General features: G+C 70.7%; 192 protein-coding genes and 4 tRNA genes (1 of these 196 only partly in view). 129 read left to right on the forward strand and 67 right to left on the reverse strand.

From position 1 onward, the window contains the following. Window positions 1–90: the 3' portion of a response regulator transcription factor gene (locus EDF42_RS15975; RefSeq protein ID WP_111084503.1), read on the forward strand. Its footprint begins 573 nt before the window's first position; 90 of the gene's 663 nt are visible here — the last part of the coding sequence; its start codon lies beyond the left edge, outside the window; its stop codon occupies window positions 88–90. A gap of 13 nt (window positions 91–103) precedes the next feature. Beyond that, window positions 104–967 carry a DMT family transporter gene (locus EDF42_RS15980; protein ID WP_123673336.1) on the forward strand — a complete coding sequence of 288 codons (864 nt, stop codon included), beginning with the start codon at window positions 104–106 and terminating at the stop codon, window positions 965–967. Window positions 968–975: 8 nt separating this feature from the next. On the opposite strand, the gene EDF42_RS19065 is transcribed toward EDF42_RS15980, so the two are convergent. The 3 genes from EDF42_RS19065 to EDF42_RS15990 all read right to left on the reverse strand — a co-directional run bounded on the left by EDF42_RS19065 (window position 976) and on the right by EDF42_RS15990 (window position 2,710). Continuing rightward, window positions 976–1,128, reverse strand: a complete 153-nt coding sequence (locus EDF42_RS19065) for a hypothetical protein (RefSeq protein ID WP_159572741.1) — start codon at window positions 1,126–1,128, stop codon at window positions 976–978. Between the two features lie 102 nt (window positions 1,129–1,230). Next, window positions 1,231–1,563, reverse strand: coding sequence for a hypothetical protein (locus EDF42_RS15985; RefSeq protein WP_123293983.1), 333 nt, complete (start codon window positions 1,561–1,563; stop codon window positions 1,231–1,233). A 115-nt stretch (window positions 1,564–1,678) separates the two neighbouring features. Then, window positions 1,679–2,710 carry a LacI family DNA-binding transcriptional regulator gene (locus EDF42_RS15990; RefSeq protein ID WP_123341098.1) on the reverse strand — a complete coding sequence of 344 codons (1,032 nt, stop codon included), beginning with the start codon at window positions 2,708–2,710 and terminating at the stop codon, window positions 1,679–1,681. 115 nt (window positions 2,711–2,825) lie between these two features. Here EDF42_RS15990 and EDF42_RS15995 point away from each other — a divergent pair, with 115 nt between their 5' ends. The 7 genes from EDF42_RS15995 to EDF42_RS16025 all read left to right on the forward strand — a co-directional run bounded on the left by EDF42_RS15995 (window position 2,826) and on the right by EDF42_RS16025 (window position 11,867). Further along, on the forward strand, window positions 2,826–4,118 hold the full coding sequence (locus EDF42_RS15995; protein WP_123673338.1) for an ABC transporter substrate-binding protein: 1,293 nt from the start codon (window positions 2,826–2,828) through the stop codon (window positions 4,116–4,118). Beyond that, the gene (locus tag EDF42_RS16000) at window positions 4,118–4,996 is read left to right on the forward strand and encodes a carbohydrate ABC transporter permease (RefSeq protein ID WP_123673340.1); all 879 of its coding nucleotides are present in this window, start codon (window positions 4,118–4,120) and stop codon (window positions 4,994–4,996) included. The genes EDF42_RS15995 and EDF42_RS16000 overlap by 1 nt, the downstream gene beginning before the upstream one ends. Then, window positions 4,993–5,955, forward strand: a complete 963-nt coding sequence (locus tag EDF42_RS16005) for a carbohydrate ABC transporter permease (protein ID WP_220036393.1) — start codon at window positions 4,993–4,995, stop codon at window positions 5,953–5,955. Before EDF42_RS16000 ends, EDF42_RS16005 begins: the two co-directional genes overlap by 4 nt. Beyond that, a complete protein-coding gene (locus EDF42_RS16010) occupies window positions 5,955–7,349 on the forward strand; it encodes a cellulase family glycosylhydrolase (protein ID WP_123673342.1) in 1,395 nt (464 codons plus the stop codon). The genes EDF42_RS16005 and EDF42_RS16010 overlap by 1 nt, the downstream gene beginning before the upstream one ends. A 32-nt stretch (window positions 7,350–7,381) precedes the next feature. Next, entirely contained in the window at window positions 7,382–10,381 is a 3,000-nt protein-coding gene (locus EDF42_RS16015; RefSeq protein ID WP_123673344.1) for a glycoside hydrolase family 38 C-terminal domain-containing protein, read from the forward strand. A 49-nt stretch (window positions 10,382–10,430) separates the two neighbouring features. Then, complete coding sequence (locus EDF42_RS16020; protein WP_123673346.1) at window positions 10,431–11,351, forward strand: endo-beta-N-acetylglucosaminidase H; 921 nt, start codon at window positions 10,431–10,433, stop codon at window positions 11,349–11,351. A 225-nt stretch (window positions 11,352–11,576) separates the two neighbouring features. Beyond that, window positions 11,577–11,867: a DUF1905 domain-containing protein gene (locus EDF42_RS16025; RefSeq protein WP_123673347.1), complete on the forward strand. Its 291-nt coding sequence runs from the start codon at window positions 11,577–11,579 to the stop codon at window positions 11,865–11,867. A gap of 142 nt (window positions 11,868–12,009) precedes the next feature. Here EDF42_RS16025 and EDF42_RS16030 read toward each other — a convergent pair. Next, window positions 12,010–12,080: transfer RNA gene (locus EDF42_RS16030), tRNA-Gly, on the reverse strand. 53 nt (window positions 12,081–12,133) lie between these two features. Between EDF42_RS16030 and EDF42_RS16035 the strand changes: the two genes are divergently transcribed. From EDF42_RS16035 to EDF42_RS16055, 5 genes are all read left to right on the forward strand, one after another. After that, window positions 12,134–12,409, forward strand: coding sequence for a hypothetical protein (locus EDF42_RS16035; RefSeq protein WP_148067817.1), 276 nt, complete (start codon window positions 12,134–12,136; stop codon window positions 12,407–12,409). Between the two features lie 93 nt (window positions 12,410–12,502). Next, a tRNA-Pro gene (locus EDF42_RS16040) sits at window positions 12,503–12,579 on the forward strand. 52 nt (window positions 12,580–12,631) lie between these two features. Beyond that, entirely contained in the window at window positions 12,632–13,939 is a 1,308-nt protein-coding gene (gene tig / locus EDF42_RS16045) for a trigger factor (RefSeq protein ID WP_185041003.1), read from the forward strand. A gap of 169 nt (window positions 13,940–14,108) precedes the next feature. Continuing rightward, complete coding sequence (locus tag EDF42_RS16050; RefSeq protein WP_111084515.1) at window positions 14,109–14,738, forward strand: ATP-dependent Clp protease proteolytic subunit; 630 nt, start codon at window positions 14,109–14,111, stop codon at window positions 14,736–14,738. A 26-nt stretch (window positions 14,739–14,764) separates the two neighbouring features. Beyond that, the gene (locus EDF42_RS16055; RefSeq protein ID WP_111075987.1) at window positions 14,765–15,424 is read left to right on the forward strand and encodes an ATP-dependent Clp protease proteolytic subunit; all 660 of its coding nucleotides are present in this window, start codon (window positions 14,765–14,767) and stop codon (window positions 15,422–15,424) included. A 180-nt stretch (window positions 15,425–15,604) separates the two neighbouring features. Here EDF42_RS16055 and EDF42_RS19370 read toward each other — a convergent pair whose 3' ends face one another. Together EDF42_RS19370 and EDF42_RS16065 are read right to left on the reverse strand one after the other, a co-directional pair. Next, on the reverse strand, window positions 15,605–16,210 hold the full coding sequence (locus EDF42_RS19370; RefSeq protein ID WP_185041005.1) for a copper resistance CopC family protein: 606 nt from the start codon (window positions 16,208–16,210) through the stop codon (window positions 15,605–15,607). A gap of 50 nt (window positions 16,211–16,260) precedes the next feature. Further along, entirely contained in the window at window positions 16,261–16,989 is a 729-nt protein-coding gene (locus EDF42_RS16065) for a YcnI family protein (RefSeq protein ID WP_123341090.1), read from the reverse strand. Window positions 16,990–17,222: 233 nt separating this feature from the next. Here EDF42_RS16065 and clpX point away from each other — a divergent pair, with 233 nt between their 5' ends. Continuing rightward, window positions 17,223–18,503, forward strand: a complete 1,281-nt coding sequence (gene clpX / locus EDF42_RS16070) for an ATP-dependent Clp protease ATP-binding subunit ClpX (protein WP_111084519.1) — start codon at window positions 17,223–17,225, stop codon at window positions 18,501–18,503. Between the two features lie 224 nt (window positions 18,504–18,727). On the opposite strand, the gene EDF42_RS16075 is transcribed toward clpX, so the two are convergent. Then, window positions 18,728–20,752, reverse strand: a complete 2,025-nt coding sequence (locus EDF42_RS16075; RefSeq protein ID WP_123673355.1) for a M3 family metallopeptidase — start codon at window positions 20,750–20,752, stop codon at window positions 18,728–18,730. Between the two features lie 165 nt (window positions 20,753–20,917). Then, window positions 20,918–21,508, reverse strand: coding sequence for a TetR/AcrR family transcriptional regulator (locus tag EDF42_RS16080; protein ID WP_123673567.1), 591 nt, complete (start codon window positions 21,506–21,508; stop codon window positions 20,918–20,920). A gap of 122 nt (window positions 21,509–21,630) precedes the next feature. Between EDF42_RS16080 and EDF42_RS16085 the strand changes: the two genes are divergently transcribed. Then, window positions 21,631–22,467, forward strand: coding sequence for an alpha/beta fold hydrolase (locus EDF42_RS16085; RefSeq protein WP_123673357.1), 837 nt, complete (start codon window positions 21,631–21,633; stop codon window positions 22,465–22,467). A 104-nt stretch (window positions 22,468–22,571) separates the two neighbouring features. On the opposite strand, the gene EDF42_RS16090 is transcribed toward EDF42_RS16085, so the two are convergent. Then, on the reverse strand, window positions 22,572–22,823 hold the full coding sequence (locus tag EDF42_RS16090; RefSeq protein ID WP_123293970.1) for a hypothetical protein: 252 nt from the start codon (window positions 22,821–22,823) through the stop codon (window positions 22,572–22,574). Window positions 22,824–22,887: 64 nt separating this feature from the next. After that, on the reverse strand, window positions 22,888–25,482 hold the full coding sequence (valS, locus tag EDF42_RS16095; RefSeq protein WP_260235537.1) for a valine--tRNA ligase: 2,595 nt from the start codon (window positions 25,480–25,482) through the stop codon (window positions 22,888–22,890). A gap of 266 nt (window positions 25,483–25,748) precedes the next feature. Between valS and proP the strand changes: the two genes are divergently transcribed. Continuing rightward, a complete protein-coding gene (gene proP, locus EDF42_RS16100) occupies window positions 25,749–27,335 on the forward strand; it encodes a glycine betaine/L-proline transporter ProP (RefSeq protein WP_260213541.1) in 1,587 nt (528 codons plus the stop codon). A gap of 105 nt (window positions 27,336–27,440) precedes the next feature. Here proP and EDF42_RS16105 read toward each other — a convergent pair whose 3' ends face one another. The 4 genes from EDF42_RS16105 to EDF42_RS16120 are packed head-to-tail and all read right to left on the reverse strand — an operon-like array spanning window position 27,441 to window position 32,720. Next, window positions 27,441–29,168, reverse strand: coding sequence for an ABC transporter ATP-binding protein (locus EDF42_RS16105; protein ID WP_123673359.1), 1,728 nt, complete (start codon window positions 29,166–29,168; stop codon window positions 27,441–27,443). Then, on the reverse strand, window positions 29,165–30,061 hold the full coding sequence (locus tag EDF42_RS16110; RefSeq protein WP_260235538.1) for an ABC transporter permease: 897 nt from the start codon (window positions 30,059–30,061) through the stop codon (window positions 29,165–29,167). Before EDF42_RS16110 ends, EDF42_RS16105 begins: the two co-directional genes overlap by 4 nt. Further along, on the reverse strand, window positions 30,058–31,095 hold the full coding sequence (locus EDF42_RS16115) for an ABC transporter permease (RefSeq protein WP_260235539.1): 1,038 nt from the start codon (window positions 31,093–31,095) through the stop codon (window positions 30,058–30,060). Before EDF42_RS16115 ends, EDF42_RS16110 begins: the two co-directional genes overlap by 4 nt. 5 nt (window positions 31,096–31,100) lie before the next feature. Further along, on the reverse strand, window positions 31,101–32,720 hold the full coding sequence (locus EDF42_RS16120) for an ABC transporter substrate-binding protein (protein WP_123673361.1): 1,620 nt from the start codon (window positions 32,718–32,720) through the stop codon (window positions 31,101–31,103). Between the two features lie 32 nt (window positions 32,721–32,752). On the opposite strand from EDF42_RS16120, the gene EDF42_RS16125 reads away from it, so the two are divergent. Beyond that, window positions 32,753–33,352 (forward strand): TetR/AcrR family transcriptional regulator, encoded by a 600-nt coding sequence (locus EDF42_RS16125; protein WP_123341084.1) that lies wholly within the window; start codon window positions 32,753–32,755, stop codon window positions 33,350–33,352. Between the two features lie 28 nt (window positions 33,353–33,380). On the opposite strand, the gene EDF42_RS16130 is transcribed toward EDF42_RS16125, so the two are convergent. Continuing rightward, entirely contained in the window at window positions 33,381–34,415 is a 1,035-nt protein-coding gene (locus EDF42_RS16130; RefSeq protein ID WP_111084526.1) for a cation diffusion facilitator family transporter, read from the reverse strand. Between the two features lie 244 nt (window positions 34,416–34,659). Between EDF42_RS16130 and ileS the strand changes: the two genes are divergently transcribed. The 5 genes from ileS to EDF42_RS16155 are packed head-to-tail and all read left to right on the forward strand — an operon-like array spanning window position 34,660 to window position 41,116. Next, entirely contained in the window at window positions 34,660–37,914 is a 3,255-nt protein-coding gene (gene ileS / locus EDF42_RS16135) for an isoleucine--tRNA ligase (protein WP_123673363.1), read from the forward strand. After that, window positions 37,911–39,377, forward strand: a complete 1,467-nt coding sequence (locus EDF42_RS16140; RefSeq protein ID WP_185003204.1) for a folylpolyglutamate synthase/dihydrofolate synthase family protein — start codon at window positions 37,911–37,913, stop codon at window positions 39,375–39,377. Before ileS ends, EDF42_RS16140 begins: the two co-directional genes overlap by 4 nt. After that, window positions 39,374–39,790, forward strand: coding sequence for a DUF4233 domain-containing protein (locus EDF42_RS16145; protein ID WP_123341082.1), 417 nt, complete (start codon window positions 39,374–39,376; stop codon window positions 39,788–39,790). The genes EDF42_RS16140 and EDF42_RS16145 overlap by 4 nt, the downstream gene beginning before the upstream one ends. A 38-nt stretch (window positions 39,791–39,828) precedes the next feature. After that, on the forward strand, window positions 39,829–40,248 hold the full coding sequence (gene ndk, locus EDF42_RS16150) for a nucleoside-diphosphate kinase (protein ID WP_123673365.1): 420 nt from the start codon (window positions 39,829–39,831) through the stop codon (window positions 40,246–40,248). Window positions 40,249–40,267: 19 nt separating this feature from the next. Further along, a complete protein-coding gene (locus EDF42_RS16155; protein WP_123673367.1) occupies window positions 40,268–41,116 on the forward strand; it encodes a thioredoxin domain-containing protein in 849 nt (282 codons plus the stop codon). Window positions 41,117–41,188: 72 nt separating this feature from the next. On the opposite strand, the gene EDF42_RS16160 is transcribed toward EDF42_RS16155, so the two are convergent. After that, complete coding sequence (locus EDF42_RS16160; RefSeq protein ID WP_148067819.1) at window positions 41,189–42,040, reverse strand: thioredoxin domain-containing protein; 852 nt, start codon at window positions 42,038–42,040, stop codon at window positions 41,189–41,191. Between the two features lie 122 nt (window positions 42,041–42,162). Further along, on the reverse strand, window positions 42,163–42,765 hold the full coding sequence (locus EDF42_RS16165) for a vitamin K epoxide reductase family protein (RefSeq protein WP_260235540.1): 603 nt from the start codon (window positions 42,763–42,765) through the stop codon (window positions 42,163–42,165). A 349-nt stretch (window positions 42,766–43,114) separates the two neighbouring features. On the opposite strand from EDF42_RS16165, the gene EDF42_RS16170 reads away from it, so the two are divergent. Then, window positions 43,115–45,988 carry an Rne/Rng family ribonuclease gene (locus EDF42_RS16170; RefSeq protein ID WP_123673371.1) on the forward strand — a complete coding sequence of 958 codons (2,874 nt, stop codon included), beginning with the start codon at window positions 43,115–43,117 and terminating at the stop codon, window positions 45,986–45,988. Window positions 45,989–45,990: 2 nt separating this feature from the next. After that, window positions 45,991–46,929, forward strand: a complete 939-nt coding sequence (locus tag EDF42_RS16175) for a hypothetical protein (RefSeq protein WP_148067821.1) — start codon at window positions 45,991–45,993, stop codon at window positions 46,927–46,929. 447 nt (window positions 46,930–47,376) lie between these two features. Here EDF42_RS16175 and EDF42_RS16180 read toward each other — a convergent pair whose 3' ends face one another. Further along, window positions 47,377–47,649 carry a DUF4031 domain-containing protein gene (locus EDF42_RS16180; protein ID WP_123313478.1) on the reverse strand — a complete coding sequence of 91 codons (273 nt, stop codon included), beginning with the start codon at window positions 47,647–47,649 and terminating at the stop codon, window positions 47,377–47,379. A gap of 179 nt (window positions 47,650–47,828) precedes the next feature. Here EDF42_RS16180 and rplU point away from each other — a divergent pair, with 179 nt between their 5' ends. The 15 genes from rplU to EDF42_RS16255 all read left to right on the forward strand — a co-directional run bounded on the left by rplU (window position 47,829) and on the right by EDF42_RS16255 (window position 63,951). Beyond that, window positions 47,829–48,137: a 50S ribosomal protein L21 gene (gene rplU / locus EDF42_RS16185; protein ID WP_111084536.1), complete on the forward strand. Its 309-nt coding sequence runs from the start codon at window positions 47,829–47,831 to the stop codon at window positions 48,135–48,137. A gap of 12 nt (window positions 48,138–48,149) precedes the next feature. Continuing rightward, entirely contained in the window at window positions 48,150–48,401 is a 252-nt protein-coding gene (gene rpmA / locus EDF42_RS16190; protein ID WP_071257351.1) for a 50S ribosomal protein L27, read from the forward strand. A gap of 158 nt (window positions 48,402–48,559) precedes the next feature. Then, window positions 48,560–50,158: a GTPase ObgE gene (obgE, locus tag EDF42_RS16195; RefSeq protein ID WP_123673375.1), complete on the forward strand. Its 1,599-nt coding sequence runs from the start codon at window positions 48,560–48,562 to the stop codon at window positions 50,156–50,158. A 7-nt stretch (window positions 50,159–50,165) separates the two neighbouring features. Beyond that, the gene (proB, locus tag EDF42_RS16200) at window positions 50,166–50,984 is read left to right on the forward strand and encodes a glutamate 5-kinase (protein ID WP_228505024.1); all 819 of its coding nucleotides are present in this window, start codon (window positions 50,166–50,168) and stop codon (window positions 50,982–50,984) included. Window positions 50,985–51,060: 76 nt separating this feature from the next. Next, the gene (locus EDF42_RS16205) at window positions 51,061–52,326 is read left to right on the forward strand and encodes a glutamate-5-semialdehyde dehydrogenase (protein WP_123673377.1); all 1,266 of its coding nucleotides are present in this window, start codon (window positions 51,061–51,063) and stop codon (window positions 52,324–52,326) included. 41 nt (window positions 52,327–52,367) lie between these two features. Then, complete coding sequence (locus EDF42_RS16210) at window positions 52,368–52,568, forward strand: hypothetical protein (RefSeq protein WP_123341074.1); 201 nt, start codon at window positions 52,368–52,370, stop codon at window positions 52,566–52,568. 10 nt (window positions 52,569–52,578) lie between these two features. Continuing rightward, entirely contained in the window at window positions 52,579–53,178 is a 600-nt protein-coding gene (nadD, locus tag EDF42_RS16215; protein ID WP_111084540.1) for a nicotinate-nucleotide adenylyltransferase, read from the forward strand. Continuing rightward, complete coding sequence (locus EDF42_RS16220; protein ID WP_123673379.1) at window positions 53,175–54,698, forward strand: hypothetical protein; 1,524 nt, start codon at window positions 53,175–53,177, stop codon at window positions 54,696–54,698. The genes nadD and EDF42_RS16220 overlap by 4 nt, the downstream gene beginning before the upstream one ends. Before the next feature lie 131 nt (window positions 54,699–54,829). Beyond that, window positions 54,830–55,204 carry a ribosome silencing factor gene (rsfS, locus tag EDF42_RS16225; protein ID WP_111084542.1) on the forward strand — a complete coding sequence of 125 codons (375 nt, stop codon included), beginning with the start codon at window positions 54,830–54,832 and terminating at the stop codon, window positions 55,202–55,204. A 108-nt stretch (window positions 55,205–55,312) separates the two neighbouring features. Beyond that, window positions 55,313–55,388, forward strand: a tRNA-Ala gene (locus EDF42_RS16230). A gap of 78 nt (window positions 55,389–55,466) precedes the next feature. Next, window positions 55,467–56,390: an aldose 1-epimerase family protein gene (locus EDF42_RS16235; protein ID WP_123673381.1), complete on the forward strand. Its 924-nt coding sequence runs from the start codon at window positions 55,467–55,469 to the stop codon at window positions 56,388–56,390. Further along, entirely contained in the window at window positions 56,369–57,913 is a 1,545-nt protein-coding gene (locus tag EDF42_RS16240; RefSeq protein WP_123673383.1) for an anthranilate synthase component I family protein, read from the forward strand. Before EDF42_RS16235 ends, EDF42_RS16240 begins: the two co-directional genes overlap by 22 nt. 66 nt (window positions 57,914–57,979) lie before the next feature. Next, window positions 57,980–58,840, forward strand: a complete 861-nt coding sequence (locus EDF42_RS16245; RefSeq protein ID WP_148067823.1) for a hypothetical protein — start codon at window positions 57,980–57,982, stop codon at window positions 58,838–58,840. Window positions 58,841–58,874: 34 nt separating this feature from the next. Then, the gene (locus tag EDF42_RS16250; protein WP_123673573.1) at window positions 58,875–60,503 is read left to right on the forward strand and encodes a DNA polymerase Y family protein; all 1,629 of its coding nucleotides are present in this window, start codon (window positions 58,875–58,877) and stop codon (window positions 60,501–60,503) included. 22 nt (window positions 60,504–60,525) lie between these two features. Beyond that, window positions 60,526–63,951, forward strand: a complete 3,426-nt coding sequence (locus tag EDF42_RS16255; protein ID WP_123673387.1) for an error-prone DNA polymerase — start codon at window positions 60,526–60,528, stop codon at window positions 63,949–63,951. 58 nt (window positions 63,952–64,009) lie between these two features. Here the strand turns inward: EDF42_RS16255 and EDF42_RS16260 are convergent, their stop codons facing one another. Both EDF42_RS16260 and EDF42_RS16265 read right to left on the reverse strand, forming a co-directional pair. Next, window positions 64,010–65,521, reverse strand: a complete 1,512-nt coding sequence (locus tag EDF42_RS16260) for a cell wall metabolism sensor histidine kinase WalK (protein ID WP_123341068.1) — start codon at window positions 65,519–65,521, stop codon at window positions 64,010–64,012. Further along, window positions 65,518–66,195, reverse strand: a complete 678-nt coding sequence (locus EDF42_RS16265) for a response regulator transcription factor (protein WP_111084549.1) — start codon at window positions 66,193–66,195, stop codon at window positions 65,518–65,520. Before EDF42_RS16265 ends, EDF42_RS16260 begins: the two co-directional genes overlap by 4 nt. 225 nt (window positions 66,196–66,420) lie before the next feature. Between EDF42_RS16265 and EDF42_RS16270 the strand changes: the two genes are divergently transcribed. Next, the gene (locus EDF42_RS16270; RefSeq protein WP_111084550.1) at window positions 66,421–66,759 is read left to right on the forward strand and encodes a hypothetical protein; all 339 of its coding nucleotides are present in this window, start codon (window positions 66,421–66,423) and stop codon (window positions 66,757–66,759) included. 77 nt (window positions 66,760–66,836) lie between these two features. Here the strand turns inward: EDF42_RS16270 and EDF42_RS16275 are convergent, their stop codons facing one another. Further along, window positions 66,837–67,910 (reverse strand): aromatic acid exporter family protein, encoded by a 1,074-nt coding sequence (locus tag EDF42_RS16275; protein WP_123673575.1) that lies wholly within the window; start codon window positions 67,908–67,910, stop codon window positions 66,837–66,839. Between the two features lie 80 nt (window positions 67,911–67,990). On the opposite strand from EDF42_RS16275, the gene EDF42_RS16280 reads away from it, so the two are divergent. Together EDF42_RS16280 and EDF42_RS16285 are read left to right on the forward strand one after the other, a co-directional pair. Beyond that, on the forward strand, window positions 67,991–69,235 hold the full coding sequence (locus tag EDF42_RS16280) for an aminoglycoside phosphotransferase family protein (protein WP_123673389.1): 1,245 nt from the start codon (window positions 67,991–67,993) through the stop codon (window positions 69,233–69,235). Between the two features lie 682 nt (window positions 69,236–69,917). After that, a complete protein-coding gene (locus tag EDF42_RS16285) occupies window positions 69,918–72,044 on the forward strand; it encodes a DEAD/DEAH box helicase (protein ID WP_165901102.1) in 2,127 nt (708 codons plus the stop codon). 121 nt (window positions 72,045–72,165) lie between these two features. Here the strand turns inward: EDF42_RS16285 and EDF42_RS16290 are convergent, their stop codons facing one another. Beyond that, window positions 72,166–72,438: a mycoredoxin gene (locus EDF42_RS16290; protein ID WP_123293947.1), complete on the reverse strand. Its 273-nt coding sequence runs from the start codon at window positions 72,436–72,438 to the stop codon at window positions 72,166–72,168. Window positions 72,439–72,506: 68 nt separating this feature from the next. Here EDF42_RS16290 and EDF42_RS16295 point away from each other — a divergent pair, with 68 nt between their 5' ends. From EDF42_RS16295 to EDF42_RS16300, 3 genes are read left to right on the forward strand one after another with little or no spacing between them, the layout of a single operon-like run. Next, the gene (locus tag EDF42_RS16295; RefSeq protein ID WP_123673390.1) at window positions 72,507–72,833 is read left to right on the forward strand and encodes a PadR family transcriptional regulator; all 327 of its coding nucleotides are present in this window, start codon (window positions 72,507–72,509) and stop codon (window positions 72,831–72,833) included. Beyond that, on the forward strand, window positions 72,830–73,642 hold the full coding sequence (locus EDF42_RS19070) for a hypothetical protein (RefSeq protein ID WP_185041009.1): 813 nt from the start codon (window positions 72,830–72,832) through the stop codon (window positions 73,640–73,642). The genes EDF42_RS16295 and EDF42_RS19070 overlap by 4 nt, the downstream gene beginning before the upstream one ends. Beyond that, window positions 73,639–75,168 (forward strand): CYTH domain-containing protein, encoded by a 1,530-nt coding sequence (locus EDF42_RS16300; RefSeq protein ID WP_185041012.1) that lies wholly within the window; start codon window positions 73,639–73,641, stop codon window positions 75,166–75,168. Before EDF42_RS19070 ends, EDF42_RS16300 begins: the two co-directional genes overlap by 4 nt. A gap of 112 nt (window positions 75,169–75,280) precedes the next feature. Here EDF42_RS16300 and EDF42_RS16305 read toward each other — a convergent pair whose 3' ends face one another. Together EDF42_RS16305 and EDF42_RS16310 are read right to left on the reverse strand one after the other, a co-directional pair. Further along, a complete protein-coding gene (locus EDF42_RS16305; protein ID WP_123673394.1) occupies window positions 75,281–77,428 on the reverse strand; it encodes a S9 family peptidase in 2,148 nt (715 codons plus the stop codon). Between the two features lie 6 nt (window positions 77,429–77,434). Continuing rightward, window positions 77,435–78,814 (reverse strand): Fic family protein, encoded by a 1,380-nt coding sequence (locus tag EDF42_RS16310; protein WP_123673396.1) that lies wholly within the window; start codon window positions 78,812–78,814, stop codon window positions 77,435–77,437. A gap of 74 nt (window positions 78,815–78,888) precedes the next feature. On the opposite strand from EDF42_RS16310, the gene EDF42_RS16315 reads away from it, so the two are divergent. Then, window positions 78,889–80,088: an amidohydrolase gene (locus EDF42_RS16315; RefSeq protein WP_123673398.1), complete on the forward strand. Its 1,200-nt coding sequence runs from the start codon at window positions 78,889–78,891 to the stop codon at window positions 80,086–80,088. A gap of 332 nt (window positions 80,089–80,420) precedes the next feature. Here the strand turns inward: EDF42_RS16315 and EDF42_RS16320 are convergent, their stop codons facing one another. Further along, a complete protein-coding gene (locus EDF42_RS16320; protein WP_123673400.1) occupies window positions 80,421–81,311 on the reverse strand; it encodes an aminodeoxychorismate lyase in 891 nt (296 codons plus the stop codon). Window positions 81,312–81,374: 63 nt separating this feature from the next. Beyond that, window positions 81,375–81,725 (reverse strand): tryptophan synthase subunit alpha, encoded by a 351-nt coding sequence (locus tag EDF42_RS16325; RefSeq protein WP_123294181.1) that lies wholly within the window; start codon window positions 81,723–81,725, stop codon window positions 81,375–81,377. A 64-nt stretch (window positions 81,726–81,789) separates the two neighbouring features. Between EDF42_RS16325 and EDF42_RS16330 the strand changes: the two genes are divergently transcribed. Then, window positions 81,790–82,308, forward strand: coding sequence for an 8-oxo-dGTP diphosphatase (locus tag EDF42_RS16330; RefSeq protein ID WP_185041014.1), 519 nt, complete (start codon window positions 81,790–81,792; stop codon window positions 82,306–82,308). Window positions 82,309–82,338: 30 nt separating this feature from the next. Here EDF42_RS16330 and EDF42_RS16335 read toward each other — a convergent pair whose 3' ends face one another. The 3 genes from EDF42_RS16335 to EDF42_RS16345 form a co-directional block, all read right to left on the reverse strand. Continuing rightward, the gene (locus tag EDF42_RS16335) at window positions 82,339–82,626 is read right to left on the reverse strand and encodes a hypothetical protein (RefSeq protein WP_111084562.1); all 288 of its coding nucleotides are present in this window, start codon (window positions 82,624–82,626) and stop codon (window positions 82,339–82,341) included. A gap of 28 nt (window positions 82,627–82,654) precedes the next feature. Next, window positions 82,655–84,061 carry an ABC transporter permease gene (locus tag EDF42_RS16340; protein ID WP_185041016.1) on the reverse strand — a complete coding sequence of 469 codons (1,407 nt, stop codon included), beginning with the start codon at window positions 84,059–84,061 and terminating at the stop codon, window positions 82,655–82,657. 231 nt (window positions 84,062–84,292) lie between these two features. Beyond that, the gene (locus tag EDF42_RS16345; RefSeq protein ID WP_123673407.1) at window positions 84,293–85,981 is read right to left on the reverse strand and encodes a sodium:proton antiporter; all 1,689 of its coding nucleotides are present in this window, start codon (window positions 85,979–85,981) and stop codon (window positions 84,293–84,295) included. A 117-nt stretch (window positions 85,982–86,098) separates the two neighbouring features. Between EDF42_RS16345 and EDF42_RS16350 the strand changes: the two genes are divergently transcribed. The 3 genes from EDF42_RS16350 (at window position 86,099) to EDF42_RS16360 (ending at window position 89,529) form a co-directional block, all read left to right on the forward strand. Then, on the forward strand, window positions 86,099–87,355 hold the full coding sequence (locus EDF42_RS16350) for an inorganic phosphate transporter (RefSeq protein WP_123673409.1): 1,257 nt from the start codon (window positions 86,099–86,101) through the stop codon (window positions 87,353–87,355). 55 nt (window positions 87,356–87,410) lie between these two features. Then, window positions 87,411–87,707, forward strand: a complete 297-nt coding sequence (locus EDF42_RS16355; RefSeq protein ID WP_123293936.1) for a hypothetical protein — start codon at window positions 87,411–87,413, stop codon at window positions 87,705–87,707. A 331-nt stretch (window positions 87,708–88,038) separates the two neighbouring features. Beyond that, window positions 88,039–89,529 (forward strand): aspartate ammonia-lyase, encoded by a 1,491-nt coding sequence (locus tag EDF42_RS16360; protein ID WP_123673411.1) that lies wholly within the window; start codon window positions 88,039–88,041, stop codon window positions 89,527–89,529. An 89-nt stretch (window positions 89,530–89,618) separates the two neighbouring features. On the opposite strand, the gene EDF42_RS16365 is transcribed toward EDF42_RS16360, so the two are convergent. Beyond that, complete coding sequence (locus tag EDF42_RS16365; protein WP_123673413.1) at window positions 89,619–90,704, reverse strand: YihY/virulence factor BrkB family protein; 1,086 nt, start codon at window positions 90,702–90,704, stop codon at window positions 89,619–89,621. Window positions 90,705–90,877: 173 nt separating this feature from the next. Continuing rightward, entirely contained in the window at window positions 90,878–92,197 is a 1,320-nt protein-coding gene (locus EDF42_RS16370) for an MFS transporter (protein ID WP_123673415.1), read from the reverse strand. Between the two features lie 69 nt (window positions 92,198–92,266). Here EDF42_RS16370 and EDF42_RS16375 point away from each other — a divergent pair, with 69 nt between their 5' ends. The 3 genes from EDF42_RS16375 (at window position 92,267) to EDF42_RS16385 (ending at window position 95,791) form a co-directional block, all read left to right on the forward strand. Beyond that, a complete protein-coding gene (locus EDF42_RS16375) occupies window positions 92,267–92,638 on the forward strand; it encodes an FKBP-type peptidyl-prolyl cis-trans isomerase (protein ID WP_123293932.1) in 372 nt (123 codons plus the stop codon). Then, window positions 92,638–93,474 carry an aldo/keto reductase gene (locus EDF42_RS16380; RefSeq protein WP_123341052.1) on the forward strand — a complete coding sequence of 279 codons (837 nt, stop codon included), beginning with the start codon at window positions 92,638–92,640 and terminating at the stop codon, window positions 93,472–93,474. Before EDF42_RS16375 ends, EDF42_RS16380 begins: the two co-directional genes overlap by 1 nt. A 73-nt stretch (window positions 93,475–93,547) precedes the next feature. Continuing rightward, complete coding sequence (locus EDF42_RS16385; RefSeq protein WP_260235541.1) at window positions 93,548–95,791, forward strand: AAA family ATPase; 2,244 nt, start codon at window positions 93,548–93,550, stop codon at window positions 95,789–95,791. Between the two features lie 152 nt (window positions 95,792–95,943). Here EDF42_RS16385 and EDF42_RS16390 read toward each other — a convergent pair whose 3' ends face one another. The 3 genes from EDF42_RS16390 to EDF42_RS16400 are packed head-to-tail and all read right to left on the reverse strand — an operon-like array spanning window position 95,944 to window position 98,416. After that, window positions 95,944–96,219, reverse strand: a complete 276-nt coding sequence (locus EDF42_RS16390) for a protealysin inhibitor emfourin (protein WP_123341050.1) — start codon at window positions 96,217–96,219, stop codon at window positions 95,944–95,946. Between the two features lie 38 nt (window positions 96,220–96,257). After that, window positions 96,258–97,319 (reverse strand): M4 family metallopeptidase, encoded by a 1,062-nt coding sequence (locus tag EDF42_RS16395; RefSeq protein ID WP_123673420.1) that lies wholly within the window; start codon window positions 97,317–97,319, stop codon window positions 96,258–96,260. 41 nt (window positions 97,320–97,360) lie between these two features. Continuing rightward, a complete protein-coding gene (locus tag EDF42_RS16400; protein WP_123673421.1) occupies window positions 97,361–98,416 on the reverse strand; it encodes a glycoside hydrolase family 6 protein in 1,056 nt (351 codons plus the stop codon). A gap of 143 nt (window positions 98,417–98,559) precedes the next feature. Between EDF42_RS16400 and EDF42_RS16405 the strand changes: the two genes are divergently transcribed. The 8 genes from EDF42_RS16405 (at window position 98,560) to EDF42_RS16435 (ending at window position 103,768) form a co-directional block, all read left to right on the forward strand. Beyond that, on the forward strand, window positions 98,560–99,006 hold the full coding sequence (locus EDF42_RS16405; RefSeq protein ID WP_123293926.1) for a VanZ family protein: 447 nt from the start codon (window positions 98,560–98,562) through the stop codon (window positions 99,004–99,006). A gap of 102 nt (window positions 99,007–99,108) precedes the next feature. After that, a complete protein-coding gene (gene rpsO / locus EDF42_RS16410) occupies window positions 99,109–99,378 on the forward strand; it encodes a 30S ribosomal protein S15 (protein WP_070416523.1) in 270 nt (89 codons plus the stop codon). A 137-nt stretch (window positions 99,379–99,515) separates the two neighbouring features. Beyond that, on the forward strand, window positions 99,516–100,133 hold the full coding sequence (locus tag EDF42_RS16415) for a CE1759 family FMN reductase (RefSeq protein WP_123673424.1): 618 nt from the start codon (window positions 99,516–99,518) through the stop codon (window positions 100,131–100,133). Window positions 100,134–100,346: 213 nt separating this feature from the next. Beyond that, entirely contained in the window at window positions 100,347–100,706 is a 360-nt protein-coding gene (locus EDF42_RS19075) for a hypothetical protein (protein ID WP_185041018.1), read from the forward strand. Beyond that, window positions 100,703–101,668 carry an FAD:protein FMN transferase gene (locus EDF42_RS16420; RefSeq protein WP_185041020.1) on the forward strand — a complete coding sequence of 322 codons (966 nt, stop codon included), beginning with the start codon at window positions 100,703–100,705 and terminating at the stop codon, window positions 101,666–101,668. Before EDF42_RS19075 ends, EDF42_RS16420 begins: the two co-directional genes overlap by 4 nt. Further along, on the forward strand, window positions 101,668–102,225 hold the full coding sequence (locus EDF42_RS16425; RefSeq protein WP_123673428.1) for a ferric reductase-like transmembrane domain-containing protein: 558 nt from the start codon (window positions 101,668–101,670) through the stop codon (window positions 102,223–102,225). Before EDF42_RS16420 ends, EDF42_RS16425 begins: the two co-directional genes overlap by 1 nt. Beyond that, entirely contained in the window at window positions 102,222–103,538 is a 1,317-nt protein-coding gene (locus EDF42_RS16430; protein ID WP_123673430.1) for an NADH-ubiquinone oxidoreductase-F iron-sulfur binding region domain-containing protein, read from the forward strand. Before EDF42_RS16425 ends, EDF42_RS16430 begins: the two co-directional genes overlap by 4 nt. Beyond that, window positions 103,535–103,768: a ferredoxin gene (locus EDF42_RS16435; protein WP_123673432.1), complete on the forward strand. Its 234-nt coding sequence runs from the start codon at window positions 103,535–103,537 to the stop codon at window positions 103,766–103,768. Before EDF42_RS16430 ends, EDF42_RS16435 begins: the two co-directional genes overlap by 4 nt. 25 nt (window positions 103,769–103,793) lie before the next feature. Here the strand turns inward: EDF42_RS16435 and EDF42_RS16440 are convergent, their stop codons facing one another. Next, entirely contained in the window at window positions 103,794–104,999 is a 1,206-nt protein-coding gene (locus tag EDF42_RS16440) for a hypothetical protein (protein ID WP_123673434.1), read from the reverse strand. A 281-nt stretch (window positions 105,000–105,280) separates the two neighbouring features. Here EDF42_RS16440 and EDF42_RS16445 point away from each other — a divergent pair, with 281 nt between their 5' ends. After that, on the forward strand, window positions 105,281–107,563 hold the full coding sequence (locus tag EDF42_RS16445; protein ID WP_123341041.1) for a polyribonucleotide nucleotidyltransferase: 2,283 nt from the start codon (window positions 105,281–105,283) through the stop codon (window positions 107,561–107,563). A gap of 69 nt (window positions 107,564–107,632) precedes the next feature. Here the strand turns inward: EDF42_RS16445 and EDF42_RS16450 are convergent, their stop codons facing one another. Next, window positions 107,633–108,160, reverse strand: a complete 528-nt coding sequence (locus EDF42_RS16450; protein ID WP_123341040.1) for a YbhB/YbcL family Raf kinase inhibitor-like protein — start codon at window positions 108,158–108,160, stop codon at window positions 107,633–107,635. Window positions 108,161–108,407: 247 nt separating this feature from the next. Between EDF42_RS16450 and EDF42_RS16455 the strand changes: the two genes are divergently transcribed. Further along, the gene (locus EDF42_RS16455; RefSeq protein ID WP_123673435.1) at window positions 108,408–109,373 is read left to right on the forward strand and encodes a ferritin-like domain-containing protein; all 966 of its coding nucleotides are present in this window, start codon (window positions 108,408–108,410) and stop codon (window positions 109,371–109,373) included. A gap of 253 nt (window positions 109,374–109,626) precedes the next feature. Here EDF42_RS16455 and EDF42_RS16460 read toward each other — a convergent pair whose 3' ends face one another. Then, window positions 109,627–110,274 carry a TetR/AcrR family transcriptional regulator gene (locus EDF42_RS16460; RefSeq protein WP_123341038.1) on the reverse strand — a complete coding sequence of 216 codons (648 nt, stop codon included), beginning with the start codon at window positions 110,272–110,274 and terminating at the stop codon, window positions 109,627–109,629. A 246-nt stretch (window positions 110,275–110,520) separates the two neighbouring features. Between EDF42_RS16460 and EDF42_RS16465 the strand changes: the two genes are divergently transcribed. Both EDF42_RS16465 and EDF42_RS16470 read left to right on the forward strand, forming a co-directional pair. Continuing rightward, window positions 110,521–111,855, forward strand: a complete 1,335-nt coding sequence (locus EDF42_RS16465) for a pitrilysin family protein (RefSeq protein ID WP_123293916.1) — start codon at window positions 110,521–110,523, stop codon at window positions 111,853–111,855. Between the two features lie 8 nt (window positions 111,856–111,863). Continuing rightward, window positions 111,864–112,466: a histidine phosphatase family protein gene (locus tag EDF42_RS16470; protein ID WP_111084585.1), complete on the forward strand. Its 603-nt coding sequence runs from the start codon at window positions 111,864–111,866 to the stop codon at window positions 112,464–112,466. A 50-nt stretch (window positions 112,467–112,516) separates the two neighbouring features. On the opposite strand, the gene EDF42_RS16475 is transcribed toward EDF42_RS16470, so the two are convergent. Beyond that, the gene (locus EDF42_RS16475) at window positions 112,517–113,020 is read right to left on the reverse strand and encodes a GNAT family N-acetyltransferase (RefSeq protein ID WP_123673437.1); all 504 of its coding nucleotides are present in this window, start codon (window positions 113,018–113,020) and stop codon (window positions 112,517–112,519) included. Window positions 113,021–113,043: 23 nt separating this feature from the next. On the opposite strand from EDF42_RS16475, the gene EDF42_RS16480 reads away from it, so the two are divergent. Both EDF42_RS16480 and EDF42_RS16485 read left to right on the forward strand, forming a co-directional pair. After that, complete coding sequence (locus EDF42_RS16480) at window positions 113,044–113,790, forward strand: 4-hydroxy-tetrahydrodipicolinate reductase (protein WP_228505012.1); 747 nt, start codon at window positions 113,044–113,046, stop codon at window positions 113,788–113,790. Between the two features lie 64 nt (window positions 113,791–113,854). Further along, on the forward strand, window positions 113,855–114,265 hold the full coding sequence (locus EDF42_RS16485; protein ID WP_123673577.1) for a tetratricopeptide repeat protein: 411 nt from the start codon (window positions 113,855–113,857) through the stop codon (window positions 114,263–114,265). Between the two features lie 7 nt (window positions 114,266–114,272). Here EDF42_RS16485 and EDF42_RS16490 read toward each other — a convergent pair whose 3' ends face one another. Then, on the reverse strand, window positions 114,273–115,193 hold the full coding sequence (locus tag EDF42_RS16490; RefSeq protein ID WP_123673439.1) for a TIGR01777 family oxidoreductase: 921 nt from the start codon (window positions 115,191–115,193) through the stop codon (window positions 114,273–114,275). Between the two features lie 54 nt (window positions 115,194–115,247). Here EDF42_RS16490 and EDF42_RS16495 point away from each other — a divergent pair, with 54 nt between their 5' ends. The 14 genes from EDF42_RS16495 to dapF all read left to right on the forward strand — a co-directional run bounded on the left by EDF42_RS16495 (window position 115,248) and on the right by dapF (window position 130,156). Next, on the forward strand, window positions 115,248–116,078 hold the full coding sequence (locus EDF42_RS16495; RefSeq protein ID WP_260235542.1) for a thymidylate synthase: 831 nt from the start codon (window positions 115,248–115,250) through the stop codon (window positions 116,076–116,078). After that, window positions 116,078–116,578, forward strand: coding sequence for a dihydrofolate reductase (locus EDF42_RS16500; RefSeq protein WP_123673441.1), 501 nt, complete (start codon window positions 116,078–116,080; stop codon window positions 116,576–116,578). Before EDF42_RS16495 ends, EDF42_RS16500 begins: the two co-directional genes overlap by 1 nt. A gap of 237 nt (window positions 116,579–116,815) precedes the next feature. Continuing rightward, window positions 116,816–117,793 carry a 4-hydroxy-tetrahydrodipicolinate synthase gene (gene dapA, locus EDF42_RS16510; protein ID WP_111084638.1) on the forward strand — a complete coding sequence of 326 codons (978 nt, stop codon included), beginning with the start codon at window positions 116,816–116,818 and terminating at the stop codon, window positions 117,791–117,793. A gap of 49 nt (window positions 117,794–117,842) precedes the next feature. Beyond that, entirely contained in the window at window positions 117,843–119,519 is a 1,677-nt protein-coding gene (locus tag EDF42_RS16515) for a ribonuclease J (protein ID WP_123341033.1), read from the forward strand. A gap of 119 nt (window positions 119,520–119,638) precedes the next feature. Further along, window positions 119,639–122,548: a DNA translocase FtsK gene (locus EDF42_RS16520; protein WP_123673445.1), complete on the forward strand. Its 2,910-nt coding sequence runs from the start codon at window positions 119,639–119,641 to the stop codon at window positions 122,546–122,548. 5 nt (window positions 122,549–122,553) lie between these two features. Then, a complete protein-coding gene (gene pgsA / locus EDF42_RS16525; RefSeq protein ID WP_185003212.1) occupies window positions 122,554–123,198 on the forward strand; it encodes a CDP-diacylglycerol--glycerol-3-phosphate 3-phosphatidyltransferase in 645 nt (214 codons plus the stop codon). Next, window positions 123,195–123,740, forward strand: coding sequence for a CinA family protein (locus EDF42_RS16530; RefSeq protein ID WP_395865787.1), 546 nt, complete (start codon window positions 123,195–123,197; stop codon window positions 123,738–123,740). The genes pgsA and EDF42_RS16530 overlap by 4 nt, the downstream gene beginning before the upstream one ends. Before the next feature lie 154 nt (window positions 123,741–123,894). Next, window positions 123,895–124,203, forward strand: coding sequence for a helix-turn-helix domain-containing protein (locus tag EDF42_RS16535; protein ID WP_027464765.1), 309 nt, complete (start codon window positions 123,895–123,897; stop codon window positions 124,201–124,203). Window positions 124,204–124,311: 108 nt separating this feature from the next. Then, window positions 124,312–124,536, forward strand: coding sequence for a DUF3046 domain-containing protein (locus tag EDF42_RS16540; RefSeq protein WP_111084594.1), 225 nt, complete (start codon window positions 124,312–124,314; stop codon window positions 124,534–124,536). Window positions 124,537–124,818: 282 nt separating this feature from the next. Further along, entirely contained in the window at window positions 124,819–125,880 is a 1,062-nt protein-coding gene (gene recA, locus EDF42_RS16545) for a recombinase RecA (RefSeq protein ID WP_111084595.1), read from the forward strand. Next, window positions 125,877–126,743: a regulatory protein RecX gene (locus tag EDF42_RS16550; protein WP_123673447.1), complete on the forward strand. Its 867-nt coding sequence runs from the start codon at window positions 125,877–125,879 to the stop codon at window positions 126,741–126,743. Before recA ends, EDF42_RS16550 begins: the two co-directional genes overlap by 4 nt. Before the next feature lie 26 nt (window positions 126,744–126,769). Continuing rightward, window positions 126,770–128,263, forward strand: a complete 1,494-nt coding sequence (gene miaB / locus EDF42_RS16555; protein WP_123673449.1) for a tRNA (N6-isopentenyl adenosine(37)-C2)-methylthiotransferase MiaB — start codon at window positions 126,770–126,772, stop codon at window positions 128,261–128,263. Window positions 128,264–128,357: 94 nt separating this feature from the next. Then, window positions 128,358–129,269 (forward strand): tRNA (adenosine(37)-N6)-dimethylallyltransferase MiaA, encoded by a 912-nt coding sequence (gene miaA, locus EDF42_RS16560; RefSeq protein ID WP_123673583.1) that lies wholly within the window; start codon window positions 128,358–128,360, stop codon window positions 129,267–129,269. After that, entirely contained in the window at window positions 129,266–130,156 is an 891-nt protein-coding gene (gene dapF / locus EDF42_RS16565; RefSeq protein WP_123673450.1) for a diaminopimelate epimerase, read from the forward strand. The genes miaA and dapF overlap by 4 nt, the downstream gene beginning before the upstream one ends. Window positions 130,157–130,376: 220 nt before the next feature. On the opposite strand, the gene EDF42_RS16570 is transcribed toward dapF, so the two are convergent. Further along, complete coding sequence (locus EDF42_RS16570) at window positions 130,377–130,988, reverse strand: class I SAM-dependent methyltransferase (RefSeq protein ID WP_123673452.1); 612 nt, start codon at window positions 130,986–130,988, stop codon at window positions 130,377–130,379. Between the two features lie 61 nt (window positions 130,989–131,049). Here EDF42_RS16570 and hflX point away from each other — a divergent pair, with 61 nt between their 5' ends. Next, a complete protein-coding gene (gene hflX / locus EDF42_RS16575) occupies window positions 131,050–132,588 on the forward strand; it encodes a GTPase HflX (protein ID WP_111084601.1) in 1,539 nt (512 codons plus the stop codon). A 227-nt stretch (window positions 132,589–132,815) separates the two neighbouring features. Here hflX and lexA read toward each other — a convergent pair whose 3' ends face one another. Next, window positions 132,816–133,460 (reverse strand): transcriptional repressor LexA, encoded by a 645-nt coding sequence (gene lexA, locus EDF42_RS16580; RefSeq protein ID WP_123293903.1) that lies wholly within the window; start codon window positions 133,458–133,460, stop codon window positions 132,816–132,818. Window positions 133,461–133,695: 235 nt separating this feature from the next. Between lexA and EDF42_RS16585 the strand changes: the two genes are divergently transcribed. The 15 genes from EDF42_RS16585 (at window position 133,696) to EDF42_RS16655 (ending at window position 147,926) form a co-directional block, all read left to right on the forward strand. Then, window positions 133,696–134,073 (forward strand): LysM peptidoglycan-binding domain-containing protein, encoded by a 378-nt coding sequence (locus EDF42_RS16585; protein ID WP_111084603.1) that lies wholly within the window; start codon window positions 133,696–133,698, stop codon window positions 134,071–134,073. A 75-nt stretch (window positions 134,074–134,148) separates the two neighbouring features. Beyond that, window positions 134,149–135,255, forward strand: a complete 1,107-nt coding sequence (locus tag EDF42_RS16590) for a histidinol-phosphate transaminase (RefSeq protein WP_123673454.1) — start codon at window positions 134,149–134,151, stop codon at window positions 135,253–135,255. Then, complete coding sequence (gene hisB / locus EDF42_RS16595; protein WP_123341023.1) at window positions 135,252–135,854, forward strand: imidazoleglycerol-phosphate dehydratase HisB; 603 nt, start codon at window positions 135,252–135,254, stop codon at window positions 135,852–135,854. The genes EDF42_RS16590 and hisB overlap by 4 nt, the downstream gene beginning before the upstream one ends. Further along, entirely contained in the window at window positions 135,851–136,486 is a 636-nt protein-coding gene (gene hisH / locus EDF42_RS16600; RefSeq protein WP_123673456.1) for an imidazole glycerol phosphate synthase subunit HisH, read from the forward strand. The genes hisB and hisH overlap by 4 nt, the downstream gene beginning before the upstream one ends. A gap of 111 nt (window positions 136,487–136,597) precedes the next feature. Continuing rightward, window positions 136,598–137,344: a bifunctional 1-(5-phosphoribosyl)-5-((5-phosphoribosylamino)methylideneamino)imidazole-4-carboxamide isomerase/phosphoribosylanthranilate isomerase PriA gene (priA, locus tag EDF42_RS16605; protein ID WP_123673458.1), complete on the forward strand. Its 747-nt coding sequence runs from the start codon at window positions 136,598–136,600 to the stop codon at window positions 137,342–137,344. Between the two features lie 4 nt (window positions 137,345–137,348). Continuing rightward, on the forward strand, window positions 137,349–138,176 hold the full coding sequence (locus tag EDF42_RS16610) for an SseB family protein (RefSeq protein WP_123673460.1): 828 nt from the start codon (window positions 137,349–137,351) through the stop codon (window positions 138,174–138,176). Between the two features lie 97 nt (window positions 138,177–138,273). Beyond that, a complete protein-coding gene (locus tag EDF42_RS16615) occupies window positions 138,274–139,149 on the forward strand; it encodes a ParA family protein (RefSeq protein WP_111084609.1) in 876 nt (291 codons plus the stop codon). Then, window positions 139,133–139,936 (forward strand): ScpA family protein, encoded by an 804-nt coding sequence (locus EDF42_RS16620; RefSeq protein ID WP_111084610.1) that lies wholly within the window; start codon window positions 139,133–139,135, stop codon window positions 139,934–139,936. The genes EDF42_RS16615 and EDF42_RS16620 overlap by 17 nt, the downstream gene beginning before the upstream one ends. Then, window positions 139,926–140,627, forward strand: a complete 702-nt coding sequence (gene scpB, locus EDF42_RS16625) for an SMC-Scp complex subunit ScpB (protein ID WP_260235543.1) — start codon at window positions 139,926–139,928, stop codon at window positions 140,625–140,627. The genes EDF42_RS16620 and scpB overlap by 11 nt, the downstream gene beginning before the upstream one ends. Window positions 140,628–141,951: 1,324 nt before the next feature. Continuing rightward, entirely contained in the window at window positions 141,952–142,743 is a 792-nt protein-coding gene (locus EDF42_RS19275) for a pseudouridine synthase (protein ID WP_240347709.1), read from the forward strand. A gap of 116 nt (window positions 142,744–142,859) precedes the next feature. Further along, on the forward strand, window positions 142,860–143,972 hold the full coding sequence (locus EDF42_RS16635) for a prephenate dehydrogenase (RefSeq protein ID WP_123673464.1): 1,113 nt from the start codon (window positions 142,860–142,862) through the stop codon (window positions 143,970–143,972). A gap of 194 nt (window positions 143,973–144,166) precedes the next feature. Then, complete coding sequence (cmk, locus tag EDF42_RS16640) at window positions 144,167–144,850, forward strand: (d)CMP kinase (RefSeq protein WP_214546585.1); 684 nt, start codon at window positions 144,167–144,169, stop codon at window positions 144,848–144,850. 108 nt (window positions 144,851–144,958) lie between these two features. After that, window positions 144,959–146,479, forward strand: coding sequence for a ribosome biogenesis GTPase Der (der, locus tag EDF42_RS16645; RefSeq protein ID WP_123673467.1), 1,521 nt, complete (start codon window positions 144,959–144,961; stop codon window positions 146,477–146,479). Between the two features lie 134 nt (window positions 146,480–146,613). Beyond that, the gene (locus EDF42_RS16650) at window positions 146,614–147,255 is read left to right on the forward strand and encodes a hypothetical protein (protein ID WP_148067827.1); all 642 of its coding nucleotides are present in this window, start codon (window positions 146,614–146,616) and stop codon (window positions 147,253–147,255) included. 149 nt (window positions 147,256–147,404) lie between these two features. After that, window positions 147,405–147,926, forward strand: coding sequence for a hypothetical protein (locus EDF42_RS16655; RefSeq protein ID WP_123293894.1), 522 nt, complete (start codon window positions 147,405–147,407; stop codon window positions 147,924–147,926). A gap of 113 nt (window positions 147,927–148,039) precedes the next feature. On the opposite strand, the gene EDF42_RS16660 is transcribed toward EDF42_RS16655, so the two are convergent. Then, the gene (locus tag EDF42_RS16660; protein ID WP_123673471.1) at window positions 148,040–150,187 is read right to left on the reverse strand and encodes an ATP-dependent DNA helicase RecQ; all 2,148 of its coding nucleotides are present in this window, start codon (window positions 150,185–150,187) and stop codon (window positions 148,040–148,042) included. Window positions 150,188–150,263: 76 nt separating this feature from the next. Continuing rightward, a complete protein-coding gene (locus EDF42_RS16665; protein ID WP_123673473.1) occupies window positions 150,264–151,745 on the reverse strand; it encodes a hypothetical protein in 1,482 nt (493 codons plus the stop codon). A gap of 70 nt (window positions 151,746–151,815) precedes the next feature. Here EDF42_RS16665 and EDF42_RS16670 point away from each other — a divergent pair, with 70 nt between their 5' ends. The 4 genes from EDF42_RS16670 (at window position 151,816) to EDF42_RS18695 (ending at window position 154,456) form a co-directional block, all read left to right on the forward strand. Further along, on the forward strand, window positions 151,816–152,646 hold the full coding sequence (locus tag EDF42_RS16670) for an endonuclease/exonuclease/phosphatase family protein (RefSeq protein ID WP_123673475.1): 831 nt from the start codon (window positions 151,816–151,818) through the stop codon (window positions 152,644–152,646). After that, window positions 152,634–153,224, forward strand: coding sequence for a hypothetical protein (locus EDF42_RS16675; RefSeq protein WP_221181040.1), 591 nt, complete (start codon window positions 152,634–152,636; stop codon window positions 153,222–153,224). The genes EDF42_RS16670 and EDF42_RS16675 overlap by 13 nt, the downstream gene beginning before the upstream one ends. A 176-nt stretch (window positions 153,225–153,400) precedes the next feature. Continuing rightward, a tRNA-Pro gene (locus EDF42_RS16680) sits at window positions 153,401–153,474 on the forward strand. Window positions 153,475–153,745: 271 nt separating this feature from the next. Then, window positions 153,746–154,456 (forward strand): hypothetical protein, encoded by a 711-nt coding sequence (locus tag EDF42_RS18695; protein ID WP_148067831.1) that lies wholly within the window; start codon window positions 153,746–153,748, stop codon window positions 154,454–154,456. A gap of 35 nt (window positions 154,457–154,491) precedes the next feature. Here EDF42_RS18695 and EDF42_RS19410 read toward each other — a convergent pair whose 3' ends face one another. Continuing rightward, window positions 154,492–155,169, reverse strand: coding sequence for an acyl-CoA thioester hydrolase/BAAT C-terminal domain-containing protein (locus tag EDF42_RS19410; protein WP_395865798.1), 678 nt, complete (start codon window positions 155,167–155,169; stop codon window positions 154,492–154,494). Window positions 155,170–155,369: 200 nt separating this feature from the next. Here EDF42_RS19410 and EDF42_RS16690 point away from each other — a divergent pair, with 200 nt between their 5' ends. Continuing rightward, window positions 155,370–155,783 (forward strand): hypothetical protein, encoded by a 414-nt coding sequence (locus EDF42_RS16690; RefSeq protein ID WP_123673480.1) that lies wholly within the window; start codon window positions 155,370–155,372, stop codon window positions 155,781–155,783. A 201-nt stretch (window positions 155,784–155,984) separates the two neighbouring features. Next, entirely contained in the window at window positions 155,985–156,491 is a 507-nt protein-coding gene (locus EDF42_RS16695; protein ID WP_123673483.1) for a hypothetical protein, read from the forward strand. Between the two features lie 155 nt (window positions 156,492–156,646). Here EDF42_RS16695 and EDF42_RS16700 read toward each other — a convergent pair whose 3' ends face one another. Beyond that, window positions 156,647–157,612, reverse strand: coding sequence for an SDR family NAD(P)-dependent oxidoreductase (locus tag EDF42_RS16700; RefSeq protein WP_123673485.1), 966 nt, complete (start codon window positions 157,610–157,612; stop codon window positions 156,647–156,649). Between the two features lie 108 nt (window positions 157,613–157,720). Here EDF42_RS16700 and EDF42_RS16705 point away from each other — a divergent pair, with 108 nt between their 5' ends. Together EDF42_RS16705 and EDF42_RS16710 are read left to right on the forward strand one after the other, a co-directional pair. After that, the gene (locus EDF42_RS16705) at window positions 157,721–158,221 is read left to right on the forward strand and encodes a TetR/AcrR family transcriptional regulator (protein WP_185041024.1); all 501 of its coding nucleotides are present in this window, start codon (window positions 157,721–157,723) and stop codon (window positions 158,219–158,221) included. A 102-nt stretch (window positions 158,222–158,323) separates the two neighbouring features. Continuing rightward, on the forward strand, window positions 158,324–158,512 hold the full coding sequence (locus EDF42_RS16710) for a hypothetical protein (RefSeq protein WP_148067833.1): 189 nt from the start codon (window positions 158,324–158,326) through the stop codon (window positions 158,510–158,512). A 62-nt stretch (window positions 158,513–158,574) separates the two neighbouring features. Here EDF42_RS16710 and EDF42_RS16715 read toward each other — a convergent pair whose 3' ends face one another. Continuing rightward, window positions 158,575–159,177: a TetR family transcriptional regulator gene (locus tag EDF42_RS16715; RefSeq protein WP_123673491.1), complete on the reverse strand. Its 603-nt coding sequence runs from the start codon at window positions 159,175–159,177 to the stop codon at window positions 158,575–158,577. A gap of 99 nt (window positions 159,178–159,276) precedes the next feature. Here EDF42_RS16715 and EDF42_RS16720 point away from each other — a divergent pair, with 99 nt between their 5' ends. The 3 genes from EDF42_RS16720 to EDF42_RS16730 all read left to right on the forward strand — a co-directional run bounded on the left by EDF42_RS16720 (window position 159,277) and on the right by EDF42_RS16730 (window position 161,709). Beyond that, the gene (locus EDF42_RS16720; RefSeq protein WP_123673493.1) at window positions 159,277–160,239 is read left to right on the forward strand and encodes an aldo/keto reductase; all 963 of its coding nucleotides are present in this window, start codon (window positions 159,277–159,279) and stop codon (window positions 160,237–160,239) included. A gap of 47 nt (window positions 160,240–160,286) precedes the next feature. Continuing rightward, entirely contained in the window at window positions 160,287–160,637 is a 351-nt protein-coding gene (locus tag EDF42_RS16725; RefSeq protein ID WP_123673495.1) for a hypothetical protein, read from the forward strand. A 187-nt stretch (window positions 160,638–160,824) separates the two neighbouring features. Beyond that, window positions 160,825–161,709: an aldo/keto reductase gene (locus EDF42_RS16730; protein WP_395865806.1), complete on the forward strand. Its 885-nt coding sequence runs from the start codon at window positions 160,825–160,827 to the stop codon at window positions 161,707–161,709. A gap of 194 nt (window positions 161,710–161,903) precedes the next feature. On the opposite strand, the gene EDF42_RS16735 is transcribed toward EDF42_RS16730, so the two are convergent. Continuing rightward, window positions 161,904–162,740: a GyrI-like domain-containing protein gene (locus EDF42_RS16735; RefSeq protein WP_395865828.1), complete on the reverse strand. Its 837-nt coding sequence runs from the start codon at window positions 162,738–162,740 to the stop codon at window positions 161,904–161,906. Window positions 162,741–162,843: 103 nt separating this feature from the next. On the opposite strand from EDF42_RS16735, the gene EDF42_RS16740 reads away from it, so the two are divergent. From EDF42_RS16740 to EDF42_RS18700, 3 genes are all read left to right on the forward strand, one after another. Beyond that, window positions 162,844–163,545 (forward strand): recombinase family protein, encoded by a 702-nt coding sequence (locus tag EDF42_RS16740; RefSeq protein ID WP_123673499.1) that lies wholly within the window; start codon window positions 162,844–162,846, stop codon window positions 163,543–163,545. Window positions 163,546–163,548: 3 nt separating this feature from the next. Continuing rightward, window positions 163,549–164,148 carry a hypothetical protein gene (locus tag EDF42_RS16745; RefSeq protein ID WP_148067835.1) on the forward strand — a complete coding sequence of 200 codons (600 nt, stop codon included), beginning with the start codon at window positions 163,549–163,551 and terminating at the stop codon, window positions 164,146–164,148. A gap of 285 nt (window positions 164,149–164,433) precedes the next feature. Then, the gene (locus EDF42_RS18700; protein ID WP_148067837.1) at window positions 164,434–164,940 is read left to right on the forward strand and encodes a hypothetical protein; all 507 of its coding nucleotides are present in this window, start codon (window positions 164,434–164,436) and stop codon (window positions 164,938–164,940) included. A gap of 290 nt (window positions 164,941–165,230) precedes the next feature. Here EDF42_RS18700 and EDF42_RS16750 read toward each other — a convergent pair whose 3' ends face one another. From EDF42_RS16750 to EDF42_RS16800, 11 genes are all read right to left on the reverse strand, one after another. Beyond that, on the reverse strand, window positions 165,231–165,683 hold the full coding sequence (locus tag EDF42_RS16750) for a VanZ family protein (protein WP_123673504.1): 453 nt from the start codon (window positions 165,681–165,683) through the stop codon (window positions 165,231–165,233). Window positions 165,684–165,944: 261 nt separating this feature from the next. Beyond that, window positions 165,945–166,607 carry an ABC transporter ATP-binding protein gene (locus tag EDF42_RS16755; RefSeq protein WP_123673506.1) on the reverse strand — a complete coding sequence of 221 codons (663 nt, stop codon included), beginning with the start codon at window positions 166,605–166,607 and terminating at the stop codon, window positions 165,945–165,947. Next, entirely contained in the window at window positions 166,604–167,887 is a 1,284-nt protein-coding gene (locus tag EDF42_RS16760; protein WP_148067840.1) for a hypothetical protein, read from the reverse strand. Before EDF42_RS16760 ends, EDF42_RS16755 begins: the two co-directional genes overlap by 4 nt. Next, on the reverse strand, window positions 167,884–168,789 hold the full coding sequence (locus tag EDF42_RS16765) for a hypothetical protein (protein WP_123673509.1): 906 nt from the start codon (window positions 168,787–168,789) through the stop codon (window positions 167,884–167,886). The genes EDF42_RS16760 and EDF42_RS16765 overlap by 4 nt, the downstream gene beginning before the upstream one ends. 57 nt (window positions 168,790–168,846) lie before the next feature. Beyond that, a complete protein-coding gene (locus EDF42_RS16770) occupies window positions 168,847–169,290 on the reverse strand; it encodes a hypothetical protein (protein ID WP_131922631.1) in 444 nt (147 codons plus the stop codon). A 111-nt stretch (window positions 169,291–169,401) separates the two neighbouring features. Further along, window positions 169,402–170,028: a response regulator transcription factor gene (locus tag EDF42_RS16775; RefSeq protein ID WP_123673513.1), complete on the reverse strand. Its 627-nt coding sequence runs from the start codon at window positions 170,026–170,028 to the stop codon at window positions 169,402–169,404. Further along, window positions 170,025–171,242 (reverse strand): sensor histidine kinase, encoded by a 1,218-nt coding sequence (locus EDF42_RS16780; protein ID WP_123673515.1) that lies wholly within the window; start codon window positions 171,240–171,242, stop codon window positions 170,025–170,027. The genes EDF42_RS16775 and EDF42_RS16780 overlap by 4 nt, the downstream gene beginning before the upstream one ends. A gap of 23 nt (window positions 171,243–171,265) precedes the next feature. Next, on the reverse strand, window positions 171,266–172,036 hold the full coding sequence (locus EDF42_RS16785) for an ABC transporter permease (RefSeq protein WP_185002588.1): 771 nt from the start codon (window positions 172,034–172,036) through the stop codon (window positions 171,266–171,268). Then, on the reverse strand, window positions 172,033–172,968 hold the full coding sequence (locus EDF42_RS16790) for an ABC transporter ATP-binding protein (RefSeq protein WP_123673517.1): 936 nt from the start codon (window positions 172,966–172,968) through the stop codon (window positions 172,033–172,035). Before EDF42_RS16790 ends, EDF42_RS16785 begins: the two co-directional genes overlap by 4 nt. 94 nt (window positions 172,969–173,062) lie before the next feature. Continuing rightward, window positions 173,063–174,283, reverse strand: a complete 1,221-nt coding sequence (locus EDF42_RS16795) for a DUF2254 domain-containing protein (RefSeq protein ID WP_123673519.1) — start codon at window positions 174,281–174,283, stop codon at window positions 173,063–173,065. Window positions 174,284–174,323: 40 nt separating this feature from the next. Further along, the gene (locus EDF42_RS16800) at window positions 174,324–175,028 is read right to left on the reverse strand and encodes a GAF and ANTAR domain-containing protein (protein WP_260212486.1); all 705 of its coding nucleotides are present in this window, start codon (window positions 175,026–175,028) and stop codon (window positions 174,324–174,326) included. Window positions 175,029–175,218: 190 nt separating this feature from the next. Here EDF42_RS16800 and EDF42_RS16805 point away from each other — a divergent pair, with 190 nt between their 5' ends. Both EDF42_RS16805 and EDF42_RS16810 read left to right on the forward strand, forming a co-directional pair. Beyond that, entirely contained in the window at window positions 175,219–175,683 is a 465-nt protein-coding gene (locus EDF42_RS16805) for a hypothetical protein (protein WP_123673520.1), read from the forward strand. A 124-nt stretch (window positions 175,684–175,807) separates the two neighbouring features. After that, a complete protein-coding gene (locus EDF42_RS16810) occupies window positions 175,808–176,845 on the forward strand; it encodes an alpha/beta hydrolase (protein ID WP_123673522.1) in 1,038 nt (345 codons plus the stop codon). 99 nt (window positions 176,846–176,944) lie between these two features. Here EDF42_RS16810 and EDF42_RS16815 read toward each other — a convergent pair whose 3' ends face one another. Together EDF42_RS16815 and EDF42_RS19285 are read right to left on the reverse strand one after the other, a co-directional pair. After that, window positions 176,945–177,451: a hypothetical protein gene (locus tag EDF42_RS16815; RefSeq protein ID WP_148053758.1), complete on the reverse strand. Its 507-nt coding sequence runs from the start codon at window positions 177,449–177,451 to the stop codon at window positions 176,945–176,947. Window positions 177,452–177,453: 2 nt separating this feature from the next. Then, on the reverse strand, window positions 177,454–177,585 hold the full coding sequence (locus EDF42_RS19285) for a hypothetical protein (RefSeq protein ID WP_260235545.1): 132 nt from the start codon (window positions 177,583–177,585) through the stop codon (window positions 177,454–177,456). Window positions 177,586–177,687: 102 nt separating this feature from the next. Between EDF42_RS19285 and EDF42_RS16820 the strand changes: the two genes are divergently transcribed. Then, the gene (locus EDF42_RS16820; RefSeq protein WP_123338440.1) at window positions 177,688–178,548 is read left to right on the forward strand and encodes a mannosyl-3-phosphoglycerate phosphatase; all 861 of its coding nucleotides are present in this window, start codon (window positions 177,688–177,690) and stop codon (window positions 178,546–178,548) included. Further along, the gene (locus EDF42_RS16825; protein ID WP_123673524.1) at window positions 178,545–179,759 is read left to right on the forward strand and encodes a glycosyl transferase; all 1,215 of its coding nucleotides are present in this window, start codon (window positions 178,545–178,547) and stop codon (window positions 179,757–179,759) included. Before EDF42_RS16820 ends, EDF42_RS16825 begins: the two co-directional genes overlap by 4 nt. Window positions 179,760–179,847: 88 nt before the next feature. Here the strand turns inward: EDF42_RS16825 and EDF42_RS16830 are convergent, their stop codons facing one another. Next, the gene (locus tag EDF42_RS16830) at window positions 179,848–180,891 is read right to left on the reverse strand and encodes an LLM class flavin-dependent oxidoreductase (protein WP_123673526.1); all 1,044 of its coding nucleotides are present in this window, start codon (window positions 180,889–180,891) and stop codon (window positions 179,848–179,850) included. A gap of 58 nt (window positions 180,892–180,949) precedes the next feature. Between EDF42_RS16830 and EDF42_RS16835 the strand changes: the two genes are divergently transcribed. From EDF42_RS16835 to EDF42_RS16845, 3 genes are all read left to right on the forward strand, one after another. After that, a complete protein-coding gene (locus EDF42_RS16835) occupies window positions 180,950–181,813 on the forward strand; it encodes an SMP-30/gluconolactonase/LRE family protein (protein WP_185041026.1) in 864 nt (287 codons plus the stop codon). Window positions 181,814–181,948: 135 nt separating this feature from the next. Further along, the gene (locus EDF42_RS16840; protein ID WP_221181042.1) at window positions 181,949–182,380 is read left to right on the forward strand and encodes a VOC family protein; all 432 of its coding nucleotides are present in this window, start codon (window positions 181,949–181,951) and stop codon (window positions 182,378–182,380) included. Between the two features lie 16 nt (window positions 182,381–182,396). Beyond that, window positions 182,397–182,849: a GNAT family N-acetyltransferase gene (locus tag EDF42_RS16845; RefSeq protein ID WP_123673532.1), complete on the forward strand. Its 453-nt coding sequence runs from the start codon at window positions 182,397–182,399 to the stop codon at window positions 182,847–182,849. Between the two features lie 11 nt (window positions 182,850–182,860). Here EDF42_RS16845 and EDF42_RS16850 read toward each other — a convergent pair whose 3' ends face one another. Next, window positions 182,861–184,675: a BCCT family transporter gene (locus tag EDF42_RS16850; RefSeq protein WP_260235546.1), complete on the reverse strand. Its 1,815-nt coding sequence runs from the start codon at window positions 184,673–184,675 to the stop codon at window positions 182,861–182,863. Window positions 184,676–185,027: 352 nt separating this feature from the next. Here EDF42_RS16850 and EDF42_RS16855 point away from each other — a divergent pair, with 352 nt between their 5' ends. From EDF42_RS16855 to EDF42_RS16870, 4 genes are read left to right on the forward strand one after another with little or no spacing between them, the layout of a single operon-like run. Continuing rightward, entirely contained in the window at window positions 185,028–186,335 is a 1,308-nt protein-coding gene (locus tag EDF42_RS16855) for an ABC transporter substrate-binding protein (protein ID WP_260235547.1), read from the forward strand. A 26-nt stretch (window positions 186,336–186,361) separates the two neighbouring features. After that, window positions 186,362–187,333, forward strand: a complete 972-nt coding sequence (locus tag EDF42_RS16860; RefSeq protein WP_123673536.1) for a carbohydrate ABC transporter permease — start codon at window positions 186,362–186,364, stop codon at window positions 187,331–187,333. Beyond that, the gene (locus EDF42_RS16865) at window positions 187,330–188,241 is read left to right on the forward strand and encodes a carbohydrate ABC transporter permease (RefSeq protein WP_123673538.1); all 912 of its coding nucleotides are present in this window, start codon (window positions 187,330–187,332) and stop codon (window positions 188,239–188,241) included. The genes EDF42_RS16860 and EDF42_RS16865 overlap by 4 nt, the downstream gene beginning before the upstream one ends. Window positions 188,242–188,257: 16 nt before the next feature. Then, the gene (locus EDF42_RS16870; RefSeq protein ID WP_123673540.1) at window positions 188,258–190,621 is read left to right on the forward strand and encodes a glycoside hydrolase family 31 protein; all 2,364 of its coding nucleotides are present in this window, start codon (window positions 188,258–188,260) and stop codon (window positions 190,619–190,621) included. An 82-nt stretch (window positions 190,622–190,703) separates the two neighbouring features. Here EDF42_RS16870 and EDF42_RS16875 read toward each other — a convergent pair whose 3' ends face one another. Continuing rightward, window positions 190,704–191,765: a LacI family DNA-binding transcriptional regulator gene (locus tag EDF42_RS16875; protein ID WP_123673542.1), complete on the reverse strand. Its 1,062-nt coding sequence runs from the start codon at window positions 191,763–191,765 to the stop codon at window positions 190,704–190,706. 133 nt (window positions 191,766–191,898) lie between these two features. On the opposite strand from EDF42_RS16875, the gene EDF42_RS16880 reads away from it, so the two are divergent. Beyond that, window positions 191,899–193,008 carry an acyl-CoA desaturase gene (locus EDF42_RS16880; RefSeq protein WP_123673544.1) on the forward strand — a complete coding sequence of 370 codons (1,110 nt, stop codon included), beginning with the start codon at window positions 191,899–191,901 and terminating at the stop codon, window positions 193,006–193,008. 16 nt (window positions 193,009–193,024) lie between these two features. After that, window positions 193,025–193,234: a cold-shock protein gene (locus tag EDF42_RS16885; protein WP_111086735.1), complete on the forward strand. Its 210-nt coding sequence runs from the start codon at window positions 193,025–193,027 to the stop codon at window positions 193,232–193,234. Window positions 193,235–193,303: 69 nt separating this feature from the next. Here the strand turns inward: EDF42_RS16885 and EDF42_RS16890 are convergent, their stop codons facing one another. The 4 genes from EDF42_RS16890 to melA form a co-directional block, all read right to left on the reverse strand. Then, entirely contained in the window at window positions 193,304–194,188 is an 885-nt protein-coding gene (locus EDF42_RS16890) for a carbohydrate ABC transporter permease (protein WP_260212482.1), read from the reverse strand. Then, window positions 194,188–195,147 (reverse strand): carbohydrate ABC transporter permease, encoded by a 960-nt coding sequence (locus EDF42_RS16895; protein WP_123673546.1) that lies wholly within the window; start codon window positions 195,145–195,147, stop codon window positions 194,188–194,190. Before EDF42_RS16895 ends, EDF42_RS16890 begins: the two co-directional genes overlap by 1 nt. Then, a complete protein-coding gene (locus tag EDF42_RS16900) occupies window positions 195,131–196,435 on the reverse strand; it encodes a sugar ABC transporter substrate-binding protein (RefSeq protein WP_228510160.1) in 1,305 nt (434 codons plus the stop codon). Before EDF42_RS16900 ends, EDF42_RS16895 begins: the two co-directional genes overlap by 17 nt. A 125-nt stretch (window positions 196,436–196,560) precedes the next feature. Beyond that, window positions 196,561–197,985, reverse strand: coding sequence for an alpha-galactosidase (melA, locus tag EDF42_RS16905; RefSeq protein ID WP_123673548.1), 1,425 nt, complete (start codon window positions 197,983–197,985; stop codon window positions 196,561–196,563). Between the two features lie 119 nt (window positions 197,986–198,104). On the opposite strand from melA, the gene EDF42_RS16910 reads away from it, so the two are divergent. From EDF42_RS16910 to EDF42_RS16925, 4 genes are all read left to right on the forward strand, one after another. Next, window positions 198,105–198,383, forward strand: coding sequence for a hypothetical protein (locus EDF42_RS16910; RefSeq protein WP_123673550.1), 279 nt, complete (start codon window positions 198,105–198,107; stop codon window positions 198,381–198,383). A gap of 113 nt (window positions 198,384–198,496) precedes the next feature. Next, entirely contained in the window at window positions 198,497–199,132 is a 636-nt protein-coding gene (locus tag EDF42_RS18705) for a hypothetical protein (protein ID WP_148067842.1), read from the forward strand. Between the two features lie 51 nt (window positions 199,133–199,183). Further along, complete coding sequence (locus tag EDF42_RS16920) at window positions 199,184–200,272, forward strand: GrpB family protein (protein WP_123673554.1); 1,089 nt, start codon at window positions 199,184–199,186, stop codon at window positions 200,270–200,272. A gap of 15 nt (window positions 200,273–200,287) precedes the next feature. Then, complete coding sequence (locus EDF42_RS16925) at window positions 200,288–201,112, forward strand: helix-turn-helix domain-containing protein (RefSeq protein WP_123673557.1); 825 nt, start codon at window positions 200,288–200,290, stop codon at window positions 201,110–201,112. Window positions 201,113–201,293: the final 181 nt, after the last annotated feature.

Raw genomic sequence — 201,293 nt, forward strand, 5'->3', positions numbered from 1 at the left:
CACGTGTCGAGCATCTTCGGCAAGCTCGCGCTCGAGGACACCGGCGAGGACCACCGCCGCGTCCTCGCCGTGCTCGCCTACCTCGGATGAGCCGGTCCGGCGGATGAACCAGGCCCGCGGCACCGACCGGATCCCGGCTCCGCTGCTCGCCCTCACCGCGATGGTGTCCGTCCAGGTCGGTGCCGCGATCGCGAAGACCCACTTCGACGACGTCGGCGCGGTCGGGGCCGCGACGCTCCGGCTCGTCATCGGCGCGGTGGTGCTCGCGCTGGTCGTCCGTCCTCGCGTCCGGCACTGGACCCGCGCGCAGTGGCTCGGCGCGGTCGGCCTGGGGCTGGCGCTCGGCGGGATGAACGTCTTCATCTACCTGGCCTTCGCGACCATCCCGATCGGGGTCGCGGTGACGATCGAGTTCCTCGGTCCACTCGCCCTGTCCCTCGTGCACACCCGGCGGTGGCGCGACGCGCTCTGGGCCGCCCTGGCGCTCGCCGGCGTCGTCCTGCTCGGGGTCGGCCCGAGCGCCGTGACCGAGGTCGGCGGCATCGTCTGGGCCGTGCTCGCGGCGGCCTGCTGGGCGGGCTACATCGTGATGAACCGGCACGTCGGCGCCGCGATCCCGGGTGTCGACGGCCTGGTGGTGTCGATGGTGGTCGCGATGCTCGTGTCGCTGCCGTTCGGGCTCCCGTCCGCGATCGACGGCGTGGTCCGCGAACCCGTGCTCCTGCTCGTCTTCGGCGCCGTCGCCGTCCTGTCGAGCGTGCTGCCCTACGCCCTCGAGATGCTGGCGTTGCGACGGATGCCGACACGGGTGTTCGGCGTGCTGCAGAGTCTCGGCCCGGCGATCGCCGCGCTGGCCGGCCTCGTGGTGCTCAGCGAGGGGCTGTCCGTGCTGGAGACGGTGGCGCTGGTATGCGTCACTGCTGCGAGCGTCGGCGTCACGCTGTCCGCGCGCCGCCGACGCCGCTGAACCACCGTCTACTCGTCGCCGAGGAAGTCGGCGTACGTGGGTTCCGTGTGCTCGCCCGACAGCAGGGCCGGATCGTTGACCCGGGCCTCGACGTAGGCGCTGATGACCTCGGGTGGGGTGAGCACGTGGGCGACCCAGGACGGCACCGCTGTGTTCTTCATGGTGCCTCCTCGTCCCGGAGCGGCACTCGAACGAATGCCTCGATCAGTGAGTTACTTACCGAACCGGTGTTCGCTAAACCATCCTCGGGGTGCGACCGGAAGTCAACGCGCTGCGTTCTGCGGACTCCGCATCGCGCGTTCCGCCTGGTCGGCACGCAGGGTGCGGTGCTTCACGGCCGACCGCCACACCCACGCGTCCGCCTGCTGTCCGAACTGCGCCCACTCGACCATGACGGCATCACGGGTCCAGCTCTTCGCGAAGGCCTTCACCCGGACGTGGAAGGTCGGGAACTGGATCCACGCCCAGACCGGCACGGGGGTGACGGCGTGGCAGACGTCGGGCCCGCGGGCGTCCTCGGACAGCGAGTAGGCGCGCGGACGTTCGACCTCCGGGTGTTCCGGGGGCTGCCACCGGTTCTCGCGACGCCGTCCCACGACGGTATTCGAACGTGTGTTCGAACGGGAGTCAAGTCCGCCGCGTGCCGTGGACCTCGGCCGGACGCCCGCTGGGCGTGTCGTCGTGGAACGCCAGGAGCGCCGGAGTGGCGTATCAGGACCCCGCGCGTGCCGTCGATTCCCGGACACTGAGGGTCAGTGGCGGCCCGGGGCGTGACGGCAACGGGGCATCGGCGTCGATCTGTGCGCGCAGGAGTGTCGCCGCGCGCTGCCCGAGCTCCACGGTGTCGCGGGTCAGCGAGGTGATGGACGGCCGGACGAGCTGGATCATCGCCGAGTCGTCGAACGACACGATCGAGACGTCGGTCGGCACGGCTATGCCCATCTCGCTCGCGACCCCGAGCCCGGCGACCGCCAGGACGTCGTTGTCGTACACGATCGCCGTCGGCCGAGTGCTGCGGGACAGCAGGGTGCGGGTCGCACTCGCGCCAGCCTCGGCGGAGTAGTCGGTCGGGATCGACACGGCGTCCGCGAGCCCCTCGGCTGCCGCGAACGCCCGGACGCGTTCGATCCGCATGGCGGTGTGCTCGAACTCCGGGCGCCCGGCGACGTGCGCGATGCGCCGGTGCCCGAGCGCGTGCAGGTACCGAAGGACGGTGTCGGTCGCGTCGCCGTCGTCGATCCACACGCTCGGTGCGGAGCCCTCTGGTGAGGGGTGGGAGCCGACGACGACCGTGGGCATGCCGAGCTCGGCGAGCAGGGTGAGCCGGTCGTCGTCGCGCCGCGGGTCGATGACGACGACACCGTCGACCCGGTGCCCACGCCACCACGCCCGGTAGGTCTCGAGCTCCTCGGCCGCGTCGCGTGCCACGAGCAGGTTCATCCCGACGTGGGTGCCGGCGAGCCCGAGCTGGATGCCGGAGATCAGGTCGCCGAAGAACGACTCGGTGCCGAGCGTGCGGGCCGGCCGGTTCAGCACGAAGCCGATCGACCCGGCCTTCGCGCCGCCCAGGGCGCGGGCCGCGGTGTGCGGTTGCCAGTCGAGTTCGCGGGCGATCGCGCGGACGCGTTCGCGGGTCTCGTCGGACACGCCGGGGCGGTCGTTGAGGGCGAACGAGACCGCGCTGACGGACACGCCGGCACGCGCGGCGATGTCGGAGATCGTCGTTCGACGGTTCGTGGCCACGGGCTTGACTATAGCGTTTTAGTCCTTCATAGTCACTGCCACAAGCGGGTTCAGCCGCAGGGACTGAACCGGTTCAGCACGATGACGAAGCAGGATGACGAGGGAGTCAGACGCCATGAGGACCACCACACGTGCGACGAGGAGCCGCGCCGCAGCGCTGTTCGCAGGAGTTGCCGCCACGGCACTCGTCCTGACCGGCTGCTCGAGCGGCGGCAACGCGGCCGACACCCGCAGCGGGGAGATCAGCGGGTCGATCACGCTGCAGACCTGGGCGCTCACGCCGACGTACACGGGCTACCTGAACGGGGTGATCGCCGACTTCGAGAAGGCCCACCCCGACGCGAAGGTCAAGCTGCAGGACCAGCCGGGCGACGGCTACGCCGACAAGGTGCTCAGCCAGGCGTCGTCGAACTCGCTGCCCGACGTCATCAACCTGCCGCCGGACATCGCCCTGCCGCTCGCGAAGCGCGGGTTCCTGCAGGACGTCGCAAAGGACGACGCCAAGCTCGCGAGCACCTACGTCTCCGGCGCCCTGGACTCGTACCAGTACAAGGGCGTGGACGGCACGTTCGGCTACCCCTGGTACCTCAACACCGACGTCGACTACTGGAACGCGACGATGTTCACGAAGTGCGGCCTCGACGCGGAGAACCCGCCGAAGACCACCGACGAGCTGTTCACGCAGGCGAAGACCATGCACGAGAACTGCCCGACCGACTACCTGATGAGCCGGAAGCCCGGCCTCGGCGACTTCACCCTGGCCGGCGTGAAGGTCCTCAACGCGGACGGCACGAAGTTCACGTTCGCCGACTCGTCGAAGGCCGCCGACCTGATCGAGCGCTACAGGGACGCGTACCAGGACGGCTACATGCCCTCGAACGTGCTGAACAGCGACTACCTCGGCAACTCCACCCTGTTCACGCAGCAGAAGGTCGCCTGGACTACCGGCGGCGCCACGTCGCTCGCCGACTTCGAGAAGAACAACCCGTCGCTCAAGGGCAAGGTCACCGTCAGCCCCGCACTCGACACCCCGCCGCTGTACGTGCAGGGTCTGTCGGTGTCGGCCAAGTCGAAGCACCTCGCCACGGCCGAGGCGTTCGCGAAGTTCATGACGAACGCGGAGAACCAAGAGGCCTTCGCACACAAGGTCAACATCTTCCCGTCGACCACGTCGTCGCAGTCCGACCCGTACTTCTCGAAGGACGACGGCACCGTCAACGGCGAGGCCCGTGTCCTGGCGAACGAGGCCCTGAAGACCGCGAAGGTCCTCAACCCGGTCGAGGCGAACTCCGCGATGACGGACTTCCTCGACCAGCAGATCGCCCTCGCCATGAAGGGCCAGGTCGCGCCGGAGAAGGCGCTGCAGACCGCCCAGACCAAGATGAACAGCCTGCTGGCCAACGGCTGATGCGCGCCAACCGCTGGTTCACGCCCTGGCTGCTCGTCCTGCCGGCCCTCGTCTGGCTCGTCGCGTTCAGCCTCTGGCCGTCGATCAACACCGTCCGGCTGTCGTTCACGAACGCCAGCCCGCTGGGGGGCGTGAGCCAGTGGGTGGGCCTTGCGAACTTCGAGACCCTGCTCGCCGACCCGCAGGTGTGGGAAGCGCTGCTCAACAGCGTCATCTACATGGCGATCTGCCTGCCGCTGCTGACCGTGCTGCCGCTGCTCATCGCGGTGCTCGTCCAGCAGAAGCTGCCGGGGATCGCGTTCTTCCGCACGGCGTTCTACACGCCGGTCATCGCGTCGGCCGTGGTCGTCGGGCTCATCTGGACCTGGATCCTCGACGACCGCGGCGTCATCAACGAGATGGCGCAGGCACTCGGCGTCGTGCAGGGCAGCGTCCCGTTCCTGACCGACCGGTGGCTGCTGCTCCTCAGCGCGATCAGCCTGACGGTCTGGAAGGGCCTCGGCTACTACATGATCATCTTCCTCGCGGCCCTCGGGAACGTCGGCAAGGACCTGCACGAAGCGGCCGCCCTCGACGGCGCCGGATCGGTGCGGCGGTTCTGGTCGGTCACCATGCCGGGGGTCCGCGGCACCATGACGCTCGTCGGGATCCTGGTCTGCGTCTCCGCGCTCCGGGTGTTCAGCGAGCTCTACATCCTCACCAACGGCACCGGTGGACCCGGCGGGCAGGACAATTCGCTCGTCATGCTCATCCAGCAGTACGCCCGCGGCTTCACCGGCAACCTCGGATACGCGTCCGCCCTGAGCCTCCTGCTCTTCGTCGTGACCCTGATCCCGATGCTCGCCCTCGCGCGGATGAACAGCAAGGCGGACAAGTGACGAACACGACGACCACCGAACCCGCCCTGGGCGGGGCGCGCGGTGCAGCCAGCCCGACGCCGGACGTGACGGGCCAGGCGGACGCGGGACGGGCCTCCCGGCCTCCTCGCAAACGCCGTCGCGCGGTCTGGGGTGTCATGTCGACCCGCGAGAAGGTCGTGCGCTACGTCCTGCTCATCGTGGTGCTCTTCATCACGATCGGCCCGTTCCTGTGGCAGCTGTCCACGTCGCTCAAGGGTGCCGGCGAGGACATCTACACCGCGAACCCGTCGTTCATCCCGACCGAGCCGACCATCGAGAACTACCTCAAGGTGGCCGCCGCGATCCCGGTCTGGCGCTACATCGGCAACTCGCTGCTCGTCGCCGCGATCGACGTGTTCGGCAACATCGTCTTCGCGACGCTCGCCGGTTTCGCCCTGGCGCGGCTGCAGTGGCGGCACCGCAAGCTCGTGCTCGGACTGTTCCTCGCGACCCTCGTCCTGCCCGGCGAGGCGACGATCATCTCGCAGTTCGTCACCGTCAAGGACCTCGGCCTCGCCGACAACCTGGTCGGCGTCGCCCTGCCCGGCATGATCGCCGCACTCAACGTGCTGCTCATGTTCAACGCGTTCCGGCAGATCCCCGAGGAGATCGACCAGGCCGCGGTGATGGACGGTGCGAACGCGATGCAGCGGCTGCGGTACATCTCGCTGCCCGCCGTGCAGGGGACCATCGCCGTCATCGCGATCTTCTCGTTCATCGGGGCGTGGGACGACTTCCTGTGGCCGCTCATCGTGCTGCAGTCGCCGGAGAACCTCACCCTGACCGTCGGGTTGCAGTACCTGCAGGGTACGTTCGCGACCGACCAGCGCATGATCGCCGCCGGCACCATGATCGCGTTCATCCCGATCGCCGTGATCTTCGCCGTCCTGCAACGCTTCTTCTTCAAGGGCGTCGAAGAGGGCGGTGTGAAGGGCTGATGCGTTTCGGGGTCAACTACACGCCCTCGGTCGGCTGGTTCCACTCGTGGCTCGACTTCTCACCGTCGGACACCGCCAGGGACCTCGAGGCGATCGCCTCGCTCGGCGCCGACCACGTGCGGATCTTCCCACTCTGGCCGGTGGTGCAGCCGAACCGCACCCTCATCCGGGCGTCGGCGCTGCAGGACGTCGCGACGGTCGTGGACATCGCCGGCTCGTTCGGGCTCGACGTCAACGTCGACGCCCTGCAGGGGCACCTGTCGAGCTTCGACTTCGTGCCCTCGTGGCTGGACAGCTGGCACCGTCGGAACATGTTCACCGACCCAGACGTCGTCGCGTCGACCGCGGCGTACGTCCGGGCGCTCGCCGCAGCGGTCGCGGACAAGCCGAACCTGCTCGGCATCACCATCGGCAACGAGGTGAACCAGTTCGCGCACGCTCCGCACCCCGCCCCGCACGACATCACGGCGGAGCAGGGGCACGCGTGGGCGGCGGCGATGGTCGCGGCGGCACGGTCCGGGCTCGCGTCCGGTCCGTCCGGTTCGTCCGGTTCGGCAGGTTCGTCCGGCCTGGAGGCCCGGGTCGACCCGTCCGCGTCGGCCCCGTCCGGCAGCGGGTCGCGTCCACGGCCGCTGGTCACCGTCGCGCAGTACGACGCGGCCTGGTACGACGACGCGCAGCCGTTCGGACCGGAGCACGCGGCGGACCACGGTGACGCCACCGTCACGCACTCGTGGGTGTTCAACGGCTCGGCGGCCCTGCACGGCGCACTCGGACCGGGATCAGTGCGGCACGGGGAGTACCTGCTCCAGCTCGCCGCCGCGTGGAACCGCGACCCCGCACGGCCGAACTGGCTGCAGGAAGTCGGGGCGCCCACCAACGTCGTCGCCCCGGAGGACGCCGCCTCGTTCACCGAGCAGACCATCCGGCACGTGCTCGGGGCGCAGGAGGTGCTCGGCGTCACGTGGTGGTGCTCGCACGACGTCGCCAGGTCGCTCGCCGACTTCCCGGAGCTCGAGTACGACCTCGGGCTCTTCACCAACGACGGCCGGATCAAGCCCGCGGGAGAGGCCTTCGCGGCCGTCGCACGGTCCGGCGCCACCGACACCGCTGCTGCGCCGCCGGCCACGGCGCTCGTGCTCGACGACGTGCTGCCCGACGGCTCGGACCGACACGGGATGCGTGCCGACTGCGCCCCCGGCGGGCGGTTCGCCGCCGCCTGGCTCGCGGTCGCGTCGGCCGAACCGGACGGTCGCGGCCCGCAGGTCGTCCTGCGTTCCCGGCTCGGCGACACCGGGATGCTCGCCGCCCGTGGCATCGACCGCTGCGTCGACGTGCCCGCCGAGCTCGACTCCACCTCCATCCGCGTCGCGCACCCCGCGACCACGCGCTGACCCGCGCCCACGCCCCGACCCTGGAAGGCTCCATGCACGACGACATCCCCCTCACCACCGGACGGGCCCGCCGGGTCCTCGACGAGCGCATCACGCCGGCGGTGCACGCCACCGCCGTGCCGTTGGAGACCGCCTGGCACGAGCTGCCGGGGGAGCCGATCCCGCCGGCGCAGGGACTCGCGCTCGAGTTCACGCCGTACGGGGTCGGCATGCCCTGGGGTGCGGCCTGGGGGACGACCTGGTTCCGGCTGACCGGGACCGTGCCGGCCGAGTGGGCCGGTCGCCGGGTCGAGGCCGTGATCGACCTCGGCTTCGACAAGAACATGCCGGGGTTCCAGTGCGAGGGGCTCGTGTACCTGGCCGACGGCACGCCGGTGAAGTCGATCAACCCGCGCAACCAGTGGGTGCTGCTGACGGAACGGGCCGAGGGTGGGGAGACGATCGAGCTCTACGTCGAGGCGGCGTCGAACCCCGTCCTGCTCGACTACCACCCCTTCCTCGTCACGCACGAGGGCGACATCCAGACCTCGTCGTCGAAGCGGCTCTACACCTCGCGCCGGATGGACCTCGCCGTGTTCGAGTCCGAGGTGCACGAACTCGCGCTCGACATCGACGTCCTGCTCGAACTGCAGGCCGAGCTGCCCGAGGGGCCACGACGGATGCGGATCCTGCAGGCCCTCGACGACGCGCTGGACCGACTCGACCTGCAGCACATCGCTGCGACCGCGGGTGACGCGCGTGCGGCGCTCGCCGACGTACTCGCCGCCCCCGCCGAATCTTCCGCGCACACGATCTCGGCGATCGGCCACGCCCACATCGACTCCGCGTGGCTTTGGCCGGTCCGCGAGACGATCCGCAAGGTCGCCCGCACCACCTCGACGATGACCGAGCTCATCGACCAGACCGACGACTTCCTGTACGGCATGTCGAGCGCGCAGCAGTACGCCTGGATCAAGGAGCACCGGCCCGAGGTCTACGCCCGGGTGCAGGCCGCCGTCGAGGCCGGCCGGTTCCTGCCGATCGGCGGCATGTGGGTCGAGTCCGACACCTTGATGCCGACCGGCGAGAGCATCGTCCGCCAGTTCTCGCAGGGGCAGCGGTTCTTCGAGCGCGAGTTCGGCATCCGGCCCAAGGGCGTCTGGCTGCCGGACAGCTTCGGGTACTCGCCGGCGCTGCCGCAGCTCATGCGCCGTGCGGGCTTCGAGTGGTTCTTCACGCAGAAGATCTCGTGGAACCAGGTCAACAAGTTCCCGCACCACACGTTCCTGTGGGAGGGCATCGACGGCTCACGGGTGTTCTCGCACTTCCCGTCGATGGACACCTACAACTCGCGCCTGTCCGGCAGCGAGGTCGCGAAGGCCTCCCGCCAGTTCCGTGAGAACCGGCTCGCCACCGGGTCGATCGCACCGGTCGGCTGGGGCGATGGCGGCGGCGGCACGACCCGCGAGATGACCGGCACGGCTTCACGCCTCGCCGACCTCGAGGGCAGCGCGAAGGTCCGGTGGGAGCACCCGGACACGTTCTTCGACCGCGCGAAGGCCGAACTGCCGGACCCGCCGGTGTGGGTGGGGGAGCTGTACCTCGAGCTGCACCGCGCCACCCTGACCAGCCAGCACGGCACCAAGCAGGGCAACCGCCGGTGCGAACAGCTCCTCATCGAGGCCGAGCTCTGGGCCACGACCGCCGCCGCACGCAGCGACTTCGCCTACCCGTACGACGAGCTCGACGCCCTGTGGCAGCAGGTGCTGCTCCAGCAGTTCCACGACATCCTGCCGGGCACCTCGATCGCCTGGGTGCACCGCGAAGCCGAGGCGAAGTACGCCGAGACGGCCGCGGCGCTGACCGCGATCATCGGCCAGGCGCTCTCGGCGCTCGCCGGTGCCGGAGATGCGGCCGTCGTCGTCAACCCGGCCCCGTTCCTCCAGGCCGGCGCACCCGCGCAGGGCGCCGTCCTGGCGACCGACGTGGCGGAACCGACCGCTGTCACGCTGACGGAGCAGGACGGCGGGTACGTGCTGGCGAACGAGCTGGTGCGTGTCACGGTCACCGACCAGGGACTCGTCACGAGCGCCGTCGACCTGGCCAGCGGGCGCGAGGCGATCGCCGCCGGGCAGACCGCGAACCTGCTGCAGCTGCACCAGGACTTCCCGAACATGTGGGACGCGTGGGACGTCGACCGGTACTACCGGAACCGGGTCGAGGACCTCGTGGCGGTCACCGGGTTGACAGCGTCGGTGGACGACGCCGGGGTCGCACGGGTCGTCGTGTCCCGGGCGTTCGGCGACTCGACCGTGCGGCAGCAGATCGTCCTCGCACCGGACTCCCGCACCCTCGAGTTCGACCAGACGACCGACTGGCACGAGACCGAGAAGTTCCTCAAGGTCGCGTTCCCACTCGACGTCCGCGCCGAGCACACCGTCGCCGAGACGCAGTTCGGGGCTCAGAAGCGGGTGACCCACACGAACACCTCGTGGGAGGCCGCGAAGTTCGAGACGTCGATGCACCGCTACGTGCTGGTGTCCGAGCCGGGCTTCGGCGTCGCGCTCGTGAACGACTCGATCCACGGGTTCGACACCACCCGCGACGCCGTCGACGGGCACGTCACCACCACCGTGCGGCTGTCCCTGCTGCGCGCACCGCGGTTCCCCGACCCTGAGACCGACCAGGGCGTGCAGACACACCGGTACGGGATCGTCATCGGGACCGACCAGCTCGGGGCCACTGCGGCGGGCGTCCGGATGAACGCCGGCGCGCGGACCCTCATCGGGGCGCACGGGTTCGCGCCGCTCGTGCGGGTGTCCGGCGGGGTCGTGCTGTCGAGCGTCAAGCTCGCCGACGACCGCTCCGGCGACCTGGTCGTGCGGGTGTACGAGCCGGTGGGGCGGCGGGGGACCGGCGGGATCGAGGTCGACGGGCCGTTCGGACCGGCTGCCGAGGTCACCCTGCTCGAAGAGCCGTTGACCGACACGGATGCGTCGTCGTTCGCCGTCGACGCGTACGAGGTGCGGACCTTCCGGTTCCCGCGCGTCTGAGAACCCGGTCGGCGACCGCCGGCCGGTTCATCACTCGAAGAGGAGTGTCATGAAGAAGTCCATGAAGTTCGGGATCGTGGCGGCAATCGCCGCGATGGTGGCGGCGCCACTGGTGCCGTCAGCCGCGACCGCAGCACCGACCGCTGCTGCAGCCGCCGCCGGCACTGCCGCCGCGACGAAGTCGGGGCCGACGAGCATCGCCTACGTCGAGGTCAACAACGACCAGCTCGCGAACGTCGGCCGCTACACGCTGTCCGGCGGTGCGAACGCCTTCGACGTCGCGATCATCTTCGCGGCGAACATCAACTGGAACGGCTCCAAGGCGGTTCTGGTCAACAACGACAAGGTGCAGGCGACCCTCGACAACGCCGCCACGCAGATCAAGCCGCTGCAGGCGAAGGGCATCAAGGTGTCGCTGTCGGTCCTCGGCAACCACCAGGGTGCGGGCATCGCCAACTTCCCGACCCAGGCCGCGGCGTCGGACTTCGCGTCCCAGATCGCCGCCACCGTGTCGAAGTACGGACTCGACGGCGTCGACCTCGACGACGAGTACTCCGATTACGGCGCGAACGGCACCCCGCAGCCGAACCAGCAGTCGATCGGCTGGCTCATCACCGCGCTGCGTGCCCAGATGCCCGGCAAGCTCATCTCGTTCTACGACATCGGCCCGGCCTCGTCCTCGCTGTCGTCGTCGAGCAGCACCGTCGGCTCGAAGCTCGACTACGCCTGGAACCCCTACTACGGCACGTACTCGGCGCCGTCGATCCCGGGGCTCGGCAAGGACCGGTTGTCCGCTGCGGCGGTGGACATCCAGAACACCTCGCAGTCGACGGCGGTGTCGCTCGCGCAGCGCACGAAGGCGGACGGGTACGGCGTCTTCATGACGTACAACCTGCCGGGAGGTGACAAGTCCGCCTACGTCTCCGCCATGACGCAGCAGCTCTACGGGCAGGCCGCGTCGTACCGCTGACCCTTCCGTCCTGACGGCGGCTCGCGCCCCGTGCTCCCCGGTTCCGGCCTGGAAACACGGGGCGCGTCCGTCGTCCACGTCCCGCTGGCTCCGAGGAGGCACCAGTTCCTCCTCGCGCTTGACGGTTCCGGTTCGCAGATCCCGGTGATCGTGAACCGGAACCGTCACGGACCGAGATCGGAACCCGGTCCGGCGCGCTCGACGACGCGGCCGTACGATCGCGACATGGAGCTCGAGTTCCGCGGTGAGGTGATCGAGTGGCGCGGCCCGTCACCGTTCTTCTTCGCCGTCGTGCCGCCGGACGCCGCCGAGGTCATCGCCGACCTCGCGCCGATGCTCACCTACGGCTGGGGTGTGATCCCTGCCCGGGTGACGATCGGCGCCGTGACCTGGACCACCTCGTTGTTCCCGAAGGACGGCGGGTACCTCGTGCCGTTGCGTGCGGCGGAGCGCAAGCGTGCCCGGGTGGAACTCGGCGACGCCCCGCAGATCACGCTCGAACTCGGCAGTCCCTGACGACGCACGGTGCGCGCGTGTTCGCCCCGTGCGACGTTGATCGCTCGGTGCGCCGGAACAACCTCGCACTGAGCAAGCAACCGTGCACGGGCCGGAGAACACTGCACCGTGCGGCGACCGTAGACAGAGGGAGGAACGAGAGAGGGGATGACGGGAATCGAACCCGCGTGGCCAGTTTGGAAGACTGGGGCTCTACCATTGAGCTACATCCCCGCGCTGCGCACGTGCCGCAGCCCGACCATCCTAGCGGACGAACGAGTACCGACATGCCACCCCGTGTGATGCTCCCGCCGACCGATGTCGATGCACGGCGGATCAAGCGGTCGCGGGTGGTCTCGTACGCGCTGGTGGTCCTCGCCGCGATCGTCTTCTCGATGCGCCCCGAGCTGTTCGGCGATCCGCAGTCGCAGCCCGCGCACGTCCTGCTGCACGTGTGGCGGATCGTCGTCGGCATAGTGCTCGCTGTCGCGGCGCTCGGGGTCCAGGTGGTGGTCGGCGTGCGGTGGCGCAACGGCCTGCGACGCGCCGCAGCGGACGAGTGACGTCCCTCCCGGGAACCGCGCACCGGGGGACCGCTAGACTCATCGGCGTCGCATGCGCCCTTCGGCGCGCGCGGACACCCTGGCCCAGTCAAACGGGGCGTAGCTCAGCTTGGTAGAGCGCCCGCTTTGGGAGCGGGAGGTCGCAGGTTCAACTCCTGTCGCCCCGACCAGGTCCTCGAGAACCATCGACCACACGAACGTCAACCAACAGGAGAACATCCCGTGGCCACCAGCACCGTCGACAAGGTGAGCGACACCCGCGTCAAGCTCACCGTGAACGTGACGCCGGAAGATCTCAAGCCGAGCATCGACCACGCGTACAAGCACATCGCCGAGCAGATCAACATCCCCGGCTTCCGCAAGGGCAAGGTCCCGCCGGCGATCGTCGACCAGCGCGTCGGCCGTGGCGAGGTCCTGAACCACGCCGTCGGTGACGCCATCGACAACTTCTACCGCCAGGCGGTCGAAGAGCAGGAGCTGCGCATCCTCGGCCGTGCCGAGGCTGACGTCGCCGAGCTGCCGAACCTCGCCGACTTCGCGGGCGACCTCGTCCTCACCTTCGAGGTCGACGTGCGTCCCGAGTTCGACCTGCCGGACTACTCCGCGTACGAGCTCACCGTCGACGCCGTCGAGGTGTCGGACGACGAGATCGAAGAGGAGCTGCAGAACCTGCGCACCCGCTTCGGCACGCTCGTGACCGTCGACCGTCCGGCGAAGACCGGCGACTTCGCGCAGATCGACCTGATCGCCAGCATCGGTGACGACGAGGTCGACTCGGCCACCGGCGTCTCCTACGAGATCGGCTCCGGCGACCTGCTCGAGGGCATCGACGAGGCGCTCGAGTCCCTGACCGCCGGCGAGTCGACGAACTTCGAGTCGAAGCTCGTCGGTGGCGACCGTGAGGGCGAGACCGCCCAGATCGCCGTCACCGTCACCGCCGTCAAGGAGCGCGAGCTCCCCGAGGCCGACGACGAGTTCGCCCAGATCGCCAGCCAGTTCGACACGATCGACGAGCTCAAGGCGGACCTGAAGGAGCAGATCGCGAAGTCCAAGACCTTCGGTCAGGGCGCCGCGGCTCGCGACAAGCTCGTCGAGAAGCTCATCGAGGACGTCAACATCCCGATCTCGGAGCAGCTCATCGAGGACGAGGTGCACCGTCACCTCGAGCAGGAGAACCGCCTCGAGGACGACGAGCACCGCAAGGAGGTCTCCGAGTCCAGCGAGAAGGCCTTCCGCTCGCAGATCCTCCTCGACTCCATCGCCGAGAAGGAGGAGATCCAGGTCTCCCAGGAGGAACTGACCCAGTACCTCATCCAGGCTGCTGCGCAGTACGGCATGGAGCCGGCTGAGTTCATCAAGGTCATCGACCAGAACGGCCAGATCCCCGGCATGGTCGGCGAGGTCGCCCGCTCGAAGGCGGTCGCGACCGTCCTGTCGAAGGTGACCGTCAAGGACACCAACGGCGACGCAGTCGACCTGTCCGCCTTCACGGCGGGCGTCGCGCAGGCCCCTGCTGAGGACGCCGAGTAACGAACTCGACGCCACCAGCGATACAGACGGGAGGCACGGTGCCAGCTGGCACCGTGCCTCCCGTCTCGTGTTTTCCGCACCACCGCATTGCTGTCGGCGAACACACGCGAAGTGGTGCGTTGCAACCGATAAGTTCGACAACAAGCGACAACTGAACGGGAGCTTTTCCATGGCCGAAGCAACACTGAACCCCAGTGTTTTTGACCGCCTTCTGAGAGACCGGATCGTGTGGCTCGGCTCCGAGGTCCGCGACGACAACTCGAACGAGATCGCAGCCAAGCTGCTGCTGCTCGCCGCCGAGGACCCTGAGAAGGACATCTACCTCTACATCAACTCGCCCGGTGGCTCGATCACCGCCGGCATGGCGATCTACGACACGATGCAGTTCGTCCCGAACGACATCGTCACCGTGGGCATCGGCCTGGCCGCGTCGATGGGACAGTTCCTGCTGTCCTCCGGCACGCCGGGCAAGCGCTACATCACGCCGAACGCCCGCGTCCTGCTGCACCAGCCGTCCGGCGGGTTCGGCGGCACCGCTGCCGACATCCAGACGCAGGCCAAGGTCATCCTCGACATGAAGCAGCGCATGGCGGAGCTCACGGCCGAGCAGACCGGCAAGTCGATCGAGCAGGTCCTCAAGGACAACGACCGCGACAACTGGTTCAGCGCGCAGGAAGCCCTCGAGTACGGCTTCGTCGACCACCTGCGTGCCTCGTCGGCCGAGGTCGTCGGCGGTGGTGGCACCGTCGGTGACGGCGCGACGCCGACCGCGGCTGCCGACCCCGACGCCCAGTCCTGACCCCCACCGAAGAAAAGGAAACGAGAATGCATCTCCCAATGCTCGGTGGCGCGCAGAACGTCCCGGCTCCCTCCGATCGGTACATCCTGCCGAGCTTCGAGGAGCGCACGGCCTACGGCTACAAGCGCCAGGACCCGTACGCGAAGCTCTTCGAGGACCGCATCGTGTTCCTCGGTGTCCAGGTCGACGACGCGTCGGCTGACGACGTCATGGCCCAGCTGCTCGTGCTCGAGTCGATGGACCCCGACCGCGACATCGTCATGTACATCAACTCGCCCGGTGGCTCGTTCACCGCGATGACGGCGATCTACGACACGATGCAGTACATCCGTCCGCAGATCCAGACGGTCTGCCTCGGTCAGGCCGCCTCGGCCGCGTCGGTGCTCCTCGCCGGTGGCACGCCGGGCAAGCGTCTGGCCCTGCCGAACGCCCGCGTGCTCATCCACCAGCCCGCTGTCCAGCAGGGTGGCGGCCAGGCGTCGGACATCGAGATCCAGGCGGCGGAGATCCTCCGCATGCGCACCTGGCTCGAGGAGACGCTGTCGAAGCACTCCAACAAGACGCCGGCGGAGATCAACCACGACATCGAGCGCGACAAGATCATGTCCGCGCAGGAAGCCGTGGAGTACGGCCTGATCGACCAGGTCCTCACCAGCCGCAAGAACCTGCCGGCGCTCGTCAAGTAGTACCGCAGGCCGCTTCGGCGCCGACGAAGGGCGGTCGAGGTTCCAAGATCTTGGAATCTCGACCGCCCTTTCGTCGTGCTGTGGAACCTCGGCGGACCTGAGCGGCGAGTCGTGGAACCTGGGTGCGCCGGCTCGCCAGCACACCGGCCTGGAGGCACGGCGCGGGTCCGCCCCGTCGGCTCAGTCCTCGGTGTCGTCCGTCTCGGGCGCGGGGCGGCGCCGCAGGAGCAGCAGGACCGCGACGACCGCGGCGACGAGGACGACGCCTCCGGCGCCGATCCAGAGCGCGTCGGTCGCGGCCGAGTCGGTGTCACCCGAGGCGGTGCCGGTGGTGGCGGCCGCGGTGGAGTCGTCTCCCGCGGTGGCGCAGGTCGGCGGCGTGGTCGATCCCGAGGCCGCGGAGAAGCCGGACGGGGCCTTCCACGTGAAGGCGTACTCGTCGGAGACGGTGTGGCCGTCGGCGGAGACGATCTGCCACTCGACGGTGTACTTCCCCGAGTCGCCGAGTGCGGCGGGCGTGGTCATCGAGGGGCCGTCGATGTCGACGCAGCCGTCCTCGTAGTACTTCCCGTCCGGACCGACGACCCGGAAGGCGAAGCCCGAACCGGAGTCGCCGATGTCGAGCAGCTTGTCGTTCGTGGTGATCTCGAACGCCTTCGGCAGCGCGGTGAGTGTGCCGCCGACCTCCGGGGTGGACGCGATCAGGTAGTTGTGCGCGCTGGCGGGACCCGCGAGCCCGAGGACCGCACCGCCTGCGATCGCGACGGCCGCGGCGGACCCGGCCACGAGCCTCCAGGCAGAGGACCGCAGTCGAGCCCGACGCGAGCCGCGCTGCGTCACTTGGCGGAGCTCCGACGACGCGTGCCGGCGACGGCGACGACCAGCGCGACGGCGCCGAGGACCAGACCGCCCAGGCCGAGGAAGCGGCCGACCAGGTCGGGGTCCGCGGGGGTCGTCGAGCCGGCTGCGGCCTCGGCGGTCGGGGTGGTGGCGACCGGGTCACCGTCGTCGTCCGTGGCCTCGGCCGCGGTCAGCGTGATCGAGGGGGCCGGGTGCTCGGGCTCGGCCTCGCCGGCCTGCTGCTCCTGGTTCCACTCGACCGAGCCCTTCTCGCAGGTCTGGATCGCGGGGAACTCGACGAGGTCGCCGGCCTTGCCGTCCGGCAGCGAGAAGGAGAGGGCGAAGGTGTCGCGCTCGTCGGCGGGGAGCGGGGTCTTCGCGGTGTAGGTGATGCTCGTGACGCGCTCGGCGGCATCCTCGGCGTGCTCACCGTCGGCCGCGGCGGAAGGGCTCGTGTACGGCTCGGTCGCCTTCGTGATCTTCCAGTTCGGGTTCACGGTGGGGGTGACCTCGATGACGGACTCCGGCACCTGGAACTCGATCTTCGTGGTGGGGGAGCCGTCGCAGCCGTGCGGGACCGAGAAGGTCGCCGTGGTGTACGAGTTCGCGGCGGTCGAGGTGGCCGTCGCGGACACGTGCGCGCTGGCTGCGCCGGCGGTGCCGAGGACGATGACGGCCACGGCGCCGAGGGTGACGGCGCCGCCGGCGGCGAGACGCTTCTGCATGGGGATCCTTCGATGGTCGGGACGGTGTTTCTACAACTTGTAGAGAAGACTGGATCACGGTAGCAGGCCCGAACGCCCTGGGCGAACGCGCGCGCGAAATCCCGCGGCGCCGCACGGTCGGTGTCACCGGTTGCGGTTAGGCTCGTGTCCACGACGAGGTGCCCACCAGCAGCGGTGCACCAGCGGCCGGTGCGAGTGCGCGGGCCGGCACGTCCAACCAGGGAGGCACGGCAATGGCACGCATCGGAGAGAGCGGGGACCTCCTCAAGTGCTCCTTCTGCGGCAAGAGCCAGAAGCAGGTCCAGCAGTTGATCGCCGGTCCGGGTGTCTACATCTGCGACGAGTGCGTCGAGCTGTGCAACGAGATCATCGAGGAGCGTCTGGCAGAAGCCGGCGAGGACACCTCGAGCGGTGACTTCGAACTGCCGAAGCCGCGCGAGATCTTCGACTTCCTGCAGGAGTACGTCATCGGGCAGGACCCGGCGAAGCGCGCCCTCGCCGTGGCCGTCTACAACCACTACAAGCGCATCCGTGCGCAGGGGCAGATCACCGCTGCCGAAGACCGCGACGACATCGAGATCGCGAAGTCGAACATCCTGCTCATCGGCCCGACCGGCTGCGGCAAGACCTACCTCGCGCAGACCCTGGCGAAGCGCCTCAACGTGCCGTTCGCCGTCGCCGACGCCACCGCCCTGACCGAGGCGGGCTACGTCGGTGAAGACGTCGAGAACATCCTGCTCAAACTTATCCAGGCCGCCGACTACGACGTCAAGCGTGCCGAGACCGGCATCATCTACATCGACGAGGTCGACAAGATCGCCCGCAAGGCCGAGAACCCCTCGATCACGCGCGACGTCTCCGGCGAAGGCGTGCAGCAGGCACTGCTCAAGATCCTCGAGGGCACGGTCGCGTCGGTCCCGCCGCAGGGTGGTCGCAAGCACCCGCACCAGGAGTTCATCCAGATCGACACGACGAACGTCCTGTTCATCGTGGCCGGTGCGTTCGCCGGGCTCGAGGACATCGTGTCCTCGCGCGTCGGCAAGCGGGGGATCGGCTTCGGGGCGCCGCTGCACAGTGCGACCGACCATCAGGACCTGTACTCCGAGGTCCTGCCGGAAGACCTGCACAAGTTCGGTCTGATCCCCGAGTTCATCGGTCGTCTGCCCGTCGTCACCACGGTGTCGCAGCTCGACCAGGCCGCCCTCATGCAGATCCTGACCGAGCCGAAGAACGCGCTGATCAAGCAGTACCAGCGGATGTTCCAGATCGACGGCGTCGAGCTCGAGTTCGACCAGGGTGCGCTCGAGGCGATCGCCGACCTGGCCGTGCTGCGCCAGACCGGTGCCCGTGGCCTGCGCGCCATCCTCGAAGAGGTCCTCGGCCCGGTGATGTTCGACGTCCCGTCCGACGACGACGTCGCCCGCGTGGTGATCACCCGCGAGTCCGTGCTCGAGAACGCGGCGCCGACCATCGTGCCCCGGCCGCGGGCGAAGCGCGTCGAGAAGTCGGCGTAGCGCTCCGTTCGCTCCGAAGCCCCGCCACCGGATCGGTGCGGGGCTTCGTCGTGGTGTGGCGGTCGGCACGGCCCGCGGATCGACGTCTGGTTCTTCCCATGACGGCTGCGATGGAAGGTGAGATCGGGCGTACCTGGTCGGAAGTTCCGACCAGGTACGCCCGATCTGATGCTGTACGCCCGATCTGATGCGGTACGCCCGGAAGCGCGCGGTCCCCGCGCGCCCTACTCGAGCCCGCGGCGACGCAGCAGCGGCCCGACCTCGGCGTCACGGCCGCGGAAGTCGCGGTAGGCCTCGAGCGGGTCCTTCGAGCCCCCGACGCCCAGCAGTCGTTCCGCGAAGCGTCGACCGGCCGCGCGGTCCAGCCCGCCGTTGTCACGGAACCACTCGACCGTGTCGGCGTCGAGCACCTCGGACCAGATGTAGCCGTAGTACCCGGCGTCGTACCCGCCTGAGAACGTGTGCGCGAAGTACGTCGACGAGTACCGCGGGGGCACGGCCTCGACCGCGATGCCGGCGGCCTCCAACGCCGAGCGCTCGAAGTCCTCGACGGACGTCACCGCGGCGGCCTCTGCTGCGGAGAGCCGGTGCCAGGCCTGGTCGAGGAGCGCCGCGGCCAGGTACTCGGTCGTGCCGAAGCCCTCGTTGAAGCCCTCGGACTCGCTCAGGCCCAGGACGAGCTCCGGTGGCAGCGGGGCACCGGTCTCGTGGTGCTTCGCGTAGTTCGCCAGGACCGACGGCCACGACACCCACATCTCGTTCACCTGGCTCGGGAACTCGACGAAGTCGCGCTCGACGTTCGTGCCGGAGAACCGGGGGTAGGTGGTGCGGGCGATCAGGCCGTGCAGTGCGTGGCCGAACTCGTGGAAGAGCGTCTCGACCTCGTCCTGGATGAGCAGCGTCGGCGACCCGGGCGCCGGCTTCGCGACGTTGAGGTTGTTCACCACGACGGGCAGCGTGCCGAGCAGCTCGGACTGCTCGACCACGGGGTTCATCCACGCGCCGCCGCGCTTGCCGTCGCGCGTGTACAGGTCGAGCAGGTAGAGCCCGACCGGTTCGTCGTCCTCGCCGGTGACCTCGAAGACACGGACCTCGTCGTTGTAGCCGTGCAGGTCCGGGCGCTCGGTGAAGGTCAGGCCGTAGAGGGCACCCGCGGCGTGGAAGACACCGTCGTGCAGGACCCGGTCGGCCTCGAAGTACGGTCGGAGTGCCGAGCTGTCCGCGGCGAACTGCTCGCCACGCAGGATCTCGGTGGCGTAGGCCCAGTCCCACGACTCGATGTCGAACCCGACCGTGCGGGACCGGACGGCCCGATCGTCGTCGGCGTTCCGTGCCGCAGCGCCGACGAGCGACGACAGGAGCCCGTCGACGGCTTCCGGCGTCTTCGCGGTCTCATCGGCGGTGACGACGGCGGCGTGGTTCGGGAACCCGAGCAGTTCGGCGCGCTCGGCACGGAGCCGGACGATGCGCAGCAGGACCTCGCGGTTGTCGTACTGGTTGCCGCGGCGGCCGCGGGCGAGCGAGGCGCGCATGATCCGCTCGCGCAGGTCGCGGTTCGCGAGCGACGGCAGCCACGGGTGGCCGGTGTAGAGCGGCAGGGTGATGAGCCAGCCCTCGAGGCCGCGGTCCGCAGCGGACCCGGCAGCGGCGGACTTCGCGCCGTCGTCGAGCCCCTCGAGCTCGGCTTCGTCGGTCACGTGCACGGCGGAGTCGTTGGTGTCCTCGAGCAGGTTGCGCTCGAAGGTGGTCGTGAGCGTCGACAGCTCCTGGTTGATCGCGGTCAGGCGCTCCTTGCCCGCGTCGTCGAGCCCGGCGCCCGCCAGGGTCATCTCGGCGTGGGTGCGCTCGACCAGGCGGAGCGCTTCACCCTCGAGCCCGGCGGCTGCGGCGCCGTCGAGCACGGACTGCACGCGGGCGTAGAGCCGGGAGTCCAGCGTGATCGCGTCGCGGTGGGCGGCGAGGAGCGGCGAGACCTCGGCCTCGAGGTCGTGCAGCTCCGGCGTCGAGTCCGCCGACGACAGCGTGAAGAACACGTGGCTGACACGTGTCAGAAGCTGCCCGGAGCGCTCGAGGGCGATGAGGGTGTTCGCGACCGTCGGTGCGTGCGGATCGGTGGCGATGGCCTCGACCTCGGCGCGCTGCTCGGCCATGCCGGCCTCGAAGGCCGGTCGGTAGTGCTCGAGTCGCACGTCGCCGAAGGGCGGCAGGGCGTAGGGGAGGGTGCTCGGGACGTCGAACGGGGTTGCCATCTCCCCACCCTATTCACGGGAGGCCCGTGGCGGCCCCGCCCCGCGCCTCCCCTCCGCCCTGTGGTCGCGACCACCGCGACCGGACTGGAAGGACGTTTCGCGCGTACCAGGTCGAAAGAAGCGTCCTGCTACGCGCGAAACGTCCTCCGACGCTCGAAACGTCCCTCAGCGGGTCGCGGCGTCGATCAGCGTCGACGCGGCACGGCGGGCGTGCGCTGCAGGTTCCGTGGTGCCGGCGATGGCAGCAGTGGTCTGCGCGCCCTCGGCGAGCAGGGCGAGCTGTGCGGCGAGTTCCTCGGCACGGTCGGGATCGGTGACGACCTCGGCGGTGAGCTCCTGCACGAACCGTTGGAACGAGTCCTTGTGGTCGCGGGCGATCTCGGCGACCGCGGGCGAGGTCGCACCGAGCTCCCCGAAGGCGTTGATGAACCCGCAGCCGCGGAACGTGTCGTCGCCGAACCACGACTCGAGGAAGTCGTACACGGCGAGCAGCTTGTCGCGCGGGGTCGTGGCCGCCTCGACCGCGCCGTGCACGCCGCGCTCCCACAGGTCGTGCCGCCCGGACAGGACGGCCGCGATGAGCTGCTCCTTGCCGGGGAACGCCGCGTAGAGCTTCTTCAGGGAGACGCCTGCGCCGGTGCGGATCTCGTCCATGCCGACGGACTGGATGCCGCGCGCGTAGAACAGCTGGTCGGCGACGTCCACGATGTGTGCGCGGACGCCGGCGTCGACCGTGCTGATGGTGCTGGTTGCCATGACGTACCCCGTTCGCTGCGTGTTCACCGTTCCCGAGTTGCGCCGGGAACGATCGTTCTCTAGTGTAAGGCACATCGACGGAGAACGGACGTTCTCCGCGAGGCTCAGGGAAGGAAACGATCATGGGTGCCATCACTGTCGGAACCGAGAACAGCGTCGACATCGAACTCCACTACGAGGACAAGGGGACCGGTCAGCCGATCGTGCTGATCCACGGCTTCCCCCTCGACGGCAACTCGTGGGAGGGCCAGACCCCTGCCCTGCTCGAGGCCGGCTACCGCGTGATCACGTACGACCGCCGCGGCTTCGGGCAGTCCTCGCAGCCGAGCACCGGCTACGACTACGACACCTTCGCCGACGACCTGCACACCGTCCTCGAGACCCTCGACCTGCACGACGTGATCCTGGTCGGCTTCTCGATGGGCACCGGCGAGATCGCCCGCTACATCGGCCGCCACGGACAGGACCGGATCGCCAAGGTCGCGTTCCTCGCCTCGCTCGAGCCCTTCCTGGCCATCACCGACGACAACCCCGACGGTGCCGGCCCGATGTCGTTCTTCGAGGGCATCGCCGCCGACGTCGAGAAGGACCGGTACGCGTACTTCACGAACTTCTACCAGGACTTCTTCAACCTGTCGGAGAACCTCGGCTCGCGCATCTCGGAAGAGGCCGTCCGCAACGCCTGGAACATCGCCGCCGGCTCGGGTGCGATCGCGTCCGCCGCAGCACCGCTGACCTGGCCGACCGACTTCCGTCAGGACATCCCGAAGGTGACCGTCCCGGCGCTCATCGTGCACGGCACGGCGGACAACATCCTGCCGATCGACGCCACCGGTCGCCGCTTCACCAAGGCGCTGCCGGCCGCGAAGTACGTCGAGATCGAGGGCGCCCCGCACGGTCTGCTCACCACGCACACCGCCGAGGTGAACGAGGTCCTGCTCACCTGGCTCGCCGAGTAGGCGCGAGCGGCGGGCGTCTCGAAGCGCTCGCATCGTGAGCAGAAATGGTCGGGTTCCCACCGGGGACCCGACCATTTCTGCTCACCAAGCAACCTCGCCCCGCGCTAGTCCTCTTCCGCGGCGTCGTCGGGGTTCGTGACCTGCGCGTGCCCGGCATCGTCGAGGTGGATCGAGGTGCCGTCGTCGAGCTCGACGATCGGCTTGCCCTCGAGGAACGTGAGGGTCCAGCCCCACGTCCCCGTGTCGACCGACTCGGCCGCCAGCTCGTCCTCGACCCCGCGCACGGCGACGACCATCGCCTCGGGCAGTCGCGCAGGCGGCTCCCCACCCACGCTCCATCGTGTGCCCAACTGCATCCGTGCCTCCTGTCCGGTGGTGGACCGGCCGGATCGCCGAGGCGACCCGGCCGGACGACCGACGTTACGCCTGCTGTTCCGCCAGCTCGATCTCGGTGACGGCGAGCTCGTCGCCGTCGACGAACGACAGGTTCTCGATGCGGCCGACGGCCGCCAGGTCGACCGCCGCGCGCTCGATGAGCGCCCGCGTCTCGGCCGGCGCCGCGACGACGGCACGCGTGACGGGCGTCTTCTGGGACGCCTTCGCCGACGTCTTCGCCCCGCGGATCCCGATGAGCGCCTGTCCGACGGCCGCGAGCAGCCCGGTGGGGGCCGCGTCGGTGGGCAGGTCGGCAGCGGTCGGCCAGGAGGCCCGGTGCACGCTGGTCTCGTGGGTCCAGGCCCACACCTCTTCCGTCGCGTACGGGAGGAACGGCGCCAGCAGTCGGAGCAGCACGTCGATCGCGCCGCGCAGCGCCAGGACCGCGCTCGCCTGCGTCTCGTGCGTCGCGTCGGCCGCCGTGCCGTAGGCACGTTCCTTCACGAGCTCGAGGTAGTCGTCGCAGAAGGTCCAGAAGAACCGCTCCGTGATCTCGAGCGCGCGGGCGTGGTCGAACCCGTCGAACGCGGCGGTGGCCTGCTCGACGACCGCACCGAGCTCGGCGAGCATGTCGACGTCGAGTGCTTCGGTCACGCTCGTGGCGCCCTCTGGAAGCGGGAAGCCGTAGACGAACTTGGCGGCGTTCAGGACCTTGATCGCCAGGCGACGACCCACCTTGATCTGCTTCGGGTTCTGCGGGTCGAAGGCCGCATCGGTGCCGAGCTTCGACGAGGCCGCCCAGTAGCGGACCGCGTCGGCGCCGTGTTGCTCGAGGATCGACAGCGGCGTGACGACGTTGCCCTTCGACTTCGACATCTTCTTGCGGTCGGGGTCGACGATGAAGCCCGAGATGCTCGCGTGCTTCCACGGCACGGTGTCCGCTTCGAGCTGGCTCCGGAGCACCGTCGTGAAGAGCCACGTGCGGATGATGTCCTGCGCCTGCGGGCGGACGTCGTACGGGTACACCAGGTCGTACAGCGCCGGGTCGGTCTCCCACTTGCCCGCGAGCTGCGGGGTGAGCGACGAGGTGGCCCAGGTGTCCATGACGTCGAGCTCGCCCTGGAACCCGCCGGCGACGCCGCGCTGGTCCTCGGAGTAGCCGGGTGCCGGGTCGGACGACGGGTCGACGGGCAGCTGTGCCTCGGTCGGGACGATCGGCTGGTCGAACACCGGGTTGCCGTCAGCGTCGAGCGGGTACCAGACGGGGATCGGCACGCCGAAGAACCGCTGGCGCGAGATGAGCCAGTCGCCGGACAGGCCACCGACCCAGTTGTCGTAGCGGACGCGCATGAAGTCGGGGTGGAACGCGATCTCCTCGCCGCGGGCGCGGAGCGTCGTCTTCAGGGCGTCGTCGCGGGCACCGTTGACGATGTACCACTGGCGGGTCGAGACGATCTCGAGGGGCTTGTCGCCCTTCTCGAAGAACTTCACCGGGTGGTTGATCGTCTTGACGTCGCCGACGAGCTCGCCGGACTCGGTCAGGGCGTCCACGACGACCTTCTTCGCCGAGAACACGGTCTTGCCGGCCATCTCGGCGTAGAGCGCCTTGCCGGTCGCCGACTCGATCCACGCGGGCTCGTCGGAGCGCACGCGGCCGTCGAAGCCGAGGATCGCGCGGTTCGGCAGCTGCAGCTCGCGCCACCAGACCACGTCGGTGGTGTCGCCGAAGGTGCAGACCATCGCGATGCCGGCGCCCTTGTCCTTCTGCGCCAGGTGGTGTGCGAGCACCGGGACCTCGACGTCGAAGAGGGGGGAGCGGACCGTGGTGCCGAACAGGTCCTGGAACCGCTCGTCGTCCGGGTGCGCGACGAGGGCGACGCACGCCGGCAGCAGCTCGGGACGGGTCGTCTGGATCACGACGTCGTCGCCGCCGTCGGTGCGGTGGAAGGCGATGCCGTGGTACGCGCCGGGCATCTCCTTGTCCTCGAGCTCGGCCTGCGCGACCGCGGTACGGAACGTGACGTCCCACAGGGTCGGGGCGTCGGCCTGGTAGGCCTCGCCGCGCTCGAGGTTGCGGAGGAAGGCACGCTGGGCGCTGGCCCGCGAGGTGTCGTCGATGGTGCGGTACGACTGGGTCCAGTCCACGGACAGGCCGAGGGTGCGGAAGAGCTCCTCGAACTGCTGCTCGTCCTGCACGGTCAGCTGGTCGCACAGCGCGATGAAGTTGCGGCGCGAGATCGGCAGCTGGTCGGCGGCCTTCGACGACTTGCCGTCGCCGCCCTCGAACGGCGGCGTGAAGTCGGGGTCGTAGGGGAGCGTCGGGTCGCAGCGGACGCCGTAGTAGTTCTGCACGCGGCGCTCGGTCGGCAGGCCGTTGTCGTCCCAGCCCATCGGGTAGAAGACGTGCTTGCCCCGCATGCGCTCGAACCGCGCCTTGAGGTCGGTGTGCGTGTACGAGAAGACGTGCCCGATGTGCAGCGACCCGGAGGCGGTCGGCGGCGGGGTGTCGATCGAGTAGACGGCGTCGCGGTGGCCGGCGGCGTCACGGTCGAAGCGGTAGGTGCCGTCCTGCTCCCAGACCGGCCCCCAGGCCTGCTCGAGTCCGTCGACGCTGGGCTTCTCGGGCATGGGCTTGGTCATGGCTGCGCCTTCCGTGCGTGTGTGCGGCACCGAGTCCGTGATGAGGTGCCTGAGTGTCCCCGCTCGATGCGAGGTGCCCCAATCGTAGCGGGCAGGACCGACGCGGCTCACGACTGCCGGGAGCGGCGATTACCACACCGACCTGTCGGACACGCCGGAGACCTGGTAGTCTGTCGGAGTTTGTCCGGCGAGCGCGGGTTCGCAGGAACTGCACCGTTGCCGTCCGCCGGACGCCCGAAGGACGCACCGCACACCGGAGGAACGACTTGGCACCGAACGACGCACCCCACCCGCACGGCGATCGGCCGTTGCCGCACGGCGACCGACCGCTGCGCTCGAAGGGCGCTGCGAAGCGCGCTCGGCGCAAGCTGACGAAGGACGACGTCACCGTCGTCGAGGAGTCGCTGCTCAAGCGCGCCGTGGCGGCCGCCGCTCTCGGCAACGCGATGGAGTGGTTCGACTTCGGCATCTTCGCGTACCTGACCGTCACGATCTCGCAGGTCTTCCTGCCGCAGGGCGACCCGGCCGCGAACATCGTCGCGACCTTCGGGTTCTTCGCCGCGGCGTTCATCGTCCGACCGATCGGTGGCGCCGTCTTCGGTCCGATCGGCGACCGGATCGGCCGGCAGAAGGTCCTCGCGCTGACGATGATCCTGATGGCCGCCGGCACGCTGATGATCGGCCTGATCCCGTCGTACGACTCGATCGGCTTCTGGGCCCCGGTCCTGCTGCTCGTGGCCCGCTTCGTGCAGGGCTTCTCGACCGGCGGTGAGTACGGCGGCGCCGCGACCTTCATCGCCGAGTACTCGCCCGACAAGCGCCGTGGGTTCATGGGCTCGTGGCTCGAGTTCGGCACCCTGGCCGGCTACGTGCTCGGCGCGTCGATCGTCACCGGCCTGCAGTTCGGCCTGTCCGAGGACGCCCTGCTCAGCTGGGGCTGGCGCATCCCCTTCATCATCGCGGGCCCGCTCGGCCTGATCGGGCTGTACCTGCGCCTCAAGCTCGAGGAGACCCCGGCCTTCCAGAAGCAGCAGGAGCAGGCCGCCGAGCGCGAGGGGCAGAAGACCCCGTTCCTCAAGCTCTTCGCCGAGAACTGGCGCGCGCTCATCATCTGCATCGGCCTGGTCCTGGTCTTCAACGTGACCGACTACATGCTGCTGTCGTACATGCCGACCTACCTCGAGCAGAACCTCGGCCAGAACGCCACGTTCGGCCTCATCCTGATCGTCGTCGTGATGCTGCTCATGATGGTCGTCATCACGTTCGGTGGCCGGCTGTCCGACAAGTTCGGTCGTCGCCCGGTGCTCGCCGCCGGGTGCATCGGCTTCATCCTGCTGTCCTGGCCGGCCCTCAAGCTCGTCCAGACCGGCACGGGGGTCGGGGTCTTCTCCGGCCTGCTCATCCTCGGTGTCGTGCTCGTCACGTTCACCTCGACCATGCCGTCGACGTTGCCCGCGCTGTTCCCGACGATCATCCGCTACGGCGCGCTCGCGATCGCGTTCAACGTCTCGGTGTCGCTGTTCGGTGGCACGACCCCGCTCGCGACCTCGGCGCTCATCAACGCTGCGAAGGACGCCGGCTACGGCTGGGCCGAGGACATCCCGGCCTTCTACCTGATGCTGGCCGCCGTCATCGGGCTCGTCGCGGTGTACTTCACCAAGGAGACCGCATCCACCCCGCTCATGGGCTCCGGCCCGACGGTCGGTTCCGAGGACGAGGTCGCCGGCGTGATCGACGACTACAACGACCCGAACTCGGAGTTCGCGCAGTCCGACTGGGCGAAGGAGTTCGCGACGAGTGAGATCCCGATCATCTCGGGAGACACGCAGAAGAAGGAGTCCGCGGACTCCTGACGCAGGTCAGACCCGGCCAGGAGGCCCGGTGCACGTCCGCCACGGACGCGCGCCGGGCCTCCGGTCACGTCCAGGGCACGTGGCCCCCGGCCACGAGACTCGGCGTCAGCGACCGGCCTCGCGGCCTGCGGCCCGAGGCTGGTCGCCCTGCGCGAGACTCGGGCCAGCGGCGAGCCGCTCGGCGGCCTGCAGCAGGTGCGCGGTCACAGGGTGCGCCGGGCGCGCGAACACCGTCGCGGCGGGGCCGTGCTCGACGACCGCGCCCCGGTGCACGACCAGCACGTCGTCGGCCATCCGGCGCACGGCCCGCAGGTCGTGGGAGACGAACACCATCGCCGCGCCGGTGTCGTCGCGGAGCCGCTCGAGCAGGGTCAGCACGGCGTCCTGCACGGTGGCGTCGAGGGCGGTGACCGGCTCGTCGAGGACGATCACCTCGGGGTCGGTGGCGAGTGCCCGGGCGATCGCCAGGCGTTGTCGTTGCCCGCCGGAGAGGGTCAGCGGCGACCGCGGCCGGAGCGCCGGGTCGAGGTCCACCTGTCGCAGGGCTGCGTCCACCCGGGCGGCGAGGGGGCCACGGGCGCGGCGGTCGTCGCCCCGCGAGAACGCGTCGGCGAGGACCCGCTCGACCGACCACCGCTCGTCGAACGTGGCGCCGGGGTCCTGCACGACGGCCGCGACGCGGTGGCGTCGGGGTCGTCGGTCGTGTTCGGGGAGTGGTACCCAGGGCGCTCCGTCGAGCGAGACCGTGCCGGAGTCGGGCGTCTCGAGACCGAGGAGCATCCGCGCCAGGGTGGTCTTGCCCGACCCCGAGGCGCCGATCACCCCGAGCACCCGCCCAGGGTCGAGCCCGAACGACACGTCGTCGACGGCGCAGACGCCCTCGTAGTCGCGCGCGAGGCCCGCGGCGACGAGCACGCCCCTCGCACCGTGCGAGGTTGCGCGCTGGGTGCCGCGGTCGCCGATCGGCGCACGGTGCGTGGACGTGCGCTCGGTGCGAGGTTGCCCGCTCGGTGCGTCGTCAGAGGCCTGCACGGAGCCATCAACCTCGCACCGGTCGACCAGATCGGCACCGTGCGCAGCACGCACCAGGGCCTGCGTCGCGGCGTGCTGCGGATCCTGCAACACCGAGGCGACCGGGCCCTGCTCGACGATCCGGCCCTCGTGCATGACGGCCACCCGGTCGGCCCACCCCGCGACGAGCCCGAGGTCGTGCGTGATGACGAGCAGTCCCGCCCCACGCTGCTGCGCCGCCCGGAGCTGCTCCATCACGGTGACCGCGACCCCGGCGTCCAGTGCGGTCGTGGGCTCGTCGGCGACCACGAGCGCTGGCGACCCGATGGCGGCCGCCGCGATGAGGGCGCGCTGCCGCATCCCGCCAGACAGCGTGCCGGCGAGCCGACCGTCGGTCGCGATGTCCGGGTCGAGGCCCACTGCGCGCAGGGCATCGCGCACGGCGTCCACGCGCTCGGCCGCACCCATCTCGGTGTGCAGGCGGAGGCTGTCGGCGACCTCGCGCCCGACCGGACGCAGCGGGTCCAACGCGCCGAGGGCCTCCTGGCCGACGTAGCCGACCCGCGACCCGCGCACCTGACGCCACCGTCGGTCGGAGAACGCCCGGACGTCGAGGCCGGCGACGGTGAAGGCGTCGGCGCGGACGGCGGAGCCGGGTGCGGACAGGCCGAGCGCGGCGCGGGCGGTGACGGTCTTGCCGGAGCCGGACGCGCCGACCAGGGCGACGCACTCGCCGGCGTCGACCCGCAGGGCGACGTCGTGCACGATCGGCGTGCCCGCGATGGCGACGTGCAGCGCCTGGACCTCGAGGACGGTGGTCATCGGACGACTCCTGTTCGGCGGATCGCGCGACCGAGCACGGTGACGGCGGTCGCGAGCACCACGATGGCGAGCCCGGGGAAGGTGCTCATCCACGGTGCGGTCTGCAGGTAGGTCCGGCCGTCGGCGAGCATCGCGCCCCACTCCGGAGCCGGGGGCGGTGTGCCGACGCCGAGGTAGCTCAGCGCCGAGGCCCAGACGATCGCCTGACCGACGCCGAGCGTGGCGACCGCGACGACGGGCCAGAGTGCGGTCGGCAGGACGTGCCGGACCACGATGCGGACCGGGGAGCGGCCGAGCAGCACGGCGGTCTCGACGACCTGCGACGACCGTGCAGCGCGGACCAGACCACGGACGATGCGGGCGTAGCCGGGGGCGGTGGCGAAGCCGACGGCGAGCACGGCGGGCACCGGGCCCGGGCCGGTGACGGCGATGACCACCAGGGCGACGAGCAGCAGCGGCAGGGCGAAGGCGACCTCGGTGACGCGGCCGATCACGGCGTCGAGCAGTCGGCCGATGCGTCCGGCGCCGGCGCCCAGTCCGGCGACGACCCCGAGGACGACGCCGGTCCCGCCGCCGATCAGGGTCGCGGCGACACCGACGACGAGCGAGGCCCGCGTGCCGGCGACGACCCGGGCCAGGACGTCGCGTCCGGATTCATCGGTGCCGAACGGGTGGGCGCCGCTCGGTGCGAGCAGCGCCTCGGACGGGTGCACCGCGAGCGGGTCCGCGCCGCCGAGCAGCGCCGGCCCGGCGGCCCCCACGACGGCGAGCAGGACCACGGCACCCGCGACGGCTCCGGGGACGCCGAGGCCCCGTCGCCGGCGACGTGCTGCTGCCGGTCGTCCGTCGACCGGTTCACCGGCCAGGAGGCTCGGCTCGGCGATGCCGCTCACCGCGCCGCCGCCTCGGGGCCGGGTCCACGGCGTCGCGCGGCTCGCGGGGTGCCGGTGCGCGGGGCGCCGGTGCGCCGGCCTCCGGTGCGCCGGCCTCTGCTGCGCGGGTTACCGGTGCGCGGGTCGACGACGCGTTCGACGAGGTCGGCGACCGCGAGCACCACGACGTAGGCGGCAGCGGACACCAGCGCGATGCCGGCGACGAGCGGCATGTCCCGCTGCGTCACCGCGGTCACCAGGGCGCGACCGATGCCGGGCAGCGCGAACACGGACTCGACGACGACGGCGCCGGACACGAGGGACCCGAAGGCCCAGGCGGACAGGGCGATCCCGGGCAGCGCCGCGTGGCGGAGCAGGTGCCGGGCGAAGAGCCCGAGGCGGGTCTCACCACGGCCCCGCGCGGCGAGGGCGAAGGCGGACCGTTGCGCATCGACGACCCCGTCGCGGACGGTCTCGGCCAGGTACCCGGCGACCGGGACGGCCACCGTCAGCACCGGGAGCACCCAGCCGCGCACGGTTCCGTCGCTGACCGCGGGCACCCAGCCGAGGGCGCTCGCGAACACCACGATGAGCACGCTGCCGAGCCAGAAGTGCGGCATCACGCTCGCGGTGACGCTCAGCGCGCTCGTCAGCCCGGCCGCGAACCGACCGCGCTGCGTCGACCACCAGGCCGCGAGGATCGCCAGGACCCAGGCGACGACCAGGCCGGCCACCGCCAGGGTGAGCGTGACGGGCAGCTGCTGGCCGAGCAACGTCGCGACCGGGGTGCGGAAGGCGTACGAGTCACCGAGCTGCAGGGTGGCGAGGCGTCCGAGGAACACCGCGTACTGCACGAGCACCGGTTGGTCGAGGCCGTACTCGTGCCGGACCTGGGCGACGGCCTCGGCGGAGGCCTGCGAGCCCGGACCACCGAGGATCGCGAGTGCGGGGTCGCCGGGGATGAGCCGGATCGCGACGAACACGATCGTCGCGACGGCCCAGAGCACGCCGATCCCGCCCGCGAGCCGTCGGACGGCCCACCACACCCAGGGCATCCGCGTCAGCGGTCGATCCAGGCCGTGCCGAACCAGGGTGTGGACACCGAGGTCGTCTGGATGCCGTGCACGGCCGAGCGCACCAGGAAGTGGTTCTGCTGGTCGTAGAGGGGCAGCACGGTGTCGCTCGCCAGGATCGTCTTCTGCGCCTGCTCGTACAGGTCGGCGCGCTCGTCGGCGTCCGAGGTGCGGGCCGCCTGCTCGAGCAGGGTGTCGAGCGCGGGGTCGTCGAGCTGCGCGAGGTTCGCGAAGTACCCGGACGGTGCCGGCTCGATGCTCGCGCTGTCGTACAGGATCCGCAGGACGTCGGGGCCGACCTTCGTGTACGGGGCGCTGACCACGTCGTACTCGTTCGCAGCCAGCGCCGCGTACCAGCTGGAGAGGTCGAGTTCGTCGAGCACGACCTTGAACCCGACGGCCTTCTCGGACGCCTGGATCTGCTGGAACAGGCTGCGCTCGGCCGGCACCGACTGGTTCGTCGACACCGGGAACGTCACGGTGAGCTGCTGGCCGTCCTTGACGCGGATGCCGTCCGACCCGACCTTCCAGCCGGCGTCGTCGAGCAGCTGCTTCGCCTTCGTCGGGGAGTAGTCGAACCGGCTCTTCTCCGAGTACGCCAGCGGTTCGGCACTCGAGAGCACGGAGTACGAGCGCTTCGCGGTGCCGAGGAACAGCGACTGCAGGCCGGGGTCGATCTCGGCACCAGCGATGAACGCCTGCCGCACGGCCTCGTCACGGAACACGCCGTGGCCGGAGTTCAGCTCGAGGCGGTTCGAAGCACCGGGGCGCGGGGCGTCGAGGTCGCGGATGGCGCCCTTCGCCGACGCTGCCTTGAGCTGGTCGGGCTGCGCGTTGTCGATGACGTCGACCTGGCCGGACTGCAGCGCCGCGTAGCGCGACGTCGCGTCGGGCAGGAACCGCCACGTGATGCCGGACAGGCGCGGCTTCGTGGTGCCCCAGTAGTCGCTGTTCTTCGTCAGGGTGACGCGGTCGCCGTGCTTCCACCCGGTGACCTCGAACGGGCCGGTGCCGACGGGCGACTCGCAGTTCGTCGCCTGCTCGCGTTCGAGCGCCTTCGGGGACTCCATGCCGACCCACGGCTGCGAGAAGGACTCGAGCAGCGCGCTGTCCGGACGGCTCAGGGTGAGCGTCACGGTGTGGTCATCGGTGGCCGTGGCCTTCGTGATGGACTGCAGCGCGAGGTAGCCGGTGCTCGACGCGGTGGCCGGGTCCTGCACGTGCTCGATGTTCGCCACGACGGCGGCGGCGTCGAACGGGGTGCCGTCGGTGAAGGTGACGTCGTCGCGCAGTGTGAAGGTGAGGGTCTTGCCGTCGTCGCTCGTGGTCCACTTCGTCGCGAGCTCGGGGGTCGGCTCGCCGTCCTCGAGCCCGACGAGCTCCTCGATGTACTGCGTCGCCAGGAGCGCCTGCGGGTAGTTGCCGCCGACGTGCGGGTCGAGGCAGGTGGGCTCGGCGTCGCCGGAGGCGTACGTCAGGGTCCCGCCGGTGACCGGCTTGCTGTTCGTGGTACTGGTCCCCGCACCGCTGCAGCCCGCGAGGACGAGGACGACGGCGGTGGCGCTCGCGACGGCGGCGACGGTTTTCTGTACTGAGTCCAAGATCATGGCTGGACGAGTCTAGCGGTTTACTGGGGCCCATGGACGAACCGATCCGCCGCGGTGGCCGGCCCCGACGCTCGAGCGCCGAGGTCCTCGCGGACGCCGCTGCCGAGCTGTTCCTCGAGCAGGGGTACGCACGCACCACGGTCGACCAGATCGCCGTGCGTGCGGGGGTCAGTCGCGCGACGTTCTTCAACTACTTCACGGCGAAGTCGGACGTGATGTGGCTCGAGCTCGACGCCGCGGTCGCGGGGCTGCCCGGGTACCTGGCGGCCTCGACCGAACCCAGTGCGGTGCGTGCGGTGGAGCAGGCCCTGCTCGCCGCGGCCCGGGCCCACGACCCCGAGCGGGTGCCGTGGGCGGTCGCGCAGGCCGAGGTGATGGGCATCGGCTCCGAGCTCGTCGCCGGGGTCGCCGTCCGGGTGATGGCGCAGCACGGGGCCGTCGCGGCCTTCGTGGCCGGGCGCACGGGGGACCAGCCGGGGGCGCTCTGGCCGCAGACGGTCTCTGGCGCTGTGCTCGGGGCGGCGGCGGCGGCGTTCGGGGTGTGGGTCGCCGACGGGGTGGCTCGTCGGCCGCTCGTCGAGTACGTCGCGGCGGCGCTGACCCCGGTGGTCGCCGGCCTCGACGCCCGCTGACGCCGTCGTCTCGCGCGCGCGACCTCCGTCAGTCGGTGCGCAGCGTCCCGGCGCCGCCGGCGGCCACGTCCGAGGCTGTCCCGTCGCGCACGACCTCGGGCACCTCGTCGCTCGTCGGCCGCAGCGAGGCGTCGCCCGGGTAGCTCAGCGTCAGCACGGCCTCCTCGATGTAGGGGCTGTCCTCGAGCGACTTCTCGACGTCGCGCAACCGCACCGCGACGTGCTCCTCGTTCTCGTTGCCCGTCAGGTCGACGGCCGCGACGAGGTACACCCGCGACGGTCCGACGAACTCCAGGTGCAGGTAGGTGACGCGCTCGATCTGCGAGCGGCCGAGCAGCTCGACGAGCACGGCGTTCTCGAGCTCGGGCGACGTGCTCTCGCCGAGCAGGAAGCGGCGGTTGCGGTCGATGAGGATGATCGCCACGACCCCGAGCAGCACGCCGATCGCGATGGAACCGATCGCGTCGAAGATCGCCAGGCCGGTGATCTGGTGCAGGAACACCCCGAGGAAGGCGACGACGAGGCCGATGAGCGCAGCGGCGTCCTCGGCGAACACGGCCCGCAGCGTCGGGTTCGAGGACTGCAGCACGTGGCGCAGCACCGGCACCTTGCGCTTCGTCGCCGCTCCGTGCGCCTGGCGGTAGGCCTGCAGGAAGCTCGTGCCCTCGAGGCAGAACGACAGCGCGAGCACGATGTAGTTGAGCAGGACGTCCTCGGCCGGACCCGTCTCGCCGAGCTCGGAGATGCCGTGGTAGATCGACACGATGGCGCCGGCGGTGAACAGCCCGAACGCGGCGAACATCGACCAGATGTAGGTCTCGCGGCCGTACCCGAGCGGGTGTGCGGTGTCACGCTTCCGCGCGCCCCGTCGTTCGGCGACGAGCAGGAAGATCTCGTTCCCGGTGTCCGCCCACGAGTGCGCTGCCTCGGCCACCATCGAGGCCGAACCCGAGATGAGCGACGCGATGGTCTTCGCGATCGCGACGAGCAGGTTCGCGCCGAAGGCGATGATGACGGTGAGGGAGGACTCCGGGCGTTCGCCGGAGGCAGAGTCGTCGGGCATCCCTCCAGCATGCTCCCGTCCGCTAAACTCGTGTCACACGAGCGTCGATCCGGCCATCACCGGGGAGCTCCCGGAAGAACGCGGTCCGCGCGAGCGGCTCGTCAGTAGAACCGGGCGGACCGGGCCGCACCGAACCCGAACACGAGCGGTCGTGACGTGCGGACAGCACGGCGTGGCAAGCGAGGTGGTACCGCGGAGCGTGCTCCGTCCTCGTGGAGATCGAGCGAACCCACAAGGAGTCCCGGTGCCGTACCCGTTGAACGCCGATGCCGATGGCGTCGTCCCCTCGCCGTCCTTCCCCGCCGTCGAGCGGGGGATCCTCGCCTTCTGGAAGGGCGACGGCACGTTCCAGGCGTCCATCGACCAGCGCCAGGGCTGCGACGAGTGGACCTTCTACGACGGCCCGCCGTTCGCGAACGGCCTGCCGCACTACGGTCACCTGCTGACCGGGTACGCGAAGGACGTCTTCCCGCGCTACCAGACCATGCGCGGCAAGCAGGTGCACCGCCGCTTCGGCTGGGACACCCACGGGCTGCCCGCCGAGCTCGAGGCGATGCGCCAGCTCGGCATCACCGAGAAGCACGAGATCGACGAGATGGGCGTCGACGTGTTCAACGCCGCCGCCAAGAAGTCCGTGCTGCAGTACACCGACGAGTGGCAGCAGTACGTCACCCGCCAGGCGCGCTGGGTCGACTTCGAGGACGACTACAAGACGCTCGACACCACGTTCATGGAGAGCGTGCTGTGGGCGTGGAAGCAGCTCTGGGACAAGGGCCTGGCGTACGAGGGCTTCCGGGTCCTGCCGTACTGCTGGAACGACCAGACGCCGCTGTCGAACCACGAGCTGCGCATGGACGACGACGTCTACAAGATGCGCCAGGACCAGTCCGTCACGGTGTCGTTCCCGCTGCAGGGTGCGCGCGCCGAGTCGCTCGGGCTGGCCGGCGTGCGTGCGCTCGCCTGGACGACGACCCCCTGGACCCTGCCCACGAACGCCGCGCTGGCCGTCGGGCCTGCGGTCTCGTACATGGTGCTCCCTGCGGGGCCGGGAGGCGCGGCTGACGGCGCCGACGCCGGTTCCGTCCACTACCTGCTGGCTTCGGACACCGTGGCCGCCTACGCGAAGGACCTCGGCTACGAGACGGCCGAGGACGCCGCTGCCGCGGTCGTCCGCACCCTGGCGGGTGCGGAGCTCGACGGCGTCGAGTACGAGCGCCTGTTCGACTTCCTCGCCGATGCCGAGGGCATGGAGCACGCCTGGCGCATCCTGGTCGCCGACTACGTCGAGACCGGCGAGGGCACCGGCATCGTGCACCAGGCCCCTGCCTACGGTGCCGACGACCAGGTGGTCTGTGCTGCCGCCGGCATCCCCGTGGTGCTCTCCCTCGACGAGGGCGGGGTCTTCACCTCGCAGTTCGGCGAGGTCGCCGGCATGCTCTGGTCCGACGCGAACAAGCCGCTGACCAAGGCCGTCCGCGACGCCGGTCGCCTGCTCCGCCAGGCGTCCTACGAGCACAGCTACCCGCACTGCTGGCGGTGCCGGAAGCCCCTCATCTACAAGGCCGTGTCGTCGTGGTTCGTGCGGGTCACCGACTTCCGCGACCGCATGGGCGAGCTCAACCAGGACATCAACTGGGTGCCGGAGAACGTCAAGGACGGCCAGTTCGGCAAGTGGGTCGGCAACGCCATCGACTGGTCGGTGTCGCGCAACCGTTACTTCGGCACGCCGATCCCGGTGTGGCAGTCCGACGACCCCGAGTACCCGCGCACCGACGTGTACGGCTCGCTCGAGGACATCGAGCGCGACTTCGGCCGTCTGCCGGTGAACGCCGACGGCGAGGTCGACCTGCACCGCCCGTTCATCGACGACCTGACCCGCCCGAACCCCGACGACCCCACGGGGAACTCGACGATGCGCCGGATCACCGACGTGTTCGACGTCTGGTTCGACTCCGGGTCGATGCCGTACGCCCAGGTGCACTACCCGTTCGAGAACCGGGAGTGGTTCGAGTCGCACAACCCGGCCGACTTCATCGTCGAGTACATCGGGCAGACCCGCGGCTGGTTCTACGTCATGCACGTGCTGTCCACCGCGCTGTTCGACCGACCGGCCTTCAAGAACGTCATCAGCCACGGCATCGTCCTCGGCTCGGACGGTCAGAAGATGTCGAAGTCGCTGCGGAACTACCCGGACGTCTCCGAGGTGTTCGACCGCGACGGCGCCGACGCCATGCGCTGGTTCCTGATGTCCTCGTCGGTGATCCGCGGCGGCAACCTCGTCGTCACCGAAGAGGGCATCCGCCAGGGCGTCCGTGAGTTCATGCTCCCGCTGTGGTCGACGTACTACTTCTTCACCCTCTACGCGAACGCCTCCGGGCCGGACGGGTACCAGGCCCAGCGCCGGACCGACTCGAACGACGTGCTCGACCGCTACCTGCTCGCGAAGACCCGGGTGCTCGTGTCCGACGTGCAGCAGCACCTCGACGCGCTCGACACCCCGCTCGCGGCCCAGGCCGTCCGCGACTTCGCCGACGTGCTGACGAACTGGTACGTCCGCCGGTCGCGCGACAAGTTCTGGACCGGGGCCGACGGCGCGGCAGGGGACGACGCCCGTGCGGCGTTCGACACCCTGTACACGGTGCTCGAGACCCTGACGCGCGTCGCGGCCCCGCTCGCCCCCCTCGTCACCGAGGAGATCTGGAAGGGCCTGACCGGTGGTCGGAGCGTGCACCTGACGGACTTCCCCGACGCGGCCGAGTTCCCCGCGGACGACGCCCTCGTCGCGGCGATGGACCGCGTGCGCGACGTCGCCTCGAAGGGCCTCGCGCTCCGCAAGGCGACCGGCAAGCGCGTCCGGCTGCCGCTCGCCACGCTCACCCTCGTGGTGCCGGACCCGGCGGCGGTCGAACCGTTCGCCGACATCCTGCGCGACGAGCTGAACGTCAAGCGGGTCGTGCTCGAGGCCCAGGCCGAGGAGTCCCTGGCGCAGTACGGCATCGAGCGGAAGCTCACAGTCAACGCCCGCGTCGCCGGCCCGCGCATCGGCAAGGCCGTGCAGCAGGTGATCCCGGCCGCGAAGAAGGGCGACTGGACCGCGACCGAGTCCGGCGTGACCGTCGGCGGTGTCGACCTGGTCGAGGGCGAGTACACGCTCGACCTCACCGTCGCCGACCCGTCGGTCGCCGTGGCGTTCCTCGACGAGGGCGGCTTCGTGGTGCTCGACACCGTGACCACGCCCGAGCTCGAGGCCGAGGGGCTCGCCCGCGACGTCGTCCGTGCCGTCCAGCAGGCCCGACGCGACGCCGACCTGGACGTCAGCGACCGCATCGTCCTGACCCTCGGGGTCGACGAGGCCGCCGACGCGTCGGTGCGCACCCACCAGCAGCTCATCGCCGGGGAGACCCTGGCGACGAGCGTCGAGATCGTGCCCCTCGGGGCAGGCGCCACCACCGATGTCGGTGACGGCGCGAAGGTGACCGTGGAGGTGTCACGCGCATGAGCGACGACGACCAGTACGACGAGCACGACCAGCACGACCAGCACGACGAGGACGGCATCCGGATCCCGGTGGGGCCGTCCGGTGACGCTCCGGTCGAGGCCGTGCCGTACGGCGGTGACGACGACGAGGTCAAGCGCGTCGAGGCCGCCCTGTACGCCCGGATCGGTGAGCAGTCGCCCGAGCACCGCCTGACCGCGACCCGTCGCGCCGTCGAGCTGCTCGGCGACCCGCACCTGGCGTACCCGGTGATCCACATCACCGGCACGAACGGCAAGACGTCCACCGCGCGCACGACCGAGAGCATCGTCCGCGCCCACGGTCTGCGCACCGGCCTGATGACGAGCCCGCACCTGGTGTCGATCCGGGAGCGCATCGTCATCGACGGGCAGCCGATCGAGCCGAGCCGGCTCGTCGAGAACTGGGACGACATCGCCCCGGTCCTCGAACTGACCGACCAGGAGCTCACCGCCAAGGGCGAGCTCCCGCTCACCTTCTTCGAGGCACTGACCGTCCTGGCCCTGGCGTGCTTCGCCGAGGCGCCGGTCGACGTCGCCGTGATCGAGGTCGGCATGGGCGGCGAGTGGGACTCCACCAACGTCGTGCAGAGCCAGGTCGCGGTGTTCACGCCGATCGCCATCGACCACGCGAAGCAGCTCGGCAGCACCGTTGCGGAGATCGCGCGGACCAAGTCCGGGATCATCAAGCCGTCGTCCGCCGTGGTGTCGAGCGAGCAGGTCCCCGAGGCCCTCGTCGAACTCGAGCGTGCCGCCGAGCTCACCGAGTCGACCCTCGCGGTCGAGGGCACCGGTTTCAGCGTCGTCGACGTCACGCCGGCGGTGGGCGGTCAGCTCATCACCGTGCAGGGGATCGCCGGCCGCTACGACGACCTGTTCCTGCCGCTGTTCGGGCGGCACCAGGCGCACAACGCGGCCGTCGCGATCGCCGCGGTCGAGTCGTTCCTCGGTCGGGGCACCCAGGCGCTCGACGAGGACGTCCTGTCCGAGGGCCTCGCCGGTGCCACCAGCCCGGGTCGCCTCCAGCCGATCGCCACCGACCCGACCGTCGTGGTCGACGCGGCGCACAACCCGCACGGTGCCAAGGCCCTGGCCGAGGCCCTGCCGGTGGCCTTCCCGTCCGAGCACGTCGTCGGCGTCGTCGGGATCCTCGGCGACAAGGACGCCCGCGGGTTCGTCCGCGCGCTGAAGGGCACCGTCGAGACCTTCGTCGTCACGCAGCCCCCGGGGGAGCGTGCCCTCGACGCGGACGCCTTCGCGAAGGTCGTCGTGGACGAGGTCGGCGCGGACCGTGTCGTCGTCGAACCGTCGCTCGCCGCCGCGCTCCAGCAGGCACGCGACCTGGCGGACGAGGCGGACGCCGAGGACGCCCTCGTGCTCGTCGCGGGCTCCATCGTGATGGTGGGTGCGGTCATGGACCTGGTCCACCGGGAAGGCGAGACGAAGTGACGAACGCACCACGGGCCTCCCGGCCAGGGCGCGCACCGCGCACCCGGAAGCCGCGACGCGACCGCGGGGCGCAGGAGAGCCTGCTGTCGATCGCGCTCGTGCTCGAGGCGATCATGTTCTTCTTCCCGATGCTCGTCGTGTTCGGCAAGGGGACCCTGCCGCCGGCCCTGGCGTTCGGCGGCGGCATCGGTGCGATGGTCGTGCTGGCGCTGGCCTCACGCCTGACCGGCAACCCCGCCGGTGTAGGGTTCGGGTGGCTGCTGCAGGCGGCCATCCTCGCCACCGGGTTCATCGAACCGTTCATGTTCGCGGTCGCCGTGGTGTTCCTGGCGCTGTGGGTCTTCTGCTTCGTCAAGGGCGGTCAGCTCGACCGCCAGAACGCTGCGCGCCGGGCCGCCATGGGCGAGGACTGACCACCCCTCCGATCCCGCGAACACACTAGGAGTACTGCGTGTCCGACCTCGAAGAGACCCTCGTCCTCGTCAAGCCCGACGGCGTCGCCCGCCAGCTCACCGGTGAGATCCTCCGCCGCATCGAGTCGAAGGGCTACGAGATCATCGACCTGAAGATGCTCACCGCGCCGCGCGACCTGTTGGACGCGCACTACGAGGAGCACCAGGGCAAGCCGTTCTTCGAGCCGCTCGTCGAGTTCATGCAGTCCGGTCCGGTCGTCGCCGTGCGCGTCGCCGGCAACGGCGTGATCGCCGGCTTCCGGTCGCTCGCCGGCACCACCGACCCCACCAGCGCCGCGCCCGGCACCATCCGCGGCGACCTCGGTCGCGACTGGGGCCTCAAGGTGCAGCAGAACCTGGTGCACGGGTCGGACAGCACCGAGTCGTCGGCGCGCGAGCTCGCGCTCTGGTTCGCCTGAGACGCCGGGGGAACGACTCGTGACGAACAACGACCGACCCACCAAGAACGAGCGTCGCCAGCACGCGCGTGAGGTCTCGCGCCAGCGCGCCGATGCCGAGAAGCGTCGCAAGCGCCGCAACAAGTGGTTCCTGCAGGGCGGTATCGGCCTGGGCATCATCGCGATCGCCGCGATCATCACGCTCGTCGTGGTGAACGTGAACAACGCACCCGCCGTGTCCGCTGCCGGGCCGAAGAACATGGCCACCGGCGCGATCCAGTTCACCGGCGAGGGCGGCGAGGTCACCCCGGTGACCACCAAGGCCGTCACCGCGAAGGGCACCCCGTCGGCAGTCCCGACGTCGAACACCGACGGTGCGGTCGCGGTCACCGAGTACGTCGACTGGGCCTGCCCGGTCTGCAAGCAGTTCGAGGCCGCCTACGCCGACCAGATCCTGGACAAGGTGAAGTCCGGCGACGCGACGCTGGCCATCCAGCCGGTGTCGATCCTCGACCGCAGCTACCAGAGCTCGCGCTACGCCAGCCGGGCCGCGAACGCCGCGATGTGCGTCGCGAACTACGCGCCGGACAAGTTCCTGGACGTCCAGACGCAGTTCTTCGACAACCAGCCCACCGAGGGCACCTCCGGCCTGACGAACGCCGAGATCGCGAAGCTCGTGAAAGCCGGCGGCGCGACCGGGTCGAACGTCTCCGAGTGCCTGTCGACCGAGCAGTTCAAGGGCTGGGTGACGAAGTCCACCAAGCTCGTCACCGCGGACGAGGCACTGCAGGGCACGCAGGGCTTCGGCACGCCGACCGTGGTCGTCAACGGCAAGCGCCTCGACGACCTCAGCACGGTCATCACCGCGATCGACGCCGCGGCGAAGTAGCACCACCCGCACGAGCGAAGGCCCCCGCTTCCATCCGGAAGCGGGGGCCTTCGTCGTCGCGCTGCCTCGTGCCTACGCGGCGCCGCCGTTCTGCTCGACGAAGGACGCGAAGGCGTCGGTGTCGGTCAGGGAGCCGGTGAACTGCTTGCCGTTGACGATGATGGTCGGGGTGCTCGTCACCTTGTCGAGCGACGAGTTCGGGATCGGGTCGTTCATCACCCGGTTCGTGGCGTCGGCGACCCACCCGGCGAAGTGCTGCCCGGTGATGCACGAGGCGACCTTGCTGTTCGTCGCGCCGGCGTCCTTCGCCAGGGAAGCGAGCTCGTCGTTCGTCAGGCCCTTGGTGCTCTCGGACGGCTGGTTCTCGTAGAGCGACGTGTTGTACGCCAGGAACGCATCCGGGTCGTAGTCTGCGACGCAGGCGGCCGCGGCGGCGGAGCGCGTGGAGTACTTCGACCCGAGCGACACCCGGTCGAGCAGGTTGAACGGGTGCAGTTCGAGCGTCGCAGAGCCGGCCTTCACCCACTGTTCGACCTGGTCCATCTGCGCCGTCTCGAACTGGTTGCAGTACGGGCACATGTAGTCCGAGTACACGGTGATGTTCGCCACCGAGTCGTCCTGCTTCGTCGCCGTCGGGGTCCCGCCGTCGGGCGTGGCCTTCGTCTCGACGGGCACGATCTCGCCGCTCTGGCCGGTGAACAGGATGCCGTCGCTCGCCATGTTGCGCGGTCCGGGCCCAGCGGGTTGCACCGAGTTCGCGATCACCAGGACGACCACGGCGACGACCGCCAGGCTGCCGACGATGATGCCGCTGATCCCGAGCGTCTTGTTGCGGCGACGTCGCGCCTGTTCCTGCACCCGGGCTTCGCGAGCGCGCTCTCGGGCGGCGTCACGACGGACCTTCTTGCTCTCGTTCTCGCTCATCGAGATCGAGCGTAGGTGCTGCACAGAGGTCGATCGGGCGTCCTGCCTGTGAAGCCCCCAGGAGTTCGGTGACACGTCATCGATGCGTCATGGACACCGCATCGGGGACGCCCAGCAGCAGATCAGAAGACCGTCAGGATGGTCGGGAACTTGATGATGATCGTCACGATGATGAACAGGTAGTTCGCCAGCGGGAACGCCCAGCAGAACGGGAGCAGTGCCCGGCCGACCCGCTGCGTGCGAGCACCGAAGCGGCCCTGCGCGGCGTTCCAGATCGTGAACACCCAGAACATCGGGATCGTCATCGACCACACGAGCATGCACCACGGGCACAGCGCGCCGATGAACCAGACGGTCTGGGTGAAGAGCCACGTCACGAAGACCCACGCCAGGAACACGCCGGCGTTGAACGCGATCCAGAACCACCGTGAACCGTTGCGGAAGCCCGCGAGCATCATCACCGCGACGGCGATCGGCGCGACGAAGCCCATCACTCCGAGCAGTGGGTTCGGGAACCCGAACAGGTGACCCTGCCAGCTCGCCATCACGTCCGAGCAGCTGATGAACGGGTTCACGTCGCAGGAGAGCACCGTGTCGGGGTCGGCGTACTTCTTGAACTCGTCGAGCACCAGGGAGAAGGACCCGTACAGGCCGACGAACCCGGTGATCAAGAGGAAGACGGCCATCACGATCGGACGACGGGGGGCAGGCGCTGACGTGCTCACGCCGTCATCATCGCATGCGGCTTCCGGTCCTTTCCGGGAGCGGCGTGCGATACTGGCCGGAGGTCGTGTGGGCAACTGCAGACCGAAGAGAGCTTTCCGGGCAGTGCCCCACGGGGCAGTGTCCGGACGATCAGGTGCGGTGAGAGCGCACCGTGGTCGGGACAGCGTCACTCCGACGCCGAGCCGACCCGGGCCGGGTGCCCGGACCGGAACGGCAGCGGACGCAACGAGAAGTTGACGCAGACCGATCACGAAGACAGCGAGCGCGGGGCGTCGACGCCACCGCCACAACCAAAGAATTCCCGCCGCCTGACAAGGGTGCGAGTGGGGCCGAGGAGTGCGCCAGTCCATGGTGGAGCAGAACAACGACAACACGACCAACGACGAGAACGCCCCGAAGCGTCGGACCCGCCTGTTCGGCGGACGCCGCGCCCGGTCGTCCGGCCAGCAGGTCGCGGCCGACGCCGTGCAGGTGCCGGCCGTCGACGAGCCCCTCGCACTGACGGACGGGGCACCGGCAGAAGCCGTGTCCGTCGCGGTCGAGGCCGTCTCCGCGCAGAGCGCCGAGCCGGACGACGTGAGCACGCTGACCGGCGACCTGCCGGTGGTCGAGGCCGAGCCGACCGAGCCCGCAGCCGACGTGGCGGAGCCGAGTGGTGCCTCCCGTCCGACCGGGACCGAGCCGACGGCCGAGGCGAGCGAACCCGCCGCCCCAGCCGAGCCGTTCGTCCCGAAGGCGACGAGCACGCTCAGCCTGATCTTCCACGCCCCCGTCCTGCCGGAGCTGCCGCGCCGTGCCGCGCGGTACGAGCGCGACGAGGACGACCGAGACGACCGCTACGAGCGCTCCGACCGCTCCGAGCGCGAGGACCGGTTCGACCGCGATGACCGGTACGACTCCGAGGACCGCGAGGAGCAGGGCGGATCTCGTCGGCGCTCGCGTCGTCGGGGGAGCAGCGCCGACCGCGAAGCCCGTGCGCCGCGCGAGCCGCGCGACCACCAGGAGCCCCGCCGCCGCGAGCCCGAGCTCATCACCGAGCCGCAGCGCATCAAGGGCTCGACCCGGCTCGAGGCGAAGAAGCAGCGTCGCCGCGACGGCCGTGACGCCGGACGACGCCGCCAGGTCGTGAGCGAGGATGAGTTCCTCGCCCGCCGCGAGAGCGTCGACCGCCAGATGATCGTGCGCTCCAGCTCGTCGACCATCGAGATCGGCGTGCTCGAGGACGGCATCCTCGCCGAGCACTACATCACCAAGTCCGAGAACGTGTCGCTGATCGGCAACGTCTACCTCGGCAAGGTGCAGAACGTCCTGCCCTCGATGGAGGCCGCCTTCGTCGACATCGGCCGCGGCCGCAACGCCGTGCTGTACGCCGGCGAGGTCGACTGGAACTCGGTCGACACCAGCCACGGCCGTCGCATCGAGGCCGCGCTCAAGCCGGGCGACAAGGTCCTGGTGCAGGTCACGAAGGACCCCGTCGGCCACAAGGGTGCCCGCCTGACCAGCCAGGTCTCGCTGCCCGGTCGCTACCTGGTCTACGTGCCGAACGGCTCGATGAACGGGATCTCGCGCAAGCTGCCCGACACCGAGCGTGCGCGCCTGAAGAAGATCCTGAAGGAGGTCCTGCCGGAGCACGCGGGCGTCATCGTGCGCACCGCTGCCGAAGGTGCGACCGAGGAACAGCTCACCCGCGACGTGCAGCGCCTCACCAGCCAGTGGGAGGCCATCCAGAAGAAGGTCGCCGGTGGCCAGGCCCCGGTGATGCTGCACTCGGAACCGGACCTGCTCGTCAAGATCGTGCGTGACGTCTTCAACGAGGACTTCACGAAGCTCATCATCGACGGCGAGGCCGCCGGCGGCACCATCGACGAGTACCTGTCGGCCGTCGCGCCCGACCTGAAGGACCGCGTCGTCCGCTACGAGGGCCCGGACTCCTTCGAGGAGTACCGCCTGAACGAGCAGATCGACAAGGCGCTCGACCGCAAGGTCTGGCTGCCCTCCGGTGGTTCGCTCGTCATCGACCGCACCGAGGCCATGACGGTCGTCGACGTCAACACGGGCAAGTTCGTCGGCTCCGGGGGCAACCTCGAGGAGACGGTCACGAAGAACAACCTCGAGGCCGCCGAGGAACTCGTCCGCCAGCTCCGCCTGCGCGACATCGGCGGCATCATCGTCGTCGACTTCATCGACATGGTGCTCGAGGAGAACCGCGACCTCGTGCTCCGTCGCCTGATCGAGTGCCTGAGCCGCGACCGCACGAAGCACCAGGTCGCCGAGGTCACCTCGCTCGGCCTCGTGCAGATGACCCGCAAGAAGATCGGCGTCGGCCTGCGCGAGTCGCTCGACGAGGTCAACGCGAAGGTCAACGACAACAACGCCGACCCGGGCCCGAGCAAGGGGCGTCGCAAGGGGCGCAGTGGTGCCGGCAACAACGGCAACGGTGGCAACGGCAACGGTGGCAACGGGCACGGCAACGGCGGGGGCAACTCCGGCGGTGGCTCGGGTTCCGGTTCGTCGAACGGGCAGTCGAGCCAGGCGCACCAGATCACCGACGACGTGAAGAGCGCGCTGTCGCGGATCGCCGCCTCGACGATCCCGCACGAGGACTCACCGGCATCGCCGACCTCGGCGGAGGCACCGGCTTCGGCCGACGTGCCCGCAGCGACGTCCGCGTCCGACGACTCCGGAGCGGGCGAACAGCCCACCGGGTCGAAGCGTCGGCGCCGTGGCGGCCGGGGTGGACGGAGCGGCGAGCAGGCGAACGCTGCCGCGACCGAGGCCACCGAGGTCACCGAGTCGGCGCCCGTCGCAGTCGAGGCGGAGACGGCTGTCGAGCCGAAGCAGGCCGAGCCGAAGCGCGACCAGCCGAAGCAGGCTGCCCCGAAGCAGGCGGTCGCCGAGGCTGCTGCTCCTGCCGCCGAGCCGAAGGCCAAGGCCCCGGCCCGCCGTCGGGTCAGCTCCAGCGCGACGGTGACCCCGACCGAGAACACGGTCGCGATCCTGGACATCCCGCTCAACGCCGCCCCGAAGCGCGAGCCGCGGCAGGTCGCCCCGGACGCCGAGTCGCTGTTGGACTCCGTGCTCCAGGCGCTGCCGGAGCCGAAGCAGCCGGGTCAGGGTCGTTCGCGGTCCCGCCGGGTGTCGTCGCCGAGCATCAGTGCGCCGGCCACGACCGAGGGTGCATCCGGCGAGGACACCGACGGCTCCGTCATCCTGGGGAACTGAGCGTGACGAACCCCGGTGACCCGCAGCAGGATCGTGGGTACTACGGTGCGGGCTGGCAGCAGCCCGCACCGCCCGGCCCCGGGGGAGCCGGCGGTTCCGCCCCGCCGTACGGTGGGCAGCCTGTTGGGCAGCCGCAGCCTGGTGGGCAGCCGCCGCACGGCGTCCAGCCCGCCGCCGGGGTGCCCTACGCCCCGCCGCGACCGCCCCGTGCGCCGGCCGATCCGCGTCGGGCCTTCGCGCCCGGCGCCTCGGTGAACAACACCGCCGGGGCGCTCATCGCCGTGGTGTCCCTCGTGCTGGTCGAGTTCGTGTCCGGCATCGTCGGGCTCATCGGGACGTCGCTCGTCGTCAGTCCGTTCGCGCACTACGGCGCGGGGGCCAGCCTGGTCGGCAGCTTCATCGCCTCGGTGTTCCTGGCGCCGTTCCCGTTCTACGCGGGGGCGTTCCTGGCGCTGGCGTTCCTGACGCCGATCGCCCGCCGCAGTCCGCTGCCGACCGTGCTGCTCCGTGCCGTGCTCGCCGGGGCTGCCGGGACGATCGCCCTCGCGCTCGTCGGTGTCTTCACGGGCGCGTTCGGTGCGATCACCTCGGGAGGGTCGCGCCTGGTCATCGACGTCGTCACGAACCCGCTCCGCAACGGCGTGCCGTTCACGGTGATGCTCCTGGCGAGCGCGACCGCGGCGTGGCTGTGGCTCGGGCGCCCGCGACGGAACCGTGGCGCCGCGCCGACGTCCGGCCTGCCGGCGACGGTGCGGCCCGCCGACGCCGTCCCGCCCGCGACCGTGCAGCCGGGGCCGCAGCAGCCGCAGCAGGGCCCGTACGGACAGGGTCTGGTCCAGCCGGACCCCCACGGGCAGTACGGCGGCCAGTACGGCGTACAGCCCCGTCCGGACCAGCAGCAGCCGCCGGCAGCCCCCTGGGGTGGTCCAGCGCCGCGCTGACCTCGCGTCGTCGCGCCTGCGGGCGTGTGATCGTGCGGGCGCTGCACGGTGCGAGGTTGACCACATGGTGCGGCCTTCGTGCCTCGCACCATGTGGTCAACCTCGAACGGTGCGCACGTGCGCGACCCGCGACCGCGGTCCTGCGAGGTCATGCGCGGTGCGGCATCCGCCTGTCGCTGCACCGTGCGAGGTTCTCGGGGCGGTGCAGCGGCCGCGGCACGGTGCGAGCCTCTGGCGACGCACCGTGCTGCCGACCCCGCACGCTGTGAGCAACCTCGCACCGTGCGCTTGCCCGAGACGCGGCCCCGCACCGTGCGACAGGACGGGCGTGGCGGGCGTGCGCCGGGCCTCCCGTCCGCACCGTGCGAGGTTCCGGACATCGTGCGAGCCGGCGTGCCCCGCACCGAGTCGGGAACCTCGCACCGTGCGTGCCGCGCGCGCGGCGCGTCAGTGGGCGCGCTTGTCGCGCTGCGCCACGCGCAGGCCGCTGCGGATGAGCCGCAGCACGAGCTCCCGGCCGGACACCGCAGAGGCCCCCGCGGCGACCAGTTCGTCGTACTTCGCGAGCGGCACGTCGTAGTGGTCGTGGTCGAACGCACGACGCGGCACACCGGCGCGTGCAGCGAACGCGTGGAGTTCCGCGTAGGATTCATCACTGACGAGGTGCGACCACAGAGTGTCGTGAGCGGGCCACGTCGGTGGGTCGATCAACACGGTCACCGTGCAATCGTACGTGTGTCGCCGTTTGACCGGACCCATGGGGATCGAGTATTCTCGATCCCTGGTGTCAGCGGGCCGTTCTGCCTGCGTCGCCGATCGGGCCCGGCCTTCCGGGAGCCGCTCGTGCAGAAGTGGGCACCCGAGACTTCCCTCAAGCAGAGTTACGTAAGGATTTCCACGTGGTTTACGCAGTAGTGCGCGCCGGCGGCCGTCAGGAAAAGGTCGAGGTCGGCACCATCCTGACCGTCGACCGTGTCAAGGCGGACGACAAGGGCAACATCGACCTCGCCCCCGTGCTCCTCGTGGACGGTGACAAGATCACGTCGGCGGCTTCCGAGCTCGTCAACGTGACCGTCACCGCCGAGGTGCTCGACGACCTGCGCGGTCCGAAGGTCATCATCCAGAAGTTCAAGAACAAGACCGGGTACAAGAAGCGCCAGGGTTTCCGCGCTGAACTGACCCGCGTCAAGATCACCAAGATCGCGTAAGGGAGTCAGCTCATGGCACACAAGAAGGGTGCGAGTTCCACTCGCAACGGTCGTGACTCGAACGCTCAGCGCCTCGGCGTGAAGCGCTTCGGTGGCGAGGTCGTCAACGCCGGTGAGATCATCATCCGCCAGCGTGGCACCCACTTCCACCCGGGCGCCAACGTCGGCCGCGGTGGCGACGACACGCTGTTCGCCCTCTCGGCCGGTTCGGTCGAGTTCGGCACCAAGGGTGGCCGCAAGGTCATCAACATCGTCAACGCGTAGTCGCGACGATCAGCTTCAGCGGGAGGGGCGGGCCGAGTGCCCGCCCCTCCTTCGCTTTTCCCGTCGACGGATCACGTCGGCACAACGCGCCGACGGATCACGTCGGCACAACGCGCTGACGCACCCCGTCGGCGCAACGATCTTCCAGGAGTGGAACCATGGCGACCTTCGTCGACCGCGTGACCCTGCACCTCAGCGCGGGGAAGGGCGGCAACGGTTGCGTCTCGGTCCGCCGTGAGAAGTTCAAGCCCCTCGCCGGGCCCGACGGCGGCAACGGCGGTGACGGCGGCGACATCGTGCTCGTGGCCGACCCGCAGGTCACCACGCTGCTCGGCTACCACCGCTCCCCGCACCGTTCGTCCAAGAACGGGCAGCCGGGCATGGGCGACCACCGCAGCGGCGTCAGCGGCGAGGTCCAGGAGCTCCCGCTCCCGATCGGCACCGTCGTGTACGACGAGGCCGGCGAGGTCATCGCCGACCTGACCGAGCCCGGCATGCGCGTCGTCGTGGCCCCCGGTGGACAGGGCGGCCTCGGCAACGCGGCGCTCTCCACCACCAAGCGCAAGGCCCCCGGCTTCGCGCTCCTCGGCACCGAGGGCTGGGCGGGTGACATCAGCCTCGAGCTGAAGACCATCGCCGACGTCGCCCTCGTCGGGTTCCCGAGCGCCGGCAAGTCCTCGCTCATCGCCGCGATCTCGGCCGCGAAGCCGAAGATCGCCGACTACCCCTTCACCACGCTCACCCCGAACCTCGGTGTCGTCGAGTCGGGCGAGAGCCGCTTCACGGTCGCGGACGTCCCCGGGCTGATCGAGGGCGCGTCCGAGGGCAAGGGCCTCGGCCTCGAGTTCCTGCGCCACGTCGAGCGCTGCGAAGCCCTGCTGCACGTCATCGACTGCGCGACGATGGACCCGGGCCGCGACCCGATCAGCGACCTCGACGTCATCCTCGGCGAGCTCGAGCGCTACCCGGTCCCCGAGGGCCAGGTGCCGCTGCTCGAGCGTCCGCAGCTCATCGCGCTCAACAAGATCGACGTGCCGGACGCCGCGGAGCTCGCCGAGTTCGTCACCGCCGAGCTCGAGGGCCGCGGCTACCGCGTGTTCCCGATCTCCACGGCGTCCCACAAGGGTCTGCGTGAGCTGACCTTCGCGTTGGCCGAGGTCGTCGAGCAGGGTCGTGCCAAGCGCGCGGCCGAGCCCGTCGTCGAGCGCATCGTCATCCGCCCCCGTGCCGTCAACGACCAGGGCTTCACGGTCCGTGCCGAGGGCGGCGAGGAGCACCGCTTCTTCCGCGTCCGCGGCGCGAAGCCGGAGCGCTGGATCCAGCAGACCGACTTCACCAACGAAGAGGCGATCGGCTTCCTGGCCGACCGGCTCGCGAAGCTCGGCGTCGAGGACGGCTTGTTCAAGGCCGGCGCGGTCGCCGGTTCGACCGTCGTGATCGGTGGCGACGGCGGCATGGTCTTCGACTGGGAGCCGACGCTCACGTCCACCGCGGAGCTCATCACGAGCGCGCGCGGGACCGACGCCCGCATCGGTGCGACCTCGCGTCCGACCCGCAACGAGCGTCGCGAGGAGTACTTCGAGCGGATGGACGCCAAGGCCGCTGCCCGTGCCGAGCTCGAACAGGAGCGTGTCTCCGGCCTCTGGGTGAACGACGAGGTCGTCACCAGCGACGACCTCGAGACCGGCGACCCCGAGGCCGGAGTCGAGACCGGCGTCGAGACCGGTGACTTCGAGACCAGCGACCAGAAGGACTGACCGCGGCATGACCGACACGACCGCCCGCACCGACCTCGGACCCGTCACCCGGCGAGAGGACATCCCGCGTGCGCGGCGGATCGTGGTCAAGGTCGGCTCGTCCTCGGTCAGCGGTGACGCCGCCGGCCAGATCGGTCCACTGGTGGACGCCCTGGCCAGCGCGTACGGCCGTGGCACCGAGGTCGTGCTCGTGTCGTCCGGTGCGATCGCGACCGGGTTCCCGTTCCTCGGGCTCGAGGGCCGTCCCGACGACCTCGCCACGCAGCAGGCCGCGGCGGCCACCGGCCAGAACGTCCTGATGTTCCGGTACCAGAAGGAACTCGACCGGCACCGGGTCGTCGCGGCGCAGATCCTGCTGACCGCCGGCGACCTGCAGAACCCCACGCACCGGGTCAACGCGCAGCGCGCCATCGACCGGCTGCTCGCCCTGCGGGTGCTGCCGATCGTGAACGAGAACGACACGGTCGCCACGCACGAGATCCGCTTCGGTGACAACGACCGGCTCGCTGCCCTGGTGGCTCGGCTGCTCGGTGCCGACGCCCTGGTGCTGCTGTCGGACGTCGAGGCCCTGTACACGAAGCCGCCGGAGCAGCCCGGCGCCGAGCGCATCGACGAGGTACCGTTCGGCGACGAGCTCGCCGGCGTCACCTTCGGCTCCGTCGGCAAGTCCGGCGTGGGGACCGGGGGAGCAGGCACCAAGGTCGCGGCTGCACGGCTCGCGGCCGAGGCGGGCACGTCGGTCCTGGTGACCGCCACGGCCCTCGTCGACCGCGCCCTGTCGGGCGAGCACGTCGGCACCTGGTTCCACGCCGCGCCGCGTCCCTGACACGGGTCGTCGACGGCTGACGGGAGGCGCTGGCCCCGTCCGTCACACGGGCTCGCGTCGGACCTAGAATCGGTCCATGTCGTCGATCGCGCCCGCCCCGACCCTGACCGACACGCTCGTGGCGGCCCGCACCGCCTCGTCGGCGCTGGCGACCGCGACGACGGCGGTCAAGGACGCCGCCCTGGTGGCGATCGCCGCCGGGGTCCGCGCAGCCACCGACGAGATCGTCGCCGCGAACCACGGTGACCTGGTCGCGGGCGAGGAGATCGGCCTGTCCTCCGGTCTCGTCGACCGCCTCCGGCTCGACCCCGCACGCATCGAGGCACTGGCCGCCGCGGTCGAGGACGTCGTCGGCCTGCAGGACCCGGTGGGGGAGCACCTGCGGGGCTCGCTCCTGCCGAACGGCCTGCAGCTCACGCAGGTGCGGGTGCCGTTCGGGGTCGTCGGCGCCATCTACGAGGCACGACCGAACGTCACGGTCGACATCGCCTCGCTCGCGCTGAAGTCGGGCAACGCGGTCGTGCTCCGTGGGGGATCCGCCGCCCAGCGGACGAACGCCGTGCTCGTGGCCCGCATCCAGGACGCCGTCGAGTCGGTCGGTCTGCCGCGCGAGCTCGTGCAGACCATCGACGAGTTCGGCCGTGCCGGCGCCACCGAGCTCATGCGCGCCCGCGGCCTGGTCGACGTGCTCATCCCGCGCGGCAGCGCCTCGCTCATCCAGACCGTCGTCACCGAGTCGCAGGTCCCCGTGATCGAGACCGGTGCCGGCGTGGTGCACGTGTTCCTCGACGCGTCGGCCCCCGAGCAGCGCGCCGTCGACATCGTCCTGAACAGCAAGGTGCAGCGGCCGAGCGTCTGCAACGCCCTCGAGACCCTGCTCGTGCACGAGCAGGCGGCCGAGCGGCTGCTGCCCGTGCTCGCGGACCGGCTCCGCGCCTCCGGCGTCACGCTGCGCGGCGACGACGCCACGCGGGCGATCGTGCCGGGCGTGCTGCGCGCCACCGACGAGGACTGGGCGACCGAGTCGATGGACCTCGACCTGTCGATCCGCGTCGTGTCGGACGTCGACGCCGCGATGGCGCACATCGCGCGCTGGTCCACCCACCACACCGAGTCGATCGTCACGAACGACGTCGACACGGCCGAGCGGTTCCTGGCGACGGTCGACTCGGCGGTCGTGATGGTGAACGCGTCGACGCGCTTCACCGACGGCGGGGAGTTCGGCTTCGGCGCCGAGGTGGGCATCTCGACGCAGAAGCTGCACGCGCGTGGCCCGATGGGGTTGCCGGAGCTCACGAGCACCAAGTGGATCGTGCGCGGGAACGGCCAGATCCGCGGCTAGACTGAACGGCGTCTTTCCCCGACCGAACGGAGCACCGAACGATGACCTTCCTCGCAGAAGCTGCGGAGCACGCCTCCGGGGCCCCGGCGTTCGTGTTCCCGATGGTCGGCGCGCTGTTCTTCATCTTCCTGGGCTTCGTCACCTGGAGCTTCCGCGACGTGGCCTACCGCCACTCGCAGAAGTTCGAGGCCACCCGCCACCACGAGACGGGTGTCGACGAGTTCGGTCACACCAAGAGCTGATCTGCACCCGATGCTCGAGAGCACCGGACGACCGCGCATCGGGGTGATGGGCGGCACGTTCGACCCCATCCACCACGGTCACCTCGTCGCGGCGTCCGAGGTCGCTCGGGCGTTCGACCTGGACGAGGTCGTGTTCGTCCCCACCGGTCAGCCGTACATGAAGTCCGGCGTCACGGATGCCGAGCACCGCTACCTGATGACGGTCATCGCGACCGCGTCCAACCCGATGTTCACGGTGAGCCGCGTCGACATCGACCGCCCCGGCCCGACGTACACGGTCGACACGCTCCGCGACCTGCACGAACAGCGGCCCGACGCGCAGCTCGTCTTCATCTCGGGCGCAGACGCCGTTCAGCAGATTGTCGACTGGAAAGACCATGATGGCCTCTGGGACCTCGCGCACTTCGTCGCCGTGACGCGTCCGGGACACGACCTGAGCATCAGCGGACTCCCCGAGCGAGACGTAAGCTTGCTCGAAGTCCCCGCACTGGCCATCTCGTCGACCGACTGCCGCGACCGGGTGAGACGTGGTTCCCCCGTCTGGTACCTGGTCCCCGACGGGGTCGTCCAGTACATCTCCAAGCACCACCTGTATCGGAGCGTTGCATGAGTTCGTCCGACGCGCAGCCGCCCCTGTCGCGGCGTCAGGCGCGCGAGCGGGAGCGTGCCGCAGCAGCCGGTTCGCAGCCCGCGACGCCGCCGCCGACCGTCGCCGCACCCACCGAGTCGACGGAACCCCGTCCTCGGCCCGGTTCGCACGTGGCACCCGCTCCCGGCGGTCCGGCCCAGTCCTCCGCTCCGGCGTCCGCCGCGACGGCGACGTCGGCACCGACCGGCACGCCGGCCTCGGCGCCCTCCGTGCCGGTGACCTCCGTCCCCGCGGCCGGGGTGTCGCCGTTCCCGCCCGCCTCGGCGACCGAGATCGTGCCCGGCAGCGGTGGTCTGACCCGCCGCCAGATCCGACAGCAGCGCGCCGCCGAGAACCAGGCGGTCCTGCCGGTCCCGCTGCAGAACCCCACGCCGCAGTCCTCCGACCGCACCGTCGAGGACGTCCTCGGCTCGGTCGACACCATCGAGCCGACCTCGGCGCCGCGCGCCGCGGACGCGCCGTCCGGTTCCGAGACCCCCACGGTGCTCGACGAGGCAGCGGTCGCCCAGGCCACCGAGGCCGACGGGTCGCCCGACGCGCTCGAACCGCTCGACGAAGCCGCTGCGCACGCCGAGGAGCCCCGGCGCCACCGGTCGACCTGGTCGCCGCCCGCCGACGACGGCGACGACGCATCCGACGCACAGCCCGGGTCCGGGTCCGCCGACGCGGCTCCCGCAGCGACGCCCAGCGACCAGACGGGCACCGACCAGACGAGCACCGGCCAGACCAGCACCGGTCAGACCAGCACCGACGCGATCGCTCCAGACGCACCGGTCGACGCCGCTGCGCCCGAGCACCCCTCGGCCACGTCGCTCCCGGGGATCCCCGACGGTGCGCCGTCGACCCCGGCGGTGTTCCCGCTGTCGCTCGACCCCGAGGACGACGACACCGACGACGACACCAACGAGGTGCCGATCCCGGAGCCCGCACGGACCGAGCCCCCGAAGGTCCCCGCGTCCTTCCAGCGGCCGGCCGAGCCGAAGCCGATGACGACGGCCTTCGAGCCGCCCGTCGGGCACTGGTCGCAGCAGGCGCACGGCTCGAACGACGCCGAGGTGCACGACGACTCGACCGGCACCCGCCGGATCGCGGTCACCGACACCAACGCGATCATCTTGCCGAACTCGGCCCTGGCCGACCCGACCGGAGCACTGAACGCGACGGGCGAGGTGATCCTCACCGGGTCCATCGACCTGCCCGCGTCGTTGTCCTCGACGGGGTCGCACCGACCGATCGACGGCGCCGAGGTCGACCGCCTGCTCGAGCAGCACGACGAGCAGCCGGAGACCGACGCCAGCCCGGTGCGCGCCAGCCGCGCGGTGTCCAGCCACACCTCGACCCGCCAGGTCGTCCTCGCCGCCGCGAAGCCGAAGGAGTCGCGCACGCCGCTCATCCTCGGTGTCACGGTCGGCGCCGTCGGTGTCGCCGCAGCCGCGGTCATCATCGTCGCGCTCGTCACGACCCACACCTTCGGCGGCTGACGCCCCGACCCGAACCACCGATCCCGACACCTGCGTCGGCCGCGGCCTGGCCGTGCGTCGGCGGGGTGGCTTATGATCGTGACCCATCAAGCGATCCGGCTCCCTGCCGGGTCGACGACCGGAAGGAATCCGTGACCGCCTCCACTCGCGCACTGGAACTCGTGCAGGCCGCCGCTCTCGCGGCGGACGCCAAGCAGGCCGAGGACCTCGTCGCGCTCGATGTGACCGGGCCGTTGCAGCTCACGGACGTGTTCCTGCTCGCAACCGGTCGGAACGAGCGCAACGTGCAGTCCATCGCCGATGCGGTCGAGGAGCGCCTCCTCGAGCTCGGCGCCAAGACCCTCCGCCGCGAAGGCCGGAGCGAGGGCCGCTGGGTCCTCATCGACGTCGGCGACATCGTGGTCCACGTCTTCCACGACGAGGACCGTCAGTACTACTCGCTCGAGCGGCTCTGGGCAGACTGCCCGACCATCCCGCTCGAGCTCCCGGTGGACCACACCGCCTGATCAGCGACGCGCCCGGGTGACGGCTTCGATTTCGTTGCCCGGCGTTCGCATGGTGTACGCTTCTATGGTGCCTCCGGGGAACCGGCCGGCACGGAAGCAACACAATCTGGGTCTGTGGCGCAGCTGGTAGCGCACCTGCATGGCATGCAGGGGGTCAGGGGTTCGAGTCCCCTCAGATCCACCAACAACCCCCGTCGTTCCCCGGAACGGCGGGGGTTTTCTCGTGGTGCGGGTGGCCGCACGTGCCCGATACGCTGAGCGCATGAGCAACGATGCGCCGCTGTCCGGAACCCCGCTGACGATCTCCGCCGCCGGGTACACGGCCGACATCGCCACGGTCGGTGCGACGCTGCGGACCCTGCGGCACGAGGGTCGCGACCTGATCGTGCCGTTCGCCGCCGACGAGGTCCGTCCGGCGTTCCGCGGTGCCGTCCTCGCTCCGTGGCCGAACCGCGTCGTCGACGGCGAGTACTCGTTCGGCGGTGTCGACCACGAGCTCGCGCTCACCGAACCGGCACGGCACCACGCCCTGCACGGACTGGTCGCCTGGACCGACTTCCGGGTCGAGGCGCAGGAGCCCGACCGCGTGGTGCTCGCCACCACCGTGCAGGCCCAGGCTGGCTACCCGTACCGCGTCGAGGTCCTGGTCGAGTACCGGCTGGACGACGCCGGGCTGCACACGACGATCACCGGCACGAACTCCGGCGCGGACGACGCCCCGTGGGGGACCGGCCCGCACCCGTACCTGGTCGCCGGCGCCGGCACGGTCGACGACTGGACCCTCACCCTGCCCGCGGCCGAGGTGCTCGAGGTCACGCCGGACCGGCTGATCCCGACCGACCTGGTCCCCGTGCACGACGAGTTCGACCTGCGCACCGCAACACGCATCGGCGACCGGTTCATCGACCACGCCTTCACTGGCTTCGACCGCGACGCCGACGGGGCAGCGACCATCGCCCTGACCGCGGCGGACGGCCGGGGTGTCCGCGCGACCTTCGGTCCGGAGTGCCCGTGGGTGCAGGTGCACACGGCCGACCACGTCGTCCCCGAGTACCACCGCGCCGGCCTGGCGGTCGAGCCGATGACGTGCGCCCCCGACGCCTTCAACGACGGTGTCGACCGCGGTCTCGTGGTGCTCGCCGCCGGTGCGTCCCATGCCGCCGCATGGACGATCTCCGCGATCTGACCGGTCCGTCGGCCGGCGCCCGCATCGAGGTCCGCCGGCTCGATCCGGTCCCCGACCTCGGCGCGCTGGCCGCCGCGGCCGACGGCGACCTCGTGTGGCTCGACTCCGCGCTGCCGGACGGCGCACCGGAAGCCGCTCGACCACGGGCACGATGGTCGGTGCTGACGTGGACGGACGGACCGTTCGCGGCCCGGTTCCGCCACCAGGACCGGCAGGCGTCCGTCGAGGTCGCCGCGCCCGCTGCCGGCTGGTTCGGCTCGTCGTCCTCCGACGACCGTCCGGCCTTCACCGTGCTGGCCGACCTCCTCGCGCGGACGCCGCAGCTGCCCGAGCCGATCGCCGGCTGCGGCTTCGCACTCGGCTGGGTCGGGTTCCTCGGGTACGAGCTCGGTCGCGAGTCCGGCGGCCCGGACCGCACCGCCGACGGCCACGCCGACGCCGACCTGCGGTTCGTGGACCGCGCCGTGGTCGTCGACCACACCGGCGACGCCTGGGCGCTGACGCTCGTCGCCGACGCGGAACCGGCGGCCAGCGCGCAGAACCGGGCGTGGCTCGAGACGGTGACCGGGTCGCCGTCGCCGGCCGACGTGGCGGACGCGGCCACGGGCCTCCCGGCCGGGGTGTCGTCAGCGGTCGGACGCACGTCGCGTGCTGACCACGAACGCGCCGTCGACGCGTGCCGCGCCGAGATCCGCGAGGGCAACGCGTTCCAGGTCTGTCTCACCACCTCCTTCTCCGTGCCAGGCGGGGGCCGGGAGGCCCGGGTCGGCCCCCGCACGGACCCGCACCTGTCCGAGTACCTCCGGATGCGGGCGTCGGACCCCGTCCCGTTCGGTGCGTACCTGCGGCTCGGCCCGCTGCGCGTGGCGAGCCGGTCGCCGGAGCGGTTCCTGCGGATCGCCGCGGACCGCACCGTGCTGGCGGAACCGATCAAGGGCACGCGGCGACGACTCGCCGACGCTGCCGCCGACGCGGCCGTGCGGGACGAACTCGCGGTGAGCGCCAAGGACCGTGCCGAGAACGTGATGATCGTGGACCTGCTGCGGAACGACCTGCTGCGGACGGCGATCCCCGGGTCGGTGCACGTCGAACGGCTGTGTGCGGTCGAGACCTACGCGAGCGTGCACCAGATGGTGTCGACGATCGGTGCGGTGCTGCCGTCGGGGACGTCGCCGGCGGACGTGGTGCGGGCGGCGTTCCCACCCGGGTCGATGACCGGCGCGCCGAAGATCAGCGCGATGGCGATCGCCGACCGGCTCGAGGGCGCGCCGCGCGGGGTGTACTCGGGGACGATCGGGTACTTCTCGGCGAGCGGGGCGGTCGACCTGTCGGTGGTCATCCGGACACTGGTGACGGTGGTGGACGCACCGGGCGGCGGGGTGGGGCCGGTCGAGGTCCGGTCGCGGACGCTCGGCGCCGGGGGAGCGGTGACGTGGTCGTCGGTGGCGGCGGACGAGGCAGACGAGGTCGTGACGAAGACGCGGTCCGTGCTCGGCGCGGTCGGTGCGGTGGCGACGTGGTGAGCTGACCGAACACCCGTTCGACCCGATTGTCCACGGATGTCGGACGCGATTGACATCATCGAACACATGTTCGAATATGAGGGCATGCAGACGGCGGCGGCACTCCGGTCGCCCGGCCCGGACCGGGTCGGGCGGGGTGGTGCTGCGCGCGGGGGTTCGGGTGCTGCGCGCGGGGGCGCGGGTGCTGCCCGTGGGGGCGGCGCGGGCGCTGCGGACCACCTCGGTGACGCCCGGGCGGCGCTCGACCGCATCACGTCCCTGCGGTCCCGGGTCACCGACATGGAGTCCACCCGTGTCGACACCGCCGGGCTCCCGACCGCCTCCGCTCTCGAACCCCTGCTGCCCGGCGGTGCGATCCGGGTCGGCGGCACCTACGCCGTCCCCGAGTCGGTGCTGCTCGCGATCACCATGCTGCAGGCGGCCTCGGCGGCCGGTGCGTGGTGCGCGGTCGTCGGGGTGCCGTCCTTCGGGATCGAGGCCGCGGCCGCTGCGGGGATCGACCTCGAGCGGCTCGTGCTCGTCCCCGATCCGGGCGACCAGTGGCTCGCGGTGACCGCGGCGATGGCCGATGTCGCCCAGATCGTGCTCACCCGGCCGCTCGGCCGGGTGGTGCCTGGAGACGTCGCCCGCCTGTCGGCCCGGCTCCGGCAACGCGGCGGGGCCCTCGTCGCGCTCGGGTCCTGGCCGGGAGCGGACGTCACGCTGCGGATCACGTCGTCGGTGTGGAGCGGCATCGGGCAGGGCCACGGGCACCTGACCGAGCGTCGTGCCACCGTGACGGCGACCGGTCGTGCGGGTGCGGTGCGCCCCACGAGCGCCGAACTGCTCCTGCCCGCGGCCGACGGCACGGTCCGGACGGCGACCTCCGTGCCGTCGGTGGGGTCCGGCGACACCCGGGTGCTGCGGCCCGTGGCGGTGGCGTCGTGATCGCGCCGGTCCTGCTGTGCGTGGCGGTGGCGTCGTGATCGCGCCGGGGCGTGTCCGGGCCGACGCGATCGCCCGCGGCGGGGCGCTGCCCGAGCCGCCACCGACCCGGACCATCGTGCTCTGGTGCCCGGACTGGCCGGTGATCGCGGCGGCCCGCGCGGCCGGGGCACCGCCGGAGCAGCCCTTCGCCGTGGTCGCGAAGGGCCTGGTGTTCGCGAGCTCCGCGTCCGCACGGCAGCACGGCGTCGTCCGGGGCCTCCGGGTGCGCGAGGCGCAGGCGCGCTGTCCGGAGCTCGTCGTGCACCCCTACGACGATGCGCTCGACCACCGCGCGTTCGAACCCGTCATCCGCGCGGTCGAGGCGGCCGTCCCCGGGGTCGAGGTACTGCGGCCCGGCACCCTCGCCCTGCGTGCCCGGGGACCGGCGCGGTACTACGGCGGCGAGCGGGCGGCCGCGGCGACCCTGGCGGGGATCGCGGCCGACCACGGTGCCCCGGCGGTGCGGGCCGGTGTGGCGGACACCCCGTTCGCGGCGGAGCAGGCAGCACGGGCCCGACCGGTGCGTCCCGGCGAACGGGTGCGGATCGTGCCGGTCTCCGGCTCGTCGGACTTCCTGGCGGCCCTGCCCCTCGGTGTGCTCGGCGACCCCGAGCTCGCGACGGTGCTCGACCGGCTCGGCATCACCACGCTGGGCGATTTCGCGTCGCTCAGTGACGAGCAGGTCCGCGACCGGTTCGGGGTCGCCGGAGCGTTCCTGCACCGGCTGGCCGGCGGACGCGACCCGCGGGAGATCTCGGCACGCGCGATCCCGCCCGAGCTCCGGATCGAGGCCGCCTTCGAGCCCCCGCTCGACCGCGCCGACCAGATCGCGTTCGCGTTCCGGCGCTCCGCCGACGACTTCGCCGCACGCCTCCGCGCCGCTGGGCTGGTCGCGACGACCATCCGGGTGGGGATCGTCGACGAGCGGGACATCCTGCTCGAACGCACGTGGGCACACCCCCGCTGGTTCGACGCCGCCGACGTCGTCGACCGGGTGCGGTGGCAGCTCGCCGGCGGGGTCGACCCGACCGGGCTCGAGGCCCCGGTCACCTCGGTCGTGCTCGAGCCGGTCGCCGTCGACGACATGGCGAACCACGAACGCGGACTCTGGGGCTCCGGGCCGGACGAGCGCGTGCACCACGGGCTGGCCCGGATCCAGGGCATGGTCGGGCACGACGGGGTGGTGAGCCCGCGGGCCGGTGGTGGTCGGACCCTGTCCGAGCGGGTGGTGCTCGTGCCGTGGGGCGACGCCCCACCCGGCGGCGAGCGTGCCCTGGCCACCGTGCGCGACCGACCGTGGCCCGGCAAACTGCCCGGGCCGCCGCCCGCCACCGTCCTCGAGCGTCCCCGGCCGGTCGACGTCGTCTCACGCGACGGCGCGAGCGTCGACGTCGACGACCGCGGTGTGCTGTCCGGCGCGCCCGAACGCTTCCGTGCCGAGGGGGACCGGGGCGGCGGGTTCGCACCCGTCACGGCCTGGGCGGGCCCCTGGCCGCTCGTCGTGCGGTGGTGGGAGTCCGGCGGCCGACGACTGCACCGGCTGCAGCTCGTCGACGCCGAGGGCCGTGCCTGGTACCTGGTGCTGGCGGACCACCGCTGGTGGGCGGAGGCGATCGCCACGTGAACCGATCCAGGAGCAGGACCTGATGGGCTACAGCAACCCACCCGTGCCGTGGTCGCAGTTCGAGCGCGCCCTGTCGGACAAGCGCAGTCCGGGGGCGGCGAAGGCCGGCGACGGCGGGGACAGCCCGGCGTGGTCGCGCAAGCGCGAGCCGTACGTGCCCACGGACCAGCCGGCGGCTGCGGACGACGGCCCTCCGGTCGTGCCGTACGCCGAGCTGCACGCGCACTCGGCCTTCAGCTTCCTCGACGGTGCCAGCCAGCCCGAGCAGCTGTTCGAGGAAGCCGCACGGCTGCGCCTGCACGCCCTCGCCCTCACCGACCACGACGGCTTCTACGGTGCTGCCCGGATGGCCGAGGTCGCCGAGGCGTACCCGCAGGTCGGCACCGTCTACGGCACCGAGCTCTCGCTGGGCCTGACCGAACCGCAGAACGGCGTCCCCGATCCCGAGGGCTCCCACCTGCTCCTGCTCGCCGACGGGCAGGACGGCTACCACCGGCTCGCGGGCGCGGTGACGAGTGCGCACCTCGCGGCCGGGTCCGAGAAGGGCAGCCCGCGCTACGACCTCGACGAGCTCGCGGGGCGGGCCGACGGACACTGGCGGGTGCTCACCGGGTGCCGGAAGGGCACCGTGCGGCAGGCGCTCGAGCAGGGCGGGGAGTCCGCTGCGGAGACCGCGCTGCGCGTGCTGCTCGACCGCTTCGGGCGCAGCAACGTCGTGGTGGAGCTCCTCGACCACGGCGACCCGCTCGACAGTGCGCGGAACGACGTGCTCGCGACCCTCGCCGAGCGGTACACGCTGCCCCTGGTCGCGACCGGCAACGTCCACTACGCCACCCCGGACCGCTTCCCGGTGGCGACGGCGCTGGCCGCGGTCCGGGCCCGGCGCAGCCTCGACGAGATCGACGGGTGGCTGCCGGCCGCCGACACCGCGCACCTGCGCTCCGGCGCCGAGATGACCCGGCGGTTCGGGCGGTACCCGGGGGCGATCGAGAACACCGTCACGCTGGCCGACGAACTCGGGTTCCGGCTGCGCACGGTCAAGCCCGGGCTGCCCGACCTCGACGTGCCGGACGGCCACACCGCGATGTCCTGGTTGCGGGAGCTCACCTGGACGGGTGCACGTCGGCTCTACCCCGGCAGCGCCGACGGCGTGGACCCGCAGAAGCGCGAGCGCATCGAACGCGAGCTCGCCGTGATCGAGGACAAGAACTTCCCCGGCTACTTCCTGATCGTGCGCGACATGGTGCAGTACGCCCGCGGCCGGGGGATCCTCTGCCAGGGGCGGGGCTCCGCCGCGAACTCCGCGGTCTGCTACCTGCTCGAGATCACCGCGGTGGACTCGATCCGCTACGGCCTGCCGTTCGAGCGGTTCCTGTCGGCGATGCGCGACGAAGAACCCGACATCGACGTCGACTTCGACTCGGACCGCCGCGAAGAGGTGATCCAGTACGTCTACGAGAAGTACGGCCGGTACAACGCCGCCCAGGTCGCGAACGTCATCACGTACCGCCCGAAGGGTGCCGTCCGCGACATGGCGAAGGCACTCGGCCACAGCCCGGGGCAGCAGGACGCCTGGTCGAAGCAGGTCGAGCGGTGGGGCTCGGTGACCGAGAGCCAGGACCACGACATCCCGCCGGCCGTCGTCGGGCTGGCGAGCGACGTCCTGGGCTTCCCGCGCCACCTCGGCATCCACTCGGGTGGCATGGTGCTCACCGACCGGCCGGTGGGCGAGGTCGTGCCGATCGAGCACGCGCGGATGGACGGCCGCACCGTGCTGCAGTGGGACAAGGACGACTGCGCCTTCATGGGGCTCGTGAAGTTCGACATGCTCGGCCTCGGCATGCTCGCGGCGCTGCAGTACTCGTTCGACCTGGCGGCGGAGCACTGCGGGGAACGCTGGGAGATGCACTCCATGCCGAAGGAGGAACAGGGCGTCTACGACCAGCTCTGCCGAGCCGACACCATCGGGGTGTTCCAGGTGGAGTCCCGCGCGCAGATGGGCACCCTGCCCCGGCTGCTCCCACGGCGGTTCTACGACCTGGTGATCGAGGTCGCCCTCGTCCGCCCCGGCCCGATCCAGGGCGGTGCCGTGCACCCCTACATCCGGCGTCGGACCGGCGAGGAACCGATCACGTACATCCACCCGTCGCTCGAACCGGTGCTCGAACGCACCCTCGGGGTGCCGCTGTTCCAGGAGCAGCTCATGCAGATGGCGATCGCGGTCGGCAACTGCTCGGGCGACGACGCCGACCTGCTGCGGCGGGCGATGGGGTCGAAGCGCGGCCACGAGAAGATCGACCGGCTGCGCGACAAGCTCTACGCGGGCATGTCGGACAACGGCATCCACGGCGAGGACGCCGACGCGATCTACGCGAAGATTCAGGCGTTCGCGAACTTCGGCTTCGCGGAGAGCCACTCGATCAGCTTCGCCCTGATCGTCTACGCGAGCGCCTGGATGCGCCTGCACTACCCGGGGGCGTTCCTGGCCGCGCTGCTCCGGGCGCAGCCGATGGGGTTCTACTCACCGCAGACCCTGGTCGCCGACGCCCGTCGGCACGGCGTCCAGGTGCTCCGACCGGACATCCTGCGCTCCGGTGTCGACGCGACGCTCGAACCGCTCGGCGACGACCAGGTGGTGCCCCCGTGCGGTGACGACGCCTGCCTGCACACCGAGCAGCCGCCGGTGCTGCCCTTCGACAAGGCACTGCCCGACGACACCGCACGGCACCGCCGCGACGGCGCGTTCGCGGTCCGGCTCGGACTCGCCGAGGTCGCCTCGCTCAGCCGGAAGAGCGCCGAGAAGATCGTCGCCGAGCGTGACGCGAACGGTCCCTTCGTCGACATGTCCGACCTGGCCCGCCGGGTGGGGCTGACGACGGCGCAGCTCGAGGCGCTCGCCGCAGCCGACGCCTTCGCCCCGTTCGACATCGACCGCCGCGGGGCGATGTGGTCGGCGGCGCAGGCCGCTGCGGAGCGCGCTGACCAGCTGCCGGACACGCAGGTCGTCGTCCAACCGCCGCTGTTCGGGCAGATGACGAGCGGCGACGTCCTGATCGCCGACATGTGGTCGACGGGCATGACGACCGACGACCACCCCGTCCGGCACGTGCGCGACCGGCTCGCCGCCCGCCGGGTGCTCAGCGTGCAGGACACCGCGACGGCCGAGACCGGGCGGCGGGTCGAGATCGGCGGGATCGTCACGCACCGGCAGCGTCCGGCGACGGCGTCGGGGATCACGTTCATGAACGTCGAGGACGAGACCGGGCTGGTCAACGTCATCTGCAGCGTCGGGGTGTGGGGGCGGTACCGCCGGGTTGCCCGGGAATCCCCGGCGGTGATCGTCCGCGGCATCCTCGAGCGCTCGCCCGACGGCGTGGTCAACCTGGTGGCTGACCGGATCGAGCACCTGTCGCTGTCCGTGCGCACGCGGTCGCGGGACTTCCAGTGAGTGGTCGGGGGCGGCGGTCCGCGCGCGGCGGGCGGCGGGCGGCGGAGTAGGCGCGCGGCTACTCGACCTCGGGCAGTCGCACCGTGACCTCGAGCCCGCCGGAGCGCACGTTCCGCAGCGACGCCGTCCCACCGGCGCGCTCGGCCACCGCACGGACGATCGCGAGCCCCAGGCCGGATCCACCCGGCAGGGCGATCGCACCGGTGGCCGGGTCGGGGTTCGGGCGCGACTTCCGTGCCTCGTCCGGTCGGGTGAACCGGTCGAACGCCACCGGGATGAACGACTCGGGGACACCGGGGCCGTCGTCGGTGACCTGCAGGACACCCTCGCCGCCGGTGCTGCGCCAGGACACGAAGATGCCGCCACCGCGGGGGAGCGCCGACACCGCGTTGCCCGCGATGTTCGTGACGAGCTGCGCCATGCCGCCGGTGTCGAGCCGGTAGCGGGGCTCGTGGGTCCCACCGCCGATGCCGGGCCCGGAGCCACCGACGCCCACCGGGGCCTCGAGGTCGAAGTCGACGGTGACGTCCTTGGCTGACGCGATGAGCCGGACCCGGTCGACGGCCGCCATGACCTCGTCACCGAGGTCGGACCAGGCGGTCTCCGGGCGCTGGTCGCCGTCCTGTTCCAGCCGTTCGGACTCCTCGATCCGCGACAGCGCGAGCAGGTCGTTCGCCAACCGGGAGAGCCGGGCGACGCTGTGCTTGGCGCGCTCGATGTGGGCGGCCAGGGCAGCGGCGTCGTCACCGTCGAGCGACGCCAGGTCGAGCTGGGTGGTCAGGATGGCGAGCGGTGTGCGGAGCTCGTGGCTGGCGTCGGACACCATCTGCCGTTCCCGCTCGGTGGCCTGGCGCGTGCGGGCGAGGAAGGCGTTGAGGGTCGTGGCGAGGGACGCGAGTTCGTCCTGCGCGGGCCCGACGGGCAGCTCGGCCCGTTCGGGCGCGACGGACAGCCGCTCGGCCTCACGGCGCATGCGGTTGACGGGACGGAGTGCCGCGGTCGCCAGGATCCACGAGGCGATGCCGAAGGCGAGCAGGATCGCGACGCCCGTGAGCGACAGGGTCGAGGTGAGGTCGTCGACCACGATCGCCTCGGCCTGCGAGTTCCGGGCGGCGACGACCGTCCACCGGCCGGCCTGGTTCACGGGGTGTTCGACCACTACGCGGTACTCGGACCCGGACACCCGGATGATCGAGGTGCCGGCCGCCGTGGAGGTCAGGCTGCCGAGGGCGCTCTCCACGCGGGTGGGCATCGTCGAGAGCACGATGTCTCCGGACGGTGAGACCACGGCGACGAGCTGCGCGTTGCCCGGCGGGGACAGGTCGGGATCACTGTCCACCTCGAGCGTGGCGACGTAGGGGTCGGCGTCGGCGTCCAGCAGGGTCCGGGTCGCACTCGCGACGACGCTGACCACCTGGAACCGCATCACCAGCACGAGCAGCACGATCACGACCGCGGCGATCGCCGTCGAGCCGATCGTGATCCGTGCCCGCAGCGACAGCAGGCGCAGGGGGCGGACCAGACCGCGTCGTGGGCGGTCCGGCCCCGGGCGAGCGGAGGCCCCGCTCACGCCCCGAGCAGATCCAGGCGGTACCCGCGGCCGCGCACGGTGGCGATCGCGACGGTGGCCTCGTGGGCAACGAGCTTCTTGCGGAGGTACGAGATGTACTGCTCGACGACGTTCGGGTCGACGTGCTGCGAGCCGTCCCAGACCTCTTCGAGGATCTTCGGCCGGTCGACCACGCTGCCGGCGGAGCGCGCGAGCAGGCGGAGCAGCGCGAACTCGGTCGGGCTGACGGCGACGCGCTGGCCCTTGATCGAGATGCGACGGGCCTCGGAGTCGATCGAGACGTCGCCGACCTCGATCGTTCGAGGTGCCCCGGCGGACTCGCGGCGACCGAGGGCGCGGAGCCTGGCGGTGAGCTCGGCGAACGCGAACGGCTTGGTGAGGTAGTCGTCCGCCCCGGCGTCGAGGCCGAACACGCGGTCGTCCACGGCGTCGCGCGCGGTGACGAGCAGGATCCGCACGGGGTCCTCGCGCTCGCGGATCCGTCGTGCGAGCTCGAACCCGGACATGCCGGGCATCATCACGTCCACGACGGCCAGGTCGAACGCCTGCTCGCCGAGGGCGATGAGCGCCTCGACCCCGTTCTCCACCGCCGTCACGCGGTACCCCTCGGCAGCGAGACCGCGCTCCATCAGGGCACGCATCTCATCGTCGTCCTCGACCACCAACAGCCGCATAGTGGACCTCCTCGGACCCATCGTGGCATCGAACGGGCGCGGAGGGCCGATGCCCGGGCCGAACTCACTGAATCTCGTCACAGGAGCGGGTACCGTGGCTGCCAGGCCACCGGGCAGAACGGTCTGTCCCGCGTTCTAGGGACATGAGGACTTCTTGCTTCATTGGTAGGATCACCTGGCGGACAGCGCTTACCCGAAGGGCGGTCCGTTGCACCAGGGGGCACCATGAACGACCCGATCGACCACGCGTCCGTCGACCACCCGTCCGTCGACCACCCGGCCATCGTCCGTCTCCGCGCGGAGCTCGACGCCGCGTGGAAGGGCATCGGTGCGCTCGGCCAGATGGAGGGCGTCCGCCGCGACCGCGTGGTCGCCGAACTGCGGACGGCCGTCCCCGATGTGGCGAGCCGCGCGGCGCGCGAGGTCGGCACCGAGGCCGTCGTCGCGGAGATCAGCCGGTTCGCCGATGTCGGCGTTCCCGGCACCGACCCCGCCGTGCCGGCCGCGGTGATCTGGGACGACGTCGTGCAGACGGCGGCCGAAGCCGCACGCGCCACGCGCTGACCAGCACTGGCACGCCGCGCCCGACCGGCGCTGGCACGCCGCGACCGACCGGCGCTGGCACGCCGCGTCGACCGGCGTCAGTCGTCCTCGCCGAGCAGCTCCTCGCGCACGCGTCGGACGTCCTCGAGCAGAGCGCCGATGAGCACCCAGTGCCGTGAGTTCGGTCGGACGATCTCCATCGGCGCGGTCAGCGCGGGTTCGGCGGTCGACCCGCCGGCATCGTCCCGACCGGCACCCGCGGCGAACGACGGGTCCAGCTGTGTCGACTCGACCCGGGCGCTCAGCGCGCGGACGTCCGAGCCGATCCGGGCCACCTCGGTCGCGATGCCGCCGACCACCGGGTCGGCGCGCAGGTCTGGTGCGGTGTTGTCGTGGATCGCCCGGGTCATGCCGGTGACGCGCGTGACCAGGACGCGCAGGTGCTCGGTGATGGCGACGTCGCGGTCGAGGATCGTGCGGTGCCGGCCGCCTCGTGGGTTCATCGTCAGGGACTCGCGAGCCGCGTTCAGTGATGCCTCGGTCTTCGCGTGCTGCTGCCGGAGCGCGCGGGCCCGCACCAAGGCGTCCTGCCAGCGGTCGCGGTCCCACCCCTCGGTCAGGCCGATCGCGACGCGTTCGAAGGCCACGGCGGTGTCGCGGGCGAGTCGGGCGACGGCGAGGTGCGCGGGCTCGAGCAGGACCGGCGGGATGATCAGGGCGTTCACGACGAGGGCGACGACCGCACCGATCACGGTCTCGAGGATCCGGTCGGCCGAGTAGTTCGGCGTGACGACCCCCGCGGTGAGCACGAGCATCCCGCTGATGCTGACCTGGGTCGCCGAGGTCGGGGTCAGCCGGAGCACCCAGGCGATGAGGATGGCGAGCACGACCACGAGCAGGACGACCCACACCGAGTCGCCGAGCAGCAGGTGGAACCCGGTGGCGAGCAGCACGCCGAGCACGACCCCGGCGCTCCGCTCGAGGCCCTTGACGAACGACTGGTTGATGCTCGGCTGCACGACGAGCAGCGCGGCGATCGCGGCGAAGGTCGGGAACGGTCCCTGGATCAGCAGCCGGCACAGCAGCACCGCCGCGACGACCGCGACCGCGGTCTTCACGACCTGCAGGAACGGCGTGCGACTGGAGCTGCGGAGACGCGCGACCGGGTTCACCTCGACCACGCTAGCCACCGCCCGCACGCCGAGCCGTGCACGAACGCGACGAAAACGTCCGGACACGGTTGACTGATGTCGTGTGGCCCAACCATGAGCGCGTCATCCCGCAGGCCTTCGCCGGCTCCGGGACCTCTGTCGTGGCCGCACGGGCGCACTCCGTCGAGCCCTCGGGCAACGGCTACCTGTACGGCTACGAGGTCGACACCGTCGACCGGAACGGTCAGCGCGCCACCGTCCTGACGTACGTCGACACCGGCGGCGCGCACGACCAGAACAGTGCGATCGTCACCGATCCCGCGACCGGCGAACCCGTCTCGGTGTGGGCGTACCCGAACGACCCGGGTCTGCCGGTGCTGCCGCAGGTGACCTACCGGGACGCGGTCGCCGAGCTCCTGACGACGCTCGGCATGCCCGTCACCGACCCGGTGCTCACGGTGGCCGCGTACCGACCGGGCAAGCGGGCGGTGGTGCGGGTGGACGCCCCCGAGCGAACCCTGTTCCTGAAGATCGTCCGTCCGCACCGGGTCGCGCCGATCGTGAAGTCGCACGAGCAGTTCGTGGCGGCGGGCCTGCCGGTGCCCCGCGTGCTGTCCAGCCGCGGCGACGGGCTCCTCGTGCTCGAGCGGATCCGCGGCGTGCCGGCCGGCAGCCGCATCCTCGACATCGCCGACGACCCGCGGTTCGTCGCGTCGCTGGCCGCCCTGAGCGGTCGGGTCGCGACCGTCCCGATGACCCAGCAGGCCCGTGCCGACGCGATGGACCACGCCGACTGGCACCGCCGCACGCTCATCGCCGCGTTGCCGCAGGACGCCGACGAGATCGACCGCCTGTACGACGCCATCGGCCGCCGGTCGATCGGCTGGACGAGCGCGACGAAGCAGGTCGTGCACGGCGACCTGCACCTCGAGCAGGTCTTCGTCGACGAGGACGAGCCCTGGCGCATCTCCGGGCTCCTGGACATCGACACCGCTGGGTGGGGCTTCCCGGTCCGCGACATCGGGGCGGTCGTCGCCCACCTGGTCGTCACCGGCCTCTGGCACCGATCGCGCGGAGACGCCGACCGCGGAGCCGCGGCCGAGCGCCTCGCCGACGCGATCGCCCGTGACTGGGTCGCCCGCAACCTGCGCGAGGCCGACCGCATCGGGCCCGCCATCGGTGCCCAGCTGCTCGCCCACGCCGGCGGCCAGGCGACCACCGGCTCCGCGAACGGCATCCAGACCGCCGAGCAGCTCCTCGCGGCGACGCGGGCAGCGTTGGCCGAGGCTGCTCCGGTCCTGCCGGCGGCCGGCTTGGTCCGCCCGCGGTCCGCGCCCCGCGTCTGACGGGGTTCCACGGCACGCCGCGCGCCTAGCGCCCAGGTTTCACGACACGCCACGCGCCGAGCGCCGAGGTTCCACGACATGCCGCGCGCGGTGCGCCGAGGTTCCACGGACGCTTCCGAGGCGGCGTGAGATGCCAAGATTTCGGAACCCCGGGCGCGGCGGTGAATGCGACCCGTGGCGGTCGGGAGGCCCGGGGCGGGCCCGCCCCGGGCCTCCCGGTCGGCCGTCGCGAACGTTCCAGATCCCGTGGGACGCGCGCGGGAAGGGGACGCTCGGGCCGCAACGGCCAGGAGGCGCGACGCGCGCGGGCGACGAGGAGTCGCCTCTGTCGGGGGTCGGGGAGTAAACTGAGCGCGCACGCACCGCGTTCCCGCGTGCCGCGTCGATTCCGGACGCAGCCGTCGATCACTTGATCGACGCGGGAACCGGGCCGTGACCGCCCCGCGGGGGCGTCACGTGCGTGTGACGACGCCGGATCCCGGCGCGGACCGTCGCACCCGGCGCCGAGCAGGCGCTCGCGGTGGAACGGTCCGCGGGACTCCACCGGACGTCCCGAAGCGGGGACCGGCGATGCGGTGGGCCACGGTGGCCCGCAGCCGAACCGGAGCCGTGTCAGGCCCCGGTGCAGGACTTCCGCCCCACGGGCGGCTCGCCCCGATGCGTGGGCGGAACAGGAGGAGCGTTGGCTCGATCAGGCACCCGGCGAGCTGCCGGCGGGACGCGGACCGCGTCACGTCGGACGAGGCCGCTGGACAACGACGGCGTGATCCCCGTCCTCGCCCGCGCGGTGCGCGAGGTCGAGGCGGCGGCGCAGCGCGGACCGCTCAAGGCGACGAACCGGACGAAGTTCCAGGCCGTCGCACTGCTCATGCGCGAAGAGCGCGCTCGGGTGAAGGGCGACACCGACCTCACCGACTCGCAGCGCGCCGAGCAGCTCAAGCGGCTCGACGGCGTGGCGACGATCCTCGCGAAGACCGCGGCCCGCGACACCAGCGTCATCCAGCTGCTGGCAGAAGAGGTGCAGGTCTCCGAGGCGACCCGCGCCGTCAAGCGCGACATGATGATCGCCGGCGGCATGGAACTGCAGCCCGAGGACCTCGTCATCGCGGCGGAGCCCACCCCGGTCGCCGAGACCCCGGTGCGCGCGGTCACCCCGCAGGCGGTCGTGCAGCGTCAGCTCGCCAACCCGTTCCTGCCGCCGGACTTCGCGCTCGCCGACCAGCCCGTCGCGCACCCGCGTCGCCTGGCGAACTGGGAGCTCTTCGGTCCGCTGTTCAAGTCGTTCGAGTACGGCGCAGGCGGGGGAGCGGCGACGATGCCGCTGCCCGAGCCGACCTCGCTGCACTCCCGCTCCGGCACCACCCTGATGAAGCACCAGGCCGAACTGGTCGCCGCCGCGTCGCAGGGGCACCGTACGTTCCTGCTCGCCGACGAGCCGGGCCTCGGCAAGACGGCGCAGTCGCTGCTCGCTGCCGACGCCGCGAACGCGTTCCCGCTGCTCGTCGTCGTGCCGAACGTCGTCAAGACGAACTGGGCGCGCGAAGCCGAGCGCTGGGTGCCGAACCACCGCGCCACCGTCATCCACGGGGACGGCAACGACCTCGACGGGTTCGCCGACATCATCATCGTGAACTACGAGATCCTCGACCGGCACGCCGGCTGGCTCGGCGGCTTCGGCTTCAAGGGCATGGTCGTCGACGAGGCACACTTCATCAAGAACAAGGACTCGCAGCGCGCCCGCTTCGTGCTGCAGATCGCCGACCGCATCCGGCAGCGCACCGCGGCACCGCTGCTCATGGCGCTGACGGGCACCCCGCTGATCAACTCGGTCGAGGACTTCCGGACCATCTGGGAGTACCTCGGCTGGATCGACGACAAGAAGCCCCGCGCGAAGCTCATGAACGAGCTCGAGGAGATCGGCTTGACGCCGGCCGACCAGGGCTTCTTCGTCGAGGCTCGTCGTGCCGTCATCGACCAGGGCATCGTCCGACGCCGCAAGGTCGACGTCGCCGCGGACATCCCGGCCCGCCGGATCGCCGACATCCCCGTCGAGCTCGACGGCGACGAGGGCCGCTCCATCCGCGACGCCGAGCGCGAGCTCACCGCGAAGCTCGTCCGCCGGTACCACCAGGCGCTCGACGCCCGAACCGGGCAGGACCCGGTCGTCGGCATCGACCACAAGCTCGTCCGGCAGGTCGCGCGCTGGGAGCTCGAGGACCAGGACGCCTCGTCGACCGGCGAGAACGTGTTCTCGATGGTCCGACGCATCGGTCGCGCCAAGGCCCAGCTCGCAGCGGACTACGCCGCGCAGCTCGCGTCGAACGTCGGCAAGGTCGTGTTCTTCGCGAAGCACCTCGACGTGATGGACCAGGCGGAAGAGGTCTTCGCTCGACGGGGCTTGCGCACCGCCACGATCCGCGGCGACCAGACGGCCACGCAGCGCACGGCGCAGATCGACTCGTTCGTGAACGACCCCGACGTGGCCGTGATCGTCTGCTCGCTCACCGCGGCCGGCGTGGGTCTGAACCTGCAGGTGGCGTCCAACGTCGTGCTCGCCGAGCTGTCGTGGACGAGCGCCGAGCAGACCCAGGCGATCGACCGCGTGCACCGCATCGGGCAGGAAGAGCCCGTCACCGCGTGGCGCATCATCGCCGCGCAGACGATCGACACCAAGATCGCCGAGCTCATCGACTCGAAGGCGTCCCTGGCCGCTCGCGCGCTCGACGGTTCGGACGAGGAACTCGTCGACTCCGGCGACATCCAGCTCGACGCCATGGCCGCGCTGCTGACCGAGGCGCTCGGGGGCTAGCTCCGGGGCGGGCGGCGCGCGGCGCGCATCCGTTCAGCACAACCAAAGTCCGTCCGAACCACGTGATCACGCGGTTCGGACGGACTTCGGTTGTGCGGGGCTTCGCGCCAGGGGGTGCCGCTCAGATGCGGGACTGCACCTCGGCCAGCGACGGGTTCGTCGCCGTGCTGCCGTCGGGGAACACGAGCGTCGGGACGGTCTGGTTGCCGCCGTTGACCTCGGCGACGAGTTCCGCCGTGCCCGGGGTCTGCTCGATGTCGACCTCGGTGAAGGGCACGCCGGCCTTCGTCATCTGGTTCTTCAGCCGGGCGCAGTAGCCGCACCAGGTGGTCGTGAACATCGTGACGCCGCCGGCTTCGGGGGTGAACTGCTCGCGGGTGATCGTGTCGCTCATGGCGCCAGGCTAACCCCGCTGTCTGGACACCCTTGACGTGCTTATCCGATATAGCTAGGTTAAGCCGCATGGAACCGATCCAACGCGTCACCGCCCCGACGCTCGAAGTGCTCGACGCACTGCTGGCCGCCGACGGCCCGGCATGGGGGCTGCTCGTCATCAAGGCCACCGGGCGCCAGGCCGGCACCGTCTACCCGATCCTCGAGCGACTCGAGCGGCAGGGGTGGATCACGTCGTCGTGGGACGACGAGACCGACCGACCGGGCCCGCGTCGTCGGCTCTACGAGTTCACGCCCGACGGGGTCGACGCCGCACGCGACCTCGTCGCCGCGCGTCCGTCCGCCGCGACGCCCGTTCGTCCGGCTCGCTCGGCCCACCGGCCGGTGACCTCGTGAGCGCGCTCGACCGGGCGCTCGTGGGGGTCGCCGTCGCCGTCTCGCCCGCAGCACACCGCGCCGCCCGCCGCGAGCAGTGGCTCGCCGACGTGCGCGATGCCCACGAACTCGACCTCTCGCCGACTGCACTCGCGTTCGGCGCGTTCACCACGGCGCTGTTCCACCGACGCGCCGGCCACCGATCCACCTGGGGGGACACCATGACCGCACTGCCGACACCCGTCCGTTCTGCACCGCACACCATCCGGACCGTGCCGGTGCTGGTCGCTCTCGCGGTCGTGTCGTTGCTCGTGGAAGGGGCGTGGCTCATCCTGCAGCCGAACTACGGCTACGAGAGTGCCTCGGACCGAGTCCTCGGCATCACCGGGACGTGGTCTCTGGTGTTCTTCGTGCCCGGTGCGGCCATCGCGCTGGCAGCGCTCACGCTCCGCACGGGTGCTCGACGCCGTCGCCTCGGCGCCAGCATGATCGTCGCGGCGGCCGTCGGCGGTGCGCTGCAGCCGATCCTCACGCCGCCGACGAGCCTGCCGATCGCCCTGGTGCCCGTCGTCCTCGCCCTTGCCGGGTGGCTGGTCGCGGCACACGCTGCGCGGTGGACCTGGGTACTCCTGGTCCTCCCGGTCGCTGTCTTCGCCCTGCAGTGGGCCGGCGTGCTCTACCCGCTCGTCCCGGTGCGGTGGAGCCCGTTCCTCGTCACCCTGCCCCACCTGGCGATCGTCCTCGCCGGAGCGGTGGCGTCACGGTTCTCCACCGATGCGCCCGCGGTGGTCGAGGCGCACGGCGAAGCCCTGGTAGACAAGACCGTGTGAGCGACACCCACCTCGAGATCGAGCGCACCTACGACCTGCCAGAGGGCGGTGCCCTGCCCGACCTCGTCGGCGCCGGTGGCATCCTCCGCACCGAGCACCAGGAGCCGTTCGAGCTCGATGCGACGTACTGGGACACCGAGCGGTACGACCTGGTGGCGGCGCGGGTCACGGTCCGCCGCCGGACCGGAGGCTCCGACGCCGGGTGGCACATCAAGCGGTCCGAGTCGGACACGGTCCGCCACGAGCAGCACTTCCCACTGACCGACGACGCCGACACGGTGCCGACCGAGGTCCTCGCAGCGCTCTTCACCGAGCGCCGCGGCCGTGGCCTGCGCCCCGTGGTCCGCATCACGACCACCCGCACCGTGACCCGCCTGCTCGACGAGGACGGCGACCAGGTCGCCGAGCTCGCCGACGACCAGGTGACCGCGCAGCGCCTCGACGACGACGCTCCGGAGACGCCGCGCACCTGGCGCGAGGTCGAGGTCGAGGCCGTCGCCGACGTCGACCCGCAGGTCGCGCACGAGCTCTTCGCGGCCCTGGACGGGCGCTTCGCGGCCGTGGGCGCCGGCCCCGCCGCCGTCGCGTCCAAGCTGGCACGCGGGCTGGCAGGAGCACCGGCACCGCGCCTCCAGACCGAGGAGAAGCCGGACAAGGGCACGACCGCACGCGTCCTCGCGAAGCGACTGCGGAAGCTGCGCGCTGCGCTGCTCGGCCAGGAATCGCGGCTCCGCTCCGGCGACGCGGCCGACCTCCGGCAGACGGCTGAGACCGCACTCGAGATCGCCTCGATCCTCGGCGCCTACCGTCCGGCGTTCGCCGACGGTGACGCCGTCGACCGAGCCGCCGAGGCGGCCGACGGCCTGGCTGCCGTGACCGCGCGCGCAGCACTCAACGAGTACCTCATCGACCGGTTGCCGCGCGCGTCGACCCCGGCGCAGGACGACCTGGTCGACTCGATGACCCGCGAACGCATCCTGGCGTCGACCCGTGAGCGCCGCGACCAGTCGGTGCGGGACGTCGTCGCGTTCGTGCACGGCGAGCCGTTCCTCGAGCTGCTCGACGCGCTCGACGACGCCGTCGAACGTCCGACCCCGACCGAGTGGTCGCTCCGGTCGCCGAAGAAGGTCGCGCAGGACGTCGGCGCCGTCGTGAAGCCGCACATCCGCGAGCTCGTCCGGGCCGCGGTCGCCGACGACACCTCGGACACCGCCGCCGAGCGCGAGGCCGCCGACCGTGCGACCACCGAAGCCGCCTGGCAGGGCACGATGCGGGCACGGATGGCGATGGACTTCCTCGGCGACGACGCGTTCCCGCACGCGCTGTGGAAGCGGATCGGCAGCGCAGCCGACGTGCTGACCGAGCGTGTTCGATCGCTGCACGCCCTCGATGCGCTGCGGACCAACGCGGCGATCGCCGAACGCGGTGGCGAGGGGACGTTCGGCTACGGCGTACTCGCGGGGGACCGGGTGCGCCTGGCCGAGGAGTCCTACGACGAGGCGGTGCACGCGCTCAACCGCGTGTGAGGCGCGCCGCGCGGCGGGCGCCGCGCGGCGGGCGCGGGCGCGGCCGTTCGCTTGGTGAGCAGAAATGGTCGGGTGCGCGCGCGCAACCCGACCATTTCTGCTCACGAAGTCATCAGGCGGCGGGCGTCTCGTCGGCCAGCCCGAGCACGTCGAGCAGCCAGGCGAGCTCGAACGCCCGCTCCTTCCACGAGGCGTACCGCCCGCTCACACCGCCGTGGCCCGCGGACATCTCGGTCTTCAGCAGCACCGGCGCCCCGACCTCGCGGAGCTTCGCGGTCCACTTCGCCGGCTCGACGTAGAGCACACGGGTGTCGTTGATCGACGTCACGGCGAGGATCCGCGGGTACTGCACGTCGTCGCGGACGTTCTCGTACGGGGTGTACTCGCTCATGTAGCGGTAGACCTCGGCGTCGTGCAGCGGGTCGCCCCACTCGTCCCACTCGATGACGGTCAGGGGCAGGTCGGGGTCGAGGATGCTCGTGAGCGCGTCGACGAACGGCACCGCGGCGACGATCCCGGCGAACCGGTCCGGTGCGATGTTCGCCACCGCACCCATCAGGAGCCCGCCGGCGCTGCCGCCCTCGGCCACGAGCCGGTCCGCGGTGGTGCGGCCGGACTCGATCAGGTGGTCGGCGACCGCGACGAAGTCGGTGAACGTGTTCTTCTTCGTCAGGGTCTTGCCGTTCTCGTACCAGTGGCGACCCATCTCACCGCCACCGCGCACGTGGGCGACTGCGAAGACGACGCCGCGGTCGAGCATCGACAGGCGCATGACGCTGAAGCCCGGGTCGATCGAGTGCTCGTACGAGCCGTAGCCGTACAGGTGGAGCGGCGAGGGGGTGTCCGCGTCGACGGCGTCGCGGCGCCAGACGAGCGAGATCGGCACGCGGGTGCCGTCCGACGCGGTGGCCCAGTCACGCTCCTGCGCGTAGTCGGCGGGGTCGTAGCCGCCGAGCACCGGCTGGCGCTTCAGGACCGTCACCTGGCCGGTCGCCAGGTCCAGGTCGCTGACCTCGGACGGGGTGACGAACGAGGTGAACCCGATGCGGAGCGTCGGCTGGTCCCACTCGGGGTTGCCGCCGAGGCCGGCCGAGAACAGTGCTTCGTCGAACGGGACCTCGTGCGCGTCGCCGTACCCGTCACCCTCGATGGGGATGATCGCGATGCGGGGGAGCGCCTCGGAGCGGTACTCGAGCGCGAGGTGCCCGGCGAAGGCGTCGACGGACTCGATGCGGCGCTCGGTGTGGTGCGCCACGACGACCCGGCGGTCGCGCTCGGACGTGGGGTCGTCGGCGGGGACGTCGACGAGCTCGAAGTTCTCGGCACCGTCGTTGTGCAGCACCAGGAACCGGTCGCTGCCGCCGACGATGGCGTGCTCGATCTCGTACTCGACGCCGTCGCGCCGCGGCCACACGACCTGGAACTCGCCGGTCGGGTCGGCGGCGTCGAGCACCAGGGCCTCGGACGTGATCTTCGACCCGAGCTCGATGACGATGTACTGCGACGACCGGGTGACGCCGACGCCGACCCAGTAGCGGTCGTCGGGTTCCTCGAAGACCAGGACGTCGTCGGACGCCGCGGTGCCGACGGCGTGCCGCCAGATCTTGTCCGGACGCCACGACTCGTCGACCGTCGGGTAGAAGACGTAGCGACCGGCCGGGTCGAACGTCGCGCCCGCCCCGGTGTTCGGGATGGCGTCGCCGAGATCGGTGCCGGAGGCCAGGTCGCGCACGTGCAGGGTGTACCGCTCGTCGCCCTCGACGTCGATGCCGTAGACCAGGCGGGTGCCGTCGTCGCTGATGTCGTAGGTGCCGAGGGAGAAGAACTCGTGGCCGTCGGCCAGCGCGTTGCCGTCGAGGACGACCTGCTCGCCGGGGAGGGTCGACTCGCCCTCGACGACAGCCGGCGGGGTCCAGTCGTCCGGACCGGCGATCGGCGCGCGGCAGTGCACGCCGTACTGGCTGCCCTCGGCCGTGCGGGTGAAGTACCACCAGTCGCCCATGCGCACCGGCACCGAGAGGTCCGTCTCCTGGACACGGTTCTTGACCTCGGCGAAGACGCGGTCGCGCAGCGGGGCGAGGTGGTCGGTGGCGGCGTCGGTGTAGGCGTTCTCGGCCTCGAGGTAGGCGAGGGTGTCCGGCGACTCCTTGTCACGCAGCCACTCGTAGTCGTCGACGAAGTCGATGCCGTGGTGGGTCCGCGTCACGGGCCGCTTGGCGGCGGTGGGCGGGGTGGCCTGGGAGTGCTCGGTGCTCACCATCCCACCCTATGCGCACGCCCCCGTGGCGAGCCGGGCGTCACGCCGCCCGGAACCGGTCCCACCGCGTCCGCCGGGCCGCCCCGTCCGGAAGCGGTCGGACCGCGTCCGCCCTGCCACCCCCGCGCGGACCCGCTGCTCGAACGCCTCGAGCTCGTCCACGACGGCCGGTGCGACCCAGGCACGGTCACGCCGCCGCTCGGTGACCGGACGCAGCACCCCGGCGCGGACGAGGTCTGCAGCCACGGAGCCGGCCAGGTCGGCGTCGACCGGTCCGCCGTCGACGCCGGCGGCGAGGAGGTCCTGCAGCCGGGTCTCGGTCAGGACCGGGTCGTCGGAGAGCGCCCGCCCGACGACTGCGTGCACACCCGTGGCACACGGACCCGCCATCCGGTCGGCCGCGTGCTCGTCGAGCAGCAGGGCGGCCACGGTCGCCTCGTCGCACACGGTGCCGATGGCGATCGCGATGTCTGCCACCAGGGCGTCCACGATCCCGTCGCGGTACCGCTCGAGGTGCCGGAAGTACCGGCCCCGATCCGCTGCGAGCGCGGTGGCGATCGGCGCGGTCACCGTCGTCGTGACGCCCCGGCGTCGCAGCACGGCGCTGATCAGCGCACGTCCGATCCGGCCGTTGCCGTCGGTGAACGGGTGGATCGACTCGAACTGGGCGTGCCCGATCGCAGCCTGGGCGATCGGGTGCAGGTCCGTCCGGTGCAGGAACGCGAACAGGTCGGCCATGAGGGGCGCGACGAGCTCCGGCGGCGGCGGGACGTTTGTCGCCAGCCGCGGGGTGTCACCGCCACCGATCCAGTTCTGGACGCTGCGGTAGCGCCCGGCGTACCGGCCGTCGACCGGGTCGTCGCGCATGAGCAGCCGGTGCGCCTCGAGCAGCGCGGTCTCGGTGATCACGCCCGTGTCCGCTGCCGCGACCAACCCCTCGATCGCACCGGCGGCGCGGACGACGACGGTCGCACTCGGGTTCGCGCGGATGCCAACGAGCGCTCGGGCGCAGTCGTCGAGCGACGCGGACTCGTCCTCGATCCGCGACGAGGCGACGGCCTCGGTCCGACCGATCACCGACCCGAACGGCGCGAGCCGGGAACCGTGGTGGACGTCGAGCGACCGGAGCGCCGCGACTGCGCGATCGAGCAGCGCCTCGGTCCGGGCATCGGGCTCCCACCGAGCACGAGCGATCACCGGTGGGAGCGACACCCGGACGGACGTGGTCATCCGATCGGCGCGGGAACCCCGGCGGGAACTGCGCCACGGACGCGCCGCGCTGCCGTGCACGGGCCATCCGCGGTGCAGGAGCACGCCGCCGTGCGCGGCCTGGCCCCCGAGCGCGGTCGAGCCGTCGTGGACGTGCGGGGTCTCGTTCCGATGCACCATGCCGGGAGCGTAGGGACCCCCGGACGCCCGACGCCAGGAATTCGTATTTCGCCGGCCCGCGTAGCGTTGGTGGCATGAGCAACTCCTTCGCGATCACCGGTGCCCACGTCGTCCCCGTCTCCACCCCCGCCTTCGACGGTGGCGCGGTCGTCGTCGAGGACGGCCGCATCACCGCGATCGGCCCGGACGTCACACCGCCCCCGGGGATGACCGTCGTGGACGCAGCCGGTGCGTGGCTCGTCCCCGGGTTCGTCGAGTCCCACGGCCACGTCGGCATCCACGAGGAGGCGAACGGCGAGGCCGGCAACGACACGAACGAGATGACCGGCCCGAACATGGCCGGCGTCCGTGCGATCGACGCGATCGACATCGACGACGAGGGCTTCCGCGACGCGCTCGCCGGGGGCATCACGAGCATCGTCGTGAAGCCGGGGTCCGGCAACCCGATCGGCGGCCAGACCGTCGCCATCAAGACCTGGGGCGGGCGCACGGTCGACGAACAGCTCATCTCGGACTCGGTGAGCATCAAGAGCGCGCTCGGCGAGAACCCGAAGCGGGTGTACGGCGGCAAGGGCCAGACTCCGTCGACGCGCCTCGGCGTCGCGAAGATCATCCGTGACGCCTTCGTCGAGGCCCAGAACTACCGCGCCGCCCGTGACGCCGCCGCCGCGAAGGGTGAGCCGTTCGCGCGTGACCTGACGAAGGAGGCACTCGTCCGGGTCCTCGACGGCGAACTCGTCTGGGACCAGCACACCCACCGCCACGACGACATCGCCACCGCGATCCGGCTGTCCGAGGAGTTCGGCTACCGCCTGGTCGTGAACCACGGCACCGAGGCGCACAAGATCGCCAGCCTGCTCGCCGATAAGGACATCCCAGTCATCTACGGCCCGCTGTTCACGAGCCGCTCGAAGGTCGAGCTCCGCGACCGCGGCATCCCGAACCTCGCCACCATCGCCGCCGCCGGCGTCCGGGTCGCGATCACCACGGACGCCCCCGTCGTGCCGATCGGCATGCTCGTCGACCAGGCCACGGCCGCGGTGAAGGAGGGCCTGCCCGCCCAGACCGCGCTCGAGGCGCTCACGGTCAACCCGGCCGAGTTCCTGGGCTTCGGTGACCGCGTCGGCCGGCTGGCCGTGGGCCACGACGCCGACCTCGTGCTCTGGGACGGCGACCCGCTCGACGCGACCAGTCGCGCGACACGTGTCTGGATCGACGGCCGGCAGGTCTTCGAGTGGGCGGACGGCACGGGCGTCACCACCCCGCGCTGGTAGCGCTCCCGCGCCCCGCCCTCGAGACGCCGGCGTCTCGGCACCACGCCGTCACGTCCGCGAGACGCCGTCGGATCCGGCGGCGCCGGGACGACACGACGGCGTCTCGCGCTGGCAGTGCACGCAGCTGACGGCGGACGGGAGGCACGGTACAGGGCCGCCACGGGCCTCCCGTCCGCCGCGTGGTCGGCCGCACGACGCCGGCGTGTCCGCACCACGCCGTCACGTCCGCGAGACGCCGCCGGATTCGGCGGCGCCGAGACGACACGACGGCGTCTCACCGAGCGAACCGAGCGAACCGAGCGAACCGAGCGCACTCGGCGGACCCGGCCGGCTCAGACCTCGCGCGCCAGCAGGAACTCGTTGACCCGGTCCGTCAGGTCCGTGTCGATCGCGCGCGCGTCGCCGTTCACGGCGCGGATCGGCGCCGCCTGCCGGACGCTCGACACGAGCCAGAGTGCGTCCGCAGCCTGCAGATCGGCGAGCGTGACGAGTTCGTAGGCGGTCTCGATGCCCTCCTGCTCGGCGAAGCGGAAGACGTCGGCTTGCGTGGTGCCGGCCAGGATCCCGATGTCGGTGCGCGGCGTGACGAGCCGGTCGTCGACCTTCAGGATCAGGTTCGCGCGCGTGCCCTCGAGCACGTAGCCGTCGCTCGACACGAACAGGGCGTCGTCGGCACCGCGCCGGGCGGCCTCGCGCAGGGCGGCCATGTTGACCGCGTACGACAGGGTCTTCGCGCCCTGCAGCAGCCACGGCGAGGTGCGCTCGACGTCGTGTCGGTAGCCGCGGTCCAGCACGACGACGGAGATGCCCTCGGTGCGCGCGGCGGTCGAGTCGACGGACGGTGCGGCGTAGACCCAGCCGGTGGGTCGGTCGGTGCCCTCGACGCCACGGGTCAGGACGGTCTTCGCGAAGGCCTCGCGGACCGGGTCGAGCCGGGCGCAGACGGCCTCGATCGCCTGCCGCCAGGCGTCGGGGTCCGGCGCGGGCAGGTCGAGCATCGCGGCGGAGCGGCCGAACCGGTCGAGGTGCGCCTCGAGGGCCTGCGGACGACCGTCGACCACCGTGATCGTCTCGAACACGCCGTCGCCCCGGGTGATGCCGAGGTCCTGCACCTGCAGGTGCTCCTCGAGCGGCTTCGCCCAGGTGAAGGCGTCCGCTGCGGGGTCGTGCGGCGCGGCGTCGCGGGAGGGCTGGTTGAGGATCGCGAGCACGGTTTCGGTCATACGCCCATCCAATCGCACACACGTCCGCGCACGTTGTGCGTGGGCGCGCTTCGTGCGTGGGCGTCAGCTCGCGTCGGGCAGGGCGCCCATGAGCTTCCACACCGCCTGGGTGAGCTCGGGGTGCTGCAGCGCGATCCGACGCAACCGGTGGTACTCCTCGCCGAGGACGGTGCCCTGACCGGACGCGGGGTGCATCGACCACTGGGCGTGCCGCTTGCCGATCGCGGCGTCGAGGTCGACCGCGTCGGCCCGCAGGATGAGCACGACCTGCTCGTCCACCGTGGGGAGCGTCGGCATGAACTCCCACGGGTCCTCGCCCTGGCGGCTCCGGTGCTCGACGAGCATAGAGATCTCCTCGGCGGCCTCGGCGCGCAGCACTTCGAGGCTGCGCCCGGTCCTGCGGGGCTCAGCCATGGTGCCCCCGCAGCACGCCTGCCATGGGAAGAGCGTACGACACATCTTCGGCCAGACTGGACGGGTGACCCCGCGCGACGAGAGCAAGTCCCAGCACCCCCGAGTGGTCGTCGTCTACCTGCTGCGCGACGGCGAGAGCGGGCACGAGGTCCTGCTCGGGGAGAAGCGCCGCGGCCTCGGCACCGGCCGGCTGGTCGGCCCGGGCGGCAAGCGCGAGCCCGGTGAGACGGCGGTCGAGACCGCCGTGCGCGAGGTGCGTGAAGAGGTCGGCCTGCGTCTCGAGACGGTCGACCTGGAGGCCCGTGGCACGTTGGACTACCGGTTCCCGTACCGGCCGTCCTGGTCCCAGGTCTCGGACGTCTTCGTGTGCCGCCGCTGGCAGGGCAGCCCGTCGGGCTCCGACGAGCTCGAGCCGCGGTGGATCCCGGTCGCCGACGTCCCCTACGAGGCGATGTGGGACGACGCGAAGTACTGGCTCCCCGGAGTGCTCCGCGGGGGGTCGGTGCGCGCACGCTTCACGTTCGCTGACGACGACGCGACGGTCGCGGGCTTCACCGGGACGGGTGTCGAGTCACCCGCGTAGAGCGGATCAGCGGATCAGCGGATCAGCGGATCAGCGGGTCTGCTGGGTGCGGGTGCTGCCGGTGCGAGCTTCCTCGGCGGCGGCGATGACCTCGGCGTCCCCGCTGCGACCACCGAGGGGCCGGACGAAGAAGTCGATGATCCCGAACACGATCGCGCCGACCATGGCGAACATCGCCCAGCCGACGAAGAGCCCGGCGGTGTTCCGGCCGTCGGCGGGTGCGAGCACGATGCTCGCGACGTAGAAGCCGACCGTCAGCACGAGGAGCACGACGACGACGGTGACGAGGACGCGGTGCCAGGTGATGCGGGGGTTCATGCCCCCCAGGATACGCGCCGCCGACGCCTCACCGGTCCGCGTGGCGGCCGTGGAGCGGCTCGTCCGACGTGTCGACGCGGGCCGAGGTGTCGGACCGAGCCGGTGCCCTGGAGCCCTCGGTGCGTGGGACGGGACGGGTGCGTGGTCCGGTCCCCGCGCCTCCCGGCCGTTGCACGGGGCCGGTGCGGTCCCCGGTCCGCACCACGGGGATGCGGCCGGTGGGGGTGGTTTCGGTCTCGAGGCCGTCGCGTCCGCCGGTGAAGACGTCACCGCCGACGCGGGCGTCCTCCCAGTCGTCGTCGCTCAGGACGCTGAGGGTGCCCGTCTCGGTGGACTCGAGGCCGTGGCGCTCGAGCTCGGCGTCGCGCTCCTTGCCGAGGAACTCACGGTTCGCTGTGTTGGCGTCCTGGAACATCGTGGTCCGGCCCGTGACGATGGCGCGGATGCGTCGCCGCTCCCACCACTTCTTGCCGAAGTACATGAGCACCAGGCCGACCGCGGCGTAGCAGCCCATCGTGATCAGACCGCGGGCGGGGCCGGGGCCGACGCCGTAGATCTGGTGCTTGATCATGTCGACCATGCTCGACCCGACGACGACGTTGTTGAGCCAGGCGAACGGCTCCGGCATGAACCACTTCGGGTACGCCCCACCGGACGACGGCATCGACAGGAACACGAAGCAGATCATGGCAGGGGCAGCGATGAACCGGCCGACGAAGTAGCTCAGCCCGTTGACGGCGAGACCGATCGCGACGATCCACCCCCACGCGATGAGCACGAGCTGGATCCAGTGGCCGTGGATGGCGCCGACGACCGGACCGGCGAGCGTGTTCGTGATGAGGGAGATGACGAGCCCGCCGACGACGATGACGGTCATGCGGGTGCGGTGCCGGAGCGGGCCGCCCATGATCCCGATGAACATCGCGACCATGTAGCCGCCGATGCACCAGGCGAGCATCACGTACATCGGGACGGTGCCGTACTCGTCCCACGCGGGCAGGGGAGCGAGCTCGGTGATCTTCGGGGTCGCGACGCCGATGCCCGTGAGCACCGCGCTCAGTGTCGCCGGCACGAGGCTCGCGACCTGGAACTGGTGGGCGCTCGCCTTGAAGAACTCGTTCGTCGCGGGGTCGTAGGCGACCGCCATCGACCCCGCGATGACGTCCCGCTTCGCCGCCGCCAGGGAGTCGTAGGTGTGGAACACGAACTCGCCCGGCAACGCCTTCTGCACGGCGGCGACGAGTGTCGGGTCGCTGCCGACCAGGGCGATCGGCACGTCGTGCGGGTGCGGTGCGTGGAACGCGAAGACGTAGCAGAGGCAGAAGCCGACGATGAAGAACAGCGGCATCCAGAGCTGCAGGCCGATGAGCTGGAGCGACGGGTGCAACGTCGAGTACCAGCGGCGGTACGCGCCGTGCTGCTGCGGTGCCGGCACGGGTGCCTGTCGGCGCAGAGCCGGTCGGGTGGAACCGGCGACCTTCGCACCCCGGCGGGGCTTCGTGCCACGGGCCGAGGGGCGGGTGCTGCGTGGCTTCGGCGCCGACGTCGGCCGGGACCCTCCGGGACGGTCCGGGGTGTCGTCGTTCCTGTTGACGTCGTTCCGCGGCGTGCTCACTCGGCGCTGTGCTCCTGTTCTCGGACGGAGCGCCAGGATACGCCGAGGCCCTCAGGAGCGGCTGCGTGACGCCTGCGCCGAGTCCATCGCGAGTTCTTCGGCGTCGAGGGTCACGAGCACGCGGCGCATGACCTCTTCGTCGAGGTTGCCCTTCTCGCGCTCCTCGAGCACGATCTCGCGTCGTCGGTCGAGCAGCTCGCGCCGGATGTCCTGGATCTGCGAGCCACGCAGGCGCATCGGGGCGTTGCGCTCCTCGACCTCTTCCTCGAGGGCGTCCTGCCGGAACGTCTCGACCTGCCGCTCGAGCCGTGCCTTCAGCCGGTTCACCACGGAGTCGACGGCGACGGCGCCGTACTGCTTCGACCAGTCCGGCCGTCGCTTCTCGAGCAGCTCGATGGCGGCCTCGGTCGTGCGCTGGTTCAGCCGCATCTCGCTCCGGACGTCCTCCTCGCCCTCGGCCGGGTCCTGCACCTTGAGTGCACGGATGACGAAGGGCAGGGTCAGGCCCTGCAGCAGCAGGGTGCCGACGGTCACGAAGAACGCGATGATGAAGATCGTGTCCTGTGCGGGGATCTGCGTCGGGCTCGCGACCACGGACACCGCGGCGGCGAGGGTCACCACGCCGCGCATGCCGGTCCACGAGATGACGGTGAGCTCGCGCCAGTTGAGCTTCGGCTCGGCCGTCCCGCGCATCCACCGCAGTGACGGGTGGCCCCGGGAGAGCTTGATGCGCAGCGGACGGAGCCATCGCCCGTTGAAGCGGTTGCGCACGTACGACTCGAAGATGAAGAGGGGCCGCACCAGGATCACGACGCCGAGCACCACGGCCGCGGCGGTGAGTGTCTGGCCGAGACTCCGTTCGCTCTCGACCAGGTCCTGCACCACGGTGTTGAGCTGCAGGCCGATCAGGGCGAAGACGAAGCCCTCGAGGATGACGTCGATGCTGGTCCACAGCGGGCGCTCCTGCAGGCGGGTGGCGTAGCCCTCCTTCGGCGAGTTGTAGCCGATGTACAGGCCGGCCGTGACGACCGCGATGACGCCGGAACCGGACAGGTCCTCGGCGAGGATGTACGCGACGAAGGGCAGCAGGATGCTCATGATCGTCTCGACCACGGGATCGTTGAGCCGCATCCGGATCCAGTGCACGACGACACCGAGCACGATGCCGACGGCCAGGCCGACGCCGATCGCCAGGCCGAAGATGCCGAGGTCCTGCCAGACGGTGAGCGACGTCCCCGCGATGATCAGGGTGAACACGCGCACCAGGGTCAGGGACGCGGCATCGTTGATCAGGCTCTCGCCGGACAGCACCGTCATCACCCGGCGGGGGAGCCCGAGCTTGCGACCGATCGCGGCGGCGGACACCGCGTCCGGCGGAGCGACGATCGCACCGAGCAGGATCGCCGCGGGCAGGGTCATGTCCGGGATCAGGAAGTACGCCACCGCGCCGACCACGAGTGCCGTCACGATGACCAGGAAGATGCCGAGACGCCGGATCTGCTTGATCGACGTCCGGAAGCTCTGCCACGACACGTCGAGCGCCGCCGAGTAGAGCAGCGGCGGCAGGATCACCGTCAGGATCACCTCGGAGTCGATCTCCATCGCGGGCAGCCCCGGCAGGAACGACGCTGCGAGGGCGACCGCCGTCACGAGGAGGGGAGCGGGGAGTCCCTTCGCCCGGGCGAACCCGGTCACCGCGAGCGATCCGACCAACAGGATGAGGAGCTCGACGGTGTCCATGGGACTCATTCTCGCATCGGCATGGTTCCGAATCTGAACGAGTCTGAAGCTCCGGTGAACAGCAGGTTGCCGATCAGGTTTGCTCCGGAGGCCGTCGATGGGGAACACTGGCCCGCGGTGGACATCACACTCATAGTCGTCCTGGTCATCGCGTTGGCCCTCTTCTTCGACTTCACAAACGGTTTTCACGACACCGCCAACGCGATGGCGACTCCGATCGCGACCGGGGCCATGAAGCCCAAGGTCGCGGTCACGGTCGCCGCGGTGCTCAACCTCGTCGGTGCGTTCCTCAGCACCGCGGTGGCGACCTCGATCTCGCACGGCCTCATCAACGAGGGCCCGGGCGGCGTCGCGATCTCACCGGAGATGATCTTCGCGGGGCTCATCGGAGCGGTCGTGTGGAACATGATCACGTGGCTCCGCGGGCTGCCGTCGTCGTCGTCGCACGCGCTGTTCGGCGGACTGATCGGCGCCGCGATCGTCGGCGCCGGGTTCCAGTCCGTCAACTACGTCGCGCTGCTGACGGTCGTCATCATCCCGGCCTTCGCGTCCCCGGTGATCGCGTCGCTCGTGTCGTTCCTGTCGACACGCATCGCGTACCGGATCACGAAGCGTCCGGTGTTCCCGAACGAGCGCGGTGGCTTCCGCGTCGGGCAGATCTTCACCTCGTCGATGGTGTCGCTCGCACACGGCACGAACGACGCCCAGAAGACGATGGGTGTCATCACGCTGACGCTGATCGCCTCGGGGGCGCAGTCGTCGAACCAGGGCGTGCAGTTCTGGGTCGTCGTCGCCTGTGCCCTGGCGATCGCCCTCGGCACCTACACGGGCGGGTGGCGCATCATCCGCACGCTCGGGTCCGGCATCACCGAGATCCGTGCCACCCAGGGCTTCGCGGCCGAGGCCTCGACCGCCGCGACGATCCTGGCGTCCAGCCACCTCGGCTTCGCGCTCTCGACCACGCAGGTGTCCTCCGGCTCGATCATCGGCGCCGGACTCGGCCGCCGCGGCTCGAAGATCCAGTGGTCCACCGCCGGCAAGATCGTCATCGCCTGGTTCATCACGCTGCCCGCCGCCGCAGCCGTGGGTGCGGTGGCCTCGGGCATCGCACGCCTGGGCGTCATCGGCCTCGTGATCGATGCCATCGTCGGCGCCGCCGTGATCCTCGGCCTGTACCTGTGGTCGCTCCGGAAGCCGCACGAGCAGGCCTCGGCCATCGAGGTCGACGTCGCCGCGAACGCCGTGTACACCCGCAAGGAACTGCGCGACCTGCAGCGCAAGAAGCGTGCGGACGCCGTCGCCGACCGCCGCGCCGCACTGAGCCGCGAGCGCACGCTCCGCCGCATGGCCGCACGCAAGGGAGGCCGTCGCTGATGGGTATCGCGCTTGACGGACGCCGTTTCGCATTCCTCACGGTGGGAGATCGCTGATGGGTATCGACTGGTTCGCATTCGTCACCGTGGCGCTCGTCGCCGTGGTCTCGTCGTGCTTCGTCGTCGCCGTGTACTCCGTCGGTCTCCGCTTCTGGAGCGCCGCGGACACCCGCGCGGGCAAGTTCACCGTGAAGGACGACGGCACGATCGGTCCGGCGACCGCCGGGTTCCCGAACCCCGCCGGAGCGACGACCGCGGTGCGTGCCTTCCGTGCGCTCGCGATCCTCTGCTACGCGGTCTGCGGCGCCGTCGTGCTGTACGGCATCTACCTCATCGTCCCCCAGTTCCACTGACGCGGACGGAGGCCCCGGGCGACGCGGGCTTCGTGAGCAGAAATGGTCGGGTGCGTTCCGGCGACCCGACCATTCCTGCTCACCATCCACGGGCACGCGATCGCTCGCGTCCACCGGACGGGAGGCCCGTGGCGGCCTGGCACCGTGCCTCCCGTCCGGCTGGGTGTGGGCGGCGCTGACGCGACGCGCGCTTCGTGAGCAGAAATGGTCGGGTGCGTTCCGGCGACCCGACCATTCCTGCTCACCATGTGCGCGCTCCCGCCCGGCACGCCCCCGGCACACCCCGAGTCCGCTCCCGGACCGGCCGGACGGACTGGGCTAGCCTCGACGTGTGACCGGCAACGAAGCAGCACAGGCCCCCACCGGGGCGCAGACCCGTACCGAGAGCGACTCGCTGGGGTCGCGCGAGGTCCCGATCGACGCGTACTGGGGCATCAACACCCTGCGGGCCCTGGAGAACTTCCCGATCACGTCGGTGCCGATCTCGGTGTACCCGGACCTCATCGAGGCCCTGGCCACCGTGAAGCAGGCGGCAGCGCGGGCGAACCGGGCGATCGGGGTCCTCGACGACGAGCGCGCTGACGCCATCGACCGTGCTGCGCAGGAGGTGCGGGACGGCGCCCTGCGTGAGCAGTTCGTCGTCGACATCGTGCAGGGCGGTGCCGGCACGAGCACGAACATGAACACGAACGAGGTCCTGGCGAACCGGGCCCTCGAGCTCCTCGGCCACGAGCGGGGCGACTACGGGTACCTGCACCCGATCGACCACGTGAACCGCAGCCAGTCGACGAACGACACGTACCCGACGAGCATCAAGATCGCGATGATCTTCTCCGCCCGGCGACTCATCGAGCAGCTCGAGCAGCTCTCCGCGGCGTTCGCCGAGCGGGGGAACGCCTTCTCCGACGTGCTCAAGGTCGGCCGGACGCAGCTGCAGGACGCCGTGCCGATGACCCTCGGGCAGGAGTTCACCGGCTTCTCGCACACGATCCAGGAGGACGCCGACCTGCTCCGCAAGGTCCTGCCGCTGCTGGCCGAGATGAACCTCGGTGCGACGGCGATCGGCACCGGGATCACCGCGGACCCGCTCTACCGCGACGAAGTCCGCCGGCAGCTGCAGGACGCCAGCGGCATCGACGTCGTGACGGCACCGGACCTGATCGAGGCGACGAGCGACGCCGGCGCCTTCATGACGCTGTCCGGCACGGTGAAGCGCAGTGCCGCGAAGCTCTCGAAGATCTGCAACGACCTGCGGCTGCTCGCGTCCGGGCCGCAGGCGGGACTCGGCGAGATCACCCTGCCGGCGCGCCAGGCGGGCTCGTCGATCATGCCGGGCAAGGTGAACCCGGTGATCCCCGAGGTCGTGAACCAGATCGCGTTCGCCGTGGTCGGCGCCGACACCACCGTGACGATGGCGGCCGAGGGCGGTCAGCTCCAGCTCAACGCGTTCGAGCCGATCATCGCGCACTCGATCCTGCAGTCGCTGCAGTGGATGTCACGGGGCTGTGCGACGTTGCGCGAGCACTGCGTGACGGGCATCGAGGCGAACGAGGCGAAGCTCGCGGCGCAGGTCGACACGAACGTCGGGGTGGTCACGGCCCTGACCCCGTACATCGGCTACGCGGCTGCGGCGTCGATCGCGCACACGGCGCTGACCACGTCGACGCCGATCTCGACGCTCGTCGTGGCTGCCGGCCTGATGGACGAGGACCAGGTGCAGCGCGTGCTGAGCCCGGCGCGGCTGTCCGGCATCGAGCTCGCGACCGGTGCGATCCCGGTGGTCACGGAGGAGATGCTGGACCAAGCGGCGCGCGAGCGCTGACGCGTAACCAGCGCAACGAGCGCAACGAGCGCAACCAGCGCAACCAGCGCAACCATTGCAACCAGCGCGACCAGCGCGGCGCGACCGCCTCAGGGCATCGGAGTCTCGCCGACGCGCACCTGCTGGGCCACGTCGCGCAGGTGCTCCTGCGCCGGGGTCGGCTCGGCGTCCTCGTCGGCGGCGACCTGGGCCGCGGTGGTCCGGACGTTCCGCGCCGCGGCGATGTCGGCGTCCCGCCAGCGGGCGAGCGTGAAGTTGCGCGTGACGTCGCGCAGCGGCAACCGGATCGACTCGTCGGCCTCGATGCCGGCCAGGAGCTGCCGCATCCGGATCACCTCGGAGTCGAGCTCACCGCCGACCACGAGCACGAAGTTCGAGATGTACAGGTAGACGAGCAGCAGGATCCCGCCGCCGAGCCACCCGTACGCACGGTTCCCGCCGCCGATCGTCTCGACGTAGAGGGCGAAGCCGAGGGTCGCGAGCGCCCAGGTGACGATGGCGAACGCGGCACCGGCGGACACCCACCGCAGTTGCGGCGTCTTCACGTTCGGGGTCGCGTAGTACAGGACCGCGACCATCACGACGAGGTCGGCAGCGAGCACGGGCCACTTCACGACGTTCCACACGTCGTCGATCCACGGTGCCCACCCGAACGACGCGACGATCGCCGCCGAGATCGTCGGGGTGCCGAGCAGGATCACGATCGCGATCGCCCCGCCCGCCATCACGAGCAGCGTCACGAGGAGCATCATGCTGCGGAACTTCCAGATCCGCCGACCCTCCTCGACCTCGTACGAGGTGTTCATCGCCCGCCCGAACGCCGTCGCGTACCCGGACAGCGACCACAGCGTCAGCACGACGCCGGTCGCGAACCCGAGCCACGGGTTGTCGAGGGTCAGCAGCTGGCGCAGCGGGGTCTCGAGGTGCTGCGCCGTCTCCGGGCGCAGGATGAACCCGAGCACACCGATGATGTCGGCCAGGCTGTCGCCCTTCCGGTCGACGATCGACAGTGCGGAGACCACGGTCAGCGCGGTGGGGAACACGGTCAGCAGCGCGAAGAACGTCAGCGACGCCGCCGCGTCGACGACGCGGTGCCGGATGACCGAGTGGTAGGTGCGCCGGACGACGGCGCGGACTCCCGTCCGCTGGAGATCGCGCGATGCGCTGTCCGGCATGCGTTGTACGGTACCCGACACGTGACGTCACGCCGTGCCGTGGTCGCGTCGACCCCGTCAGAGCGACACGATCCCGCCATGGTCTGCCGTCCGTCTCGCGAAAGCGACAGACGCCCGCGGAAGGTTCGCGCAGATCTGTCGCTTTGGCGGGAGGGCCTGTGGCCGGTCGCCCGTCAGTTGGCGTGGGGGTGCAGGGCGTCGTAGCGGCGGAAGGAGGGGACGAGGCGGAGGAGCAGCGCGACGAGCGCCACGATGAGCACGCCGCCGATGATCGGCGGGTACGCGATGCCGGCCGCGACGACCAGACCCGCGTAGAGGTCGCCGAGCCGCGGGCCTCCTGTGACGACCACGATGAAGATGCCCTGCAGCCGGCCGCGCATGCCGTCCGGCGACGCTGCCTGCAGGATCGTGTTCCGGAACACCGAGCTGACGTTGTCCGCACCGCCGGCCGCCGCCAGGAACAGCGCCGCCAACCCGAGCGCGGGCAGGATCCCGATCGAGAACGACTCGCCCGAGCGTCCGCCGAGCACGTGCGCGAGCGCGATGACGACGCCGAACGCCGCGATCGCGCCGCCGTACGCGGTGATGGCCCACCCGACCGCCTCACCCTGGCGGCGCACGTGTCCGAGCGGCCCGGAGAAGACGCTCGACAGCAGCGCGCCGATCGCGTAGGCGGCCGTGAGGGTGCCCACGGTGATCGATCCGCCGCCGATCACGAGCGCCCCGATCGCGGGGAACAGGACGCGGGGCTGGCCGAACGTCATCGCGACGATGTCGAGCACGAACGTCATGGTGATGTTCTTCGACCGCCGGAGGAATCGCGCGCCCTCGACGAGCGAGCTCAGGCCCGGGCGGAGGGCACCGTGGTCGGCCGCCATCCGCGGCAGCGTGAACACCCCGAGGAACGCGAAGGTGAACAGGACGACGTCGATCGTGTAGGTCGGCGCGAACCCGACGCTCGCGATCAGGACACCGGCGACGGCCGGTCCGACGGTGACCTGGAACCCCGAGGCGATCCCGCCCAGGGCGCTCGCGGCTGGCAGCAGGTCGGTGCCGACGAGTCGCGGCACGATCGCCGAACGCGAGGCGTTGCTCACGGTCGCGGCGACGGCGTTCACGGTCGCCAGGACGTAGAGCAGCGCGACGCTGTGCAGCCCGAGCCACGAGTGCGTGGCGATGAGGGCGACCGCGACCCAGGCGATGATCGACGACACGAGCGCGACGGTGCGCCGGTCGAAGGCGTCGGCGAGCATGCCGCCGTACAGGCCGGCGACCACCATCGGCAGCAGGGCGATGACCCCCACGAGCGCCACGGCGAAGGTGGAGTGCGTGATCTCGTACACCTCGAGCCCGACCGCCACCGTGGTCATCTGCGTGCCGATCCCGGCGATGGCGGTGCCCGCCCAGAGCCGGGCGAAGGCGGGGGATCGGCGGAGCGGGGTGAGGTCGGCGAGCAGGCGGCGGCGCGGCGGTGCGGGAGTGGGTCGTGTCACGGTGGAACCATTCTGCGGCCTGGGTGGCCGTTGCGTCTGCCGTTGCCGCGCTCTGGTTGACTGGATCGCATGACTGACCTCAACAGCAAGCCCGAGTTCGACGCGCCCGAGGGCCCGGCCCCCACCGATCTCGTCATCACCGACATCGTCGAGGGCTCCGGCGAGGAAGCGTCCGCCGGGTCGACCGTCAAGGTGCACTACGCCGGCGTCGAGTACGAGACCGGCGAGGAGTTCGACAGCTCGTGGAACCGCGGTGAGCCCATCGACTTCCCGCTCGCAGCGCTCGTGCGCGGCTGGCAGGAGGGCATCCCCGGCATGAAGGTCGGCGGTCGCCGCAAGCTCGTCGTCCCGCCGGAGCTCGCCTACGGTCCCGCCGGTGGCGGCCACTTCCTGTCCGGCAAGACCCTGATCTTCGTGATCGACCTGCTCGGGGTGCGCTGATGCAGGTCGGTGCCCCGACCATCGAGCTGAACGACGGCCACCGGTTCCCGGAGCTCGGCCTCGGCACCTACGGTCTGAACGGTGACGAGGGTGCGGCCGCGGTCGGCACCGCCATCGCCAGCGGCTACCGGCTGCTCGACACGGCGCTGAACTACGGCAACGAAGACGCCGTCGGCCGCGCCGTCCGCGAGTCCGACGTGGCACGCGAGGACCTCGTCGTCACGTCGAAGCTCCCCGGCCGCCACCACGGCTACGACGAGGCGCACCGCTCGATCGACGAGACCCTCGGCAACCTCGGGCTCGACCACGTCGACCTGTACCTGATCCACTGGCCGAACCCGTCGGTGGACAAGTTCGTCGACACGTGGAAGGCGTTCGTCGACCTGCGCGACAGCGGCAAGGTCCGCTCGATCGGTGTCTCGAACTTCACCCCGGAGCACCTGCGTCGCATCATCGACGCGACCGGTGTCGCCCCGGCCGTGAACCAGGTCGAGCTGCACCCGTACTTCCCGCAGGCAGAACTGCGGAAGGTGCACCAGGAGCTCGGCATCGTGACCGAGAGCTGGAGCCCGCTCGCCGTCCGGTCGGAGCTCCTCACCGAGCAGCCGATCACCGACGCCGCAGCGGCCCACGGTGTGACCCCCGGCCAGGTCGTCCTGCGGTGGCACGTCCAGCTCGGTGCCGTGCCGGTGCCGAAGTCGGCCGACGCCACCCGGCAGCGCGAGAACCTCGACGTGTTCGGCTTCGAGCTGACCGACGCCGAGGTGCAGGCCATCTCCGGCCTCGAGCGCGGTCGGCTGTGGGACGCAGACCCGGACACGCACGAAGAGATGTGACCGACGACCCTTCGGGAACTGCGGGCCTCCAGCGGGCAGTACACTGGATTCCCCTCTTCCCGAAGGGTTGCGTGTGTCCGAACCGACCGAGATCGACCGCGAGCGCGGCTACGTGGACGGCCTCTTCCGCCGTCTCGACGAGCTGACCGCCGAGGCCGAACAGCGTCTCGCCGAGACCCGTCGTCAGGCGGTCGGCGGGAACCACCAGAGCCGCAGCGAGCGCGACGCGTACGCCCGACTCTACGAAGACACCGTGGCGACGCTCGAGCGCGTGGGGGACCGTCTGGTCTTCGGCCGGCTCGAGGTCTCCGAGCCCGACAGCTCGGAGGACGCCTTCCGGTACATCGGCCGCGTGGGCCTGCGTGACGCCGACCACCGCCCGCTCCTGCTCGACTGGCGTGTGCCCGGTGCCAGCGCGTTCTACCAGGCCACCGCGGCGCACCCGATGGGCATGCGCTCGCGTCGCCACCTGTCGCTCGAGGGCCGTCGGGTCGTCGGCGTCGAGGACGAGGTGTTCGACGCCTCGCTCTACGACGACGAGCGCACCCACCTGCAGGGAGAGGGGGCGCTGCTGGCCGCGGTGACCGCCGAGCGCACCGGCCGGATGACCGACATCGTCGCCACCATCCAGGGCGAGCAGGACCGCATCATCCGTTCCCCGCTCGAGGGCGTGCTGATCGTGCAGGGCGGCCCCGGCACCGGCAAGACCGCCGTGGCGCTGCACCGTGCCGCGTACCTGCTGTACTCGTACCGCGAGCGGCTGCGGGGCTCCGGCGTCCTGATGGTCGGCCCGTCGCCGGCGTTCCTGACCTACATCGAGCAGGTGCTGCCGTCGCTCGGTGAGACCGGCGTCGTGATGGCCTCGCTCGGTTCGCTCTACCCGGGGGTGCACGCGACGACGCACGACCCCCGCGACGTCGCCGCCGTGAAGGGCTCCGCGCAGACGGCCGCACTCCTGCGCCGCGCCGTGCGTTCCCGCCAGGTGGTGCCGACCGAGTCGGTGACGCTCGACGTCGAGGGCGAGCGGCTCGTCGTGACGCCGCAGCTCGTGGCTGACGCGATGAAGCGCGCCCAGGACCGCGGCAAGCCCCACAACGCCGCGCGCGTGACGTTCAACAAGCTCGCGCTCGACGCGATGACCCGGCTGCTCGCCGAACAGCTGCGCGAGCGCGGCACGACGGTGGACGAGGCCGACGAGAAGGTCCTGCGCGAGGACATCCGGAGCTCCTACGACGCCCGGGTGCTGCTGAACACCGCGTGGCTGCCGCTGCCGCCGGAGAAGTTCCTCGAGGACCTGTACGCCCGTCCGAACTGGCTCGCCTCGCTGACCCCGGACTGGACCCCGGAGCGCCGTGCCCTGCTGCAGCGCGCACGCGGTGGTGCCTGGACGGTCGAGGACGTCCCCCTGCTCGACGAGGCCGCCGAACTGCTCGGCCCGTTCGACCCGACCGGCGGCGCCGCCAAGCGTGCGGCGAAGGCCAGCCGGAACCGTGACATCGAGAACGCGCGGCAGGCGATCGAGAACATGGGTGTCGAGGGCATCGTCACCGCCGAACAGGTCGCCGGCTCGTTCGCCGAGGGCGGCGACCCCCGCTCGACCGCGGAGCGCGCCGCCGATGACCGCGAGTGGACCTACGGGCACATCGTGGTCGACGAGGCGCAGGAGCTCTCGCCGATGCAGTGGCGCGTGCTCGCCCGCCGCAACCCGCTGCGCTCCTTCACGATCGTCGGCGACATGGCGCAGGGCTCCTCGCCGGGGGCCGCGCGCACCTGGGACGACGTGCTCGGCGCGCTCGCCCGCCGACGCCGTGGCCGGGCACCGCTCGTGCCGCTCGACCACCGCATCGAGCAGCTCACCGTGAACTACCGCACCCCGCGGTCGATCGTCGAGGCCGCCGGCGTATTCGCCGACGGTGCCGGCCTGACCGTCACCCGCAACGAGGCCGTGCGCGACGGCGACCCCGTCGAGCGCGTCCGCGTCGCCCGCGCCGACCTGCTCGACACGGTCGTGTCGGTCGCCGACGCCGAACGGTCGCGGATCGGTGCCGGCACCATCGGCGTGATCGTCCCCGAGTCCGAGGTCGACGCCGTCCGGCAGCGGCTCACGCGCACCGAGGCCGACGTGCGCGGGCTCGCCTCGCCGCACGCCGGGTCGCTCACGGTGCTGACCGGGGCCGACGCCAAGGGCCTCGAGTTCGACGGCGTGCTGCTCGTCGACCCCGACCGGGTCGGTGCCGACGCTGCGCGTCCGGCGGCCGCGGTCTACGTCGCGATGACCCGTCCGACGCGGCGCCTGACGGTCATCGACGTCGACTGACCCGCGGATCGCGTTCGCGCGCGGCCACTTCGTGAGCAGAAATGGTCGGGTTCGCCGCGCGGAGGCGACCATTGCTGCTCACGATCCGCGGCGCTCCGGCGGGCGCGGGGCGGACGGGAGGCCCGTGGCGGCTCCGGCACACCCCCGCCGTCTCAGGACTGGTCGCCTGCAGAGCGGACGCGCGCGACGAGGTCGGCCCACGCGCCGTCGAGACGGCGACCCGGGATCGTCACGGTCGTGCGCTCGACGGTGATCGTCCACGTGAAGTCGTCGGGGACCGGCGGCCCGGCCGACGCCGTCGCGGGGGTCCGGGGGAGCGCGTCGACGACCTCGGACCACGCCGCGGGGTCGGCGCTCGTGTCGGTGTCGACCCGCCAGTGCCGCGTGGTACCGGCGAAGCCCCCGGAACGACGGACCTCGATGCGCATGCTCCCGACCGTACGCCGGTGCGTGGCGCTCGATCGTCTCAGTCGAGGACGCCCACCGTCCGCCAGGCATCCCGCACCGCGGTGTGCTCCGCGGAACCGGCGCCGAACCGGGAACGAGCGGCGTCGATCGTCACGGCGGCGAACCCGGCGAAGTCGATCGAGGCGGTGACGGACTCCGAGGTCAGGGCGTCCCACCACACGGCCCCGGCGCCCTGCCAGGCGTACCCGCCGATCGCGGTCGCGGCCAGGAAGAACGCGTGGTTCGGGATGCCGGAGTTCGTGTGCACCCCGCCGGCGTCGTCGGTCGTCACGACGAAGTCGGCCATCGTCGCGGGCTGCGGGTCCTTGCCGAGCACCGGGTCGTCGTAGGCGGTGCCCGGGGCCCGCATCGAGCGCAGGGCGTCGCCGCGCACGGCATCGGTGAAGAGCCCCTCGCCGATGAGCCAGCTCGCCTGCTCGGCGGTCTGCCCGGCCGCGTACTGGGCGACGAGGGAGCCGAACACGTCGCTGATCGACTCGTTGAGTGCCCCGGACTGCCCCTGGTAGGTCAGGTCGGCGGTGTACTGCGTGACGCCGTGCGCCAGTTCGTGCCCGATGACGTCGAGCGCGATCGTGAAGCGTCGGAACACCTCGTCGTCGCCGTCGCCGAACACCATCCGGCTGCCGTCCCAGTAGGCGTTGTCGTAGTCCTGCCCGAAGTGGACCGTGGCGTCGAGGGGGAGCCCGGCGCCGTCGATCGACACCCGGCCGAAGACGTCGAGCCAGAAGGCGTGGGTCGCGCCGAGGCCCGCGTACGCCTCGTCGACGGCCGCGTCGCCGGTGTCGGGGTCGCCCTCGTGCCGGACGACCGTGCCGGGCAGCGTCGTCGTGCCGCGGGCATCGGCGATCGTGCGCTGGGGCGACCGGTCGACCGTGCCGCTGCCGTTGACGCTGACACCGCGCGGGGCGACCAGTCGCTGGTGCTTCGGGTGCTGCACGAGCTCGAGCGACGCCAGGGCGGTGCGCGCGGCCGACGCCGCACGGGGGAACTCGGCCGCCTGGGCCACGGCGTGGAGCAGGTAGGGCGGGACGACGGAGCGCCGGCTGTCGGTCGGGGTCATGCGCTCATGCAACCACCGGGCACCGACACCCCCGCCGTGGGTCAGTCGCGCTTGCGGTTCTCGACCAGGCCGAGCGCGTAGGACTCCCACCACTGCCCGGCGGCCGGTCCGCCGTTGCACGTGCCGTCGCTGAGCCCCGGCGTCTTGACCCAGAGCAGGGCGTCGAGCCGGCTCGATCCACCGGTGACGTGCGGGTCCTGGCCGAGGCCCGCACCTTCGGGGTTGCACCAGGTCCCGCGCCAGCCCTGACCGTTCCGGGAGACGTCGATGACGAAGTGCGGATCACCACCGATCGCGTCGGCGAGGTCGTCGGCGTAGGCGCGCTCCTGGTCGACGCGGTAGAAGTTCGACACGTTCGTGAAGAAGCCCTGCACCTCGTCGACACCCGCCTGACGCAGCCAGTCGGCCATCGTCGCGGTCGGGACACGGTTCTCGTTGCCGCCGTCGAGGTACACCGTCAGTCCGTGCCCGGTCAGCGCGTCCACGGCCTCGCGGAGCAGGGGGAGCCGGGAGTCGCGGAGGCGCTCGCAGTTCTGGATCTGTGCGATCGCGTCCGGTTCGACGAGCACGACGGCCTTCGAGCCGGCCATCGCGCGGACGGCGGAGCGGACCCACGGCAGGTACGCGTCGTCGGCGGTGCCGCCCTTCGAGTAGCTGCCGCAGTCGCGGTCCGGCACGGTGTACAGGACGAAGACCGGGGTGGCGTGCTGCCGTTGAGCGCTCCGGACGACGGTGCGGATCGTCGCGCGCGTCTCGGACTGCGAGGGGTTCGTGAGCCAGGTCGCGATCGGCTGGTCGGCGATGCGGGCGATCTGCGCCGCGGTGTCGTCGTGTCCGGCGGCGCGGGCCTGGCGCTCACGGAGTCCCGGCTGGTTCATCGCGGACGGCTGGTGTGCCAGCCCGCCGGGGAACGCCTGCTCCACGGTCTTCCGCGTCACGACGTCCCGTCCGCTCGCTGTCGGGTCGGCGTCCGGCCCACTGCCGTGCGGCACGACGACCACGAGCGTCGTGACGACCGCCGCGACGCCGACGACCGCGGCCGTGATCCACAGCCACTGACGTCGCGCGGACGCACGCTTCCCCTGGTGCTCCGGCATCCGGCGGTCCTCCCTGTTCGCACCCATGCTGACAGGTGCGGGGGAGTCCTGGCCAGGACGCCGGGGTGTTCGTCCAGGTCGGCTGACGGGTTCTGCCAGGAGCGCTCCAGCGGGCGTGCAGGGCGGTGCCGCAGACTGGCGGGATGTTCCGTCGACTCCTCCTCCTCGCCGTGACCGCGGCGTACGCCTGGGTGATCTGGCGGATGACGCTGACCCCGCAGGTGTTCACGTCGGCACAGAACTCGTTCGTGCTGCACGCGATCGCCTGGGTGCAGCAGCTGCCGCACGGCACCTGGTTCACGTACGAGCGCACCGAGTTCCTCGCCAACATCGCGATGTTCGTCCCGGTCGGCATGCTCGCCGCGCTCTGGTTGCCGCGGCGCTGGTGGATCCTCGGAGCCCTGGTCGCGGTGGCCCTGTCGACCGGCATCGAGTTCGCGCAGGCCACCTACCTGCCGTACCGCGTCGCCGACCCCCGCGACGTGCTGTCGAACGGCCTCGGCGGTCTGCTCGGCGCGACCCTCGTCGGACTCGTCCGCAGTCTGCTGCCGGCCCCGCGTCGTCGTCGCCTGCGCGCCAGGACCGCCTAGGACTCTGGTAGTCTTGCGCGGTTGCCGTCGAACGGCCGCGGACAAAGAGCGCTCGTGCATCAGGCACGGGCACCGCGCAACGGACTGAAAGGGGATCTACGCATGGCACTTGACGCGAAGGTCAAGCAGGAGATCATCGAAGAGTACGCGACCCACCCGGGCGACACCGGTTCCCCCGAGGTCCAGGTCGCCGTTCTGACGCGTCGCATCAACGACCTGAACGAGCACCTCAAGGAGCACAAGCACGACCACCACTCGCGTCGTGGTCTGCTGCTCATGGTCGGTCAGCGTCGCCGTCTCCTCGGTTACCTCTCCGACGTCGACATCGCCCGCTACCGTGCGCTCATCGAGCGCCTCGGCCTGCGCCGCTAGTCGACGCCTCACGGCTTGACTGAACGCCCCGGTCCTCCTCGCGAGGACCGGGGCGTTCTCCGTTCCCGGGAATGGTTGCGCGCTGCGTGCGGTTCAGTACGATGTTCATGCAAACGCATCGAAAGTCGGGAACCACCATGACCACCATCGCCGTCGTCTCCGCCGGACTCTCCGAGCCCAGCTCCACCCGCCTGCTCGCCGACCGCCTGGGCGAGGCCGCCGTCGCCGCGCTCGTCGCCGAGGGCACGCCCGCGCACGTCCTGCACGTCGAGCTCCGGCCGCTCGCGCACGAGATCACCGACGCGATGCTCACCGGCTTCGCGGCGCCCGCGCTGTCCGCCGCCACGGCCGCAGTGGTCGAGGCCGACGCCGTCGTCTTCGTCACGCCGATCTTCACGGCCGGCGTCAGCGGTCTCGCGAAGTCGTTCCTCGACGTCCTCGACAAGGACGCCCTCGCCGACCTGCCCGTCCTGCTCGGCGCCACTGGCGGGACCTCGCGGCACTCGCTCGCCATCGACCACGCCCTGCGTCCGGTCTTCGCGTACCTCCGCGCAGCGGTGGTGCCGACCGGCGTGTTCGCCGCGACCGACGACTGGGGGAGTGACGGCGACGCCGCGGCCCTGGACGGACGCATCCGCCGGGCCGGAGCGGACCTGGCCTGGGCGATCCGGGCCTCCCGGCGGGCCCCGCAGGAAGCCGACGCGCTCCCCGCGACCGTGGACTTCGCGAGCCTGCTCGGTGGCCTCGGCCACTGACCCCGTGCCCCTTCCCGGAAGACGCCGTCGTCCTGCTGAGACGCCGCCGGATCCGGCGGCGTCTGGCTGACTCGGGGGCGTCCAGCCAACGCGCCGGCGTCTCGTGGACGGGCTCTTAGGCGGACCACAGGGTTCGTGGGGTCGGCGTGCGGCCGGCTGGCGGCTCGCTCACCGGTGGGCTCGGGAGCCTCGTCATGACGACGAGGAGGACCGATGGACACCAGGGGCAACGGCAAGCGATCCGCACGGGTCACGAGTGCGCTCGTGAGCCTGGGCGGACTCGCGGTCGCGACGGTCACGGGTGCCGGGCTGTGGTTCGGGCACGAGCAGGCCAGCACGACGACGACCGACACGTCCACGAGCACGAACACCACGACGGACTCCGGTTCGGGTACCGGGACGTCGGGCGACGCCACCACCGACTCCGGGTCGTCGTCCTCCTCGTCGTCGAACGACACGTCGACCGACACGTCGACCGACACGTCGACCGACAGCGGCACGAGCAGCAGCGACACCGGCGTCTCGCAGGGCACCACCGGTGGGTCGTCCGACACGACGACGACGGGATCGTGACCGTGCGCGCCGCCGCCGAGTGGGACCTCTGGACCACCACCGCCCGGGTCGTCCTCGACCACCGCGACCGCCGCCACCTCGCCGCCGCCGAGTCCTGCGTCCGCGAGGTCACCGCCGCCGTCGACGCCGCGTGCAGCCGGTTCCGCGCCGACTCCGAGCTCGTGGCCCGCGCCGAGGACCTGGTGCGCGGCACCGAGGTCTCGCCCCTGCTGGCGACGCTCGTGCACCAGGCCGTCGACGCCGCACGGCTGTCCGACGGGGACGTCGACCCGACGCTCGGCCGACGGATGGTGTCCCTCGGGTACGACGCCGCGTTCGCCGACGCGCCACCGGTCCCGTCACCCGACGCCGTGGCCCGATCGCTCGACGACCGCCCGGCGTGGCAGCGGATCCTGCTGTCCGGCACGTTCCTGCGGGTCCCCGAGAGCGTCACGCTCGACCTCGGTGCCACGGCGAAGGCCGCCGCCGCGGACATGGCGGCCGCGAGCATCACCGCGCGGCTCGGCGTCGGTGCCCTCGTCTCGCTCGGCGGGGACGTCGCCACGGCCGGCCCGGACCCCTCCGGCGGCTGGCAGGTGCGTGTGCAGGACCTGGCGGACGACCCCGTCGACCACGTCCGGATCGCCTCCGGGTGGTCCGTCGCGACCTCGAGCACGCAGAAGCGCCGCTGGGAGCAGGACGGGACCGCGCGGCACCACATCCTCGATCCGCGGTGGGGCCTGCCCGCCGAACCGGTGTGGCGGTCGGTGACGGTCGTCGCCCCCTCGTGCACCACCGCCAACACGATGACCACCGCCGCGATCGTCCGGGGGCACGGCGCCGTGGAGTGGCTCCGGCAGAGCGGCCGTGCGGCCCGGCTCGTCGCGGCCGACGGCTCGGTGCTGCGGATCGGCGGCTGGCCGGAGGACCAGGCTGCCGACGGTTCCGTCACCGTCACCGTCGACGGGGCGGACGCCGCCTGATGGACACCGCGCTCTGGGTGGTCGGCCGCGGCACGGGCGTCGCCGCCGTCGTGCTCCTGACCCTGACGGTCCTGCTCGGCATCGTGACCCGCGGCGGACGACCGCTCCCCGGCCTGCCCCGGTTCGGCGTGCAGCTCGTGCACCGGGACGTCGCCCTGGCGTCCACCGTGTTCGTGGGCGTGCACGTGGTGACGCTGCTGCTCGACACCGAGGCCGAACTGCGCCTGCTGGACGCCGTCGTCCCGTTCGTCGGGGCGTACCGCTGGTTCTGGCTCGGGCTCGGCACCCTGGCCGTGGACCTGCTCGTGGTGCTCGTCGTCACGGCGATGCTCCGCCGGGTGATCGGTCCGCGGGTGTTCCGCGCCGTGCACTGGGCCGCCTACGCCATGTGGCCGATCGCGATGGCGCACGCGATCGGCACCGGGACCGACGGCACCTCCGCCTGGTTCCTGGTGGTCGCCGGAGTCTGCGCCGCCGCCGTCCTCGGCGCCGTGGCCTGGCGCTGCACGGCCGGCATCACCGCGTTCCGTCCGACCCCGAAGGAGGCCCTCCGATGACCCTGGTCCACCCGCTCACCGTGCCACCACCGACCGGCACGCAGCGACTCCTCGCCGCCGCCGGACCCGGACTCGACGCCCACCACCGCACGCACGGGCCGCTCCCGCACGTGGGACCCGGGATCATCGACGAGATCGGTCTCGCCGGGGTCGACGGCCGCGGCGGAGCCGGGTTCCCGCTCGCCCGCAAGCTCGACGCCGTGGCGGGCCGGACCCGGCGCGGCAGCCGCGGTGCCCCGATCGTCATCGCCAACGGCGCCGAGGGGGAACCCGCCAGTCGCAAGGACGCCGTCCTGCTCGAACGGGCACCGCACCTGGTGCTCGACGGCATCGTCGTCGCGGCGCTCGCGATCGGTGCGACCGAGGCCGTGGTCGCCACGAGCGCACGGCTCGCCGATCGGGTCCGGCAGGCACTCGCCGAACGCACCGACGGCCGGCGCGGCACCGGCACCGACCCGGTCGCCATCGAGGTCCGGGCCCTGCCCCACACCACCTTCGTCGCCGGGCAGGCCACGGCGCTCGCCTCGGCCGTCTCCGGAGGACGAGGACTGCCGGAGGACCGCGTCGTGCGGCTCGCCGACCGTGGACCGAGCGGTCGCGCGACCCTCGTGTCGAACGTCGAGACCCTCGCCCAGGCGGCACTCGTCGCACGGTACGGGGCGGCGTGGGCGCGGAGCGTCGGCAGCGCGAGCGCTCCCGGCACCCGTCTCGTGACGGTCAGCGATGTGACCGACCCGGGTGGTGCCGTGGTGCTGGAGACCGCCGGGGGTGCGCCGCTCGGGCAGCTGCTGGGGGCCTCCCGGCTGCCGGCGGCCGATCCGCGACGGACGCGAGCCGTCCTGCTCGGCGGGTGGGGCGGCACCTGGGTGCCGGCCGCAGCGCTCGACGCGCCCTTCGACGTCGACGGGCTCGCACCGTGGGGTGCGGCGCCCGGGGCTGGCGTGCTGGCCGTGCTCGACGACCGGACCTGCCCGGTCGGGGTCACCGCGGGCCTCGCCGCGGCGCTCGCCGGGGCGTCCGCCGGCCGCTGCGGGCCGTGCGTGAACGGGTTGCCGCGGATCGCCGACGTGGTCGCCGACCTGGCCTCCGGGCGTCGGGCGGGCGACCTGGCCGGCGAGGTCCGGCGGATCGCTGCGCTCGTCGACGGACGCGGGGCCTGCCACCACCCGGACGGCGTCGCGCGGATGGTGCGGAGCGCCCTCGACGTGTTCCACGACGACGTGCAGGCGCACCTGCGGGGCGCGTGCCTGGTCGGGCCCGGTGCGGCCGGGTCCGGCTCGGCGGGGTCCGGCTCGGTCGGGGGACCCCGATGACCGCCGCCGCCGGTACCGTCGCCCTGCACGTCGACTGGACCCGCTGCCGGGGACGCGGCCTGTGCACTGAACTGTTCGCCGAGCGGCTGGCGCGCGACGAGTGGGGCTACCCGATCGCACGGGACGGCGGTGGCACCCGCGACGTGCCGGTGCGGCCGGACGAACGCGCCGCCGCTGCGGACGCGGTGGCGATGTGCCCGCTGCAGGCGTTGCGGCTGGTGGGGGAGTGAGCAGGGACGCGGTGAGCCGGGGTCCTCAGTACCAGTGCGGGTTGACGCTCATCTCGTGGCCCCACGCACCGCACGGCGATCCGTAGGCGCTCTTGATGTAGGCGAGTCCCCAGTTGATCTGCGTGTTCGCGTTCGTCCGCCAGTCCGCCCCGGCCGCCGACATCTTCTCAGCGGGCAGCGACTGCGGGATGCCGTAGGCGCCGCTCGAGGCGTTCAGCGCGTTCGCCCGCCAGCCGGACTCCTGCGTCCACAGCGACACCAGGCAGGAGAACTGGTCGTCGCCCCAACCGTACGAGCCCAGGGCGCTCCGCGCGTAGGCCTGCGCGGCCGCGGGGTCCACGACGACACCGCCGGTGCTCGGGTAGCTCGAGCCGCCGCCGGCGCTGGTGCTCCCGCCGCTGCCGGTGTCGGTGCTCGCCGAAGCTGCCGCGGCCTGTGCCGCTGCGGCCGCCGCACGCTTGCGCTGCTGTTCGGCCTTCTGCGCCGCCACCTTCTGCCCGAGCTCGTACCCTGCGGCCTGCTTCGCGGTGGTGTCCCGGAGCGACGCGAGCTGCGCGTACAGCTGATCGCTGTGCTGCTCGGTCGACTCGACCGCGGCGTTCGCCACGGACTCGGCGGACTTCGCCGCCGCGGACCGTTCCTCGGCTGCCTGCGCACGCGTCGCGCGTTCGGTCTCGGCGCGTTCGGCCTGTTCGTGCAGTGACGATGCCGTGCCGGCCGCGACGGACGCCTCGTCCATCACGCCGGACCACGTGGACGACAGCTGGTCGAGCGCGCCCAGCTGGTAGAGCAGCTGGTCGGGGTTCCCCGCGGTCGCGATCCGGGTGGTCATCTGGTTCGTGCTGCCGTCGCGGTACAGGTTCGCCGCCAGTTGGCCGGCACGCTTCTGGGCTCGGTCCGCCGTCTCCGTCGCGTGCTGCGCCTGGGCCTGGAGGCTCGTGGCGGCCTGGGTGGCCTCCGCCAACTCCGCCTCGGCCGCGTCCGCTTTCGACGAGGCCGTCAGCGCGGCCTGCGACTTCGCCGCTGCTTCGTCCTGCGCCGACTGCAGCGCGGCCTGCACCTTGGTGACCTCGGCGCGCTTGGCGGTCTCGTTCCCCTTGGCCTGCTGCACGTCCTGCCAGGTCGGGTACTCCGTCGCGGACGCCGGGACAGCGGTGAGGACCGGGGCGACGAGCGCGCCGACGACCACGGCGGCCGCGACGAGCACGCCCCGCGAGGGGGTGAGACGCATGGCAGCAGGTTACCGAGGCTCGCCCGGCCGTCAGCGAGCCGCGCCGCCGATTCCCTGTGGACTGGTAAAGTCCATCGTGTCCGAGGACCGTTTCCCCGGATGTTCGACACAACACTGCGCAGGCCGGGCACGGAGCTGGTCATCGGTGGTGGCTCGCGGGCCGGAACGGTTTCCCGAGTGCTTCTACTGCTGGCCAGACATGCGTCCGGAACGATCGGCGCGCACGCACCATCGAGTGCCGTCGCCACGGCCTGCCGAACACACATCAAGGAGGCACCCTTTTGGAGGGTCCCGAGATCAAGTTCGCCGAAGCCGTCATCGACAACGGCAAGTACGGCAAGCGCACCGTCCGGTTCGAGACCGGTCGGCTCGCACAGCAGGCTCAGGGCGCGGTCGCCGCGTACCTCGACGAGGAAACGATGCTCCTCTCGGCCACCAGCGCCGGCAAGCACCCGCGTGAAGGATTCGACTTCTTCCCGCTGACCGTCGACGTCGAGGAGCGCTCGTACGCCGCCGGCAAGATCCCCGGTTCGTTCTTCCGCCGCGAAGGCCGCCCGTCGACCGAGGCCATCCTGGTCTGCCGACTCATCGACCGGCCGCTGCGCCCGTCGTTCGTCGACGGCCTGCGCAACGAGGTCCAGATCGTCATCACCGTCCTGAGCATCGCTCCGGACGAGTTCTACGACGCGCTGGCCATCAACGCCGCGTCCGCGTCGACGCAGATCTCCGGTCTGCCGTTCTCCGGCCCGATCGCCGGTGTGCGCCTCGCGCTCATCCCGGGTTCGAACGGCACCGACCAGTGGGTCGCGTTCCCGAAGGCATCGCAGCTCGCCGACGCCGTCTTCGACCTCACGGTCGCCGGCCGTGTCGTCACCGACGAGGCGGGCAACGAGGACGTCGCCATCATGATGGTCGAGGCCGAGGCCACCGAGCACAGCTGGGAGCTCATCCAGGGCGGCGCCACCAAGCCCGACGAGGCCGTCGTCGCGCAGGGTCTCGAGGCGGCCAAGCCGTTCCTCAAGTCCCTCGTCGACGCCCAGGCGAAGCTCGCCGCGCAGTCCGCCAAGGAGATCCAGGACTACCCGGTCTTCCCGCCGTACGCGCCCGAGGTCTACTCGGCCGTCGAGGCCCTCGCGCTCTCCGAGCTCGGTGACGTCTACAAGATCGCCGCCAAGACCGAGCGCCAGGACGCCGACGACGCACTCAAGTCGCGCGTCAAGGAGGCCATCGCGTCGAAGGTGTCGGCGGGCGAACTGCCCGAGGTCGCCAACTCGCAGGTCAGTGCCGCCTACAAGTCGGTCACGAAGAAGGTCGTCCGCGGCCGCATCCTGACCGAGCAGGTCCGCATGGACGGCCGCGGCCTGGCCGACATCCGTCCGCTCGACGCCGAGGTCGCCGTGATCCCCCGCGTCCACGGTTCGGCGATCTTCCAGCGCGGCGAGACGCAGATCCTCGGCGTCACCACGCTGAACATGCTCAAGATGGAGCAGCAGATCGACTCGCTGTCGCCCGTCACGAAGAAGCGCTACCTGCACCACTACAACTTCCCGCCCTACTCGACCGGTGAGACCGGCCGTGTGGGTTCGCCGAAGCGTCGCGAGATCGGGCACGGCTTCCTCGCCGAGCGCGCCCTCGTGCCGGTGCTGCCGACGCGTGAAGAGTTCCCGTACGCCATCCGTCAGGTCTCCGAGGCGCTCAGCTCCAACGGCTCGACCTCGATGGGTTCCGTCTGCGCCTCGACCCTCTCGCTGCTCAACGCCGGTGTGCCCCTCAAGGCCCCGGTCGCCGGCATCGCGATGGGCCTGGTGTCCGACACCGTCGACGGTCAGACCCGCTACGCGGCGCTGACCGACATCCTCGGTGCCGAGGACGCCCTCGGCGACATGGACTTCAAGGTCGCCGGTACCTCGGAGTTCGTCACCGCGATCCAGCTCGACACCAAGCTCGACGGCATCCCGTCGACGGTGCTCGACGCGGCGCTGAAGCAGGCCAAGGAGGCCCGCTCGGCCATCCTGGGTGTGCTGAACGAGGCGATCGACGCCCCCGACGAGATGGCGGACACCGCTCCGCGCGTCATCTCGGTGCAGATCCCCGTCGACAAGATCGGCGAGCTGATCGGCCCGAAGGGCAAGACGATCAACGGCATCCAGGACGAGACCGGCGCCGACATCTCGATCGAGGACAACGGCACCGTCTACATCGGTGCCGTCGACGGACCGTCGGCCGAGGCCGCTCGTGCGTCGGTCAACGCGATCGCGAACCCGACCAACCCGGAGATCGGGGACCAGTTCCTCGGCACCGTCGTGAAGATCGCCACGTTCGGCGCCTTCGTGTCGCTGCTCCCGGGCCGTGACGGTCTGCTCCACGTCTCCGAGGTGCGCAAGCTCGCCGGTGGCAAGCGTGTGGAGAACGTCGAGGACGTCCTGGGCGTCGGCCAGAAGGTCCTGGTCGAGGTCACCAAGGTGGACGACCGCGGCAAGCTGTCGCTCGCGCCGGTCGTCGCCGAGGAGTCGGACACCGACTCCAGCGGTGCCCGCGAGGAGTCGACGGACGCCACCGTCTGATCCACCCCTTGCACACGAACGGCCGTCGTCCCTTCCGGGGCGGCGGCCGTTCGTCGTTGCGGGGGCGTCCTACGCGGCGGGGGTCTCCTGCGTGCCGACGAGCTGCGCGCGACCGAGCAGGTGCTCGCGCAGCACGAACCCGACGACCGCGGGCGTCGCGTCGGCCGGCGCCTCGAGCAGCGGCACGTCGAGGGCGCTCAGCGTGAAGAAGTAGCGGTGCGCGCCGTGGCCCGCGGGCGGAGCGGCGCCGAGGAACGTGTCGGTGCCGAACTCGTTGCGGCGGCGGAGTGCCTCGGCCGGCAGCAGGGCGTCGTCGGTGCCGGCGCCGGCGGGCAGCGAGGTCGCCGAGCCCGGGATGTCGGTCAGGCTCCAGTGCCAGAAGCCCGAGCCGGTCGGGGCGTCGGGGTCGTAGACGGTGAGGACGAAGCTCTTCGTGCCCTCGGGAGCGCCGGACCACTCGAGTGCGGGGGAGCGGTCCTCGCCACCCGCGTCGGTGCCGCGCGCCGAGGTCGGCAGCTCGCTGCCGTCGGTGAAGTCGGGGCTGGTCAGGGTGAACGAGGGGACCTCGGGGAGGTTCCAGTTGGGGTCGTTGGCCATGCGCCCAGCCAACACCCACAGCCTCGGCGGCCGCCCGACGCGGCCGCCCGACGCGGCCGCCCGACGAGGTCGCCCGACGAGGTCGCCCTGTCCGAACTCCGCCGAATGACCGGGAACGCTGGAAGCGCCCCCTGTTCGGGGGTATCTTCACCCCACGATCGACCAACCTGCCGATCGCGATCACGCCGACCCGTTTCCCTGCAGCGTCGGTGGGGTCCCGTGCTGCCAGCACGACATGAGGACAACGATGTTCGACAAGCGTTTCATCCACCACGCCATCGATCGCAGCGCCGAGAACGCGCTCGACCGACGACGGTTCTTCGCAGCCGCCGGCGTCGCCGGCGCCTCAGCCGGCATCGCCGCGCTCGGCTCGTCGGTGCTCACCACCGACCGCGCCGCCGCCACCCCGGAAGAGGACGGTGCCGTCTCCGACGCCGCCATCCTGAACTTCGCCCTGAACCTCGAGTACCTCGAGGCCGAGTTCTACCTGCGTGCCGTGTTCGGCGCGGGCCTCGCCGACAGCATGATCACCGGCATCGACCCACAGGGGCCGGTGATCGGTGGCAAGAAGGTGCCGTTCAAGACCGCGGCCATCCGCGGCATCGCCACCGAGATCGCGAACGACGAGCGCGCGCACGTGGCGTTCCTCCGATCCGCCCTCGGCGGTGCGACGGTCTCACGTCCGAAGATCGACCTCGTGTCGAGCTTCACCGCGGCGGCGCGCGCTTCGGGTGTGGTCGGCCCGACCGGCACCTTCGACCCGTTCGCCAGTGAGGAGAACTTCCTGCTCGGGGCGTACATCTTCGAGGACGTCGGGGTCACCGCCTACAAGGGGGCCGCGCCGCTCATCACCAGCAAGACGTACCTCAGTGCCGCGGCGGGCATCCTCGCCGTCGAGGCCTACCACGCCGGGATCATCCGGTCGAAGCTCTCGGACAAGGGGCTGCAGGTGCCGGCGAACAAGATCTCCGACGCCCGTGACTCGCTCGACGGTCCGACCGATGACGACCAGGGGGTGACGACCCGGTCGGGAGCGGTGAACCTCGTGCCGACGGACGCGAACTCGCTCGCCTACGGCCGCACCGCGGAGCGTGTCCTGAACGTGGTGTTCCTGAACCCGAACCAGATCGACAAGGGCGGGTTCTTCCCGGACGGCGTCAACGGGTCGATCGTCTCGAGCGGCAACCCCGGGAGCGCCACCGGACCGGCCTGATCCGCGCGACGCGACCGGTCGCGGTGAGCGCGACCACAGTGCGGACGGGAGGCACGGTGCCAGCTGGCGCCGTGCCTCCCGTCCGCTCGTGGTCGCGCCGGGCTGGCGCCGACGGCTGACGCGACAAGGTCGACGTCGTGCGACATCGGGGATGTCGTTCGTGCGCGCCTGCGACTGTTGCGGCCGGGGTGGAGCGACAAAGCCGACGTCGTACGACATCGGGGGTGTCGTTCTGCGTCGACGGCAGCCGGCGTCAGGCGGCGAGGACGCGGTCCACGACGCGACCGAGCGCTGCCGTCGCCGCGATGGCGTCACCGGCGTAGGCGCCGGCCATCGCACCGTCGCGCGCGAGCATGAGCTCGTCGGCACCGTCGCCCGGCAGCTGGTGGCCGGACTCCTGCAGCAGGGTGGCGAGCCGGTCGGTGTACCAGTCGCGGTGGGTGGCGACCACCTCGCGCACGGGGTCGCGGGGGTCGTGGTACTCAGCGGCGGCGTTGAGGAACGCGCACCCGCGGAAGTCGGGGTCGTTGACCTCGTCCGCCAGGGCGGCGACCCACGCGCGGACCGCTGCGGCGGAGGAGCCGGCGTCGGTGACGAGCTGTTCCAGGCGTTCCTGCACCCGCTCGTGCTGCGTGCGGATGTAGGCGAGGATCAGGTTGTCCTTCGACCCGTAGTGCTTGTAGAACGTCGCCTTCGTGACGCTCGCCTCGGAGATGAGGCGGTCGACGCCGACGCTGTGGATGCCCTCTTCGTAGAAGAGTCGCGTGGCCGTCTCGAGGATGCGGACCTTCGCGCCGCCGGAGCGGGGAGTCGGGGGGACGCTCGACCCGTCCGGCGACGCGAGGTTCGTGCTCGGACCAGGGAGACGCTGGACGGCCGGTTGGGGGGAATCGACCGTCACAGCGTGGCTCCTTGGTTCATCGGCTCCGCGACCGAGTGGGGGGACTCGTGGCCGCGAGGACTGATGTCCCGAGCCGCCGGATCGGAACTTAGGGGGGCTTTCGATCCGGCGTGAACGACTGTACCACAAGGAGGACAGACAGACGAGTCGGTCTGTCCGCAATTTCTGTACCCCTCTTCGAGTGACAGTCCGTGGGCCTGTGGAAACTGGGCGGTGGGCTCCGGAGCATCAGTAGGCTCGTCTGCGATGAACCAGCCAGTGCCACTGCCGCTCGGAGCCCCGGACACGTCCTTCCTGACGTCCGGAGGGGCCTTCGTCCGCCGCACCGTGCTGCCGTCGGGTGTCCGGGTGCTGACCGAAGCCGTGCCCGGTGCCGCTTCGACGAGCATCGGCTTCTGGGTCGGCGTCGGTTCGCGCGACGAACGCGACGGCCAGTTCGGATCGACCCACTTCCTCGAGCACCTGCTGTTCAAGGGCACCGAGACGAGGTCGGCGCTCGACATCGCGATCGCCTTCGACTCGGTCGGCGGCGAGCACAACGCCGCGACGGCCAAGGAGTACACCTGCTACTACGCACGGGTGCGGGACGCCGACGTCCCGATGGCCGTGCAGGTCATCGGTGACATGGTGACCGGCTCCGTGCTCGACCCCGAGGCCTTCGCCGTCGAGCGCGGCGTCATCCTCGAAGAACTCGCGATGGCCGCCGACGACCCGGCCGACGTCGCGGGTGAAGCGTTCTTCGCCGCGGCCTTCGGCGGACACGCGCTCGGCCGCCCGATCGGCGGGACCCCGGACAGCATCCGCGCGGTCCAGCGGGACGAGGTCCTGGCCCACTACCGCGAGCACTACGCACCGAACGGCATCGTCGTGACCGCCGCCGGTGCCGTCGACCACGACCGGTTCTGCGACGCGGTCGCCGCGGTGTTCCACGACGCACCGCACGCCGAGCCGCTCGCGCGCCGGACGCCACAGACCGTCGCCGACCCCATCGAGCCCAAGCTGTCGGTGGTCCACCGTCCGACGGAGCAGGTCAGCATGCTGCGCGGCTCGCAGGGGCTCGACCTGCGCGACGACCGCCGGCCGTCCCTCAGCGTCCTGAACGCCGTGCTCGGCGGGGGCATGAGCTCCCGGCTCTTCCAAGAGGTCCGCGAGCGACGCGGCCTCGCCTACGCGGTGTCGTCCTTCGCGCCCGCCTACCTCGACAACGGCGCCTTCGGCGTCTACGCGGGCTGTGCGCCCGACAACGTTCCCGGGGTCATCGAGATCATCGACGCCGAGTTCCGCCGCATGGTGGACGACGGCATCACCGACGACGAGCTCCGCCGCGCCAAGGGCCAGATCGAGGGCGCCCTGACGCTCTCGCTCGAGGACTCCGACGCCCGGATGACCCGCCTCGGCCGGTCCGAGCTCGGCACCGGGGAGTACACCGACCTGTCGACCGCACTGGAGCGTGTCGACCGGGTCACCACCGACGGCGTGCTCGAACTCGCCCGCGACCTCCTGACCCGCCCGACGATCACGTCGGTGGTCGGGGCGGTGCAGCAGGACGAGCTCGCCGCAGCGATCGGGATGGGCAGCTGAGCACGGACATGTCGCACTACCTGTACCTCGTCCGGCACGGCGAACACCAGGACGCCGAGCACGGCCTCCGCGACGGCAAGCTGTCGGAACGCGGCAAGCGCCAGGCGATGCTGGTCGCCGACCGACTCGGCGGGCTGCCGTTCGACGGCGTGTACCACTCGCCGTTGGAGGCCCCCAGCGAGACCGCCGCGTTCCTGGCGCAGCGACTGCCGTCGATCCAGCCCGAACCCTCGACGCTGCTGTTCGACTGCGTCCCCTCCGGCCCGACTCCGGACATGCCGCACGCCTACCAGGGCTGGTACGGCGGCGTCACGGAAGAGGAGATCATCGCCGGCCAGGCGCAGATGGGCGACGCCGTCTCCGAGTGGTTCACCCCGGCGCGCGAGGACCGGCACGACCTGCTCATCACCCACAACGCCGTGATCGGCTGGTTCGTGCGCGAAGCGTTCCAGGCGCCCGAGTGGCGCTGGATGGGCACGAACGTCGCGCACACTGCGCTCACGATCATCCGGATCCGCTCCGCGAAGCCGGCCGAGGTGGTCGCCCTGAACGACCTGGCCCACCTGCCGGTGGAGCTCCGCACCGGGCTGCCGGTCGACCAGCCCGTCTAGCGTCGTGCGCTGGCCCGGTGGTCGGCGTCGACCGGGAGGCCCGTGGCGGCTCAGACGATCGGCTTGCGGGCCGTGCGCTTTCGGAACCAGGCGGTCGCGTTCGGGTTGTCGTTGAACGGCGCGACGCGCTCGTAGCCGCGGCTGCGGTACATCGCGCCTGCGGCGACGAGCGAGTCGTTCGTGTCCAGCACGATGCTCGTCGCCCCCAGCGCGGCGCCCTCCCGTTCGAGCGCGTCCATCAGCGCCGTGGCCACGCCCTTCCCCCGGCCCGCCGGGGTGACGAAGACGTGCTTGACCTCGAACCGGACGTCCGTGGTGGTCGCGTCGGGGTCGTCCGCGATGCGCCGCAGGCCGCCGCAGCCGACCGCGACCCCGTCGTCGTACGCCACCGCGAAGACCCCGTTCGGCGGCGTGAACTCCGCCGCCGGGGTGCGCTTGCGCGAGTAGGCGCCCTGCGCACTGGGGAACGTCGCCTCGCGCTCGTCGAGGTACGCGTCGAGCAGGACGTCGACCTCGGGCAGATCGGCCGGCACGGTCCTGACCTCGACTGACATGCGTCGATCCTAGGATGGACCGCATGGTCACTCCCGTCGCCGTCGTCGGCGCCACCGGTCGTCTCGGGGGCCTCGTGGCCTCCGTCGTCGAGGAACTCCCGGAGTTCGAGCTCGTCGCCCGTCTGTCGTCGAAGGACGGTGCCCACGAAGCACCGCCGTCGGTGTTCGGCGGCGCCGCGCTCGTCGTGGACGTGACGGTGCCGGCGCTCAGCCCCGCGATCGTCGAGAACGCATTGTCGAGCGGGGCGAACGTCCTCGTCGGCACGTCCGGGTGGTCCGCCGACCGTCTCGCGAAGCTCCGCACCGCCCTGCAGGAGCGTCCCGACCAGGGCGTCCTCGTGGTGCCGAACTTCTCGATCGGGTCGGTGCTCGGCACCCACCTCGCCACCATCGCGGCGCCGTGGTTCCCCTCCGTCGAGATCGTCGAGACGCACCACGCCGGCAAGATCGACTCGCCGTCCGGCACCGCGGTGCGCACCGCCGAGCTCATCGCCGAGGCCCGTCGCGACGTCGGCCCGGTCGAGGCCCCGCACGTCGACCAGCGCGCCCGCGGCCAGCAGGTGGCGAGCGTGCCGATCCACTCGCTCCGGCTGCCCGGGGTGAAGGCCGTGCAGGACGTCCTGCTCAGCGGCCCCGGCGAGACCCTGACGATCCGGCACGACACCAACGACGACGTCGCCTACGTCGCCGGGATCCGTGCGGCGTTGTCCGCCCTCGGATCCGCCCGCGGGCTCACCGTGGGCCTCGGCAGCGTCCTCGGCATCGGCTGACCCGGTGGGACGTGCAGCGCGTGCCGGTCGCGCGATCCGGTCGCCGTTCTGGGGCGCAGCGCTGATGACCCTGCTGCTGGCGCTCTACATCGTGCTCGTCGGGCAGCGGGCCGTGGCGTTCATCGCCACCGGCATCCCGATCGGGATCGGCATCGGCGTCGCCCTGTTCGTCGTCGCCGCGATCGGGGCGCTGCTGCTCGTGCTCGAGTTCCGCTTCGGCATCCGGATCACCCGGCTCGGATCCCGGCTCGAGGCGGAGGGCGGTGCACCGGAGGACGTCGTGCCCGTGCGTCCGTCCGGCCGTCCGACGCGCGATGCCGCAGACGAGCTCTTCCCGCAGTACAAGGCCGCCGTCGACCAGGACCCAGCGGACTGGCGCGCCTGGTACCGGCTCGGGGTCGTCTACGACGCCGCGGGGGACCGCAAGCGCGCTCGAGCCGCGATGCGCACGGCCCTGTCGCGGTCGAGCGCCTGAGACCCGGTCAGAGGACCGCGTCGACGGCGTCCACCGCACGCGTGTACCGGAACGTGTAGCCGGACTCGAGCAGCTTCGTCGGCACCATCCGCTGACTCGACAGCAGCATCTCGTCGGCGGCGTCCTGCAGCGCCAGGCGCAGCGCGAACTCCGGGATCCGGAACAGGTACGGCCGGTGCAGGTCCTCGGCGACGCGCTTCGTGATGCGGTCGGCGACGACGGCATCCGGCCCGGCGAGGTTGACCGGCCCGCTGACACCGGACGCCGACGGGCTCGTCGCCAGGTGCACGATCGCCCCGACCTCGTCCTCGAGTGCGATCCACGGCCAGTGCTGCCCGCCGGTGCCGAGGCGACCGCCGAGCCCTGCCCGGGTGAGCGGGATGAGGGGTGCGAGCGCGCCGCCGCCCTCGCCGATCACGATGCCCGTGCGCAGGGTCACCACACGGACGCCGTCCGGGGCAGCATTCGCCGCGGCCTCCCAGGCGGTGCAGACCTCGGCGAGGAACCCGGTGCCGGGCGCCGCGTCGTCCTGCAGGACGTCCGCCGGGCGGTCGCCGTACACGCCGGACGCCGATCCGGACAGGAAGAGCGCCGGGGGAGTGCTGGCATGCCGCATGGCCTCGACCAGGGTGTCGGTCGCGTCGACGCGGGAGCGCCGGATCTCCTCGCGGTACTTCGCGGTCCAGGGCAGCTTGCCGATGTTCGCCCCCGCCAGGTTGATCACCACGTCGGCACCGTCGACGATGGCCGGGTCGAGCGGCCGGCGACCCGGAGCCCAGCGGAACTCGGTGGCCGTGTGGGGCTCGCGTCGGACGAGCGTGGTCACGTGGTGGCCCGCCTCGCGCAGCGCGCGGACGAGCGGGGTGCCGATGAAGCCGGACGCACCGGCGATCAGGATCGAGAGGGGCTCTGCCGCCGTGTCTGCCATGCCGGCAACGCTACTCATGCTGCCGTTGGCTTTCGCCGACGTAGGCTTCTGTGTGTGAGCGACAGCGAGACCGTGCAGCCCGACCCCACCGTGCCGACCCCGTACGAGGACCTGCTCCGCCGGGTCCTGACCGAGGGCACGCCGAAGGGTGACCGCACCGGCACCGGGACCCGCAGCCTGTTCGGCGCGCAGCTCCGCTTCGACCTGTCGAAGGGCTTCCCGCTCGTGTCCACGAAGCGTGTGCACTTCAAGTCGATCGCGTACGAGCTGCTCTGGTTCCTGCGCGGCGACGGCAACGCCACCTGGCTGCAGGAGCACGGTGTCCGGATCTGGAACGAGTGGGCGGACGAGGACGGCGACCTCGGCCCCGTCTACGGCGTGCAGTGGCGCTCGTGGCCGACCCCGTCCGGCGAGCACGTCGACCAGATCGCCCAGGTCATCGACCAGATCCGCACGAACCCGGACAGCCGTCGGCTCATCGTCTCGGCGTGGAACGTCGCAGAGATCCCGGACATGGCGCTCGCCCCGTGCCACGCGTTCTTCCAGTTCTACGTCAACGACGGCAAGCTCTCGTGCCAGCTCTACCAGCGCAGCGCCGACATGTTCCTCGGCGTCCCGTTCAACATCGCCTCCTACGCCCTGCTCACCCACATGATCGCCGCGCAGACCGGGCTCGAGGTCGGCGACTTCGTCTGGACCGGCGGCGACTGCCACGTCTACGACAACCACGTCGAGCAGGTCGAGGAGCAGCTGTCCCGCACGGCGTACGCCCTGCCGACCCTCGAGCTCGCGCCGCGCGACTCGATCGACGACTACGAGTACGAGGACTTCACCGTCGTCGGCTACCACCACCACCCGGCGATCAAGGCCGCGGTCGCCGTCTGATGATCGGCATGGTCTGGGCTCGGTCGACCGACGGGGTCATCGGGGCCGACGGCGGCATGCCGTGGCACGTGCCCGAGGACCTCGCGCACTTCAAGCAGGTCACCGGCGACGCCACGGTGCTCATGGGCCGTCGCACCTGGGAGTCCCTGCCGGAACGCTCCCGCCCGCTGCCCGGTCGGCGCAACGTGGTGCTCACCCGCGACGCGTCCTGGACCGCCGACGGCGCCGAGGTCGTGCACGACCTCCGTGCTGCGCTCGACGGTGCCGACGGTGCCGAGGGCCCCGTCTGGGTCATCGGCGGCGGCCAGGTCTACGCCGCGGCGCTGGACCGTGCCGACCGCGTGTCCGAGACCGTCATCGACGTCGACGTGCCCGGCGACACCGTCGCACCGACGCTCGGCGAGTCGGCCGGATGGACGCTCACCGACGAGGGCCCGTGGCAGGTGTCCCGCACCGGGACCCGTTACCGCTTCCTCGAGTGGCGCCGCAGCGCGTCCTGACCGACAGCGGCGCGCAGTGCCCCGTGCTCGCGGGCGTCGCGCCCGTGCTCGCGCCCGCTCGCGGGCGTCGCGCCCCGGTGAGTCGGGGCGCGACGGCGATTGCGGGGCGCGACGCGGGCCGGGACCCGGGCGTGAGCGGCGGGACGGAGGCGATCCGGGCCTCCCGTCCGCGCCGCAGGCAGGCGACCGTCCGCCCGGACGGCGGCCATCGCGCCCATCCCCGGTACGCTGGTGCCCGTGTCCCCGCGTGAGAATCCCTTCGGTCAGGTCCTCGTCGCCCTCGTGACCCCGTTCACGGCCGACGGCGAGGTCGACTGGCCCGGCGTCGAGCAGCACATCGACGACTGCATCACCGCCGGTGCCGACGGCATCGTCGTCACCGGAACGACCGGCGAGACCAGCACCCTGACCGACCCCGAGAAGCTCCGTCTGGTCGAGGTCGGCAAGTCCGTCGCCGCGGGCCGCGCGAAGATCATCACGGGTGGCGGGTCGAACGAGACCGCGCACGCGATCCACCTCTACAAGCAGAGCGAGAAGGCCGGCGCGGACGGTGTGATGATCGTCACGCCGTACTACAACAAGCCGACCCAGTCGGGGGTGCTCACCCACTTCCGGATGATCGCCGACGCCACCGACCTGCCGGTGATCCTGTACGACATCCCGGGGCGCACCGGCATCCCGATCACGTACGAGACGATCGTGCGGGCGTCACACCACCCGAACATCCTCGCCGTGAAGGACGCCAAGGGCGACTTCGCCGAGGTGTCCCGCGTGCTCAACAACACCGACCTCATGTACTTCTCCGGCGACGACACCAACGTGCTCCCGCACCTGTCGATCGGCGCGACGGGCCTGATCGGCGTCACCGCGAACATCACGAGCACGCCGTACCGCACCATCATCGACGCCGTGAACCGCGGCGACCTGGCGACCGCCACCGCCGAGCACAAGCGGGTCGAGCCCCTCGTCCGCGCCGTGATGACCCACGTTCCCGGCACGGTCGCGGCGAAGTACATCCTGCACGGGCTCGGCCGCATCGGCAGCCCGCGCGTCCGTCTGCCGCTCGTCGGCCCCGAGGACTCCGAGGCGTACGCCATCGAGACCTCGCTCGAAGCCGTGCGCGACGTGCCCGGCGCCGACTTCTCGAACTTCCGCCCCGACCGCAACGCAGCGGCCGGCGGCGCACTGCCAAAGGTGCCAGGCACCACCCGCTAGCGAACACCGCGGCGCGCTCCTCGCGCGTCGCCTGAATCCGTAGGACCGAATGCCCACACAAGTCTCCACACCGCAGCCGCTCGAACCCGGCACCCTCCGCGTCATCCCCATCGGGGGACTCGGCGAGATCGGTCGCAACATGACCGTCTACGAGTACGAGGGCAAGCTGCTCATCGTCGACGCCGGCGTGCTCTTCCCCGAGGAGCACCAGCCCGGGGTCGACCTGATCCTGCCGGACTTCGCGCCGATCCGTGACCGTCTCGACGACGTCCTCGGTGTCGTGCTCACGCACGGCCACGAGGACCACATCGGTGCCGTCCCGTACCTGCTGAAGCTCCGCGACGACATCCCGCTGATCGGCTCCACGCTGACCCTTGCGCTCGTCGAGGCGAAGCTCAAGGAACACCGGATCAAGCCGTACACGCTCGTCGTGGCTGAGGACCAGACCGAGCAGCTCGGCCCGTTCCACCTCGAGTTCGTGGCCGTGAACCACTCCATCCCGGACGCCCTCGCCGTCTCGATCACGACCCCCGCCGGTCGTGTCCTGCACACGGGTGACTTCAAGATGGACCAGCTCCCGCTGGACGACCGCATCACCGACCTCCGCGCGTTCGCGCGCCTGGGCGAGGCCGGCGTGGACCTGTTCCTGCCGGACTCGACCAACGCCGACGTCCCGGGCTTCACCGCTCCGGAGCGCGACATCGGCCCGGTCCTCGAGAACATCATCACGCGCGCCCGCAAGAAGGTCGTCGTGGCGAGCTTCTCGTCGCACGTGCACCGTGTCCAGCAGGTCCTCGACGCCGCCGCGGCCGCGAACCGCAAGGTCGCCTTCATGGGGCGCTCGATGATCCGCAACATGACCATCGCCGCCGACCTCGGCTACCTCCGGGTGCCCGAGAACGTCCTCATCGACACGAAGAAGGCGAAGAACGTCCCCGACGACCAGATCGTCTACATGTCGACGGGGTCGCAGGGCGAGCCGATGGCCGTGCTCGCGCGCATGGCGAACCTCGAGCACCAGATCGAGATCGGCGAGGGCGACACCGTCATCCTCGCCTCGTCGCTGATCCCGGGCAACGAGAACGCCGTGTACCGCGTCATCGACGGGCTCACGAAGCTCGGCGCGAAGGTCGTGCACAAGGGCAACGCCAAGGTGCACGTCTCCGGACACGCCTCGGCCGGTGAACTGCTCTACTGCTACAACATCCTGCGTCCGCGCAACGTCCTGCCCGTGCACGGCGAACACCGCCACCTGTACGCGAACGCCGACCTGGCGATCCAGACGGGTGTGCCGCCGCGCAACGTGATCCTCGGGCAGGACGGCATCGTCGTCGACCTGAAGGACGGCGTCGCGACGGTCGCCGGGCAGCTCGACATCGGTTACGTGTACGTCGACGGCTCGACCGTGGGCGAGATCACCGACGCCGACCTCAAGGACCGCCGCGTGCTGTCCGAAGAGGGCTTCATCTCGGTCTTCGCCGCGGTGGACTTCACCACCGGCCAGTGCGTCATCGGCCCGGAGATCCAGTCGCGCGGCTTCGCCGAGGACGACTCCGTGTTCGACGACGTCCGCCCCCAGATCGCCAAGGCGATCGCCGAGGCGGCCGCCAACGGCACGCGCGACTCGCACGCGTTCGCGCAGGTCGTCCGCCGCACGGTCGGCCGGTGGGTCAACACCAAGCACCGTCGTCGTCCGATGATCGTCCCGGTGGTCATCGAGGCGTAGCGCGTCAGTCGCGTCAGTCGCGTTCATCGCGGTCGACCGGGAGGCCCGTCCAGCGTCCGTCACGGATGCTGCGGCGGGCCTCCCTTGGTTTGTCCTGAGTGGGGATTAGGGTTCTGCCCATGGCCGGAGGCACCAAGTCGACCACGCGCTCGCGCGCGTCCACGTCGTCCCGTGGGAACGGGACGCGCGGTTCGTCGCGCACCCAGGCCACGACGAAGAAGCTGCCGCAGGCGGCACCGACACCGGTGTTCCGCGAGCAGAACCCGCTCGTGACGTTCTGGCTCGCGATGGCGCACGGCGTCGGCGCGATGTTCCGACTGCTCGGCAAGGAGTCCCTCGAGAAGGACCAGCGGCGTGACGGGTTCCCGTTCCTGCTGTTCGTGCTGGCCATCGCCGGCGCGGTCGTCGAGTGGCTCAACCCGACGAACGGCGTGTCGGTCGCACTCGACGCGTACACGTTCGGCGGGCTGTTCGGTCGGTTGGCGTTCGCCCTGCCGGTGATCATGATCGTCTTCGCCGGATGGCTGTTCCGGCACCCGGCCTCGGTGCACGACAACACCCGGATCGGCATCGGCCTCGGGATCCTGCTCGTCGCGATCGCCTCGCTCTGCCACGTCTTCGGCGGGCAGCCGAGCGCAGCGGACGGCATGCCCGCCCTGGCTGCGGCCGGCGGGGTGCTCGGCTGGGTCGTGATCGGCTGGCTCGTCACGATCGCGACCGCTTGGGTCGCGGTCCCGGTGGCGATCGTGCTGCTCGTGCTCTCCCTCTTCATCATCACCAAGACGCCGCCGAACAAGGTCGGGCGTCGGCTGCACGAGCTGTACGCGTACCTGTTCGGAGCCCCGGCCCCGGCCGCCGAGCCCGAGGTCGAAGTGGCAGCTGCGGCGCCCGCTGCGCGCACCAAGACGGCCAAGCGCGGCAAGAAGGGCGACACCGACTTCCAGCTGTTCGACGACCTCGGCTTCGGCGACGAGCAGGCTGCTGCCGACGGTGACGCCGGCGGCGACAACGTGCCGTGGTGGCGGCGGAACAAGTCCGGGCGCGAAGAGGACCCGGCGTACGACAGCCCGGTGCTGCCCCCGGCCACCGGTGTCGCACCGACGGCCCCGCCCGCGGCGGCGGCTGCACCCGCTGCCCCGGTGGTCAACCCCAACGCGGGCGCTGCCGCCGGCCTCGTGGACCTGACACCGGCCGAACCCGCGTCGGTCAACCTCAACGACTCCGTCGAACAGGACCTTCAGGTCGCCGAGCAGGCCCTGCGGGACTTCGGCACCGACGTCCCCGCGCGTCCGGAGCCGACCGCGGCGATCCGCCCCGCGGTGCCCGACGTGGTCGCGGCACCCCTCGTCGAGGACACCGTCGTCGACGAGCCCGAGGAACTCTCCGCGGCGGCGACCGACGACGACCCGTCGAAGCCGTACCGCCTGCCGGCCGCCACCACCCTGAGCTCCGGCACCCCTTCGGTCGCCCGCAGCCAGGCGAACGACGACATCGTCGCCGCCATCACCGGCGTGCTGACGGAGTTCAAGGTCGACGCGAAGGTCACCGGGTTCTCCCGCGGCCCGACGGTCACCCGCTACGAGATCGAGCTCGGCCCGGGCGTCAAGGTCGAGCGCGTCACGGCGCTGTCGAAGAACCTGTCGTACGCGGTGGCCTCCAACGAGGTCCGGATCCTCTCGCCGATCCCGGGCAAGAGCGCCATCGGCGTCGAGATCCCGAACTCCGACCGTGAGATCGTGTCCCTCGGCGACGTGCTGCGCTCGAACGCGGCGCGGAAGTCGAAGCACCCGATGACGATCGGCGTCGGCAAGGACGTCGAGGGCGGCTTCGTCGTCGCGAACCTGGCGAAGATGCCGCACCTGCTCGTCGCCGGTTCGACCGGTTCCGGCAAGTCGGTCTTCATCAACTCGATGATCACGTCGCTGCTCATGCGGGCGAAGCCGTCCGAGGTCCGCATGGTCCTGGTCGACCCGAAGCGCGTCGAGCTCTCGATCTACGCGGGTGTCCCGCACCTCATCACGCCCATCATCACGAACCCGAAGAAGGCGGCCGAAGCGCTGCAGTGGGTCGTGAAGGAGATGGACATGCGGTACGACGACCTGGCGTCGTTCGGGTTCCGCCACGTCGACGACTTCAACAAGGCGATCGAGAACAACGAGATCGTCCTGCCCGCGGGCAGCGAGCGGAAGCTCAAGCCGTACCCGTACCTGCTCGTCGTCGTCGACGAGCTCGCGGACCTCATGCTCGTCGCCCCGCGCGACGTCGAGGAGTCGATCGTCCGCATCACCCAGCTCGCCCGTGCCGCTGGCATCCACCTGGTGCTCGCGACGCAGCGCCCGTCGGTGGACGTCATCACCGGCCTGATCAAGGCGAACGTGCCGTCCCGCATCGCCTTCGCGGTGACGAGCGTCACGGACTCCCGTGTCATCCTCGACCAGCCCGGCGCGGACAAGCTCATCGGTCAGGGCGACGCGCTGTTCCTGCCGATGGGGTCGTCGAAGTCCCTGCGCGTGCAGGGCGCGTGGGTGCAGGAGGGCGAGGTCGCCGAGGTCGTCCAGCACGTGACCCGCCAGGCCCAGCCCGAGTACCGCCAGGACGTCCAGGCCGTGGTCGAGCGCAAGGAGATCGACGCCGACATCGGCGACGACCTCGAGCTGCTGCTCGCGGCGGTCGAACAGGTGGTCTCGACGCAGTTCGGCTCGACCTCGATGCTGCAGCGCAAGCTCCGGGTCGGCTTCGCCAAGGCCGGTCGCCTGATGGACCTGATGGAGTCCCGCGACATCGTCGGTCCGTCCGAGGGCTCGAAGGCCCGCGACGTGCTCGTCACCACCGACCAGCTGCCCGCGGTGCTCGCGAAGCTCCGCGGCGAGGAGCCACCGGCTGCTCCGGCGCCCGTGGCCCCCGTCCCCGGCCCGAGCGACGACGGCGACCGCTACGGCGCCGACCCCGTGGGCGACATGACCCGCGGGTACGATGAAGTGCACGACGAGCCCGATGAGGACGCGTGGGGACTGACGGGCAGGGAGTGAAGGCGATGACCGCCTCTGACGGCACGGACACGGCACACGGCGCGAAGTTCCCCTGGCGCGGGCGACTGCTCCGCAAGGGTCCCGGCCCCGCATCGACGGCGAACGTCGCGAACATCATCACCGTGGTGCGCATCCTGATGGCGCCGCTGTTCTTCGTGCTGCTCCTCGCCGATGCCGGCAACGACGGCCCGCTGCGCATCTGGGCGGCGATCGTCTTCGTCGTCGCGATCGTGACCGACAGCGCCGACGGCATCATCGCGCGGCGGCAGAACCTGGTCACCGACTTCGGCAAGCTCGTCGACCCGATCGCCGACAAGGTCCTGATCGGCGGCGCGCTCGTCGCCCTGTCGATCCTGGCCGAGCTGCCCTGGTACGTGACGGTGCTCATCATGGTGCGCGAGATCGGCATCACGGTGTTCCGCTTCGCGGTGCTGTCGGACCGGGTGATCCCGGCCAGCCGCGGCGGCAAGATCAAGACCGTGCTGCAGGCCGTCGCCCTGACCTCGGCACTGTTCCCGTGGTGGGAGCTCGTCGGTGACTGGGCGCACTGGGTGAACGTGGTGCTGATGAGCGCCGCCTTCCTGGCGACCGTGCTCAGTGGCATCGACTACCTGTACCAGGCGTGGAAGCACAACCGGACCACCGCGTGACGCAGGCCGACGACGCGACCGGCGCCGTGCCTCCCGGCCCTGCCGACACGATCGACGCGATCGCGCGGGACCTGGTCGCCGACCTGACGCGTCGCGGTGAGACCGTCGCCGTGGCGGAGTCGCTCACCGGCGGGTTGGTGGTGTCGACGCTCGTCGGTGTTCCGGGGGCGAGCGCCGTGGTGCGCGGGGGAGTCGTGGCCTACGCGACGCCCGTCAAGCACACCGTGCTCGGGGTGTCGTCGGCGTTGCTGGCGGCCAACGGGGCCGTCGATCCCGAGGTCGCGCGGCAGATGGCGGCCGGCGTCCGCATCGCGCTGTCCGTCGATGGTGAGCCGGCGACGTGGGGGGTCAGCACGACCGGCGTCGCCGGGCCGGACCCGCAGGACGGCAAGTCGGTCGGCACCGTGTACGTCGGCATCGCGTCGGCGGACGGCGCCACTGCCTGGGAACTCCACCTCGACGGGGACCGCGGTGCAATCCGCACGGCCTCCGTCTCCGAACTCCTGACACGGATGTCGTCCGTGGTCCGGGGCCGGGAATAGGTCCCGTTTCCACTGGGTTACATCTCACGCAATCTCCAGCAGGACGGCAGCCAGCCTGGTTAGCATGCTTCAACCGGCAACGCTAAAGTTGCTGAACCCGAACTCGATCCTCCGGATCGGGCGGGCGCGGAGACGACAGAGAGGAGGAGTTCTCATGGTTCTCGTTCGTCAGGAAATCGGCGATGTGCTTCGGGACTTCCGCTTGCAGAAGGGCCGGACCCTCCGTCAGGTCGCGTCCAAGGCCAGTGTGGCTCTCGGGTACCTCAGTGAGGTCGAGCGTGGTCAGAAAGAGGCCAGCTCGGAGATCCTCGCGTCCGTCGCGGATGCGCTGGACACCCCCATCTCCACGATCATGCGCGAGGTGGGCGACCGCCTCGCGATCGTCGAGGGACTCACTCCCGTCCCCGACACGCTCCCGGACGACCTCGTCGCCGAGTTCGACAACGACCTCGCGGTGCGCTGAGCGCCTCGCACTGAACGCCCCCGCCGGAACCTCCCGGCGGGGGCGTTCTGCGTTCGGGGCGCTGTGCACGGGGGCGCTGTGCGTTCGGGGACGCTTTAGGCTTGTCGGATGCGGGTGAGTGAGTTCTGGCGTGCCGTCGACCAGGTGTTCGGCGAGGCCTACGGGTCCGTGGTCAGCCGTGACGTCGTGCTCGAGGACCTCGGTGGCCGCTCGGCTGTGGACGCCCTCGCCGCCGGCATCGACGCCCGTCGGGTGTGGGACGCCCTCTGCGACTCGCAGGACGTCCCGCTCGACCGGCGGCACGGCAAGGGGTTGGCCGAGCCGCAGAACTGAGGCGTCCGCGCTCAGTCACGCCGCCGTCGTCGCCCGAAACTGTGTTCGGCGTGTTGCTCGAACGGGTGTTCGATCGGTGGTACGTTCCTCCACAGCGGCGTCGCCCGGGTGTTCCATCCACAGATCGCGTGACCGTCGGCAGTGATGTCGGTGGCCAGCCATAGGTTGATGGACATCGGGAACAGCCCGAAGCCTTGTCGCAGAACCATCGGCCTTGCACCACCGGCCGGCGTGGACGCGACAGCCTACAGGCGGCCGAACACGAGCACGAAGGAGCACCCCATGCCATCACCGGCAGACCGCGAAAAGGCCCTCGAGACCGCACTCGCACAGATCGACAGGCAGTTCGGCAAGGGTGCGATCATGCGCCTCGGTTCGGACGAACGCGCACCCGTCAACGTCATCCAGACCGGGTCGGTGGCGCTCGACGTCGCGCTCGGCATCGGGGGACTGCCCCGCGGCCGCATCGTCGAGATCTACGGCCCGGAGTCCTCGGGTAAGACGACCCTCACCATCCACGCCATCGCCAACGCCCAGCGCGCCGGTGGCATCGCGGCCTTCATCGACGCCGAGCACGCGCTCGACCCGGAGTACGCCAAGAAGCTCGGTGTCGACATCGACGCCCTGCTCGTGTCGCAGCCGGACACCGCCGAGCAGGCGCTCGAGATCGCGGACATGCTCGTCCGCTCCGGCTCGATCGACCTCATCGTGATCGACTCGGTCGCAGCACTGGTGCCGCGCGCCGAGATCGAGGGCGAGATGGGTGACTCCCACGTCGGTCTGCAGGCCCGCCTCATGTCCCAGGCGCTGCGCAAGCTCGCCGGTGGGCTGAACCAGACGCAGACCACGATGATCTTCATCAACCAGCTGCGCGAGAAGATCGGCGTGTTCTTCGGTTCCCCGGAGACCACCTCGGGCGGTAAGGCACTGAAGTTCTACGCGTCCGTCCGCCTCGACATCCGTCGCATCGAGACGCTCAAGAGCGGCACCGACGCAGTGGGCAACCGCACGCGTGTCAAGGTCGTCAAGAACAAGATGGCGCCGCCCTTCAAGCAGGCCGAGTTCGACATCCTGTACGGCGTCGGCATCTCGCGCGAAGGCTCGCTGCTCGACTTCGGTGTCGACCACGGCATCGTCAAGAAGTCGGGTGCCTGGTACACCTACGACGGCGACCAGCTCGGGCAGGGCAAGGAGAACTCGCGTTCCTTCCTGATCCAGAACCCCGACACCGCGGCTGAGATCGAGGGCAAGATCCTCGCCAAGCTCGGCGTCGGTGGCGCCAAGGCGGAAGAGGCTCCGGTCGAGTCGATCGCGCCGAAGCTCGCGGAGCGCAAGGGCGCGTGAGCACCGACCACGACGACGACGGCCTCGCACCGGTCACCGACCTGTTCGGTGCGAGGTCCCGTCGCCGGGCCCCGGCAGCTGCGGAACCCACCCCCGAACCCGAGCAGACGGTGCCCAGCATTCCGGAGCCCGTGCTCGAGGACGATGCGGACACCCCCGTCCCCTTGCCCATCCGCGGGCCGCGTGCACAGGCCGACTGGGTCTCGCCGGTCATCGGCGACGGTTCCGGCCGGACCGCGCGGGCCGAGCAGGACGGCTACGACGACGACGGGGCGGACGCCACGACGGCGTCGGTCTTCTCGATCGCCGGTGGCGAAGAACTCGACCCTGCGGATGCCCCTCGTCCCCTCGACGAGCAACGCGCCGACGCCGAGCGGCTCAGCATGCGGGCGCTCGGCCGCAAGGGCGTGAGCGAGTCCGAGATGCGGACACTGCTCACCCAGCAGGACCTCGACCCCGACGTGGTCGAGCACGAGATCGAACGCCTGACCCGCGTCGGGCTGCTCGACGACGTCGCCCTCGCCACCGACCTGGTGGACCGCCTGCACGCCCGCAAGGGACTGGGGCGACAGGGCGTGGTCACCGAGCTGCGTCGTCGTGGCATCGACCAGATCGCGATCGACACCGCGCTCGACGAAGCTGCGGACGACGAGGACGACGAGTTCATCCGCGCCCAGGAGCTCGCCGACAAGCGTGCGCCGCAGATGCGTGGGCTCGACCGTGCGACCGCCGAGCGTCGGTTGTCGGGGTTCCTGATGCGCAAGGGCTACGGCTCGGGCGTGGTGCGGATCGCCGTCCAGCGCGCCCTCGACGGCGGCGGACGCCGGCCTCCGACGGGCCGCGGGACCGTGCGCTTCGAGTAGTCGCCCCGACCTACACTGGGACGACCATGGCCACCGTCGCAGCGCGCCAGCGCACCTACGAAGTCCGCACCTACGGGTGCCAGATGAACGTGCACGACTCCGAGCGGCTGAGCGGGTCGCTGCAGGCGGCGGGCTACACGGCTGCGGACGGCGAGCAGGCCGACGTCGTCGTCATCAACACCTGTGCCGTGCGCGAGAACGCCGACAACCGTCTGTACGGCAACCTCGGGCAGCTGGCTGGCATCAAGCGCGACCACCCCGGCATGCAGATCGCCGTCGGTGGGTGCCTGGCGCAGAAGGACAAGAACGTCATCCTCGAGAAGGCGCCGTGGGTGGACGTGGTCTTCGGCACGCACAACATGGGCTCGTTGCCGACGCTGCTCGAGCGTGCGCGGCACAACGACGAGGCGCAGATCGAGATCCTCGAAGCGCTCGACGTGTTCCCGTCGACGCTGCCGACCAAGCGTGACTCGACGCACAGCGGGTGGGTGTCGATCTCGGTCGGGTGCAACAACACGTGCACGTTCTGCATCGTCCCGTCGCTCCGCGGCAAGGAGAAGGACCGCCGCCCGGGTGACGTCCTCGCCGAGATCCAGGCGCTCGTCGACGACGGTGCGATCGAGGTCACGCTGCTCGGGCAGAACGTGAACTCGTACGGGGTCGAGTTCGGCGACCGGCAGGCGTTCGGCAAGCTGCTGCGCGCGGCCGGCACCATCGACGGCCTCGAGCGCATCCGCTTCACGAGCCCGCACCCGGCAGCCTTCACCGACGACGTCATCGACGCCATGGCCGAGACCCCGAACGTCATGCCGCAGCTGCACATGCCGTTGCAGTCCGGGTCCGACCGGGTGCTCAAGGCCATGCGGCGGAGCTACCGGAGCGAGCGGTTCCTCGGCATCCTCGACCGGGTGCGCGCCAAGATCCCGAACGCGGCGATCTCGACCGACATCATCGTCGGGTTCCCGGGCGAGACGGAAGAGGACTTCGCGGACACCCTGCGCGTCGTCGAGCAGGCACGGTTCGCCAGCGCCTTCACGTTCCAGTACTCGATCCGCCCGGGCACTCCGGCGGCGACGATGGACGACCAGCTGCCGAAGCACATCGTGCAGGAGCGCTACGAGCGACTCGTCGCCCTGCAGGAACGGATCACCGCGGAAGAGAACGCCGCGCAGGTCGGCCGGAGCGTCGAGGTCCTCGTCGCGACGGGCGAGGGGCGGAAGGACGACGCCACCCGCCGGTTGTCCGGACGCGCGGAAGACTCGCGGCTCGTGCACTTCGCCGTGCCGGAGGGCTCTGCGGTCCCGCGACCCGGCGACGTCGTCACGGTCGAGGTCACCCGAGCGGCCCCGCACTTCCTGATCGCCGACGACGACGCTCCGCTGCGCATCCGACGCACTCGTGCGGGCGACGCCTGGGACCGCGCCGAGGCCGAGAGCTGCGGCGTGCCGACCCCGGCGGCGCCCGGCGACGGTCCGCGCCCGGTGTCGCTCGGGCTGCCGACGCTCCGTGTCGGGCGCTGACGCCCCCGTCGGGGACGGCTCCGAGCGCGGCCCCGCCGGATGCCCCGAGCGCGACCCGGCCCAGCACCGCGGGCTCGACGCCTCCGACGCTGATCTGATCGCCGTCGTCGGGGCGACGGGGACGGGCAAGTCCGACCTCGGGATCGCGATCGCCGAACGCCTCCGCGCCGCCGGCCGGAACGCCGAGATCGTCAACGCCGACGCCATGCAGCTGTACCGGGGCATGGACATCGGCACCGCGAAGCTGTCGTTCGACGAACGGCACGGCATCCCGCACCACCAACTCGACGTGCTCGACGTCACCGACGAGGCCAGCGTCGCCGCGTACCAGGTGGCCGCCCGAGCCGACGTGGACCGCATCCGTGCCGACGGCGGCGTCGCAGTGCTCGTCGGCGGGAGTGGCCTCTACGTGTCCTCCGTCCTGTTCGACCTGGCGTTCCCCGGCACCGACCCGGAACTCCGCGCGCGGCTCGAGCGCGAGCACGACGAGCTCGGGCCGGGCATCCTGCTCGAGCGGCTCCGCGGCATGGACCCGGCGGCCGCAGCGACGATCGATGCACGCAACCCACGGCGGTTGATCCGGGCACTCGAGATCGCGAGCCGATCCGAGGTCGTGACCCCGAGCCTCCCGTCCGCGCCCCGCGCCTGGCGACCGTCCCGGATCCTGCACCTGCGACGCGATCGTGAGCAGCTGGTCGCGGCGCTGCACGCGCGTGCAGCGGGCATGTTCGCCGCCGGGCTCGTCGACGAGGTCGCGGCTCTGCGCGAGCAGGGCATCGAAGACGGGAAGACCGCGCGGGCCGCGATCGGGTACTCGCAGGCGCTCGACGTGCTGCGGGGGACCTCCACGGTCGAGGCAGCGGTCGAGGCGACCGGCATCGCGACGCGCAAGTACGCCCGACGGCAGGTGTCCTGGTTCCGCCGCTACACCGACGCCGAGACCCTCGACGTCACCGGAGCCGACCGCGGGGACCTGTCGGAACTGGCCCGTAGGATCGTCCCGTGACCGAGCTGCACTTCACCAAGGGCCAGGGGACCGGCAACGACTTCGTCCTGTTCGCCGACCCCGACGCCACCGTCGACCTGACCCCCGAGCGGATCCGCGCGATCGCGGACCGACGCTTCGGCGTGGGCGGCGACGGCGTGATCCGTGCGGTGCGGTCGGAAGCGATCCCCGAAGGACGTGCCCTGGTGGCCGTCGAACCCGCGGCGACGTGGTTCATGGACTACCACAACGCCGACGGCACGGTCGCCGAGATGTGCGGCAACGGGATCCGGGTGTTCGCGCGGTACCTGACCGAGTCCGGCCTGGTCGAGCTCGCACCCGGCGAGACCCTGACCGTCGGCAGCCGCAAGGGCCTGGTCGACATCCAGCGGACCACCAACGGCTTCGCTGCCGACCTCGGCCGGTGGGGGCTGGGCATCGAGGACAGCGGCTCGGACGACGTCATGGTGCGCGCCAAGAACCTCGACGGTGCCCGGCCCGGCATCGGCATCGACGTCGGCAACCCGCACGTGGTCGTCGCCGTCGCGACCGAGGACGAACTCGCCGACCTCGACCTGACCTTCCTGCCCGTGCTCGACCCGGCGCCCGAGCACGGCGCCAACGTCGAGTTCGTGCTGCCCGGCGACCCCCTGATCAACGACGGCGTCGGCGAGATCACGATGCGGGTGCACGAGCGGGGCAGTGGCGAGACGCTGTCGTGCGGCACCGGTGCGGTGGCTGCTGCGCTCGCGACGCGGTACTGGGTGGGTTCCGGTGCGCCGGACACCTGGCGCGTGCGGGTTCCGGGCGGCGTCGTGACGGTGCGGATGTTCGCGGCGGAGGACGGCGAGCACGTGTCGCTGTCCGGGCCGGCCGAGCTCGTGTTCTCCGGCGACCTGACGGTCTGACGCGGGGCGCGCGCCGCGGCGCGGGCCGCGGGCGGAGCGCGGGCGGAGCGCCGCAGGCGGCGCGCGCCGCTGCGTGAGCAGAAATGGTCGGGTGCCCTGCGGCGACTCGACCATTTCTGCGCCGCTTCGTGAGCAGAAATGGTCGGGTGCCCTGCGGCGACTCGACCATTTCTGCTCACGAAGCCGCCCGCGCGCGCGGCGCGGCGCGGCGCGCGCCGCGCTACGCCGTCCGGCGCACGCGGATGACGCGGAACCCCTTGTCGGTGGACGCCCGCGCGACGTGGAACCCTGCCCCGAGCGCACCGACGAGCCACTTCTGCAACGAGTCACCCCCGAGGTCCTTCGACACCACGAGCCAGGCGTCGCCCTCGACCTCGAGCCGGGGCAGCCACGTCAGCAGGATCTCGTGAAGTTCGTCCTTGCCGACGCGGATCGGCGGGTTCGACCAGATCGTCCGGAACCGCAGGTCGTCCGGGACGTCGTCGGGCAGGGCGATGGTGACGTTCGACGCCCCGGCGGCCTCGGCGTTGGTCCGCGCCAACCCGAGCACCCGTTCGTTGACGTCGACGCCCCACACCGACGCGTCGGGGGAGTGCAGCGCCATCGTGATCGCGATCGGGCCCCAGCCGCAGCCGACGTCGAGCAGGGCGCCGTCGTGCTCGGGCGGCGGGACGGAACCGAGCAGCACGCGGGTGCCGCGGTCGAGGCCGTCCGGGCTGAAGACCCCTGCTGCCGTGGTCAGCGTGAGCGACCGGCCGGCGAGGGTGACGTCGATCTGGCGTTCGCGGGTGTCCGATGACGGGTTCGCGGAGAAGTAGTGGTCGTTCGCCATGGATGAACCGTAGCGGGAACCCGGTGTGTCCGAGGCCCGCCGGAGGTAGCCTGTGGTCAGGATGACGGATACCCATCAGCAGAACGACCAGACCAACGACGACAGCGCAGACGGTGTCGTCGAACGGGTGTTGCGCAACGCCGACCGCCGCGCAGCATCGTCCATCTTCGCCCCCGCCCAGGCGATCCAGACCCGCTCGGTCGACGAGCACGGGTGGGACGGCGACGGCGACCAGTACGACCGAGAGGACCGGGCGGCCCTGCGCCGCGTCGCCGGCCTCTCCACCGAGCTCGAGGACGTCACCGAGGTCGAGTACCGCCAGCTGCGGCTCGAGCAGGTCGTCCTGATCGGCGTGTACCCGCACGGTGACGCCCAGGACGCCGAGAACTCCCTGCGGGAGCTGTCCGCCCTGGCCGAGACCGCCGGCGCGGTGGTCCTCGACGGGCTCCTCCAGCGTCGGCCGAACCCCGACCCGGCGACCTACCTCGGCAAGGGCAAGGCAGAAGAGCTCGCGATGGTCGTCAAGGCCACCGGAGCCGACACGGTGATCGCGGACACCGAGCTCGCCCCGTCACAGCGCCGCGCGCTCGAGGACGTCGTGAAGGTCAAGGTCATCGACCGCACGGCCGTGATCCTCGACATCTTCAGCCAGCACGCGAAGACCCGAGAGGGCAAGGCCCAGGTCGAGCTCGCGCAGCTGCAGTACCTGCTGCCCCGACTGCGCGGCTGGGGTGACTCGATGTCCCGGCAGGCCGGTGGTCAGGTCTCCGGCGGTGCGGGCATGGGTTCGCGTGGTCCCGGTGAGACGAAGATCGAGCTCGACCGTCGTCGTATCCACACCCGCATGTCGAAGCTCCGCCGCCAGATCGCCGGGTTCCGTCCCGCGCGCGAGGCGAAGCGTGCCGACCGTCACCGCAACGAGGTGCCGAGCGTCGCGATCGCCGGCTACACGAACGCGGGCAAGTCCTCGCTCCTGAACCGCCTGACGAGCGCCGGCGTGCTGGTGCAGAACCAGCTGTTCGCGACGCTGGACGCCACGGTCCGCCGGACCGAGAGCACCAAGGGCCGCGAGTTCACCTTCGTGGACACGGTCGGCTTCGTCCGGAACCTGCCGCACCAGCTGGTCGAGGCGTTCCGCTCCACTCTCGAGGAGGTCGGCGAGGCCGACGTCATCGTGCACGTGGTCGACGGCTCGCACCCCGACCCCGGGGCGCAGCTCGCGACCGTGCGCGAGGTCATCGGCGACGTCGGCGCGCACGACATCCCCGAGATCGTCGTGTTCAACAAGGCCGACCTGATCGACGACGCACAGCGACTCGTCCTGATCGGGCTCGCGTCGGACGCCGTCTTCGTGTCGGCCCGGACCGGCGAGGGCATCCCGGAGCTCCTCCGCACCATCGAGGAGCGCCTGCCGGAGCCCGACGTCGAGCTCACGGTGGTCGTGCCCTACGACCGGGGGGACCTCGTCTCCACGCTGCACGACGCGGGCGCGGTCGACTCCGTCGACTACGTCGAGGACGGCACCCGCCTGCGCGTGCGTGTCTTCCAGCGCCAGGTCGCGGAGCTCGATCCGTACGTGGTCGCCCCCGTCACGTCCTGACGGCCTGTACCGGCTGACGGCCGGGAGGCCCGCCCCGGCTCCGCACGACGCCGTCGTGTTCCTGAGACGGCGGTGTTGCACTGCCCCAGTCGGCCGGGCACGACGCCGTCGTGTTCCTGAGACACCCCGCAACGCACGAGACGCCGCCGGATCCGGCGGCGTCTCGTCGTTTCGGGGGCGTCGTGCGGGGACGCCGGCGTCGTGCGCGGGTCGGTGCGCGGGGCGGGTCAGAGGGAGCGGAGGACCGCGACGACCTTGCCGAGCACCGACGCCGCGTCGCCGAGGATCGGCTCGAACGCGGTGTTGCGGGGGAGCAGCCAGGTGTGGCCGTCGCGCTGACGGAAGACCTTGACGGTCGCCTCTTCGTCGAGCATCGCGGCGACGATGTCTCCGTTCTCGGCGGTCTGCTGCGCACGGACGACCACCCAGTCGCCGTCGCAGATCGCGGCGTCGATCATCGACTCACCGACGACCTTGAGCATGAAGAGGTCGCCCGAGCCGACGAGCTGCCGGGGGAGCGGGACGATCTCGTCGACGTGCTGCTCCGCCGTGATCGGGACACCGGCGGCGATCCGGCCGACCAGCGGTACGAGCGTGGTGGCGTCGACGTCGGGCCCGGTGACGTCCGGGGTGGGCTCGTCGACCAGGACCTCGAGCGCACGGGGACGGTTCGGGTCGCGGCGGATCCAGCCGCCGAGCTCGAGCTGGCCGAGCTGGTGGGACACGCTCGACAGCGAGGAGAGCCCGGCTGCGTCGCCGATCTCGCGCATGCTCGGCGGGTAACCCCGCGAGGCGATGGACGCACGGATGGCGTCGAGGATCGTCTGCTGCTTCGCGGTCAGCGGCTTCTGGCCCCGCAGTTCGTCCACCACGTCGTCTCGCTTTCGTCGGTGCTGAGCGGCCGTGGCGGGAATGTCGGTGGTCCCCGTTTGACTTGTCCCAGTCGATCGAAACAGTATCCGACCGGTCAACCCCGGACAAACACCTGTTCGAGCGTGTCGCAAGAAAACCCCGCAGAAATCCTCTCCCAGGACTTGTGCGTCGTCTGATTCGAAACTATGTTCGGTACACGACTTCGGTTCACCCGAACGGGAAGGCAAGAACGACATGAGCACCATCGCCATCGCTGACATCCAGCGCACCGCGGCCCCCGCCGTGCGCGTCCGCCTGCGCCTGACGCGCCGCGGCCGCATCGTCTTCACGACGCTCGCCGCGCTCCCTCTCCTCATCGTCGTCGCCTTCTTCGTCCTGAACGGCGGCCAGGCGTCCGCCGGTGACGCCGCCGCTGGTGGCGCCCGGACGCAGTTCGACACGGTCACGATCCAGCCGGGCGAGACGCTGTGGCAGCTGGCCGAGGACACCGCGCCGAACGCCGACCCGCGCGACTTCGTGCAGGACGTCATCAGCCTGAACGCTCTCGACGGCTCCGGGCTGCAGGCCGGCGAGCAGATCGCCATCCCGACGAAGTACACCTCCGGCCAGTAGTCGCTGCGAGTGGTCGAGGGCAGTCCCGTCCGGACGGCTGGTCGTCCGGTGGCCACAGCGGCCTACGATGGATCGGTGGCATTCACGCTGGAAGACCTCCCGATCCGAGATGACCTCCGCGGTCAGAACCCCTACGGCGCTCCGCAGAAGCACGTCCGCGTCCAGCTGAACGTCAACGAGAACACGCATCCCGTGCCGGATGACGTGGCTGACGACATCGTCGCCTCGATCCGCCAGGCGCTCGCGACGGTGAACCGCTACCCGGACCGCGAGTTCACGGAGCTCCGCGAGTCGCTCGCCGGGTACCTCGGCCACGGCCTGTCGGCAGAACAGCTGTGGGCGGCGAACGGCTCGAACGAGGTCCTCCAGCAGCTGTTGCAGGCGTTCGGCGGCCCGGGCCGTTCCGTCCTCGGGTTCCCGCCCACGTACTCGATGCACTCGATCCTGGCGTCCGGCACCGGCACGACCTGGATCCCGGCGGAGCGCGACGACGAGTTCCGCATCTCACCCGAGACCGTCGTGGCGGCGATCGAGCAGCACCGTCCGGACATCGTGTTCCTGTGCGGGCCGAACAACCCCACGGGCACACCGCTGCCGATCGAGACGATCGAGGCCGCGTACGCCGCGACCGACGGCATCGTGATGGTGGACGAGGCCTACGCCGAGTTCATGCCGGCCGACGTGCCGAGCGCCCTCACGCTGCTGCCCGGGCGTGAGCGTCTCGTCGTGTCGCGCACCATGAGCAAGGCGTTCGCGTTCGCCGGCGCACGGGTCGGCTACATGGCGGCACACCCCGCCGTGATCGACGCCGTCCGCCTCGTCCGGTTGCCCTACCACTTGTCCGTCCTGACGCAGGCAGCCGCCGTCGCCGCACTGCGCCACGCGCCCGAGATGCTCGCGATGGTCGACGACATCAAGCAGCAGCGCGACCGGATGGTGACCGAGCTGCAGGCCATGGGCTACCGGACGTACGAGACCTGGTCGAACTTCGTGCTGTTCGGTGGGGTCGCCGACCCGCACGCTGCGTTCGAGTCGCTGCTCGAGCGGGACGTCATCGTGCGCGACCTCGGGATCCCGAACCACCTGCGGGTGAGTGCCGGCACCGAAGAGGAGACCACCGCGTTCCTCGACGCCATGCGGCAGGTCGCCGCTGAGCAGCCGCCGGTTAGGGTTGGGGCATGACCGCCCGCACCGCCTCGATCAGCCGCAGCACGAGCGAATCGAGCGTCGAACTCGAGCTCGACCTCGACGGCACCGGCTCGTCCGACATCTCGACGAGCGTGCCGTTCTTCGACCACATGCTCACCGCGTTCAGCAAGCACTCGCTCATCGACCTGCGCGTGCGCTCGACCGGTGACACCGACATCGACGTGCACCACACGGTCGAGGACACCGGCATCGTGCTCGGACAGGCCATCAAGCAGGCCCTCGGCGACCGATCGGGTATCGGCCGGTACGGTGACGCCCTCGTGCCCCTCGACGAAGCGCTGGCCCAGGCGGTCGTCGACGTCTCCGGGCGTCCGTTCCTCGTGCACTCGGGTGAGCCCGAAGGGTTCGAGTTCCACCGCATCGGCGGTCACTTCACCGGGTCGATGATCCGCCACGTGTTCGAGGCGATCACGTTCAACGCGGGCATCACCGTGCACGTCCGTGTGCTCGGTGGCCGCGACCCGCACCACATCGCCGAGGCCGAGTTCAAGGCGTTCGCGCGTGCGATGCGCAAGGCGGTCGAACTCGACCCGCGCGTCGACGGCATCCCCTCCACCAAGGGCGCACTGTGACCGCGAAGCCGAACGTCGTCGTCCTCGACTACGGGTCGGGCAACGTCCACTCCGCGGCCAAGGCACTCGAGCGGGCCGGAGCCGAGGTCACGCTGACCGCCGACAAGCAGGCGGCGCTCCGTGCGGACGGCCTGCTCGTACCCGGGGTCGGGGCGTTCGCCGCGGTCATCGACCAGCTCGAGGGCGTCCAGGGCGGCGAGATCGTGGACCACCGTCTGGCCGGCGGTCGTCCGGTGCTCGGCATCTGCGTCGGCATGCAGGTGCTGTTCTCCCGCGGCATCGAACGCGGAGCCGACGTCGAGGGTCTGGGACAGTGGCCCGGCACCGTCGAGCAGCTCCAGGCCGAGGTCCTGCCGCACATGGGCTGGAACACCGTCCAGGCACCGGAGAACTCCGTGCTGTTCGACGGGCTGCACGACGAGCGGTTCTACTTCGTGCACTCGTACGGCGTGACCGACTTCCCGCTCGACGCCTACGGCCCGTTCCGTGCTCCCGGCCTGACGTGGGCTGAACACGGGCAGCGGTTCATCGCCGCGGTCGAGAACGGGCCGCTCACCGCGACCCAGTTCCACCCCGAGAAGTCCGGCGAGCCGGGCATCCGCCTGCTGACCAACTGGGTGCGCTCGCTCTGAACCCGGCCCGCAACGTGCTCGACGGCGCCGCCGGACGTGCCACGGGCCTCCAGGCCGAACCCCGCACCTTCACCACTGCCCCTTCTCCACCGTGACGAAACCGACAGGACCATGACCGACCTCACCGACACCTCGCCCCTCGTCCTGCTGCCTGCCGTCGACGTGGTCGACGGCCAGGCCGTCCGTTTGACCCAGGGCGAGGCGGGGAGCGAGACCGGCTACGGCGACCCCGTCGCCGCCGCGCGCAACTGGCGTAACCAGGGCGCGGAGTGGATCCACCTGGTGGACCTCGACGCGGCCTTCGGTCGGGGCGACAACCGCAAGGTCATCGCGCACGCGATCCGCGAGGTCGACGGCGTCTCGGTCGAGCTGTCGGGTGGCATCCGCGACGACGCCTCGCTCGAAGCCGCGCTGGCCACCGGCGCTGCCCGTGTCAACCTCGGCACGGCGGCGCTCGAGAACCCGGACTGGGCCGCTCGGGTGATCGGCGAGTACGGCGAGCAGATCGCCGTCGGGCTCGACGTGCGTGGCACGACCCTCGCCAGCCGTGGCTGGACCGAGGACGCCGGCGACCTGTGGGAGGTCCTCGACCGGCTCGAGGCCGCGGGGTGCGCCCGGTACGTCGTCACCGACGTCACGAAGGACGGCACGCTGCAGGGCCCGAACGTCGAGCTGCTGCGCCAGGTGTGCGACCGGACCGACCAGCCCGTCGTGGCCTCTGGTGGGATCTCGACGCTCGACGACCTGCGGGCACTGCGCGAGCTCGTGCCGTTCGGGCTCGAGGGCGCGATCATCGGCAAGGCGCTGTACTCCGGGGCGTTCACGCTGCCGGCCGCACTCGACATCGCCTCGGAGTAGCGGCGTGGCGGGGATCTCGAACGGGCGCGGAACCGGTCCGGACGCAGCAACCGGTCCCGACGACGCGCACACCCCGGGTGGTGCGGCGGACTCGGCCGGCTTCACGTGGGAAGGCCGCACGTTCGACCACCACGACACCGCGTTCGCCGACGACGACGGGCTGGCCGACCCGGCGCTGACCGCGGCGATCGCGGGCGTGGCCGCCGGTGCATCGCAGGCGGCGGTCGTCGAGGCGCTGCGCACCGCCCGGCTGCTCATCCCGCTCATCGCCGAGGCCGGCGACCTCGGCGAGACCGACGCCGGCAAGCTCGTGGACAAGACCCAGGAGCTCTCGATCGTGACGGTCGCCGGTCCGGACGGGCGCAGCGTGATGCCCGCGTTCACCTCGGTCGAAGCAATGCACGTCTGGGACGCCGATGCCAGGCCCGTGCCCGTGGAGTCACGCCGGGTGGCGATGGCCGCGGCGAGCGAGGAGACGCAGCTCGTCGTGCTCGACCCGAAGTCGGCGACCGAGTTCGTGCTGCGCCGTCCCGCGGTGTGGGCGCTCGGTCAGGACCTGCCGTGGACCCCGTGCTTCGAGGACCCCGAGGTCGCCCAGGCGTTCGCCGACTCGGTCGTGGGGGAGCGCAGCGTCGCCCGTGTCGAACTGACCCCCGGTGACCCGGTCGGACGCTTCGCCGGCCCGGAGCTGACCGTCGGGCTGGCGTTGCACCCCGGGCTCGACCGCGAGCAGGTCGGCGAGCTCGTCGGACGCCTGCAGCAGCGGTGGTCGACGGACGCCGTCATCGCCGAACGCGTCGACAGCATGCGCGTGGCCCTGCGCGCAGCCTGAGCCGCGTCTCCGTCAGCTGCTGCCACGAGCAACGCAGACCCGGCCCCGCGCGGCGGTGCGGCCCCGGGCCGGGCGACGTCGCCGGTACGATGGCCGGGTGAGCACGAACCCGACGACCAACCCCACCGGCGCGACCTCCATCGGTCCGACGGGTCGTCCTGTCCGGGAGTTCCCCGTGCCCGAGGAACTCGACAGCACCGGCCCTGCGCGCATCATCGCCCTCTGCAACCAGAAGGGCGGCGTCGGCAAGACCACCACGGCGATCAACCTCGGTGCAGCCCTGGCGGAGTACGGCCGCAAGGTCCTTGCAGTCGACTTCGACCCGCAGGGTGCGCTCTCGGCGGGCCTCGGTGTCCGCACGCACGACATCCACACCGTCTACGACCTGCTCATGGGCGCTGTGAAGGACCCGATCCAGGTCATCCAGCCGACGAACACCCCGGGGCTCGACGTGATCCCGGCGAACATCGACCTGTCCGCGGCCGAGGTGCACCTGGTCAACGAGGTCGCCCGCGAGCAGATCCTGGCGAGCGTGCTGCGCAAGGTCGCGAACGACTACGACGTGATCCTGGTCGACTGCCAGCCATCGCTCGGCCTGCTCACCGTCAACGCCCTGACCGCGGCGCACGGTGTGCTCATCCCGCTCGAGTGCGAGTTCTTCGCCCTGCGCGGTGTCGCCCTGCTCATCGAGACGATCGACAAGGTGCGCGACCGCCTCAACCCGGCGCTGACGCTCGACGGCATCCTGCCGACGATGTACGACTCGCGCACCCTGCACTCGCGTGAGGTCATGGAGCGCGTCGTCGACACCTTCGACGACCGGGTCCTCGACACCGTCATCGGGCGCACCGTGAAGTTCCCGGACGCCACGGTCTCCGCTCGACCGATCACCCAGACGGCACCCGACCACGCCGCCGCCCACGCCTACCGGCAGCTCGCACGAGAGCTCGTCCAGCGTGGCGCCGTCGCCTGAGTCGGGGTTCCGGGTCCGACTCACCAACTTCGACGGCCCGTTCGACCTCCTGCTGTCGCTCATCACGAAGCACGAGCTCGACATCACCGAGGTCTCGCTCGGCGCGGTCACGGGGGAGTTCATCCAGTACGTGCGTCAGGCCGAGTCGGCGGACGAACTCGACGAGGCGAGCGAGTTCCTCGTCGTCGCCGCGACCCTGCTCGACCTGAAGATCGTCGGGCTGCTGCCGCAGGGTGAGCTCGTCGACGCCGAGGACGTCGCCCTGCTCGAGGCCCGCGACCTACTGTTCGCACGGCTGCTGCAGTACCGGGCGTTCAAGCAAGCCGCCGACTGGTTCGGCGAGCGCTGGGGTGTGGAGTCGCGTCGGCACGTCCGGAGCGTCCGGCTCGAGGAGCGGTTCCGCGCGCGCACGCCCGAGCTCGTGTGGACCCTCTCGGTGCAGGACTTCGCCGCGCTGGCAGCGTTGGCGTTCGCCCCACGGGAGATCCCGACGGTCGGCCTCGACCACCTGCACGCGCCGCTCATCAGCATCCGCGAACAGGCCGCGATCGTCGTCTCGATCCTGCGGACACGCGACGGCGAGGGTGTCTCGTTCCGTGAACTGGTCGCGGGCGTCGACCAGACGGGTATCGTGGTGGCTCGCTTCCTCGCGATCCTGGAGCTGTACCGGAACGCATCGATCTCGTTCGAACAACTCGAGCCGCTCGGGGAACTCACGCTCCGATGGACCGCCGAGGACTGGTCCGACGAGAGCCTCGCCAACCTGGGAGCCGACTATGACGGATGACGTGCACGACACGTCCAGCGCCGAACCCGGCGGCGCCGACGAGATGGCCGACGCCCGCGCGATCGAGCACGAGATCCACGCGCGTGCCGAGCACGACCACGCCCCGCAGGCGCACCCGGCGATCCCGATCGACCGCCAACTCGAGGCGATCCTGATGATCGCGGACGAGCCCCAGTCGCTCGTCGCGCTCGGCGCCGCCGTGAACGCCCCCGTCCCCGCCGTCCGCCAGGCCGTCGAACGCCTCGTCGCGGACTTCGACGGCGTCGACGGCACCACCCGCCGCGGATTCGAACTCCGCGAGATCGGCGGCGGCTGGCGCTTCTACGTCCGCCAGGACCTGGACACCGTCGTCGAGCAGTTCGTCGAGGCCGAGCGTCCCTCGCGCCTGTCGCAGGCCGCGCTCGAGACCCTCGCGGTCGTCGCCTACAAGCAACCGATCACGCGATCCCAGATCGCGTCGATCCGCGCCGTCAACGTCGACGGCGTCGTCCGAACGCTGGTCGCGCGCGGTCTCATCGAGGAGTCGTTCACCGACTCCGAGACCGGCGCCATCAACTACGTCACGTCCGATCTGCTCCTGCAGCAGCTCGGCATCAACTCGCTCGACGAGCTGCCGCTCATCTCGCCCCTCCTGGACGACGGTGCGGACGGCTTCGGGCAGAACGAAGGGATCCCCGATGGCCGGGTTTGACGACCGGGGGCGCGGCGCGCCCCGAGACCGAGACGACCGCAACGGACGCTCAGGAGGCCCGGATCGCCCCGGGCGTTCGGCTCCTGGCCGCGGCGGGGCCGGCTCCAGTGCCGGTGGCCGCTCCGGTGGGTACGGTCGCGACGACCGCGGGGGCGCACGTCCGCCGCGTGACGACGACCGTCGTGGCGGCTACCAGTCGCGCGACGACCGTGGTGGCTACCGGGGTCGCGACGACCGTAGCTCCGCGCCGCGTGATGACCGTGGTGGGTACCGCGGCCGTGACGACCGCAGCTCGGCTCCGCGCGACGACCGTGGCGGGTACCGGGGCAACTCTGCTCCGCGTGACGACCGCGGTGGGTACCGAGGCCGTGACGACCGTGCCGGCGGCGGCGACCGTGGCGGCTACCGCGGGAACTCCGCGCCGCGCGATGACCGTGGTGGCTACCGCGGGCGCGATGACCGCAGCTCGGCTCCGCGCGATGACCGCGGTGGCTACCACGGGAACTCCGCGCCGCGTGACGATCGCGGTGGCTACCGGGGTCGCGACGACCGCAGCTCGGCCCCGCGTGATGACCGTGGTGGCTACCGGGGCAACTCGGCTCCGCGCGACGACCGCGGTGGGTACCGGGGTCGCGATGACCGCAGTTCGGCTCCGCGCGACGACCGTGGTGGCTACCGCGGTAACTCGGCTCCGCGTGATGACCGTGGTGGGTACCGGGGTCGCGATGACCGCAGCTCAGCGCCGCGTGATGACCGCGGTGGGTACCGCGGCCGTGATGACCGCAGCGCCGCGCCGCGTGATGACCGTGGCGGCTACCGGGGTCGCGATGACCGCAGTTCGGCACCCCGCGACAACCGTGATGACCGTGGCGGCTACCGGGGTCGCGATGACCGCAGTTCGGCACCCCGCGACAACCGTGACGACCGTGGCGGCTACCGGGGTCGCGATGACCGCAGCTCGGCACCTCGCGACAACCGTGACGACCGTGGTGGGTACCGCGGTCGTGACGACCGCAGCTCGGCACCTCGCGACAACCGCGACAGCCGCGAGGACCGCCGCGGCCCCGACGGCCAGCAGAGCCGCGTGTGGCACAACGGCCGCCGCTACGTCGGCGGCACCACGAGCGTCCGCAACAGCGACCGCCCCGGTAAGGGCGGCAACAGCGCCGGCAACCGCACCACGCCGAAGCCGAGCGGTGAGCGCGACAGCCACGGCGTCCCGGTGGAGGGCACGCCCGAACGCCCGATCATCGAGGACTGGGACGCGGCGGACGGGACGGCGTCCGCCGGGGCCGAGCCGGGCCTCCAGGCAGAGGGGGAGCGCCTGCAGAAGGTGATCGCCGCTGCGGGCGTGGCGTCTCGCCGCGTCGCGGAGAACCTGATCGTCGAGGGCCGCGTGACGGTCAACGGGCAGGTGGTGGACGCCCTCGGGCGTCGTGTCGACCCCGCGACGGACGCGATCTCGGTCGACGGCGTGCCGGTGCAGATCGACTCCTCGCGGCGGTACATCGTGCTGAACAAGCCGACCGGTGTCGTCTCGAGCCTGCAGGACGAGCGCGGTCGCCGCGACCTGACCGAGTTCGTGGACCGCTACGAGGAGCGCCTGTTCAACGTCGGCCGCCTGGACACCGAGACCTCCGGGCTGCTCGTCCTGACGAACGACGGCGACCTGGCGCACGTGCTCGCGCACCCGTCGTTCGGCGTGCAGAAGACCTACATCGCGAAGGTGCACGGCAACGTGAACCCCGCCGTGGTCCAGCGTCTGACCGAGGGTGTCGAGCTCGAGGACGGTCCGATCAAGGCCGACAAGGTGCGGTTGCTCGAGTCCTCGCGGGGTGAGTCGCTCGTCGAGATCACGCTGCACTCCGGCCGCAACCGGATCGTCCGTCGCATGCTCGAGGCCGTCGACCACCCGGTCCTCGAACTCGTCCGCCGCTCGTTCGGGCCGCTGCACCTCGGCAGCCTGCCGCCGGGCAAGATGCGTGAGCTCGGCACGGTCGAGGTCGGCAAGCTGCTCGGCACCGTCCGCGACGCGAAGCCCTCCGCTCGTGACGACCGCGACGTCGCCCTCGACCAGGGCGACGACGACGAGTGGGACGACGAGACCGCGGACTGAGCGCGGACTGACCGCGCTCGGCCTGCGACCGGCCATCTGGCCGTGACCGACACACGGGCCGTGGTCGACACCCGGGCGTCGACCGATGCCCGGGTGTCGGTCGGTAGGCTTGCCCGGTGACCGACCTGACCCCACCCGACATCGACCGCCGCGTGCGCGGCCCGGTGCGGGTCGTCGGCACCGGGCTCCTCGGCACCTCGATCGGTCTGGCGCTGCGCGAGAAGGGGGTCGACGTCGTCCTCGACGACGTCTCACCCGGCGCGTTGGCGCTCGCCGTCGACTACGGCGCCGGCCGGCGGCCCGAATCCGGCGACCAGCCGGAACTCGTGGTGGTGGCGGTCCCGCCGGACGTCGTGGCGACCGTCGTCGCCCGCGAACTGTCCGCCTACCCGGACGCCATCGTGACCGACGTCGCGAGCGTGAAGGCCGGACCGTTGGCCGAGCTCGTGGCCGCCGGCGCCGACGTCACCCGCTACATCGGGTCGCACCCGATGGCCGGTCGTGAACGCAGCGGACCGAGCGCCGCCCGCGCCGACCTGTTCGTCGGCAGCCCCTGGGTGGTCGCCGGCCACGACGCCATCAGTTACCAGCGCGCCGCCGTGGTCGAGGACCTGGCACTCGACGTCGGCGCGACCGTCGTGCCGATGGACCCGGCGTCGCACGACCTGGCCGTGGCCTACGTCTCGCACGTGCCGCAGCTCGTGTCGACGTTGATGGCCTCGCGGCTGCGTGACGCCCCGGACGGTTCCCTCGGTCTGGCGGGCGGTGGCGTCCGCGACGTCACCCGTGTCGCCGCGAGCGACCCCGGCCTGTGGGTGCAGATCATCGGCGCGAACGCGGCCAACGTCCGGCGGGTCCTGGCCGACCTGCGCGACGAGCTGAGCGGCGTGATCCGGGCGCTCGACGACCCCGCCGCCGCCGGCGCACCACGGACCCTGGCCGAGACGATCGCCGCCGGCAACCGCGGTGTCGAACGGCTGCCCGGCAAGCACGGCACCACCAAGCGCTTCGCCCAGGTGGTCGTCCTCGTCGACGACACCCCCGGGCAGATCGCCGCGCTCCTGACGTTCATCGGGGAGATCGGCATCAACCTCGAGGACATGCGCCTCGAGCACTCACCGGGCGCGCAGATCGGCATCGTCGAGGTGTCGGTCCTGCCCGAGCAGGAACAGCGACTCGTCGAGGAACTCGAGGGTCGCGGATGGAGGATCGCAGCAGCATGGGCCTGAACGACACGAACGCAGCGACGAACGACTCCGGCGTGACCGGCGGGCCGGACGGTCCGGACTCCGGTCTGCCGACCCCGACCCCCGGTGACGGCGCTCGCGGTGGCGCGGACGGCGGCCCGCTCGGCGGTCCGGCCGGTGGCCTCGGCGAACCCGGCGGCGAGCCCGGTTCGACCAGCGCCCCGGTACCCGCCGGCCTGACCGACGGCGCCTACGTCGCGAAGATCGTCATCGCGGTCGACGGCCCCGCAGGCAGCGGCAAGTCGAGCGTCTCCCGCGCGGCCGCCCGTGCCCTCGGCTACGGCTACCAGGACACCGGCGCCGCCTACCGCGCCCTCGCCTGGCACGCCCTGCAGCAGCGGGTCGACCTCGACGACGCTGCGGCGATCCTGGCGAGCTGGGACACCTTCGACTACGCCATCGGCACCGACCCCGACGACTACTACGTGCGCGTGGGGGAGACCGACGTCACCGACGCGATCCGCACCCCGGACGTGACGGGCGCGGTGGCCCACATCGCGAAGCTCCCCGACGTCCGACACCGGCTCGTGCAGCTGTTCCGGAACGTCATGCGGAAGACAGACGCACCGGGCATCATCACCGAGGGTCGGGACATCACCACGGTGGTCGCACCCGACGCCGAGGTCCGGATCCTGCTGACGGCCGACGAGTCCGTTAGAATGGCCCGGCGCTCGGCGGAGGTCACGACCCAGTCGGCCGCAGAGACCTCCGCCGCACTCGCTCGTCGAGACGCGGCGGACGCGAAGGTCGTCGACTTCATGAACGCCGCAGACGGCGTCACGACGCTCGACTCCACCGACCTCGACTTCGACCAGACCGTGCAGGCGGTCGTCGACCTGGCCCGCGCGGCCACGCACTGACGCACGACCGGACGGCCTCGGCCGCCTGGTCACACCACGGCCGGATCTCCGGCCCGGCCGGGAACGGCCACCGACACCGCGGCTCCGGCCGCTCGCGAGGAACCCACCATGGCTCAGTTGGACAACCCGGACAACGACGACTTCCCCCAGTACGACGACGCCCTCGGCGAGCGGCTCGCCGGACTCGACGAGGCCGAGGCCGAGCAGCGCGCGACCGCGCTCCGCGCCGGACTCGAGGAGTACGACCTCGAGGACGACGACCTCGCCCTGCTCGAGGCCGGTCAGATCGGCGAGGACGGCGTCCACTACCTGCCCGCCTACCCGGTGCTCGCGATCGTCGGCCGCCCGAACGTCGGCAAGTCCGCGCTCGTCAACCGCATCCTCGGTCGTCGCGAGGCCGTCGTGCAGGACGTCCCCGGCGTCACGCGTGACCGCGTCAGCTACAAGGCCGACTGGAACGACAAGCGCTTCACGCTCGTCGACACCGGCGGCTGGGAGCCCGGCGCCGAGGGCATCAACGCCTCGGTCGCCGCGCAGGCCGAGGTCGCGATCGACCTCGCCGACGCCGTGCTGTTCGTCGTCGACGTCACGGTCGGGATCACCGCCACCGACGAGCACGTCGTCAAGATGCTCCGCGGCACCGACCGCCCCGTCATCGTCGTCGCGAACAAGGCCGACGACGAGCGCCGCGAACTCGACGCCTACGAGCTCTGGAACCTGGGGCTCGGCGAGCCGCACCCGGTGTCGGCCCTGCACGGCCGTGGCGTCGCGGACCTGCTCGACCTGATCATCAAGACGCTGCCCGACACCTCGGCCGTCGCCAAGCAGGAGGTCGGTGGCCCCCGCCGCGTCGCCATCCTCGGCCGCCCGAACGTCGGCAAGAGCTCGCTGCTCAACAAGGCCGCCGGTGAAGAGCGCGTCGTCGTGAACGACATCGCCGGCACCACCCGCGACCCGGTGGACGAGCAGATCGAGCTCGGCGGCAAGGTGTGGCGCTTCGTCGACACCGCCGGCATCCGGAAGCGCGTCCACATGCAGCAGGGCGCCGACTTCTACGCCTCGCTCCGCACCACCGCCGCGCTCGAGAAGGCCGAGGTCGCCGTCGTCGTCCTCGACGTCACCGAGCCCGTCTCCGTGCAGGACCTGCGCATCATCGACCTGGTGCTCGAGTCGGGCCGTGCGCTCGTCCTGGCCTACAACAAGTGGGATCTGCTCGACGACGAACGTCGCCGTTACCTCGAGCGTGAGATCGAGCAGGACCTGGCGCACGTCGCCTGGGCCCCGCGCGTCAACATCTCCGCCCGCACCGGCCGCCACCTCGAGAAGCTCGTGCCGGCGCTCGAGACCGCCCTCGCGTCGTGGGACACCCGCATCCCGACGGGCAAGGTCAACGCCTTCATCGCCGAGCTCGTCCAGGAGCACCCCCACCCCGTGCGCGGCGGCAAGCAGCCCCGCATCCTGTTCGGGACCCAGGCGTCGAGCCAGCCGCCGACGTTCGTGCTCTTCACGTCGGCGTTCCTCGACCCGCAGTACCGACGGTTCATCACCCGTCGACTCCGCGAGGTCTGGGGCTTCTCCGGCACCCCGATCAACGTCAACATGCGCGTGCGCGAGCGCCGGAAGCGCTGAGTCGCAGCTCCGTCACACACAACGCGTCCCGTCTGCACGGGGCGCGTTGTGCGTTGTGCGTTGTGCGTTGTGCGTTCGCGTTCGGCCGGGAGGCCCGGAGCGCGTCCGCAGCGTCGGCGCGGCATCATGGGAGCGTGCGCATCGGGCGGTGGGGAACGGATCGACGTCGGCTCGCCCTGGTGGGCGCCCTCGTCGCCGTGGTCGTCGTCGGCTCGGTGTCACTCTGGACGGTCTCGCACGCACCGTCCGAGGACGACGCAGTCAGCCGCTCCGAACGCGCTGCGCCCGCGCCCGAGCCCGCGCAGTCGCCCGCGGAGGGGCTGCAACCCTCGAACGGCCTCGGCATGCCCCTGCCCGAGGCGTCCCCGGCCGTGCAACCCGTCGATTCGTCGCCGATCGAGCCGTGGTGGCGCCGTGTCCCGCCGGTCTCCGGGGACATCGTGGGCATCGACGGCGCCGCTGCCTCTGGCCACGTCCACATCGCGGGGAACACGGGTGACGCCACCCTCGCGGTGGACATCTCGCACCTGAAGACGGGCACGAGTGGCCCGGTCGACGTCGTGTTGTCCGGTGGGACGGTCACCGGTGGGAAGGACCCGGAGTGGACGCCGGCCGGGGAGTCCTTCGACGTCTTCCAGGCCGCCGGCGTCGAGCAGGGACTGACCGTCGTGCTGAGCGACCCGTGGACCCTGCCCGACGAGGTCCGCTCCCTCGTCCTGCTCGATGCGGCGACCGGCACCGTGCTGGGCGGCGCGGCGCTGGTGCCGAGCGACTGAGCCGGCTGGGCAGTCCCGCGCCGACCCGGAACGACATCGTCGACGTCGTGCGACCTCGATGACGTCGTTCGGCGTCGGGGTCGGGGTCGGGGTTGGCGTCGGCGACGGCGCGGTACGCCGACGGTCGCTCGATGCGGCACGATGTACTGGTGACGCAGCGCAACGACGGACTCGGTGGCCTCGCCGACCGTCTGTGGTGCCGGCTGCGGCTCGACCGGCTGGCCGGAGGTCGCCAGGGCGGGTACGTCATCCGCCAGGACATGCTCGAGCACCCCGACACCGTGCGGTCGTTCCGGTGGATCCGGTGGCTGCTCGTCGCGGAGACGATCGTCGGACTCGCCGCCATCGTCGTGGCCGTGCTGTTGACGCGCGCGGGGGAGACCGTGCCGTGGGCGGTGTGGTTCCGGGCGACGGTCGTGCTGCTCATCACCCTGACGCTCTACGTGTTCGCGTGGCGGGCACAGCTCGGGTACTACTGGGCGTACCAGCGGGTGCGGTTGTTCAGCCGGATCTTCCCGATCGTGACGCTCATCGTGGCGGCGATCCCCGGGCTGTACCCGTTCTGGATGGTGATCGAGCAGATCGTGTTCTCACTGCTCATGATCGGCATCGGCGACGTGCTCACCACCGACCACATGCGCGCCACGTTCCCCAAGCCCGCCCGCCGCTAGCGCCCCGCGCGCCGGCCGCTAGCGCCCCGCGCGCCGGCCGCCGACGCCGAACGACTCTGTTGATGTCGTACGACGTCGAGGAAGTCGTTCCGAGTCCGTACGCGCGCGCAGCGCTAGGCGACCGTGGCCAGCGCGAAGGGCAGCACGGCGGCGGCCCCGGCACGCCGGAGTTCGCGCCCCGCGACGGTCATCGTCCACCGACTGTCGACCAGGTCGTCGACGAGCAGCACCGGGCCCTCGTGGGACTGCAGGGCAGCGGCGAGCGACGAATCGACCACGAAGGTGTCCCACACGCCGGACAAGCGGTAGGCGCTGTTCGTCGCGCCGTCGCCGCGGGGCGTGCCGCCGTTCCGGTCGAGCGTGCCGAGGAACTGCAGCCGCCCGATCGTCGACAGCGCCTGGGCGAGCGACCCCACGAGCTGCGGCCGCGACCGCGAGGACATCGCCACGACCCCGGTCGGCCGGGTCTCCCACGGCCAGTCCTTGAGCGCCCGGACACAGCCGTCGACGAGCTCGCGGGAGATCGGAGCATCGGGCGTCGACGGCGAGAACAGCGCACGGAGCGGCCCGCCCCAGCCGAGGTCGGTCAGACGAGCCACCGCGCGGCCGGGCTGGACGAGCTCGTCGGCGCCGATCTTGCCCCGCACCGAGACGCCGAGCGACGACATGCCCGACGGCCACTGGGCACGCGGGGCGATCTCGACGCCGACCTTGTCGAGCGCGGCAGCCGCACCGGACGAGTCCGAGTCGGAGACCGCGGTCGGGAACCACGCCCCGGCGCAGTTGTCGCACCGGCCACAGGGCTCGGCCGAGGGGTCGTCGAGGTCCTGCTGCAGCAGCTGCATGCGGCAGGCCGAGGTGGACTCGTAGTCGAGCATCGACGCGGCCTCCGCAGCACGGGCCGCTGCGACCCGCTCGTACCGGGGTGCGTCGTACTCCCACGGCTGCCCGGTCGACACCCAGCCGCCGGTGACGCGTCGGACGGCACCGTCGACGTCGAGCACCTTGAGCAGGAGTTCGAGGGTGGAGCGCTTGATGTCGACCAGACCTTCGAGCGCGACCGTCGACATCGCGGTGTCGGTGGACAGGGCACCGAGCACGGCGGAGGCCCGGGCCGCGGTCGGCATCGAGGCGCTGGCGAAGTACTGCCAGATCTCACGGTCCTCACGCCCGGGCAGCAGCAGCACGTCGGCGTTGTCGGTGGCGCGACCCGCACGACCGATCTGCTGGTAGTACGCGACGGGTGACGAGGGCGCGCCGACGTGCACGACGAACCCGAGGTCCGGCTTGTCGAACCCCATGCCGAGCGCACTCGTGGCGACCAGGGCCTTCAGCTCGTTGCCCTTGAGCTGCTGCTCGAGCTGTTCCCGCTCGTCGGTGTCGGTGCGCCCCGTGTAGGCCCGGACGGCGTACCCGTTGTCGCGGAGCAGTCGGGCGATGTCCTCGGCAGCCGAGACCGTGAGCGTGTAGATGATGCCGCTGCCGGGCAGGTCGCCGAGGTGCGCGAGCAGCCAGCCGAGCCGTTGCCGGGCGTCGGGCAGCGTGAGCACGCCGAGCCGCAGCGACTTGCGGGCGAGCGACCCACGGATCGTGAACACCGGGTCGGCCGGGCCAGCCGTCAGCTGCTCGGCGACGTCCTCGACCACGCGCTCGTTCGCCGTCGCGGTGGTCGCCAGGACGGGGACCCCGTGGGGGAGGGACCGGATGAGCTCGGCCAACCGGCGGTAGTCCGGCCGGAAGTCGTGTCCCCAGTCCGAGATGCAGTGCGCCTCGTCGACCACGAGCATGCCCATCCGGGCGATCAGGGTCGGCATCTGCTCGTCGCGGAACTTCGGGTTGTTCAGGCGCTCGGGGGAGACGAGGAGCACGTCGACCTCGTCACGGGCGAGCGCGGCCTGGGTCTCGCCCCACTCGTGTGCGTTCGCGGAGTTGATCGACACCGCACGGACCCCGGCCCGGGCAGCTGCAGCCACCTGGTCGCGCATCAGTGCGAGCAGCGGCGACACCAGGACGGTCGGGCCACCACCACGACGCCGGAGCAGCAGGGTCGCGAGGAAGTACACCGCGGACTTGCCCCACCCCGTGCGCTGCACGACGAGGGCCCGCTGCCGGTGCTCGACCAGGGCGGAGATCGCCTCGAGCTGGCCGGGGTGGAAGACCGCGTCGGGGCGCCCGGTGAGCGCAGCGAGCGCCTGCTGTGCCTCGGCGGCGATGTCCGCAGAAGGCGAGACGACAGACGGAGCGGCGGTGGGGGTGTCCATGCCCCCCATGCTGTCAGGAGCAACCGACGAAAGCCGACCCGCGCCTCCCGACTGTGGACAACGCGACGGAACGCGCTTACTGGTAGGTGACCAACGACGGCGTCGGCTGCACGTCCGCCATCGTCTGCCCGGGCGTCAGCATGGGCGTGTCCTCGTCGTAGAAGTTCTTCCAGCCCCAGTGCAGGCCCTCCGGAGCACCCTCGTGCAGCGCCTTCCACGTCGCCTGCTTGTCCGGCTGCGACCCCTGCCCGTCGACGTGCACGAGCATGTCGAGCTCCGGATGGGTCTCCAGCGCCGATCGGTCCTGGATCATCGAGAGCCGGAACTGGTGCAGCACGAGGGCCTTCGGCGGCAGCCCCTCCTTCTCGACGAGCGATGCGAGCCACGAGGACACCTCGTTCACCTCGGACGCCGACACGCTGCCGATCTGCTGGAGCGGCACCTGGTCCTCCGTCAGCCGCCACTCCGGGTCGAGGGCGAGCCAGACGCCGGGCTTCTTCAGCAGCGACTCGTACTTCTTCGCCTGCGACAGGAAGTCCGAGCGCCCCGGCTGCAGGTCGATGATCACGGGCATGTCGGCGTCGTGCGCGGCGTCGACGTAGGGCTCGAGCGTCGACACCGGCAGCTCGGTCGAGTAGTCGCCGTCCGCCCCGGCGTCCCCCGCGGCGACGGTCGCGATGACCTCCATCGCAGGCGTCACCAGCTCGTCGGACTCGGCCCGGTACGGCTTCGCGACCTGCTCGGCACGCTGCACGGTCTCCTTCGGCCCCTGCTCGCCGAGCACACCGAGCGCCGGCGCCCCGGGAGCCCCGTACAGCGCCACGTAGCGGTGCCCGTCGAACGGCCGCTGGCCGCCGTTCCGCAGCTGGTAGCCGCCCTCGGCCGCCCGCACCGTCCACTCCGGGTCCTGCAGCGCGTCGAACGCCGCACCGACCAGGACCGTCTGGTGCTGCTTCCGCTCGTGCAGCGCCGTCACCACGTCGGGCGCGGCAGCCGGGTCGGTCACACCCTTCGGCATGGTCACCACCTTCGCACCGGCGGCCTTGGCGGTCGCCACGGCCGCAGCGTCCGCGCTCGCGTCCGCCACCACAACCGTGGCCTGCCGGGAGGCCCGGGTCGACTCCGGCGCGTCGCCGTCCTCGGGCGCCTTCCGCTGTTCGACGTCCGTGTCGACCGACACGTCGCCCTCGGCCTGGTACCAGTCGGCCCCGAGCCGATCGAGCTCGCCCGCGACGGCAGCGCCACCCTTCACGCCCTTCCCGGTCAGCAGCACCGGGACGTGGGCGCTCGCCGCAGCCTTCGCTGCATCGGAGATCGCGTCGGCATCACCGGCCGTCGCCACGATCGCGCCGGGAGCACTCGCGAACAGGGCCGTGCTCACCCGCACCGACCGAGCCGCGGCGTCGGAGGCGTCGGCGACCGTGACCGTCCCCGCCGTGGCCTTCGCGAGGGTCGGGCGGCTCGTGTCCGGCCCGCTCGACGTGCACCCGGCGGCTCCGAGCAGCAGTCCGGAGACGGCGATCGCGACGAGGACACGAGGGGTGGAACGAGAACGCATCGGGCCACCCTACGAGCCACGCGGAGAGGTCCCTGGGAATCCGACGGGTGTCGTCTCGTAGAAGGGAGGCATGCCCCACCACCCCGACGACCACCCGCTCATCGGAGCCGTCCGGTCGCCCGAGGTCCACTGCATGACCCTCAACGTGCGGCGCCGCGTGCCACGACCGTCCGCGCACCCGGACGCCTGGGAGCGTCGCCGCGATGCCATCACCGCGCTCGTCACGTCCGAAGCGCCCACCGTCCTCGCTGTCCAGGAGGCCCTCCCCACGCAGGCAGACGACCTCACGGTCGGCCTCGGGTCGGGTTGGGAGCCCGTCCTGGTCGGGCGCGGCGCGCGTGGCGGTGGGGAGCAGGTCGGGCTCTTCCTGGACCGCTCCCGGCTCGACGTCGTCGAGCAGCGCACCTGGGCGCTGACCCGCACGCCGAGCCGTCCGGGATCCCGCTCGTGGGCCACGTCCTTCCCCCGGCACGCCGTCGGCGCCGTCGTCGACGACCGCGCGACCGGTGTCCGGTTCCTGGCGATCGCGACGCACCTCGACGTCGCCTCGCCGTGGGCCCGACTGCGGTCCGCCGAACTCCTCGGCCGGATCGTGCGACAGCGCGGCCTGCCCGCCGTCGTGATGGCTGACTGGAACAGTCCGGCAGGGTCCGCACCATGGCGAGCACTGGCGGACGCTGGTGTCGTCGACAGCTGGGGACGGGCCTCCAGGCAGACGGGCGAGCCGTACGGGACGTACCCGCACTACGGGAGTCCGCGTGTCGGCGGCCGGCGCATCGACGGCGTGCTGGTGACGCCGGACGCGACCGTCGACCGGGTGGCCGTGTCGAACCGGCGGCCGGGCGGGGTGTGGCCCTCCGACCACGCGGCCGTGCACGCGGTCGTGCGGTGGGCGTCGTGATCCGGGCGCTCGGGCCGACGTTCCTGCGGCCGAGGTTCCTGGTGGCCGACGTCGTGCGTGCCCTGACGCTCGTGAGCCTGGTCGTCGCGAGCATCGGGTGGGGCGGGACCGCGCTGCCGGTGATGGCGCTGTCGTTGCTCGGGGTCGTGGTGCCGCGGATGCTCGGACTGCGGCCCGCGTTCGACCTGGCGGTGTGCGTACTCGTGCTGCTCGCGGGGTGGTCGAGCGTGCTCGAGTGGTACACGAGCGTGTTCCTGTGGGACAAGTTCATGCACGTCGTGCTCACCGGGCTGCTCGCTGCGGTGCTGTACGTCATCGGCGCCGACCTGCGCGCGGTACCGGCGCCGGACGGGGAGCGCCGGGTGGTCGTCGCGATCCTCGGGCTGTGCGCTGGGCTCGCGATCGGGGCGGCGTGGGAGATGGGGGAGTGGCTCGGGCACAACTTCGTCGACTCGGCGATCTACGTCGGGTACGACGACACCATCGGTGACCTGGCGGCGGACGGGGCCGGCGGGTTGCTCGTCGGGCTCGGGTTGCCGTGGTTGGCGGCCCGGCGTGAGGTGGTGCGGCCGGCTTGACGGTCTCGCCCGGGGTGATCGTGTCGTTTGGGTTGTTCGGGCGGCTCTGGTTGCTTGCTCGGTCCGACTCGCCGTGGCGCGGAGGGGGTCTGGCGTCCGCTATGCTGGACCGGTCGCTCGCGCTCCGGTCGGACGTGGGCGAGGGTCCTCAGGGATCCTGAGTTCTCCGGAACTCGCGGGCTGTGGCGCAGCTTGGTAGCGCACTTGACTGGGGGTCAAGGGGTCGCAGGTTCAAATCCTGTCAGCCCGACCGAACGGCCGGCTCGGACATCGTTCTGAGTCGCCACGACGAAGAAGCCCGCTGAGGATCTCGGTGGGCTTCTTCGTTTCAGTAGCGGTCGTCGGCCGTACGCATAGGGCTCCCTCACTGCGACGATGAGCGGACCACCCATATGAGACACGACTTTGCTCGAGCTGCGTCCGGTTCGAGTCAGGTACGGGAGACCGCGGGGGACCGGCTATCAGGACCGATCCTGGTGTCCAGAAGCTAGTTGCCGAGGGGACAGCCATACCCTGCTCACATGGCCAATCGTCCGAATGCACAAGTCCTACGAGCGATGCATCTGGCAAGCGAGATATCGACGGCCACCGAACAACTCGCCCTTGGGCTCAATCAAGCAGCAAGCCCCTCATGGCAAGCGCGCCAACCGGGTGCTGTCTTTACTCAGCTCTCGCAGGGCGTCGAGCGCGTGCTGAAGGTGACCTACCTGCTCGGCGAGGAGAGCTCTGGGCGTCAAGTTGACCCGAAGTTTGGAGCCGGGCCCGGAGGGCACGCGATCAGCGAACTGGACGGTCGAGTTTTCGCTTCTCTCGCCGCTGGGTCCAAGTCCGCCGTTCCGTACTTACGAGAGCTCGTCGCGGAAGCGTTGGACGACTCTTACTGGCGTGATGTACTCGCTGCGTTGGACGCCTGGGCCGCGACTTCAGGCCGCTACCGGGACCTGGACGCGCTGCGCGGAAAGACTGCCCAAGTAGATCCGGCATGGGTGCCTTGGGAAGAGGCGGAACGCCGAGCCATAACCGAAGGCGGCGGCTGGGCAACGCTGTCAGAGAAGACGCTGAAGGCGAGTCGACTCCGCGTCGTGCAGAGTGTCATGCGCTGGTGGCACACCCTCTATCGGTGTTGGCAGCACGGTCTCGTAGGAGCGGATGGGAGAACCTTTGCTAGCGAACTGAGTCCGCAGAATCTCCACCTCGATACGACAGTCGCCGGGCTGGTCGCCGGCCGTTAGGCCCTCGCTGTCCAACCCGTCTGTTGGGCGATCTTCTACCGGGCGACTGTCAACCTGATCGCTGCCCATGCAGCTCGACCGAGTGCGCGATCGGCATGCTCGGACCCGCCACGCTGCATCGCTTGCCCTCCGGTAAGGACCGTCTCACCAGGGAGGATCGTTCGGTGTCCCGCATCCGCCCTGGTGACGACGGTGGTCTCGAGGCCCGCACGCCGCCGCCGGGCACTGATGCGGTGCGCACTTTCGCTGCTCGGCCAGACCTGATCGTCCCCGCCGGCCACCAGGACGAGTTGTTGGATCTGCTCAACAGGGATGCCAGCTGCTTCGACCCGTGCTGGTGACTGCGCGTACGACTGCTCGTAGAGCGGCCGGAACCTGGGCGGCGTGTCACGCACGTAGCCACCCCACGCAAGCGGCACGAATGGCACCGGGCTGCCCGCCAGCGTCCAGCCGGGCTGCCCGCCAGCGTCCAGTGGGAGCGCTCCGTCCCCGCATCGTCGGTCCACGACCAGACAACGTCTGAAGGCGCGAACGCGATCACCCCAGCCACCGACGGAAGTTTCGCAGCGATCAGCAGCGCTGCCTCGGCTCCCAGCGAGGTACCAACCACCCAGACCCGGTCGCTCACAGACTCCAGCGCGACGATCCGGTCGAAGAAGCACTCCAACGGGACCTCCCACGGGCCCGCATGCTGACCAGGGCCGCCGAACCACCGAATGGACTCTGCGATGAAGCCGTGCTCAGCGAACACCCGCGCACGATCGACATCGACCCTTCCACTAGAACCCGCGATCACCAGCACCGCGTCGCCCGACGCATCGTCCGGGACGAACCGCACGCCCTCAGGCGCCGTGATCGGGATCTGCTGCACGGTCTCATACTGGCCGAGACCTTGGTTCACTAGCCTCGAGACGTGCCCCTGTTCATTCGGTATCAAAGCGCAGCCCCGAACCCACGTGGCACGTTCCCCGGAGTGTTTGCGCTTGCCAACGGCCTCCGGCGCAACGGCATGCTCGACCCTGCTGACGCTCATTGGCTGCTGCGTGCGAACGAGCAGGCCACAGCTCAGTATCGGGATCCGTCGACGGTCGAACCGAACTGCTACGACCCAACGCTTCATCCGGGAGCACGATCCTGGTTCAGAGCTGACGCGACGACCCTGCTCGCGATGTGCGTCGGGTACCTCGACCTCCTCGACCGGTACCGCGTCCCCTGGGTCGAGCTTCGCACCACCTCACCGGGGCGCATCACATACGAGGACGAAGTACAGATCGTCGCGACCCCGATGGACCGGTCCCACGACTGGCCATTCAGACCGTCCCAGTAGCGGATCGGCTACTGAGACCGTCTGCATGCTCTCGCATCACGGCGCCGGGTCAGCGATGATCGTGGCATCACCGCAGAATGGCTGACATCGAGATCGTCATCAGCCTGACGATGGCGTTCACGACTTCGACCGTGTCTCTTCCCCTTCCGGCACCACTCCACGAGGTCACCGAACGCACGGGCGGTAAGGCATGATCGTCAAGTGCTGAACGTGAACCAGCGGCTGACGTCCGCGCTTCTCACCGCTATGGGTGCTGCGCTCCTGCCCACCAGCTGCAGCCACAAAGACGCTCTGCCAGAGGACTACGGGCAGGCGTGGATGTCACAGATGTCGTCGCGGTACGCCGGCGACTACGGCGGAGGCGGCGGCCGACTCGTCCTCGGCGACGACAACCCGAAGAAGGCGACCGCCAGCGTCGCGTTGGAGCAGGACCTCGAAGGCCCGTATGACGTCCTCGCGGTTTGCCGGTCCACTAAGACCGTCCACGTCACCATCCACGCGTTCACCGCCACACCGGATGGCAGCGGCAAATCACTCGACACGAAGGAACGCCTCGGGGAAGCCGACGTCAACTGCGGCGCAACCACCCGAATCCCCATCGACGTCCCGAAGGACCGGGATGGCATCGCCCTCGACGCGTCCACCAACGACCGGTCCGAACGGGCACTGTTCGACACTTTTGTCGTCACCCGAGGAGCCAAGGCGTAACCCGCGAGATATTCAGTCCGCGCGCGGATCTGCTGGCGGCATAGCCCGGGTATGACCGTCACGACTTCGTCCACACCTCCCCGCAGCCTCGTCGAGGGCTCGGCTGATCCGTCCGCGAGCCGATCGGTTATCGGGACGCTGCTCGTTCGGCAGGTTCAAAGGCTGAGGAGCTCGTCCGAGACGGTCCAGAGTCGCTGCGCGAGTGCGGGGTCGAGTGCCCAGGCCTTCACGCCGTGCGGGTGGTCCGCGAGTGCTGCGTCGTCGGGCACGGTGTATGCCTCCTGGCAGTCGTCGAGGTAGTGGCCGCCGGTGTGCGCGAACTCATCCGAGACGGCGGCGACCATGGTCGTCGCGGCGCCCTGTTCGACGGTCTTGTAGGTGAACACGCCTGCTGCTTGGGCCGCGTCGAGGGATGCCTTCTGCTGCTCGGAGAAGTTGCGTTGCAGTCCGGTGGCGATTCCGCCGGGGTTGACGGCGTTGGCGGTGATGCCGTCGTCTGCCCACTTTCGGGTGGCTTCGACTGCGAAGAGGGAGTTCGCGGTCTTTGACTGCGCGTACGCGATCTGGGGGTCGTAGGGGCGGCGGTCGAAGTCGAGGTCATCGAAGTCGAGGCCAGCGCGCATGTGCGCGGTGGAGGTGAGTGCCACGACGCGGGCTTCGCCGCGCTCCGTGGCGCCTGCCGCGAGAGCCCGGTGCAAGCCGGATGCGAGTGCGTGGTGTCCGAGGTGGTTCGTGGCGAATTGGAGCTCTCGACCGGTCATGGTGCGCTCGAGGCCGGCCGTGACGACTCCAGCGTTGTTCACCAACAGGTGCAGCGGCCCGTCCCATGCGTTGACGAAGGCCGTGATGGAGCCGACGTCGGCAAGGTCGAGTCGGGCGACGGCCGGACTGCGCATCGTCGACGCCTCGATCAGGGCCGCGACGTTCGCGCCGGCGGCGGGGTCTCGCACTGCGAGCGTCACGGAAGCACCGGCACCTGTGAGTGCACGGGCAGTCTCGACTCCGAGTCCGGAGGATGCCCCGGTGACGACAGCACGGAGCCCGGAGAGGTCGAGCCCCTCGACGACGTCGGCCGCGGTGCTGCTCGCGGTGAACCGGGTGGTGATCAGTGGGGAGGTCATGTCATTACTATACGGATTAGACAGTAATAGTCTAGTAAGTAGAGTTGCCGGTAGGCTTGTCTCGTGCCTACTCCCGCTGCTCGAACCGAAGACAGCCGCCGACGCTCGGTGTTGGAGTCCGCGCTCGAGACGTTCGCTCGCGTGGGCTACCGAGGCGCGTCGATGCAAGCGATCGCCAGGGCCGCGCGGATCTCGCGACCGGGCCTGTACTTCCTGTTCGAGTCCAAGGAAGCCTTGTTCCGCGAGGCCGTGTCGCACGTGCTGTCGTCAGATCTCGACGCCGTCGAGCAGATCCTCGCGGAGGACGCGAGGCCGTTCGCGGATCGGCTCGTGGCCGCGTTCGATCGCTGGGCAGGGAGGTACATCGGTCCGATGGTCCGCGATGTGCCGACCGTCATCGCGGACAACCCGGATCTACTCGATGATGCCGCCCGAGCAGCGCCGGCCCGGTTCGCCGTCCTCCTGACGGCTGCCGTGAGCGTCGAGATGGGGAACGGTGTGGTGGTCGCGCATACCCTGAACAGCGTGTCGGTCGGGTTGATCCATCAGGTCGCCACACGCGAGGAGTACCTCGAACGCCTTCGCGTAGCGGTCGAACTCCTCACCTGATCGCCTCTCGCCGATCGGCTTCCGACGCCCGGTGAAGGATGAGCCACCGGATCCGCTAGTGGAGAGTTGAACGCAAGCATGTTGTCCCGTATCCAGCCTCGCGTGCTCGGCCTTGCGATCGGCGTCGGGGCGCTGGTTGCGGGACTCGTCATGGCCCTCCTGGGCGCCGGCCTTGGTTACGTCGGGCTCGTAGCCGGCGGGCTGGTCATCGCTGCGATGGGACTGCTGGCGGCAATCGTTGGTGCGATCGGTTTCGCCCGACACGGGTCCGCCCGAACCGAGCGTGAGTGAACGAAGCGAACATGAGCCACTGATAGGCGTGCCCGATAGTCCATGGTTCGTCGGCCGATGGTCTAGATCCGGACGGTCGTGAAGGCTTCGTCAAGGAGCTGCCCTACCGGTGTCTCGCCGTTGCGTCGCGTCCACTCCGCCAGAGCGACGTCGAGACAGGACAGTGCTGTGTGGATGAGCGTCTGGGCCCGGAACTGGACACTTTCGCCGGGGCCGTCGAGGCGGCCGACGATGACCGGTTCGAGCATGGCGGCCCAGGCGATGTGCTTCTCGAGGTTCCCAGCGCGGAGGGACGCGGTGCTCATCATGACCCTCATCGTGCGAAGCCCTGACTCCGTAGCTTCTGCCGTGTTCTCCTCGACCGGGTCGAACGCATGACGGAGGACCGTCCACACGGGTTCACCTGCGGGGCGGGCGGCGGCGGAGTCTCGGACGACCTGCCCGAAGGGCGCCGGGTCGCCGAGGACGACGTCCTCTTTCGCGGGGAAGTAGCGGAAGAAGCTCCGCGAGGACATGCCGACCGCGTTCGCGATGTCGTCGACGGTCGTGTTGTCGAACCCGCGCTCGTCGAACAAGCGCATCGCCTGGTCGGCGACGTGATCGCGGACCGATGCGCGGGTGACGCTCCGCAGGCCGGCCGGCGGCACGCTCGTGGGTTCGCTCATACCCCTGAGGATAGCCGACTCTCTGACAGTTTCCGCACAAGGTGTCACACACTGTCAGGCGTGACGTAGTGTGTAGTCATGACGACGGAAGGACACGGCATGAAGAAGCGAGTACTCGGCGATCAGGGGTTCGAGACCTCCGCGATCGGCTACGGCGCGATGGGGATCTCCCTCGCCTACGGCCCCGGCGATGAGCAAGAGGGCATCGCCACGATCCAAAAGGCCCACGACCTCGGGGTGACGTTCTTCGACACTGCCGAGCTCTACGGCTGGGGCGAGAACGAGCAGATCCTCGGCCGCGCGGTGAAAGGCTTCCGCGACGACATCCAGATCGCGACGAAGTTCGGCTTCACCCACGACTACGGCCAGGACAGCCGTCCCGACCACATCCGCGAGGTCCTCGACAACAGCCTCCGCTACCTCGGCACCGACCACGTCGACGTCCTCTACCAGCATCGTGTCGACCCGAACGTCCCCATCGAGGACGTCGCCGGCACCGTCAAGGAACTCATCGACGCCGGAAAGGTCAAGTACTTCGGCCTCAGCGAGGCCGGCCCCGAGACCATCCGCCGTGCCCACGCCGTGCAGCCGGTGTCCATGCTCCAGACCGAGTACTCCCTGTTCGAGCGGGAGGTCGAGACGATCTTCCCGACCCTCACCGAACTCGGCATCGGCTTCGTGCCCTACTCGCCGCTCGGCCGTGGGTTCCTCACCGGCACCGCCAAGCCCGCCGGCGACTACGACGAGACCGACATGCGCCGCACCGACCCGCGTTGGCAGCCCGGCAACTACGAGAAGAACCTCGATGCCACCCGCCAGCTCGCCTCCCTCGCGGAGAGCAAGGGCGGCACCGTCGCCCAGCTCGCTCTCGCCTGGCTCCTCGCCCAGGGCGAGCACATCGTCCCGATCCCTGGCACCCGCAGCGTCGCCCGCATCGAGGAGAACGTCGGCGCCACCGGCTTCACCCTCGACCAGGCAGACCTCGAGCGCATCGCCGAGATCCTCCCCACGGGCGGGTTCGGTGCCCGCTACGCGGCCGAGAACCTCCCCGCCTGGCACTGACTTCCATCCCTCCCCCCGCAGATCACCACCACAGAAAGAACAACCTCATGAGCGACTCCACCAAGATCGTTGACGCCCTGTTCAACTACCGCGTCACCGACGAGGCCCGCTACCAGCAGTACCTGGACAAGGTCCTCCCCGTCACCGAGAAGGACGAGCCCTACGTCCTCAGCTACCAGATCTTTCGCGGCGCCGACGGCTCGCTGTACCAGCACGAGGTCTGCGAGGACGAAGCCGCCATCGTCAAGCACATGACCCTGACGGCCTCGGGCCAGGAGGACTTCGCCGCCTCGACCGAGTTCATCTCGACCACCATGCTCGGCCCGGTCAGCGACGAGTTCCGTGCCCAGTACGGCATCGACACCGAGTTCCTCCCCTTCAAGACCGTCACCCGCTAGAACCCCCGCGCCGACCCGAACGGCGCCAGCACCACCGGCGCGGCCACCCACCCGCCACCAGCACCGGACACCCCGGGGTCGTCACCGCAACGAGCACCGCGCCCGACGGCCTCGGGGCGCACCCGCGGTCAGCACCGCGAACAGCAACCCCACCGACAAACCCACCCTTGATATAAGAGGAGCCAACGTGGCCGACAACCAGCCCCACGTGACCCTGAACAACGGCGTGACCATGCCCGCCATCGGGCTCGGCGTCTACCAAAGCACCCCCGAAGAGACCACCACCGCTGTCGTTGCGGCTCTTGAAGCCGGGTACCGACACATCGACACCGCCGCTGCGTACTTCAACGAGACACAGGTCGGCGAAGGCATCAAGCGCGCCGGGATCGACCGCTCCGAGATCTTCGTCGAGACGAAGCTCTGGATGAGCGACTACGGCTACGAGGAGAGCCTGCGCGGCTTCGAGAAGAGCCGTCGCAAGCTCGACGTCGACCAGATCGACCTCCTGCTGCTCCACCAGCCCCTCGCAGTCGAGTTCGACAAGACGATCGCTGCTTACCGGGCCCTCGAGACCCTCCTCGCCGACGGCCGCGTCCGCGCGATCGGCGTCTCCAACTTCATGCCGAGCCAGCTGCAGCAGCTGATCGATGCATCGACCGTGGTGCCGGCGGCCAACCAGATCGAGGTGCACCCCTACTTCTCCCAGCCTGAGTGGCGTGCAGCCAACGAGCAGCACGGCATCCTCACCCAGTCGTGGTCACCCATCGGTGGGTCGTACACCTACGGTGACGCCACCAAGAACCCGTTCGAGGAGCCCGTCCTCACCGACCTCGCCGCCCGCTACGGCAAGACCCCCGCCCAGGTCATGCTCCGGTGGCACATCGAGCACGGCTTCTCGGCCATCCCGAAGTCCGTCAAGCCGCACCGCATCGCGGAGAACTTCGACGTGTTCGACTTCACCCTCACCCCGACCGAGGTCGCAGCGATCGACGCCCTCGACACGGGCGTCCGCGGCGGACCCGACTCCAACACTCTCAACCTCGACAACTACGGATTCCCGATCCCCGACTGACGAACTGATCGGCGGCCTGTCTTCACGCCGCTTAACAAGACAGAGCCCCGGGCGTCGAAATGATGGCGTTCGGGGCTCTGTCCCTTTTTGCGACTTGCTCAAGTGCCAGCCGCATCGTTTTTGGCTGACCAATAGGGGATCCATCAACGGGCGGCGGACCTGCCGGCATCCCACGGCCGACAGGTCCTTCTCTACTAAGCGCGCTCGACAGGGAGCCAGAGCTCGCAGGTGGCCGTGCTGAAGTCGCCGGCGCGGTCGAGTACCGCGACGATGGACGGTCCAGGCCGGAGCCGCCAGGGGTTCGACGGGAACCAGTCGGTCGCGGTCGCGGCCCATGCCTCCTGCAGCGCAGCCGGATACTCGCCCTCGGTGCGGAAAACGGCCCACGTGCCGGCCGGAACCTCGATCGTGTCGAGATCTCCGATCATCGGAGCCTTCCCCGTGACGGCTACTCCGTGAAGGTAGGTCAGTTCGCTCCCCTCGGTGTAGTCCGGGTCGACGTCGGCGCTGACCTGGAGCAGGCCGGCCGGTTCGGTGTCGCTCAGGTCTTTGAGGCGTGCGTGTTCTGCTGCCGGAAGTGAGGCGATGTGGGCTTGGATCTGCTGGTTGATGCCCTCGTGGATGAGGGGCACGCGGATGGCGTGGCCGATGAGGTGAAACGCCGGTCGATCGGTGATGCGGGTGTCCATGGTGATGTTCCCTTCTACGGTCAGGCGGAACCTGAGCTGCGGTTGCGTTCGAAGGGGGCCGCCATTTCGCTTGACGCTGCCGACGTCGACACCGTGCACCGAGCGGAACGCTCGACCGAATGCCTCGGTGGAGCCGTAGCCGTACCGCACCGCGATGCTCAACAGGTCTTCGTCTCCGAGGACATCCGCTGCCGCGACTGAAATTCGGCGACGCCGGATGTACTCCGACAGGGGCATCCCAGCGAGTGACGAGAACATCCGACGGAGGTGGTACTCCGTCGTGCCGAGTTCCCTCGCCAAGGATGCAACGTCGAGGTCGTCATCCAGGCGACCTTCGACCAGTTCGCACCCTACTATCGCGGTCCGATCGGATCGCCTCTGTGCTCCGGAACGTGCCCGTTAGCCGGTCGGCCACCGGACGGTCCGAGGAGCGCATCGTCGCGTCATGAACGCACTACTTATCGGATACGCACGCGTGTCCACATACGAACAAGACCTCACCGCCCAACGCGTCGCCCTCGAACGACTCGGCGTCCTTCCGGCCGACATCCATACCGACCATGGGCTGACCGGCACGAACAGAGCTCGACCAGGGCTCCGCGAGGCCCTGGCTGCCTGCCGCGACGGCGACACCCTCGTCATCGCGAAGCTGGATCGGCTCGCGAGGTCGCTCCGCGACGCGAAGGACATCATCGACGAGCTGACCGCGAAGAACGTCAAGCTCAACATCGGGGGCTCGGTTCACGATCCAAAAGACCCCGTTGGCAGGCTGCTCTTCAACGTCCTGGCGATGGTCGCGGAGTTCGAATCGGACCTCATCCGTGCCCGGACCAAAGAGGGCATGCAGATCGCGCGAGCGAAGGGCCACCTGAAGGGCCGACAACCGAAGCTCAGCACCGCGCAGCAGCGACATCTCTTTGAAGTGCACCAAGCCGGCACGCACTCGGTACAGGAGCTCGCTGAACTCTTCGCCATCGGCCGAGCCACCGTCTACCGCTGCATCGAGCGGCAGTCCCGCCTCAACCGTCAACCGAACCGGCATCCGCTCCCGGACCTCGTCCGAGAGCGGATTGGCTATCGAGACGGCTCGCTAGCCCCGTTCGTCCGTGTCGCCGGTACCATCCGAGGACGACGATCAAGGGTGTAGATGGTGTGGGACTGGATCAACGAATACGGGTCAGCGATCGGCGCGGTAGCAGGTGTGGTGGCAGCGCTTGTGGCGATCTTCGCGTTGATTTCTGCTGCGTCGGATAGTAAGGCGCGGTCTCAGCCGATGGTGACGGCAGAGTTCCGGCCGGCACCAGACAGCGATTCGTCGATCGAGTTCGTGGTATCCAACCTCGGCGCGACTCCCGCGCGCGACGTTCGGGTTGGGTTCACACCCCCGATCACCCTGCCCGCAGAGACCAGTGGACTGGTTGCGCCGTACTTGGTGCAGCGGTATCAGCGGGCGATCCCTGTTCTCAATCCGGGGCAGCTTCTGTCCAACACCTGGTGGGCTGGTGAAGCCGGCTCAGGCGCCGAACTAACGAATAGGGAGCCGACCCCGGATGAGGTGCGGGTCGATGTCTCATACAAAGGGCTGGGCTGGTTCCGGATTCGTGACTCCTTCGACCTCACCATCGAGACGGTAACCCTGACAACGTACAGCGTGAGCTCCTCGTCGACGAAGGGGCGGATGAAGACGATCGACGAGAGTCTGCGGAAGATCCGGGATCACCTTGCGACCATCGCGAAGAAGGTCAGCTGACCCGCGGGGTCAGTGCATGGCCGGTAGCCGATCGGCCATCGAGACGGCCAGGGACCGCTGCAGCGGTCGGATCTCATATGCTCCGTGCATGGGGATGAACAAGGACCAGCAGCTCACGGTCATCGGCGGAGCCCTTGTGGCAGTGTTCGCCGGCGTGGGCGTGATCGTCGCGTGGGCGACGGGGTTCATCACCCTCTAGTCGCTCGCTGAGCGATCGGCTGTAGGCGATCGAGACGACACGGTGGTCTGTGCCTCTGGTCTCCGGGCACGACCTAGGGTGAATGGATGTCTTGGGTCTCTGAGGATTCCGGTTCCCTGGCGGTGACTAAGTCCGGCGGGACGCCCGGGCGTCGGACGTTGCTGTCCGTCTTGCCGTTGACGACGGCGTGGGTGGGAGCCGCAGCTGTTGTTGCCGTCCCGATCGCAGGCGTTGTCGTCGGTTCCGTTGTCGAGCGTTCGCCCAGTGGGTTGTCCTTCATCCTGATCATGGTCCCGGTGCTCGTAGGAGCGGCGGCGGCGACATTCGTGTGCGGGCTCGCTGCTGGAGCGTTGGCGGGTCTACCGGATTGGTTCCTGCGTCGACGTCCACTCGGCACGGTCGGCGTCGTCGCGGCCGTTGTAATCCTGACTGTGCTCGTGGCGGGCGCATCGGGCGCCGCGTTTCTGGTGGCGCCGTACTTGGTCCCATGGCCGGTACTGACGCAGGTTTGCGTTGTGGCAGCCGCGACAGCGATCGCGACGCTGGTGGTTGTCGCATTGCACCGCCGACGCGAACGTCGACGACACCAGTAGACGAGCGGCCTCGCTGCTGCCCCTGGTGGGCGGAACGGCGTCCGGAGGCGGATCGGCTACCGGATTTCTCCTTCCGCCCCTGAATTGAAAGTTTGCCCTATCCACTTCTGCGGGCGGGGGCAAGACCTTGCCCCGGGTGGATCCGCGAGTGCCCGGCGCTCCGCAGTTCATGCGGTGCGTGCTGCCCCGGCGGTCGAGCGTCAGCGGAACCGGTTCACGAGCGCGGCGACGATCGGGACACGTGTCAGCAACACGATGATCGCGTAGCCGATGACTCCACCGAGGGTGTTCTAGATTAAGTCGTTGACGTCAGCGACGTGACCACCGGAGAACAGCTTCTGCGCGGCGAGTTGCAGGAGCTCGATCGTCAGGCTGACGGCCGCGGAGGTGAGCAGCGCCTTCCACCACCGCGGACGCCGCATGAGGAGCTGCAGGAGGACGCCCAGTGGCACGAACACCGCCACGTTGGTGAGCGCGTCCGCGAGCTCGTAGTCGTGGAACGGGATCAGCGCCAGCGCCGGTGCCCACGGCTCGTCGCTCGAGGTCGGGTAAAGGAAGATTGGGAAGACCGTGTTCGCGAGGATCCCCGCGGCGTAGACGGCGATCGCGGCGGCGACGGCAACACGCGGCCACGTGAAGCGCCGTCCCCTGAGCAGGAGCGCCAGCTGGACGACGAACACGACGACACCGAAGGGAACGGCAACCGGCAGGACGGGGACTTCGTCGAACGGGTTGGAAGACATCTGGAGAAGCCTAGTGACGCTGAGCTGCTGCGGAGGACCAACGAGCGTCGACCGCCGCAGGTGCTCGCGTTCCGCGATCCGTCAGGACGCACGCGACCGCACGGCGGACGCGTGATCGGGGCTCTGCAGCGCAACCCCTGACGGACGGGAGGCCCGGTGCCAGCTGGCACCGTCCCTCCCGGCACGGCCGTCACCCCGCTGGCGCGGTGCGCCGGTACCGGCGGGTGGGGCCCACCTCCCTCCCTTTCGCTTCTGGTTCCGTCAAGTACTGCACTCGATGAGTTGTTCATGTTGCAGGTGGAATCGACGTCCGCATCTCTGCGCAACGCGCTCACTGTGGGTGACGATCACGAACTTGGTTCCTGCTTCCTGCAGCCGGTCGAAGAGGGCGAGCACGTCGTCTTCGGTCGTCTCGTCGAGTGCTCCGGTGGGCTCATCGGCAAGGACGACGGCGGGGCGCTTCGCGATGGCCCGAGCGATCGCGACGCGCTGCGCTTCTCCTCCCGACAGTCGTCGTGGGCGCTTGCCGGCAAGGTGACTGATCCCGACCGCCTCGAGGGCGTCGTGTGCTCGGTGGGCCGAGCCGTCACGAGCAGGAACTCCGAGCCGGACGTTGTCGAGCACGCTGCGGTCCCCGAGCAGGCTGTGGTCCTGGGTGACGATGCCGATGTGTCGGAGCCGGTGGGCCGCCATCCTGGACGCGGTGCGCTCGAGCACGTGCCCATCGTGCTCGTAGGTCCCGCCGAAGTCGGTGTCCAGGCCGGCGAGGATCCGGAGCAGCGTGCTCTTGCCGGATCCGCTCCGACCGGTGATGGCTACTGACCGATCGTCGTCGCGAAGGTCGAAGTGCAGTCGGTCGAACAGTGCTCGGGTCGATCCGTCGGGCTCGGTGATGGTCTTCGAGACGTCGCGCAGCACGATCATCGTGGGGTACCTCTTCGGCGTTGGGTGGTCAGTTCGATGCGGACGGCTCGTCGGCTGAGTGCGCCGTCCGCCACGCACCAGAGCAGGACGGCGGCACCCGCGCCGAGTCGAGCCAGCGCACTGTCGTTGGGGAGCACCGCGCTCGTCGCGAGGAACAGCCCGAACGCGGCGGCGTACTCGGTGAGGCGGCTTGCGCGGAACAGCCGGTTCGTGCGGTTCGGGCTCTTCCCGAGAAGATGGTGCACCCGCGCGACTGGCGCTCGACGGTGATTGAGAAGTCGGTCGAGGAACGCCGTGATGATGCCCACGCCCGCGGTGAGGACGACGAGCAGCGCGGTGACGAGCACCATGTTGTCCTGGATGAGCTGGCGGACGAGGGAGAGCTGCACGAGGTAGGTCGGCACTCCGAGCAACGTGTACGACCCGAAGCCGGTGTCGTCTCCGATCTCGTCGAGTCGCGCGACGACGCCACCGAAATCGAGGCCGCGATCGACGGCGAGGTCGGCGTTCAGTACCTGGAACACCAGGCGTCCGAACAGCTCGGGATCCAACCGGTCGAGTGATGCTCGGTCGAGTCCGGCGAGTGTCGGCGGGTAGGGCACGATCACGGTGTCATCGAGGTAGTGGTTGGCCTCACCGCGGAAGTACATGGCGCTGTCCGGTTCGAGGAAACCGACGACTTCGAGTTCCTGCTCCTGCAGGATGACCGCTCCGGTGAGGTGTTGTCCGAGTTCGTACACGCCGCGGTACTCGTTGCCGAGCAGTACCGGGATCCGGCCGGAACCCCAATCGACGGTGTCCCACTCGATCGGCTTGCCGTCCTGCACGGAGAGTCCTGCGAACTCGTACGCGGTTTCGTTGAGCTGGATGGACTTGATGTCCTGCACGCTCCGTCCGGACTCGTCCTGGTACTTCCCGTTGAGCGTGTACTCCGTGCCGTAGCCGACGTCGAAACGATCGTTGCCGCGGAAGTCCTGGACGGTGACGGGTTGGTCGTACGAGGAGATGAGCTTGAATCCGGGCTCGTCGTCGATGCGATCGACGAACGAGGCGACTCCATCGAGCGCGTGCTGGTCTCGTCGGATCGCTTCGAACGCGTCCGGGTCGAGATCGTCGATCACCGTGTAGAGGTCGGCGTCGGCATCAGCGGACAAGCCCTGGGCCACGGCCTGCGACGTGGACTGGGTGAACGACGCCACGTTGTACCAGCAGAGTGCGAGCAGCACGAGCAGGACGATCTTGGCGATGAGGATCGTCCAGTTGGACCGGAGGTCGTTCACCAGTTCCATCGTCGGCTTCCGTGCCAGAAGGAAGTGGCGGAGACGGCAAGCGCGACCGTCCCGACCGCCGCGACTGCGGCGGTGACGTCGAGGTCGAGGTTGGTGGCGTGCCGTGCAGCTGTCGCGCCCACGAGTGCGGTTGCACAGGCGGCGGTACTGATCACACCGACTCTGATGGCAGCGCTGCGAAGGGTGGTCAGTGGTCGAACCCCCGTCATGAAGCGGACTGCGGCAGCGCGGAGTTCCCATCGTCCGGCTTGCAGACCAGCGATCAGGGCGATGAGCGCGACGACGAGCGCGCCGAGCGTGACCAGAACCGGCGACACAGCGTCGACGTTCGTCCTGCGGTTGGTGCCGTCGTCGATGATCTCGACGCTCCGGCCGGGGAACTGTGCGTTGTAGTGGCGGACACTGCTCGGGCCGTCCAGGAGCAGCCGCTGTGGTGACGCCGAGAACTGCGACGGATCGGCGAGGACCACGTCATCGGACAGCAGACTGTCCGTCCTGACGCCGAGACGACCCACCACGGTGTACGTCGTGCCGTCGATGACGAGGTCGTCGCCGCGGACGGCGACGTCAGCGCCGACGAGAGCCTCGCCGGGACGCCCGGTCAGCGCGTGCCCGTCGTGCAGTGGAACGTCTGTCCACCGTCCCGACAGGATCGCAACGGCGCGGACCCGATCCTCGAGGCCCACGAACACCTTCGTTCCCGGTTCGAACGCGCCCCGGGCGCGCCTGAGTTCGTCGAGTGTCGCGGTCACCCAGGCGCTCTGGCCGGTGCGGAGATCGTTGCCCTCCGCGGCGATGACACGTCGACGAGCGTCGAACACTCCGATCAGCACGGTCAGGAGCATGGCCAGCAGGAGCAGGCCGGCTGTCGCCGTGAGCTGTCGCTTCGTCACGTCTTCTCCTCACGCCGCAGCGGGCGCGAGCTACTGGCTCGCACCCGCTGCGATGTGTCACTTGCCGTAGTAGGTCTTCGCGGAGCCGACACCGCTGCCGGGCTGGTTCGGCCGGTACGGCTTCCACGCGGTCACTGCTTCAGTGCCGGACTTGCCCCACTTCCGGCCAGAGTCAGCGATGATGCTGCTGCCGTGCTCGAGCCGCGCTCGCGTGTAGTGCTGCACGCCTGCCCAGGTCGTCCAACCGTGCGAGCGCTTGTGTGTCGTCCCGCTGATCGTCTTCTTCTCGGCTGCACCACGGTGGTTCACCGCGAACACCGACATCCCGGTCCCTGCGCCATTGATGGTCCCGGCGCCCTCCGACCATCCGCCGACGACCCCCTGCTCCTCGGCATCGCCCTGCGCATGTGCAGGGACTGCGCCGAGGAACACCGTCCCGCCGACGGCCACTGCGGCGAAGCCGGCAGCAATCCGCCGAGCCTGCTGACCGATTCTGTTCATCACATGCTCCTATCCTGAACCCTGAAATCCATACGTTCAGTGGTTAACATGCCAGGAGCAGAACGTTTTGTCCACGGGTGCCGCCTCGGTCGAGGGGGTATCCCTCCGTGCCTAGCCCGCGCCGAGCAACCAACCGTTGTCCGCCGCGATCCGCAGCGCCTCGGTCGCGTTGCGCGCCGCGGTCTTCCCGATGGCGGACGACAGGTGGTTCCGCACGGTGCCCTCGGACAGGTGCAGTGTGCCGGCGACCCCGGCCACGGTCGGCGACGTCCGGAAGGCGATGAGCACGTCGGTCTCCCGCGGGCTGAGCGGGGACGGCCCCGCGGCGAGGGACTCGGCGGCGAGCACGGGGTCGACGACGCGGAAGCCCCCGGCCACCCGGCGGACGGCGTCGGCGAGCTGTTCAGCCGGGGTGTCCTTCACGACGAACCCGGCGGCCCCGGCCTCGAGCGCTCGCCGGAGGTACCCGGGGCGCCCGAACGTCGTGACGATGAGGGACCGGCACGCCGGCAGCTCACGGGCCAGCGTCGCCGCCGCCGTCAGGCCGTCCGCGCCCGGCATCTCGACGTCGAGCAGGGCCACCGTGGCGCCGGACGCCCGTGCGGCGTCGAGCACCTCGTCGCCGCGAGCGACCTGGGCGACGACCTCGATGTCCCGTTCGAGCGAGAGCAGCGAGGCGAGTGCGCCACGGACGAGCGCCTGGTCGTCGGCGACGAGCACCCGGATCGGATCGGTCATCGTGGACTCCTCTCGACTCGGAGCAGGAACCCACCGAGGTCGCTCGTGCCGGTGGTGAGGGCCGCCCCGACGGCGTCCGCGCGTTCCCGGAGACCGCGGAGTCCGTTCCCACCGAGCACGGCCGCGGTCGACGGGGGAGCGAGCACCCCGGTGCCGTCGTCCTCGACGGTCAGCGCCGTCCGGGTCAGCGTCACCCGGACCCGGCTCGCGGCAGCGTGCCGGAGGACGTTGGTGACGCCCTCGCGCAGGACCCAGGCGAACAGGCTGCGAACGTCGTCCCCGGCAGCCTCACCGTCCTCGGGGAGCGCTGCCGTGATCGAGGCAGCGGCCAGCGCGGCGCGGGCGGAGACCAGTTCGGCGTCGAGGTCGGCCTCGCGGTAGCCGCTGACCGCGCGTCGGAGTCCCTGCAGCGCTTCGCGGGAGAGTCGTTCGACGTCCTGCATCTCGGTCTTCGCGCGTGCCGGGTCGACGTCCACCAGCCGGACGGCGAGCTCGGACTTCATCGCGACGACGGTCAGGGAGTGGCCGAGCACGTCGTGCAGGTCGCGGGAGAACCGCGCGCGTTCCTCGACGACCGCGAGGCGGGTGATCTCGTCCTGCGCGACCCCGAGCCGTTGCTCCGCCTCGCGTTGCCGGCCGAAGAACAGCATCGACGCCCCGACGGACACGGTGATGACCGGTGCGAACAGGATGCCGCTGTTCACCGCGGTGTCCCACCCCGTGCTCGCCGCGACGAGGAACTGTGCGCCGACGATGCCGAGCACCACCACCGCGGCCACCCAGAACCGCTCGGCGACGAATCCGGAGAGCGCAGCGACGAGCAGCCAGGTCCAGACCGCGAGGGGTCCGACCACGAAGAGCAGGAGCCCGGCGAGCAGTGCGACTCCGGCGAGCACGAGCACCCGGCCGCGCAGGCTCCGCCGCCACATCAGCTCCGGCGCGAACAGGTACGCCGCGTAGACGACGGCGAGGGCGATGGAGGAGACGACGTGTGCGCGCAGGCTCCGGCCGTCGGTCCACACGGCGATGATCTCGAGCACCTGCCAGAGGAGCGCGAAGACCGCGCCGGCGTACCAGCGGCGGCGTCCGACGCGGATGTCGTCGTCGCTCGCGCCCGGTGGGACGGCCCACGGGAACGAACGGGGTGACGGCCTGGAGGCGCGTGGTGCGTTCTCCGCGCCACGCGCCTCGGCCGTTCTGGTCGCCTCGGACATCGGTGCCAGCGTAGGTCCGTCGGTCACTGTCGTGCGGCGTCGCGTCGGTACCGCCACACGATCACCGCGGCCAGGACGATCGCCCAGCCCGCCAGGACGATGGCCGGCTCGGTCATGCCCGCGGACCCGGTCGCGCCGGCACCCATCTGTCCGATCCGGTTGAGCCAGTAGGAGGGCAGCAGATGTGCGACGGTGCCCATCCAGTCGGGCATCACGCTCAGCGGGACCCACAGCCCGCCGAGGATCGCCAGGCCCATGAACACCACCATGAAGAGCGGCTGCGCGAAGGACGGCTTCGCGAACTGCCCGATCAGGATCGCGATGAGCGCGAACGGGATCACTCCGCACCAGATGCCGAACCCGGCGGCGAACCAGTGCAGCGGGTCGAGCGAGGCGTGCAGGCCGACGGTCGCGACGAGCACCGTGATGACGATGGACACCGCGGCGAAGGCCATCGCGGCGATCACCTTCGACACCATGAACCCCCACCCGGACAACGGCGTCACGCGGAGCTGCCGGTTCCAGCCGATCGACCGCTCGTTGACGATGGCGAACGCCTGGCTGAGCGCGGCCGTCATCGCGCCGTACGAGGCCATCTGCAGCGTCGTGACGACGAGGTACGGCAGACGCGTCGTCGGGTCGGTCTGGGATCCGAAGGCCGAACCGAACACGAGCAGCATGATCACCGGGACGGCGAAGGTGAACACCATCGCGCGGACGTTGCGGAGCTGCCGCTTCGTCTCGAGGTACAGGTAGCGGATCGGCAGCCGGCCGGACGCGGTCACGGTGGTCATGCGAGGACTCCTTCGGGAGCGGTGTCGGTGGGGGCGGAGGCGGGGTCGGCGGTGAGCGCGAGGAAGGCGTCGTCCATGGTCGAGGCGACCACCTGGATGTCGTGCGCCTGCGGGAACGCGGTGAGGAGTGCCCTGAGGGTGTCGTCGCTGCGGTCGGAACGGAGCGTGACGGAGTCGTGCCGAGCCTCCAGGGAGACCACTCCCGGCAGACCGCGCAGCGCGACGTGCGCGTCGGCACCCATCCCGGAGAACCGGACGGCGCGGGTGGCGGTGATCGCCTTGATCTCGGCGGGGGAGCCGTCGGCGACGATCCGACCGGCGCGCATGATGACGATGCGGTCGGCGAAGGCGTCGGCCTCGTCGAGGTAGTGGGTCGCGAAGACGACCGTGCGCCCCGCGTCGGTGAACTCGCGCATCGACGACCAGAACGTGTGCCGGGCCTCGACGTCCATCGCCGCGGTCGGTTCGTCGAGGACCAGCAGGTCCGGGTCCGAGACCACGGCGACCGCGAACCGGGCCCGCTGCAGCTGCCCGCCGGACAGCTTGTTCACCCGGCGTCCGGCGATCTCGGTGCAGCGCGCACGGCGGAGGGCCTCGTCGACCGGCATTGGCCGGCGGTGCGCGGCGGCGACGAGGGCGACCGCCTCCCGGACCGTCATGTCCGGCAGGAGTGCGCCGCCCTGCAGCATCGCGCCGACACGGCCGGCGACCACCGCGGCGCGGGGCTCCTCGCCGAAGAGCAGGGCCTCGCCGGTCGTCGGCGTGGACAGCCCGAGCGCGAGGTCGACCGTCGTGGTCTTGCCCGCGCCGTTCGGGCCGAGGAGGGCGACGACCTCGCCCGGACGGATCGTCAGGTCGACGCCGTCGACCGCGGCCACGGCGCCGAAGCGCTTGCGGAGGTCGCGGAGCTGGATGACCGGTGTGTCGTTCATGCAGCCCACCCTCGTGCACCTCGGCGTGGCACGCCTCGGCCGGACGTCACGATCCCGGCATGACATCTGTCACCCCGCGCACCGCGCACCGCGCTCACACGGCGCGGAGTGCGCGCACGGTCGACTCGAGGTGGCGCCGGCGACCTTCGGGAGCGCGGTCGTCCAGCCGCTCGGCCAGGCGGAGTGCGGCGGAGACCACGATCGGCTGGTCGGCACCGTACGTCCTGACGCCGTCGAACACCGAGTCGACGAGTGTCTCCGCGGTGGGCCAGTGCGGGATGACCCGGACCCGACCGTCGTCGTCGAGGTACCCGGTGATCGCCGACCGACCGCGCCACACGGGGACGAGTGGCGTCGCGGCGAGGTCGAGTGCGCTGACCGCGGTGTAGGGGTCGTTGGAGCCGCTGGCGAGTCCGCGGACGGCGATCTCGACCAGCTGCTGCAGTGCGAAGCCGACGTCCTGGTACGGGGTCCGTGACGAACCGAGGGTCACGAGCGTCAGGAGTCGGCGCCCAGCGCTGTCGAGATCGATCTCCGCGTCCATCGCAACGCCGACCCGGAGCAGGACGTCGCCCTCGATGACGTGGTCACCCGGCATCGCGACGGCCTCGATCACGCAGTCGTGTCCCGTTGCCCAGCCCACCAGCCGCTCCCACTGCACGGACTGCACGTAGCCGTCACCGACTGCGGTGACGTCTGCCCAGCGAGCCGCACCCGCGTGCACCGGACCGACGGTGATCCCGTCGCCGTCCCCGTTGCGGAAGACCTGGCCCACCGCTGCGGCGAGGTCGGTCTGCACCTGCTTCTGCAGCGCGGTGATCTGCACGCTCGACGCGATGTGGTGGATGAAGAAGACCAGGACGGCGACGTCGAGGATGCCGAGGAGCACCGCGACGTGGACGGCGATGACCGGCACGAACGCGGTGCCGTCGTCGACGTCTGTGTGCACGGAGCGGAGCACGACGATCGAGTAGAGGAACGTCGACGTGAACGCGGCGAGGACGAACTGGTTGGCGCGGTCCGCCATGAAGTTGCGGACCAGACGGGGGCCGTACGTCGACGAGGTGGTGGCGAGTACGGAGATCGTGATGGAGAACGACGTGCCCGCCACCGTCAACATCGACGTGCCGATCGTGGTCAGGATGGATCGCCCGCCGCTCGCACTGAGGGCGTCGAGGAACCCGATCCGGGTGGCGCTGTGCACCAGGGCGTGGTCCAGCGTGACCAGGAGCTCCGCAACGACCATCGCGGCGATCCCGAGGAGGGCGGGAAGGAACCAGAACGACTCTCGGACGCGGAGGGCGAGGGTGTGCATGATCCATCATCTCCCGCACAGAGCGGTACCGGACGGCGGCTCAGCGGTCCGGTGTCGGGGAGCCGAGTGTGATCCGTCCGGCGGTGACGGCCAGCGCGACTTCGGCGAGGGGGAGGCCGTTGGCCCGAGCGTGGTCCCGGAGCAAGGCGAACGCGGCGTCGGCGTCGACTCGGTTCCGGCTCGCGATCCAGCCCTTGGCCTGCTCGACGGCCACACGGCTGTCGAGTGCGGCCTGGAGCTGCGCCTGCGTGGTGGCGGCATCGTCGAGCGTGCGCTGCCGGGTGATGGTGATCGTCGCGATGTCGGCCAACGCCCGTGCCGCTGCCACGTCGTCGAGGTCGAACGGGCCGGCGGCGCACCGGAACAGGTTGAGGGACCCGATGACCGACCCTTGTACCCGCAGCGGGATCGAGTGGACCGCGGAGTACCCGACGTCCACGGCGGCCCGAGCGAAGTGTGGCCATCTCGCCTCTGACAGCTCGATGTCGGGGACCGAGACGGCCGTGCCCGTGCGTGCTGCTTCGATGCAAGGGCCCTCGCCGGTCTCGAGTTGCAGGAGTTCGAGGAGGCCGCTGTGGTGACCGGCCGAGGCCGCGATCCGCAATCGCGACGACGGATCGAACACCAGCAGTCCGGCCGCATCAGCATCGAACAACGCCACCGACTCGTCAACGAGCACCTGCATGCCGGCCTCGTGATCCCGCGCGGTGGTGACGTTGCCGACGAGCGTGACGATGGCACGCAACAACCGACCTTCACGGTTCGCGGCCATGTGGCACACTCCTGAATCGATGATCCGAAGTGGCCAGTCGTGCCCTGCTCCAGCAGTCGACGACCGCTTGGCCCTCACTGTACGCGCTTGATCCGACCGGGCGGGAAGAGCCTTCCGCTCCGGTGCAGCCGGCGTCGAGATCGCTCCGGTAGCGTGCCGCCACATGCACTCCGCGCAAGCCCCACTCCCGCGCCTGATCGTCGCGCTCGTGGCACTGGTCGCACTGTTGTTCGCAGTCGTCGCCGCTGCTGTGATCGCCCTCCAGACCTACGTCGGCCACACCGGGCGGCTCGGCGACTGCATGCGCATCGGACTCTGCACCGGGACACCCTTGGCGACCGTCGAGAGCAGGACCGGCGTCACTCTGCCGGAGGGATCGACCCTGATCGAGTCCAAGGCTTCCCGCGACCGCGACTTCATGTCGGCACTGGTGCGCCTTCCCGACGGCACCGAGCCGCCGACCTTTCGGGAGAGCGACCCCGCTGAGCTCACCCAGCGTGCGTCCGCGGCGCTCACCAGCCAGGGGGCCGACGCCCCCAGTGGGCAGATCAGCGGCAAGGTCGCCCTGTTCTCCGGTGCCTCGAGCGGGCACACGATCGTCTACCTCAGGTACGACGCGCACGACTGAGCTGCGTCGTGCTCGGATGCACTACTGTCGTCCGCAGAGGGAAAAAATCCCGCGCTGCTCCGGCAGACGGGACCGCACACGCGTCTCACAGGAGTCGTCACTTCTTCATCGAAGGAGTGTGCCCGTGTCCGACACCATCGTCCGCCCGCCGTTCGACCCCGAACTCGCGACCTTCCTGGCGGCGCTCGAGGCCCGCGGTCCGTTCACCCTCACCGCGGAGATGCTGCCCCGCATGCGGCAGCTCGACGTGCCCGAGGACGTCCTCGACGAGCGCCTGCGGTCCCGCGGGTACCAGCGGCGGAACGTCACGGTTCCGGGGTACCTCGGCGACCCCATCGACCTCGCGATCATCGACCGCGTCGAGCGCACCGGTGCGGCCGGTGCGACCGCGGCCGTCTACTCGATCCACGGCGGGGGCATGGTGTTCGGCCACCACCTCGGGAACCTCGACTCGTTCGACGACTGGCTGCTCGACCACGACGTGGTCCTCGTCAGCGTCGACTACCGCCTCGCACCCGAGTACCCCGATCCGTACCCGGTGGAGGACTGCTACGCCGGTCTCGTCTGGGTGGCGGCGCACGCGGACTCGCTCGGCATCGACCCGTCACGGATCGTCATCGCGGGGCAGAGCGCCGGCGGAGGACTCGCCGTGGGGACAGCCCTGCTCGCCCGTGACCGGCAGGGTCCCGACCTGATGGCAGAGATCCTCGTCGCACCCATGCTCGACGACCGTGACGACACCGTCTCGACCCGGCAGATCGACGGCGTCGGGGTCGCCGACCGCCAGATGAACCGATTCGCGTGGGACGCGTACCTCGGACCGCGCCGTGCCACGGCTGACGTCTCCGAGTACGCCGCTCCGGCTCGTGCTGCAGACCTGTCCGCGCTGCCGAAGACCTACATCGACTGCGGCAGTGCTGAGGTCTTCCGCGACGAGGACGTCGCCTTCGCGAGCCGCCTCTGGGCAGCGGGAGTCGACGCGGAGCTCCACGTCTGGCCCGGTGCCTTCCACGGGTTCACGAGCATGGTGCCCGACGCCGCGATCTCGAGGACCGCGACCGCGGCCCTCGCGGACTGGACCCGACGACTGCTCGGAGATCCGTCGCCGATCGAACGCGCAGCCAGGCGCCAGGACCGATCCGTGGACGGCGTGTCTCGGTAGACGTCCCCACGAGCGGGACGGGAGGCCCGGTGCCAGCTGGCACCGGGCCTCCCGTCAGGGCGGGTGTCACCGGGCGATCAGCGGATCGAGGCGCCCGCCTCATTCGGCGCTGCGCAGGTCCTTCACGTCGCCGTCCGAGCACTTCGAGACCCCGGTGATGCTGTACCGCTGCGGGTACGCGTTGAAGCCGATCGAGGTGACGGGCCCGTCCGCGCCCCGGATGCCGGTGAGCGGGTCCGAACCGCCGCTCTCGAACCGCTCCGTCGTGATCCCCTTCGACTTCCAGAGCTCCTCGACCGTCCCGATGTCGGCGGCGGGGTCAGTGCCGTCGGTGTCGCTCCGCTCCAGGATGTACACGAAACGGGCGCCATCCCCACCGCCCGACCGGGTGCAGACCTCGGCGGCCGGGCCGCGGTACACGGTCCACTCGCCGCCGACCGCGTCGGTGGACTCCTTCACGGCGTCGACGATCGACTTCTTCGCTTCGGACGGGTCCACTGTCTTGCCTCCGGGGGTGTTGCTGCAGCCGGCCACGGTCAGTGCCGCCGTCAGGATGAGGGCGACGCCGATGCTGGTGCGGGCGGTGCCACGGATTCGTTGGTTCACGTTCACAGTGTCCACTGCGGGTTCTCCAGGAGCGACTTCTGGAAGTCGGTCATCCCCTTCGGCTGGGGATCGGTCATGAGCTCGGGGTGCCCGGCGCCCCACGTCGAATCGAGCGACCTACGCGCAGTGTGCACCACGGAACCGAGCCGCCCCTGTTCACCAACCGGACTCCCGCACATGGCAGGGTGGTCCGGGGCACCGTCGCCCGCAGCCCACCAAGCCGCGAGCGGAGCACGATGCCACCACCCGACCTGATGGTCGTCACGGACCTCGACGGGACGTTCCTCGACCACCACGACTACTCCTACGACGCTGCCCTGCCGATGCTCGAGCGGCTGCGTGCGGACGACGTACCCGTGGTGTTCTGCAGCAGCAAGACCCGGGCCGAGATCACCGCCCTGCAGCGGCGGACCGGTCTGGACGGGCAGGCGTTCGTCGCGGAGAACGGGGCGATCGTCGTGGGACCCGACGGCAACGGGATCCCCGACGCCGGCGCCGGCCCCGCGGACGCCGACCTCGCGCGTCTCCGCGCAGCCCTCGACCGCACCCGTGCGGACCTGGACCTGCACTTCGCGACCTTCGGCGGCGAGACCGACGAGGTCGTCGCCGCCTGGACCGGACTCGACCTCGCCGCGGCCGGCGATGCTCGGCGGCGCGAAGCCTCCGAGGTCCTGCTCTGGCACGCCGAGGACGACGACCGCGCCGACGCGTTCCGCGAGGCGCTCGCCGCGGCCGGCCTCGACCTGGTTCGCGGCGGCCGCTTCTGGCACGTCCTGCCCGCCGGATGCGACAAGGGCACCGCGGTCCGTCTGCTCGTCGCCGACCACGAACGCCGCACCGGCACCGCTCCGTGCACGATCGGGCTCGGCGACGGCCCGAACGACACCGCGCTGCTCGACGCCGTCGACCTGGCGGTCGTCGTCCGCGGCCACGGCCCGGCGCCGGGCCCGTTCGCCGACGACCGACCCGAGCGCGTGTACCGCACGACGCACCCCGGCCCGCTCGGCTGGAGCGAAGGCCTCGGACACCACCTCGAACACCACCTCGAACAGCACCGCGAACAGCACCGCGAACAGCAACTCAGGAGCCACCGATGAGCGACTTCCACCAGAACGGCGTCATCACGACGTTCCACGACCTCGGCCGCCGCAGCACCGCGAGCATCGAGGACGACCTGCGGGGCTTCGCCGAGAAGCGCCCGATGAGCCTGATCCTGCCGGCTCTGTACTCGGAGCTCGAACGCCCGGCGCTCTCACGGATCGTCGACGAGCTCGCCGAGGCCGACTGGCTCAGCGAGATCGTGATCGGGCTGGACCGCGCCGACCGCTCGCAGTTCGAGCACGCGCGGGAGTTCTTCGCGCGGCTGCCGCAGCGGCACCGCATCCTGTGGAACGACGGACCGCGGCTGCGGGAACTCGACGCCGACCTGGAGCGCGAGGGGTTGGCTCCCGGCGAGCCGGGCAAGGGCCGGAACGTCTGGTACTGCACGGGCTACGCCCTCGCGTCGGAGCGTGCGGAGTGCATCGCCCTGCACGACTGCGACATCACCACGTACGAGCGGGGCATGCTCGCGCGGCTGTTCTACCCGGTCGCGAACCCGGCGTTCGACTACGAGTTCTCGAAGGGCTTCTACGCCCGCGTCGCCGACGGCCGGATCAACGGTCGCGTCGGACGGCTGCTCGTCGGCCCGCTGCTCCGGTCGCTCCGCCAGGTCTACGGGGAGTCCGAGTACCTGGAGTACCTCAGCAGCTTCCGGTACCCGCTGTCCGGCGAGTTCGCGATGCGCGCGCACGTGCTGAACGGGCTGAAGATCCCGGGGGACTGGGGCCTCGAGATCGGCATGCTGTCCGAGGTGTACCGCGACTACGCGACCCGGCAGGTGTGCCAGGTGGAGATCGCCGACGCGTACGACCACAAGCACCAGCCCCTCGCCGAGGCCGACGGCACCGGCGGACTCGCCCGCATGGGGAACGACATCGTGCAGTCGTTGCTCCGGAAGCTCGCGACGATGGGCGTCCCGCTCACCTCGGACTCGTTCCGGGTGCTCAAGGCGACCTACTACCGGAACGCCCTCGACATCGTCGAGGTCTACCGGCACGAAGCGGAGATGAGCGGGCTCGGCTTCGACCAGCACGCCGAAGAAGCGGCCGTCGAGCTCTTCACCAAGGCGATCCTCGACGCCGGCGGCGCCTTCAGCGCGCGCCCGGACGACAAGCCGTTCATCCCGAGCTGGAGCCGGGTGCGCTCGGCGGTGCCGGACGTGCTCGAGCGGTTGCAGGATGCGGTGGAGGCGGACCAGCAGGACTGATCACGCGCCCTGGGCGCGACCACAGGGCGGACGGGAGGCACGGCGAGAGCTGACCACGTGCCTCCCGTCCGGCGGACTGGCGCCGTTCTCAGGCCGCCGGTCGCGGCGCCCAGCCGAGTTGCGGACCCAGGTGCTCGGCGATGTCCGTGGTGATCTGCGCGTAGTCGTCCGGCTCGAACGAGAACGGCAGCGCGAAGGCGACCTCGGTGACCGCCTGGTAGCCGGCGTCGGCGCGCAACCGGTCCGCGATCTCGGCCGAGGTCCCCACGAGGTCGGCGGCGAAGAGCATCCCCGCGGGCCCCATCGGCACGCCCACGCGGCCCGAGCGGCTCTCGACGTAGGCGCGGTAGCGGGCCTCCTGCTCGCGGCTCGCCGTGTCGGTCGGGATGACGACCAGGCCCTGCGAGACCCGGGCGTTGCTGGGATCGGGGTGGACGTCGAGGTAGGCGTCGATCTGTGCGCGCTGGTTGGTGGCGAAGTCCGTGCCGACCTCGCTGCGCGTGACGCTCGAGGTGAGCAGGTGGAAGCCGTTCTCGCCGGCCCAGACCGCCGACTTCGTGCTGCCCGTGCCGTACCAGATGCGGTCGGCGAGGCCGGTGCTGTGCGGCTGGACGGTGTTCGCGAACTCCTCGATCCCTCGGCGTTCGACGGTGCCGGTCGCGGTTCCGGTTCCGGTCACCGCTTCTCCGCGCACGAGGTCACGGAAGCGCAGGAGCCGGTCGTGGCCGAGGTCCTCGTGTTCGGCGGTGTCGGGGTAGATCGCGTCCTTGTAGAGGTCGAAGTTCATCGGGGTGCCGACCGAGAAGCCGGGGTTCAGCCGTCCGCCCAGCAGCACGTCGACCGTGCCGAGGTCCTCGGCGAGCCGGAACGGGTTCTCGGCACCGATCGGGGTGACGGCGGTGCCGAGTTCGATCCGCGAGGTCCGCTGCGACGCCGCGGCCATCACCGCGACGGGGGAGGAGATGCCGTGCTGCAGGTGCCGGTGGCGAAGCCACGCGCTGTCGAAGCCGAGCGCTTCCGCGCGTTCGATGACCCGGAGTGTGTCCTCGTGGCCCTCGGACGGCCGGGCGGGGTCGAACGACCCGATCGTCAGGAAGCCGAGCCGTTCCAGGGGAGTTCCGTCGAGGGGCATGCCTCGATCGTGCCAGACCACCGGGTGGCGCGGGGGTGCGGCTGGCAGGCTGGGGCCCGTGCACATCACTCTGGACTCCGCGACCGACGTCGTCACCGACATCCGCTTCCCCGAGGGCAACCGTTGGCACGACGGGCGGCTCTGGTACTCGGACATGCACACCGGCGAGGTCTTCTCGATGGACCCGACCTCGACCGCGGCTCCGCGCCTGGAGACCACAGTCGAGGGCCAGTCGTCGGGGCTCGGCCGGCTCGCCGACGGGCGACTGATCGTCAGCTCGATGGAGTCCCGCACGGTCGTCGCCGTCGACGATCGTGGCCAGACGTCGGTGTTCGCCGACCTGTCCGGCGAGGAGTCGTCGCTCTTGAACGACCTCGTCGTCGACGAGACGACCGGCCGCACCTACATCGGGGCTTTCGGCTACGACCTGTACGGCGGCGAGGAGCTCCGCCCCGGTCCGCTGTACGTGATCGAGCAGGACGGCTCGTTCCGCCTCGCCGCCGAGGGGCTGGTGTTCCCGAACAGCGCGAACGTCCTGCCCGGCACCCGGACCCTCGTGGTGAGCGAGACGTGGGGCGGCCGGCTCACCGCGTTCGACATCGAGCCCGACGGGTCGCTGACCGGCCGGCGCGAGTGGGCAGCGCTGCCCGGTGGCGTCACGCCGGACGGCAGCACGGTCGACCGCGACGGCGCCGTCTGGGTCTGCTCCGTCGACACGGGGGAGTTCCTCCGGGTCCTCGAGGGCGGCGAGGTCACGGACCGGATCGATGCCCCGGGGCTGTGCGCGATCGACTGCGCGCTCGGGGGCGAGGACGGCCGCACGCTCTACCTGGCGACGGCGGACAGCTACGACCCGGCGACGACGGCGCAGACGCGTGCGGGGCGGATCAGCGCGGTGCGGGTGGCCGTGCCGGGTTGGTGAGCGCCCTGTTGGTGGGAGCCCGCTCGGTGCGAGGTTGTACGCATGGTGCGAGGTATCAGGGTCGCACCGTGTGTACAACCTCGCACCAGGCCGTTCGGGCGTCGCAGCGCTCCGTCGCGATGCGACGATGGGGTCGTGACCACGACCCCCGAGCCCGCACTCGTCCCCGAACTCCTCGTCGCCGACCTGGACCGGAGTCTCGCGTTCTGGCGCGACCTGTGCGGCTTCGAGGTCCGCTACTCGCGGCCCGAGGAGCGCTTCGCGTACATCGCCCTCGGCACCGCCCACATCATGCTCGAACAGGCCGGGGTCGGTCGGAACTGGATCACCGGCCCGCTCGATCGCCCGCTCGGCCGAGGCGTGAACTTCCAGGTCACCGTGCCCGAGAGCCGCGCGCTCGCCGCCACCCTGCTCCGTGCCGGGACCGAACTCTTCATGCAGCCCGAGACGAAGTGGTACGACGTCGGGAGCGCGCAGGCCGGCGTCGACCAGTTCCTCGTGCAGGACCCGGACGGGTACCTGGTGCGGTTCCAGTCCTCGGCGGGACGACGCCCAGTGGCCGACTGAACTCGTACAATCGGCCGTGCCTTCCATCCAGATCGAGAGCCCTCGCAGCGACGACGTCCTCAGCCTGCTCCGCCAGGGAGACGCCTTCGCCCTCGCCCTGTACCCGGCCGAGAACTACTACGGCCTCGACGTCGACGCCCTGGAAGCCGACGGGGTCTCGCTGTTCGTCGCTCGCGAGGGTGACGTGGCCGTCGGTACGGCGGCGCTGGTTGATCGGCGCGACGGATCCGGCGAGGTCAAGCGGATGTTCGTCACCGACGACGCTCGAGGACTCGGGATCGGCCGAGCCCTGCTCCAGGCGCTCGAAGCGCATGCGCTGGCCGGCGGCATCTCGACGATGCAACTGGAGACGGGCTTGCCACAGGTCGCGGCGATCGCCCTGTACGAGAAGCTCGGGTACCGCCAGATCCCGCGGTTCGGGCCGTACACCGACGACCCGACGAGCTACTGCATGGAGAAGCACCTCTGAGCCGGTCGTCATCAGTCCGTCGGGCGCGGCGCGCTCTCCGTGTCCGGCCCGTCGTCCAGGCTCGCGTCGACCGCCGGGTCGGGTGACACCGTCTGCGTCCGGATCGGGAAGTCGTCGAGGGCGGTGGCGGCCGGGTGCGCCACCGACCCGCCGCGCACGCGCTTCTTCACGGCTGCCCACGGCCGACCGAACGCGGACCTCGGCGCGCGCTCTGACGGCCCCTCGACCTCGAGCCCGTAGTACGCGCCGACGTGTTCGAGCAGGACCTCGCGTTCGGCCTTGTCGTACGCCCGCCGCTCGCGGGTGAAGGCGATGATCGTCGACCAACAGGTGAGCAGCAGCACGACGCTGAACGGCAACGCCGTGGTGATCGCCGCCGTCTTGAGAGCGTTCAGCCCGCCGCTCAGCAGCAGGGCAACGGCGAGCAGTGCCGAGACGGTGGCGAAGAAGACGCGCAGCCAGTTCTTCGGCTCGATGTCGCCGCCGGACGCGATCATCGCCATCACGAGCGACCCGGAGTCCGACGAGGTCACGAAGAACACGCCGATGAGCAGGATGGCGCCGTAGGTCAGCACCACCCCGGCGGGCAGGTCGCCGAGCAGGGCGAAGAGCGACCTCTCGATGTCGACCGAACCGTCGGCGCCGACCAGGCCGCCGGAGCCGTCGGTCTCGCGGTGGATCGCCGCACCGCCGAGGACCGCGAACCACAGGAACGTGAGCACGGTCGGCACGAGCAGCACGCCGAAGACGAACTGGCGGACCGTTCGGCCCTTCGAGATGCGCGCGATGAAGACGCCGACGAACGGCGCCCACGACATCCACCAGCCCCAGTAGAAGGTGGTCCACGCGCCCTGCCAGGCGACGCCCTCGGCGCCCTGCTGTGCGGTGACGTTGAACGACAGGCCGACGATGTTCTGCAGGTACGCGCCGATGGACTGCACGAAGTCGCGGAGCAGGAACTGGGTCGGCCCGACGATGAGCACGAACAGCAGCAGTGCGGCGGCGAGCAGCAGGTTGAAGTTCGACAGGATCTTCATGCCCTTGGTGACACCGGTCACGAGCGACACGATGGTCACCGCGGTGATCACGGCGATGATGGCGATCTGGCTGACGATGCTGCTGTCGGCGATCCCAGCGCTCTCGAGCCCGGCGCCGATCTGGATGACCCCGAGGCCGAGCGAGGTCGCGACACCGAACAGGGTGCCGACGAGCGCGATGACGTCAATGAGGTTGCCCCACCCGCCGCGCACCCGGTTGCCGAGCAGCGGCTCGAGCGCCCACCGGATCGACACCGGACGGCCGCGGCGGTGGATGGCGTAGGCCAGGGCGAGGCCGAGCACGACGTAGATCGCCCACGCGTGGAGTCCCCAGTGCAGGAACGTCTGGGTCAGAGCTTGCTGCGCGAGCTCGTTCTCGGAGCCGGTGACGCCGGGGCGCGGCGAGGCGAAGTGGCTGAGCGGTTCCGAGACGCCGTAGAAGACGAGGCCGATTCCCATGCCGGCGGCGAAGAGCAGCGCGAACCACGACCCGGTCGAGAACTCGGGCTCGTCCTGGTCCTTGCCGAGCTTGATGTCGCCGAACTTGCTGAAGCCGACGAACAGCGAGAAGCCGACGAAGAACGCGGCGACGAGGACGTAGTACCAGCTGAAGTTCCGGACGATGCCGTCCTGCAGGCCGACGAACATCGCCTCGGCGCTCGACGGGGAGATCAGGGTGAACGCCACGAAACCGAGCACGAGGACGGCGGCGGGCCAGAACACCCACCGCCGCACCTTCGACGTCGTCTCGACGGGGCCGGGCGGGGGAGCGGAGGTGGTGCTTGCCATGCCCTCCATGGTGCCTGGCGGCGGCTCTGTGCGTTCGCTCAGGCGTGTCGTTCGGGTGAGCGGCCAAGGCTGCACCGTGCAGCCTTGGCCGTTCCGTGCCGGGTTGCGTGCTCGGTGCGGCGCCGGAGGCGCGCACGGCGCGACCATCGGCGCACCGGACGGCGACGTGCGCACGGTGCGCGCAGCGGTCGCGCTGGCGAGTGGCGGACGGGAGGCGCGGGGCGGGAGCGACCCGCGCCTCCCGTCCGCTTGGGGGCGCGCATACCCCGTCAGGTGCGATTACAACGTTGACTTCCGTTTTACAGCGCTGTAAACAGGACCTGCGCGACGACGCGCACGAGGGAGTTGCCCGATGGTGGGAAGCAGGACCGGAACGATCAGCGCGGCCGTGAGTCGGCGGGGGTTCCTCGCCGGAGCAGCCGGCGGGATCGCGCTCGGCACGATGGCGCTCGCGGGGTGCGCAGCACCGCGCGCAGCGGCAGGGGGTGCGACGACGCTGCGGTTCTACGAGCAGAAGCAGGAGGTCATCGCCTACTTCGATGCGCTCCTGCGGCGCTTCGAGAAGGGGCACTCCGGGCTGTCCGTGGTGCACGACAGCACGACGGCCATCGCGCCGCAGTTCGTCCGCGGCGAGCCGGCAGACGTCGGCTGCTTCAACGACAACCTCGAACTCGCGCGCTACATCTCCCGCGGCGTGCTGAGCGACCTCGGAGACCTGCCGTCGGCGGCACGGATCCGACCGGACATCGCCACCCTGACGAACCAGTACGCGACGTTCGAGGACCGCACGAGCGTGCTGCCGTACTCGCTCGCCGCCGCCGGGGTCATCTACAACAAGCGGATCTTCGCCGACCACGACCTGCCCGTGCCGACGACGTGGGACGAGTTCGTCGAGGTGTGCCGGACGCTCCAGAAGGCCGACGTCACCCCGATCTACGCGACGGACCGCGACACCTGGACGCTGTGGCAGGGGCTGTTCGACTACTCGGTGGGCAGCCTGGTCGACACCGGGTCGTTCTTCACGAAGATGAAGGCACTCGGCACCGACGTCGGCCCGGACTCCGCGGTGTCCTTCGAGAAGGACTTCGCGGTGCCGATGGAGCGTGCGAAGACCATCTCGACGTTCTTCAACCCCGACCACGCCACGCGTGCCTACGCCGACGGCAACCTGGCGTTCGGCAAGGGCGAGGCCGCGATGTACCTGCAGGGGCCGTGGGCGCTCGGACAGATCGCGCTGGTGAACAAGGACCTCGAGGTCGGCACGTTCGCGCTGCCGGTGTCGAACGACCCCGGCGACCGGCAGGCGCGGGTGAACATCGACCTCGGCCTGTGGATCCCGACCGCGTCGCAGCACCCGGACGAAGCGAAGGAGCTCGTCGAGTTCCTCATGCAGCCCGAGGTCATCGACGCCTACAACCGCGACAACCTGGCCTACTCGCCGACGAAGGACGCGCCGCCGCAGCAGGACGAGCGACTCGCCGGCCTGCAGCAGTACGTCGACGACGCCGCGTTCTACCAGGGCGCCGGCACCTTCATCCCCACCTCGATCCCGCTCGGCAACTACCTGCAGTCGGCGATCCGGAGCGGGGACTTCACCTCGATGCTGCAGCGGCTCGACTCGGACTGGCGGCGTCTCGCCGGCCGTTCGGCGACGGTCTGAGCCGGACCAGGACTCCAGGAGCCACCATGACCATGCAGACCCCGCTCTCCCGCGACACCGACCCGGCGACGTCCGGGCCGGCCACCGCGGCCGCCCGCACGCACCGCGCCGCTGGTTCGCGTCGCCCGGGCTCCCTCCGCCGGACGGAGGGCATGTACTACCTGTTCCTCGTGCCCGCCCTCATCGCGTTCACCGCCTTCGTCGTCGCACCCGCCTGCGTCGGCATCTTCTACAGCTTCACCGACTACCTCGGCTTCGGGCAGTGGAACTTCCTCGGGCTCGAGAACTACCGGGCGCTCGTGTCCGACCCGGCGATCCTCGCGTCGTACGGCTTCACCCTCGGGTTCGCCGTCGTCACCGTGATCGTCACGCAGGTCATCGCGCTGACACTGGCGATCGCACTGGCGAAGAAGATCCGGTTCGCCGCGGGCCTCCGGTCGATCTTCGTGATCCCGATGGTGATCTCCGGGATCATCGTCGCCTACGTGTTCAACTTCCTGTTCTCGAACACCGTGCCGGCCCTGGCCACGAGCGTCGGGTTCGGACCGCTGGAGCAGAGCATCCTCGGCGACCCGAACCTGGCCTGGGTCGCGATCGTGATCGTGTCCGCCTGGCAGACCGTGCCCGGTGCCCTCCTCATCTACACCGCCGGGCTCACCTCGATCCCCGAGGAGCTGTACGAAGCGAGCTCGCTGGACGGCGCGACCGGCTGGAAGCAGCTGCGCGCGATCACGCTCCCGCTGCTCGGCGGCTTCATCGTCATCAACACCGTGCTCGGCGTGAAGGGCTACCTCGGCGCGTACGACGTCATCGTCGGCCTGACGAACGGCGGCCCGGGCAGCGCGACGAGCAGTGTCGCGATGACCATCTTCGGCGGCTTCACCGGCGGCGACTACGCCTACCAGATGGCGAACGCGACCGTGTTCTTCATCATCACCGTCCTCATCTCCGTGCTGCAGCTCGCGGCGACCCGCGGAAGGAACCTGCGACTCGCATGACCGCCATCGACACCCGCCCACCCACCGACACCCGCGCGGTGACCACCGGCGACGCGCGACGACCGGGCCGCGGGCACCGGCGACGCCTCGGCGGCACGAACTGGACCCTGACCGTCGTGCTCGGACTCGCGGCGCTGACGGTCCTCATCCCGCTGTACGTCACCGTCGCCATGGCGTTCAAGACGAGCGAACAGTCCGTCGACGGCAACGCCCTGTCGCTGCCGTTCCCGTTCGACCCCGGCTCGTTCGCGTCGGCCTGGGAGCTCACGCGCTTCCCCGTCTCGTTCTCGGTGTCGCTCGGCGTCGCAGCGCTCACCGTCGTCGCGACCCTGCTGCTCAGCTCGTTCGCCTCGTACGCGATCGTCCGGAACTGGCACAAGCGGTTCTTCCGGTGGTCGTTCGTCTACCTGCTGGCGGCGATGTTCCTGCCGTTCCCGGTCGTCGCACTGCCGCAGATCAAGCTCACCGCCCAGATGGGCCTCGACAACCCGATCGGCGTCGGCATCCTGCACGCCATGTTCCAACTGTCGTTCAGCGTGCTGCTCTACTCGGCGTACCTGCGGTCGATCCCGGTCGAGCTCGAGGAGAGCGCCCGCATCGACGGCGCCTCGACGTGGCAGATCTTCTGGCGGATCATCCTGCCGCTGCTCGGACCGATGAACGCCACCGTCGGGATCTTCGCGTTCCTGGCGTCGTGGAACGACTTCATGATGCCGTCGCTCATCACCGCCGACCCGACCCTGCAGACCCTGCCCGTGGTGCAGAACATCTTCCAGAGCCAGTTCGGCACGAACTACAACGTCGCCTTCGCCTCGTACCTGATGGCCATGGCGCCGACGATCATCGTCTACCTGTTCGCGCAGCGCTGGGTCATCAGCGGCGTGACACAGGGCGCGGTCAAGAGCTGAGGGGTACGACGTGACCATGACCACCACCGCACTCCCGACGATCCGCCCGTTCCCCGGATCCGACCCGATCGCCGACCCCGCGGCCGTCGTCACCGGCGAACACTGGAGGATCACCGTGCTGGACGCCGGCACGTTCCGCATCGAGTGGAGCGACGGCGGCGGGTTCGAGGACCGCGCCTCGACGTTCGCGATCCGACGGCGGTTGCCGGTGCCGGCGTTCACCGTGGAGCGCGACGGCGAAGCTGGCGTCGTCGTCACCACCGACCGTGCCCGGCTCCGCTACGACGGCCGTCCGTTCAGCCCGAGCGGCCTGGTCGTCGAGACCATCGGCCCGGACGCGAACCGCTGGCGTTGGGGGCAGGAACCCCGTGACCTCGGCGGCACCGGCCGCACCCTCGACGACGTCGACGGCCGGATGCCGCTCGAACCCGGCATCCTGGCCCGCGACGGCATCACCGCGCTGGACGACAGCGAGTCGTTCCTGTTCGAGGACGACGGCTGGATCGGCACGCGCGTGCCCGGTCGCCGGGACGTCACGGTGTTCGCGTTCGGTCGCGACTTCGATGGCGCCCTCCGGGCCTTCCACCAGGTGTCCGGCGCCCCCACGCGCCTGCCCCGGTGGGCGCTCGGCAACTGGTGGAGCCGCTACCACCCGTACAGCGACACCTCGTACCTGGAGCTCGTGGACCGGTTCGCCGAGGAACGCCTGCCGTTCTCGGTCGCGGTCATCGACATGGACTGGCACCGCGTCGACTCCGTACCGCCGCAGTTCGGTGACGGCTGGACCGGCTACTCGTGGGAGCCGTCGCTCTTCCCCGACCCGCGGGCCTTCCTGGCGGAACTGCACCGGCGGGGGATGCGCACGACGCTCAACCTGCACCCCGCCGACGGCGTCCGGGCGTTCGAGGACGCCTACCCCGCGATGGCCGAGGCGATGGGGATCGACCCGGCGACCGAGCAGCCGATCCCGTTCGACCCGACCGACCGGCGGTTCCTGCAGGCGTACTTCGACCAGCTGCACCGACCGCTCGAGGCGCAGGGCGTCGACTTCTGGTGGATCGACTGGCAGCAGGGCAGTGAGAGCGGTCTGCCCGGCGTCGACCCGCTCTGGCTGCTCAACCACTTCCACCTGCTCGACTCGGCGAGCTCGGCGGACCAGGGGATGACCTTCTCGCGCTACGCCGGCCCCGGCAGCCAGCGGTACGCCGTCGGGTTCTCCGGCGACGCCGTCGTGTCCTGGGCGTCGCTGGCGTTCCAGCCCGAGTTCACCGCCACGGCCGCGAACATCGGCTACCCCTGGTGGAGCCACGACATCGGCGGCCACACCCGCGGGGTCCGCGACGACGAGCTCGCCACGCGCTGGGTGCAGTTCGGGGTGTTCTCGCCGATCATGCGGCTGCACTCCGCCAACAACCCGTTCATCCGCAAGGAACCGTGGGTGTTCCCCGCCGAGCCGCGCACCGCGATGGGAGAGGCCCTGCGCTTCCGTCACCGCCTGGTGCCGTACCTGCACACCATGAACCACCGGACCGCCGAGGGCACCGCGCTCGTCCGCCCGCTGTACCACCTGGAACCAAGGCGCGACGAGGCGTACCGGGTGCCGAACACGTACGCCTTCGGGTCCGAACTGCTCGTCGCCCCGATCGTCGAACCGCGCGACCCCGTCACCCTGCACGGGACCGCACGGGCCTGGTTGCCGCCGGGGACCTGGACCGACGTGTTCACCGGCACCGTGTACGCCGGCGACCGGTTCGTCGACCTGCACCGCACCCTCGACTGCGTGCCGGTGCTGCTGCGCGCGGGCGGGTTGCTGCCCCTCGCCGCCGAGGACCAACTCGACGCCACCGCGAACCCGACCGTCTTCGAGGTCCTCGTCGCCCCCGGTGCCTCCGGGTCGTTCACCCTGGTCGAGGACCAGGAGGACCCCGCCGGCGACACCGGCCGCAGCGCCGAGACCCGTCTGACGTGGGACGCGGCGCTCGCCGAGTTCCGCGTGCACGCCACCACGGGCGCGGTCGACGTCGTCCCGGCCCGTCGCGACTGGCGGATCACGTTCCTCGCCGCCCCCGCGGACGGTCAGGTCGTGTCCGCTCGTGGCGAGGACCGGTTCTCGGTCGACCTGACCGTGGAGAAGACTGCGGGCGGAGCGGTCACGTTGACCGGGTCGCCGGTGGTCGGCGTCGACGCCCGCGAAGCGGTCCGGCGCGCCCTCGAACGCGCACAGGCCGGCAACGCCGAGAAGCTCACCGCGTGGGAGATCGTGTCGAAGGACCTGCCGCGCGCCGACCGGATCGTCGAACTCGGCACCGTCGACCTGCCCGAGGCGCTGCGTGCCGTCGTCGTCGAGCTGCTGGGGAGCGTGCACCCGGGCGAGCGCTGATGCTGCGCCGAGTCTCGGAGGAGCGGCCCCGAGACTCGCGCTGGGCGACACTCCTCGGGCGGATCGCCACGAGGAGTGTCGCTCAGGCCGAGACTCGGCCCTGGCCCTGCGCCTGCCCGCGGTCGACCGAGCCGTCGGGGAACGGCGCGCTCTCGCCCACCAGCAGCCGGTGCCCGACCGTGACCAGCCGGCCCGGTACCTCCGAGCCGTCCATCCGCTCGAGCAGCAGGTCGAGAGCGGTGTCCGCCAGCGCGACGGTGTCCGGCGCGACCGACGTCAGGCTCGGCACCAGGCTCGACCCGAGTCCCATCGCGTCCCACCCGACCACCGCGATGTCCCGCGGAGCGTCGAGCCCACGCAACCGCATCGCGCGCAGGACCCCGAGGGCAGCGAGGTCGTCGCGGCAGAGCAGTGCGTCGACCCGGAGCCCGGCATCGAGCGCCCGACCGAACGCGGTCTCGGCACCTGCGGCGTCACCGACCTCGCGGGGGACCAGGAGCGCGTCGTCGACCGGCAGGCCGGCGGCTGCCAGCCCGGCCCGGTAGCCGTGGAGCCGCACGCCAGAGGTGCTGGACTCCGGGCCGGTCTCGTGCCCGAAGAAGCCGATGCGTCGGCGACCGAGCGCGACGAGGTGCGCGACGGCCTGCGCCGCCGCGGCCGCGTTGTCGATGACCACCTGGTCGGAGTACTGAGGGCGGACGTCCTCGCCGAGGAACACCACGGCGGTGTCGCCGCGGATCCGGTCGATCGCCTCGGGAGTCAGGACCTGGGGGTGGATGACGACGCCGTCGACCACCCCGGCCTCGCGACCGCGCACAGCGGAGCGCTCGCCGTCGGCCTCGCCGAGGGTCTCCTCGAGCAGCAGTTGGTACCCGCGTTGCGCGCAGACGCGGGAGAACACGTGCGCGAGCTCGGCGAAGTACGGCCGCCGGAGGTCGGGGAACGCGAACGCGAGCATGTTCGACCGGCCGGTGGCGAGCGACCGTCCGGAGACGTTCGGGCGGTACCCGAGCTCGTCGATCGCGGCCTGCACCCGGTCGCGCATCGGCGGACTGACGTGCTGGTAGCCGCGCACGACGTTGGACACGGTCTTCATCGAGACGCCGGCGTGCACGGCGACGTCCTGCAGCGTGACCTTGCCCATCCGATCACCGTAGTGGGCAGGCTGATTGTCAGGTGGAATCGCACCTTGAGGCCCTAGGGTCGCACCAAGCGCAATCGCGTGAACTCTCTCGAACCGGCCGAAGGGCCGGTCCGCACCGGAAGGTCGGTCCATCTTGACCACCACTCCGCTCGCTCCGGGCTACACCCGCACTCGACCTGGAACAGGAAGCCCCAAGGGCACCTCGACCTACTCCGCTCTGCTCGCGCAGGTCAAGGAGAACGGACTCCTCCGCCGCCGCACCGGGTTCTACTGGTCGCTGTTCGGCACACTCATCGTCACCTTCGCGCTCGCATGGGTCGCGTTCGCGTTCCTCGGTGACTCCTGGTTCCAGCTGATCGTCGCCGGCGCGCTCGGCGTGATCTTCACGCAGTTCGCGTTCCTGTCGCACGAGGCCGCGCACCGCCAGGTCTTCGCCTCGCAGAAGTGGAACGACCACGCCGGCCGCTGGCTCGGCACCTTCCTGGTCGGCCTCAGCTACTCGTGGTGGATGAACAAGCACACCCGCCACCACGGCAACCCGAACACCGTCGGCAAGGACCCCGACATCGCACCCGACGGCATCCGGTTCCTGCCGGAGGACGCCGCGGCGGTCAAGGGTCCGCTCATGACGACGTTCATGCGGTTCCAGGGCTGGCTGTTCTTCCCGCTGCTGACGCTCGAGGGCCTGAACCTGCACCGGTACGCGGTGCAGAGCATCGTCACCGGCAACGGCACCAAGGCCGACGTCAAGCACCGCTGGCTCGAGGCCGCGCTGCTCGTCGCCCGCTTCGGCATCTACCTGACGGTCGTGTTCTGGTTCCTGCCGTTCGGCATGGCCTGCGCGTTCCTCGGTGTGCAGCTCGCCGTGTTCGGCGTGATGATGGGCGCCTCGTTCGCCCCGAACCACAAGGGCATGCCGACCATCGCGCACGACGCCAAGGTCGACTTCTTCTCGCGCCAGGTCCGCACGTCGCGCAACATCCGCGGTGGCTGGTGGGTCTCGTTCCTGATGGGCGGCCTGAACTACCAGGTCGAGCACCACCTGTTCCCGTCGATGCCCCGTCCGGCGCTGAAGCAGGCCCGCCTGCTCGTCCGCGACCACTGCGACACGCTCGAGGTGCCCTACACCGAGACCACCCTGCTGCGCTCCTACGGCATCGTCGTCCGGTACCTGAACCGGGTCGGGCTCGCTGCCCGTGACCCGTTCGCCTGCCCGATGGTCGCGCAACTGCGCATCCACTGACGCCGTGCTGTCGACCATGCCGACCGGCACCGTGAAGTGGTTCGACCACGCCAAGGGGTACGGCTTCATCCACCCCGACGACGGGTCCGAGGACCTGTTCGCCCACTTCTCCAGCATCATCGCGACGACCGGCTACCGGTCGCTCGAGGAGAACGACCACGTGCAGTACGACGTGGGCCCCGGCAAGAAGGGCCCGCAGGCGGACAACATCTCGATCATCCGCTGACGCGGACGACGGACGGGAGGCACGGTGCCAGCTGGCACCGTGCCTCCCGTCGCGCCGCCGCCCGGCGGGCTACTTGATGCCGGTCGAGGCGATGCCCTGCACGAACTGGCGCTGGAACGCCAGGAACACCACGAGCAGCGGCAGCACGGTCACGGTCGCGATGGCCATCACGGCACCCCACGGCGAACTGAACGCCGGGTTGTTCGTCAGCGTCGACAGGGCCACGGGCACCGTCAGGTTCTCGTTGCCCTGCAGCACGACGAGCGGCCAGAGGAAGTCGTTCCACCGGGTCATGAAGCCGAGGATCACGAGCACACCCACCAGGGGACCGCACGAGGGCAGCACCACTCGGAAGAACGTCTGGAACTCGCCGGCGCCGTCGAGCCGAGCGGCCTCCATCAGGGCGTCCGGCACCCCGAGCATGAACTGCCGGGCGATGAAGATCCCGACGACGTCGAACACGGTCGGCAGGATCACCGCCCAGGGGGAGTCGACCAGGCCGATCTTCGCGACGACCAGGAAGCTCGGCACCAGGGTGACCTGGATCGGGATCATGATCGTGACGAGGAACGCCGAGTACAGCAGCCCCCGGCCCGTGAACCGGAACTTGGCGAGGGCGTACCCGGCCATCAGCGACACGACGACGCTCAACGCGGTGCCGACGCTGGTGATGAGCGCCGAGTTGCCGAGCCACCGCCAGACCGGCTGCGTGCTGAACACCTGCGTGTAGTTCTCGAACGTCGGCCGCGTCGGGAACAGCGAGAACGTGCCGCTCTGCGACTGCCCGCCGGGGGTGAGCGCCGAGACGACCATCCAGTACAGCGGGAACACCATCAGGATCGCCAGGGCGGTGAGCCCCGCGACGAGCAGCCACCGGCCGGGACGACGGCGAGGGACGCCGGCGCGACGGGGGCGGGCCCGCCCGGGACCGACACGCGATTCGAGTACAGCCATCAGAGCATCTCCTCCGCCTTGCGGTTGGCGCGCTGCCGGAGCAGCGTGAACACGAGCAGGATCGCGACGAGCACCAGTCCGAGTGCCGCGGCGTAGCCCATCCGGGCATCGATGAACGCGGACCGGAACACGTACTGGATCAGCACGGTCGTCGAGAAGCCGGGGCCACCGCCGGTCATCACGTAGATGACGTCGAAGGCCTGCAACGAGAACACGACGTTCAGGATGAGCAGGATCGACGTCGTCGGGCGGAGCAGCGGCCACGTGATGGTCCGGAACCGCACCCAGCGCGAGGCGCCGTCGATCGCGGCGGCCTCCTTGAGCTCGGCGGGCACGGACTGCAGCGCGCCGAGGTAGATCACCATGCAGAACCCGATCCGGGTCCAGACCACGACGACCACCAGGGTCGCCATCGCCCACCCCGGAGCGGTCAGCCAGGGCACGCGCCCCATCCCGAGCGCTTCGAGCAGGTTGTTCACGACGCCGTAGTCGCCGTTGAAGATCCACGACATGATGACGCCCACCACGACGCCGGCCGCGACCATCGGCACGAAGAACAGGGCACGGAACACCGAGCGCCCGGGCAGCGGCCGGTTCAGGGCGACCGCCAGGGCGAGCCCGATCGCCATCGAGGTCGGCACGGTGCCGAGCGTGAACACGAGCGTGTTCCGCAGCGCGGTGCCGATGAGTGGGTCGGAGCCCATGTCGACGAAGTTCTTCCCGCCGACCCAGGTGCCGTCGCCGAGCGAGGTGCTGGAGTCCTGGAAGCTCAGCGCGATCGCCGTGATGATCGGGATGAGCGAGAAGCCGAGGAACAGCAACGCCGCGGGGCCGATGAACACGTACGGGACGAAGCGGCCCCGGCTCCGGCGGGCGCCGCCGCCAGCGGGGAGCCCGCCGGTCGGTGGGGCGGCGGACGCCGTCGTGCGGACCGGCGCGGTCTCAGTTCGCAGTGACACTGCGCATCGCCTCCATCATCTGGTTCGAGGCCTCTTTCGGGCTCAGTTGCCCGAGCAGGCAGAGGTCGAGGTAGTCGGCGAACACCGCGTTGAGCGAGCTGAAGTACTCGCCGCTCTCGGCCTTCACCATCGAGAGCGGGATCGTCGTCCCCTGGTCGATGAACCGCTGCATCGTGTCGGTGTTCGCGGCGTACCCGATGTCCTTCGCGTCGAGGGACTTCCGGGCGGGCAGCCAGTTGCCGTCGTGGCAGAACTGCTGCATCTTCGACCGGGACGTGATCATCGCCACGAGCTCGGCCGCGAGCTCCGGGTGCTTGCTCGACTTCGTGACGGCCAGGGCGTTGCCGCCCAGGTCGCTCGCCTCGCCGACGTTCCGGATCATCGGGGCCGTGCCCCAGTTGTCCGGCATGTCGGTGTCGAGCTGCGCGATCGATTCCGGGTTGTTGAGCATCATGCCGATCTGCCCGGTCAGGAACAGGTTCCGCGAGACGTCGCCGCCGCCGCTCTTGCTGAGGTTGCCCGTGGTCGCGAGTCCGTCGGCGTACCACTTCCGGCCGAAGGCCAGGGCGTCGATCGCCTCCGGGGTGTCCATCGACGGGGTGGCACCGTCCTCGCCGAGGAACGCACCGCCGTTCTGGTGGACCAGCGGCAGCCACCGGTACGCCGTCTCGGGCGACGACCACCCGTACCCGAACGCGTACTTGCCGGTGACCTGCTTGACCTCCTGCGCGACGTCGAGGAACTCGTCCCACGTCCACGCGTCGGCCAGGGCCTGCGGTGGCGTGACGCCGATCTGCTCCATGACGTCGCGGTTGTAGTAGGTGATGAAGTTGTCGGTGTGCTGGAAGACGCCGTACACGCCGTCGTCCCGCGCGCCGATCGCCCAGAACGGGTCGCTGTAGTCCTGCCGGTAGTCCGCCGGGACGGACCCCGAGATGTCGACCAGGCTGCCGTTCGCGGCGTAGCGGCCGATCTGCTGCGGGGTGATCCGGATGACGTCCGGCGCCAGGTCGGCGGCGAGCCGGGTGATGAACCACTGGTGGAACTGCCCGGTGGTCACCTCGACGGCGACGCTCGTGCCGGGGTGCGCCGCGACGAACTCGTCGGCGATCGCCTGGTAGCTCGTGATGTCCGTCGGGATGTTCCAGGTGGACAGGCGGATGTGCTTCGTCCCGCCGCGGCCGGTCGTGCCGCCACCGGCGCACGCTGCCAGCGCGCCGGTCAGCGAGATGCCGGCGAGGGCGAGGAACCCCCGTCTGGCGAGTTGGGGGGATGGTCGGGTCGGCATGGTCCTCTCCTTTGAGGTCGTGGTGCCGTTCAGGTCGGCCGGGAGGCGCGGGGTGCGCACACGGGGCGCCGCGCGTCCGACGTGGGGTGGCGTCCTGGACCCGACCCCACGTCGGGCGCGACGGTTCAGACCAGCGCGGGGCGGGCCTCCCGGTCGGCCACCGGTGCCGCGGTGACCGCGTCCGCCGGACGCAACGACTCGGGGAGCAGCGCCGCGTGGGCGTGCAGGAGCTCGTCGGTCATCTCGGCGATGCGGTCGAGCGTCAGGTGCGCCGCCGTCAGCGGGTCCAGAGCCACCGCGTGGTGGACGTGCTCGACGTTGCCCGTCAGCGCAGCGCGCACCGCCAGGGTCTGCACGTTCGTGTTCGTGCGGTTGATCGCGGCGAGCTGCGGCGGGAGCTCACCGAACGACGTCGGCTGCACCCCCTTGCCGTCGACCAGGCACGCGACCTCGACGCAGGCGTCGGACGGCAGGTTCTGGATGACACCCGTGGCGTTCGGGACGTTGCCGTAGACCACCGCGGGGACGCCCGTCACGATCGCGTTCACGATGCTCGCGCCGTACTCGACGCTCGGCGTCAGGTCGGCCTTGAGCTTCTCGAGCTGCGTGTCCACGTCGCCCTGCTCGTCGTGCGCCAGGCAGATCTCGTAGTAGTCCCAGCGCTCCGGGATGTACTCGAGCACCGTCTCCGGGTCCTTGCGGAAGTACGGCACGTACTCGCTGGCGTGGTGGCTCGACTCGGTCTCGAAGTACCCGAACGAGCGCATCAGCTGGGTGCGGACCTGCTCGTTGCCGCCCTCGTAGTTGCTCGCCGCGGCAGCCGCCTCGCTGTGGTCGCCGTCGTCGTCGTGCAGGTCGGACGCCGCGACGCCGCGCTGGTGCTTCGCCGTCATCACCTCGCGCAGACGCGGGTACAGGTCCTCGCCGTTGCGACGCGTGAACTCGAGGATCCACGCCTGGTGGTTGATGCCGGCGCTGACGAACTCGACCTCGTCGTACGGCACGCCGAGCGTGCGCGCCAGCATGCGGGTCGTGCCCTGCACGCTGTGGCAGAGCCCCACCGTCCGGAGCCCCTTCGCGTTGAGGAACGCCGTGGCCATCGCCATCGGGTTCGCGTAGTTGATGAACTGGGCGTCCGGGCAGAGCTCGAGCGCGTCGCGGGCGATGTCCTCGTACGCGCGCACCGACCGCAGGAACCGGAAGACGCCACCCGGGCCGACGGTGTCGCCGACCGCCTGGTCGATGCCGTACTTGCGCGGGATCTCGACGTCCCACTTGTACGACTCGACGCCGCCGACCTGGAACGTGATGATGACGACGTCCGCACCCGCCAGGGCCGCACGCCGGTCCGTGGTGTCGAGGACCTCGACGCCGAGGCCGTGGTGGGCGACGAGCTCGCGGGCGGCCGTCGCGGTGCGGGCGACCCGGCCCGCGTCGAGGTCCATGAGGTGCAACGTCGCGTCCTGCAGGGCGGGGAAGGAGACGAGGTCGCCGATGAGACGGAAGGGGAAGACGAAGCCGCCGGCGCCGATGATGGTGATCTTGGTCATGTGTCGACGGTAGGAAGCGCGGGGGTGTGCGGTCCTCCGGCTTCGGACGGTGGGGTTCCAGGATCCTCGGATCGGTCCGTGGCCCGGTGTGCGAGTGTTGTCCGGTGCGCTACCGACTGATGAACGAGTACAGCGTCGACTGGCCGCTCTGGGACGAGGACGGCCTGTGCCCAGAGGGGACACCGGCGTTGTCGGAGACGGTCCGCGACGAAGTACTGCGCTGGGCCGCCGAGTTCAACGAGGACTACTCGGTGGAGGCGGGATGGCCGACGGAGGCCGCAGCGCGCTCGTCCGAGCGCCAGGCGCGGCGACTCTTCCGGCTCGTCGAACGCGAACTGCCGCCGGGCGACGAGCTGGTGCTGGGGTACTGGGAGACGAACAGACGCACGGGGCTCTGACGTGGTCTCGACATCGTGCTCGACGTGGAGCTCGACGTCGGGGCGATGGAAGCGGCGTACTGGAGCCACCGCGGCCGGCGCCGCTCATGGCGTGGAGCTCGTAGGGTTCGGTGATGCACTGGCAGCAGTCACTCCTGGAGAGGCTCCGCACGGACCCGGCGGTCGACGCGGTCCGTCCGTACGGCTCCGTCCTCACGCCCGACCAGCTGGACCCGTGGAGCGACCTCGACGGCGAGCTCGATCTCGTTGCGGACGTCGACGCGCGGACACTCCTCGGAGGTGAACCGTGGGCGTGGCAGAGCGCCCTCGACGACGGGGTGCAGCACGTTCGGCTCGTGCTCGCGGACGGCCGCCGCGTGGACCTCGCGACGCGAGGCGCGACGCTCGAGCTTCCTCCGGAGCCTCCGGACAACAGTCAGCGGTTCGACCTGGCACTGGCCGCCACACGGTTCGGGCGCGGAGCGGACGTCATCGGACTGCACCTCGTGCTCGGGGTGGTCCGCGAGGCGCTCGTGCACAGCATGGTCCTCGCCGACCAGCGGGAGGGGACGGTGCACCACCGGTTCGGCTCCGCCACGGACCTCGCCGCGGCCGAGAGCCAGACGGCATTGTCCGGAGCGCTGAGTCCGTCCCTGGCGTTGCGAGTCGCCTCTGTCTACGCCGAGAGCCGTGCGGCCGTCGACGAGGACTACCACCCTGACTGGAGCGGTCTGGTCGCCGTCATCGCTGCGGGGTCTCGGCGACCTTGAGTCGCCCGCTGGCACGACCCGGGTCGCGACGGTCGTCGTACGCTGGCGGACGTGGACGAGTGGTGGGACGTGGTCGATGCGGGCGGTGGAGCGACGGGCGCGACGTTCCGGCGAGGCGACAGCGGCTGGCCCGCCGGGTCCTTCCACCTCGTGGTCACGGTCTGCGTCCACCGCGCCGACGGGACCGTCCTCGTCACGCAACGAGCTCCGACGAAGGAGTTCGCGCACGGGTGGGAGTTCCCCGGTGGCAGTGCGCTCGCCGGCGAGTCGGGGACAGCGGCGGCCTGCCGTGAACTGCGCGAGGAGACCGCCATCGAGGTCGCGCCCGACGCGCTGCAGTGGGTCGGTCGCTTCACCGAGGACTCTGCGCTGGTGGATCTCTTCACCGTTCGGGAACCTGCCGGCTCGACCGTGCGGCCAGCTCCGGCCGAGGTGATGGCCTGGAAGTGGCTCCCCGCATCCGAGGTGGTCGAACTCCGCAAGAGCGGCGTGATGGCGGATCCGTGGGGACCGCGGTTGGACGCGATGTGGCCAGCAGCGATGGCCACGATCCGGTCCGGGGGAGAGCCTCCCGCGGTGCAGCTGGAAGCACACCGCGACTCCTGGGAGACGGACTACCAGCGTGAGGCGTCGCGGCTCGTCGCCGCGCTCGGAGACCGCGTGCTCGCGGTCGAACACATCGGCAGCACGGCCATCCCGGGCCTCGAAGCGAAGCCGGTCATCGACATCGCGGTCCGGGTCGCAGTCGACACGGATCCGTTGGCGCTCGGCCCGTTGCTCGCGGCGACGGGCTACACGCAGCACCGTTCCGGTCCGAAGAACCACGGGGTGTACACCCGAGAACGAGACGGGGCGAGGACCCACATCCTCCACGCCTTCGCCTCGGACCAGTGGGACGAATGCAACCAACGGCTCTTCCGGGACAAACTGCTCAGCGACCCGACCGCCGTTGCGCGGTACCGGGACGTCAAGACCCGAGCAGCGCGATCGTCGGACGGTCGTGCCTACACGGCCGCGAAGAGCCAGGTGGTGCAACAGCTCCTCGATGAGGAACGTGCCGCCCGAGGTCTCGCGTCCGTGACGGCGTGGGACAAGGAGGCGCTGGGCTCGCATCGCCGCCCGAGTACCGAGGGGCTCTGACGTAGTCTCGACATCGTGCTCGACGTGGAGACGATGGAAGCGGCGTACTGGAGCCACCGCGGCCCGGCCCCGCTCATGGAGTCGTCCCACCGGCACGACGACCTCGAAATGAACCTGGTGCTCGACGGGCACCTGGACTACCGGTTCGGCGGAGCCCCGGTCAGCGTGCACGCGGGCGAGATCGCACTGTTCTGGGGCTGGACCCCGCACCAGCTCGTGGGTGACGGCACCGGCACGGGCGAGTTCCGCTGGGTGCACATCCCGCTGGCCGAGGTGCTCGCGTGGGGACTGCCCGACCACGACCTCGGAGCGATGCTCCTGAACCGCCCGGTCGTCGTACCGACCGCAGCTGCCGGGCGTGACGTCGAGTCGATGCTCGGGTCGTGGCAGCGGGACTTCGAGGACGACGGTGCGGAGATCATCGCCAACCTCGAGGCGCAGGCGCTCGTGCGTCGCCTGCTCCGGCACCACCGCGACGCCGTTGACCTGCGGCCTGGCGGCGGGCACGGCACCGCCGATGCCATGCACCGGGTGATCGACATGGTGCGGTTCGTGGTCGACCGCTTCCGCGAGCCGATCGAGGTCGCTGACGTCGCTGCGGCCGCACACCTGCACCCGCACTACGCGATGTCGGTGTTCCGGCAGGACGTCGGCACCACGATCGTCGAGTACCTGACACGGTGCCGGGTGGCCGAGGCGCAGCGGTTGCTCGCGACGACGTCCATGACGACGTCGGAGATCGCGCACGCCGCAGGATTCGGGTCGCAGTCGAGTTTCTACGTGCACTTCACCCGCGCCTGTGGAACTGCGCCAGGTGCGTACCGAGCGCGGGCCCGCTGACCCGGCGCCTCCACGCACGAGCAACGCCCCGTCGCGAGCGACGGGGCGTTGGCCGTTCCGGTCTGCCATGCACAGCCGGAGTACGTGGGGTGTTACTTGATCTGTGCGGTGATGGTGGCGGTGCCGACGAGGAGGCCGCGCTTGACGGCGTCGGTGCCGAAGGTCTTGTTCAGCAGGCCGG

It is taken from the genome of Curtobacterium sp. PhB172 (genome assembly GCF_003752545.1).
Classification (GTDB): domain Bacteria; phylum Actinomycetota; class Actinomycetes; order Actinomycetales; family Microbacteriaceae; genus Curtobacterium.

Bases quoted from the DNA above. Each gene is read 5' to 3' on its own strand.
- EDF42_RS15980 (WP_123673336.1), top strand. From the start codon at position 104: ATGAACCAGGCCCGCGGCACCGACCGGATCCCGGCTCCGCTGCTCGCC.
- EDF42_RS19065 (WP_159572741.1), bottom strand. From the start codon at position 1,128: ATGAAGAACACAGCGGTGCCGTCCTGGGTCGCCCACGTGCTCACCCCA.
- EDF42_RS15995 (WP_123673338.1), top strand. From the start codon at position 2,826: ATGAGGACCACCACACGTGCGACGAGGAGCCGCGCCGCAGCGCTGTTC.
- EDF42_RS16000 (WP_123673340.1), top strand. From the start codon at position 4,118: ATGCGCGCCAACCGCTGGTTCACGCCCTGGCTGCTCGTCCTGCCGGCC.
- EDF42_RS16010 (WP_123673342.1), top strand. From the start codon at position 5,955: ATGCGTTTCGGGGTCAACTACACGCCCTCGGTCGGCTGGTTCCACTCG.
- EDF42_RS16015 (WP_123673344.1), top strand. From the start codon at position 7,382: ATGCACGACGACATCCCCCTCACCACCGGACGGGCCCGCCGGGTCCTC.
- EDF42_RS16020 (WP_123673346.1), top strand. From the start codon at position 10,431: ATGAAGAAGTCCATGAAGTTCGGGATCGTGGCGGCAATCGCCGCGATG.
- EDF42_RS16025 (WP_123673347.1), top strand. From the start codon at position 11,577: ATGGAGCTCGAGTTCCGCGGTGAGGTGATCGAGTGGCGCGGCCCGTCA.
- EDF42_RS16035 (WP_148067817.1), top strand. From the start codon at position 12,134: ATGCCACCCCGTGTGATGCTCCCGCCGACCGATGTCGATGCACGGCGG.
- EDF42_RS16050 (WP_111084515.1), top strand. From the start codon at position 14,109: ATGGCCGAAGCAACACTGAACCCCAGTGTTTTTGACCGCCTTCTGAGA.
- EDF42_RS16055 (WP_111075987.1), top strand. From the start codon at position 14,765: ATGCATCTCCCAATGCTCGGTGGCGCGCAGAACGTCCCGGCTCCCTCC.
- EDF42_RS16065 (WP_123341090.1), bottom strand. From the start codon at position 16,989: ATGCAGAAGCGTCTCGCCGCCGGCGGCGCCGTCACCCTCGGCGCCGTG.
- clpX (WP_111084519.1), top strand. From the start codon at position 17,223: ATGGCACGCATCGGAGAGAGCGGGGACCTCCTCAAGTGCTCCTTCTGC.
- EDF42_RS16075 (WP_123673355.1), bottom strand. From the start codon at position 20,752: ATGGCAACCCCGTTCGACGTCCCGAGCACCCTCCCCTACGCCCTGCCG.
- EDF42_RS16080 (WP_123673567.1), bottom strand. From the start codon at position 21,508: ATGGCAACCAGCACCATCAGCACGGTCGACGCCGGCGTCCGCGCACAC.
- EDF42_RS16085 (WP_123673357.1), top strand. From the start codon at position 21,631: ATGGGTGCCATCACTGTCGGAACCGAGAACAGCGTCGACATCGAACTC.
- EDF42_RS16090 (WP_123293970.1), bottom strand. From the start codon at position 22,823: ATGCAGTTGGGCACACGATGGAGCGTGGGTGGGGAGCCGCCTGCGCGA.
- valS (WP_260235537.1), bottom strand. From the start codon at position 25,482: ATGACCAAGCCCATGCCCGAGAAGCCCAGCGTCGACGGACTCGAGCAG.
- EDF42_RS16105 (WP_123673359.1), bottom strand. From the start codon at position 29,168: ATGACCACCGTCCTCGAGGTCCAGGCGCTGCACGTCGCCATCGCGGGC.
- EDF42_RS16115 (WP_260235539.1), bottom strand. From the start codon at position 31,095: ATGCCCTGGGTGTGGTGGGCCGTCCGACGGCTCGCGGGCGGGATCGGC.
- EDF42_RS16120 (WP_123673361.1), bottom strand. From the start codon at position 32,720: ATGATCTTGGACTCAGTACAGAAAACCGTCGCCGCCGTCGCGAGCGCC.
- EDF42_RS16125 (WP_123341084.1), top strand. From the start codon at position 32,753: ATGGACGAACCGATCCGCCGCGGTGGCCGGCCCCGACGCTCGAGCGCC.
- EDF42_RS16130 (WP_111084526.1), bottom strand. From the start codon at position 34,415: ATGCCCGACGACTCTGCCTCCGGCGAACGCCCGGAGTCCTCCCTCACC.
- EDF42_RS16140 (WP_185003204.1), top strand. From the start codon at position 37,911: ATGAGCGACGACGACCAGTACGACGAGCACGACCAGCACGACCAGCAC.
- EDF42_RS16160 (WP_148067819.1), bottom strand. From the start codon at position 42,040: ATGAGCGAGAACGAGAGCAAGAAGGTCCGTCGTGACGCCGCCCGAGAG.
- EDF42_RS16170 (WP_123673371.1), top strand. From the start codon at position 43,115: ATGGTGGAGCAGAACAACGACAACACGACCAACGACGAGAACGCCCCG.
- rpmA (WP_071257351.1), top strand. From the start codon at position 48,150: ATGGCACACAAGAAGGGTGCGAGTTCCACTCGCAACGGTCGTGACTCG.
- obgE (WP_123673375.1), top strand. From the start codon at position 48,560: ATGGCGACCTTCGTCGACCGCGTGACCCTGCACCTCAGCGCGGGGAAG.
- proB (WP_228505024.1), top strand. From the start codon at position 50,166: ATGACCGACACGACCGCCCGCACCGACCTCGGACCCGTCACCCGGCGA.
- EDF42_RS16205 (WP_123673377.1), top strand. From the start codon at position 51,061: ATGTCGTCGATCGCGCCCGCCCCGACCCTGACCGACACGCTCGTGGCG.
- EDF42_RS16210 (WP_123341074.1), top strand. From the start codon at position 52,368: ATGACCTTCCTCGCAGAAGCTGCGGAGCACGCCTCCGGGGCCCCGGCG.
- nadD (WP_111084540.1), top strand. From the start codon at position 52,579: ATGCTCGAGAGCACCGGACGACCGCGCATCGGGGTGATGGGCGGCACG.
- EDF42_RS16220 (WP_123673379.1), top strand. From the start codon at position 53,175: ATGAGTTCGTCCGACGCGCAGCCGCCCCTGTCGCGGCGTCAGGCGCGC.
- EDF42_RS16235 (WP_123673381.1), top strand. From the start codon at position 55,467: ATGAGCAACGATGCGCCGCTGTCCGGAACCCCGCTGACGATCTCCGCC.
- EDF42_RS16240 (WP_123673383.1), top strand. From the start codon at position 56,369: ATGGACGATCTCCGCGATCTGACCGGTCCGTCGGCCGGCGCCCGCATC.
- EDF42_RS16245 (WP_148067823.1), top strand. From the start codon at position 57,980: ATGTTCGAATATGAGGGCATGCAGACGGCGGCGGCACTCCGGTCGCCC.
- EDF42_RS16255 (WP_123673387.1), top strand. From the start codon at position 60,526: ATGGGCTACAGCAACCCACCCGTGCCGTGGTCGCAGTTCGAGCGCGCC.
- EDF42_RS16265 (WP_111084549.1), bottom strand. From the start codon at position 66,195: ATGCGGCTGTTGGTGGTCGAGGACGACGATGAGATGCGTGCCCTGATG.
- EDF42_RS16270 (WP_111084550.1), top strand. From the start codon at position 66,421: ATGAACGACCCGATCGACCACGCGTCCGTCGACCACCCGTCCGTCGAC.
- EDF42_RS16290 (WP_123293947.1), bottom strand. From the start codon at position 72,438: ATGAGCGACACGATCACCCGCGAGCAGTTCACCCCCGAAGCCGGCGGC.
- EDF42_RS16295 (WP_123673390.1), top strand. From the start codon at position 72,507: ATGGAACCGATCCAACGCGTCACCGCCCCGACGCTCGAAGTGCTCGAC.
- EDF42_RS16305 (WP_123673394.1), bottom strand. From the start codon at position 77,428: ATGGTGAGCACCGAGCACTCCCAGGCCACCCCGCCCACCGCCGCCAAG.
- EDF42_RS16310 (WP_123673396.1), bottom strand. From the start codon at position 78,814: ATGGTGCATCGGAACGAGACCCCGCACGTCCACGACGGCTCGACCGCG.
- EDF42_RS16315 (WP_123673398.1), top strand. From the start codon at position 78,889: ATGAGCAACTCCTTCGCGATCACCGGTGCCCACGTCGTCCCCGTCTCC.
- EDF42_RS16320 (WP_123673400.1), bottom strand. From the start codon at position 81,311: ATGACCGAAACCGTGCTCGCGATCCTCAACCAGCCCTCCCGCGACGCC.
- EDF42_RS16325 (WP_123294181.1), bottom strand. From the start codon at position 81,725: ATGGCTGAGCCCCGCAGGACCGGGCGCAGCCTCGAAGTGCTGCGCGCC.
- EDF42_RS16335 (WP_111084562.1), bottom strand. From the start codon at position 82,626: ATGAACCCCCGCATCACCTGGCACCGCGTCCTCGTCACCGTCGTCGTC.
- EDF42_RS16345 (WP_123673407.1), bottom strand. From the start codon at position 85,981: ATGGACACCGTCGAGCTCCTCATCCTGTTGGTCGGATCGCTCGCGGTG.
- EDF42_RS16355 (WP_123293936.1), top strand. From the start codon at position 87,411: ATGGGTATCGACTGGTTCGCATTCGTCACCGTGGCGCTCGTCGCCGTG.
- EDF42_RS16365 (WP_123673413.1), bottom strand. From the start codon at position 90,704: ATGCCGGACAGCGCATCGCGCGATCTCCAGCGGACGGGAGTCCGCGCC.
- EDF42_RS16375 (WP_123293932.1), top strand. From the start codon at position 92,267: ATGACTGACCTCAACAGCAAGCCCGAGTTCGACGCGCCCGAGGGCCCG.
- EDF42_RS16380 (WP_123341052.1), top strand. From the start codon at position 92,638: ATGCAGGTCGGTGCCCCGACCATCGAGCTGAACGACGGCCACCGGTTC.
- EDF42_RS16390 (WP_123341050.1), bottom strand. From the start codon at position 96,219: ATGCGCATCGAGGTCCGTCGTTCCGGGGGCTTCGCCGGTACCACGCGG.
- EDF42_RS16395 (WP_123673420.1), bottom strand. From the start codon at position 97,319: ATGACCCCGACCGACAGCCGGCGCTCCGTCGTCCCGCCCTACCTGCTC.
- EDF42_RS16400 (WP_123673421.1), bottom strand. From the start codon at position 98,416: ATGCCGGAGCACCAGGGGAAGCGTGCGTCCGCGCGACGTCAGTGGCTG.
- EDF42_RS16405 (WP_123293926.1), top strand. From the start codon at position 98,560: ATGTTCCGTCGACTCCTCCTCCTCGCCGTGACCGCGGCGTACGCCTGG.
- rpsO (WP_070416523.1), top strand. From the start codon at position 99,109: ATGGCACTTGACGCGAAGGTCAAGCAGGAGATCATCGAAGAGTACGCG.
- EDF42_RS16415 (WP_123673424.1), top strand. From the start codon at position 99,516: ATGACCACCATCGCCGTCGTCTCCGCCGGACTCTCCGAGCCCAGCTCC.
- EDF42_RS19075 (WP_185041018.1), top strand. From the start codon at position 100,347: ATGGACACCAGGGGCAACGGCAAGCGATCCGCACGGGTCACGAGTGCG.
- EDF42_RS16425 (WP_123673428.1), top strand. From the start codon at position 101,668: ATGGACACCGCGCTCTGGGTGGTCGGCCGCGGCACGGGCGTCGCCGCC.
- EDF42_RS16430 (WP_123673430.1), top strand. From the start codon at position 102,222: ATGACCCTGGTCCACCCGCTCACCGTGCCACCACCGACCGGCACGCAG.
- EDF42_RS16435 (WP_123673432.1), top strand. From the start codon at position 103,535: ATGACCGCCGCCGCCGGTACCGTCGCCCTGCACGTCGACTGGACCCGC.
- EDF42_RS16440 (WP_123673434.1), bottom strand. From the start codon at position 104,999: ATGCGTCTCACCCCCTCGCGGGGCGTGCTCGTCGCGGCCGCCGTGGTC.
- EDF42_RS16450 (WP_123341040.1), bottom strand. From the start codon at position 108,160: ATGGCCAACGACCCCAACTGGAACCTCCCCGAGGTCCCCTCGTTCACC.
- EDF42_RS16455 (WP_123673435.1), top strand. From the start codon at position 108,408: ATGTTCGACAAGCGTTTCATCCACCACGCCATCGATCGCAGCGCCGAG.
- EDF42_RS16465 (WP_123293916.1), top strand. From the start codon at position 110,521: ATGAACCAGCCAGTGCCACTGCCGCTCGGAGCCCCGGACACGTCCTTC.
- EDF42_RS16470 (WP_111084585.1), top strand. From the start codon at position 111,864: ATGTCGCACTACCTGTACCTCGTCCGGCACGGCGAACACCAGGACGCC.
- EDF42_RS16475 (WP_123673437.1), bottom strand. From the start codon at position 113,020: ATGTCAGTCGAGGTCAGGACCGTGCCGGCCGATCTGCCCGAGGTCGAC.
- EDF42_RS16480 (WP_228505012.1), top strand. From the start codon at position 113,044: ATGGTCACTCCCGTCGCCGTCGTCGGCGCCACCGGTCGTCTCGGGGGC.
- EDF42_RS16485 (WP_123673577.1), top strand. From the start codon at position 113,855: ATGACCCTGCTGCTGGCGCTCTACATCGTGCTCGTCGGGCAGCGGGCC.
- EDF42_RS16490 (WP_123673439.1), bottom strand. From the start codon at position 115,193: ATGGCAGACACGGCGGCAGAGCCCCTCTCGATCCTGATCGCCGGTGCG.
- EDF42_RS16500 (WP_123673441.1), top strand. From the start codon at position 116,078: ATGATCGGCATGGTCTGGGCTCGGTCGACCGACGGGGTCATCGGGGCC.
- EDF42_RS16515 (WP_123341033.1), top strand. From the start codon at position 117,843: ATGCCCACACAAGTCTCCACACCGCAGCCGCTCGAACCCGGCACCCTC.
- EDF42_RS16520 (WP_123673445.1), top strand. From the start codon at position 119,639: ATGGCCGGAGGCACCAAGTCGACCACGCGCTCGCGCGCGTCCACGTCG.
- pgsA (WP_185003212.1), top strand. From the start codon at position 122,554: ATGACCGCCTCTGACGGCACGGACACGGCACACGGCGCGAAGTTCCCC.
- EDF42_RS16535 (WP_027464765.1), top strand. From the start codon at position 123,895: ATGGTTCTCGTTCGTCAGGAAATCGGCGATGTGCTTCGGGACTTCCGC.
- EDF42_RS16540 (WP_111084594.1), top strand. From the start codon at position 124,312: ATGCGGGTGAGTGAGTTCTGGCGTGCCGTCGACCAGGTGTTCGGCGAG.
- recA (WP_111084595.1), top strand. From the start codon at position 124,819: ATGCCATCACCGGCAGACCGCGAAAAGGCCCTCGAGACCGCACTCGCA.
- miaB (WP_123673449.1), top strand. From the start codon at position 126,770: ATGGCCACCGTCGCAGCGCGCCAGCGCACCTACGAAGTCCGCACCTAC.
- EDF42_RS16570 (WP_123673452.1), bottom strand. From the start codon at position 130,988: ATGGCGAACGACCACTACTTCTCCGCGAACCCGTCATCGGACACCCGC.
- hflX (WP_111084601.1), top strand. From the start codon at position 131,050: ATGACGGATACCCATCAGCAGAACGACCAGACCAACGACGACAGCGCA.
- EDF42_RS16585 (WP_111084603.1), top strand. From the start codon at position 133,696: ATGAGCACCATCGCCATCGCTGACATCCAGCGCACCGCGGCCCCCGCC.
- hisB (WP_123341023.1), top strand. From the start codon at position 135,252: ATGACCGCCCGCACCGCCTCGATCAGCCGCAGCACGAGCGAATCGAGC.
- priA (WP_123673458.1), top strand. From the start codon at position 136,598: ATGACCGACCTCACCGACACCTCGCCCCTCGTCCTGCTGCCTGCCGTC.
- scpB (WP_260235543.1), top strand. From the start codon at position 139,926: ATGACGGATGACGTGCACGACACGTCCAGCGCCGAACCCGGCGGCGCC.
- der (WP_123673467.1), top strand. From the start codon at position 144,959: ATGGCTCAGTTGGACAACCCGGACAACGACGACTTCCCCCAGTACGAC.
- EDF42_RS16660 (WP_123673471.1), bottom strand. From the start codon at position 150,187: ATGGACACCCCCACCGCCGCTCCGTCTGTCGTCTCGCCTTCTGCGGAC.
- EDF42_RS16665 (WP_123673473.1), bottom strand. From the start codon at position 151,745: ATGCGTTCTCGTTCCACCCCTCGTGTCCTCGTCGCGATCGCCGTCTCC.
- EDF42_RS16670 (WP_123673475.1), top strand. From the start codon at position 151,816: ATGCCCCACCACCCCGACGACCACCCGCTCATCGGAGCCGTCCGGTCG.
- EDF42_RS18695 (WP_148067831.1), top strand. From the start codon at position 153,746: ATGGCCAATCGTCCGAATGCACAAGTCCTACGAGCGATGCATCTGGCA.
- EDF42_RS16700 (WP_123673485.1), bottom strand. From the start codon at position 157,612: ATGACCTCCCCACTGATCACCACCCGGTTCACCGCGAGCAGCACCGCG.
- EDF42_RS16715 (WP_123673491.1), bottom strand. From the start codon at position 159,177: ATGAGCGAACCCACGAGCGTGCCGCCGGCCGGCCTGCGGAGCGTCACC.
- EDF42_RS16720 (WP_123673493.1), top strand. From the start codon at position 159,277: ATGAAGAAGCGAGTACTCGGCGATCAGGGGTTCGAGACCTCCGCGATC.
- EDF42_RS16725 (WP_123673495.1), top strand. From the start codon at position 160,287: ATGAGCGACTCCACCAAGATCGTTGACGCCCTGTTCAACTACCGCGTC.
- EDF42_RS16740 (WP_123673499.1), top strand. From the start codon at position 162,844: ATGAACGCACTACTTATCGGATACGCACGCGTGTCCACATACGAACAA.
- EDF42_RS18700 (WP_148067837.1), top strand. From the start codon at position 164,434: ATGTCTTGGGTCTCTGAGGATTCCGGTTCCCTGGCGGTGACTAAGTCC.
- EDF42_RS16750 (WP_123673504.1), bottom strand. From the start codon at position 165,683: ATGTCTTCCAACCCGTTCGACGAAGTCCCCGTCCTGCCGGTTGCCGTT.
- EDF42_RS16755 (WP_123673506.1), bottom strand. From the start codon at position 166,607: ATGATCGTGCTGCGCGACGTCTCGAAGACCATCACCGAGCCCGACGGA.
- EDF42_RS16770 (WP_131922631.1), bottom strand. From the start codon at position 169,290: ATGAACAGAATCGGTCAGCAGGCTCGGCGGATTGCTGCCGGCTTCGCC.
- EDF42_RS16775 (WP_123673513.1), bottom strand. From the start codon at position 170,028: ATGACCGATCCGATCCGGGTGCTCGTCGCCGACGACCAGGCGCTCGTC.
- EDF42_RS16780 (WP_123673515.1), bottom strand. From the start codon at position 171,242: ATGTCCGAGGCGACCAGAACGGCCGAGGCGCGTGGCGCGGAGAACGCA.
- EDF42_RS16785 (WP_185002588.1), bottom strand. From the start codon at position 172,036: ATGACCACCGTGACCGCGTCCGGCCGGCTGCCGATCCGCTACCTGTAC.
- EDF42_RS16790 (WP_123673517.1), bottom strand. From the start codon at position 172,968: ATGAACGACACACCGGTCATCCAGCTCCGCGACCTCCGCAAGCGCTTC.
- EDF42_RS16795 (WP_123673519.1), bottom strand. From the start codon at position 174,283: ATGCACACCCTCGCCCTCCGCGTCCGAGAGTCGTTCTGGTTCCTTCCC.
- EDF42_RS16805 (WP_123673520.1), top strand. From the start codon at position 175,219: ATGCACTCCGCGCAAGCCCCACTCCCGCGCCTGATCGTCGCGCTCGTG.
- EDF42_RS16820 (WP_123338440.1), top strand. From the start codon at position 177,688: ATGCCACCACCCGACCTGATGGTCGTCACGGACCTCGACGGGACGTTC.
- EDF42_RS16825 (WP_123673524.1), top strand. From the start codon at position 178,545: ATGAGCGACTTCCACCAGAACGGCGTCATCACGACGTTCCACGACCTC.
- EDF42_RS16830 (WP_123673526.1), bottom strand. From the start codon at position 180,891: ATGCCCCTCGACGGAACTCCCCTGGAACGGCTCGGCTTCCTGACGATC.
- EDF42_RS16850 (WP_260235546.1), bottom strand. From the start codon at position 184,675: ATGGCAAGCACCACCTCCGCTCCCCCGCCCGGCCCCGTCGAGACGACG.
- EDF42_RS16855 (WP_260235547.1), top strand. From the start codon at position 185,028: ATGGTGGGAAGCAGGACCGGAACGATCAGCGCGGCCGTGAGTCGGCGG.
- EDF42_RS16860 (WP_123673536.1), top strand. From the start codon at position 186,362: ATGACCATGCAGACCCCGCTCTCCCGCGACACCGACCCGGCGACGTCC.
- EDF42_RS16865 (WP_123673538.1), top strand. From the start codon at position 187,330: ATGACCGCCATCGACACCCGCCCACCCACCGACACCCGCGCGGTGACC.
- EDF42_RS16870 (WP_123673540.1), top strand. From the start codon at position 188,258: ATGACCACCACCGCACTCCCGACGATCCGCCCGTTCCCCGGATCCGAC.
- EDF42_RS16875 (WP_123673542.1), bottom strand. From the start codon at position 191,765: ATGGGCAAGGTCACGCTGCAGGACGTCGCCGTGCACGCCGGCGTCTCG.
- EDF42_RS16885 (WP_111086735.1), top strand. From the start codon at position 193,025: ATGCCGACCGGCACCGTGAAGTGGTTCGACCACGCCAAGGGGTACGGC.
- EDF42_RS16890 (WP_260212482.1), bottom strand. From the start codon at position 194,188: ATGGCTGTACTCGAATCGCGTGTCGGTCCCGGGCGGGCCCGCCCCCGT.
- EDF42_RS16900 (WP_228510160.1), bottom strand. From the start codon at position 196,435: ATGCCGACCCGACCATCCCCCCAACTCGCCAGACGGGGGTTCCTCGCC.
- melA (WP_123673548.1), bottom strand. From the start codon at position 197,985: ATGACCAAGATCACCATCATCGGCGCCGGCGGCTTCGTCTTCCCCTTC.
- EDF42_RS16910 (WP_123673550.1), top strand. From the start codon at position 198,105: ATGAACGAGTACAGCGTCGACTGGCCGCTCTGGGACGAGGACGGCCTG.
- EDF42_RS18705 (WP_148067842.1), top strand. From the start codon at position 198,497: ATGCACTGGCAGCAGTCACTCCTGGAGAGGCTCCGCACGGACCCGGCG.